This window comes from Mesobacillus sp. MER 48, from assembly GCF_023714225.1.
In the GTDB taxonomy this organism is placed as follows: domain Bacteria; phylum Bacillota; class Bacilli; order Bacillales; family Cytobacillaceae; genus Mesobacillus; species Mesobacillus oceanisediminis_A.
This window is the reverse complement of the sequence record NZ_JAMAUR010000003.1, coordinates 230687-461372: the sequence shown is the minus strand read 5'-3', so window position 1 is coordinate 461372 and position 230686 is coordinate 230687. Positions and strand designations below refer to the sequence as shown.

The window sequence follows — 230686 nt, the reverse complement described above, 5'->3', positions numbered from 1 at the left end:
GGTGATCAATCAAGTAACGCTAGTAGGCAGGCTGACTCGTGATCCGGACCTAAGGTACACGCCTGAGGGCAAGGCGGTGTCCAATATTACGCTCGCAGTCAACCGGCATTATAAAAATGCCAGCGGTGAAATCGAAGCCGACTTTGTCCATTGCATCCTCTGGGGCAAGACGGCCGAGAACACGACCAACTACTGTAAAAAGGGCGCTGTCCTTGGAGTGACAGGCCGTATCCAGACACGGCACTATGACAATCAGGAAGGGAAGCGCGTCTATGTGACCGAGGTCGTAGCCGAGGGAGTCAGATTTTTAAGTTCAAAACCGGTCAGTAACAAAGAAGCGCCCCAATCCCAGCAACCGTCCCAGCCGCCGCAGCCAGTCCAATCTGTGCCGCAAAGAGAGGAGCTTCCATTTGTATAACGAAACCGACTCAATCGAAAAGCTGCTGGTCAGCCTGATTAAAATGGTTGGAAAAAACAATGAGAAGATCGACGAACTCACCAAGCGTGTCCGCCAGCTAGAAATTGCCTCCAAAGAACAGCAGGTCAATCGTGTATACTCCTTCATAGCCGAGCCTCCACGACCTAATTCCAGCCGAAAAGAATACGCCAGAAAATAACGAAGAAAGTAAATACACATACGAATTTCCTCGGAACACCTCACTAAGGACCTTCAAGAGAGAAATTCAATAACCGTATCTCCAATATACCCTCGAATTTTGATGCCGGCTGCGATAGCCGGTTTTTTTATATAAAAAACAGCACTAGGATTTATAGTCCTGGTACTGTTTCCTTTTTTTAAGACAAAAACACCAATTCATGCAATTCATCAGTAGACAGCTCAGTGATCCAGCTGTCACTTTGAATAATCTGATCGTTTAATGATTGTTTCTTCTCAAGCATTGCATCGATTTTCTCCTCAAGCGTCCCGGTGCTGATCAGCTTGTGAACGTGCACGAAGCGATTTTGCCCGATGCGGTAGGCACGGTCGGTTGCCTGGTTTTCGACAGCCGGGTTCCACCAGCGGTCATAATGGACCACATGGTTTGCCGCGGTCAGGTTGAGTCCGGTGCCGCCGGCCTTCAGTGATAGCAGGAACACAGGGAACTCGCGGTTCTGGAATTTCGTAATCAGCTCGTCCCGCTTCGTCTTCGGCAGGCTGCCATTCAGGAACGGCACGTCGATGCCAAATTTCTTTTTCAGCGCGGACTGGATCATCTCGCCCATTCCGATATACTGGGTAAAAATGATGCAGCTTTCTTCCTGTTCGAGGACGGCGCTCACGAGATCGATCATCTTCTCCATCTTCGCAGACCGGTCAATCAGCTGCTTCGGATTTTCCTCTTTCAAATACAGTGCAGGATGATTGCAAAGCTGCTTAAGCCTGCTGAGCATCTGTAAAATCAACCCCTTACGCTCGAAGCTCGACAACGTTTCGATTTGTGCGAAGGTATCCTTCACGAGCTGCTCGTATAAGGAAGCCTGCTCAGCTGACAGCGGGCAGTATTCCTTCTGCTCGACCTTGTCCGGCAGGTTCAAAGCGACCTCTTCATCCTTCTTCGTCCGTCTCAGCAGGAACGGCTTGATCAATGACTGTAGCTTGGTGATTTTTTCTTTTTTATCTTCCTTTTCAATCGGCAAAATGAACTCTTTCTGGAATTGCCCTGCGCTGCCAAGATAGCCGCGGTTCGTGAAGTCGAAGATCGACCACAGCTCTGACAAACGGTTTTCCATCGGGGTCCCGGTCAGGGCGATATGGTGCTTGCCCTTCAGCTTCCTTACCGCACGCGACTGCTTTGTATCGGCGTTCTTGATATTCTGCGCCTCATCAATCGCGATGCTGCTCCATTCAACGCTCTCAAGATCATCGAAATCAAGGTGCGTCAGTCCGTAAGATGTCAGCACAATATCCGATGCCATCGCTTCTTCTATAAAAAGAGTACCCTTCAGGCGGTTCGGTCCGTAATGCAGATGGACGCGCAAATCGGGGGCAAAACGCTCGATTTCTTTTTGCCAGTTGCCGAGCACGGAAGTAGGGCAGACGATCAACGACGGATGATCGTCAGTTTCCTGTTCTTTTACCGACAGGATATACGAAATCAGCTGGATCGTCTTACCAAGGCCCATGTCATCGGCAAGCAAGGCGCCGAATCCATATTTCCTCAGGAATAGCAGCCAGTTCATACCGAGCTTCTGATACGGGCGCAGTTCACCGTGCAACCCCGTAGGCACCGGAGAATCCGGGATTTCCTTCGTTTCCGACAGCTGCTTCATCATCTGCTTCCAGTGGCGGTTCAGCTCGATCTGGATTTTCGCGAATGCGCGCGGATCATCGAGTGCTTCGCCGTCTTCTTCCTCATCGGAAAGCTCCTGCTGCAACAGGTCACGGATGTGCAAGCCTTCTTTATCAGCCTTTTTCATCATTTCCTGGATCTGGCGGATAAAGCCATGGTCAAGCTTGATCCAGCGGCCCTTAAGATAAACGAGCCTCCGCTTTTCATTCACCAGGCGCTGGAAGTCATCCTCACTCAGGTCCACACCGTTCATCGAGAATCGCCAGTCATAGTCGAGCATCGCGTTCAAGCCGACGAACGAGCGGCGGTAGCCAGTCTGGCCCTTCAATCGCGCCTTCACCTTCAGGTTCGCGTTCTTGATCGCTTCCCACCAGGAAGGGAGGAGGATTTCAATGCCAAGCGCAATCAGCGTTTCGCTCGCCTCGGTTAAAAACATCCAGGCTTCATCTTCGCTAAGGGCGGACTTCAGGCGTCCGTCTTCCTCAATCCATGGAAAAATTGAAGCCAGCCGCTTTTCTTCGTCTTCAACCTTGTTACTGTAATCATCCCAGCCGGCAGGGTAGCTCCCATAATCACGAGCTTCAATCATCATTGGCTCTTCTTTTCCGCGTAAAAATAACCCCAGTTTCCAATCACCGAGATCATCCATCGGCTCCTCAAGGCGCATCCCAATCGAAAACGGAGCCGGATTTTCCTTAAGTCCAATCCACTCCAGCCAGCGATCCTCGTCAAAATATGCTGCCAGCTGCGATGAGGACAGCTGCTTGTTCCGCAGCACATTGAGCTTGTCGCCAAGCAGGTATTTCATCGTCTCATTTTCATGGAAGTAGGACTCCAAACCATGATGGAACAGCTCTGCTACGAAATCCCGCACGAGAAGCTTCTCGTCACTCATCACGAGTTCTTCCTCCCAGAACGGCTCATGGAACTCATCGAGCACACTCTCCGGAAGCTTCCATCGGAAATCCTCGCCATCAAGCTGGGTAAAATCAGGATGCCATTCCTTCGCTAGGATTGCATCGTAAATTGCATGGGCAGTGGACAGGCAGATATCGCCAACATCATCCCATTCCCACTCAACAAGCCGGTTGAAGCTCTCCTCGCCGAAAAGCGTCACAAGCTGCCACGCACTAAGGGTCACACCCTCAGAAACACCCCACTTATCAGACTCCACCATCGTCCCGTAATAACTCTCCTTATGACGGAAAAACAGCAGCTTCTTCCATTCAGAGGTCTTAAGCTCGAAGCCATCGAAATCCTCGGCACTTAAAAAATATCGTCCGCCCGCAACCGGCATCACATCTATATGAATCTGCTTGATCTCAAGCATCAAAACACCTCCTTGGGACATGGGGACGGTCCTCTTATCTCTTTCGTTTCCCTAAACGAAGAAACGAAAGGGACCTGTCAGTTTCCGTCACTCCACCTCAATCAACTTGCTCCTTGTCAATTCTTCATGAAACGCCCGAAGTCTCTTCGTCTTCACGAGCAGCTTCGCGAAAAACTCTTCCCACTCGGGCACCCGCTTCAGCTTTTTATAGACTGTCCGCAGTTTTTTCAGAAGTCGTGCGGCCTGTTTGTAGCTGCTGCGGTTTTTCATGTCGATCAAGTCCCCGACCATCTGGTGGTACAGGGGAATCAGAACCTCAGGCGCCGCCTTTTGTAATTCTTTAAGGCGCTCGTTCGAAATCGAGTTATATTCAAAGCCAAAGTACGATTGGAGTTCTCCCCATTGTTCATACTGGCCTTTTTCAAACAAAGAATCTTCATATTCGTAAAAGCTGTATGGCATCGCCTGTGCCAGCGCTCGGTCGTACAGTTCGCCGCGTCCGATCTCGCGGGTGTAAGCCCCGACAAGCTTCAACGCATAGCGCGTGAATTTTTTACAAGTATAATACTCACCCAGGTGCTTCAGATAATTCCGCAGCTGTTGGACGAGGTATTCGATGAACGGTCCCATCCTATTCCACTCGCGCTGTACACGGAAACCATCCAGCCAGTAAAACATGTAAGGAAGGGCACTGACAGGAAGAGCCGTTAACCGTTTCAGCGCGTCGCCGTCCTGCTTTGCTAAAACAAGCTGGTGAATCAAGGCAATTTCCTCAACCTGATCCCGCTTGCCCTCGCCAAACGCTTCAAGACGAGCCAACTCAGCCTCACGCCACCCTGTGTTTTTAAAAAGCTTTTCCCACAGCAAGCGGTATAAATCAATCCGGTCATAGCCGCCAGAAGCGTCAGGCTCTGTCAATCTTACGACATCATCCTTCAAGCGCTCCAGGAATGTATCGAACGAAAATGGCATTGTCCCGTAGGCGAGCCGCTCGATGTATTCCTCGGCGTCATGGAACAAATCCTCAAACAACGGCCGGTAATACCGGTCCATCGTCGCTTCCTCATCATGGCCTTGATCAATGGCAAGGTCAGTCAGCAAATTGAAGGAATGTACAGACGCCGCAATCAGATAGAGGTTTTTCCAGACAGCCTCAAGCGGTGCGGAAACCTCCACACGGCGTATATACGAGCGGAACAAACCTGGGACAACATAGGCCCGCGGTTCGCCCTGGCCCTTAATGATTTCTTCGAAACTCTCACGGAAGGAGGCGGCCCAGCTATCGTAATCATGTCCAGACCGAGAATCTCTCTTGACCAGATCCTTCGCGCGCTGCAGTCCCCATTTTTCCGCATTCAGCTGTTCCTTTGCAGGTTTCCGCCAGGCCTCTACCCAATCGGAAACACTAGCGACATCGCTGTATGCCTGGAAAAATGCAGCCAGCCGGTGCCGGCAAAACGAGTTGGCAGGGCAGGTGCAGCTGCTCTCCTCAGGATCGGAAACATTTATGTACACACGGACCGGTGTCACGTCCTGGACCGTTGCCCAGATCGATTTCACCATGTATTTCAGGTGGTGGACCGTCCCCTGTCGATAGAGCATCAGCCCTTTCTGCACCAGGCGCGCATCCTCCTCGACTTTGGATTTAAGGATACTATTCAGTTTTGCGGCAGCTTCTTTAAAAATTGGTGCCTGGTTATCAGGTATGACAGCCACAGCGATTCCCCCGTTCACGCAGCATCGTTCGTTCTTTTTCCAAATGTATTCCATAATTCGACAAGCACATAGGACAAGCTTTGTTAAAATCAAAATAAGAAAAGGCTGTTTTCGTAAAAATAGTTGTTAAAATCCTAAAGCCGATTTTAACGTGATAATAGTGATTTTGTATGTCGGTACTAAGTTTGCAAGCTCTTTTCTCATAATAAGCGTGTGTGAATAATCTTAGGTAATTCAATCCTATTTTGTAGGCAAACGCAGCAAAGTATTAGAAAAGAGCCTAAGAAAAAAACATATTCTTCTATTATACCCAAAAAAGAGCCATTCGAGGAGTGGGGAAGTAAGATGAAACAAAATCATGGGACTAATCGTCCAACTTTATAAGAGGCTTTGGTTAATATTTCATTAATGGAAATCATTCATATAAAATAGAAGGTAGACAAGCTACTACAATCTGGAGGCCTGGAAATGGAGAACAGAATAGAAGTATTCCGCGGACTTTTTAACTATAACTACTATACATATAAGCTAAGAGATAATGAAGGATTTCCGGGAGTCTGGAAAAAAACCATCCTGTTCATCCTGCTGAGCGGATTGATTTTCGGGTTTAGTGCCTATTTTGGGATTGATTCCGAATATCTTTCTAGAAAATTGACCTCAATTCCGAGGGCAGAATATGAAATGAATAAATTCCTGTTCCTTGCAGGGCAGATCATCCAGGGGCTATTTTTCGGTGCGATCATGCTTTTCCTGCCGGCACTATTTTTCTGGACAGTGACAGACTTGGAGTTCAAAAGATTGCTTACCATCCAACTGTTCGTCATGCCAATCTTCCTTCTGGAAAAATTGTTGATTGTACCCATGGCATTATATCTTGGGCTGACAAAGATATCATCTCCGTTTTCATTAGGTGTAATCGCGCAATACATAACAGGAAATGATTTTGTCATCCATTTTCTTGCCTACATATCAATCTTTAAAATCTGGGCTATTTTCATAGAATACAAGTATTTAAAAGCAATGACAGACAAGAATCCGAAGATCATCCTCTTGTTCGTTACGGTCATTCATCTTGTCATCTGGCTTTTTGCGGCACTCATTTCATTTGTTCGAATGGAAAACATCCTTTAAGGGAGGGGAACAACCATGAAAAAGAAGACGGCCATCCTGTTGTCCGCTGGCATTCTATTTGTATCAGGCAATCTCTATCTTGCCCTAAAGGATGACGGCAAGGCGGTTCGCTCCTCCTATATCAATAACTGGGCAAAAATCGGGAAGGAGACGCTTACAGAAACCCTTCATGCAGAAGGAGTCACCACTCCTGAGGAGGAGACTCATGTTTACTATGATCCCAATTCCAGCGAGTTCAAAAGCTTCCTTGTAAAAGAAGGCGATGTGGTGGATTCTGGAACTCCGCTTTTTGAATACTCCTCCGATAACATCGACAAGGAACTGGCCAGGCTTGAGGCAGAAAAGGACCAGTTGGAAACAGAGGCGACATTGCTTGATGAGCAAATCAAGCAGCTTTCCTACCTGCAGACCGTTTCCGCCTCGACCACTGACAATAGTCTGCCTGTTGCCGGCAACGGAACAGCAGCCGATTCGTCTAACGATCTGATGGCGATATCAATCGAGAAAGAAATATATGACAAGGAATTGGAGAAAAGCCGTGTAGAAGCAGAAATCGAGAAGTACGATGATCTGATTGACTCATACGATGGCAGCGACCAGCTTGAAATCAGCAGCGAAGTCGCAGGCTCGGTGAAGAAAGTTAATTATGAATTGAACAACCCAATTGTGACAATCATCTCGGATACACCAAAGGTTGAAGGGACTTTTTCAGAAAGAGATCTGAAAAATGTCCAGGAAGGCATGGAGGTGTACGTTAAAACGGATATGCTCAAAGGTGCAATCGGTGGGACCCTTACCAAAATTGCCAAACATCCAGAATCAGACCCTTCGGTAAAAAAAGAAAGCCACTTCCCGTTTGAGATCGAACTTGAACTGGAAGAGGAAGAGATTGTCCACGGAACACATGTCGACGTATCAGTCGTCACCAACCAGGTGGTCAATGCCGCCGTCGTTCCACAACGGTCAATAGATAAAGGCAAGAAAAACAGTTATGTCTATATCCTGAACGAAGTAGGAAAAGTCGAGAAACGCAAAATCAAAAAGGGTTTAGAAGTCGGCGGGAAGACCGAATTGAAAAAGGGAGTCAAACCAGGTGAACTCTTTGTCGGTAAACCGGAAAATGTCCAAAAAGCGGACAGCCCTTTCTTTAGTAAGCTGAAACCAGGCTCACTAGCTAAAAAGACGTTCAAGGAAGAAGGAAAGCGAGATCTTTTTAAGCATATAATGGTGGGATTCTTCAAATAGGAGGATTCCTTGTTCAAAGGAGAATAACATGAACAAGTCTATTACCGAAGAGGATCTTTATAAAATAACAATGGCTGGTTATGGACGCATGAGACCGGATCTTGTCCCCCTTTTCCTTTGGGGGACTTTTGTGTTTACAGGAGCGGTGGTCGGTGTATCATTGTTCGGGGTAATCCAGGCCGAACTTCTAGTAAATCCGATGTTATTGACAGCAGTAAGGGTAATGATAATGGTTTTGGGCGGTCAGCTGCTTTTGAATATACTGTTCTCGATTCCTCCGATTGCTTACGCCTTGCAAAAATCTCAGATAATCTTCGACCTTTATATCAATTGTATTTTTTTTAAACCGCCTTTGCTTTAATGGCCGGTGGTTTCATTTTATTAATTCTGATGACGTTCAGAGCGTTTAGAAGAGTGGAACAGGGAGAGCTCAAAAAGGAAGGAGAAGGTCTGTACAACTTTAAGGAATAAAAAAATATCCTCATCGGTCCGGGGATCTTTGGATTGGTGATGATTGCTGGTTCTCTCAGCAGAGCCGTATCGAATATGGACGGATCAATCAGTATGTTTTATGGTCTTTTCCTCTGCATCATCTTACAGTACTCTATGGACATTGCTATCCCTGAATTCATCTTGCTGATATACGGCAAGTTCAAGTTGAATCCTTTATTGTTCCACCTAGAAACCGCCAACCTAACAAAAATGAGGAAGGCAGCCCGTTTTTAAAAAAAGCATTTATTAGGAGGAAGAATGCTGGTCAAGGTGATTAAAGAAGCCCTAAAAGAAATCAAAGAACTACATCAGCAAACAAAGCAGATCGAGACTGTCACAAATAAGGGGAAGTACATGTCCCTTATGTACCTGAATGTTTTGTTTGTAATTGTTTACATCATCCCTGTTTTGTACTCCTTCATCGTGATTGTCGGCGCCTTCTTCTACGGTCCAATTGTCTTATTAGGACTGCTATTTTCCATTCCATTTACTTTACTTGTCCTCTGGATAAGATCCAGAGACTACCCCGTGATGAAAAGTAACCTTCTTAATGGAGAATTTCTGTCTAAATAATGATGTATTGTGTTTTTTGTCAACAAAAAACTGAAACGAGACAAGCTTCCATAACGACTAAGAGTGTGAATACTTTTCAGTTAGTGTGGGGGAATTTAGATGACGGGTGTTTCAAAGAGATTTTTCATTGGTTTGGCTATTTTTGCGGTCGCGGCCATTGTATATGCAGGTACAGTACTGATAGGATCACAAGAAAAAACGGAATTAAGGGCTGAAAGAACAGAAGCAGCAAGTTAAATAGACGAAAACATGGAGCAGGAAATTTCATGCTCCATGTTTTATTGCTTAATGACTGTGGTAAATACAAAGACATTAACCTAGTAAAATCTCTTAAACCCTTCGAAATGCTTAGCATAATATGCTTCACTCAAGTTTGAAATCATGACGCCGCCTGTTGTGCTGGCATGGATGAATTCGTTATTACCCAGATAGATTCCCATATGGGAAATCCCTATTTTATAGGTATTTTCGAAGAATACAAGATCTCCGGGCTGCGGCTCGTTAACATAGAATGAGCGGTTGTAATAGCCTTCTGATGAATAGCGTCCCATTTGCTTGCCTGCTTTGTTGTAGGCGTAATAGATGAAGCCGCTGCAGTCAAATCCGTCTGGCGTGCTACCTGCCCAGAGATATGGGACGCCCATGTATTCCTTTGCAATGGATATAACTTTTGGCTCTGCAGTTTGAGTTGGCTGTTGAACAGTTTTATCGGTTGCAACTTGGGTGTCAGATTCCATTTGTTTATTGACTTTCAGCTTCTGTCCAGGATAGATGAGATAAGAAGAGAGATTGTTAAGGTCCATCAGCTGCTTGACAGTCATATCAAACTGTAAGGCAATTTTGCTTAGTGTATCGCCGGCCTTTATGGTGTATTCAGACTGTACAGTTTTTGCAGAAGGTTGTACCGGTGAAGCTGGTTTGGCAGCTTCATTCTTTGCCTGTTCAGATCCTTTATCGTTTGCTCTGTTTGAAACTTTCAGCTTCTGGCCAGGATAAATAAGATGTCCATCGATGCCATTCCAGCTCATCAAATCGGCCAGCTTGATTTTATGAGCGGAAGCAATCTTACTAAGAGTATCACCGCTCTTTACGGTATACAGCTCAGCCTTTTCAGCGGAAGTTGGTTTGACGGATGCTGGAGAAGAGACTGTTGTTTTCTGGGCTAATGGAGGAACCGCCAGTGTTTGGTTTGCATAAATTAAATCTGAAGACAGTTTATTTGTCTTTTTTAATTCTGAAACACTAGTTTTATATGTAACAGCAATACGTGATAAAGTATCCCCTTTTTTAACTGTATATGTATCGGCAGAGGCAACTCCGGCAAACGTTGAAGTCAGAAGGGCAGCGGTCATTAGAGAAGCGGCTTGTTTCTTCATTTTTCGTCAGCACTCCAATTCTTGTAATATTTACTAATATTTTATCATAAAGAAAAGGACAATTGGTACGATTTTCTGACAATTAATAGCAGGATGTTCCATAATTAACAATTTGTTTATGGAAATCTATTTACAATTTATATTAAGTTTAATAGAATGATGTCATTGTAGATCAATCGGGAGGCTTTAAAATGGACACTCAGGAGAAACCGACAGAATGGAATCAGGAGCTCTTTTTCGATGTAATGAAAAGGACTTTCGAAAAAGGGACAAATAGTGAGGAAATTACGATTCAAAAGCTGATGGACGATTTAATAATTGATCTAAAAACAATCACCGGATGAAAACTGGCTGCCTTTGATTTTGGCGCCAGTATTTTTTTGCCTAAGCGCATTCGCTTTTTGCTAATTCAGTTAAAAGTTGAGGGATAATTACTGTTTAACTTGAGGAAAGCTTGGCAAATGAATCGAAATAATCGGAGAATAAGTAGGAATATAATTATAGTTTGTGAATATTTAGAATAATATTGACTAGTCCTTAAGTCCTGATTAATATAATAGATAGGAATATATTAATCAGGTGGACGGGATGAACTGTGAAAATTGAGAGTGTTGTATATAGCTTGAATAATTTTATGGAGAAACAGCAATATAGTTCTGCGAGGAGTATGATTCTTAAGGAATGGAATCGTATAACGGAGCCTTTGAACTTTAAGTTGCTCGGTTCTGAAACGAAAGAGTTGGTAAAAGTAATTGCTAAAGAAAAGGAAGATGCGGATTTTATTCAATTGAGTGAAAAGGAAAAACGCTTACTGAATTTGTTAAATGAAGCGGTCCGGGAAGTCAAACTCCCATATGCTAAGAAGCTTTTTTTCGAGCACAAAGAATTGTATGACCTCTCCTATGCACAAAGATGGTTAACTTCTGATGCTCGGTTTATGTGTTATGCTTGGAGTCGGGAAATTTTCCAGCATGAATAGTTTTAAAGATGAAAGATACAAGGTGAGGGATGAAGAATATATTGTTGCTTTATCCTTCTTCTCACTTATAATACCTTTCCAAGGAATTCCTTAGTAGGTTCTGAGAAGCATGGGAAGTACCTTTTGCTCCTTTCGTATTATGAAAAAATGTGTTTCGGTAATATTCTCTGGAAGGTGAATTCTTTGAATCCTCTCTAATTAATAAACAAATTTATATCGTGTGGTGATTAGATGGTCATAAAGCCGGGATGAAATGTCATATCCATCTATTATTTAATGACCCGGGTTATTCTTCATCATATCCTATCAATGATACTTCATAATTATCTTCAGAAAAATTCACCATAGCATGAATCCTGTTATCCTTATTCCCCTTCTGATATCCAAAAAGAAAAATCTCCGTACCATTCGTGCGTGTTGTGAATTCATGCTCATTAATTACGACGTCCCATCCTTTTTGCTCTTTGAAATATTGGACTGCCGATTCTGTAGCTTCCTTTACGATCTTCTCTTTTTCTTCCTTAGAGATATCATTACACCCCTGCAAGATTAATACTGCCAAAATCAATAACAGGCCTTTCTTTATCATCGCCATCCTCCTACCACTTTGGACCGGAATTAATTTCAGCCCGCATGAGTGAATCCAGTCTTTTTCTTGTCTGGATTATCTCATAACCTTTGTCTTCCAAACGATGAATCCTTTTGGCCCGAACTGTCGCTCCGCTCAGGGCACCTAGAACAGAGGGTCAAGGTAAATACTGATTGGTATTATTTTGATGCCGAAAAAAATGCATTTGTAACAGGCTGAGAGTTATTAGTGGGTATTACTTCTACGGAAACGGAAGCATGGCCCACAGCACAACTATTGGTGGTTATAAACTCGCGGCGAGTGGGTGAAATAAGCTGAGGGTGTCTTGATGCTGCACATGTATTAGAGAAAAGATAGGCACCCCGAAATGATCCGGTCATTGTGGAATTTATAAAGATATACAGCTATCAATATTACTACAAAACAACAAATAATTCAGTAAAGGTAAAACGAACCATTATATGAAAGTAACACTTGGAGGCCAACGCTGAGCGAGTTCGTTGTTTTCGCGTTCCAACTGGAACAGGGGAACCGTGCCCATGTTCCATGGATGGTGCCTGGCACCCTATTTATTTATCATCTCGATCACTCTGATGACTTCAAGTGTTTCTTCTTTTAAAACAGGACTCTTTTTGGTCTGGAAAAAATGTATGGCCTGCTCGAGCAGGCTGGCGTAAAAAGGTTTTGCATCTTTACTAATATCAGCATTATAGAATCCAGAGCTAGTATGAATGGTCACCCCAAACCGGGAGTGCCATTCATATTCTCCTCTTACAACAGCATGCCTGCCATCTGTCCACTCAACCATCACCGTCTCATGGTCGCAGCTTTTTTTAACCCATACTTCTTTTGTTCCTAAGCCCATTGCGGCAACAACCATTTCAATCATATGAATGCCATACCAGAAATAACCCGGCATCAATGGCTGCTGTGGGAGGGGACCGTGGACATATATTCCTGTGATCTCTTCCTTATGTTGATCAATCAATGTCCTGAAGGATTCCGCATATCGAAGCGAGGAAGAACTCATTACTGGCACATCGTGACTCTCGGCTAACGAATAGATTTCCTTTGCTTCTCTCAGTGATAAAGCCAATGGTTTATCAATAAAGACAGGCACTTTATATGGCAGCAGCTGCTTGAACAACTCCGGATGCTTTCGTCCGTCAACTGCTGTGAGCAGAATCGCATCACTCATACGCGCCACTTCTTCTATTGAATAGATGATCTTGACGGCAAACTCATTTCGTAATGTTTCGGTATAGCCTTTCACTCTGTCTTTGCTGATCTCTAAATCCTCAGAATAAAAAGGGTAAGCATACGCAACCTGGCCTCCTTTGACGTGAAAAGGGTGATCAGGATCATTTAATAGTTTAGTAAACTCAAGGCAATGCGAAGTATCAAGACCGATCATGCCAATTGTTAAGGGTTTCATGAAAGACACCACCTTAGCTTTTTAATAGATTTCCATCCGTTAATTTGTATACCTGGCGAGGCCGTCCTCTGGTCGACATCTTCTCCATACCAATGATTGAAATCAGATCTGCGTCCAGCCATTTTAAAATAATACGGTGGGCGCTCCGAGTGGTAATTCCCAGTGTTTCAGCCAGCTCATGTGCGGTAAATTGGCTGTCCGGTTTTCTTTTAACCAATGAAATGAGCTTCTGCTGATAGATGGCTGACATTCCGGCCTCTTCGGCTTTTTTCAGCATCTTCTCGTCTGTGATATACAAAGGGTAGGCGATAGGGGCAGAAAGTTCTACAGGGCCGAACACACTGCGGTCTTCTTTTACAATGAAGCAGTTTTCCCCGCCAAAATCCTTCGCCTGCATCAGGGCGATTCTCGCGTGGGTGCCTGCTTCATTCGCGGATAAGCCAAATCCGATTCCCATGGACAATTTCATTTTCAATTGTTTCTTTGCTTCCGTAATAAGGGGAATCCACTTATACCCCTGGGTTATCCTCTCAAAAACACCTCGGGTCGTGATAAACATGTATTCATTGCCGCTCAAAGAGGTTAAATGGCCTTCGAGCTGCTCCACATAATCGAGGATCAAGCGATACAGACGGAGGTTTTGGCGCTGGATCAAATGCTCTGACGTCATTTGGCTGACCAATTCATGGTATCCATCGACTTGAATCAGGCCAAATACGATTTGGGATTCGCGATTGCGCCGTTTTTCCGTTGATAAAAGGGCGCGCTCAAGTGTGACGATAATGTCATCATGTGTTGGCATAGCCCACTGGTTGGGGATGTCCAAGGCCGTCAGTTCATCTGCGACCATTTTTATTCCAGTAATAACACCATTGGTATTACCAGAAAGAAACAAATCGCGATGGAATCTTACCATTTCAAGTATTCTTTCTAACTGGAAGGATTCTTCGTAATGATAAACCTTGAGATCTTCCCCCAATTCCTTCAATGCTTGTTTAACTCCTGCATTTGGCAAGCTGTCGATGGACATCCCTTTGACCTTTGGTTCGTTTTTCTTCAATTTATATAAAGCTCTATATAGGCCCGACCCTTTTAAGGGGATGTAGTGGGCTGGTAAATGTGGAGGGATTTCCTGTTTGGAGAGGGAATAGGGCGGGAAGCCTGAATACAAAAGAACATCCACCTGATCGGCAAGTTCTTTTGTAAAACGAGGCGCATCTGTCATTTGGTTGGACAGGCGAAAAACTGGCTGGAAATTCGGGAACATTTTCAGGCATTCACTAAGTTGGTCATAAAAAACTTCCGGTCCTACAATCCCGATTTGAATTTGGTTCTGCATGATCTCCCTCCGGTAAAAAGCTGAACACTCTCCCTGTGGGAAAGTGTTCATTTTGTATTTGGAAAATTTCTATTTAGTAGATTCAAAGAGTATTTGTTTTACAAACGCATCATCATTTAAATGCGGATAATCTTTATAGATTCTATCGATTTCTGCTTCCTGGCCGGGACTCAGCTTTTCCTTATCAAGAAGGCACCAGTTTCCTTTGATCAATCCCTGTCGTGCAAGTACCTCGTTAATGCCAGCAATGCATCCTTTAAAGCTGTTGGCTGAATCGAAAAATGCAGTGTTTGAATCGGTCACTTCCTGTGCTAATGTCAACAGGGAAGCCGGGATGGTATCTTGGTCCCTGACAGTCTTGATTTTTTCAAGCAGCACTACGGCTTTTTGCGTCCATACTGCCCAGTGGCCAAGCAGGCCGCCAATGATTTGCTTTTTGACTGATCTGCCATTGACATTGACTTGGTAAGTTGTCAACAGGTCATTTACGATATTGTCATCGTTTCCTGTGTACAAAGCAATCTCATCGCAGCGGGAAGAATGGCAAACCGCCCTTACCACATCAAGTGTTTGATAGCGGTTAAATGGAGCGATTTTAATGCCGTACACATTCGGAATTTCCGCAAACTCCTTCCAGAACTCGTAGGTGAATGCTCGGCCGCCGACTGAAGGCTGCAGGTAAAAGCCGAATACCGGGATTATTTCGGCAACCTTTCTAGTCCGCTCAAGCAGTTCGTCTTCTGACAGTGCAGTTAAACCGCCATTGCTCAACAACCCCATGTCGTAGCCTAAATCCTTTGCAATCTCTGCTTCTTCAACTGCCTGGTGAACTGGCCCGCAGATTCCTGCAATTTTTATAAAAGGGCGGGTAAGGTTCTTCTTGTTAACTTCTTCTACAGCCAGCTGCAAAACCCTTTCAAAAAGATTGAATTCCGGGTCCCTGATTTCAAATTGGGTCGTATGGACACCGACTGCGATGCCGCCGGCGCCTGCGTCCATATAATAGTTCGTCAGCCTTCTTTGGCCTTCCTCATCGAGGGTTCGATCCTCGTTCAGTGCCAGTGGGTGAGCGGGGATGACGGTACCTTCAAATAACAGCTGTTTAATATCTTCTTTTAGCATATTAAAATGCTCCTTGACGTTCCTGGAAGTGGGTAGGCTTGTTCAGGACATAGCCATCTTCCTTGACCCAGTCGGCTGTCCAGGAAATCATCTGGTTTAAAGACACCTTTGGATAGCCGAACAGCTGGTGTGCCTTTGAAGAGTTATTCAGGAGGGCAGTTGGCTGCTCTTCGTTTACAAATTCAACTTCTTTATTGAAAGCTTTGCCGAACTGCTCAGCCAGCCATCGGACCGAAATCGTTTCTGGGCCTGTAGCATTCAGGATGGCAGGTGGGCTATCTGCCAGCAGCAGGGAGCGAAGGGCGTATTCGTTTGCATCACCTTGCCAGATGACATTCACATGACCCATCGTCAAATCGACCGGTTTGCCCTGGTAGACCTGGCGGGCAATCTCGAGCAGAACACCATAGCGCATATCAATCGCATAATTCAAACGAAAAATCGTCATCGGCGTTCCATTGCGGTGGGAGAAATTCGTGAAAATCCGTTCCCGGCCGAGGCAGGACTGGGCATACTCGCCGATTGGATTGACAGGGTGGTTCTCATCACATCCGGCTTGGGTCACCGGTACAAGAGGATACACATTTCCGGTTGAAAAAACGACAATGCGTGAATCCTTGAATTTGTCAGCGACACGTCCTGGAAGATAGGCGTTCATTCCCCAGGTGTAATGCTCATTTCCTTTTGTCCCGAATTTATTGCCAGCCATGTAAATGACATTTTTGACATCCGGAAGGTTTTGAAGCTGGACGTCATTCATCAAGTCGGCGGCGATGGTTTCAACACCTGCGGCCTCTAGTTCCTCCTGTAAAGTACCTGAAGAAAATCTCGATACCCCGATGACCTTTTTATCGGAATTTCCTTTTCTTAGAGCACGGACGGCCATTTTTGCCAGCGTCGGCCCCATTTTTCCGCCTACTCCCAGAATGAGGATATCCCCTTCCAGGCTGCAGAGATCATTGATTAAGTCGTTCGAGGGAATGGTCATGATTTCTTCTACTTCTGCGATTGTTTTCATGTTAAAGCACCTCCGGTTTTATTTGAAAAAGATATTGAGAATATTGTTGAATGCCAGCAGAATCAGGACAATCAGTCCAGCAATGCCGACGATATTCTTCCATAGTGTATTTTTGAGAGAGCCCATGATCTTTTCGTCGTTGGCCACTACGAGGATGGCAATTGCGATGAAAGGGACAATGACGATGGTGATCGCCTGGGCGAAGATGATCATATTAATTGGAGCTGCGCCGAAAATAATCCCGATTAGGGAACCGAACGCCATGACCAGTAAAATAAGACCTTTTACTGCTTTGTTGGATGATAGCTTGCTGCCGAGACCAAGTCCATCCGCCAGCATCGAGCCGCCGATTGTCGCATTTCCCATTTGTGAAGAGAAGGAAGCCCCGAAAAGCCCGACCATGAATAAAACAGTTGCCCAGTTTCCATAGAGGGGCTCCAGCGCCAATCCCATTTCGGAAACGGAATTCACGACAATGCCCTGCGGCTTAAGGATGGCAGCGGCGCATACCATGATCATCATCGTAATAAAGCCGAGGATGAAGATTCCCCAGTAAGTTTCTTTGATGCTTGAACTGTTCTGCTGGAGCGTCCAGCCCTTTTCCTGAACCAGGTAGGATTGATACACGGCGCCGACGATCGAAAAGCTAGTTGCTGTAAGGGCAATGATGAGAGGCAGTGAACCGTCTGGGATGATTGGGACAAAACCAGAAAAGATTTCTGAAATTGAAGGCTTAGTTAAAATGAAGGTAATGACGAAAGACACGAGCATGACTAATACTAGGCCAAGCATTAATTTTTCAAGGATTTTGTAAAAGTTCTTTGTGAATAGAAGGGCCATTCCGAGTAACGTAATGGTTAGAATCCAAAATGTTGAAGAGAGACCTGTAATTGTTGAAATTGCTAACCCTGAGCCTAAAGCATTGCCTGCTTGAAAGGAAGCTGTAACAAGGAACGCTCCGATTCCAATTAAAAGCGATGAAGTTTTGCCCCATTTGTTTTTCATTACCTGGATAAAAGATTCCTTTGCAGCAAGGCCAATCCTTGTACTCATTTCGGTATAGATCATCATAAAAAAGACTACGATTGCCAGAACCCAGATCAATTGCATCCCATGGATTGCCCCGATTTTAGAGGCCAGAGTCAGACTTCCAGGACCAAGCACCAATGCTGACGTAATAAATGCAGGTCCCAAAAGGCTTAAAAAATTCTTCTTCTTAACCCCAGCTTCCTGACCAGGAGTAACAGGATTTTGATTAATACCAGACTCCATACGCAAAAACCCCCTTTAATGGTTATTAATAATTAGAGAATCCGAAATTCAACACAACTGTTTTTGTTAAATTCAGAATACTCTTAATAAAATCATATCCAGCCCATTTAATTAAGACAATGTCTTTAATATGTCTTTAATTAAATGAGCAGGGGGACGATTCTTGTACATTTTTCCTATGGAAGAAGTGAGCAGTAGAACCGTCCATTTACTCACTAGTTCTTAAGTCCTGTTTAATGTAAGCGCTTTATAAATTTATTGATTTTTCTGATAATAGGGTCTATTTTATAATAAAATACAAGTTATATACATGTATTTTAACAAAACCAACAGAAGGGGGTGCATTTTGTTCGTAAATAAACAAATTCATTGTATGGGGAGGAAATTATGAAAAAGAAGATTACTAGTTTTGTTGCTTTGTTATGTAGTTTGTTGATGCTGCAGGTTGTGCAGCCGGGGATGTTCCAGGCAAATGCGGCTCAAAGGGCTGGAACGGATATTGCTTTAGAAAATGCGGGATTTGAGGAAAGTTTAAAGGATGGCAAGATACCAGGCTGGACACAGTCGTTTGGAACAGGAGGCATAGCGGTCGTGAATCATGAACATGCTTCTGGTGCGCAAAGCCTGGAACTTACAGATCCCAGCAGTGCGAACTATGGGGTCATAAGTGACAATGTTCCTGTTCATCCTGGCTGGGAATATACTGCTGCAGCGAAAATGAAGAGCACCGGCGGCGCCGGGGAGATTTATATCCGGTTCTTCGATGGAAATGGTAAATACATCACTGGTTTTAATAAATCGGTCCCTGGGCCAGTCTCGGATTGGATGGATATTAGTATCACGGCTATTGCACCGGACAATGCAGCTTTTGCAGCTGTTCTTTTTTACTCAGGGAAAGGCAATAAAGGCACGTATTACTTCGATGAAGTCAAAATGACGGAGATTAAACCGATTATGCCAATCGATGAAGTTGGGAAGGATTTAGGAGTCCAAGTGACCAAAACGACCGTTATGCTTGGGGATATCGGTCAGGATGCGAATGGACGTGATGTTATTTACACAGTCGTAGCGGGAGCTCCTGCGAAGTTTGCGATTGTCGATGTGGAAACGGAAAAACTGGTTAAGAGTTATCCGCTTGAAGATACATCCGGTGCCTGGGGTGTCAAGGTTGCTGCAGATGGGACCGTATACTTAGGCGGATACAATAAAGGCTATCTTTATCGGTATCTTCCACAATCTGATGATTTAATCAATCTTGGGCATCCAGTCAGTTCCACAGATGCGGTCCTTTATCCAATGGACATCGCAAGCGATGGGAAGATTTTTGGAGGCGCCTATAGTTCAGGCAGCGTCTATCAGTATGATCCGGACACCAATGAGTTCACTGACTTTGGCAGGATGGCTGAAGGTCAGAGCTGGGTGAGAAGCACGGTCTACGATGAAAAAAATAATAAGATCTATGCGGGTGTCGGAAGCAAAGCGCACCTGATCGAGTACGATATTGCCACAGGGGAAAAGCGCAATATCCTGCCGTCTCAGTACGCGGATATCATTTCCGTCTATGATATGGGCCTTGTGGATGGCAAGCTGTTTGCCCAGAAAGAAAATGCATTTGAAATGTTCATCATTGATACAGAGACAGGAGAATTAGTGGAAGCGACGAACGGGGATACAGGCGAGAAAACATTCGATATACCTGAATCTTCACGCGGGATTTCAGGAAAGTCACCTATAGCGAACAAGGTGTATTTTACCCACTATGGAATCCTCTATGAATACGACCTTGATACCAACACGTTCAAATCCCTGAATGTGGATATCAAAGGCAGCGCCATCAGCTATAAATTCCTTCAGCTGAATGAGGAAGGCTTCCCTGGATATTCATTGGTTGGACTATCAGGGAACGGCGGAAAAATGTATAAGTATAATCTCGAAACCGGTAACCTAAAGCTGACGGATCTGGTTTTACCGTCAGAGCCGGTGCTGATACACGACCTATCAAAAGGACCAGACGGAAAAATCTACAGCACGGGTTATCTTCCTGGCAATATGAGTTCTTATGTCCCAACGACTGGGGAAACAATCCGCTATGACGGCATCAGCCAGAGTGAAGGCATGGCCAACCTGAACGGCAAGATGTATATGGGAATCTATCCGAACGCAAAAATTTATGATTTCGATCCATTCATGGAATGGAACAGGACTGATTCAAACTCGCCGTTGAATCCGAATTTGCTTTTCAGCCTTGAAAAAAACCCTGATATTCCTGGGTATACACCGCAGGACAGAGCGTTTGCGATGCTTGGTGTTGAAGATTACAATCAGCTGTTCATTGGCACAGTCCCTAAAAACGGAAACCTTGGAGGCGCGTTTACGATTTACGAGCCAGGCACTGGAAAGGATCCGGAAGTGCATTGGAACTTGATTGAGGATCAGAGCATCATCTCGCTGGTCTATAAGGATGGCAAAGTTTTTGGAGGAACGACCGTTGCTGGAGGACAGGGGTCCGTTCCGACAACTACAGAAGCCAAGCTATTCGTATGGGATGTTGAAAAAAGGGAAAAAACAGCGGAGTTTGTTCCGGTGGCAGGCAAACGGGGGCTTACCGCTCTGACAGTTGGACCGGACGGTAACATTTGGGGAATGGCTGACGGAGTCTTATTTAAAATGAACCCTGAAACAAATGAGATTCTTGCGAAGCATGAATTGGATCCGCTCGCATCAAGCAACTGGCGGAATGCTTCCCTTGAGGTAGGGACAGATGGGAACCTGTATGGAATCATCAGCAATAAATTCTTCCGATTTGAAGTGGCAACGGGTGAGTATGAATTTATTGCCGGCAATGCAGAGCATCTGGCCCAGGATGATTTCGGAGTGTTCTATGTGTCCAGCGGCAACAGGCTTTATAAGTATGCTGTTGAAGCCTTGAAGCTTGAATTGACAGGAGCCGAATTGAGCGTTGATGATCAAAAACTGACTGTTGGCGACCGTGTTCCGGTTAAACTCAAAGGTATCCTCGAAAAGGGCAGAAGCACGAATGAACTGTCTGGAGCCAGTATCGAATATGAGATTGATAAGCCGAAGATGCTTTCTGTTGAAGATGGCATTATGACAGCGCTGAAGAGCGGCAGAGTAGAGGTCAAGGCAAAGGTAACGATGAACGGCGTTATAGTTGAGACACAATCGCTTTCGATTTGGATCAATAATGCCGGCGGAAATAAATAACGGATGAGCCTGGGAGTGTGCTTCACTTCCGGGTTTTATTTTTGCTGGGAGATATTTTTTAAATTATCAAACAATTAATTGATAAATCCGAAAAGTTATAATACTATTAAGTAAATATAAATACATGTTAAATACATGTATATAAAAAGGCTGGTGACAGAGAAATGAATATAGCTAAATTGGGCCTGGTTTTTGACCAGGAAGAAGCTGAGAAACGGTGGTCTGCCGGAGAAAATGTGTTTGAAGTCTTTCTGTTCGAGGTGCTGGACCACTTAAGGATTCCTTATGAAACGGTAGGAGTCCAACACGCTCTTGAAGACTATGATGTGATCATTTCAGTCCTTGGCGGCAATGGCACTGCCACTGCCACTGCTAGAAAGCTGCTGGACTATGTCAGTTCAGGAGGAACCTTGATTTCCTATGCTGGCCTTGAAGGAATAAAAGAGATCCTGGGCTTTGAAAAGCTTCCTGTTAATCAGACTGGATATGCAGAGCTAACTGATGTTTTATCCAGTGACCTGCCGCCGCTTCGTTATCTGGCTGTTGATCCGTGGACCAGCGAAACAGCTGGAGTAAAGGCTGATGGGAAAGGTTCGTTACAAGGGAACGAAAAGGCAGCGGCTTTACAGTGTATTCCATATGGAGAAGGCTCCATTCAGCGCTGGTCGATTCATGTACCGAACACCATTGTCGGACTGCAACAGGGAACCCGTCCTGTAACGGAAGATGGGATACCGGCCCCGGATGGCACGGCCAACCTTGATGAGAATCTTCTGAAGGCAGATGACGGATTTAAATTGGACTGGGTACTGGATCGGGAAACAACCGAAACAGGAATGCCTTATTTTCCGCATCCATATTCTGATTTATGGAAAGAAGCAATTGTCGAGCATCTTCTATCCTGTGCGGCAAAAAAAGGTTTGACCCTCCCTTTTCTAGACTATTGGCCAGAAGAGGTAAAACATTTGGCGATGATTTCACACGACAGCGACTTGAATGTCGATGAATCGGCACAGATTACCTTGGAGACGCTGAAGGCGGAGGACGTCCAGACAACCTGGTGCATGATCTCGCCGGGTTACAGTCCAGAGATTTATGAAAAAATCAAACAGGAAGGCCACGAGCTTGCGCTTCATTACAATGCGCTGCATATGGACGATGGTGTCTGGTCAGAGCAGGCTTTTTCAGATCAGCTCACGTGGGTTAAATCTGTCACTGGAGTAAGCGATATTGTTTCAAATAAAAACCATTACACATTGTTTGAAGGCTGGGGTGAGCTTTTCACCTGGTGTGAGAAATATGGAATCCAGGCTGACCAAACGAGGGGGCCAAGCAAAAAGGGAAATATCGGATTTTTATTTGGCACATGCCATCCATACTTCCCTGTTTCCTGGGCTGATGAAAAAAACCGCAATTACAATGTTCTCGAAGTTGGATTTTTGACTCAGGACCTGAACCATAATACATTGGCTGACTCCAGTGTGATCCAGCCATTCCTTGACGGTGTTAAAAGAGTGAATGGGGTTGCCCACTTCCTGTTCCATCAGTACCATATTTACAATCAGCTGAAGGTAAGGGAAGCGATTGTCGAACTGATCAGGACAGCCAGGAGCCAGGGCTTCACTTTCTGGACATCAAGACAGATCAACCAGTGGGAGCGTGACAGAAGGAAGGTAAGTATTACAGGGATTTCGGGCGAAATCCAGATTGAAGGCTCCGTTAAACATGATGGGTTTGTCGTACTTGTTCCGGTCACGGAGGCACCGACAGAAGCGGAATTCGCCGAACAAGAAACTGTAAAAAGATTTGGCTTTCATTGCCGTAAAGTGAAAATTGGAACTGCCGCCTTTCAGGGGAAGGGGGAGGCTGCATGCTGATGAACCAGACTCAACTAGCCATCCATGGCGGAAAAAAGGTCAAGGAAACGCCGTTTGCGACGGGCAAAAGGTTTGGGCTTGAAGAAGCAAGAGAGCTGCTTGAGGCTCTTGAGCAAAATACGCTGTTTTACCACTTCGGCCATAAAGTGAAGCAGTTCTTGGCGGATTTTAATGAAATGTACGGCGTTAAATATAGCGTGGCGACTTCATCAGGCACTGCTGCACTCCATGTTGCCCTTGGTGCTGCGGGTGTGAGTGCTGGCGATGAAGTCATCACCAGCCCGATTACGGATCAGGGGACGGTTATTGGAATCTTGTATCAAAATGCCGTACCGGTGTTTGCTGATCTAGATCCCCATAGCTATAACATGACAGCTGAGGCGATCGAAAAGAAGATTACCTCAAGAACAAAGGCCATACTTGTTGTCCATCTGGCTGGCAATCCGTGTGACATGGACCCCATCATGGAGTTGGCGAGGGAGCATAACCTTAAGGTAATCGAGGATTGTGCCCAGAGCTATCTGACCACCTACAAAGGGCGGCTTACAGGGACGATTGGCGATTACGGATGCTTTAGCACGAACGATTTCAAGCATATTTCAACGGGTGATGGCGGCATTGTCACAGTGAATTCGGGTGACGCGGGTGATTATTACAGGACACATGCCTTTGCCGATAAAAACTATCAGCGCCACGGAAATGCCGTGACGAAGGATTTAGAGTACCTGGCGCCGAATTATCGCATGACAGAGCTTCAAGGTGCAGTTGGGATTGCCCAGCTGAAAAAGCTGCATTGGATTTGTACGAGAAGACATGAACTGGGTGAGAAAATTAATGAAGGCCTGCGGGGGTTGAAGGGAATCTATTCCATGAAAATAACAGAAGGCGGATGGTGCAGCTACTGGTTCTATATGCTGAGGCTTCAACTGGATGAGTTGTCATGTACAAGAGCGGAATTTTCAGAGGCGCTTGCTGCCGAGGGGATTCCGAACCAGGCTGGCTATATTCCGAAGGTCCTTTATGCCCAGCCTTTATTCCAGGAAAAACAAGCCTATATAAATAGCTCTTACCCATTTGATCAAGGTTCGTATGATTATTCACTGGGAACCTGCCCGAACGCAGAGCAAATCCTGAAAACTGCGATCCGGCTGAATATCAGTGAATTTTATAGTGACCAGGATATTGAAGAAAGTATCCAGGCAGTGAAAAAGGTCGCTGCTTATTACTCTAGATGATGGCATGAAGGAGGTGCAAGATGAAGCAGGAATCGCCATTTGTTGACCACGGCATCCCGGTCGAGGCAGAAGAAGCAAGAGCCGCCGCGTTCTGTGAAAGGGACGGAAAATACAGGTTTGTCGTTTCGGCCAGGGGGTTTGTGCTGATTGTCGACCCTGATGCCGGAACGTCAAAACAGGTTCATTTTCCCGATGGAAATGATGAATATCCATTCTCCTCCTTCAGCAGTAATGGTTTGTTTTACACAGGAGCCGGCAAGATGCTTCTTGTCCTTGATCCTTTCTCGGAAGAATTTATTTTTCAAACAAGTATTAAAAATGGCGAGGAGATTGTTGGCTTTAGCTTTGCCGAAGATGATAGAGGATATATCTTCTTTTCGTCTTATCCTCATTGCCATTTGCTCCGCTATGACCCATCCAGTCATGAAGTGATCGATTACGGATCGATGGACTCCGTTGAAAAGTACCCTGGAAGCCTGGCTGTAGACCACGATGGCTGGGTGTATATGGGGATTGGAACAGAGCACAAAAACATTGTAGCCTATCATCCAGGTACGGGAGAGAGGAAAGAACTTATTCCTGAACATATGAGCACAAAGGGAGCCGGGTATGTTTATGCCGGAACAGATGGTTATGTATATGGCCACTGGGAGGCTGCCGACTTAAAGGATGTCCACGATTCAACGAGGTGGCTGAGGTTTTTAGCGGGGGAGGCGCAAGATTGGCCCGTGAATGAACTGAGTTCTTCCCGTTATACAGGCAGCGGGTTCCAAAAAATCCATCGGAATAGAGAAACGCCGTACCGGGTCGCTGCCTTCAGTCTTTCTGAACGGTATGCCGATTTCTGTTATAAAGTGACAGGAGAGACCAATCGGATATCTCTTCACTACCGATCTGCTGGTGCGAACCTCTCCACGCTATGCAAAGGTCCGGATGGCTGTCTCTATGGGACCTCGATGCATCCGCTCCAGCTGTTTCGCTATGACTTTGACAAAGGTGAACTTGTGAACTTTGGCGGAGAGGTGGTCGAACAAGGCGGGGGCGGAAATATCGCGGCGTATGCAGACCAGGGGGGAATCCTCTATGGAGCAGCCTATGCAGGGGGCAAACTGTACAAAATTGATCTCCAGCAGCCTTTTATGAAAGGTGTCAATCCGAGGATCATGCAGCATACAGAGGAGATCCACCGGCCGCGCTGCGCCATTTCGCTCAGGGATGGGAAGCATGTGGTCTGGGGCGGATTCCCAGGATACGGAATGGTTGGCGGAGGGCTCGGAATCTATGATACTGTAACTGATCGGCATACCATCCTTGATCATCTGCAGCTTATCGAGAATCAAAGTACATTATGTCTCGGTGAACTCAGGTCGGGGCTGATCCTTGGAGGAACAAGCATCGAGACACCGGGAGGAGCAAATTCCCTTGAAAAAGAAGCGTGCCTGTACGTACTGGATTGGAAGGACAATCGGATTGTAGATAAGTTCGTCCCTATAAAAGGGACAAGGGAAATCTCACAGATGTTCATTGACCCATATGAACGAGTGCACTGCCTTACGAATGAGGGTATTTATTTTGTATATGACTTGCAAAATATGGGGATTTTGTATCAACAGGACCTGTCCCTTTGGGGCGGAGTCGTCCGCAATGGTTTTGTTTTTATTGAAGGATCTCATAGATTGCTTGTTTTACTTTCACGGACATTGTTAGCAGTAAGGATAGGGCAAGATTCAATTGCTGAGCCAAAGGTGGTTAGTGGCTTGCAGAAAAGCGCGACTAGTGGAGTCGTACTCCACGATGGCAGGATTTATTACGGAAGCGGAAGCCATCTATGCAGCATAGATGCGCGGGATATCTAATGGATAGAGGTGAAGCCCATGTATTCACTAAAATCACTAGCAAGTGATGGCCTTCCGCCATTGCTTGCTAATATTCAATCTTATGAAGAGTGGAGCCTTAAAAAGGAAACAATTTTACAGACTTGGCTCGACTGTATTGGCGGACTCACACCGCTCGTGAAACCGCGAATGGAAATCGTCTCCTGGAAAATTCATGATGATCATTTCTTGATTCGTATCCGCTATTCAACCGTTTTCGATGACGTGGTTCCCGCGAATTTACTCATTCCGATCCGAGAGAATAATAGATTTGAAACGGAGGAAGATGTTGCGCAGCTTCTATACGGTCGCGAAGAGGGAAAACCGTTCCCGGCTGTGCTCGCATTGCACCCGACGAGCGAAGCGGGAAAGGATGAGGTCTGCCTTCCAACAGGCAGGGAAAACCGCCAATACGGGCTGGAACTTGTTAAAAGGGGCTTTGTGGTGTTGGCACCTGATACGATTACTGCTGGAGAACGAATAGCTCCTGGTGAAAAGCCATTCCATACAGCCTCATTCTACGAGCGGCACCCTGATTGGTCAGCTGTCGCCAAAATGATGGTGGATCACCGGCAGGGAATCAGCTTGCTTGAATCGTTAAAGCTGGTGGATTCTGAGAGAATTGGAGCGATCGGACATTCGCTCGGAGGTTATAATGCTTATTTTCTTGCAGGGGTTGATTCCCGTTTAAAGGCAGTTGTCTGCAGCTGCGGATTTTCTCCCTTTGCCGGGGATCCCGAATTGCATCGGTGGGGCAGGAGGGAATGGTTTTCCCATATTCCTAAGCTGAGCGATTATCTAGATGAAGATATGGTCCCATTTGAGTTCCATGAAATTGCCGCACTGGCCGATTTTGTTCCGGTGTTTTTCTGGACGGGACAAAATGACACAATTTTTCCACACTGGAAGCCAGCGGCAGAAGGTCTTGCGGAATTAGGCAGCTTGTATCGATGGCATTGCGAAGAAGCTAAGTTCACTTCTTTGATTGGGAATGGCGGGCATGATTTTCCGCCAGCCATCAGGGGAATGGCATATACATTCCTTGAACACTGGCTGTCTGCAGAAGAAGATTGAATTGCCGGAATTCCTTTTGCAAAACCTTGATGACTCCATTAATATTAAGGTTATCAAGCTGTATGGGAGCTGTCTGTGAATGCTGAAACGAAAAAATGATTTTGATGATCGCTACAATAAATTCATCCATGAATTGAAGGATGAAATCATCTCAGGCCGAATCAAGCCTGGTGAGTTCATCCTTCCCGAGAATACATTGAGCAAGGAATATGATTTAAGCCGGGTATCCATCCGCAAAGCCCTGGCACAGTTGGTGGAGGAAGGCTTGATCGAAAAAATTCCCGGGAAGGGCAACAGAGTGTCCATCCCGGAGGATACCCAGAAACAAACAATCACTCTTGGCTGGTTCTCCAATTCGTATGAAATCGAAATCGTCGAGCAGATTATCGAACGATTTGAACAGTTGAATCCATATATCAAGGTGAATCTGCAAATCCTGCCAAACAGTATGTACGTGTACCATCTAACTGAAGCAATCAAGACTAACAGCGGGCCTGACGTCTTTATCGTGTCCGATTACCATTTCCGTGAACTGGCAGAATCGAAGCGGCTGGATATAGTCGATCCTTTTTTACCAGAGCACATCAACCCTGAAAAGGACAGCTATGACAAGGTGTTTGAGATGTTCACCCATGAAGGGAAACTGCATGTTACTCCGTTCGTCTTTTCTCCAGTCATGATTTGCTATAACAAAAGCATGTTCCAGAAGGCAGGAATTCCGGAAAAGGTCAAAATGGGATCCTGGGATGACCTGCTGGATATGGCCCGCCGCAATACAAAGGATTTTGATGGCAATCAGTTAATCGACCAGTACGGATTTTGTTTTTCTTCGCTGACGAATCGCTGGCCTGTTTTTCTCTTACAGAATAATGGCCGGTTCATGACCGAAGACCGTACTCGCTCGATGATGAACAGCAAGGAGAATATCGAGGCTCTTGATTTCTGTGTTGACCTCATGTATAAACACCAGGTTTCACCTATTTTTTCACATGGCAGCAATGTCCTTGCTGAAAACCTGTTCATGCGCGAGCGGGCGGCTATGATTTTAACAACCTATTATTTTATGAATGAATTCAGGGATCATAAAATCAAATGGGATGTCCTTCCTCCACCAAAGAAGACGGCGCCTGCGACCCTGCTTCTTGGCGGTGCTCTTGGCATTAATTCCGAAAGCCAGGTGAAGGAAGCGGCACAGGCACTGATTAGTTATATGGTCAGCACGGAGGCACAGACGATGGTGAAACAAAATGGCTGTACGATTCCGGTGCTGCGCTTCGTAGCAGAAGATAATTATTTGCTCAAGCCTGGCGTCCATCCGGCGAATTACAATGCATTCAAGGACATCATGCCGAATGCCGTATGTGTGAAGGATTTGAATGTCACGATTAAGGAACTGGAATTGATTGAGAGTGAGCTTCACTTGCTCTGGGCAAATATGGAAAAAGCAGAGGATTCCTGTAAGCGGATTGATGATTTGCTGAATGAAGGAGTCACGGTGTCCTAGTTCAAGCTGATACTGCCAGGAAAGGATTTGGTGTTTAAGATGGATGCATTCCAGCAGACAATTGAAGTAAAGCCTCATCCGAGAATTTTGTTTCATCCAACGGAGATAACGGAAATAAGGACCCGGATACAGCAATGTGCTGCCGACAGCCCGATCCGTTTCGATGAAATTTGGCTGGAAATAAGGCAGCAAGCAGAGGCGTATGCAGCGGAACAAGCATTTACGGTTTCTTATCCCAGCTGTGATGTCGTCCTGAACATCCCGCTGCCGCTTGTTGAGATTGAGCCTGTCGGTGATCCGCCAGGCTATACGGACTACCCGTTCTGGACAATGTATTCCCGGACAATCGAAGAACGGATCAAGGTTTTGTCCTTTGCCTTTGCCATGACGGGGGAAGAGTGTTTTTCCTCTAAGGTAAAAGAATATCTCCTATCCCTATCGGCTTATTCAAAGTGGTTTGAATTTAAACATAGGGGGGCGGAAGGCAATTTAAGCAACGCCCATTTCCTGCTCGGCATGTCAATTGGCTATGATGCCATTTTCAGCGAGCTTACAGATGAGGAAAGGAGCGCGATTGAGAAGGCAATTTTTACAAAGGGGTTGAAGCCTCTCGAAATCGATTTCGAGAATGATGACAGCCATAACATTATTGCCTCCAAGCGGGTTGCGATGTTCATCGGTTCTCTGGCGATCCTGGATGCTCCAGGACACCGGGAGACAGTACAACCTTTTCTGCAGAATTCGTATGAGTATATGCGTAATTACCTCGATAACAGACTTGTGGATCCAGAAATCGAGGGGCTACTATATTTAAATGTAGCGGCTCGCCACCTTTTAATGGCAGCAGACATCCTGTTCAGGTCAGCGGGCAGGGATGAACTGATAAAGCACGAGTACTTCCGCTTGCTGCCGGATCTCTTTTTATACATGATGGGAACGGGCGGTAAATCGAGCTTTGTCAACCTTTCTGATTCGTTTTATAAGCTCGATGTTTTATATACGATGTCTGTTCTCGCGTCCTCAGCAGGGCACCCGGTGGCCAGCTGGTACATCCACCAGTTTCCTGAGAAGAAACTGGATTTGCTTCTCGACTTAAAAAAGATCCCTGTCCCGATACCTCCATATCAGTACTATGGCGAGAATTCAAAAATGTTTCCTGTCATTGGCTGGGGAGCCTTACGGAGCGGCTGGAAGGAGGACGACCATCTTTTGGCCTTTAATGCAAGTGAATCCGCTAAGGACCACAACCATTTCGACCAGAATAATTTCATACTGCATGTTTCGGGGGAATGGCTGTTGACGAATCCGGGTTATCAGGATTACGTGGAAGGCCCGCGGAGAGAATTCACGATTGGGACTGTCGGACATAATAGCATGCTGGTCGATGGTGCAGGTCAAATCCATCGCGGCAGGAGCAGGGTAGTGGATTGGTACACGTCTGAAAACTTCTCTTTTGTCATCGGTGACGCGAAAGATGCCTATTGTCCGGAGCTATTAGAATGGGACCGGGAAATCTTCCATCTGGATCAGCGTTATTACGTCATGATCGATAGAGCTGTGAAAGCGAGTCCGGAAAGCGAGCTTTCGTTTTTGTTCCATACGCCTGTGAGCGTTAAGGCCGGTGATAAAATTTTGAACCCTGGCGACAAACCCGAGGCTGCTTCGTTCGGATTTATGGGAGAACATGCCGCAGCAGAACTTTCTATTTGCTATCCAGAGTCAGCTGAAAAAGAAATCACCCAGTACGCGGGTGCAGAGCAGTATGGGCAGTGTCTGCAGGTAGTGCCTGGAGAGATGAATGAGTCAGAGTTTCTCGTCACCTTGATCCAGCCTCAAGCACATAAGGATGGGAAGGGATTAACCTGGGATTTCAACCGTACAGGTTCGCTTTTTGACTTGAAGGTCACTGACATGGATGTCCTGGATTATTTGTTGGTGAATGAAGAAAGGTCAACAGTCTATCAAACTAGCAAGGACGGTTATGTGAGCGTTCGTGCAGAAAAGGGATGGGTGTCGACTTCCAATCAGGGGAGCGGCACCGTCAAATTTGCATTGATTGGTGGGAATGAATTGTCCGTTAACGGAAGCCGGATGCTGCAATCGAATATGCAAGTGAACGCATCTGGATTTTTTTTCAATGAAGCTGTAAAAATCAAATTGGTGGCGCAGCTGGACGGGAAGGTGCGCATTCGTTCCCAAGAACCTTCTGTTGTCAGGCTGAATGGAGTAGTCGTTGAGGAAAACCTTGTTTCCTATGATTCTGAAAGAAGGATGCTGGAGCTGGATCTTTCCCAGGGTCTTCATTATTTGGATCTATCTTTCCTAGTAGTCTAGTAAAAGGGCGAAGGCTATTGTAAGATAAAATAGTCCGATTATTGAAATAATTAACCGTTTTTAGAGAGGGTGGCTTGCACATGGAATTGACAGGATGGAAGGGAAGTCTCTATCGATACGGGAACTGGGCTATGAAACTGGCATCCTTGAATATGCTCTGGTTAGCCGGGATCATTGCTGGTGCTGTCATTGGCGGCGTCTTTCCTTCTACCGCTGCCATGTTTTCTGTCATCCGTAAGTGGATGCAAAATGCATCTCTCGACCTGTCCCTGGTTCCTACTTTCATAGAAGAGTATAAACGTGATTTTATAAAAGCGAACCTTTATGGATATGTTTGGGCTGCCATCGGGGTCATTCTTTATGTTGACCTGCAGTTCTTCCGCGGCATCCCGGCATTATGGGCAACCCTGTTCTCGTACTTCTTTTTTATCCTGGGAGTCATTTATCTTGCAGCTCTTCTTTTTGCCTTTCCGGTTTATGTCCATTTTGATATGCGCGTATTCTACTATTTCCGTAATTCTGTATACATCGCCCTATCCAACCCGATTTATTCCTTGCTGATGGGTTTGGGATTTTATTTCCCTTACGTATTAATTTCAAAGATTCCCGGGCTTCTGCCGTTTTACGGGGGAAGTTTAATTGCCATGCCATTGATGGGTCTATCCCTTCGGCTATTCGAATTGCTAGAACAAAAAGCTCGTGAATAGAAAAATATATATTGAATTTTCTTAAAATTTGTATTATTGTTATTTTATAAATACATGTCATATACATGTATAGACTGAATGAATCTACATATGAGAAAGGGGAGCTAGGTATGGAAGTGAAGCATGATCCTGAATATGATTCTTCCCTGGCCCTTCCAGATAAAATAAAAATGGACACGAAATGGAACAAGGTGAGGAAGAAGCTTTGGCGTGACAGGTACCTGATGCTGCTCCTGCTGCCTGGCGTTCTGTTTTTCCTGATCTATCGATATATTCCAATGGCTGGTCTTTTACTAGCTTTTAAGGATTATAGTCCATTCCGAGGATTTGCGGACAGTCCCTGGGTGGGATTGAAATATTTCCAGCTGATTTTCGAAGATAAAGAAGTGGTCCGGGTCATCTGGAACACCCTGCAGATTTCCTTGCTGCAAATCATCTTCGCGTTTCCCATTTCGATCCTGCTGGCACTGATGCTCAATGAATTGCGCAACCAGTTCCTTAAACGGTTCCTGCAGTCAATTGTTTATATGCCGCACTTCCTGTCATGGGTTGTTGTGGTAGGGATTACGGTCATCTTTTTAAGGAGCGAAGGGCTTGTCAATAACTTTCTTGCTCAATTCGGGATGGACGCCATGCCTTTCTTGACGGATCCTGCCTGGTTTAAGCCGCTCATTGTTCTCCAGATCATCTGGAAAGAGTCCGGTTGGGGAACGATCATCTTTTTGGCAGCGCTATCAGGGATAAGCCCGCATTTATACGAGGCGGCTGTCATGGATGGGGCGAACCGCTGGCGGCAGATCTGGCATATTACCCTGCCTGCGCTGAAAAGTACCATCATCATTATGCTGATCCTTCGATTAGGGAATGTCATGGACAGCGGATTTGAACAAATCTTCCTGATGCTGAATCCTTTCAATATGGATTCTGGGAATGTCCTTGATACCTTTGTTTACTTTAAGGGAATCCAGCAGGCGAATTACAGCTTCGCAACTGCGGTTGGACTGTTCAAAGGTGTAATCGGGCTTGTGCTGGTCGTCCTGGCGAACAGGCTTGCCAAGAAGTTTGGAGAGGAAGGCTTATATTAAACCGCGTGAGGAGGGGGCGTCATGTATAAAACGTCTGCCGGGGAAAAAGCTTTTGATGGTGTGAACATTCTGCTGCTTGTCATTATTGCCGCAACAATGATTTTCCCCTTTCTATACATTTTTGCTGTTTCTTTTTCGAGTCTAAGTGACTTCCTGGAAAACGACCTGCTTTTGTGGCCGAAGGAATGGGTGACGGATGCCTATACTTTCATCCTCGGGTCTGACCAGTTCATCCGCTCGATTTTCGTGACGATTTACATCACAGTCGTCGGGACGTTCGTCAACTTGTTCTTCACGTCAACGATGGCTTATGCGCTGACGAGAGGCATTTATGGACAGCGGACAATCCTTTTCCTAGTCCTTTTCACAATGCTGTTCTCAGCCGGAATGATCCCAACCTACATGATTGTAAAAGCAACTGGCTTGCTGAATACATGGTGGGCGCTGATCATCCCAGTCGCCATCAGTCCATTCAACCTGATCATCATGAGGCAATTCTTCTTGGGGATTCCTGAGGAGCTGAAGGAAGCCGCGATCATAGATGGAGCAAATGATATCCAGATTTTCACGAAGGTGATATTACCATTATCAAAACCGGCACTGGCAGCGTTTGGACTGTTCTACGCCGTCAGCCACTGGAACAGCTATTTTACCGGCGTGCTTTACTTGAGTGATCCGGCAAAATGGCCCATCCAGGTAATCCTGCGGCAGATCGTCATCGTCAATGAGCCCAATGCAGCACTGGGCGCCCATGAAATGATGGAATCACTGCCGCCGCCTGAAACGGTACAAATGGCAGCTATCCTTTTAGCTACCATTCCTATATTAATAGTCTACCCATTTCTGCAAAAGCATTTTGCTAAAGGAGTGATGCTTGGTTCAGTTAAAGGCTGATGGTGTTCGTTCATGTTTAGGGAATATATAAAAAAGCTGGAGGGGTTAATTTGAGGAGGAAGAATCTATTAGTCGGTGTTTTAAGTCTGTCTCTAAGCTTGTCACTGATTGGCTGTACATCAGAGGAAACCAAAGGCGATAAGGATAAAAAGGATAATGACGACAAAAAGGCTGCTGTTGATCCATTTGACCATAGTAAAAAATACGATGTGTCGGGAATGACTTTCCGTTTTGGCGATCCGCCGCCAGCTTCTAGTCCGGGGCTCAATCTGATCAATGAACGATTTAATGTCAACTACAAGCCTGAAATCATCCCACAGGGTGATTATGCTGAAAAATCCTCGGCGATCGTGGCCTCGGGCAGCATGCCGGATATGGTCGGTTTCCAGGGTGAAGACACCAGATTTTATCAGTGGGCTAAAGAAGCTGCTTTCCTTCCATTGGATGATTACCTGAAGCATTACGAAACACTTTCCAAAATTCCTGATCATGTCTATGACTCTTTTAAAGTGAATGGAAAGGTCTATGGAATTCCTAGATATGCAAATGAGTATCCGCTTGTACCGATTATCCGCAAGGACTGGCTGGATAGTCTAGGGCTGGAAGTGCCCACTAGCTATGAGGAGCTTGAAAAGGTAGCAGTCGCTTTTACAAAAAATGACCCTGACAAGAACGGCAAAAATGATACGTACGGACTTGCTATTGGGGAAAACATCAACCCTAACTTCAATATGGGAGCGTATTGGGACTTTGGAGCCTGGTACCATCAGAATGAAGATGGAGACTATATTCCAGGCATGATTTCAGAAGGACGCAAGGATTTGATCCAGTTCTTCGCCAACCTTTATAAAGAAGGCGCAATGACGAAGGATTTCGCCGTTCTGAATTGGGCGGATACGAATAATGAATTCTACTCAGGCAAAGCAGGAATCTTTGTCGGCGGTGTTTCTGGAATGAGCGAAGATTATATGTCTGGATTGCTGGCGATCCATCCTGACGCTGAATTCGTTGCACTTCCTCCATTCAAAGCTCCAGATGGCTCACAGGGCTTCACGATGGGATCTGGCTATTCAGGAATCCTGGCATTGAATGCGAAGCTTGCAGACGATGAAGGGAAAATCTTCAGGGTGCTAGAAATGGTCGATGCAGGCAAGAAGTTCTTCGCACATGAAGAAAGAAATCCGCAAAACCAGGATTTTGACTGGATGTGGGGGAAAGAAGGAAAAGGTTATAATATGGAAAACGGTGCGCCAGTCCGAGTACCGAACTTCTCATCTGATGGCCTTGCACCTTCCACTTACTTCATGGATAACAGAGAACACGTTCCATCCGACGCGAAAATCCGCTATGCTGATGATTACAAGCTTGAAGAAATGAAAAGCTTGGTCAATTCATTGCAAGATATGTTCGAAGCGAATGAGATGTACATCAACCCATCAAACGGAGTCATTTCTCAAACCAATCAGGAAAAAGGAACAGACCTGATGCAATTCCTCATGAACGAACAAGCCAAGATGATCGCCGGCCAAAGACCAGTCTCCGATTGGGATAAACTCGTCGAAGAATACCTCAAGCGCGGAGGCGACGCCATCATAAAAGAAGTAAATCAGGGAATCAAAGATAAAGGCTACGACGACCGTCAGTGGAAATAACTAGAATGTGCCAGGTGCCATCCAGAATAATGGATGGCACCTGGCACTTTTTGAGGTCCTTTGAAATGTCAATCTACTATAATAAAACTCTTGCTGAATACTGTCTGGTTAGCAATACTTCTCTTTAGATTAGTATGATCATTCCAGAAGTTATTGGTCTTGTTTCAACTTGAATTGTTTGCTGTCCAACCTTATCCAGGTCAGGGGAGTGTCTGACTTGGAATTTTTGTAGGCTCACGTGACCGTCCAGTACCGAGGTGGGACTCCACTCTCTATTGAAACGTAGGGTACGCCCCCTTGTTTCTGAATGATATAATAGTTAAATCATTGTATTCTGAGGCTGCATAAAATATTATGCAGCCTTTATCAAATCCAAAATAAGAAAGCAGCGTGATAATAATGGATTCCATAAGGCAGTTTATGGAGGACCATTTGCAAGAGATATTAGATGATATCAAGTTTCTGGTCGAATGTGATTCTCCATCATTGAATAAAAAACTCGTCGACCAGTGTGGAGAGAGGATTCAGGATCTTCTATATCTCTACTTCGGTAAACGGGCAGAAGTGTTGGAAGAAGAGGAATACGGAAATCACCTGAGATTCGAGTTCGGGGAAGGAGATGAAACAATCTTAATCCTTTCCCATTTTGATACAGTATGGGAGCCTGGAAAATTAGAGTTTAGAATCGAAGGCGATCTTGCGTACGGGTCTGGCATCCTGGATATGAAGGGGGGACTTGTACAAGCGCTTTGGGGAATAAGAGCCATTAAGGAATTGAATATCCCATTTCAAAAGAAAATTGTATACCTTTTTACTAGCGAAGAAGAAGTGAGCAGTCCGACATCACGCTATGTCATTGAAGAGATAGCGAAGGATTGCGATTATGCATTAGTTACGGAACCACCCGTTGTTCGGACGGGTGCCTTAAAAACGGCAAGAAAGGGTTCATCGCGTTATTATATTGATATTACTGGCAAGGCTGCCCACGCTGGCAACAACCATCATGAAGGAGCCAGTGCTATTCAAGAGGCTGCTAAGGCCATTGATTTTTTAGAATCCTTAACAGATTATGACGTTGGAACCACTGTCAATGTGGGATATGTTAAAGGCGGAGGCAAGCTAAATGTAGTGGCTGATCATGCAGAGATTGGCATCGATGTACGGGCGAAAACCAGTGAAGAACAGGAAAGAATTGATGAAATAATTAGTGAGCTGACACCTTTCACAGAGGGTACAAGTATAGAGATTCGAGGCGGCGTCTCTCGTCCACCGATGGAACGAAACGAAGATACAAAAATCCTGTTCCAGACCGCTAAAGAAGCAGCAAAAGAAGAAGGCATCAAGTTAAAAGAAGCATCTGTTGGAGGAGGAAGTGATGGAAACCTCACAGCCAACATGGGAGTCCCAACCTTAGATGGCCTCGGTACAATTGGAGACGGAATCCATGCAAGAAACGAACACATCATCATCAGTCAAATCCCTGAGCGCGCAGCATTTTTCTCCAACCTTCTGATAAATATTAGGAAATAGGGAAGCTTCTCTTGTCACATTTGGTAGTTAGCGAATACCAAGGGACGGTTCTCACGTCTCATTTTGGAGTGGAGATACCTTAATGAAGGTTTATTAAACGCAGAATAAATCTTTAGAGACGCCCTTTGATTCTATGTTCGGTTTGAGAGTAGATTTAGGGCGGAGGTAATGTCCTCCGCCCTACAATTTGTTATTCTTTTACTTCTTCATAGGCTTCCATCAGTATCTGTTCCATTTCGTTAACAAAATAGTTGAGCATCTTTTCGCCTTTTTCTTTGGTGGCTTTTGTTGCATCCCCATATACTCCACTTTTACTTAAGTCTCCTAATGAAATGGAGGATTTACCGTAGAGTTTTGGCTTTTCAGGGTATTCTCTTACGGCCTTGGACATGTCAACTAGTTCAGGTTTTAGAGCAAGCATGAGGGAAGTCTCAAACTCACATGCATGCACCATACCGTGCCAGGTAGGGGAGTCACAAAGATCTTCAATCATCTTGTTCAGGTTAGGATAGAACAGATAAATGACTGGAATATCGAGTTCATCGGCTAGTTCCCGGGTGGCGTATTTCATGCTGGCATTATTGGCATCATGGCCATTGACAAGAATCAGCATTTTAATTCCATATCGTGCTACACTGTGAGCGACATCTTTGATCACTGCTTCAACATGGTGCTGCTGAAGTGAAACCGTACCCGGGATGTCTCTCCATACCCAGGAGTAACCGAAAGGCTGGGTTGGCAGCAGCAAGGCACCGGTTTTTTCTGAGAGTTTCCTGGATACTCCTTCTGCAAGGTAGATGTCAACTCCAAGAGGGAGGTGGTGGCCATGCTGTTCAGTTGCTCCCATCGGTAAAATCGCCACAGGAAATTCTTTGATGGCTGCCTCGACTTCATCCCTTGTCATATTGATCAGTTCTCTTGCGTTTCCCATTGTGTCACCCCTCACTGCTTAAAATATTTGCGTATTTCTGAGCATTCCTTTTGATATTTTCTCTATCATTCTTCGTCGCACCTCGAGGGACAAGATCACTGCCAATCCCAAATGATGTACAGCCGGCTTTGTAATAGTCCCGGATATTATCTAGTGAGACGCCACCAACAGCCATAATGTTAATGTCAGGGAATGGTCCGTTTAGATTTTTGATGTAGTCTGTTCCAAGGTTGCTGGCAGGGAAAAGTTTTACAACGTTTATGTCAAGGTTCAGAGCCTGCATGATCTCGCCAGGTGTGAAGACACCCGGGAGAATTTCGACATTTAGCTCTTTGACTTCTTTTGCAAGCTCTTTATCCCATCCCGGAGTGATGATGTAACGTGCACCAGCATCAATTGCCTTTTTCGCCTGGGCAATTGATGTGACTGTTCCAACTCCAAGATGAATTTTATTTCCAAAGGTTTCACTCAGAATCCTGATGCATTCCAGTCCTTTTTCTTCTTCGCTTAAGGAAACCTCGACCCAGTCGATGCCTCCCTCAAGCAAAGCCTCCTGGATATCGATTACCTCACTTGGGTCAACTCCACGAATGATTGCTACGATCGTTCCTTTTTCTAAGTTCATCATTCCACCTCTTAAAACTGGCCGAGCCAGCGGGCTGGGTTTTTGATGAAAATGGTATCGATATCTTCCTGACTGATGCCTTCATTCAATAGGCGAGGGATGAATTTTTTGATGATATACTCGAAGCCGGGTCCGCCGCCATAGGCATGAAGATAACTCTTTCGGCCCATGTCTGCTGAAACCAGCAGCTGCTCAACATATCCGTGTTCGATCATATTTTTGATTAACTCTACACGGACACTGTCTGGATAGTACTTGATTTTACTTGCGCCATCAAACTGAACATATGCTCCGCGCTTAGCGAGCTCAAGGTGGTAGTATGGATCGGCGTTACGGTCACTGTGGCCTACAGCTACTTTGGTTAAATCCAACCCTTCATCCTCAAGGATATCCAGCATTTCTCCACCCATTGTTCCAGCTTCGGTATGGAGCCAAACCGGTGCGCCGGTCTCGAGTTGTGCCCTTGCCATTGCACGAGTTACTTTTTCCTCAAGAGGGTGGATCATCTGGTCCCATGAACCTGCTTTTAGGAATCCTGCCTTGGCAGAAGTTCCATCCATTCCGACAGTAACGTCCCTCACGAGTTTTTGGGTGATTTCTTCGATTTCTAATGCTTGTACCCATTTTGGAAAGTAAACATGCTTATTAAATCCTGAGGTCATGACTAAATTGACACCAGTTTCTTCTGCCATCCTGATTAGGTGCTTCGCATCGCGCCCATAATCAAGTGTTGTAGCATCTACCAGCGCATTGCCGCCAGCACGCTTAAATCTCCATAGTTCACTAACGCTTGCCTCATAGTCAGTCAGTTCTAAATCACGATCTTTTTGGCTTGCAGGCGGGTTTGCCCATAAGTGTTCATGGCTGTATGTGAAACCCAAGTCTTTTGCGTCAATATCTCCTAAAACAGTACGAACTTTACCCATTTTTATCACTCCTGATCTTATGATTGAAATAGTGAGAGGAAAGAATTTTTGCTCTTTCCTCTCCGAGTCAAATTAAATTTGAATACCGAACAGCATGCCTACGAGGCGAATAAGAACCACTACGATGATCGCGTCTGGAGAAGCGAACCACAGTCCTTCGATTCCATACTGTGTAACATCGACAAGAGGGTAGGCAAGGGCCACGAGCAAGGTCCAGCTGAGACCCAGGAAGAAACCACTTATAATGGCTCCGCGTCTTCCGCCGGTTGCGTTTCCGAATACACCTGCAGCACCGCCCATGAAGAACAAACCGATGACAGAAGGTAGAACGACAACTGGCAGGATGCTGGAAATGGCAGTAACCAATAATCCGCCAGCCAAAGCGGATAGGAAACCAAGTGTTACAGCGATTGGTGCGAATGAATAGAAAATCGGCACATCCAGAGCAGGCTTTGCACCGGGAACGATTTTTTCGCCAACCCCTTTAAAGGCTGGGACAATTTCGCCCAGGAACATTCGAACACCTTGAAGGAGGACAAGAATACCAACAACAAATGTCAGTGCCGACATGATGGAGAACTGAATTGTGTTCTGTCCGCCGGCTATTTCAGCCATTTTTGCTGGGTCAACAAATAGGGAAGTAACAACGTAAATGATAATCATGACGATTCCCATCAGGACACTCATGTCTTTTAAGAAGTCGAGTGACTTAGGGACTTTTACATCTTCGGATGACTTTTCCTTGTTCCCTAATTTTCCGCCAACCCATCCTGACAAGCTGATCCACGAGCTGCCCCAGAAACCAAAAGCAATATTATCATTGCCGGTGATTTTTCGGACAAACGGCTGGGAAATCGCAGGGAATAATACCATTGAAACACCTTGAATAATCGAACCAAGGACTACCGTCATTGTTGAGGATAACCCCATTTGATGGAAGACGATGGCCATTGTGCCAGCGAATGAAAACATCATATGGCCTGTTAGGAAGATGTACTTCCATTTTGTGAATCTGGCAATCACGAGATTAATTAAGAAAGAGAATACGAGAATAAAAGCCGTTTCTTTACCTAATACATTTTGAACCGCCGCAACAAGAGCGTTATCCTCCGCCACAATTCCCTTTAGTCCAAATGCTTCGGTAAACATCGTACTGAAGGGAATTAAAGCGGTTACAATAATATTCGCACCTTGCTGAAGAATCAAGAAACCAAAGATCGTTTTTAAAGTCCCCTTGATGACATCAGAGGTGGACTTTCTCAAAGCAATCAAGCCTAAGGCAGCGATAAGGGCCAATATGATCGCAGGATTACTTAAAATAGATACGATAAAGTCGAGCATCTATTTCACCCCTTTAGCAATTTTCTCAATGACTGGCATGACCTTTTGCTCTATCTCTTCCTTATCTAAAAGATTGTTGATGGATACTACTTCAACTGATTCATCGCTTAACTCGGAAGCAATTTCACTTGATGCAACCATGAAATCGCATGCTTTTCCCTTTGCAGATCCTAAATCTACAGCCTCGCCGTCAACCTCATATCCATGTTTCTTGGCGATTGCCTGAACGTCCATCAAAAGCATCAGTGATGTTCCAAAACCCATTCCGCAAACAGTAACGATTCTCATTTTCCCCAGCTCCTTAGTTTAAAATTGAAAGAATTTCTTCTTCTGAATCCGAGTTCAGGATGATTTCTAGCTTTGCCTTGTCTCCTAACACTGCAGCGATCGATTGCAGCATTCCAATATGGCTAGTGCTGTCAGTGCCGCAAATCGCACAAACTAATCGAACAGGGTCGTTGGTCGGATGGCCGAATACCACCGGATCCTTGAGTCGGACCAGGGAAAAGCCCTGTTCAAGAACACCATGTTCAGGTCTTGCATGGGGGATGGCAATGGAAGGGGCCAAAACGATATAAGGGCCAACATCTTCAAAGCCTTTTACCATTGCATCGATATATCGATCCTCTACCTTGTTTTCGGCGGCCAGAAGTGCTCCTGCTGCTCGAATGGCTTCTTCCGCAGTTTCTGCTTTAACATCCAATTGGATGAGGTTTTTATTGATGGTCAGCATCATGTTTCTCCTTCCGCAGAAAATGTTTTTAATTTATTTCTCCCAACTAAATCAATATCATATTCATATCGATCAGACCTGTTGGCCATTTCAACCATCTCAAATGGAGTCCCATCAGGAAGGTAGGAAACCCGGGTAATATGAAGGATGGCTGAATCAGGAGAAATCCCTAATTCCAATGCCTCAAGGTCAGTAGCTAATCTGGCTTTGACCCTTTCATGGGCTCTTTCAAGCTGGATTCCGTAATCCTCCTCAAGAATTTCATACAGGGATTCTTTCGTTAGGCCCTTTTCCAGAAAACCTGGTGTGAATTTAGAGCGGAAGTAATTAATCAGGATGGAAATCGGTTCTCCATCTGCGCATCGCAAACGCTTCAAACAGATAACTTTCTCGCCTTTAGATAATTGAAGCTCTGCGGCAATTTTCTTCGATGGTTCAATTTCATTGATGATCAAATTCTTAGTCTCTGTTTGTTTGCCTTTTAATCGCATTTCCTCTGTCCAACTGGTGATGTTACCTGCCTTTTGGACGATATTCTTAGACTGAACAAAGGTTCCTCTACCTTGTGTCTTTGTCACAATGCCTTCACTAGTCAGTTCTTCTATTGTTTTTCTGACGGTAATACGGCTGACCCCAAACAATTTTTCAATCTCGGATTCAATCGGAAGAGCATCGCCTTCCTTTAAATTTTTTTCAATGTACTCCAAAAGTGCTTCTTTTAATTGCTTATAAAGAGGCACCTTCGAACGTTTATCTAGCTGCAAAATTGTTATCACCTTCTTTTTAAAGATTATGATGAATTACTTTGTAATCGCTTACTTATATAATAACATCATAATGAATTATGTCAAATGTTTTTAAAAAACGGGAAAGGTTATGATGTTTAGGGGGGTGACATCGGAAATACTAGGGTTTTTTTAAGTAAGTTAGAAATATGTATCTAAGCCAGGAGCAAGAACTCCTGATGACTATATTGGTCAAAAAGTGAAATTCCACGGCAAAGTGATTCAAGTTATTGAAGGTGACGGTCTGATTCAAATCAGGTTTGCTGTTAATGATAATTACGACACCATTCTTTTTGCAAAATTTGATGCATTAATTGTTTCATCGAGGATATTGGAAGACGATGTGATTACAATCATGGGATTATCAACTGGTTTAATTAGTTATGAATCTACAATGGGCGGCAAAATATCCATTCCTGGAGTAGATATTGAGAAAATAGAACAGTAAAAGGATAAATTACCTCGTAAAGCATAGAAATAATACACTGTGCTTCTTTCTTTGAAATGAAAGAGTGAGGGAACTAACTGCATTGCATTAAAAAATGACTATCCAAAAAGATAGTCATTCGGGAGATTTATTCGCTTGTGATAAACCCAGTATGGAGAACTTACGAAACAAGAACTTTAGGATTCGCACCATACTTGTTATCGTTTGCCTCGCTATCCAAACAAGTGAGGACCAGCAAGATAATCCCTCCGACCAAAGGAATAAAATTAACTAAGTAGATCCAGCCGCTGTGTCCAATATCGTGCAATCTACGGACTGTGACAGAAAGGGATGGAATCAACATAAATAAATAATAGATAACTAGGAGTACAAACAAAAAATCCGAATTCGTGGCCTCTTCTAAAAGATAGAGCGCACCAAGAAATATTAGGTTAAATAAAGTAAACATCCAGTATTCTTTACGTCTTGCTCTGTCTTTAAAATTGGCATAATTTTTTATTGCCTTTAAATACCACTGCATATAAATGACCCCACTTTAAACATGAATTTATATTTTCTCTAAGCTAGCTTTAATTAATCGAATCAGATGTTTATTATCCGAAAAAGCGCCACCCCTATTGTATTTATCGGTATAAAAGCACTCACTTGAATATATAATTACAGAATTTGTTAATGGGATGAGCCGATCGATTTCCCCTCTAATTTCGGTCCGGATTTTAAGAAAAAGTTTACTTGACCAAACTAACCTATGACATTTATACTGTATGTAACCGGTTACAGAAATTAAGATTGAGAGAAACGGAGAGAAAAAGATTGGTTACGATGAGAGATGTGGCTAAAAGAGCTGGGGTCTCAGTGGCAACTGTATCCAGGGTTTTGAATGACAGTGGATACGTCAATGAAGACACACGAAAAACTGTATTAGCCGCAATCGAGGAAATGAATTTTAAACCAAACTCCGTGGCGCGCAGTTTATTTAAAAAACAATCGAAGACGATTGGACTTATTGTCCCGGATATCAATAACCCATTTTTTCCCCAGCTGGCAAGGGCTGTTGAAGATGTGACGAGTGAATCTGATTTCACTGTCTTCCTTTGTAATAGTGATGGCAAGATCGATAAGGAAATTCGCTATTTTGATATGCTACAGCAGAAATATGTTGATGGAGTTCTGGTTGTATCCAATACGCTTAAACCTGAGCATATTTCACATTATAATTTTCCAATTATTGCCCTTGATAGACCTTTGGATTCTACGATTCCATATGTTACCTGCAACAATTACGAAGGTGCCCGAAAGGCTACACAGCATCTAATAGAATGTGGGTGTGTGAAGGTTGCCCATATCAGCGGACCTGAAAATATTGCAAACGCGAAAGATCGGTTAAAAGGATATGAAGATGCTGTCACTGAAGCGGGATTGTACGATAAAAATCTGATTTTTCCTGCGGAGTATCAAATTGAATCGGCCAAGCAGGCAGCTTTTAAGTTGTTAACGAAATATCCTGACATCGATGGGATTTTTGCGGGCAATGACGTTATGGCCATTGGTGTAATTAAGGCAGCTGAACTGCTCGGCTATAAGGTTCCGGAGCAGCTAAAGGTAGTAGGGTTTGACGGGATTGAATTCGGGGATATCATTTCACCAGAATTGACAACGGTTTCACAGCCGATTTATCAGATGGGGTCGACCGCAGCTTCCATGCTGCTGGATTTGATAGAAGGAAGGCCCGTTCATCAAAAGGAAACTACGTTTCAAGTTGAACTATTAGTGAAACGCTCCACACAAACATAGAAAGGGGCATGTTTAATGGCAAAAAAAATCACTGTCATCGGCAGTATTAATATGGACTTAGTCACCCAGACAGATATTGTTCCAAACAGGGGAGAGACGGTTCTTGGGAATCAATTTTTCACGATTCCCGGGGGCAAAGGGGCAAATCAGGCTGTCGCCGCTTCAAAAATGGGAGCGGAAGTCAGCATGATTGGCTTAGTGGGTGATGACGCTTTTGGACATGAATATATCGGTTATTTGCGAAGCCAGCAAATAGATGTGAGCAATGTGAAACCGGTTACACATGGGAAAACTGGAATAGCTGCAATCGTTTTATCCGAGGGTGATAACTCAATTATTGTTGTTCCAGGTGCTAATAACATGGTTACACCTGAACTTGTTGAAAGTTTGGAAAAGGAAATAGCAGCAAGTGACCTTTTGTTGTTGCAACTAGAAATTCCAATAGAGTCTGTAGAAAGGGCCGCTCGGATTGCAAAAAAACACGGGAAGCAGGTAATCCTTAACCCGGCACCTTTCCAGCCTCTCCCTGAAGCATTGATTGAAAATGCCGACTATATAACACCGAATGAATATGAAGCTGAGCTCCTGCTTGCATCTGTAACGGATCCCGCCTCACTGAGGGAAAAATTGATTATAACTAAAGGCTCTAAGGGAGTAGCTTTTTACGAAGGTGAACAAGAATGCCATCAAGACAGCTTCAAAGTTGAGACGGTCGATACGACGGGAGCTGGCGATACGTTCAATGGCGCATTTGCAGTCGCAATCCTTGAGGGGAAACCTATAAAAGAAGCTTGCAAAATAGCAGCAGCAGCAGGGGCTATATCTGTTACAAAGCTTGGAGCACAATCAGGAATGCCAACAAGGTATGAAGTAGAAGAATTTTTGAGTGACAGGAAGGGGGATTGAGCATGAAAAAGCAAGGAATCTTGAACAGTCATATAGCTGAGGTTCTCGCTAATTTGGGACATACAGATACTATTGTGATCGCGGATTGCGGTTTGCCTATTCCCGACGGAGTTAAGAAAATTGATCTATCCCTTAGAATCGGGATGCCAGGATTTATCGAAACACTTGAAGCCATTCTTGAGGACATGGAGGTTGAACAAGTCACCATTGCCGATGAAATTTATGAGAAAAACCCTAAAATGATGTCTTTCATTGAAGATAAGTTTAGTAAAGGCGAGATTCAGTCGGTAACTCATGAAGACTTCAAGAAGAAAACAGCACAAGCCAAAACGGTGATCCGAACGGGAGAAGCAACACCATATGCAAACATCATTTTGCATGCAGGGGTGATATTCTAATGGAATTCATTAAAATGAAAGGGATTTCAAAATCGTTTGGTCCCGTTCAGGTATTAAATAAGGTTGATTTTGAGCTGGAGACTGGTGAGATTCATGCACTAATGGGGGAGAACGGCGCAGGAAAATCCACGCTCATGAAAATCCTGACTGGTATTTATCAAAAAGATGAAGGTGCAATTAAAGTAAAGGGTAAACAGGTTAGCTTCAAATCGGCTAAGGAAGCTGAGTTATCAGGCATTACCGTCATCCACCAGGAGCTCAATATTATACCCTATCTGACAGTCGCAGAAAATATGTTCCTCGGCAAGGAATTGACCCATGGGAAAACAGGGTTGATGAAAACGAAGGAAATGAAGCGCAAAACCAAGGAGTATCTTGAAAGACTTGGAGTACAACTCGATCCGGATCAAGAAGCGGGGAGTCTATCTGTGGGACAGCAGCAGATGATTGAAATTGCGAGGGCTGTTGCCACCAACTCTGAAGTGCTGATAATGGACGAGCCGACTGCAGCACTGACTGATCGGGAGATTGAGGTTCTTTTCAAGGTAATCGACAAGCTTAGGGAGCAGGGAGTGGGCATTGTCTATATCTCTCACAGGATGGAAGAAATATTCCGGATGTGTGACCGAATCACGGTCTTGCGTGATGGCCAGTCAGTCGGGACAAAGCAGATTAAAGAAACCAATTTTGAAGAGATCGTCAAAATGATGGTTGGCCGGGAACTTGGCGAACGCTTTCCTGCAAGAACCGGCAAGCCTGGTGAGGAGCTAATCAGAGTCGAGAATTTTACGGCAGAAAATGCCTTTAACGATATCTCCTTTTCAGTAAAGAGTGGCGAAATCCTGGGAGTAGCCGGGCTTATGGGTGCCGGCAGGACGGAAATCATGGAAGCGATTTTCGGGAAAAGGCCGATTAAATCCGGACGAATTTTTCTGAATGGGAAGGAAGTCAAAATCAAACGCCCATATGATGCGATAAAGGCAGGCATAGGTTTCATAACAGAAGACCGGAAAGATGAAGGTCTGGTCCTTGGTCTGAGTGTCCGTGAGAATCTGGTTTTGACAAATTTGCAGAGGTTTTCCAACCGAGGCATTATGGCTGATAAAAAAGAAGCCGATTATGTCAAAGCAATGATTGGGAAGCTAAAGGTTAAGACATCTGGCGGAGAGCAGGCTGTCAAATCACTAAGCGGTGGAAACCAGCAGAAGGTCGTCATCGGCAAATGGCTTGGCATCGATCCAAAGGTCCTGATCCTGGATGAACCGACTCGCGGAGTGGATGTGGGAGCTAAAAAGGAAATTTACACAATCATGAATGAACTTACAGAAAAAGGCGTTGCCATCATCATGGTATCTTCTGAACTGCCCGAAATCCTGGGGATGAGTGACAGGATTATGGTTATTCATGAAGGGAAATTGACAGGGATGTTAAACAGGGAAGACGCTGACCAGGAAAAAATCATGCAGGCCGCCACAGGAGGGAAAACTCATGAAAAAAATTAATGTTTTTCAAAAGCTTGGACCACTAATTGGACTTTTTCTAATCGCTATTATTCTTTCAGTCATGAGCACTGACTTTTTGACTGTAAATAATATTTTCAACGTCCTGCGCCAGGTTTCAATCAATGCATTAATTGCATTTGGTATGACATTTGTTATTTTGACTGGCGGAATTGACTTATCAGTTGGATCGATTCTCGCATTGTCCTCTGCATTGACAGCGGGAATGCTGGCTGGAGGAACTGATCCGATTCTTGCTTTACTTATTGGCCTTATGGCGGGTGCGGCTATGGGGGCGGTAAACGGCCTGATCATCACCAAAGGTAAGGTTGCCCCGTTCATTGCAACACTGGCAACGATGACGATTTACCGCGGTTTCACTCTTGTCTATACAGAAGGACGTCCGATTACCGGACTTTCTGATGCTGTATCTTTCCAAATGCTTGGAAAGGGTTACTTTTTGGGAATACCATTTCCGGTCATCACGATGCTGATTACTTACGCAATTCTATATTTCTTGCTTAAAAAGACGACATTTGGCCGTGGTGTGTACGCAATTGGAGGAAATGAAGAGGCTTCCCTTTTATCTGGTTTAAGAGTTGATCGTATTAAAATCGGTGTCTATTCCCTTACTGGATTGCTTGCGGCTCTTGCTGGTACGACATTAACCTCAAGGCTGAATTCAGCTCAGCCAACTGCTGGTGTATCCTATGAACTCGATGCAATCGCTGCCGTTGTTTTAGGTGGTACAAGCCTTTCAGGAGGCAGAGGCTGGATTTTCGGAACACTAGTCGGCGCTTTGATCATTGGTGTATTGAATAACGGCTTGAATTTGCTGAATGTATCTTCTTTTTACCAGCAAGTTGTTAAGGGTGGAGTAATTCTGCTTGCAGTATTGTTAGACCGCAAAAAAGCGGCTTAATGATAATAAAAATTTAGGAGGAATAAGAAATGAAAGGTCTTTTTAAAGGTATATTACTTGCATTAATAGCTGCAGTATTCATGGCTGGGTGCTCGCTTGACCAAAATGGCAAGGGTTCTGATGAAGGCAGTAAAGACTCAGGCTCTAAAGATGATAAGGTTAAAATTGGGCTTTCTATCTCCACACTAAACAACCCGTTCTTTGTTACGTTAAAAGAAGGTGCAGAAAAGAAAGCAAAAGAAGAAGGAATCGACATTACAACTGTAGATGCTCAGAATGACCCTGCAAAACAAGTAAGTGATGTGGAAGACTTAATTCAAAAAGGCATTGATGTTCTTTTGATCAACCCAACAGATTCAGCGGCGATTACAGCAGCAATCGAGTCTGCAAATAATGCAGGTATCCCGGTCATCACGGTTGACAGAAGTGCAGAAGGCGGCGAGGTGGTTGCTCATATCGCATCTGACAACGCAGCTGGCGGCAAGATGGCTGGAGAATACCTGGCTGAAGCGCTTGGCGGATCAGGAAAAGTGGTTGAATTAGAAGGTATCCCAGGTTCATCCGCAGCACGTGAGCGCGGTAAAGGTTTCAATGAAGCAATTGCAGCAGCAAGCGGAATTGAAGTAGTGGCAAAACAGCCAGCGAATTTCGACCGTTCACAAGGGCTTTCTGTCATGGAAAATCTCCTTCAAAGCAACAAGGATATCCAGGCTGTATTCGCCCACAACGATGAAATGGCTCTAGGTGCAGTAGAAGCATTGAAAGCTGCCGGGCTTGAAAATGTTATCGTTGTTGGATTCGATGCAACTGACGATGCAGTAAAAGCTGTCGAAGAAGGCACAATGGCCGCAACAGTTGCCCAAAAGCCAGAAATGATCGGACAACAGGCAGTTGAAACAGCAATCCAGGTGAAGAATGGTGATAAAGTAGAAGAATTTATTCCGGTTGAGCTTGAGTTAATTAAGAAGTAATGGGGGATCCCATTCGAGAATTAAAATAATAGGGGGGAGCGTAAGGCATTTGCTTTACGCTCCTTTTTTAGGTTGTGGAAAGTGATATTTCTCTTTTTAGGGTTCCATTCCCTTTTCGGGAATCTAAAAAAACAGCCTTTTTTTTCGATGCAAAGAGTAGGATCCAATTTAGTGAGAAGTTAATTTATTCACAAGAATTGCAAGGAAAAGAAGTTTAAAGTATTTCTTCCAACGACTTGGAGAAAAATGGGGATGGTTCTCAAGTTTCATTTAGAAATAGGAATAGGGGATTTTGAAACACTTGAATTTCCCCTCTAATTCCATAATTTAAGACTACCTTTTGAAGGACTTTTTGTATCTAAGGATCTCCAAATATAATTTGAGATTTTTTATTGCCAATAATTAGTCAGTATTGTATTATTATGAATAATCAGATATTTAATTTAGACAGGTTATTGTCTAAGGGAAGAGACGAGGAGAATCCCTGTGACCAATAAATTGCATGACACTTATTTGTGATGCAGTTTATTGTTCATGGGTTTTTTTATGAAAAAAATAGATACAAAGGGGAGGAAATGGCATGAAAGTCAGGCTTTTATCATTAATCTTTGTTTTATTGGTTGGCATTGCTGGATGCAGCAGCAATAATGCTGGAACGAAAGAAAAGACTGAGATTGATTTCTGGTTCCCGGTTGCGGTTGGCGGGGATGTAGCGAAAATCGTGGATAAGATTGTAGCAGATTTTGAGAAAAAGAACCCCGACATCAAGGTCAATGCGAAATATGGTGGCAGTTATGCTGAAACCATGACACAGGTAATGGCTTCGTCGCAGGGAGGAAATCCTCCTGAACTGGCTGTATTGTTCTCGATTGATCTTTTCACCTTGCTTGAAAATGACTTGATCGAAGAAGTGACCCCATTGTTTGATAAAGAGTATTTAGATGATTTTTACGATGGCTTTATGGCCAACTCTTCAATTGGAGATAAGGTGTACAGCTTGCCATTCCAGCGCAGTACGATTGTCCTTTATTACAACAAGGATGCATTCAAAGAGGCTGGATTGGATCCAGAAGCTCCACCGGAAAACTGGGATCAACTGGTGGAATACGGGAAGAAGCTGACGAAAAATGGCGGCAAGGACCAGTGGGGTCTTGAAATCCCGAGTACTGGATACCAGTATTGGATGTTCCAGGCTTTAGCACTTCAAACGGAAGGCAACATCATGTCTGAAGACGGAAAGGAAGTTTATTTCAACAAGCCTTACGCGAAAGAAGCAATGGAATACTGGCTGTCCCTTGGGAAAGAGCACAAGATCATGCCTGAGGGTGTGATTGAATGGGCGACCGTTCCTTCTGACTTCCTGAGTGGAAAAACTGCAATGATGTACCATACGACAGGCAACCTGACGAATGTGAAGAACAATGCGAACTTTGATTTCGGAGTATCTTTCCTGCCGGCGAACAATCAATACGGTTCTCCGACTGGCGGAGGAAACATTTACTTATTCAAGGATCTTCCAAAAGCAAACAAGGAAGCTGCAATCAAGTTCATGAAGTTCCTTACAGAACCTGAGCGTGTCGCGCAGTGGTCAATTGATACAGGTTATGTAGCGACTAGAGAATCTGCTTATGAGACTGACTTGTTAAAGAAATATGTTGAGGAATTCCCGCCTGCACTTGTTGCACGTGAGCAACTGGAATATGCGGATAGTGAATTGGCCACCTACCAAAATGGTGAGGTGCAGAAAATATTCAATGACCATATTCAATCAATCTTGACTGGTCAAAGCTCAGTTGACGAAGGATTGGATAAAGCGCAGGAAAAAGCGGAAGAAGTGCTGAAACCCTTTCAGTAATACAGATGCAGCAGTGGACTGAATGGCGCAGAGCTCAAGTAGACATTTCGCTGACTTGGGCTCTCTTTATTCACCAGAAAGGTGGGCTGATTTGATGGATTCGAAGCGAAAAAAATTAAGTTCTGGTATGAGGCACAATCTGTTTGCCTACGGATTGCTATTTCCTTCTTTTATATTTTTAACATTGTTTACGTTTTACCCGACACTCAAGTCTTTCCAGTTAAGCTTTTATAGTGGACCTATGACGCGGTTGCAGTTTTCCGGACTGGATCAATATAAAGAAGTTTTTAGTGATGAGATATTCAGGAAGGTAATCCTGAATAACGTCATTTTCATGATTGGTACGGTGCCGACGAGTTTGTTCCTGGCGATGTATCTTGCCATCTGGCTGAATAAAAAAATGGCTGGAAGTTCCTTGTTAAGGACGGCGTTTTTTTACCCGACGATTGTTCCGTTGATTGCCGTAGCGAATATTTGGCTCTTCATTTACACCCCTCAGTACGGGCTGCTCGATAACTTCCTGCATTTATTTGGTGCTGGCGATACAAACTGGTTGGGGAATCCCAATACAGTAATGATTGCGATGATTTTTATGATCATATGGAAGGATGCCGGTTTCTATATGATATTTTATTTAGCTGGTTTGCAAAATTTGCCGAGAGATGTCTATGAAGCTGCTGAGATTGAAGGAGCAAAACCACTCCAAATGTTCCGGCATATTACGTTCCCGCTGTTGATGCCAACGACGCTGTTCGTCATGATTGTAGCAATAACAAATTCATTCAAGAACGTTGACCATTTATACATTATGACTAAGGGCGGACCGGATAATGCCAGCAATCTATTACTCTATCATATTTATGAAGCGGCCTTTACGAACTGGGATCTAGGAAAAGCCGCCGTCCTGACCGTCATATTGATAGTCATCATGCTGGGAATCACAGCTTTCAACTATTTATACCTTGATCGGAAAATCCATTATTAAGGAGGGAAAGAATACGTGAAAAAGTTGAACTATGGCATCATAATCATTTTAGGGATCATTTCGTTTATCCCGCTGCTCTGGGTTTTCATTACTTCTTTCTCTCCAGGGAATCAAGTGATCAATGGCGGTTTTCCCTTCTGGGTATCCAATCCGACGCTTGAAAACTATGTGCAAGCATGGGAGACTGCGCCATTTTTACAATATTACTTTAATACATTCGTGATCGTCTTCGGAGTCCTGATTGTCCAGTTAATCACGATTACACTTGCGGCTTATGCTTTTGCGAGGCTGAATTTCAAGGGGAAGAATGTTCTGTTCATCCTGTTTTTGCTTCAGCTGATGATTCAGCCTGAAATCCTCCTGTTCCCAAACTACCAGGTTATTAGCCAGATGGGGCTCGTCAATACGAAGCTGGCTGTCATGATGCCGTATTGGGCATCAGCATTCGGGGTATTCCTGATGCGCCAAACTTTCAAGCAAGTCCCATTTGATCTCGATGAAGCGTCGAGAATAGATGGCTGTAAATGGTATCAGACGCTCTGGCATGTCTACATTCCATCAGCGAAACCGACATATATTGCATTTGCGCTTGTTTCCGTCAGTCACCATTGGAGCAACTTCATGTGGCCTTTGATCATCACGGATTCTGTCGAGTCCCGGCCGTTGACCGTCGGACTGGCGTTGTTTGCCCAATCTTATGAAACGGGAGCGCAGTGGGGAATGGTCGCTGCGGGTACGGTAATGGTCATCATGCCTTTAGTGGTTGCCTTCTTCATTTTTCAAAAACAGTTCGTATCAAGCTTCATGCATTCAGGAATCAAATAGGTGGTGATATGGTGGATATTCATTTTTTAGGAACGGGAAGTGCCTATCCGGGTTCAGAGCGTGACAATACTTCAATTTGCTTTTCGAATGGCGGTTATCATGTACTGGTCGATGTCAGTGGCAACCCATGCCGAAAGCTGAAGCAGCTGCAAGTGGATTTAAGTGAGCTTGATGCAGTAGTATTCACTCATTTCCATATCGACCATATTTATGGACTGCCATCCTTGCTGTGGGGAATGTGGCTTGAAGACAGGAAAAAGCCATTACGGATTCTTTGCGATTACCGCAATGAGAAAAAACTTCAGGAATGGCTCTCGACCATGGAAGCAGACAAGTGGCCGATAGCATTTCCCATAGAGGTTGAAACATTTGATGGAGATCAGGAAGAGCAGCTGTTAGCAGGCGGTGAGATGACATTTTCCTGTTTCAAGGCATTGCATTCCGTGCCTACTGTTGGGCTGGAAGTGCATTGTGCTGATCGAGTAGTCGTTTATTCGAGTGATACGGAAATCAACGAACGAATCGGCGCGTATGATCATATTGATCTATTGATTCATGAAGCAACATCAGCCCGTAAAATAGCCGGAAACCACAGCAGTCTCGTTGAAGTTGTCGAGAAGTATGATATGGAAAAAATCGATGAGGTCGTATTAGTTCATTTGTCTGACAAAGAACCGTATGAAGAAGAGGTAGCTAGGATAGGATTATCAAAGGTTGTCATCGGCGAAGATCTGATGACGAAACGAGTATAAGTGAATAAAAACAAGGATAGAGATGAGGAGATTCCTTGGGCATGACGGCATCCAATTGATAAATTGGAGAAATCGTCATGCTCAGGGAATTTTTTATTGGATGGAGGAGACCGATGAGAGATCTGAAAGGGTATATTTTTGACTTGGATGGCACCGTATATCTGGGCAAGCAATTAATTGAAGGAGCAGATATTGTGATCAACTCCCTACTCAATCAAGGAAAGAAAGTGTTATTCCTGACAAACAAGACGATTGAGTCGCGTCAGCGTTATGTCGAAAAGCTGCGCAGTTTCAATATTAATGCAAGCCTCGAGAACATTTTGAACCCGACGGTTACCTTAATTGAATATTTGCGGGAGCACCATCCTGATGCCTCACTATATGTTATTGGCGAACAGCCAATTAAGGATGAACTGACACTGGCCGGGTTTCGAGAAGGAATGGCACCATCAGAGGTCGATGTGGTTGTGCTGTCATGGGATCGCGATTTTCACTATGATCATTTGAATTTCGCTTACCAGGCGGTGAAGCTTGGGGCAAAAATGATCGCGACTAATCCTGACAGGACGTGTCCAGTGGAAGTTGGCGATGTTCCTGATTGTGCCGGGATGATCGGCGCTGTAGAAGCGGTTTCGGGGAAAAAGATTGATGTACAGATTGGAAAGCCGTCCGTTCTGACGATTGAAGCCGCACTGAAAATACTGGGGCTTAAGCCAGAAGAATGTGTGATGATCGGCGATCGGCTTGAAACGGATATCCGGATGGGCATTGAAGCAGGAATGAAGACGGCACTTGTGCTTAGCGGTATAACGGCAGAGGATGATTTGAGGAGTTCAGCCTGGAAGCCGGACTATGTTTTGCCATCGGTGAGTGGATTGTTATCGGATAAAAGGGCAGGGTGCTAACCATATGGTTCTATAGGCAAAAAAGGAAGCGGTTAAGGACCCGCTTCCTTTTTCGTGCTATTGAATTCCTTTATCGTCCTTCATCAATTTCTTCATATCGATTTTGAGCATCCGGTCCATCGGGTAGGTCGTCGTATAGCGGTATTTATCTGCTCCTGATTCAAACACGACATACAATTCTTTTTGTACTTCCACAATTCCTTCAGGCATCGGAATAGCTTCAATACTTTGACGAGGCTTTACAGTATGCCCATCCAGGAACCACAGTGGTACTTCTTTTCCTTCGACATTTACAAAGGAATGGGGATCTTCTTTTAACGGGTATTCGTAACGATACAGCACACTGTCGTTAGCCCTTCCGTATGATGTACTTAGCGTGATGCCATTCCGTGCTTCTTTTTGTACAATTGCGCCCTGGACCTTTCCGGTCGTTGAAAGGATGTAATCTGGTACGGCATTGTGGTCAGGTGAGCCGTTCCAATGATCTTCAGCTAGCATGTCGTTGTTTCGTTCCAAATTAAATCCAACCATCCATGCGTAGTGCATCTCTCCATCCCTGTTCTCGATATGGTGCGATGGATCAGTCGGATAGGAGCTTGCTTCATAGAATTCTCCGACCCAGAGAATGCCTTCATCATATACGGTGTAAGCAGCTTCAACCGGTATTGGAATTTGTTTTGTGAACTGGATTTCACCGTTATTTTCAGCTTCCACCAGATCGCTTAACTTGAAGCTGAACAAGTAATTTTCGGATGCTACCCAGCCATGGTCACGACTGACAGTGACGCCGCCCGCATGACCGGTGTATGGTGTGCCATCCGTATTGTAAAGGACAACAGACTTCACCAGTTTGCCTGTCGTGCGATCTGTTACAGTAATGGTTCCCGGCCGAATCCTATCATCGACGTAGCTGATCGTAAGCAGCCAGTCTTTTTTCTTATAATAGCTCAATCCTTGAGGTACGAGTCCCTGGGCAAGACCGGCGATGACTGGACCGTCCGAACTGATATCCCATAAGCCCTGATAGGCAGGGTCTTTTTCATGTTCCCACCGTTCGAGCTGGGTGATGAGCTGGTGTTTTGGTGTTACCTGTACAGGCTCTGATTTTTCCGATACATTTCCTGATGTATCCTCTGCGCTTACTTGTAAGGTGTATGTTTGGCTGCCAATTAACGTATAGAGCGTAAAGGAAGTCTGCTGTGGATCAACGGAGTATTCGAGCTTACCGTTTTTGTAAATGTGATAACGGTAAAGGTCGGTTTCAGTTGAAGCATTCCATTTTAAAATAGCCTCTCCGTTACCTGCGATGGCTTCTAGAATAGACGGTGCTGCCGGTGCATCCTCATCTAACACAGGACGATCCGGAACTTGATCTTCTGCCAGCCATCCCGGTGTTGGCTGTTGATATGCCGCCAATTTTTCCATTTTCCGTGTATTGTCTTTTGGATAGGTGAACGTGACAGTTTGCTTCAAAGTTACGTCCTGACTTGAGTAATCCGCCCTGACGACTTCACTGCCCTCGGGGTCATAGACGGTCACTGTATTGCCGCCGTTGACCAGCCCGCTGATATCACCAAGGATGATTGTGTTCTCCTCATTTAGATATTTACTTTTGTACGAATAGAAGTAGTTATAGTTGAATGCTTCAAGTGAAATGGGGCTGATTGATGATGCTCTGGTCCAAATTACTGCTGTTTCCCAAGGCTTTAAAATGTATATTCCTTTGATTTCTTCATTCCAGGTGTGGGAGGCGAAACGATATCCCTTCAGATTGATTGGATCCGGACTGTTATTATAAATCTCAAAGTACTCAAATGCGTCATATCCTGCGTAGTTATCGGTATTAGGAATCAATTCTGTAATAAGGAGCTCGGGTACCGGAACGTTTTCTGTCGGTGCTGAGACAAGTGGTGCTGTCGCTTCCGATTCATTCCCGACTTGATCGACAGCAGTTACTTTAAAAGTATATTCCCGGTTCAACTCCAGAGGGGAAATGACCATACTTGTTTTGTCGGCAGCTGCTGAACCGAAAAGGGTTCCATTAATGTAGACGCGGTACTCGGAAAGGTCACTTTCTGTATTAGCGGCCCACTGAAGTTTTACATGATCCTTCCCAGGTTTTGCTTTAAGTCCTGTTGGAGCTGCAGGAGCTTCATTGTCTACTACTTCCTGTGGCACAGCCCGGACTTCTTTTGTTGCCGGGGACTCGTTTCCTTCCGAGTCAACAGCTGTCACGCGGAACGCGTATCCTTGACCATTTTCCAAGGCGTCGATTGTCGTTGAGGTCATATCCGATGAAGTAATCGTTCCATCAGAATGGTAGATGTTATACGAAACTGCACCAGCTGATGCTTCCCAAGAGAGTGTAATAGAATGATTGGCTGACGTTGAAGTCAGGTTGGCTGGTGTTGCTGGACCTGCCACTTGTTCAGTCAGGAGTAGAGATGGCGTTGGTGTTTCTCCGTTACGGATCCTCGTCATCGCTGCAGAACTGTTTGCCTGGTAAATAACGCTTTTGTTGGTGATGCCATCGACTTCTCCGTCATTGATCAATGCAGTACTGAGAATGTTGCCATTTGCATCAGCAATTCCTACTTGACGAAGGCTGCTGTCATGCAAGCCTTGACCAGAAGTAGTCAGTGTGACTTCGTATATCTTGTCAGCAGTTAGATTAGTGTCATAGTTGGTGTTGAAGTCCCATAGCGGCACATCAGGATAGGCGAACTTCTTCAGCCAGAGGACCAGTGAATCTTTTGGCTGGATGATTTTGTCCTGGATGGGCCATGAGTTGGCAGGGCTTGAGAAGTTGCTTGTGAAGTATTGGAGCTGATAATCTTGCAGGTTGATTGCTTCTGAGGTGGTATTATAGATTTCTACATACTCATAGGGCTGCCCGGAGCCGGCGGATTTCGTGACTATTTCCGTGATGACCAGAGGCGGACTAGAATCTTCCGCATTAACGTTCTGGTCTGGAAGGAACACTAGACCTAACCCAAAAACGAAAGTCAAAACAGTTACCCAGCTAATTAATTTGTTTTTCAAACCTTCTTCCTCCTTTTTAAAAATGTTTTTTATGTAAAAAATGAAAAGAACCCCATGCTAAAAGATTGTACGATTATCGTACAAACCATTTGCACAGGGTTCTCCTCATCTCTACCCGTTATTAAAATACCTAGTTCAATCATACAATGAGGGCGCATGGGTGGCAAGTGAATTCAGAATTATTAGAAAATAATATTGAAAAGAAACATAATATGGTTTATGATAAGAGTAATTAAAATACTCCGGCTTATAGGAAGAGTAGAAGAGATCACCTATGAAGCGAACACTTATCCCTCACTTTTTGCGAGGAGATTAAGCATTCGTTCATGGAGTGGTCTCTTTTTATCGTGAAGGGAGTTGGTTAGATGGGTGTTTACATTGAATATGTGTCTGGGTTCTTCTGGCAGCATGAAACCTATTTCCGGATTTTGGTTAGTGCAGTTTTGGGGTTTTTAATCGGATGGGATCGGACATCGAAAAATAAGCCGGCGGGATTAAAAACGTATACGTATGTGTCTGTGGCATGTACATTGATAACCATCGTCTCAATAGAGAGTGCAGAGATTTTCAGTCAGCATGATAGCGGCAAAGTGATGGATCCGATGCGTCTGGCAGCGCAGATTGTTTCAGGACTGGGTTTCCTCGGAGCTGGGGTTATCTTGAAAGATGGTTTGCGGGTAAAAGGCCTGACTTCAGCAGCAATGATTTTTTATGTTGGTGGAATCGGTATTGGGATAGGGGCAGGTTTTTATGGAATTGTCATCTTCGCGACATTGGTAACATTCATCATTACGAAGATAGGAAACTTCTTTGAAGAACGGGAGATCAGGGTGCGTTTTCCATGGTTCAGGAAAAAAAGAAAGACAGCCAAAAAACAAGAAGAGTTTGGAGCATGAATTGGGACGAGCTCAACTCCTCTGGGTTGAGCTCTTTTTCAGGTTACAAATCAAGATTCCAGAGTTTCGGATCACCAGAGGAAATAGCCAGGGCACCGGCGCTTAATCCGTTGAGAATGTCTTCCTTATTGCTGATCAGCCCGCCAGCGATGATTGGCAGCGCAGTCATGTTTGTCAGTTTGTCAATCACAGATGGCATTAGACCTGGAAGGATTTCAATCGCATCCGGCTTGCAGTTATGTGCAATTTCAATCCCTTTGACAAGAGCGTTGCGGTCGATCAGAAAAAGGCGCTGGATCGTCATTAAGCCTTCTTCCTTTGCATATTTGATCAGGTTGCTTTTTGTCGTGATGATACCTGCCGGTTTCCAGATTTCCGCAATATATTTGATTGCACTCTTCGTGTTGGACAAACCGTCGATAAAATCAATATGTATAAATGTAGTTTTTCCCGCGGCCTTCAACTTTTTCAAATATCCATCCATCGTGATCAAATTGCCAGTAAGGATGAAAACAATGTTGGCGTTTGACCGAGCGGCCTTCTCCAGGTCAGCTTCTTCCTTGATTGAAGCAATCACCTGCGATTGGACAATATCATTAATATTCGGTTTCATCTACTCAACCCCTAAACGTCTGAATATTCTATCTTCATTATAGCAAGGGACGGTTCTCCTGTCCCATTAATGAGATGAAAAAAGCAACATCATTCCTGTTCTCATAAAAGGCGCTTTTCGGAAATATGTTACTAATGCAGCTTAAAACATTATGTTACAATTATTGGAAAGTGTTAATGTGAAAATATTTAATGATAGGTGAATATATGATGATAGTAAACTATAGGACCAGCACGATTATTGGACGTTTGTTGATTTGTGCACTTTTCATCCTTACTGGTGTGGCTCTGATTTTAGCGAGTATTTATCTGGAGGCTCCTGCTCTAAGGAAGGTCATCTCTGTGAGTGCAGGCATTCTTGGGATTGGCTTTTTTGGAAGAATGGGAATAATGCTCATAATCCTTCTACTTAAAAATAAACAAATGTTTCGATATGATCAGGAAAATATCACAGTCAAGGACAAAACAATTAAACTGGATACCATTAAAAAAATTGAAATAGAAAATGATATAGTAACCGAATACTTAGGGATAAAAACTCCTGCTTTCGTCCTGAAGATGCAAGGAAGCGAATCTATTTATATACCTACATACTATGTGATTTCAAAGAAGGATTTTCATGTTGTTCACAAAATATTAAAAGGAATAGTGAGTGATCGGACCAAACGGTAAAGATACAAAACAGCTTGTCCGTATATCATGTGAATGGATACTCGCTTCATGGGTCCTGAAAATATTCCTAAATATGTTAAACTATTAAATATATGGAGTTGGCGTTAGCTTTAATAGCCTTCTATTAATATCCTTGCTGAAGACCATCATCGTGTAATGGGGGGAGATCATATTGAAAAAAGTACTGACATTTGTGTTGGTTGTCATTGGCTTGGTTATGGCATTCGGGTACGGGACATACAAAATTTTAGGAAACGTTGAGCATTACGAGGAGAAAAGCTCTGCAAATGAATCTCGTTCAGTGGCAGCACCTGAAGAAAATGGAGATTCACCTTATGAAACAGAGAAAGAAGAATATGAAGAGCAAACCAAAAACATCGGTGGACAAATCTTCGAACTGAACTTGACGGATAGCACGACAGAAGGTGAGATGATCGAAATCATGCATAAGATGACTCATCAAAAAGTGAAAGCTGAAGATAAATGGGGAGCCATTCCGATGTCAGAGGACACGGTTTCACAGGTTTTAGAATTCTTGAAGAAGTCCCAATTTGCTTCAAAAGAAGACCTTATCGATATTGCAGAGAAGTGGAAAAAAGGAAATTTTCAAACGGTCGACCATGACCATAATTATTTCTGGGAATGGCAAGGCGGTACAGTCGGCAGAGCATACGGAGTAATGAGCACTGCTGAGGAAAAAGAATTCATTAAGAATAATTTCTAAAAAAGCACGGGAAAATTGCTCCTCGTAAAGTCAAGTAGACAATGGAAATAATTAAAACAATCTAAGTGGCTTTAGCCCTTTATTTTAGAGGGATTTCATCAGGGTCTAGAACTGAACCAAAAGCGAAGTTTTACTTTGGCGTGAAGGCAGAAACGCTGGAAGATAGCCAAAATAAATTAGATATCCTGCAGCAGGCAGTGATGAATAAGGTTAATGAAGTTTTAGCATAGACAAATACTGGGGCCCTTCTTGATAACTCAAGAAGGGCTTTTTTTCTTTCTATAAGTACTTTGTTTAGAATCTATAACTTATACTATTTTTAAAGATAGTTGGAAATTAAAATGTTTGGTCGTACCCATTATAGTTATCATCCCAATCATCCATAATTTCACTAACAATGTTTGTGACTGAATATTGTGTTAATTGTAAGCGTTTTCTTATACACTTCGATTAAGGGGGAAAGACAGCATGTTGGAGAGCAGGAGTCTAAATACATTTTATCAGTTAATGTCATTGCAGCCAGCGCAATTGAATTTTTTTCTGGAAAACATCCACTTTTCAAGCAGGCAGTTTCATTATGATTTAAAGAAAATTAATTATTTCCTGATACAAAAGGGGCTACCTGCGATTGAAGTTGTGCATGACAGGATCATTGTACCTAAAGAGACGATTACATTTTGGAAAAAGCATGGGACTAGTGCGATGGAAATCGATTTGCCTGCTACTGATCCTGAAGAGCGTGTCATTATTATTCTTTTATACACATTTATTAGACAAGAACCTCTTTCAAGCTTCCACTATCAGAACTTTCTTGGAATTAGCAAGAATACTGTAAGTGCTGACATGAAGAGGGTGAATCAATTTTGCCAGGATTTCCGGGTCAAAATCTCTTATACGAGGGAGAATGGCTATCATTTAAAGGGAGCAGAAGAGGATAAAAGGCATTTAATGCTGAAGGCTATTTCGCTTTTATCAATCAGTCCTAATGCCCGAGGTAAGTTCAGGTCCATTTTTCATGAGCATCAACTTAATGACCAATTTGAAGATTATCAACGGGTGTTATTGAACCTGGAAAAGCAATTCTCGCTAACCTTCATTGAAGAGAGGTTGTTTGATTTTATTTATCTGCTTCAAATGATTCATGTACGGCAGAGGCAGAACAAATGGGTCCGGATTTTTACGGATACGATTAGTTTTCTGGAGAACCAGGAAATCTTTAAGGTTGCCGAACATGTCCAACGGGAATTAGGCCAATTGCCTGAAAAAGAAGAACTGGCATTTTTAGCGATCCAGCTGCTGGGGATATGCCAGGGTCAGATTTCCCCCTCCTCGAACGACGCACTGTTGAACATAACAGAGCAGATCTTAAATGGTTTTGAACGGTATGCATCTATTAAACTTGCAAACAAGGAAAAAGCTATTCAAACATTGTACCATCATTTGAAGCCTGCGTATTACCGAATGTTGTTTAAAATCCCGATTACAAATCCCCTGCTTTCTGAAATCAAAAAAGAGCATGATTATCTTTTTACTGTAGTAAAAGAAGTGATGAAGCCAATTGAGGAAGTCCTGAATTTGAAAATCCCTGAAGATGAGATTGGGTTTTTGACCTTGCATTTCGGCGGGCTGCTTGAGCAGAGCAGTGAAAGAAGGCAGGTTGAGAATAGGGCCGTAATCGTTTGTCCAAATGGGGTAAGTTCCAGTCTAATGCTTGAAACTCAATTGAAGTCACTTTTCCCTCAATTCCACTGGGCTTCCTCTCTTTCAACCTACGACTTTAAAAAGATGGAAGCTGAAGCCTATGACCTGGTTTTTTCTACAGTATTTTTGGAAACAGAAAAGCCGCTCTTTATCTTGAAACCGGTCATAAATGAAGCGGAGAAAAAAGAGCTGGTTCAAACGGTAAAACAAACGATCGACCAGCAGTCAGTCAGGTTCCCAACCACGGATGAGTTAATGAGAGTGATTCGCCAGTATGCGGATATCAAGCATCCAGAATTATTAAGGGAAGCACTGCAAAACACAATATATCGTAGCAATGAGACTACCATTGGGAGGAAGCAGCCTGTGTTAAACGATCTGTTGACAATTGAGACCATCCAATTTGAAGAAAGATACGATAACTGGAAAGAAGCAATTGCTAAGGTTGCCGAGCCTTTATTATTGAATGGTTCAATTACAAGCAAGTATATAGACTCAATGATTCACAACATCGAAGATTTAGGACCGTATGTGATTGTTGGGGAGGAGATAGCCATCCCGCATTCGCGTCCTGAGAATGGTGTTAATAAGGTGGGGATGAGCCTTTTAAAATTATCAGAGCCGACACACTTGTTAAATGAAGAAAAAAACAGTGTGAAAATCTTTATTTGCTTGGCAGCAATCGACAACCAGACACACCTGAAGGCACTGGCACAGTTAACCAAGTTGTTGAGTGACCCTGCTAAACTTAACGATTTAAAGGCTGCTAAAACAAAGCAGGATATCATTGATTTAGTATCTGAGTATTCTGTCCGATAAATCAATCTATGTAGGAGGTTAAGAAAATGAAGATTCTTGCAGTATGTGGTTCAGGCTTAGGAAGCAGTTTCATGCTAGAAATGAATATCCAGGATGTGCTCGGAGAAATGGGTGTTAGCGGCATAACGGTGGAACACTCTGACTTGAGCTCTGTTACACCGGATGCAGCCGATTTATTCGTTATGGCAAGGGATATTGCAGACGGTGCTTTTGGTTTAAAAGACATGATCGTCCTTAACAGTATCATAGATAAAAATGAGCTTAAAGAAAAGCTTCAGCAGAAGCTGTCTGAAATGGGAAAGCTGTAAGGCGGAAAAACCAATTATAGGGGGTAAGGTTGTATGTTAAAAGAAACTTTAAGACTGTTTATGGATATTTTAAGCCAGCCTGCAGTACTAGTAGCTTTAATTTCACTTATTGGTCTAATGATTCAAAAGAAACCCGCCAGTGAAGTTATTAAAGGCACCACTAAATCATTTTTAGGTTTCATCGTCATCTCCGCCGGTGCGGGAATCCTTGTTGGTTCCCTGGAGCCGTTTGGCAAAATGTTCGAGGAAGCTTTTAACGTAAACGGCGTAGTGCCTAATAACGAAGCGATTGTTGCGATGGCATTGTCTGAATTTGGTTCGAATACTGCACTTATCATGTTTTTCGGTATGCTGGCTAACATCTTGATTGCGCGCTTTACAAGCTTAAAATACATCTTCCTTACAGGTCACCATACGCTTTACATGGCGTGTATGATTGCAGTTATCCTTACAGTGGCAGGAATGGAAGGGGCAATGCTGGTTATTATTGGATCGCTTGCCTTAGGTTTGATCATGGGGTTCTTCCCGGCGCTTGCCCAGCCATTCATGAAGAAAATAACTGGCACTGACCAGGTAGGTTTTGGCCACTTCAGCACTCTTGGCTATATTCTATCTGGATATATCGGAAAGCTTGTTGGCAAGAAGTCTAAATCGACAGAAGAAATCAATTTCCCTAAGGGATTGGCTTTCCTTCGTGATAGTTCCGTAAGCATTGCTCTTACAATGACAGTCTTATATATAATTGTTGCTTTGTTCACGGGGCCAGCTTATATCGAGTCTGAATTGAGCGGCGGAACACATTATCTTGTATACTCAGTCATTCAGGCTGTGACTTTTGCAGCAGGCGTATTTGTCATCTTGGCCGGTGTCCGTCTTGTTTTGGCTGAAATTGTTCCAGCATTCAAAGGGATTTCTACTAAACTTGTTCCAAACGCAAAGCCGGCGCTTGACTGCCCGATTGTATTCCCATATGCACCAAACGCAGTACTGATCGGATTCTTCTGCAGCTTCCTCGGCGGACTTGTTGGTATGGCATTCCTGGGCATGGTCGGGGGAATCATTATCTTACCGGGAGTAGTTCCTCACTTTTTCACAGGAGCTACTGCAGGTGTCTTCGGAAATGCAACCGGAGGTATCAGGGGAGCAACAATTGGTTCATTCTTCAACGGCCTGTTGATTACCTTCCTGCCTGTATTCTTGATGCCGGTATTAGGTGACCTAGGCTTCGCCAACACTACATTCTCTGACGCGGACTTCGGTGCAGCAGGAATCTTGTTAGGAAAAGTTGCAAATTCCTTCGGTTCTACAGGAGTAATCGTAACGGTCCTTGTCTCGCTAGTTGTAGCAGTAGCATGGAATGTCATGCGCAAAAATAAATCCGTAGATCAAACCAAAGTATCTGCATAAGGAGCGGTGAAATGGATCGACTAGAAGAACTCGAACAATTAAGAGACGAAATAAGGCTATGGACATTAAAAGAACTGGACCATTTAGGATTTGGACATTACGGAGGCAGTCTTTCGATTGTGGAAGCTCTGGCTGTCCTGTACGGAGATGTCATGAATATAGACCCGAGTAAGAAAGATGATCCAGACCGAGACTATTTCATCCTGTCGAAAGGACATGGGGGTCCCGCACTTTATGCCACCCTGGCTGTTAAAGGATTTATCGATTATGAATGGTTATATACGTTAAATCAGAATGGCACCAATCTTCCTTCCCACCCGGACCGCAATCTCACTCCGGGTGTGGAAATGACAACAGGTTCCCTTGGTCAAGGGATTTCAGTCGCTGCAGGGGTTGCGTTGTCTCATAAACTAGCAGGGCGGGATTCTTATACCTACACCATTGTAGGTGATGGGGAGTTGAATGAGGGGCAGTGCTGGGAAGCAATCCAGTTCGCCGCACATCATCAATTATCGAACTTTTTCGTTCTCGTCGATGATAATAAAAAGCAGCTGGATGGGCTGACCGTTGATATTTGTGATCCATTTGATTTTGTTGAGAAGTTTCGTGCGTTCGGTTTTGAATCTGTTCGTGTTGATGGATCAAATCTGGGAGAGATTCGCCAGGCGATTTTAACAGGGAAGAAACAAAGTGAGAAACCGGTCGCAATTATTCTTGATACGGTAAAAGGTCAGGGAGTACCGTATCTTGAGGAGAAGGCAGATAATCACCATATTCGTCCAAGCAAAGAGGATCAGACTGCGATTGAAGAAGCGATTTCCATGCTGGAAAAACGCTCCCCAAAGGAGGCGGTAAAATGATTCAGCAGGAATTAGTCCTTGAAAAAGATCAGAAGGAAATGCGGCAGGTATATGCAGATACCCTATTGGAGCTGGCAACCAAAGATCCTAAGGTAATTGCTCTCGAAGCAGACTTGATGAGTGCAATTTCCACAAATAAGATAAAATCGAAAATTCCTGGCCAACTCATCAATATGGGCATCATGGAAGCTAATATGATGGGCGTTGCCGCGGGACTTTCGCTAACAGGCAGGATTCCTTTTGTTCACACATTTGCCCAGTTCGCGACCAGACGGGCGTTTGATCAGTTGTTTGTTTCCCTTGGCTATGCCAGGTTGAATGTGAAAATCCTTGGTTCAGATGCAGGGGTAACCGCAGAACATAATGGTGGTACTCACATGGCATTCGAGGATCTTGGGCTGGTGCGGCTCATCCCAAATGCAACTGTTTACGAAGTAAGTGACAGTACGATGTTAAAAGCTCTGTTAAAGCAGTCGTATGAAGAATATGGCGTGCATTACATCCGGACAATCAGGAAGAATGCTGTTAAGCTCTATCCAGAAGGAGAAACCTTCCCAAAAGGAAAGGGGAAAGTCCTCCGAGAAGGTTCCGATGTGGCCCTTGTAGCATCGGGAATAATGGTAGCAGAGGCCCTCAAGGCTGCAGGTGAGTTGAAGAAACAGGGTATAGAGGCAATGGTTATTGACATGTATTCTATTAAACCTATAGATGTGGACTTACTCATGAAAGCTGCCGAGAAAACAGGCAAAGTGATTACACTTGAAAACCATAACGTCATCGGAGGCCTCGGCAGTGCAGTAGCTGAATCACTGGGTGAAAATTATCCTGTCCCAATCAAGCGGATGGGTGTCCGCGAACAGTTCGGGCAGGTGGGGTTGACTGATTATCTTAAAGACTATTATCATTTAACTTCTGACCATATCGTGAAGGAAGTAAAGGCGTTTTTATAAGGTATTTGGGCAGGTCTTATGTTTATAGGATCTGCCCTTTTTTTTATGGCTCTGTTAAAGCCCAAGTGTTGTTTTACCTACTATTGATTGTAGTGGAAGGCGCGTTGACTCCCTCGGGATGAGCAGGTCACGGGAGACCCCGCGGGGGCCTAAAGCGACGAGGAGGCTCACAGACTGCCCGCAGAAAGCGAAGTGCCTGGAACGAAAATCAACAGCCGAATTTAACAGAGCCAATTTAATAAGAGAGCAGAATGAGGTGCCTGGGAATGACTATATATCTATTCTATTGATGGGGTTCCTTCATTTATCTAATAAGCATATAATCTATGAGTAACCCTCAGTTGTTGTCTTAATTCTTTTAATAATAATAGTTGTGGTTAAGTTCTTCTAAGATAATCTAGTTGGATAACCAAACCTCTGAGATAAAATTCTCCACAAAGTGTAACAGGGCACTTCTCCATAAAAAAACAAGCTTCTGCATGGCTTTTATATGTTAAATTGTTTTATAAGAAAGAAAAAATTGAATTTATAATAATATATTGGAAGCAGGAAAAAGTCCGCATGCTTCCGGTTAGGATGAATCATGTTTCAAAGGCTGCGAAATTTAACTTTAAAATATAAACTGATTCTGGCATTTTCAAGTTTCATTATTATCCCTTTTTTAGCTGTAGGCGGCATTCTTTCATGGCTATATTTAGATTCCAATAGGAATATGACCCTTTCTGCTGCGAGCCAGAATAATGATCAGATTATAAAGAACATCGATACGACGTTAAATTCGATTTTTCGTCTGACGATGTACCCAATTCATGACCAGGAAATTTTCGGGATATTGCGGAAGGATTATTCGAAGCTTGAAAATCCGGGGTATGAGAGGTCAAAGGATTTTGACAGAGTGAATGCTGTTATCCAAAATAATATCCTCTTATATTCTGATGTCATCGATTCCGTTACTCTTTATCATATGAAGGATCAAAGCATCATTGGCAGGAGCAATGTCCAATATGTGGATTATTCCTATTTGAAAAAGGGCTATCTTAATGAACCATATATAAAAGAGATATTAAGCAAGAATGGAGAGCATGTAACCGTTGGGGTCCATCGGGACAGGCTGACTAATAAGAAAGAGTATGTCGTGTCAGTTGGCCGTGCAATCGTTGATCCCTATACAAGTGAGAATATTGGTATTATCCTGATTAATATTGACATTGAGAAACTGAAACAGTTTTGGAGCAATATTCGATTCACTGAAGATACTGAGTTTTATTTACTTGATAAAGAAAATGTCATCATTCACAGCAGTGACAAGAGTGACATTGGCCATCATCTGAATACCGTCTTTAAAGATGATATTGTTTATAAGGATCGCCAGCAGGAGCAAAAGGTTGATGACGAGGACGCCTTCGTGCTTACCTCGGCTTCTGACCTTTCTGAATGGCGGGCGGTTACTGTCATCCCGAAAAGTGAATTGTTCCAGCTCCTTAATACGATTTTAAAGCTGATGTTCATCATTATTGCAGTAGGACTCCTTCTGTCAATTATGGCATCAGTCTATATTGCGACTGGCATTACAAGACCTCTTTCAATCCTTGAGAAGAAAATGCAGCAAGTATCTGAAGGTGACCTGGATGTAAGAGTCGGATTGACAGGGGGAGATATTGGCAGGATCAGTACTACGATTGATTCGATGCTGGAGCAGATCAGGAACTTGATTTCGAGGATTTACCTGGAGGAGTCGGAAAAAAGGAAGCATGAGATGCTTGCCATGCAATCCCAGATTCGACCTCACTTTATGTATAATACAATAAATGTGATTAAATGGATGGCCAAAATGCAGGGCTCGAGCGGAATTGAGGATGCATTGAGTTCGTTCTCTTCTGTTATAAAGTTCACGGCTAAAACGGAAGGCGATTTGGTAACGGTAAAGGAAGAGACAGATTTCATCAAAGACTATATTCAAATACTTGATTTAAGGTATTTCAATAAGTTTGATGTCAAATACGAAATTGAGGAAGATGTGCTTGAATATAAAACTTTGAAATTTCTTCTTCAGCCATTGGTGGAGAATGCAATTTTCCATGGCTTCGATGAGATTGAGGAAAAAGGTGTACTAGAAATCAAAGTTTATGAAGAAAATGATAAGCTCATTTTTATCGTAGAAGATAATGGGAGCGGGATACCTGATGAAATGATGGATGACAGTCAGTCCAGTAGTCAAAAGCTGAATTCAATTGGAATCGGCAACATCAAAAAACGAATAGAGTTGAATTTTGGCAAGGAATATGGATTGTATTTAATAAGTCAGAAGAATCACGGAACTATAGCGAAAATTGAGTTGCCTATCATGAAATAGAATCGAGGTGGTATGGTGAAAATTTTAATCGTTGATGACGAACCCCTGGTAAGGATCGGACTTAAGTCAAGCTATGATTGGGAAGGCAATGGATACGAAATTGCCGGTGAAGCTGAAGATGGTGAAAAGGCATTAAAAATGATTGAAGATATCAAACCCGATATTGTCATTCTTGATATAAAGATGCCAAAAAAAGATGGATTACAAGTGCTGGAGGAGCTTCAGCAGAAAAAAATTGAAACATATGTAATAGTTTTAAGCAGCTTTGACGACCTGGATCATGTTAAAAGGGCAATGAAATTAGGGGCAAAGGATTATTTCCATAAGCCGACGATGAACGGTTCTTTGATTGTGGAAGCCCTTAATCAGGTTAAGGAAGAAAAAGCCAGTGCAAAAGCCGGATTTAATCAAGATACAAAGACGAAAAGTGCAGCGCTTTATAACCTTCTACATGGAAGCTTGGATATTGACCCCAGCTTGCTGGCGGTAAAGGAACGAAATCTTACAGTCCTAGTTATGAAAGTGAGAAATATAGCTCAAGTCCTGAATAGGTATTCAAATGATGAGCGAACCTTTTTTAAAACGTCGTTCATGAATCTTATGAAAGAAATCATATCCAAGGAAAAAGAAACAGAGTTCATTCCGGTGGACGAAGGGGAATATGTCCTTCTGATCAGTCAAAGCAAGAGCCACAGCGCTCAGGAGATCCAGGAAAAGGTTAACAATCTTGTTTCATTTACCATAAATTCAATCAAACGTTTGATGAATATTGATTTACTCATTGGCTTAAGTGAACAAATTAGTAGTCTCAGTGAAATCAAAAAAGCATATACAGACGCAAAATCGGCTCTCAATCATGCTTTTTATGAACCAGACAAAATGGCCTTTCAATATCAGAAGGGCATTGAATCCGGGGAGGAAGCTTGCCTTGAAGAGGCAAATTCTTTCATATCTAGACTTAAAGGACTTATTAACGAAGGTTCGAGGAAAGAATTCCTCGAAGTACTTCCTAAATGGGATCATTTCATCAGAGAAACCAGATGCCTAAATGAAGATGATTTAAAAAAGATTTATAAAGGCTTCCTGTTCATTATGATGAATGAAGAGACAGAATATCTTCAAGCTGAAAAAGAGGTTGATAAGATCATCAGCTACCACCATCTGTCAGCTTATCTTATGAAAAAAGTCGGGGCAGAGAGTAAGTCTGAAGTGAATTTTAGTCCACTCACGAAAAACATTCTCAACTATATTAACGCTAATTATCAGCAGGATATCTCATTAAAGCAGCTTGCGGAAGAGTTCTATGTCAGCCCGAACTATATTAGTAAGCTTTTCAATAAGGAAATGGGAAGGGGTCTGCTTGATTACGTGAATGAAGTCAGGGTCAGCAAGGCAAAGCAGCTCCTCAAGGAGTATCAATATAAAATCTATGAGGTTGCGGAAATGGTTGGCTTCAATAGTCAGGTCCATTTTAACATCGTTTTTAATAAATACGTCGGCATGTCACCAAAAGAATACCGTAAAAGCAGCCTGTAATAAGAGAGGCTGCTTTTTTGTTGAGGGTGATTTTAATAAAAAAATGCTAAGAATATTAAAAAATGGAAATGACATTTTATTAAAAGACTAATTTTATTAAAAAAATGATTGACTGATTAATTTTTTCAGGGGAGTGAAAGCGCTATTATTAGAGCAAGAAAACAACATAACCATATGAGAGGGGTTTAAATATGTTCAAAAAGATAGCTATATTTGCAATTGCCTTGATGATGCTGCTGGTAGCGGGGTGCGGCAACTCTAATGCGAAAAATGAAAGCGGTTCCGGTGATGCTGGCGGAAAGCAAACTGTCACAATGGGATTCTGGGGAGCAGCAGAGGATTTAAAGCTTTATAAAGATGCAGCTGCAAAGATTAATGAAGAAAATAACGATTATCAGCTGGAAATTAAACAATATCCAAGCAGTGAGCAGTTCTGGGATACTCTTCCGGCAGAAATCGCTGCAGGTGTAGCTCCAGACTTTATTAAAGTATCTAACGAAGGTGCTTATGAGTATATTTCTAAAGGGCTGTTCACTCCTGTGGATGAGTATATTAAATCACAAGATCTTGATATGAGCGTATTTAATGAAAATGTCGTCAATGTATGGAAAGTGGACGACAAGCAGTATGGGATTCCGAACACAATGAATGCGGCAATGTTCTTCATCAATGAAGATATGTGGAAGGAAGCCGGCTTGGGCGAATATCCAAAGACATGGGATGAAGTATACGAAGCAGCGAAGAAGCTGACAAAAGACGAAGTACGCGGGATTGGGATTAATCTTCATCCGTACCATATCACAAACTATCTGAAGAGCTATGGCGGCGGATGGAATTATGGTGAGAATATTGCTTCTGAAGAAAACGTAAAAGCAATGGACTTTGTATTGAAAATGTATGAAGAAAAACTGGCAGTCACTCCTAAAGAACTTGGCTTAGGGTGGGACGGTGAAGTATTCGCGAATGAAAAAGCAGCAATGACTACAGGTGGCTATTGGTATAAGGCTTTCCTCAAGGATGCGAATCCAGATTTGAAATATGCAGTACTGCCTATTCCTGAAGGAACTGAAAAGGGAAGCAGCATGATCTCTGACGCCTATGTCCTTTTGAAGGATTCTAAGAATAAAGAAGCTGCTGTACAGGCTGCTTACAAGCTGACTAGCGAAGAAGTACAGAAGCAATTCATGGCTATTGGACATAATCCATCAAGAACGGCCTTGTCCGAGCAGTATTTCAACGAGAATCCAGAGTTCAAGGAAATCGAAAAGGCACTTGACTACAGCACAGACTGGGAATATCCAGAAAAGACAAAAATGTTTACTGACAAGCTGTCTGAAGAGCTTGAAGCGAAAGTCTTAGGCGGAAACGATAAGTCGGCTAAAGACATACTGGAAAGTATCCAGCAGTCGATTAAATAATAAACACTATAAGAAAAAAAGATAAACTGGCCTGGCCGTAAGTGTCTGACCCCATTCCGTAAAAGACCATAGGTGGAGCGGGGTCCGGCACTTCATTTTTTAGGCAATGCCGTTTGAAGACAAATAGAAGAGGAGGAAGACATATGTTGAAGGCAGAAACTTACACCGGCAGAAATAAAGTCGAAAAACAGACAGCAAGATCTCGTTTCTCTTTAAGGTCACTGGCAGATTCGGACCAATTTGTCGGATGGGTATTCTCACTTCCATTTTTGATTTTATGGGGATGGTGGTTCTTTTATCCTTTCATGGAATCGTTCGTAAGAAGCTTCCAGGAAGTCAATTTCATGGATTTGAGTCAGGCGAAATTCATTGGACTGCAAAACTACGTTAACATCCTTCACGATCCGCAATTCTACCAGGCCCTGGGCAATTCCCTTAAAATCGTTTTGATTGCAGTGCCAGTCCAGACTGTATTGGGGCTTGTGATGGCGGTTTTGGTTAATCAAAAAATCAAAGGAAAAGGACTTTTCCGAACCATCTTTTTTATCCCTTATATTACCTCACAAATCGCACTGACAACTGTGGCGATGATGCTTTTTAAAGAAAATACATTTGTCACGAAGTTTTTCATGATCTTTGGCATGGAAAATGTAACATGGTTTGCAAGTACAAAATATGCGTTATTATTTGTCACTTTATTGTTCATCTTCCAGCAGGTCGGCTTCACGATGATTGTTTATCTCTCGGCTTTACAAGAAATTTCGAAAGAACTATATGAAGCAAGTGTCATCGATGGGGCAAATGCATGGCAAAAATTCCGCTTCATTACTGTCCCTATGCTGAAGCCTGTAACATTCTTTGTCGTATCAGTCGGAACAATCCTCGGATTCCAGATTTTTGACCAGATCGCGGCAATCTCCAGATATGGCGCACTTGGCTCTCCAGCCGGCGCGACAAGCACGGTCATTACTTATTTCTATCAGCATGGGATTCGCTATATGAATCTGGGATACGGAAGTGCGGCTGTTGTCATCTTCTTCTTTATTATCATGCTGATTACAGTATTGCAGAAAAAACTATTGGACGATAAGGAGTGATAAAAATGATTTTTAGAAATAAAGTATCGAAGATAGGCATCTATACTGCGATTGTGTTGCTTGCTTTGGTTTTTTCAGCGCCATTTTTATATACTCTGTACACTTCCTTTATTCCAATTAAATATGTTAATACATTCACTGGATTGGAAAACTGGACCTTTGATAACTATAAAACATTCTTCACGAGTGATGCCTACAGTGTAAGCAAATGGCTTTTTAATACGGTCGTCATGACAGGAATCATTTTGATCGGCAACCTTATCATCAACCCGATGGCGGCCTATGCATTGGCCAAGCTTGACTTTTTCGGCAAGAAATTAATCTTCTGGATTGTCGTCATTACGATGATGATCCCGTATCATATGATCCTGATTCCGGTATATGTGAATATGGCTAAGTTGGGATGGCTGAATTCTTTTGCAGCCCTGACTATTCCATTCCTCTATCAAGCTATCTATATTTTCATGCTTCGTCAGTTTTTCATCGGTGTGCCAAATGAATTGATTGAAGCTGCGCGTATGGACGGACTGACCAAGATGGGAGCGTTCTGGAGGATTGTCTACCCATTGTCAAAACCGGTCCTGATTACTGTTGCGATCTTGACATTCGCTGGAACATGGAACAGTTACTTGATTCCAAGCACTCTGGCCAATACACCTGAAAAATATGTACTTGTTGTCGGGTTGAACAGTGTCAAAGATATGTTCTTCGAGAATACGCCTTTGGTCATGGCGGGTGTTGTATTGACAACCTTGCCGATTCTGGCATTCTTCTTTGTCTTCCAGAAACAGTATATGGAAGGTATTTCGAATTCCGGGCTTAAAGGCTAATATAGCAAAGATTTATTTTACTTCTAAAGGATGTGCGGATTATGGATTACAGTGTCATTAAAGAAGGGGATTTGTTTTTCCTGACGGAGAAGAACGGAGATATCACTTCAAACCTGGACAAGGGGTATGGCTTATATACGAAGGATACCCGGTTCTTAAGCGGACTTGAAGTGCTTGTGGACGGAGAGAGACCAGAACTATTATCATCAGAATCAAACAAAAGCTATCTTGCCAGCATTCATTTGATGAAAAATGTAAAGGACACAGGTGCTGTTGAATTAAAAAGGGAAAGATTTATCTTTGATGGTGTTCTCTATGAAAAAATCATTTTAACCAACTATTTTTTACAAACAAGAAGCACAGAACTTTCTATATCATTTGATGCAGATTTCCAGGATATGTTCATTGTCCGCCAGTATCGTGAAGGCAATGTAGGCAAAAAGCTGGCCCCTAAAGTTGCCGATAACGAATACACTATTCGTTATCAGGGAGCAGATGATATTTTAAGAGAAACTTTGATCAAATGGGATTGTCCTGCACAGAAGATTGATGAGCATGGCGCTGTATCCTTCTCGCTTGAGCTGAAGCCGAAGGAAAGGCAGGAAATTCTGGTGACGGTTGTCCCGCTAATCGGTGGAGAAGGCGGAAAGGCACTATATTATGAAGAGGCTTTTAAGCTGCTCGAAGATTCTTATCAGCAGTGGAAGAGCGAAACAACGGCGATAAAATCGGATCTGCCGCTTTTTAATAGTTTGTATGACCGCGGTGTTCAAGATGTGAGGATGCTGATGACTGATGTAGGTTACGGGGATGTGCCGGTCGCTGGACTTCCATGGTTTGCTGTGCCATTTGGCAGGGATAGCCTGATTACTGCCTTATTCATGCTTCCTTTAAATCCATACAAAGTAAAAGGTACGCTTAGGACATTAGCACATTACCAGGGAACAAAAGTTGATAAATGGCGTGATGAACAACCAGGGAAAATCATGCATGAAATCCGCTTCGGTGAGCTTGTGACAACAGGACAATCTCCATTCAGCCCTTATTATGGAACGATTGATGCTACTCCTTTATTCCTTGTGGTGATTGGTGAGTATTACAATTGGACCGGGAATCTGGGACTTGTGAAAGAATTGTTTCCTAACATTCAGAGAGCGTTAGAATGGATCGATGAATTTGCTGAGGATAAGACAGGATTCATGTCCTACCATCAAGAGGCTGAAAAAGGATTCCCAAATCAAGGATGGAAGGATTCCAGCAACTCGCTCGTCCATGAAAATGGGGAATATGCAAATTCGCCAATCGCCCTTTCCGAGGTACAGGGCTATATATACCAGGCTAAAAATACCCTCGCACCAATTTTACAGCTTTTAGGAGAAACAGAATTGGCGGGCAAGTTGGAAGAAGAAGCTAAGAGATTAAAAGATAGCTTTGAACAGTCTTTCTGGATGGAAGATGAACAATTTTATGCGATTGCTTTGGATAAAGACAGTGAAAAGGTTAAGTCAGTGACTTCAAACCCTGGACACCTATTATTTTCGATGCTGCCTGAAACAGATCGTGCTGAAAAGGTGGCTGACAGGCTGATTCAGGATGATATGTTCAACGGATACGGAATTCGGACGATGAGCGTGGAAGCAGCCGGATATTATCCGATGAGCTACCATAATGGAAGTGTCTGGCCGCATGACAATGGAATGATTCTTCTTGGCCTCAGCAAACTAAGATACAAGCAGCAGGCCGGCAAAGTGATTTCTGGGCTAATACAGGCTTCCAAGCATTTTGAATACCAGCGGCTGCCTGAATTATTCTGCGGACATGGAGAAGAGGTAGGTTATCCGGTTCCATATCCAACAACATGCTCACCGCAGGCCTGGTCTGCAGCGACTTCGTTCGCTTTTGTGCAATCCATCCTCGGAATCCATCCGAATGCGGTTACCAAAGAAGTACATCTGAATCCTTTCTTTATTGATGGCATGAACACTTTGACAGTGGACAGGCTGTCAATAGGTGAAGGTGTATTATCGCTTCAGTTGGAGAGAAACGCAGAAACTGAAGAAATTGATGTTGCAGTTGTTGAAAATACAACTGGCTATAAGCTTGTAGTGAAGGCAAACTAGAACTGGAAAGGGAGAGGACAGATGAAAAAAACATGGTGGAAGGAAGCTGTAGTCTACCAGGTATACTGGCGGAGTTTTTACGATACGGATGGTGACGGCTACGGTGACTTGCAAGGAGTTATCGAAAAACTTGATTATATTAAAGAGCTGGGTGTTGATGTCATCTGGCTGAACCCTTTCTATGAGTCTCCTGATGTGGATAATGGCTATGACATCTCTGACTACCAGGCAGTGATGAAGAAGGCGGGAACGATAGAAACCTTCGACAGGCTGCTTGATGAGGTTCATAGGCGGGACATGAAACTGATCATGGACCTGGTTGTCAATCATACATCTGATCAGCACCCATGGTTTCTGGAGTCAAAGTCTTCAAAGGATCATCCTAAGCGAGATTACTATATTTGGAGAAAAGAGCCGAACAACTGGCGGTCCTATTTTGTTCCATCAACATGGGAATTCGATGAGCAGACGGGTGAGTACTACTTTCATTCCTTTGCAGTTGAGCAGCCAGATTTGAACTGGGAGAACCCTATGGTACGGGAAGAAATTTATCAAATGATGCACTTTTGGCTGAAAAAGGGGATTGATGGCTTCCGCATGGATGTAATCAACCTGCTTGCTAAACTTGATGGCTTCCCGGATGCTGAAAACCCGCTCGATATCTCCTATTTAGGGAATAATCCCGGAATTCATGAGTATCTGCAGGAAATGCATGAAAAAGTTCTCCGCCATTATGATGTCTTTACTGTAGGGGAAATTCCGTTTGTCACTCCTGAAGATGGTGTGTTGTATGTTGGTGAAGAGAGGAAAGAACTTCATACCCTTTTCCATTTTGAAGTTTGCGACTATATGGCTGCATGGGATATGCAGAAATTCAAAGAAATTCAAAAAAGATGGTATGAAGGCATGTGGGGAAAAGGATGGAACTCTCAGTTCCTGAATAATCATGACCATACTAGGATCGTTACCAGGTTTGGGAATGACACTGCCTACCGGGTTGAATCTGCTAAGTGCTTTGCGACACTGCTTCATACGCTGCCAGGAATGCCATACATTTTTCAGGGTGAAGAGATTGGGATGACTGGGGTCAGGTTTAACTCGATTGATGATTATAATGATATCGCCATGAAGAATAAGTTTAAGGAAGAAGTAGGCAAGGGCCGCAATCCAGAAGAGGTCCTGGCAAGTCTGCAGCTGCTTTCCCGCGATAATTCCAGGACGCCTGTACAGTGGGATACATCTGAAAATGGCGGCTTCACTACAGGAAAACCATGGATTAAAGTCAATCCAAACTATGAGGAAATCAATGTTGAACAGGCTATTGCTGACCCAGACTCAGTTTTCTATTTCTATAAGAAGCTAATCCAGCTGCGAAAAGAAAATGAAGTCATGGTGTATGGCACCTTTGAAACTTACCTGGACAATCATCCGGAAATTTATGCCTATACAAGGGAATTGGAAGATGAGCAGTGGCTTGTGGTTCTGAATATCTCTGATAAGAAATCGCAGCTTGAACTTCCTTCAGATTTGAACTTTAAGTTGAAAGAGCTGATTTTGGGGAATTATCAGGTTGATGACCAAGAAGTTGTTGAGCTACGGCCATATGAGGCCAGGATTTACCGGATTGAGAAGCAGTAATTGACGTGGAGAAGTGTGGAATGCACTTCTCTTTTGTTTTGAAAGGCTTTAGTATGTTAGAAAAAGACTAATATTGGAACTAGCGAATACGGAAAAGGAGAGTGAAGTATAATGCTTGGAGCAATTGAAGCAGGAGGTACTAAGTTTGTTTGTGCAGTGGGAGATGAAACAGGGGAAATCGTAGAACGAATCCAGATTCCAACCACTATCCCAGCTGAAACAATGCCCAAAGTGATCGCCTTTTTTAATAAGTATAAGATCGATGCAATTGGTATTGGTTCGTTCGGGCCTATTGATGTAAACTCGGATAGTGATACATATGGTTCTATTACATCGACTCCAAAACCAGGCTGGAGAGACTTTCCTTTTGTTCAGGAAATAAGAAAGGCGTTAGATGTTCCAGTTGGTTTTAATACGGATGTTAATGCTGCTGCATTGGGAGAAGCTGCATTTGGTGCTGCGAAAGGACTGGACAGCTGCTTCTACATTACAGTGGGGACAGGAATTGGGGCAGGGGCTGTTGTTCAGGGGAAACTGATTCAAGGGCTTTCGCATCCTGAAATGGGGCATATCCTCGTAAGACGGCACCCAGAGGACCAATATGCTGGAAAGTGTCCTTACCATTCAGATTGCCTGGAAGGACTTGCTGCAGGTCCTGCTATTGAAGCACGCTGGGGCTCAAAAGGTGCTGAACTGGTTGGGCGCGAAGAAGTCTGGGATATGGAAGGGTATTATATCGCACAGGCACTGATGCAGTATATATTGATTCTATCGCCGAAAAAAATCATCCTTGGCGGAGGGGTTATGAATCAGGAGCAGGTGTTTTCCTCTGTCTATAAATATCTGCCAGAGCTCGTGAATGGTTATGTTACATTGCCTGAGCTATCTGATTATATTGTAAAACCGGGCCTCGGTGATAACGCTGGCATTATAGGCTCACTCTTACTTGCTAAGGAAGCGTTAGAATTACTAGAAAAAACCTAATAGTATTGCTCTCCCTGAAAATGTCTACTAATATGGTAGTTATGAATTGTTACTATGGAGGTCTGTGAACATGTCGATACAACCACTATTTTTTGAACCGGTTTTCAAGGAAAGAATTTGGGGAGGAGAACAGCTGAAATCCTTCGGCTATGATATTCCTTCCACTCAAACTGGCGAGTGCTGGGCATTTGCTGCGCACAGTAATGGCCAGAGTGTTGTGAAGAATGGAGAATATAAGGGATTAACATTAGGTGAAATTTGGGAAAACAAACGTGAGCTTTTCGGCAATATTGATGGTGACCGCTTTCCATTGTTAACGAAAATCCTTGATGCTGCTCAGGATTTATCAGTCCAGGTGCATCCAGATGATGAGTATGGTCTTAAGCACGAAGGTGATCTGGGTAAGACGGAATGCTGGTATATCATCGATTGCGAAGAAGGCGCGGAAATCATTTACGGCCATACCGCGAAAACAAGAGAAGAGCTTGCGGCAATGATCCATGAAGGAAGATGGGATGAGCTTCTAACGAAGGTACCTGTAAAGCCAGGAGACTTCTTCTTTGTTCCAAGCGGGACTGTGCATGCGATCGGAGCAGGAATTGTCATTCTTGAAACCCAGCAGAATTCAGATACGACATACAGAGTCTATGACTATGACCGCAGGGACAATGAAGGCAATCTGCGCGAGCTGCATATCGAGCAGTCGATTGCGGTAACAACTGTGCCAGCTGTTAAGCCGGAAATCCAGCCTGTTGCCAAAACATCAGGTGATATGAAAATCACTACATTTTTGGAAAGCGACTACTTTACCGTCCATAAATGGGAATTAGAAGGCACCGCAAAATTGAATCAGAACCTGGCTTTCCAGTTGGTGAGCGTTATTGAAGGAACAGGTTCACTTGTTCAGGGCAATGGTAAGTATGAGTTTAAGAAAGGGGATCATTTCCTGCTTCCATCTGGGTTTGGTGAATATGAACTAGAGGGGAATGCTGAATTGATTGTTTCGCATTTGTAAAATGTATGGGATGAGCAGTCGTTATAAAAATAGCGGCTGTTTTTTTGTGGAGTGAAACCTTTACCAAGATAATTGGAGGCTATAGGCAATGCGATGTAAAGGTTTTATTAGGAGAATTCCGTTTTAAATAGTGGCATTAGGAATTAAATAGTCTCCCTACAAGAAGTAAAGGAGACCGAAGTAAGCTTATTTTATTAAATAGTATTAAAAATAGGTTAAGGCATTAATTTTTCCTCATAGAATCTAATTCTCCATAAACTTGCTCCCAAAGTGCTTCTTCTGTTTTGTCCATTATGTACGGTTCAAATCCTAAATTCAAATATGCATTAATAGCTTTCAAGTTTGTTGTCTGGGTTTTCAGATATGCTTTTCCATGCTAGCTGACCAATTGTTGGAGCAGGAAGGTGAGTAATGGTTTTGCAAGCTTTTTTCCTTGGTGTTCTGGTACGATACCAACCCAGTGGATCCTGCCCATTTCTTCGCCGTTTAGCTCGCCATACCATGCACTTGCTGTGCCTATGGCTTGCCCGTTTTCACCTTCTATGAAAAACATTCGTTGCCTGACATCGTCTGGATGTGGAGCAAATTCCTGTCTGAAGCGGTCCAACCCTGCCTCTACCGAATCGAACTCACCGGCTTTTGTTTTGATGTCTGCCCAGCTTTCTTCATTTTCTTTGAAACTTCTTATTTTATAAGGTTCAGGGAGGGGGTATGAGGGAATGTTTGTTAAGGGATGTACCATTATGAGTGGCAGCCTTTGCATATGAATTCCTCCAGTAATAAAATAGTTTTAATAAGTATTGCAGAAGGAAGAATGCAAAGCAATTCTTTTCACTGACAAAAGCGTGATATATGGCTAGAATTATGGGATAACGATTGTAAGAGGGATTATATGAATAGTAGAAACTATGAGGTATTGAAAGCCTTGCTGGAAAGTGAACAGACCTTTTCTGTAAAAGAATTGGCTGACATTGCGGGGTGTTCAGAAAAAACGATCAGGAATGATTTTAAAGTCATAGATGAATGGCTCAATACGGAAACAAACTTAATTTTAGTAAGGAAACCCGGATTGGGCATCTTTATTGAAGGAAAAAAGGAAGAAAAAGCAATTGTTCTTCAAAGAATTATGAAAACGAACGGTGAAGAGGTCTCTGACACTTTAAGGAAACAAAACGTCATCAAAATGCTGCTGTTAAAAGATGGCCCCTCGACTTTACAGGAATTTGCCGAGCATTTTTATGTCAGCAAGACCATTATCCGGAATGATCTTGAAGAAGTTGAAGAATGGCTGGCAAGGTTTGATTTACGATTATTAAAGAAGCAGGGACATGGAATTGAAGTTATAGGTGTAGAGAAGAACTGGCGAACCGCACTTTCACAGGTCACCCATATGATCATCAAAGCCGCTGCGGAGGAACGGAAATCGGTTGTAAGTATATTTGCACAAGGAGAAATTGATTTTACCAAGAGCAGGTTAAGGAAATTGGAAGGCAAGCTTGGTTTTTCTTTTACCGATGAGGCCCTTGAAAACCTTGTGACTCATATTTTAATTTCTATTAAAAGAGTGAAGCAAGGAAGCAGGATTGAGCTTTCAGATGAGGATATGGCTCTTATTGAAAAGAAAACCGAATATAATGTAATCCGTAATTTTGCCAAGGATCTTGAGAAAGCTATGGCGATCAACCTTCCAAGGGAAGAAATTATTTATATCACATTACGGATTCTTGGTTCTAAGATATATTACCCTTCTACAATTGATGTGGCTAAATTGGGAAATGAGCTGGCAAAACTGGACCAGGATGCTGTTTCTTTTACAAAAAAACTGATATCAGCCGTTTCCGATGTGACTGGAGACCCTTATTATAATGACCATCATCTTTTGATAGGGCTTGCATTGCATATGCAAACGACTTTTTACCGGCTAAAATATTCCTTCCCGGTGGAGAATCCGTTGCTCAATGACATAAAGAGTATGTATTTTACTCTATTTGAAACGATTTTTTATGTGATGCCAGCTGTTCTGCAGGGTGTCCAAATTACCGTTCCTGAGGACGAAATTGCTTATATTACTCTGCATTTTCAAGCTTCCTTTGAGAGGCTTGGAAAGCAGACGTTCAACAATAGGAAAGTTTTACTGGTCTGTTCAATGGGTGTTGGTATGTCACAGCTGATGCAGACCAAGCTTGAAAGAAAATTTCATAACCTTGAGATTGTGGGTACTTCTTCAGTAAAAGATGTTAAAAAGGAAATCAATGATAAAAACCCAGACCTAATCATCAGTACAGTTCCCTTTGAAAGTGGCCCGGTGCCGATTATTACGGTTTCTCCTTTTTTAATGTTAGAAGAGGAACGGAAAATAAAAGACATGTTAGAGAATCCAGTTCTTGAGCAGAAAGAAACGAAGTTCCAAACAATCAGCCATCTGATGGAGAAAGAACTTATCGTTATTAATCCTGACCGGGATACAAGGCCGGGGATCATTGGCAGGCTCTCAGATATCCTGATAGAAAAAGGGTATATTGAACCTGAATATAAACAATCGGTTTTTACACGGGAAGAGCAGTCCTCTACCGTAATTGGCTGCGGCATTGCCATTCCGCACGGCAATCCCGATTTTGTTAAGGAAGCTAAATTGGCAGTGGCATTGTATCGAGAGCCAATACAATGGGGGAGTGATCAGGTGTCAGTAGTGTTTCTTCTAGCGATAGACCATGAAAGCAAAGGATTGTTAAAAGAGTTGTTCAAAGAAATCTCCAAAATGATGGACGACAATTTAACGCTCTTTAATCTGGCTAAAGCTTCAACTCCTGAAGAGGTATTGAAAATCATAAATTAGTGAAAGCGCTTTTACTTAATTTACTTTTACCGCAACTTACGGTAAAAGTAGTTCTTTTGGATGGGATTGTAAGCGTTACTATAAGAATGTAATTATTATTAGTTTACTTTTACTGGAGGTAAAATAAATGAAGTTATTGGCGATTACGTCCTGTCCAAATGGTATTGCCCATACGTATATGGCAGCAGAAAGTCTTCAGAAAACAGCTGAAAAGCTGGGTGTTTCCATGAAGGTAGAAACTCAAGGTTCAATTGGCGTAGAAAATGAATTTACAGCAGCAGAGATTGCGGAAGCAGACGGCATTATCATTGCTGCAGATAAAACAGTAGATAAAAGCCGGTTCGTTGGCAAAAAGCTAATTGAAACTGGCGTTCAGGATGGTATTCATAAAGCAGAGGATTTAATTAAACGCTTTGAAACTGATAATGTGCCAGAGTATAAAGGTGACCTTAAGTCCATCAATGAAGTGAAAGAAGATAGAAAGAGCAAGCAGAATCCTGTATACCGTCACTTGATGAATGGTGTATCCTACATGATTCCATTCGTTGTAGTAGGAGGACTATTGATCGCTCTTGCTTTGGCACTAGGTGGTGAACCAACAGATACTGGTCTGGCGATTCCTGAAGGTTCTATGTGGAATAAAGTTCTTAGCGTAGGTTCTGCAGGATTCACTTTCATGGTTCCAATCCTTGCTGGTTTTATCGCAATGAGTATTGCTGACCGCCCTGGTCTTGCTCCTGGTATGATCGGCGGATATATCGCAGCTAACGGAAGTTTTTATGACAGTGAAGCAGGTGCTGGTTTCCTTGGCGGAATCCTTGCTGGTTTCGTAGCGGGTTACATTGCTAAGTGGATTAAGACATGGCCGGTTCCAAAGATGATCCAGCCAATCATGCCAATCCTTGTTATTCCACTTTTAGCATCATTAGCGATAGCAGCATTGTTTATATTCGTAGTAGGTGCTCCGATTGCAAGCTTGATGGATGGATTGACTTCATTCCTAAATGGCATGCAGGGAGCGAGCAGTATCGTTCTGGCTTTGCTTCTTGGCGCAATGATTGCGTTTGACATGGGTGGCCCTGTTAACAAGGTTGCGTTCCTGTTTGGTGCAAGTATGATTGGAGCAGGTAACACTGAAATCATGGGAGCGATTGCTGCGGCAATCTGTGTACCGCCACTGGCTATGGGCGTTGCAACATTATTGAACAAAAAGAAATACGAGAAAGCTGAACAGGAAGCAGGTAAAGCTGCGCTGGCAATGGGTCTTGTAGGTATCACAGAGGGCGCGATTCCGTTTGCGGCGAAAGATCCGCTCCGCGTTATTCCTAGTATCATGGTCGGATCCATGGTAGCATCCGTCATCGCCATGCTCGGCAACGTGGGAAATAACGTACCGCACGGAGGACCGGTAGTAGCTGTCCTTGGAGCCATTTCCAATCCGGTTATGTACTTCATTGGCATTATTGCAGGGGTAATTGTAGCAGCATTAATGGTTAACGTATTAAAAAAGAACGTCTAAAATCAACTTTGCTTAGCATCTGATAGGAGTGTTATAAATGAAATTAACAGATTTGACTAACCGCGAGCTTATTAGCACTGAGCTTAAAGGCTCAACCCAAAAAGAGATTATCGATGAATTGATCGAAAAGCTTGATGGAGCAGGTGTGCTTAAAACAAAGCGTAAATTCAGGAAAGCGATTGAAAAACGTGAAGACGAAGGCAGCACAGGAATAGGTTTTGGTATTGCCATTCCTCACGGCAAGTCAAAAGCTGTAACAACTCCTCAGGTTGCTTTTGGGATCAAAAGGGATGGAGTGGATTGGAAAAGTGCTGACGGATCGTTGGCCAAGCTCGTCTTCATGATTGCAGTTCCAGAAGAAAGCGCTGGGAACGAGCACTTGAAGATCCTGCAAATGCTGTCCCGTAAATTAATGAATGAAGAGTTCAGAGCGTCTCTAATCAATGCCCAGACAACAGAGGACGCATATAAGCTTCTTGAAGAAATCGAATAGTATAAGTGAAGAGGAGAGATGAATTGATCTCTTCTCTTTTTTATATGATAGGAGGAGACTTTGTCATGCTGAAAGAAATCCATAAAGGTCTGGTTGTATCATGCCAGGCACTTGAAAATGAACCATTACACAGCCCAGTTATCATGGGCAGAATGGCTCTCGCTGCAGAGCAGGGAGGAGCTGTCGGAATCCGGGCAAATACAGCAGCTGATATAAAGGAAATAAAGAAAAATGTAAATCTGCCGGTTATTGGAATTGTTAAACAGGACTACCCTGATTCTGAAGTATACATCACTCCTACGATAAAAGAAGTGGATGAACTAGTCGTTGCTGGGGCTGAGATGGTTGCCGTTGACGCAACAAATCGGAATCGTCCTGGTGGATGGGATTTGAAAACCTTCTTTAGCGAAGTGAAAAAGAAATATCCTCTGCAGATGTTTATGGCTGATGTATCAACTTTGGAAGAGGCCGAATTTGCACAGGAATTGGGATTTGACTGTGTTTCTACTACATTAGTAGGCTATACCGAAGGGACAACCGGACAAAAAATATATGAAAATGACTTTGAGGTTTTAAAAGAAATGGTCGCTAAAGTAAAAGTTCCAGTTATCGCTGAAGGGAACATTCTTACACCTGAGATGGCCAGAAGATGTTTGGAATTAGGGGCACACGCCGTTGTTGTTGGGGGAGCCATTACCAGGCCGCACACTATTACGAGAAGGTTTTTGGAATCGATGGAGGGATAATTTTAAATATCAGTGCGGAAGTTTTGCTTACAGATGTTACAAAAGAAACATTTCGTTTCATATCTATATTGTAGATAACACCAAAGGTAATCTTGCATCTAGGGGAGCTGCCGACAACCCAACGGTAGTCTAGGGACATAATTTTGTCCGGGTAGAGGGAGGACCTTTTAATCCATATATGAAGTACACTCGTTTAAAATAGTTTGCGAATATATAAAATAATACTGACTGGTTCATAAATCCTATTTAATATAATGAGTAGATTATATTAATCAGGTGGATGGGATGAATTTTGAAAATTGAGAGTGTTGTATGTAACTTGAAAAATTTTATGAGAAACAGCAATTTAGTTCCGCTAGAAGTAATGATTCTAAAAGAATGGAACAGAATTACTGAGCCTTTAAACTATAAGTTGCTCGGCGCTGAGACAAAAGAGTTGGTAAAAGTAATTGCTAAAGAAAAGGAAGATGCCAATTTTATTCAACTGAGTGAAAAAGAAAAGCGGTTACTTAATTTGTTAAATGAAGCGGTCCGGGAAGTCAAACTTCCATATGCTAAGAAGCTTTTTTTTGAGCACAAAGAATTGTATGACCTTTCCTATGCACAAAGATTGTTAACTTCAGATGCTCGGTTCATGTGTTATGCAAGGAGTCGGGGAATCTAATAATACTCAAGGGTCGAAGACATAATGCAAACAAAACAACCATCCATTTTGAAAGAGGGGATGGTTGTTTTGTTTGCTGAATGAACTAATTTCTTAGTTTCTGCGCTATAACTAATTAATCCGCTCAATCCTCACAGCACAAGCCTTAAACTCCGCAGTCCCTGCAAGTGGATCAGTAGCAGAATTCGTTAACAAATTCGTGCTAGCCTGATCAGGAAAATGGAAGGACATAAAGACTAAGCCCTTTGGCTGCTTTTTGCTGATGTTGATTTTGGTTACGACACTTCCTCTTCTTGAGCTTACCCTTACCTGGTCACCGTCTTGGAAGCCATATTTTACGGCATCGTCTGCGTGAATTTCTAAGGCTTCTTCTGCATTTTTCGCTTTTTTATAATCTTGTGTTTGTACGCCTGTATTATAAAATTGCAGTCTGCGGCCGGTAGTCAGCATTAAAGGGAATTCCTCATCCGGCTCCTCTGCAGGAGGCTGGTAGTGGGTGGGCATGAATTTTGCCTTCAACCCAATCTCTTTTGACCAGAGTCGGCTGTGGAGGAAAGGGGTTCCTGGATGATTTTCATCTGGACATGGCCATTGCAGGCCGCCTTCTTTGTCAATTCGTTCGTACGTGATTCCGGCAAAATTAGGGGCAAGCTTGCGGATTTCCTCCCATATTTCTTCCGCCGACTCATAGTTCCATTTCGCTCCCATCTTATTGGCGATGTCCTGGATGATGTCATGGTCATGCCGGGACACACCGGGTCCTTTTAGAGCAGGACGGACGCGTTGAATCCGACGTTCGGAGTTGACCAGTGTCCCATCATTTTCAGCCCAGCCTGTTGCCGGAAGAACGACGTCGGCAAGCATCGCTGTTCTAGTCATTAAAATGTCCTGGACAACGAGGAAATCGAGGTCTTTGAAGATCTTTTCCACCTGATTTCCATTGGCATCCGATTGGACGGGGTTTTCGCCAATCACATAGACGGCCTTTATTTCATTTTTCTCCATTGCCTCGAGCATCAATGTTTGGTGCTTGCCGATCTTTTCTGGAACTGGAGCACCCCAGACCTGTTCATGCAATTTTCTGCCTTCAGGGTCGTTGTAATTCCAGCCGCCAACGAGCCTGTTTGGCAGGGCCCCCATATCTCCGCCACCCTGGACATTGTTTTGCCCACGCAATGGATTGAGCCCAGAGCCATACTTCCCGATATGCCCGGTCAATAAGGCTAGATTGATCAAGGCAAAGACATTTTCGGTTCCGTTATGATGTTCGGTAATTCCCAATGTCCAGCAGATCGTTGCTTTATCGGCATTTGCATAAAGCCTGGCGATGTCCCGAATATCATCCGCAGGAATGCCGGTGACTTGCTCCGCGAATTCCGGAGTGTAGTTCTTGACTTCTTCCTTATACTTCTCAAACTGTGCTGTTGCCTTTTGAAGGAATTCTTTATTCACTAAATCCTCTTCAATGATGACATGGCCCATCGCATTCGCCAGAGCAATATCGGTTCCGACCCGGACTGGCAGCCATTTGTAGGCCAGTTTCGTCTGGTCAATTTGACGGGGGTCGATGACGACCATTTTTGTCCCATTTTTAATGCCGCGGCGCATATGGTTAAAAATAATCGGGTGACATTCCTGCGTGTTGCTTCCCCAGACAAGAATCACATCGGTGTTCTCCAGTTCATCATAAGACCCCGTGGCAGCACCCATACCGAACACAGTCACCAGACCGGTGACGCTTGGAGCGTGTCAGGTTCGGTTACAGCTATCGATATTATTGGTGCCAATAACCGTCCTCATGAACTTTCCGGCGAGATAATTCAGCTCATTGGTCGATCTCGAAGAACTGAAACAGCCAAAGGCATCCGGTCCATGGTTTTCTTTAATATCCGCAAATTTTTCTGCTATCAAATTCAACGCTTCTTCCCAGCTCGCGGGTGTCAGCTCTCCATTTTTTCGGATCAACGGCTGGGTCAGCCTCCGGTCGCTATGGAGATATCCCCATCCCAGTGCGCCTTTTACACAGGTTTCCCCGTGGCTTGAAGGGTTTTCCTTATAACCTTTTACTTTGCTAATCTTGTTATCTTCGGTTTCGACGACAAGACCGCATCCTGTCCCACAAAAACCGCATATCGTTTCCACTTGATTTGGTTGCGTATGCATTTCGGTTTCATACCCCCTTAATCGATCATTTCTACAATTCGGTCTGGCCTTGTGTACACATTCAAGGAATTGTTCCGGATAAAACCAACCGTCGTCATGCCCAGTTCTTCTGCAAGCTCAAGTGCCATTTCTGTCGGTGCGGATTTCGATAGCACCACCTCGCATCCGATTTTGGCGACCTTTGTGACGATTTCAGACGAAATTCGTCCGCTGAACACGATGATTTTATCTGCCAATGAAATCTGATGACGGAGACAATAGCCATATATTTTATCCAGGGCGTTATGGCGTCCAATATCCAGGCGGGACAGCAAGACACCGTCTTTTGTGCACAGTGCCGCATTGTGGACCCCGCCTGTATCCTGGAAAACAGATGAAAGATTCTGCATCTCATCCATTAATCGAAAACAATCTTGATAGGTTAGTAGAACATTCACCTGTTTAAAATGGTGCGATAGCCTTGCATCGTTAAAGAAGACAAATCCCTGTCTGCTTTTGCCGCAGCAGGAGGTGATATAACGCTTCGAGTGAAACTTTTCATAAAAAGGGTTGGTATAGCTTGTTTTTACATGGGTAAAACCTTCTTTTTCCTGAACCCATAAATCCTCGATATCGGCAAATTTCCTGATCACACCTTCTGAAGCTAAAAATCCAATGGCCATATCCTCAATGTTTTCCGGTGTACAGACGAGAGTAGCAAATTCTTTTTCATTCAATTTGATCGTAAAAGGTTTTTCGGTCGCAATATCGTCCTCTATTTTTTCAACGTTCCCATTTTCATAACGGGTAATGGTTCGTTTCGTTCTCGTCATTTTCACGATTCTTGTTTCCTCCCCGTCCAAAAACAAAATAGGTAGAACGGGAATCTAAGCTGTTATTTCTGATTCATTTTGTTTTCGAAGCTTAGCCATATCCACCCTGATCAGCAGGGAAATGATGAAGGCTGCGACAAATAACCCTGCAAACACCGATAAGCTGCCGGCATACGAACCGGTAGTATCTTTTATATAGGCGGCAAACATTGGTCCCACTAGGCCGGCCGCTGCCCACGCTGTCAAAATGTAGCCATGGATGGCACCGAGCTGTTTTGTGCCAAATAAATCACCGATATAGGCAGGGATAGACGCGAATCCTCCGCCATAGCAAGTATAAATGACGGCAAGCATCACCTGGAAAAGCAGGGCATTCGTTGTGTGCGGAAGCATGAAAAACAATCCGATTTGCAGGATGAAGAAGGTTGTATACGTATTCGGCCGACCAATGAAATCGGAAATCGATGCCCAGCCAATCCTGCCGAGGCCATTAAAGATTCCGATTGCCCCAACCATAGCGGCAGCGGCGGCTGTCCCAATTCCAATCGACTCCATCGCGAGCGGTTTCGCCACCGCCAAAATCGCGATGCCGCAGGTGACATTGATGAACAGCATCAGCCATAAATACCAGAAACGGGTTGTTTTTACCGCTTCGTTCGCTGTCAGCTGGGAAAGGTCCATGACTGGCTTTGCGGTACCAGACTCAACCTTCTCCTTAAAGCCCTCCGGCATCCATCCTTCAGGCGGCTTTTCCAAATACAAAGACGATGCGGTCATTAAAATGAAGTAAGCACTTCCTAAAATGAAAAACGTGTTTGCGACGCCAACACTTTCAATCAAACTGTTCATGATTGGGCTGGATACGGCTGCAGCAAAGCCAAATCCCATGATCGCAAGCCCCGTGGCAAGCCCGCGCCGGTCAGGGAACCATTTTACGAGCGTAGACACCGGTGCTATATAGCCAACACCAAGTCCAATCCCTCCTAAAACTCCGTAAAACAGATAAAGGAGTATCTTAGAACCTAGCAAGACGGCAATCCCGGAACCAGCAATCCCTATTCCAAAAAAGGTCGCCGCAAGAAGTCCAGACTTCCTCGGACCATGCTTTTCCACAAAATGACCCAAAAAGGCCGCAGCAAGACCCAGGAACAAAATGGCGATACTGAAGGTAAGGGCCACTTCAGAATCAGACCAGCCAAACAACTCTTTCAACGGGTTCGTAAAATTACTCCAAGCATAAACAGAACCAATCGAGATATGAATCCCCACAGCGGCAGCAGCAATCAACCAGCGATTTTTCTTCGTTTCAGCCATTCACTGTTTCCCCCTTTATAAACTTGTTTACAAGCTTTGATATACTTTATGACAATAAATGTTACGAAATTCGAACAATTTTTAGTAAAGGAATAAGAGAAGGGGAGTTCTTCATTACTTTCTTTCAAGAGAACAGAATGAATATGATGCCGATGGATTCCTGGTCATTTCTAATATAATAGGATCTTCTTCTTCACTATGACTAAATTTAACTTAGCAAAGGTCCTGATTATTTCAATTCTAAAATGCTCACAAAAAGTTAGTTTATCTTCTGGACAAACTAAGTGCACGTTGTTAAAATGAAATTAATTAAACAATTAAAAAATAAGAGGGGGAAATGGTTCGTGAAAAAATGTAAGGGTTTTCTATCGGCTCTGCTTGTCTTTGTTTTAGTGCTTGTTGTTTCTGGATGTGGACAGGATGCTGGCGGCAAAGGGGCCAGCAGTGACGCCAAGGACGAGGGGAATGGCAAGTTAAGAATCGGCCTGTCGGTCTCCGACTTAACATTGGAGCGCTGGCAGCATGACAGGGATTTCTTTGTTGATAAAGCAGAGGAATTAGGTGCAGATGTATTGGTTCAATCGGCAAATGGTGATGAGGCGAAACAAGTTTCCCAGATTCAGAACATGATTTCTCAAGATATTGACGCACTTGTCATTATCGCGATCAACTCTGATGCTCTTACAACAGTAGTGGACCAGGCAAAAGCTGAAGGGATACCAGTTCTTGCTTATGACCGCTTAATAAATGGTACTGATATTGATGCTTATGTTTCTTTTGATAATGTAAGGGTTGGAGAAATGCAGGCTGAATATTTAGTAGAAAAAGTGCCAACAGGAAAGTACTTCTTGATGGGCGGCTCCCCAACTGATAACAATGCGAAAATGTTCAGAGAGGGCCAAATGAACATCATCCAGCCGCTTGTTGATAAAGGCGATATTGAAGTTGTTGGTGACCAGTGGGCAAAAGGCTGGGACGCAAACGAGGCTCTTAAGATCATGGAAAATGCTTTAACTGCCAATAAAAATGATATTGACGTGGTGGTTGCCTCAAATGATAGTACGGCTGGCGGAGCGATTCAAGCACTAGAGGCTCAAGGTCTTGCAGGTAAGGTTGCCATTTCGGGCCAGGATGCTGACTTGGCAGGTGTTCAGCGTATCGCTGAAGGGCTTCAAACAATGACCGTCTATAAACCTATTAAAGCGATTGCCGAGAAAAGTGCTGAGGTTGCCGTACAACTGGCTAAGGGCGAAAAACCTGAAGCTGATTCAACAGTGAATAATGGAAAACTGGATGTGCCTTTCATCAAGCTTGATCCAATCAAGGTAGGAAAAGAAAACATTGTTGATACAGTCATCAAGGATGGATTCCACTCTTATGATGATGTTTATAAAAATGTACCTGAAGGTGAGCGTCCAGCACGCCCTTAATAAAAGGAATCAAGATTCATTAGCGCTCCTGGCAAATCAAATGATAGGCAGTCAGTCTGGCTTTAAATTTGTTCGCCAGGAGTTTTTCTATCTGTAAAACTACGAAATTTAAGCTTAAGGTGGTGAAGCGGAAATGACACCCTATGCTCTCGAAATGAAGGGTATTACGAAGGAGTTTCCCGGAGTTAAAGCTTTGGACAATGTTACCTTTTCAGTCCGTAAAGGTGAAATCCATGCACTTTGTGGCGAAAATGGTGCTGGCAAGTCAACCTTGATGAAGGTTTTAAGCGGGGTTTATCCGCATGGTACATATGAAGGGCAAATTTTAATAAATGGCCAGGAAGTTCAGTTTAAATCAATTAAAGAATCACAGGATGCCGGTGTAGCGATCATCTATCAAGAGCTGGCATTGGTTGAGGAAATGTCTGTGGCTGAGAATTTATTTTTAAGTCACGACTATATGAGAGCAAAAGTCATCAATTGGAACAGGATTTATTCGGAAGCACAAAAGTGGCTGGACCAAATTGGCCTTGATATTGATCCGCAGACCAGAGTGGGAGATTTGACAGTCGGAAAGCAGCAGCTGATTGAAATAGCGAAGGCTTTGACAAAAAAGACCGATATATTGATCCTTGATGAGCCGACAGCAGCATTGACTGAAAGTGATGTCGAGATTTTAATGAAGCTGCTCAATGATCTTCGCGCTAAGGGTGTTACTTGCATCTACATATCACACAAGCTTGGCGAAGTAATGGCACTGGCAGATACAGTCACGATTTTAAGGGATGGCCAGACAGTCAGCACGGATCCAATTAATGAGCTATCAGAGGATAAGATCGTAACGAAGATGGTAGGCCGTGAGTTAAAAGAGCTGTTTCCATATGAAGCGCATTCCATCAGCAATGAAAAGATCCTTGAGGTTCAAAACTACTCTGCGATCGACGAAAGCGGAAAAACGGTTATTGATAATGTGTCTTTTTCCTTGAGAAAAGGTGAGATATTAGGAATCGCAGGATTGATGGGCGCAGGAAGATCGGAATTATTCATCAGTCTTTTTGGCGGCCTGAAAGGAAAGAAGCACGGAACTGTTTCAATCGATAATAAGGTATTGGATATTAAAAAGCCGGCAGATGCCATAAAAGCAGGACTTGCCTATGTCTCTGAGGATCGTAAGCGATATGGCCTTGTGCTTGGTATGGATATTGCCAAGAATACGACATTGACGGCTTTAAATAAGGTCATGAAACTGAAGGTGATTGACCAGGCCCTTGAAGTGAAAAGTGCTTCTGAAATCAACAGCAGGATGAAGCTGAAAGCTCCGAACCTTGAAACAAAGGTGGGGCAATTAAGTGGAGGGAACCAGCAGAAAGTCGTTTTAAGTAAATGGATCCTGAATGACCCTAAGGTATTGATCCTCGATGAGCCAACGAGAGGGATTGACGTTGGTGCAAAATATGAAATTTACAAGATCATTAATGAGCTTGTCCAGCAGGGAGTAGGGATTGTCATGATTTCTTCCGAGCTGCCGGAAGTCCTGGGGATGTCAGACAGGATTCTGGTCATGTCGGAAGGGACCATTACAGGAGAACTCTCAAGAGACGAAGCGACACAGGAAAGAATCATGACATTCGCAACAGGAGGGAAGAAACGTGAATCAATTGCCAACAGTTGAGAATACAGCAAAGGTGAATAGGGGACTCAGCTTCAAGTTTGACATGCAGGCTTACACTCTTATCATTGCATTGGTTTTAATCGCGATTATTTTTGGCTTTTTTACAGGCGGCGAGTTCTTATCTTCGCGCAATATATCAAACTTATTTACGCAAATGTCCGTGATTGCGGTTCTTGCAATTGGGATGACTTTAATTATTGTCGCCGGCCATATTGACTTATCTGTCGGTTCATTAGTCGGTTTGACAGGCGGCATTGCTGCAATTTTACAGGTATGGTATGACTGGAACACATTGATGGCCGTGCTTGCTGCAGTCGTAATCGGGGCCGTCTTTGGCTTATGGCAGGGATGGTGGGTCGCTTACCGTGCCGTACCAGCCTTCATCGTGACCCTTGGCGGAATGTTAATCTTCCGTGGAATTTTGATTGGACTCAGTAAAGGGCAGACTGTTGCTCCGATGAATGCCAGCTTTAAAGAAATCGGGAATAGCTATTTCCCTTACATTCCAGGCTACATTCTTGCAGTCATCAGCATTGTCCTGCTCTTCTTTTGGACTGCTAGAAACCGTAAGAAGAGAGAGAGCATGGGGCTGATTCTGCCGTCTGCCAAAATGGATTATGGCAAGATTTCCGCCTATTCGTTCTTCATCCTATTGATTACTTATATGTTAAACCGCTACCTGGGTATTCCGCTTCCTATTTTGATTGTAGTTGTCCTTGCCGGAATCTTTATTTTCATCTCCAATAAAACGGCATTTGGAAGATATGTTTATGCAATTGGCGGCAATCAGGAAGCTGCTGCGCTTTCCGGCATTAATATTAAAAAGAACACACTCTGGGTTTTCATCACCATGGGTGCCCTTGCCGGAGTTTCAGGTGTTCTATTGACAAGCAGATTGAACGCAGCAACAGTAAGCGCAGGAAACATGTATGAGCTCGATGCGATTGCGGCCTGTGTCATCGGTGGAACAAGCTTGATTGGCGGCAAAGGGAAAATTGTTGGTGCGCTGATCGGTGCATTGATCATGGCAAGTATCGATAATGGGATGAGCATGATGAACATCGAAACCTTCTGGCAATATATTGTGAAAGGCCTGATTTTGATTGTCGCAGTTTGGATTGATATTTCAAGCAAGAAATAGGCAGTCCATTCATCAAGACGTATAATTAAGGGAGGAATGTTCGATGCGAAAAATTAAATGGGGAATTCTCAGTACCGCTAACATAGCGCAGACGCAAGTCATTCCTGCCATTCAACGATCTGCGCTTGCAGAGGTTGAAGCGATTGCCAGCTCGAATGGCAAGGGTGCTGCGGCAGCTGCGGAACTGAATATTCAACGAGCATATGAAACCTATGAAGAACTGCTGCAAGACCCGAATATCGATGCTGTCTATATTCCGCTGCCTAACAGCCTTCACCGGAAATGGGTTCTCGAAGCGGCCAGACACGGGAAACATGTTCTTTGTGAAAAGCCGGCAGCTCTAACTGCTGAGGAAATGATCGAGATGGACAGGTACTGCAAGGAACAGAGTGTAGTATTCATGGAAGCCTTTATGTACCAATTTCATCCTCAGCATGAGCGTGTGAAGGAAATCATCGCCTCTGGTGAAATTGGGGAGGTTAAGCTGATGCGAAGCAGTTTCTCCTTTTACATGGAGGACCGTGACACGAACATCCGTATGGATCGAAGTCTGGGTGGCGGCAGTATTTATGATATTGGCTGCTATTGCATCCATGCGATGCGGACGGTTTTAGAAGCCGAGCCTGCGAATATCCGTGTACATGGTAAGCTTGACCCGGATACAGGCGTAGATGTTTCAGCTGTTGCCTACATGGAATTTGACCAAGGCATTCAAGGTGTCTTTGATTGCAGCTTTGAGGCATCATTCAGAAATGAATATGAGATAGTCGGAACAAAGGGAAGAGTCCTGGTACCAAATGCTTTCCGTCCGGATGTCAGTGACGGGGTAGGATCCATAACGGTTGAATCTGATGGCCAGCAAAGAACCGAGCAGGTTGAAGGAGATATTTATTTAGGAGAAGTGGATCACTTTTCAGAAGCGATTCTTGAAAAGAAACCGCTGATTTATCCAGCAGAAAAGACCATCGCAAATATGCGTGTCATTGATGCCTGCTATTCCTCTTTGGAAAAGGATGAAAAGGTAACAGTATAAAGATTGGATAATAACCTGGGACATGGGGACCGTTCCTTTGTCCCACCGATATGAACATGGAGGTTATCAGTGTGAAAAATTCCAAGCAGAATGAACCTTTGGTTACGCATATTTTTACGGCAGATCCTTCCGCGCATGTTTTTGAAGGCAAGCTTTATATTTATCCTTCGCATGACCTTGATCATGATGAGCCTTCCAATGATAATGGTGACCAGTATAAAATGGAGGATTATCATGTCCTTTCCATGGAAGGTGCCGATGCCCCATGTATTGACCACGGGGAAGTGCTTCATCTAAAAGATATCCCCTGGGCAAGCAAGCAGCTTTGGGCTCCTGATGCTGCATACAAAAATAATACCTATTATTTATTTTTCCCGGCGCGCGATCAAGAGGGGATTTTCAGGATTGGCGTCGCGACAAGCCAGAATCCTGCGGGTCCTTTCAAGCCTGAGCCGAATTATATTCCTGGCAGCTTCAGTATTGACCCGGCGGTGTTAGTGGATGAGGATGAAAAAGCATATGTTTATTTTGGCGGCCTCTGGGGTGGACAGCTTGAAAAGTGGCAGACAAGCAAGTTCGTCCCTGATGCTGAAGGCCCAGCTCCAACGGCACCTGCTCTAGGGCCAATCGTTGCTGAATTAACGGATGATATGCTGGATTTCAAAGGGGAGCCAAAGGAAATCTCCATTGTTGATGAAGATGGCAATCCAATTCTGGCAGGCGAAGAGGACCGCAGATATTTTGAAGGTCCATGGGTCCATAAGTACAATGGTCTCTACTATCTTTCTTATTCTACCGGCACGACTCATAAAATTGTTTATGCTGTCAGCGAGAATCCACAGGGGCCATTTGTGTTCAAAGGCACGATTCTTACACCTGTCAGCGGCTGGACAACCCACCATTCGATTGTTGAGTTCAAGGATAAATGGTATTTATTCTATCATGACTGCTCGATGTCAGGCGGCGTGAACCATAAACGTTCGGTAAAATTCACGGAACTAAAATATAATGAAGATGGAACGATCCAAACGATTAATCCTTATGGTGATCGATAAATTTACAGAGAAAAACCCGATTCATTGGCTGAATCGGGTTTTGTTTGTTATCTATGCTTCTTCTGTTTTAATAAAATTGTCTACGACAAAAGCAGATACTCCCAAAGCAGTTGAATATTTTCCAAGCTTTGAAAACTCCAGGTGTGTCTCTTTTTGGTGGAACGCAAGTGTATGGTTCTCGATCGTTGTAAGAATAGGCTGCTCAATCCATTCTCTTACCATGGCTAAACGGTTTCCAATGATCACCTGGTCAGGATTGAAGGTATTAATGATGTTATTAATTCCGAAGCCTAAGTACTGGCCAATCTTTTCAAAAAGGTCGATTGCTGATTTTTCTCCGTTTTGAGCAAGCTCAATCAGCGATTCCAGTGAATCAATACTTTCTCCGGCCATTTCCAGCAGGGCGTTTTCAGAGGCATAGGCTTCCCAGCATCCTCTGCTGCCACAGTTACAATGTTTCCCGTTCAATTCAATAATCATGTGGCCCATTTCACCTGAAAATCCACTTTTCCCCTGGTAGAGCTCATTGTTTAAAATAATTCCGACACCGATTCCAATTCCTGCACTGACATAGAGGATGTTTTCATAATCCTGGCCTGCGCCAAACTGCTGCTCGCCAACAGCCCCGGCATTTGCCTCATTTTCGATAATAATTGGGACATTAAACATCTTTTCCAGGTCATCTTTTAGTTGGATGTTCGTCCACCCTAAATTTGGAGCAAGCAGGACGGACCCCTCTTTATTAACGATCCCTGGGACACCCACGCCAATGCCGACAATGCCATATCTGCTCTCAGGCATGGCATCCATAAGCGATTGAATCATTGTTTGAACGTTATTCATAATGGCCGAATAAGAGGTTCGAGATAAGTTCTGGCTTTTTTCAACGATGATCTGTCCTTTTAAATCAGTTAAAACCGCCAGGATATAATTGACGCCAATGTCGATGCCAATCGCATATCCAGCCTTTTTATTGAAATGGAGGATGACAGGCCTCCTGCCGCCGCTTGATACCCCTGGGCCAGATTCATAAATAAGATCTTCTTCTAATAATTCATTGACTAAAGAAGAAACAGTCGTCTTATTCAATCCTGTTACACCGGCGATATCCGCCCGGGAAATCGTCTCTTTTTCAATGATCAAACTCAGGACAAGTGCTTTATTATTTTTCTTTACAACATGCTGATTCCACGTCAAAGTTCCCACTTTTTTAACCCCTTATACGATAATATCTTTATTTTAACACAAACTTAGTTGTTCAAACATACAAACTTGTAATCATCCACTAAATAACTTTTCAAATCTAGAACGGGGGTAACCGTTATTGTGTAGTGTTAATTATGGGGGTTACTATGAACCTATTGATAAAACTTCAAAATTTCTTTAGGTTATCTTAGTTTATCAGATAGACAAACTAAGTATCGGATGCTATAATTTGTTTGTAGCAACGTTGTAGAAAAAACTTTTGTAAGCATTTACATTTTATTAAAAACCAGGGAGGAATTACGGCATGGCTTATCTTGAATCAGTAAACAAAATCCAATTTGAAGGTCCACGCTCCAACAATCCTTTTGCATTTAAATATTATAATCCGGAAGAAAAAATCAATGGAAAAACAATGGAGGAAATTCTTCGTTTCTCTGTAGCTTACTGGCATACATTCACCGCTGATGGAACTGATCCATTCGGTGTTGGAACTGCAATCCGTTCATGGGATCGTTACCAGGGCATGGATCTGGCAAAAGCACGTGTTGAGGCAGCATTTGAACTTTTTGAAAAACTGAATGTTCCTTTCTTTGCTTTTCACGATGTAGACATCGCTCCAGAAGGCAGCACTTTAAAGGAATCGAACGAAAACCAGGACGAGATTGTTTCCATGATTAAAGGATACATGAAAACAAGCAAGACAAAGTTGCTCTGGAACACGGCGAATATGTTCACGAATCCACGATATACTCATGGTGCTGCGACTTCTCCAAATGCTGATGTATTTGCATATTCTGTAGCGAAGGTAAAAAAAGGTCTTGAAGTGGCAAAAGAACTTGGTGCCGAAAACTATGTATTCTGGGGCGGTCGTGAAGGCTATGAAACATTGCTTAATACAGATATGAAGCTTGAACAGGACAACCTGGCCCGCTTCTTCCATATGGCAGTCGATTATGCAAAAGAGATCGGCTTGAATGTACCATTCCTGATTGAGCCAAAACCAAAAGAGCCTACTAAGCACCAATACGACTTTGATGTTGCTACTGGTCTAGCTTTCTTGCAAAAATACGACCTGACAGACTACTTCAAGTTCAATATTGAAGCAAACCACGCTACCCTTGCCGGCCATACGTTTGAGCACGAACTAAGAACGGCACGCATTAACGGAATGCTCGGTTCAGTGGATGCGAACCAGGGTGATACACTGCTTGGCTGGGATACAGATGAATTCCCTACAGATTTGTATACTAACACACTGGCAATGTATGAAATCCTGAAAAATGGCGGATTGGGAAGCGGCGGCTTGAACTTCGACGCAAAAGTAAGAAGAGGTTCTTTTGAGGCAGAAGATCTTTTCCACGCACATATTGCCGGCATGGATGCATTTGCAGTCGGCTTGAAAGTGGCAAACAAATTAATAGAAGATAAAGTGCTTGATAGCTTCATTGAAGAACGCTACAGCAGCTATACTACTGGAATCGGCTTAAAGATTGCAGAGGGCAAGACTAACTTCCGTGAACTTGAAGAATATGCTTATCAATTAACGGAAATCAAAAACCTGTCTGGAAGAACAGAACGCTTAAAAGCAGTCATCAATCAATACCTGCTGGAAACACTTTCAAGCGTAACAGTATAATTTTTAAATAAGCATTGGGGTTGTCTAAAAAGAGAAGTGCTAAGTCCTTACGATGAGGACCAGCCCTGTTAGACAGCCCCATTTCTATAGAATAGGAGGATCACGATGAAATACGTCATCGGTGTGGACCTTGGCACAAGTGCCGTTAAAATACTGCTGGTCAATCAAAATGGGGAAGTTTGCAAGGAAGTTTCAAAATCTTATCCGCTAATCATTGAAAAGTCTGGTTACAGTGAACAGAACCCTGAGGAATGGGTCGAAAAAACCACTGAGGGGCTTGCTGAACTAATAGGCCAATTTGATGGAGATGCCAGTGAAATTGAGGGCATCAGCTTTTCCGGTCAAATGCACGGACTTGTCTTATTGGACGAAAACCATCAGGTCTTAAGTAATGCGATTTTATGGAATGACACAAGGACTACGAAGCAATGTGAGGAGATTTACAGTGTTGTTGGCAAAGAGAGGCTGCTGGAGGTAACGAAGAATCCTGCATTGGAAGGTTTTACTTTGCCAAAAATCCTCTGGGTAAAAGAAAATGAGCCGCAGCTATTTGAACGTGCCAGCACTTTTTTGCTTCCTAAGGATTATTTGCGTTATCGCATTACTGGGAAAATCCAGATGGAATACTCGGATGCTGCCGGGACTTTATTGTTGAACGTGGCTGAGCGTCAATGGAGCCAGGAAATCCTCGAGGCATTTGGACTTTCTCCTGAATTTTGTCCTCCATTGGTGGAATCCCATGATTTCGTTGGCAATCTTTCACCTGAATTTGCGGAGGCAACCGGGTTATCAGAAGGAACAAAAGTGTTTGCCGGCGGTGCTGATAATGCTTGCGGCGCGATTGGCTCCGGGATTTTATCAGAAGGGAAAAGCCTGTGCAGTATCGGAACCTCTGGAGTTGTTCTATCTTATGAAGAAAGAAATGACCTCGATTTTGCAGGAAAGGTTCATTATTTTAATCATGGGGAAGAGAATGCATATTACACGATGGGCGTGACGCTGGCAGCCGGTTACAGTCTAAGCTGGTTCAAGGATACCTTTGCAAAACAGGAAGAGTTTGACCAGTTTTTAGCGGGAGTGGATGAGGTGCCAGCCGGCAGCAATGGGCTGTTATTTACTCCTTATATTGTCGGGGAGAGAACACCGCATGCCGACTCAGCTATCCGCGGCAGTTTTGTCGGCATCGATGCTTCACACGAGCGCAAGCACTTTGCACGCGCCGTGCTTGAAGGAATCACTTTCTCCTTGAATGAATCCATTGAGATCTTCAGAAGCAGCGGAAAGACCATTGATTCCATCATCTCCATCGGCGGCGGAGCGAAAAACGAAACGTGGCTGCAAATGCAGGCAGACATTTTCAATGCGAAAATCGAAAAGCTGGCAAGTGAACAGGGACCTGGAATGGGAGCGGCAATGCTCGCTGCATATGGCTGCGGCTGGTTTTCGTCTCTGAAGGATTGCGCGAAAGCATTCATTCAAGTCTCTAAAACCTATGAGCCAATCCCGAAAAATGTTGAACAATATAAGAAGCTCTTTTCGATTTATCAAAATGTATACACACAGACAAAGACTCTTAATGACCAGTTAAGAGAATTCAGGAGATAACATCCCCCACTTAATGTGGGGCTTTCTTTTAAAAGGCTCTTTTCTCAAACTTTGTTGCTATCGACTACAAAATGAGATTGAATGACCCAGGTTTCTTAACAAAATTGAAACTTATTATAGAAAAGAGCTTACACACTTAAAAACGAACTGCAAAATGGCTTTATATCACGTTAAAATCGGCTTTAAGATTTTAACACCAATCTTTACGAAAACAGCCTTTAAAAAAGAGAGGAGGATCTGTATGGAAGTTTTGAAAGAGAAATTCGGACAGATCGACAGCCAGCCTGTGCATTCATTTACTTTTAAAAATGATCATGGGATGGAAGTGACGGCCATTAATTATGGCTGTATCATCACTAAAATGAATGTTCCGGATCGAGATGGGAAATGTGAAAATATTGTCCTCGGCCATGACACGCTTGATGAGTATCTCAAAGATCCTTATTTTCTTGGTGCGGTGGTAGGACGTGTGGCAGGTCGCCTTAAGGGTGGCAGCTTTGAACTGGATGGTAAAAATTATACACTGGCCCAAAATGATAACAGTAACCATCTTCATGGTGGATTAGAAGGGTTCGACAAGGTGGTTTGGGATGCAAAAGTCATTGACGACGGTGTTCTGTTTTCCTATTTAAGCAGGGATGGCGAGGAAGGCTATCCGGGGAATTTATACATAGAAGTAACTTACAGACTGAATAACGACAATGAATTATCGATCCAGTATCGGGCGCAAACAGATCAAAAAACGCTGCTTACTGTTACGAACCACTCTTATTTTAATCTGAGTGGAAATTTGAAACGGGATGTTTTAGATCATTCATTGTATTTGAAAAGTTCGCGGTTTCTTGAACTTGATGAGGAATTCCTGCCGACCGGCAGTATTTTAGATGTCGAAGGAACGCCATTTGATTTTACAAAAGGTGGTACAGTAAAAAGGGGAGCTGAATCGGCTCACCCCCAAAATGTTCTCGTTGGAAATGGATATGATCATCCGTTACTATTGGATACAAATCATGATCATGAGATTGTATTGAAAGACCCTGATAGCGGGCGTACGCTGACGGTTGAAACGGATGAACCTGCTGTTGTCGTGTACTCGGGGAACTCTTTGAAAGCGGAGGGTGACTTCAGGGGTGTACCTTCCAGAAAGCATTTGGGAATCTGTCTGGAAACACAAGCCTATCCTGATAGCATCCATCACCCTCGTTTTCCATCAATGGTTCTGGAAAAAGGGGAAATGTATTCATCAATCACAAGATATAAATTTGGATTGGAATAAGGAGATGAAATAATGAATTACCGTGAGTTAGGAAATACCGGGATCAAGATCAGTGAAGTGAGCTTTGGAACATGGGCAATCGGCGGATCTTGGGGAAAGACGAATGATGCAGAAGCGTTAAGGTCCCTGGAGTACGCAATTGACCAGGGTGTCAATTTCTTCGATACAGCCGATGTTTACGGTGACGGCCATAGTGAAGAGTTGTTAGCGAAGGCCACCAAAGGCAAGGAAGACCAGATTCATATCGCGACAAAATTCTGCCGCCAAGGTGATATATTCGATCCAAAAAACTACAGCTATGAAACAGTCAGGTCTTATTGTGAAGATAGCCTTCGCCGATTGAACAGGGAAGCAATTGATTTGTATCAAATCCATTGCCCGGCAACAGAGATATTGCGGGATGGCAGCGTATTTGAAGTGCTTGATCGTCTCCAGGAAGAAGGGAAAATCCGTCACTACGGAGTCAGTGTCGAAACGGTGGAAGAAGGGCTGATCAGCCTCGAAAATCCAAACGTCAAAAGCCTGCAAATCATTTTTAATATGTTCCGCCAGAAACCGCTGGAAACACTAATTCCTGAAGCCTATCAAAAAGGGGTAGGGCTGCTGGTAAGACTGCCGCTTGCAAGCGGGCTGCTGACTGGTAAGTTTACGGCTGGGCATGTATTTGAAGAGGATGACCACCGCCGTTTCAATGAAAATGGAGAAGCCTTTAATGTCGGGGAAACCTTTGCCGGCCTAGGGTTCAAGAAGGGTGTTGAACTGGCCGACCAGCTGAAGTGGATTGCCGAAGGCCGCCAATCGATGGCAAGTGCAGCACTACGCTGGATCCTCGACCAAAAAGAGATTACCTGCATCATTCCTGGATTTAAAAACATTGACCAAGTAAAGGATAATCTCGGCACACTCGAAACCAAGCCATTCACAGAAGAAGAACTGCAGACAATCCAGCGTTTTTATCAGGAGAATGTTAGGGACTTTATCAGAGGGCCTTACTGATACTAATAGCCAGAAAGATACCCTTATAAGGAAGGAAAGAGCCAAATAAGGGCATCTTAGAGCTAGAAATGGTACCTTCCTGAATAAATCATAAGCAATCGGGGCACAAATTTTAATTTTGTGCTTTCTTTTTTGATTTTAAATGATAGATGCTAAGTCTAACTGTTTTATAATATTTGCAAGGGGTTTTCCGACAAGACAAGCCTCTTACAAGCTAACGAATGTGCTATAAGGCAATATGATTGGACTGTGGTTGGAGGGATTGGATGAATACGTTGGCAAACCGGGCTTTTGCGGCTACGGAATGGATTACGAAATTTGCCTATATAAATCTTTTGTGGATGGGATTCTCGCTGGCGGGGCTTATTGTCCTGGGATTCTTCCCGGCGACGGTTGCGATGTTTACGATCATTCGCAAATGGCTGAAAGGGGAGACGGAGATCCCGATATTCCGTACCTTTTGGACAACCTGGAAATCGGAGTTTTTCCGCAGCAATGGTTTAGGATTGCTTGTAGCTGCAGTAGTTGGGCTGATTGTTTTTAACATGGTCTTCGTAGAAAAGTCAGTAACCGGATTTACAAGTGTGATTCAAATACCCATCTATTTGTTCATGTTTGCCGCCATCATGACCATAATGTATCTATTCCCGGTATATGTCCATTTTGAATTGAAGTGGTTCCAGATGGTCAAAAATTCATTCTTGATGATGCTGATCAGCCCGATTGAAAATATCGTGATGATCGCAGGAATCATTGCCGTGTTATTCGTGGTGAAATTCATCCCGGCATTAGGCTTCTTCTTCGGCGGCAGTCTCATAGCAGTGATTATCATGTCCGCGGCTTATCTTGTTTTCGGGAAGATGGACAGGAAAAGGCGTGTAACTGAGTAGCGATATAGTTATCATAAGGACCCGATGATGCCAGTGGGTTGTGTCTGACGATCACAAGAAGAGGCAACATGTGCCCGTGAAGCGAGAAAAAGTGGTCTGACGGTCACGAGAAGAGGCAACATGTGCCCGTGAAACGAGAAAAAGTGGTTTGACGGTCACAAGAAGAGGCAATATGTGCCCGTGAAACGAGAAAAAGTGGTTTGACGGTCACAAGAAGAGGCAACATGTGCCCGTGAAACGAGAAAAAGTGGTTTGACGGTCACAAGAAGAGGCAACATGTGCCCGTGAAGCGAGAAAAAGTGGTCTGACGGTCACAAGAAGAGGCAACATGTGCCCGTGAAGCGAGCGAATGTGGTCTGACGGTCACAAGAAGAGGCAACATATGCCCGTGAAACGAGAAAAAGTGGTCTGACGGTGACAAGAAGAGGCAACATGTGCCCGTGAAACGAGAAAAAGCGGTTTGACGGTCACAAGAAAAGACAACATGTGCCCTAAGCGAGAAAAAGCGCACTTTATTTGCCATAAAAAGACAGATATCAAAAGCTTCCTTTTGATATCTGTCTTCTTCTCCATATCAACCCTTCACAGATCCAGCGGCCATCCCCTCAACAATCTTGTCACTCAAGAACAAGAAAGCTAAAAGAATCGGTACAATACTGATGACTAGAGTTGCGCCAATCGCGCCCCAATCTGTTAAGTATTGACCTACGAAGTTATTGATCCCAACCGTCAGCGTCTTCCAGTTGTCTGAACTGATGAAGGTGTTTACAAACACGAATTCATTCCAGTTGTAGATCATATTGATGATTGCAGTTGTTGACAGGACAGGTACGGTCATTGGCAGGGTGATCTGGAAGAAAATCCGGTGGACTGAGCATCCGTCCATGACCGCTGCTTCTTCGATTTCACGCGGGAAGGTCCTGTAAAAGCCGAGCAAAATCATGATCGTTAAAGGCAGGTTGAATGCCGTATAAGATAAGACAATCGATACAGGGCTATTAATTAGACCAGCATTGTTATACATATTGAACAAAGGAATCAAGGTCGAATGCAGTGGAATCATATAAGCCACCAGGAACAATCCCAGAACTAGGCCGCTAAGCTTCCAGCTCATGCGTGTAACGGCAAATGTCACGAAACTGGCCAGGATGATCGTAAGGGCAACGGATAAAACGGTGATCCACACGCTATTGAAGAAATACACCCCGATGTTGCCGGAAGTCCAGGCCTTTGTGTAGTTGCCCCATTGCGGGTCTTGAGGCAGCGAGAAAGGTGACATCCCGAATACTTCCTGATTGGTTTTCAATGAAAAGAACAACAGCCATACCAATGGGTAAATTTGAATGACAGCAAATAACCCTAATATTAGATAAAGAAATCCAAATCCGATTTTGTTCAAGTAAGACTTCTTTATTTTTTGAGGGGCGGGAAGGGTTGTTGCTGCTGGTTGTGTACTAACCTGACTCATTCTATTTCACTCCCTTAAAATTGAACATCGTCTTTAGATTTCGTTAATTTCGAAATTAACCAGGTCATGAAGAGGGCGATTACCAATAGTCCAAAGCCGATGGCACTTCCATAACCGAAATTATTCAACTTGAATGCTTCTTTGTACATGTAGGAAGCCATTACTTCACTGGCTCCGTTAGGGCCTCCGCCGGTCATGACATAAATCAAATCAAAGTATTTCAGGGATCCCACTACTGCCAGCATGATTGTCACTTTGAAAACTCCTGAAATCAGGGGCAGTTTGATTTTATAAGCAATCTGCCATGAGTTGGCGCCATCAATTTTCGCTGCTTCAATGATTTCATCGGGAACGTTCTTTAATGCAGCATAATAGATAAGGATATAAAATCCTGCAAACTGCCAGATAATCGGAATGAAAATCGCATATAGCGCGATCTCAGGGTCTGCCAGCCAAATTGGCGTGTTTTCGACACCGAACATTTCAAGTAATTTATTGGCCATCCCGTTTGTTGGATCGAAAATCTTCATCCAAAGCTGGGCGATGGCGACTGAGGATAATAGCATCGGGATCAGGTATATTTTCCTCAATAAATCTGATCCTTTGATTTTACTGGCTAAAACCAGCGAAATGGCCAGGTACAGCAGCAAGCTTGCTGTAGAGAATATAGCTAAAAGAAAAGAGTGATAGGTACTTGTCCAGAACATTTTATCCTGGATAAGGGTGATATAGTTATCCAGCCCAACAAATGTCATCTCGCCGATTCCGTCCCAGTCCATGAAGCCATAGTAGCCTGATAATACAATTGGAATATAGATAAGGGCGAGGATCAGCAGTAATGCTGGGAGCGTATAAAGGGCGATCACGTATTTATTCGACATAACATTTTTCATGTTGCAGCCGCCTTCCTTTCTATAAAGAAGAGGGCATATTCATCAGCAATATGCCCTCTTTCTAAGCAAGTATTATTTCTCAGCAGCAAGTGCTTCTTCTTGCGTTTTTGCGAACTTTTCAGGAGTTGTTTGTCCGCCGAATAATGCCTGTATCTGGTTCAAGTGAACATCTGCTACGCCGGCAGACATCTGAACATCTGCATATAGAGTAAGGTTCGTCGCATTTCCTAGGTCATTCAGGATGTCAATGTACATTGGGTGAAGCTCGCCGTTTGATGTATCAACGACTGTAGCAGGGATGACACCAGCGTCAACTACAGAACGCTTGCCCCATTCTTCCACCAGGTAGGAAACAAATTCTTTCGCTTCGTCTTTCACCTTTGATTGTTCAGATACGAACAGTCCAACACCAGGTCCGCCTACATAGCTGTCGATATCGCCTTTTCCGCCTTCATAGGTTGGGAACTTGAAGTAACCGATTTTGTCCTTGAATTCCTGAGAGACATCAGGAGTTGTTGTATAGTTTGGAAGCTCCCATGTTGCCATCAAGTACATAGCAGCTTGTTCATTCATGAAGTAACCTTTTGCTTCATCATTGGACAGGCCGTTGTAGCCTTTGACGAATGCGCCCATCTTGACAAGCTTTTCGATTTCTTCAGCTGCCTTGACTAGAGCTGGATCTTCAAAGCTTCCGGAACGGTTGATTGCATTGTTCAGAGCTTCTGGTCCGCCAATGCGGTCAGCAAGGTACATATACCACATGGAGCCAGTCCAGCGGTCTTTGTTTCCTAAAGTGATCGGAGTAACTTTGTTGTCAGCAAGTGTTTTGACAACATTCAGGAACTCATCATATGTCTTTGGAACTTTCAGGTTATATTTTTTGAAAATTTCTTTGTTGTAATAAACAGGGGTGATGTTTAATTCAAGAGGTACAGCGTATGGCTTTTCGTCAACTGAGAAAGCATCAAGCGTACCGGCAACGAAATTGTCTTCTTTAGCAATGTCATCTAATGGAGCGAACATTTTGCCATCAACGAAAGGCTTCATATATCCAGCCGCCCAGGTGATGCCAACGTCCGGCAGTTCATTTGAAGCAGATAATACTTTGATTTTCTCTTTGTACTGCTCATTGCCTAGAATTTCGGTCTGGATGTCTACATCAGGATGTTCTTTTTCATAAGCATTGATAATGTCATCGACAATTGTGTATTGTGCATTTGAACTTCCTTCAGGCCATAGATGCATCATTTTCACGACAGTTTTATCTCCGCTGGATCCCTTTGTATCGCCAGTGGAACCAGTAGAGGAAGAACAGCCTCCCAAAATCAGCCCGCCTGCCAGTGCCAAGGTCATCACAGAGGAAAACGCTTTCTTTTTCATCAATCCAAAACCCCCTCAATGTATGTGTGTCTATTCGCTACAGTTAAAGTCTAACACCAGGGAGAAAATCAAAATAGGCAACTATGATTAGGAAAAATACTACTATTTTTAGAAAGCCCTTTCATTTTCTGTTTTTCGATACGCACTTGGTGTCATACCCTCAATTTCCTTGAAGATTTTAATAAAGTACTTTGCCGTTTTATAGCCGACTTCCTCTGCTATTTCATTAATCGGAAGGGTAGTGGAAAGGACTAATTCCTTTGAGCGCTGAATCCTTCGCCTTGTCACATATTCACTGAAATTCAGGTCGACCTGCTCCTTGAAAAGTACACTGAAATAGCTAGGATTCAGATGGACATGAGCAGCAACATCCTTCAACGTGAATTCTTCCTTTAGGTTCCGTTCAATATAGATCATGGCCTTGCGGATGGTATCTTTGGTTGAATCCATCTTGGTGCTGGCATCGACTATTTTTTTATCGACCACTTTTTCAATCAATCCGGCCCTTTCTTGTTTCTCCATGATTTTTACAGCATCCTCGACTGCTTCAATCAGCTTCTTTTTCCCGATGGGCTTTAAAAGATAATTGACGACACCGAGCTTTAAAGCTTGCTGTGCATACTCAAATTCGGAGTAAGCGGATATGACGATCACGACCGGAGCCATCCCGTTTTCTTTCAGTTTTTTCAATAACTGAAGTCCAGTCATTTCCGGCATCCGGATATCAGATAGTAAAATATGAATCTTTCTTTCCGCGGCAATCCGCAGGACATCCTCACCGCTATCTGCAGTGAGGATGGTGTATTCACCGTTGTTCCAGCTGTCCAGTGTCCTTTGCAAGCCTTGTCTCGTTCTTGGCTCGTCATCCACAATCAAGATATTTTTAGACAACATTCTTTTCGTCCCCCTCAATCGGTAGTTCGAATGAAATCTGAGTTCCCTTGTCTAACTCACTCTCTATCAAAAGGTCTGTATGTGAAATGCCTTGGTAATATAACTTTAAGCGCTTGTAGACATTTGAAATGGCCATTCCCTTTCCGCTCGCAGAGGATGTCCCGCCAGATTCGATTGACTGGACAATCTGTGATAGCCGCTCCTTGTCCATCCCGGATCCATCATCCTTTACGAGGATACGAATCCGTTCTTTATTTTTGACGGGTTCCACAATGACAGAAATCTGGCAGTTTCCTGTTTTATTTCCAGCTCCATGGAGGGCTGCGTTTTCCACCAGTGGCTGGATAATTAGCTTAGGAATTCTGACAAGCTCATATTTTTCCGGAACCGAGACATGCCATTTCAACCGGTTGCCAAAGCGCATTTTCATGATTTCCATATAGTCGCTGATGTGTTTGATTTCGTCCTTCAGGTACACCCAGTCATCATCGGTTTCTTTTGTAATGGTGTAACGGAATAAATCCGACATCGCGACAACCAGTTCAGCAAGCTCTTCCTCATCTTTCTCATCAAGAGACCAATGAAGCGCATCAAGGGTGTTGAAAAGGAAATGCGGGTTGATTTGCGCCTGGAGCGCTTTCAATTCACTTTGGCTTCTTAAAATCTCTTTCTGGTAAACCATTTGCATCAAATGGTTGGTTTCTTTCACCAGCTGGTTATAGGTGCTGTTTAATTCATTGATTTCATTGACGGAATAAACTTCCGGATTCAGTGTTAATGACCCATCTCCGGCACGCCGCATCGTTTTGGTCAATCTTTGTATCGGACTTGTAATAAGGGTTGATAGGAAGAAGGAACTGATGGTGAAAATAAACAAGCCAACAACTCCAGATAAAATGATGCCATTCCGAATCCAGGACATTCCTTCAGTCAGTTCACTGACAGGGGTTAAAATATAGACAGTCCAGCCCGTAATTTTGGATAATTGTTTTGTTACGATATACTCCCGCTCATTTAGCTGCACATTGTTTTCATTGCTTTCAATGATGCTTTTGATATCTCCAGAATAATTTTGGATGATCGGATTTTGATATTGATCCAAAAGAATCGAGTATTGGTCGTTGTCATATTTTTCATTGGCAAAATGGAAATGGTCCCGGTTAATGCTGATTAAAAGATAACCGCCGCTTCTATATTGTCTTTCCATTAGATTAACTCTCCGGATGGCGAGGAAGTAGTTCTTGTCATTTGGATCTTCACCTATCCAAACGATCCGGCCTTTTGCCTTGTTGGCTTCCTCAATCCACTTTTTGCCGATTCGATTCCTCAGCTCGTCCTCATCAAGGGGGAGGACCCGCTGTTTTTTATCAGAAAACAGCTGAAAGGAAAAAATACCATCCGTGTTCCCGATGATCCTGTTGATATGTCCCATTAAACGCTGCCTGTCTTCGAAAGATACATGTCTGCCGTCATGGACATCCGTTAGGATTCTTTGAACCTCTTCGTCTGTTATCACAAGCTTTGAGTTCATATTGATCTGCTCAAATAGAGATTCAATTCGCCCGTTGGCTTCAATCGCTACCTGTTGTATTTGCTTTTCTGCATTGTTCTGCAGCAATGCTGATACTTGTCCTAATGTTAGAAGACTGACAATCAGTAATACGATGATCATGACAATCAAAAAGATAAATAGAATCTGGTTCCGTAAGGTGTTCCATTTTTTTAGTTGATTCAGCACGGCGGTTCGCCTTTCTTTGCTATTAGTAGTTGTTTTAACTATTATATCTCCTTTCCTGGTAACTGGTGAGATGTCTATTTCAGGTAAGTTAATATAAAAATCAGAATCCATCTAGTCCTATTTTATCATTTTTATAGAAAACTTTAAATTATTAGTTTATTAAGTGGATAAACTAAGTTTTGTGCTGTTATAATCTTACATACGTCAGGTAACGGCTGCTAAAAATTTTTTTTACACCTCTGTGAAAGCCCTTTCTTTTGTTCCTGGCCAAGCAAACTAATGAGGGGGGAGAATTCGTCAGGCCTGTAAAAAATGCAAAAACAATTTTAGAAAGAGGGGAATTCCTAACATGTTAAAAGTATTGCGTAAACCATTTCTTACTGGATTGGCTTTAGCCCTATTTTTACCTGCTGGACTATCCAGTGCATCAGCAGCTGAACCGGTCAGTGCACTCGATGTCGATGTTGAACTCGATGAAAGGTATGCGGATTCATTCGATATTGGGGCAGCTGTTGAGCCATCCATGCTTGAAGGGAAGGACGCTGCCGTTCTAAAACGCCATTTTAACAGCATTGTTGCCGAGAATGTCATGAAGCCGATCAATATCCAGCCGGAAGAAGGGAAGTTCACCTTCGAGGAAGCAGATAAAATCGTCAAGTTTGCGAAAGAGAACGGCATGGAGCTGCGGTTCCATAATCTTGTGTGGCATAGTCAAGTCCCTGAATGGTTCTTCCTTGATAAAGAAGGAAACAAGATGGTCGATGAAACAGATCCTAAACAGCGTGAAAAGAATAAAAAGCTATTGCTTAAACGATTGGAGACTCATATCAAAACCATCGTAAAGCGTTATAAAAATGATGTTAGCTCGTGGGATGTAGTCAATGAAGTAATTGATGAGTACGCTCCTAATGAAAAGGGCTTGCGTGAATCACCATGGTATCAGATCACTGGAACAGATTATATTAAAGTAGCTTTTGAAACAGCGAATCGCTTTGCCGCAAAGGACGCCAAGCTTTATATCAATGATTATAACACTGAGGTGGAACCAAAGAGAACTCACTTGTACAATCTGGTGAAGGAATTGGTTGAAGAGGGTGTTCCAATCGATGGAGTCGGGCATCAGGCACATATCCAAATCGGCTGGCCATCTCTTAAGGAAATCGAGGATTCCATTAATATGTTTGCCGGTTTAGGCCTTGATAACCAAATTACGGAGCTGGATGTAAGCCTTTATGGCTGGCCGCCAAGACCTGCATATCCTGCATATGATGAAATCCCTGCAAGTGAATTCGAACGCCAGGCACTCCGCTATGATCAGCTATTCCAGCTATACGAAAAGCTTGGAGACAAAATCAGCAGCGTGACATTCTGGGGTGTGGCAGATAATCATACCTGGTTGAATGACCGTGCAGAAGAATACAATGACGGTGTTGGAGTGGACGCGCCATTTGTGTTTGATAATGAATACAATGCAAAGCCGGCTTATTGGGCTATTATTGACTAGAAAGCAAAATTAATAGATTGTAGTTTTTGATTTCCTTAGGATTTCCTGCCTACACTTTGTTGCTTAGAACAACAAAGTGTAGGCAGCCAAAAATAGGAGGGAATGCTGATGAAAAAACTCAAAGGACTGTTTATGGCTTTGATTCTATTACTAATTGCAAGTACCCAATACCAGCAGCCAGCCAGTGCTAAACAAACCAAACAGGTAGAAATTCCGGTCCTGCTCTATCATGTGGTAAAGCCTGACCCAGACCCAAATAATCCATACCAATTCAGCCTGGAAGAATTCGAAAAACATATGGCCTACCTTCATGAAAATGGCTACCGTACGCTGACAATGAAGCAATATTTCAACATCCTCGACAAGAAAGCTGCCATGCCAAAGAAGCCGATTCTGCTTACCTTTGATGACAATTCGAATGATTTCTATCCGTACGTCTATCCAGTTTTGCAGAAATACGGAATGAAGGCGACTCAATTCACAGTTTCGACCTGGGTGGACGGAAGCTGGAATATGACTTCAAACGAGCTTCTGACCGTTATGGAAAACGGAGTAGACATCCAGAACCATTCAGTTACCCATCCAGCCCTCGCCGACCTTAGCAGGGAGCAGCAGTACACAGAAATCAATGAAGCAACAAAATTCCTTAAAGACCTAACAGGCAAAACAACCAATACCTTTGCCTATCCTTATGGAAGCTATAATGCCGATACAATCTCCGTATTAGAAGAATTAGGATTTAAAGGCGCATTCAAAGTAGGCGGCGGAATCAGTACAGACAAGAGCAACCGATATGAATTGCCGCGGATTATGATCCTGCAAGAACATACATTGGAGGATTTTGTTCGAATGGTGGAGACAGGGTATTAGGGAGACGTAGGGATGATCCTGGGTGGTACCTAAATGATAGAAATATGAAACACCAAAAACAACCATCCCCAAAAAGGCGGATGGTTGTTTTACTTTGTTTATTCCTGTGACCCGTAACTGATCAAATTCGTGAAAATCCTATACCCTCCAGGCACTTGCCCCTGGATCTGGCGGTAGAATACAAGGTTTGTATAAAGGTAGGTTCCTTTGCCGTAGTTGGCCATCAGGATGCCGCCGTCGAATGCGTCTTCTCCTGGGTCAGCCATGCTGACGAATGTTTGGTATTCTGGTCCCCATGCCATTGGGTAGTAGAGTCCTCTTTCCTGGATCCAGTTATCCCAATCGCTGTCTGTGATTTTGTTTGGATAGTTGAACAACGGTGATTCTGGCTGCAGGATATTTACTTTTGCGTTTTCATCGGTTACGCGCCATTTAATCGACACGTTTCCGATTGTTAATGGATATGGTGCAGTGGTGTCTTTATTCCAGCCATCGTTTGGCTTGTGATACTGGACGACCAGGTGTCCGCCGTCTTCAACGTATTTCAGCAGGCGGGCATTGTTGGCGATCAGGTCGGCTCTTGACAGGTATGCGCGGATGCCGACTACAATCGTGTCATACTGGCTTAGATCTGCTGACGCCAGATCGGCTTCGGTCAGTTTGGTGATATTCATGCCGGCATTGGATAAATAGTCAGCAACCAAATCGAAGCCGCTGTCGATATAGCCGACTTTCAGGTTATCATTTGTGAGCAGTTCGAATGCGACGCCATTCACCTGGGCAGGGTACTGATAATAGAATGTGCCGATATGGTCGTAGCTGATTTCCTGGATCGTTGAATTGAAAGTTTTGCCGTTCACTGCCACTTCAGCGTCAATATTGAAGTCTCCTGATTGAATGCCTTCAGGCGGTGAAAGGGTGAACGCTACTTCTTTTTCCTCGAATTGGGCACTGAAATCAACGGTGGCGGTTTTCGGTTCTACTTCCCAGCCTTCAGGTGCTTTAAGAGACACAACGGCTTGTGATGCTCCGTTAAAATAGTTCTTCACTTTTGCCGTAACCGGGATTTCATCCTGGACATTGGCTGTGTTGACGATGATATCCTCTGGGTTCAAGGTTACTGCCGCGTCAGGCAGGACTGCGATGGTGCCTTCGAGCTGTTTTACTTGTTCAACGGAAGCACCTTTATTTTTGTATGTCACTTTTGCCTGTAAAACTGGTTCTTTATACGCATGATAGAACTCAGCATCTTCAGGGACGGACACATCGAAAGTTAGGGTTGCCGTTTTGCCAGGAGCCAAATCAGCATCTTTTGCTTTTGAGGTAATGGTCCAGCCTTCAGGTGCTAATAATTCAACATTCAAATGCTCGAGCTTCTGCGAGCCATTGTTCTCTAGTGTAACGGTAACGGTAGTATCCTGGCCTTTTGTCAGGACAGTGGACGCTGCTTCAGCATTCACATCCAGGCTCGATGATACGAAGCTTGCAGTTTGGAGCTGCTCTTCTTTCAAATTGAGCTTGTGAAGCAAATCAGTTTTCAGTTCATCATCAAGCTTTGCGTTTTCCGTCTTCTTTTGCAGGCGGAGGACATCTTTCAAAGCCTTCTGTGTTTGTGTGAATACTGCATCTCTGTCAGGATAGGATTCAATGATGGATTCAAGTTGGTCCTGGAGTTTTGTGTACTGGACTGATAGAGAGTTCGCGTTCTTTGGAAGAGTTTTTGCCCATGCTGCAAAGTCATATGGAACGCCTGCAAAAAGTTCGTTGCTGCCATTTGTGTCAACAGCGCTGTAAAGCAATTCTAGGTGAGTCTCGCGTGGTGCGACAGGGATGTCATTGCCCATTCCCTGGCTTTTGTGCATGTAGCGGGATGCTTCCCCCAGCTGTGGATAGGACATTTGATAAATTGGATCGTACATTCCAATTTCGATTGAAGTGGTGGCTGTTTCTTTTGATTCGGCAGGGAGGAAAAGCTTTTTAATCTGCCATACTGATAATCCTTCTTTTAACTGTTCAGGATAGACTGAAGGATCTGCTGCGTCTTCAAAGGCTTTCTCGCTCAGGATTTCCATCGCGCGGTGGTGTCCGTGCTGTGTCGGGGAGTTCCTGAATGAAGGCATGACGATATCCGGCTGATATGTCCGGATGAAACGGATCAGGCGTTCATAAGCAATATCTTCATCCCATTTTTCAAGTGTTTCATCAGGGCTTTTTGAAAAACCGAAGTCGTAAATTGCATCGTTTGTGGTTTCGCTTAAGTGATATGCGGTAACACCAGTGATTTTAGCGGCTTCGATCATTTCGCGGGAACGGATGATTCCAAGGCCGTTTCCAAGCTCATTGCCAATTTCATTTTGGCCGCCTTCACCGCGGTTTGCGATCATGCTGGCGGTTTTAACGCCAAGTCCTCGTGACAGATACGCTAAAAAGTCGCTTCGCTCATCATCGGGGTGGGCACCGGTATTTAAGAAGGTCACGGTCGTGTCGAGAGGCTTCACTGCATTCCAGAGATCAACGTCAGGCTCCTGGGTCTTGGCAGCTGAACTGCTTAAGGGCAGCATGGAAACGACTAGCAATAAAGAGAGTAAACCAATAAAGTACTTCCTCATTTTTGTAACCCCTTTCATTTTTGAGTTTTGCTGAGAAATATTGAACACTCCTTCCTCTGTATGTAATTGTAGGTTAGTTAATCTGCCTAACTAACAACAGATATATTACCTAATTCAAGATAATCATAGTTAGATAATATTGTAAAATGTTTAATTGTCAGAATATTAAAAATGGTTATTTCTATCCATTTTGCTGGTGGGTAAATGGAACCAATTGGATATTATATTATAAATGGAAGCGATAGATCAAGAATATCTTTAATAATGAAGAAATATATCTATTATAAGAAACGATTTTAAATTTTCAGAACTTTGTGGTTGTAAACGATTACAAATTGAGTTATATTTTTAGTTAATTAGTAAATCTTACTAACCAAAAAGAATTTTAAGGCCGTGATGTTATGAATCTAAGTGGAACACCGGTACAGCTGAAATCACTCAACAAGAAAAGGGTGCTTCAGTGCATTCAGGAAAATTCACCGATCTCCAGGGCGGAAATTGCCGCGAAAATCAATATCAGCAAGCCAACCGTATCATTATTGGTCGATGAATTGATGCAGGAAAAGTGGATTTTTGAGAAGGGGATTGGTGAGTCGACGTCACAGGGAGGCAGAAGGCCAATCCAGCTGTACTTCAATGAAAAGGCAGCATACATAATCGGAACGGATATTGGCGGGACGAAAGTGAAGACGGTAATTTGCGATTTGAATGGGAACATCGTCGCGAGCAGCAGTTTTAACACTTGCCAGTATCTTGACTCAGGGCTGCTAAAGCAGATTGCCAGAGAAATAGAGTTTATGGTGAACAAGGAAGGAATCGAAGACGAGAAGATCCTCGGAATGGGCGCAGGTGTCCCGGGAATCACTGAGACGACATCCGGGATTGTCGTTGAGGCCCCGAGCCTGAACTGGGTCCGGTATCCTTTTATCACAGAGGCGAAGCGCCATATTCCGTACCCGGTGCACGTCGATAATGATGTGAATGTGGCAGCGCTTGGCGAGCAGTGGCTTGGAAATGCGCGCGATAAGCAGAGTGTCCTTTTCATCGCCGTCGGCACGGGAATCGGCAGCGGAATTATCATCAACAATCAGCTTTACCGCGGCTCATCCAGCGCGGCTGGTGAAATTGGCTACATGGTGACGGACAAGAATGATATGAAAAATGAATTCAAGCCGATTTTTCACCGCTATGGCTATCTTGAAAGTGTGGCTGGAGGAAAATCGATTGGAGACAGGCTGACGAGTTGCATCCAGAAGGAGCCGGAGCATCCTTTGCATCAACAGGCACTTGCATCCGAGCTGTCGGGGGAGATGGCGTTCAAGCTGGCGAAAAGTGGTGACCAAATAGCCCTTAAAGTCATTGATGAAGCCATTGAGCATCTGGCTTATGGGATTGTGAATGCTGCCAGTTTGCTAAATCCAGAGATTGTTATTTTAGGAGGTGGTGTTCTTAAATCATCCGAATTCATTCTGCCGAAGCTGCAGGAGATTGTGAATCAATACCTTCCTAGTTCAGTCCAGCTGAAGACGTCCCAATTGGGTGACAACGCCGGGGTTCTTGGTGCCGTGTCACTGTTCATGAGGGAACATGAAAGTATGATTAAATACAATTAATGAGGGGGAATTTTTTGTGAAACACAAGAAAAAGGTTTCGATTATCACGGCTTTGACTTTATCTGCATCACTATTTTTAGCGGCATGCAGCTCTGAAGAGGGATCTAGCAAACCATCAGGAGACAGCAAGTCTGGTGACAAGCTAGAGGATAAAGTAGTCATTTATTCTCCGCACGGAAAGGATATTTTATCAGAATTCGAGAAGCAGTTCGAAGCTGAGTATGACGTTGATGTCGAATGGCTTGATATGGGATCGCAGGAAGTCCTTGACCGCGTCCGTTCTGAAAAGAACAACCCTCAGGCAGACGTCTGGTGGGGAGCTCCATCCGTCATGTTCGACCAGGCTAAGGACGAAGGACTTCTACAGCCGTATGAACCTTCATACTCCGGGGCATTGGCTGATAATTTCCACGAAGCAGACTGGAACTGGTCAGGAACAAGCCAGACACCTGAGGTTATCATGTACAACAGCAAGGAGCTGACAAAGGAAGAAGCGCCGAAGGACTGGGATGACCTTCTTGACCCGAAATGGAAGGATGAAATCATCATCCGTTATCCGCTTGCTTCCGGTACGATGAGAACGATCTTCTCAGCAATGATCTACCGTGATTTCAAGGATTCCCAGGATACAGCAAAAGGCTACGAGTGGCTTGAAAAGCTTGATGCGAATACGAAGGAATACTCTGCTAACCCTGAAATGATGTACAACAAGGTTGCCAAGGGTGAAGGCTCCGTTTCCGTCTGGGCAATGCCGGATGTCGTCATGCTGAAGGAAAACAAGAACTATCCGTTTGAATTCATCGTTCCTGAAAGCGGAACACCAGTCCTGACTGAAGGAATCGCGATCGTGAAGGATGCGCCGCACCAGAAAGCAGCTGAAGCATTCTATGAGTTCGTCAACACGCCTGAAGCGGCAAAGCTTTTAGCAGAAAAATACTACCGCATCCCTACCCGTGATGATGTAAAGGATCTTCCGAAGTGGATCACAGATACTGAAATCAAGGCAATGGATATCGACTGGAAGGTCTTCCAGGACAATAGTGATGCGTGGATGAAGTATTGGGATGAGAACATTAAGAGCGGAGAAAAAGAAATCAAAGAATAGGATGTGTACGGTATGGCGTCGATAAAAATAGAAAATGTCCAAAAAGCCTTCGGAAAGGTAGTGGCAGTCGATCACTTGAATCTGGAAATCAATGATGGGGAATTCTTCACCTTCCTCGGGCCTAGTGGCTGCGGCAAGACGACAACGCTGCGGATGATTGCCGGATTCTATTATCCTACCAAGGGTGTCGTGCGATTTGGCGATAAAGATATGACGCGTGTACCTCCTGAAAAAAGAAATACGGGCATGGTTTTCCAAAACTATGCCCTTTTTCCTCATATGACGGTCTTTGAAAATGTCGCGTTTGGATTGAAGGTACGGAAGATGGCCTCCAGTGAAGTGAAAACCAGGGTTCACGAGGTCCTTCGCAAGGTCAGGCTCGAGCAATACGCCGATCGTCAGGTGAGTCAGTTGAGTGGAGGTCAGCAGCAGCGTGTGGCGCTTGCGAGGGCATTGGTGATCGAACCTGAAATCCTGTTGCTGGATGAACCATTAAGCAACCTGGATGCGAAGCTGCGCGATGAAATGCGGGCGGAGATCCTCAGGCTGCAGAAAGAATACAAGATTACGACGATTTATGTTACCCATGACCAGGCAGAGGCGCTGTCGATGAGTGACAGGATCGCTGTCTTCAATTTCGGGGTGTGCCACCAGGTGGGAACGCCTTCGGAGATTTATAATGAACCGGCCAATGACTTCGTTGCCAGTTTCATAGGCGAGATCAATCTTCTTCCTGTAAAAGTGGAGCAGGTTGACGACGCTCATGTCACTGTTTCGGCTGGTGAAAATCAATTTGTTGTACATAATACGCCTTTTCATTTTAAAAGGGAAAACGAGGATCGAGAATTGTCCCTTTCGGTTCGTCCTGAGTCCGTAAAGATTCTTGATGAAAAGGTTGATAGACACAATGTTTTTAAAGGAAAGGTTGAAACAGTACAGTTCTTCGGGACGATTATCAATCTTGCAGTTAGGGTCAATGACTTGCTGCTTGAGGTAAATGTACTGAATCATGTTTCGGCGAATTTGAAGCCGGGAGCAGATGTATGGGTTGAGCTTCCCGCCGATCAAATCAGGCTGATTCCAATGTTGAGCGGTGATGTGTCATGATGAAAAATCGCGATAACCGGCTGACATTATATTTGCTGATTCCGGTGCTGCTGGTCTTGATTGCCTATGTCTTGTATCCGTCAATAAGGACAATTCTTGAAAGTCTGCAAAAAGAGGGCAGTTTTACGTTTGGTAATTATGAAGATTTTTTCTCGCAGGAATCGAAGACAAATCTGCAAGCGTTATGGAATTCGGTCTATATATCAGTCCTCAGTGTTTTGGTGAGTGCGGCAATCGGGATTCCGCTGGCGTTTATTTTTAACCGATATGACTTCCCGGGCAGAGGTTTCTTCGCAACGGCTGCAATCATGCCGATCGTTCTGCCGTCATTGGTAGGGGTTATGGCATTCATGTTCCTTTATGGGGAAACTGGGCTTGTGCCGAACGCGATTAAGGATTTGTTCGGACTGGAAGAAGTGCCTTTCAAAATCGGCGGGATTTCAGGCATCCTGATTGTCCATGCTTATACGATGTATGTTTATTTCTACATGACGGTGTCATCGGCGATCCATAAAATTGACCCGTCGCTTGAGGAGTCAGCGTACAATCTGGGCGCAAGCCGTTTCCAGGTGTTCTGGAAGGTGACATTCCCGTTGTTGACTCCGGCAATTGTTGCCGCTTCGCTGCTGGTGTTCATGATCTCGATGGCATCCTTCAGTGCACCGTTTTTATTGGCGGGCGGATTCCGGGTGCTGAGCCTCCAGATTTATTTTTCGAAGATTAATGGAGACATGGAGGTTGCTGCGACTCAATCTGTCATCCTGTCGATTGTGTCGATTTCCTTCTTATTATTCATGCGCTGGTACCAGAACCGCAAGGACTACCGGATGGCGTCAAAGGGGATTGGCGCGCATCGCAGTGAAGTGAACAATCCGGTGCTGAAATGGACGATGGTGTTCATTGGCGTCATCGGTGTCATCATCCTGCTGCTGCCGCACTTCACGATTCTGCTGCTGTCGCTCGTTCCGGACGGGACCTGGACATGGCAGACGTATCCTTCGGTGTTTAATTTTGAAAACTATCGCTTGCTGCTGGAAGACCCGAATATCTTCAAGCCTCTGAAAAACAGCTTGCTGCTATCGGTGATTGCGACGGCGGGGAACCTCGTTTTCGGTGTGCTTGCTTCGTATGTGCTGGTTAAGAGGAAGTTTGTCGGCAAAAGCTTTGTTGATATCCTCGTGATGATTCCATGGGCATTGCCTGCGACGGTTATCGGGATGAACTTGATCATCGCTTTTAACGAACCGAATATTTTCTCATTCGGAAATATCCTTGTCGGGACGTTCTGGATCCTGCCACTTGCCTATTTTATCAGGCATATTCCGCTCGTCGTCCGCTCGACGAATGCGGTTTTGGAGCAGCTGGATGATTCGATTGAGGAAGCTTCAAGGAGCCTTGGGGCCAAATGGTTCTACACGTTCCGTAAGGTTATTTTGCCAATCATCATGCCGGGCGTGCTGTCAGGGACTTTGCTGGCATTTGTTGAGTCTGTTGGTGAGTTCCCGACATCGGTGCTGCTGTATACGATTTCGAACAGGCCGATTTCAATTGAGATCATGAACCAGCTGCGGATGTTCAATATGGGCCAGGCTGCTGCATATGGGATGATCCAGATTGTCTTGATCGCAGTCGTCCTGCTTATTTCGAACAAGTTCTTCGGAGTCAAGGCCGAACAGTCGTTATCTTAAGGCTGGAATAATCGCATAATCATAGAATCGGAGATGAAAATATGAACAAGCTAGAAGAGTTTATCAAGAATGAAGGGGCGGCTTTTCCCGGGAAGACGTATGTTGAGGCTCTGTTGAAACCGGTCTTCAATGACCAGCGGGATTATTTGTTCCATGTCATGTTTGATATCCACCGGGCGCATGTGATTATGCTTGCTGAACAGGGGATTATCGAAAAAGATGAAGCGAAAGTGATGCTTGAGGGGATTAATAAGGTTGCCGTGACGGATGTCGGGCAGCTGAATTATGAGCCGCAGTTCGAGGATTTATTTTTCATGATGGAAGCGAAGATCGGCGAGGAGATTGGCGCCGAGCTTGGCGGCAAAATCCATATCGGCCGCAGCCGCAATGATATGGGGGTCGCGATGTACCGGTTGGTGCTCAGGGAGCATCTCGTCAATCTGCTTGGAACTGCCTATCAGTTGAGCGAGGCGCTGCTTGAGCAGGCTGAGAGCCATACGGATACGATCATTACTGGTTATACGCATACGCAGCCGGCCCAGCCGACGACACTGGGGCATTACTTCCTTGCAATCTATGATGTATTGGGACGCGATATTCAGAGGCTGTGGGCTGCTTACCGGACGGTTAACCAGTCCTCGCTTGGAGCGGCCGCTCTGACGACTACGGGATTCCCGATCAGCCGTGAACGTACTCGGGAATTGCTCGGGTTTGACCGGATTGTCGAGAACTCCTATGACTCGATTGGCGGAGGAGATTACCTGCTTGAAACGGCGTCAGCGTTGATGACGAGCATGGTGAACACCGGCCGCTGGATCCAGGACTTCCTTCAGCATGTCACGCGGGAATTCGGTTCTTTTTACGTTGCCGATCCTTACGTGCAATGCAGCAGTATCATGCCGCAAAAGCGCAATCCGGTGTCGATTGAGCATTCCCGCTCGATTGCCAGCAGTGCATATGGCGATGCGCTCGCCGCTTTCAATATGGTCCACAATACACCATTTGGCGATATCGTCGATACAGAAGACGACCTGCAGCCGCATCTGTACCGTGCTTTCAATAACGCCAACCGCGTCTGGAAGCTGATGTACGCGGTGATTGCTACGCTGAAGGTGAACGGAGAGCACACTCGAGAGATGGCAAAGAAGTCGAGTATTACGATTACCGAGCTCGCGGACACACTTGCCCGTGAATACAGCGTTCCATTCAGGAAAGCCCACTCGATTGCAAGCTTCATTTCAAAAGAAACGATTAAGGAAAGTAAAGAACTTTACGAATGGGACGTTGAAGCGATTAACGCGGTGATTAAGCAGTTCGTCGACGTGTCACTCACAGAAGAAGAATGGCAAAAAATCATTTCGCCAGAGTACTTCATCGAAATTCGCGATCTCCAGGGAGGACCAAGCCCGAGAGAGGTTAAGAGGATGATTGGAGAGAGGAAAGAGAAACTTACTAGAAACTTGGAAGAGTACAACGAAACAGTACGTGTATTGGATGAGAAGAGGAAAGAGTTAGTTGAGTTTAGGTTTTAATATTGACTGGGAAGCAGGGGATATCCTTTGCTTCTTTTTATTTGGCAGGGACATTGTTCTTATAATCAAATATATTAATTTAGAACAAAGAAGAGGACTTGTTTCTCCGCCTATTTGAAAATGAGAGCAAGAAAAGAGAAGAAGAAAAATAGACTAGAGTCGAAACATTTAAGCACATAAAAGTTGCAAAATTGATGCTACGAAAATCCAATATCAGGAAAATAGTGTAACCAATAGGGCTCATTGGTACTGCGATAATCCAGTATCAGGAAAATAGTGTAACCAATACGGCTTATTGGTGCTACGAAAATCCAGTATTTAGGAAAATAGTGTAACCAATAGAGCTTATTGGTGTTGTAAAAATCCAGTATATGGAAAATAGTGTAACCAATAGGGCTTATTATTGCAGCAAAAATCCAGTATAGGGAAAATGGTGTCTCCGATAGAGTTCATCGGATCCCCCAAAATACCATTTCCGAAAAATGAGGTCCCTCAAGGAGACTCATAGAATTTGTGAACGTGTGTAATACATTTAGGCTAAGCTTTTGATATGTAACAATTAGAAAGAAAAATTGGTAATGAAGCTTTTTTGGCGTCTGAGAGAGAATCACAAATCAAATCTCATAAAAAAAGCGGAGAACTCACCTCTCCGCTTTTCTCGTAATCCTCTTATAAACCTGGTGAATAAGCAGTTGCTGGGATGTTATCATATTCAGCCGCGTCAAGATCCTCTACCGAACCATCTACGACTCCATTAATGATTCCGTACAATCCTGTCTCTACAGCCTTCACCAGCTGGCCTTTTTTCTTTTGTCCCAATGAGTGCGACTGGCCTCTTACTTCAAAAAGGACTGTGCCGCTTCCGTTCAATGCGAAGCTTCCAAGTGCGGTACCAGGCAAGTCCAGGTTTTGCTGATATAGGGAGATATTATTGAACGGTGAGTTTTCACCTAGTGCCTGTAGCGCATTATAGGCAGCAAGATTCAATTGTTTTGAAAACTCGAAATCATAGTTTTCTTTATACTCGGCATACTTAGCTCCTGCTGCTGTGTTCGGGTCTGGAACGAAATCTGCTGAAAGGGACATGGTAACAATATTATCTGTTCCTTCAACATAATATTGTCCCTGGTGGTGGAGGTCGATGAAGACATCCACTTTACCGAACTCGGATTGAAGGTTTTTATAAACATCGCGGACAGTTTGTGACTCTGGCGTGATGTACCAGCCTGGATCACTTGAGGTTCCTGGGAAATCCTCTGCTTTTGGAACATAATTAAGGTCAGGATTGAAGTCCCGGTTTACGTCAAATCCAGGTCTGCCGTTGTAATCCCTGTCCTGAAGTATCCGGTTATTATAATAATTCCATGAAGGACCTGCTGCATCAGCAAGTTGTGGGAAATCCTCGACGACATCTTCCCATGACATATCATTGCCCCGGCGATCAAGTTCGGAGGCATCAGGGTTCATCTTTGGCAAAGTGACCAGAGTGATTTCCTCACGAATTTTTTGTGCTTCTGGCGAATTGCTGGATCCAAGGAATTGAAGCATGCTGAGCAGCGCCTCGGTTCCAGTGTTCTCATTTCCATGGATTTCACTTTCAATCAGGACGACTTTATCACCAGTTCCGACTCTGGCCTGGTAAATATCACGCCCCTGGTTTGATTGGCCGACAACCTCCAATGCAACTTTCCCCTGGCTGTTCGCTTCGATTTGCTGGAGGCGTTTGACCATCTCAGCATAATCAGTATAGCCATTCACTGAATAAACCTGGTTTTCATTGTAAAGCTTTCCGTTCGGTGAATTAGTTGCCAGTGCCGGTGAGGCGAGAGCCGTACACAATGCCAATACACTTAGTCCTGTCATTACTTTGTTGTTTTTCATTAATCTATCACTCCTTTAAACTAGTAAACTATCTCATTGTTATCTTAATAACTTTAATAGGGAGATGTTGCTGTAATTTGTCGAATATTTCGATTTGCGAAATAAATGAGAGGAAGGGACTAATGGATTTTCTAGTTTTGGTATTTTGGTATGGGAGAAGAGAGTAGGAGTTTATTTCTTTATCCCTAGTTCTAATAGGATATAAGTCTAATTTCTTTTCAGTCCGGATATCACTGCTAACCAAGTAGAGGTTTTATTCCTTTTACGAAGCATTATAAAATAAATCCAGTTGCCTAACCCCTCTTCATCCACGGAAAAGTTTTCACTGGTTATAAGGCGAGCCAGCAAAATTCGGGTTTACAAGACCTCAAAGAATCTAAGTGAAAGATAGATTTTAAATTTTTAGAAAAAATAGATTGATTTTTGAAAGGGGTTTCATTTATACTGTCACTAAACCGGTTTACTAAACCGTTTTACTAAATCGGTTTAGAGTTGTAGAAGAAGGGATTTCTATGAAAAAAGTAACCATGCAGGATGTTGCTGAAAAGGCGGGCGTTTCGAAGAGCACGGTTTCTCAGTACATAAATAATCGATACGAGTTTATGGCAGAGCCTACGAGAAAGCGCATACAAGAGGCGATCCGGGAGCTTGGCTATATACCGAATTTCGTTGCTAAGAGCTTGAAGCAGAAAAAGTCGTCGACCATTGGGGTCATCGTGGCCAATATCCTCCATACGTTTTCGACGGAAATCATCCGTGCAATCGAAGATGCGTGCGAGTTGAGTCATTTTCATATGTTTGTCTGCAATGCTGATGACAATCCGGAAAAGGAACGGGACTATATCAACATGCTTCTTGCAAAGCAGGTTGACGGCCTGATCATCTTCCCGACTGCTGACAATAAGTGTTTATACGAAGAGCTCAAACAATCGAATTTCCCTGTTGTATTCGTTGATAGAAAAATAGAGCAGCCGATTTATCCAACATTGATGCTGAACAATGAAAGAGCGGCAGAGATCGCGGTAAGGGAGCTCCTCAAAAAAGGCCACAATAAAATTGGCGCTGTATCCATGTCCATTAGCCAGAAGGTTTCTCCGAGGGTCGAGCGTATTACCGGATTCAAGAGAACGCTTGAGGAAAACGGGATCGCTCCAAATGAGGATTGGATTACAGCAGCAGACCGTAAAGAAATCGGACCTGCGCTTGAAAAGCTATGGAAGCAGGAAGACAGGCCAGAAGCATTTTTTGCTACCAATGATCTTTCTTTGATTGAATTGCTTAAGTTCTTAAGGAAAAAGAATCTTAAAGTTGGCGAAGATGTAAGCGTTATCGCGGTGGATGATTCTGATTTCCTCGAAATCGCCGCCACACCAATTTCAGCTATCAAACAGCCAACTTTCCAGATTGGCAGGGAAGCAGCAGAAGAGCTGTTCCATCTGATCGCTGAAGGGAAATTGGAAGATTCATATGAAGTTAGAAGGTATGATCCTGTTTTAATTGAGCGGGAATCAGTACAAGTGTTGGGAGAGAAGAACAATGCCAGATAGATATAAAGTCATGACGATTGGAGATGCAATGATCACCTTCAATCCATCCGTGCAAGGTCCCCTGCGCTTTGTAGAAAGTTTTAATCGGAAGGTCGGAGGTGCGGAGCTGAACTTTGCGATTGGCTGTGCCCGGCTTGGGCTGGGAAGCAAGTGGGTAAGCAGACTAGGCAAGGATGAGTTTGGAAAAGTTATCCATAACTTCACCCGCGGTGAGGGGGTGGATGTCTCTGAAGTAGAGCTGGTGGAAGGCTATCCGACATCATTGAATTTCAAGGAGATCAGTGGAGATGGATCGGGCAAAACATTCTACTATCGATACAATTCGCCGATTACAACCCTGACTCCTGAAAAAGTAAAAGCCGAATGGTTTGAAAATGTGAACCTGCTTCATCTCACAGGTGTTTACCTTGCGGTTGATTCGAATAACCTGCAGGTTGCCAAGAGAATGATCGAGCTTGCCAAAGATAAAGGCATTCCGGTTTCATTCGACCCGAACATCAGGCTGAAACTTTGGACGATTGAAGATGCGCGCAAAGCATATGCAGAAATTTTTCCGGATGTTGATATCCTGCTTACTGGTCTTGATGAAATCCGTTTGATCATTGGCAAGGACTCAGCAGAAGAGCTAGCCAGGTTTGCAGACCAATACGGTATCAGGGATCTGGTCATCAAAGACGGAGCAAACGGCTCAAGGCTATACCGGGACGGCCATTGGATTGAAGCACCAGGTTTTAAGGTCAATCCAATCGATACGGTAGGCGCAGGTGATGGATTCGACTCAGGTTATGTTTACGGATGGCTCAATGGGTTCACCCCCGAGCAGCTTCTCAATTTTGCCAATGGCGTCGGTGCCCTTGTCACCACGGTATCAGGCGATAATGAAGGCCTTCCATATCTCGAAGAAGTAAGCGCTTTTATCAACAATGAATCGATCATTGAACGCTAACCGAGGAGGAAGCCGGTCATGAAAACCATCGCAGCCGTAATAGAAGAAATGCAAAAGGTTTGCTTGAACGTTGATGCAGAAGAGTATGCATCATCCGTCCAGCTTTTAAAAGAAGACCGCCGTTTCTTTTTTACAGGAGAAGGTCGGTCAGGATTTGTAGCCAAAGCCATTGCCATGAGGCTTATGCATAGCGGCAAGACGGTATATGTTGTCGGCGAAACTACAACTCCGGCAATTCAGGAGACTGATATTTTAGTAGTGCTTTCAGGATCTGGAAAAACCGCACAGGCGCTGAACATTTCTGAAAGCGCTCATCGAGCCGGTGCTACAGTATTTTTGATTACAACAAATGAGGAGGCACTCCAGCTTCCATTTATATCTGGCGGGGTAAGAATCCCGGCCGCAACGAAATATCGTCATGTGGATGAGCCGGAAACGATCCAGCCGCTTGGAAACCAGTTCGACCAGGCAGCCCATCTTATCTTGGATGCGGCGATTATCGACAGCCTTGCAGAAGGAAAGACGAACGAAGAATTAGTAAAGAAGCATTCCAATTTGGAATAGGGGGGATAAGGAATGTCTACAGTAACCATTCCACATCAAGAAGCGCAAGAGCTAGCTGTAAAAAAGCTTAGCGAAGCTGGCCTGAACAAGGAACAAGCAGAAAAAGTGGCTGAAGTCCTTGTCCATGCCGACCTTAGAAATGTCAATTCACATGGTGTCTTGCGTACTGAACATTATGTGAACCGCCTGAATGCTGGCGGCATAAATCCAAATGCAGACATCAAATTCAACCAGACTGGCCCAGTAACAGGCGTAGTCGATGGTGATGATGGTTTTGGTCATGTGATCGCAGATGTTGCGATGAAACAGGCAATAGCAATGGCGAAGGAAAATGGCATCGGAATGGTGACCGCCATCAACAGCAGCCACTGCGGCGCCCTGAGCTATTTTGTCCAGGAAGCGGCAGAACAGAACCTGATTGGCATTGCGATGACCCACACAGATAAAATCGTCGTACCGTTCGGCGGCAGGGAGGCCTTCTTGGGCACAAACCCTATTGCATACGGAGTTCCGGCCAAAACTAGTAAGCCTTTTATTCTCGATATGGCTACTTCCAATGTAGCGTTGGGCAAAATCCTTCAATACAAGGAAGAAGGCAAAGAGATTCCTCCTGGCTGGGGAGTCGACGAGAATGGGGAAACCGTTACGGATCCAGCCAAGGTAGTCGCACTTCAAACATTTGGCGGCCCTAAGGGTTATGGGCTGTCCATGATTGTAGACATCTTCTCCGGATTGCTTGCAGGCGCGGCATTCGGACCTCATATCTCCAAGATGTACGGCGATCTGGACAAAAAGCGGAAGCTTGGCCATTATTTCTGCGCCATCAATCCGGCATTCTTTACCGATGCGGATGCATTCCTGGAGAACATGGACCAGATGATGGCAGAAATTCGCCAGGCACCACCAGCACCTGGTTTCTCTCAAGTTTTCGTTCCTGGTGAGATTGAACAGATGAATGAGGAAAGAAACCTTGAAAAGGGGATTACCATTGCTTCTACTGTGTATCAATTTTTAAAAAAATAAATCATTGTAAACAAAGGGGAGGAAATAATTCATGAAAAAGGCAAAGTTTTTATCAGGTATTTTGGCGGCATCACTATTATTGACAGCTTGCGGTTCCGGGGATTCTGAGAAAGCCGGGGGAGAAAGCAAAGGGGAAGTCATCAAGTGGAAGTTTGGCCACCTTGCTGACGAAAATCATATCTGGCACAAAACAGCTTTGAAATTTGAAGAGCTTGTTGAGGAAAAGACAGATGGCGGCATCGATATCAGCATCTATCCAAACAACTCACTTGGAGGAGAAACAGACACAATCAACGCAATCCAATCTGGAACAGCTGACATGGTTATTTCCGGTGAGACATTGCAAAACTGGGCTCCAAAAGCTGCATTGATGGCTGTTCCGTATGCATTCCGTGATCTGGATCATGTTAAGACAGTTGTCGAAGGCGAAATCGGTAAGGAAATCGAAGCTGAAATCACTGAAAAAGCTGGATTGACACCTTTGTACTATCACACACGTGCACCGCGTAACCTTACATCTAATAAAGAAATCAAATCACCTGAAGATCTGAAAGGCTTCAGCATGCGTGTACCAAACGTGCCATTGTTCCTGAAGGTTTGGGAAGCTGCAGGCGCTAAGCCGCAGGTAATGGACTTCAATGAAGTGTTCACAGGTCTTCAGCAAGGTGTAATCGATGGCCAGGAAAATCCGGTCGACCTGATCAAGAGCGGCGCATTATATGAAGTTCAAGACTATGTAAACCGTACTGAGCACGTTTACTCTTGGATCTACATCCTTGTTGGCAACAAGCAGTTCGACGCCCTGAATGACGACCAGAAGAAAGCTGTAAAAGAAGCTGCTGCTGAAGCACAAAAATATGGTGAAGAATTGTACGATAAAGAAATCGCTCAAATCGAAAAAGATCTTGAAGGTGAAGGCATGAAGTTTGTCGATGTTGACCAGGATGCATTCCGTGAAGCAATGATCCCGGCAATCAAGGCATCCTTGAAGCCAGAGCAATATGAACTATACGAAAAGATTCTTGAAACGAAGTAATTTAATGAAGGCACTGTCCGGCTATTCCAGTCGGCTGTGCCTTTCCTTTAAGAAAGGTGATGAAACCATGAAAATACGTAAATGGCTAGATATGCTGTTGGCATTTTTGACTGTGATCAGCTTTACCGGTGTCATTGTTGTCGTGATGGTTCAAATCATGTCCCGTTATCTGCCTTATACTGCAATCTGGACAGAGGAACTGACACGATATTTATTCATTTATGCCATTTGCTTTGGCGCACCGCTGGCATTGCTTCGTGGAGAATATATCAATGTCGATATGATTTTTGCGAAGATGTCACATAATTTCAGGCGTTTTTACGAAATTGCAATCTATGCAGTATTAATGGTTCTATTCGGTGTCATGGTCAAGACTGGATATGACTTCACTCTGGTCGGGACCCAAATGTCAGCGACGATGCCGTTCAAAATGTCTGCAATACATGCAGCAATCTTGATTATGTCCTTGCTATTAGCGTTTTATTCTATTGTTAAAATCGTTAAGTTGATTCGTAACGAAGAAGACTTCAAGTCAGACATTGATGGAGGCGAAATTTAATGGCGGCCTTACTGTTCATATCTTTTATTATCCTTATCTTTTTAGGAGTGCCGGTTGCTTTTAGCCTCGGTTTGTCATCCTTGTTTTATTTGTTCCTGGCGGATATTCCTCTAACAATCATTCCTCAAAAAATGTTTGCAGGGCTGAATTCCTTTGTGCTGCTTTGTATTCCTGGTTTTATCCTTGCTGGTAACCTGATGAACGCTGGAGGGATCACGGACAGGATCATCAAGTTTGCGAATAACCTTTTCGGACATATCCGCGGTGGACTAGGACTTGCCAATGTTGGATCTTCCATGGGATTTGCCGGAATCTCCGGAACTGCGCTAGCGGATACGGCAAGTATTGGTGCCATTCTGATTCCGGCAATGAAAAAGGAAGGCTATGGAGCTGGATTTTCCGCGGCCGTAACTGCATCATCTTCGACTGTTGGACCTATCATTCCACCGTCACTGCCAATGATCATTGTTGGTACGCTTGCATCTATTTCAATCGGTGATTTGTTTTTAGCAGGGGCAGTTCCTGGAATATTGCTTGGACTTGGTTTAATGATACCTACTTATATTATTTCGGTTAAGCGGAACTACCCAAAGGGTGAAAGGAAATCGTTGAAAGTCATTTTTGAAAGCTTCATGGGCTCATTCTGGGCACTGTTCATGACGATCATTATCCTCTGGGGCATCCTTGGCGGTTATTTCACACCAACTGAAGCTTCCATTATTGCGGTTATCTACGCTCTAGTGATCGGTATTTTTGTTTATAAAGAGTTGCCAATTAAAAAGATTCCGGAGATCATGCTTTCTTCAATGACATCTACAGCATCCATCATGCTTTTAGTAGGATTTGCGAACCTGTTTGGCTGGATCATGGTCAGTGAGCAGATTCCACAATTAGTCGCAGATGCCATTCTCGGAATCTCTGAAAATCCTATTGTCGTAATCTTATTGATCAACCTGTTGCTGTTATTCGTTGGAACATTCATGGAGACGATCGCTGCGCTTGTTATCCTTTTCCCTGTACTGATGCCTGTCGCTGCACAGGTTGGAATGGACCCTGTCCAGTTCGGAGTCATGATGGTTCTTAACCTGGTCATCGGCCTTGTTACACCGCCAGTGGGTGTGTGTTTGTTCGTTGCTTCTCAAATTGGTAAGGTTTCAATCGGGAAAGCTGCGAAAGAACTTATTCCATTCATTGGCGTCAGCCTGGTGGTATTGCTGCTTGTAGCATTTGTGCCTCAGGTCTCGCTTTATCTACCAAGTCTATTTGAATAGGTGGTTTTAAAAATGAAAGCAGTCCAAATTCCAGAAGCTATGGAACTCGTAATTCAGGATTTAGAACAACCTGTGATTAAAAATCCGGAAGATGTTCTTGTAAAAGTCAAGCGTGTTGGGATTTGCGGATCTGATATGCATATCTACCATGGCACCAATCCGCTTGCCACTTATCCGCGAATCCCTGGCCATGAGGTTGCCGGGGAAGTGGTTGAAGTTGGTTCTGGTGTGAAAGGTATGAAACCCGGGGACCATGTCGTGGTGGAACCGATCCGATATTGCGGCGAGTGCTATGCATGCCGCAAAGGACGTCCGAACGTCTGTCAATCTCTTTCGGTTTTCGGTGTCCACGAAGATGGTGGAATGCGCGAATTCTTTGTATTGCCGGAAAGACAGCTGCATGTCGTTGATGAAGAACTTGACTGGAATGAGGCTGTTTTAGCAGAGCCATTGACGATTGGCGCCCAGGCAGTCTGGCGCGGAGACGTCCAGGAATCGGATACAGTCTTGATCCAGGGATCAGGTCCGATCGGGATTTGCATCTTGAAAATGGCAAAGCTTCAAGGTGCAAAAGTCATCATGACAGACCTTGAAGAGGAAAGATTGGCATTCGCCAGGGAAAATGGAGCGGATGAAGTCATTAATGCTCGCGAGGCTTCTGTAGAAGAAAAGGTCATGGAGCTTACAGACGGAGAAGGTCCGAATGTCGTGATTGACGCTGTTTGCCTTCCTTCTACTTTTGAGCTTGGCGTGAAGGTTGTTTCCCCGGCAGGCACAGTGGTGGTACTTGGCTTTGATGAGCGTCCATCCCAGATTTCCCAGCTGCCGATCACGAAGAAGGAAGTAACAATCGTTGGTTCCCGTCTGCAGACGAACCAGTTTGGAAAAGTAGTCTCACTCCTTAACGAACGAAAGTTAAAGGGAAATGGTTTTATCACCCACCAGTTCCCATTAGAGCAGGTAAAAGAAGCATTCTCATTCGTAGAAAAAAATCCGGGTGAAGTCCGGAAAGCAGTTATTGTTTTTGAATAAGGAGTGATTGGATGAACTTGAAAATAGAAACCTTGAAGCAATTGGCTGAATCCAAAGTCGTCGCTGTTGTCCGCGGGAGCACGGCTGAGGAAGCGATTCAGATTTCCGAGGCCGCAATCGAAGGCGGCTTCAGGGCGATTGAACTTACTTATACAACACCTGACGTAGCAAAAGCATTCGAAGCACTGGCAGGAACAGAGGCGATTTTAGGGGCAGGTACGGTATTGGACCCTGAAACAGCACGGCATGCGATTTTGAGTGGCGCCAAATTTGTCGTCAGCCCGAATTTCAATAAAGAAATTGCCACCTTATGCAATAGATATTCCGTAGCCTATCTGCCAGGCTGCATGACCATCACGGAAATCGTGACAGCGGTGGAAAGCGGCTGTGACATCGTGAAGCTGTTCCCAGCAAACCGTTTTGACCCATCCTTCATTGGCGCGGTCAATGGCCCTCTTCCTCAGGTTCGTGTGATGCCAACCGGTGGTGTCAACCTGGACAATGTCATGCACTGGCTCAGTGCAGGTGCGGTCGCAGCTGGAATTGGCAGCGATTTGAACAAAGCATATCGTTCTTCTGGCAAAGATGGAGTCAGGGAGCTATGCAGTAATTACATCAATGCTGTAACAGGAGGGAAAGCATAATGAATATTACGTTTCGCTGGTATGGGCGTGATAATGATACAGTTACCCTCGATCACATTAGGCAGATTCCAGGTGTGAAGGGCATTGTCTGGGCCTTGCACGAAAAGCCGGTCGGTGAGGTGTGGGAAAAAGAAGAAGTCAAGGCGGAAATGGAGTATATTCAATCATTCGGCTTCCATGGCGATGTGGTTGAAAGTGTCAACATCCATGAAGCCATCAAATTGGGGAACGAAGACCGTGACCGGTACATCGAGAACTACAAGCAGACAATCAGAAATCTGGGCGAAGTTGGCGTAAAGGTTATTTGCTACAATTTCATGCCGATCTTTGACTGGACACGCACAGAGATGTTCAAAGAACTGCCTGATGGCTCAACTGCTTTATTTTTCGAAAAAGCAAAAGTGGAAAACCGCGATCCGCAGGAGTTAATCGATACGGTTGCTTCAGCATCCGATTTAACATTGCCAGGCTGGGAGCCGGAAAAAATGGCTCGAATCAAGGAATTATTCGCGGCTTATGAAAATGTAACAGAGGAAGAGTTGTGGGAAAACCTTGGTTACTTCCTGAATGAGATTCTCCCGGTTGCAGAAGAGGCTGGGATCAAAATGGCCATACACCCGGATGATCCGCCATGGACGATCTTTGGACTGCCGCGCATCATGACTGGAAGGGAGAGTCTGGAGAAGCTTCTATCAATCTCTGATTCTCCGTCAAATGGAATTACCTTCTGTACAGGTTCCCTTGGGGCTAGCCCGAAAAATGATATGGTAGCCCTTGCAGCTGAATTCGCGCATAAATCACCATTTGCGCACATTCGTAATGTGAAAATCTTCGAAAATGGCGATTTTATCGAGACATCGCATTTAACAACAGATGGTTCAATCAACATCAAAGGCGTTGTAAAAGAGCTATCTGATATCCAGTATGAGGGATATGTCCGTCCGGACCATGGCCGACACCTCTGGGGAGAGGTTTGCAGGCCAGGATACGGATTATACGACAGAGCGCTTGGCATCATGTATCTTCTTGGGTTGTGGGATGCATACCAGGCTTCAAAATAGGAGGGATACGATGTTTCCAATCCATGAAAACTTAAAGGGGAAAACAGCGGTTATCACCGGAGGGAGCGGAGTGCTTTGCTCGGAGATGGCCCGTGAGCTTTCAAGGCATGGCGTCAATGTCGCCATTTTGAACCGAACTGCGGAAAAAGGCGAAGCGATCGCAGGGGAGATCAATTCGTCTGGAGGTTCGGCCATTGCGGTAGCCGCAGATGTGCTGGACCAAAATTCTCTTGAAGCAGCTAAAGCTACGGTTGTCGAGGCCTTTGGACGCGTCGATATCTTGATCAATGGAGCGGGCGGAAATCATCCTGATGCGATTACGGCAGTGGAGACATACGAAGAGGAATCAACAGAGAAATCCTTTTTCGATATGGATGCTTCCGGATTCTCTAATGTGTTTGACACCAACTTCATCGGGACCTTTTTAACATGCCAGGTGTTTGGCAAAGAGTTGTTGAAGCAGGATGCTCCTGTGATCATCAATGTGTCATCAATGAGCGCCTATTCACCGATGACGAAGGTGCCTGCCTACAGTGCAGCCAAATCAGCGATCAATAACTTCACGATGTGGATGGCGGTCCATTTTGCAGAAACCGGCTTGCGTGTGAACGCGATTGCTCCAGGGTTCTTCCTGACATCGCAAAACCGTAATCTTTTACTGAAAGAAGACGGCACGCATACCGATCGTTCCAAGAAAATCATCGCCCATACGCCAATGAAGCGATTCGGCCAGCCGAAGGATTTGCTCGGTGCGCTTCTCTGGCTGACAGATGAAGAATACTCCGGATTTGTGACCGGCGTGACTGTGCCTGTTGATGGCGGATTTATGGCTTATTCAGGAGTTTAATTATTTAGTGGCATCCACCGGACACCTTCCAGTGGATGTTTGCTATTTTAGGAGGCAGCGATGAAGATTCAGCTTGCACTAGACCGATTAACAAAGGAACAGTGTTTTACGATTTTGGCAGAGACGGCAGAAAATATCGATTGGATTGAAGTGGGCACAGGTGTGATCAAAGAATATGGGATGGCCATCATTCGGGAAATCAGAGAGGCTTATCCTCATAAAACAATTGTAGCCGACATGAAAACCTGTGATGCAGGCCGGCACGAGGCAAAGCAAGTGTTTGAAGCAGGTGCAGATATCATGACGGTGATGGCTTTTTCCCATAACAAGACGATTGAAGAAACGCTGGTGGTGGCTCAGCAGTTTGGTAAAAGGGTTATGATCGATTTACTGGGCGTGGATTCCAAAGACAGGACTGAAGAACTGCAAGGATTGGGCGTGGATTTATTTTGCCTTCATATAGGTAAGGACATGCAAAAGGAAGGCTCGCTAGCTGATTCTTCACTGAACCGACTCGTAGAAAAAATGGAAGGTGTGGAAGTCGCCATCGCCGGCGGGATTTCAGAGAAAACCATTGGTCTGCTTGGAGGAATTGATATTGCCATCGTCGGGAACGCGATTACCGGGAGCAGTGATCCGGAGGAAGCAAGCAGAAGGTTGAGAAGTAAGACAAGGGGACGATTGTAATTCGTCCCCTTGCTTTTAGTTCCGTTCAATATAGCTATCTTTTTTAATGATTTCGAGTTCAACTTCTGTCATATGGAAATACTCAGCCAGTTCTTTTTCATTTGTTTGCGGAGGAAATGTCCGCCTTTTTAGATGGCCGAACTTTCTCCTGTTATAAGAACTCCACCAGCTCAAGGCAGCAGCACTTGTGATGACCACCAGGAAGGTGATGAGCAGGATAGAGTTTGCATTGTCCAGGTTTAATTCAAGAAAGGTGAAATCGAGATTTCGGTCAAAATGGGAGCTGAAGTTATACAAGAACAAGATGAGAAAGAGCCAGCCGAAAAAGGTGAAAAACAGGTCGATGATTTTTCGCGGTTTCGACTGTTTGCTGTTGATGATCATGTTTTCTCCTTATAGATGGAGTCCGCGGTCAGGACTCTCCCAGGTTGCGAATTGGTTTTTATTTTTCCTGAGGATCTTTAATCCTCTAGGGAGCGCTCTGATGACAAGCAGGGCATTGATATGCCAGTAAAGGATTGGGTACCAGATTCCCCATAGCATGTATTTCAGGATCCCTTTTTCATACTTCCTCTCAATATAGAGGGCGACCAGGAATTGCAGCAGACAAATAATAGATAGGTAGTTTCCTATCCATAATGTCGGCAGGATGAATTCCTGATGGAATATATAGTTGTACAGCATTATTAACAGAGAGATAAACCAGGTGATCGACCAAACCACGCTAAGAACCTGCTCGATATAGACAGGGTATAATCTGCGCTGGCGCCAGTCGAGAAAGATATCCATATGGCGCAGGATGACTTCGATACCGCCCTGTGTCCATCGCAAACGCTGCTTCCAGATTCCCCTCAAAGTTTCGGGAACGAGCATCCAGCAAAGTGCCTTTGGTTCGTACCGTACGTCCCAGAATCTTCTTTGCAGCTTCCAGGTAATCCCGATATCGTCAGTGATTAGGTCGGTATCCCACATCCCCGCGTCCAGCAGGGCTTTTTTACGAAAAACAACAAACACTCCGGAAACCGTCATCACTTTCCCGAGCACTCTTTGAGTCCTTTTTATCAGGCCAATAATGCTCGCGTATTCTACCAGCTGGATTTTCGCCAGTAGGCTTGTACGGTTGCGAATCCTGGGATTGCCTGTCACCGCACCGACTCTTTCCCCATTATTAGGTGTAATGAAATGGGGGACAATATAGTTTAACGCATCCTTATCGAGGATGGCGTCACTGTCGATCGTCGCGATGAGTTCACCTTTTGAAGCCAGCACGCCCTGTTTCAAGGCATTTGCTTTGCCCTTATTGTTTACGACATTGACTACACGCAGTTTTGGATACAGATTCAGCAACGACTTTAGTATTTCCATCGTACGGTCTTTGCTTCCATCATTGATGACGATTACTTCATAATTTGGATAATTGAGTTCTGATGCAAATTTCACTGTCTCCTCGATTGTCTGTTCCTCATTGAAGGCCGGAATCAGCAGAGAAACAAAGGGAAGGTCCTCCATATTGTATTGGAGAGGGATCTCCTGCTGCTCTTTTTTTACAAAATAAATTAAACTTCCCGTAATCCAAACAATTCCCATGACCAGAGGATAATAAAATAGAAACAATACTAAGAAGTTGATCAAATTTGCACCCGTCCTGTTAAAAATGTGAGTTGTAATAAGAAGATATTACTTTGTGGATGATAAAAATAGCAATCTATTTTTGTGGTTGAGTGTGTTGCCAAATTATGGGGGCGTAATCTTATTAATTTTAAAGAGAGGGGGGCAGATGATCCGAAACTGATTCGGTGTATTTGCGAAAAACTTTGTGAAATTTTAAAGTAAAAAAATGCCCAGCAACCATCACGGTTTGCTGGGCACTGCTTGATTAGTTTGCTACGTCGATAATACGACCTTCGACAGCAGGGCTGACTGTCTTGTTTTCTTGCTGGTTCACATATTCAGTGAAGATTTCCCAGTCAACGAAACCAGGTTCGCTTACACGTCCCTCACTATAAGCTTTTCCGAATACATCATATCCGTCTCCACCTTTAGCGGTGAAAGTGTTTGTTGCCACTGCGTATGTTTTAGTAAGGTCCAGACTTACATAGTTGACGCCATCTTCCTTCACTTCAACTGACTGGACACGCTGGCCAGCTGGAAGGGAGCTGTCGTAAGTGAATTTCAAGCCTGACACCTGCAGGAACCCTCCGAATGCTGTTGGGGCATCCTTGACACTATGCTCCAATGCTTCTTTGATTTCAGCACCAGTCAGTTGCATGATTCCTAAAGAGTTTCCGAATGGCATGACTTCAAGTACCTTTGCCATCGTAATATCTCCAGCATTAACGGAAGTTCGGATTCCGCCGCCGTTTTGGACCGCAATTACCGTATCAGGGTTGATTGTTTTCGCTTTTGCGAGCATTCCATCTGTGATCAGGTTTCCGAGATTCGTTTCAACTGTTCTAGCAGGAGGGTTTCCACCAATTAAATCGACAGTGGTTGTTCCGATTACTGTGTTTTTCATCTCGTCAACAGCCGGTTTATATTTTTCATTCAGAATCTGTGCTGCGATTTGATCATCTTGATAATTTTTCATATCCAACAATTCGCCAGCATATTCGATAACACGGCCATTTTTATTGAATTTAACATCCAGGGTACCAAGGAACTTGCCATACTCATTTGCCTGGACGATGACTGTTGGCTCTTTGCCGGCTTCTACTAAAATTGGCTCGTCCAACTTAACATGTGTATGACCGCCCACGATGACATCGATACCTTCTACTTCCTCAGCCAGTGTCAGGTCATTGTCACCGCCGCCGTCATTCAGACCGATATGAGTAAGAGCAATAATCTTATTGACGCCTTGTTTCTCAAATGATGTTACAGCGGCTTTTGCCTCATTGATATAGTCGGTGAATTCGACACCCTCTCCAGGACTTGAGATGTCTACCGTTTCAGCAGTCGTAAGTCCAAAGATGCCGATTTTCTCTCCATTTACCTCTTTTACGATGCCTTTATAGACTTCACCGTCATTTGCTTTAGAAGAGAATTCATTATTTGATAGTATATTCATACTTTCGTCATTATCAAAGTTAACGTTCGCGCTGATAAAAGGGAATTCCGCTCCTTTTACAAAGTTAGACAGAGTAGAAGTGCCTTGATCAAACTCATGATTTCCAAATGTCATGGCATCATAGCCCGCCAGATTCATGAACTCCAAATCTGCAAGTCCCTGGAACTCATTAAAATAGAGGGTTCCTGAAAAAACATCCCCGGCATCTAATAATAATGTATTGGCGTTCTCTTCACGAACTTGATTAATCGCCGAAATTCTTTTTGCAACTGAGTCCAAATGCGCATGCGTATCATTGGTATGCATGACTGTTAACTCGTAAGGCTTGCCAGGCTTCTTGCCCTTCATGTTCGCCGATGCTGCAGGAACAGCTATGGATGTCAAAAGAGCAGCGGATGCAGCTACTGATAAAAGTTTGCGGTAGAACTTGTTACGTTGATTCATTAACAGTTTCCTCCTCGTGATCATAAGTGATCTTGCTACTAAACTAGTTACCATGCCAAACATCTTAATTCTACCAAATTTATTTTCTTATAGAGTGAATTAAGTGAAAATTCATTAATTTAGTACTAAAGACCTAACTGAAAAGGATTGATTTAAGAAGTTATATCAAAAGGAATTAATAACTCTACATTGATAATAGATAAGCATTATCAATACTAACTCAATTTGGAGTTAACCTTGTTATAGATTACACCGATAAAAAATTGAAAGATTTGAAAAAGGGGATTCAAATATTATGGCGAATTATTTTGAAATATAGATAGATTACTGGAGGAAAATGATGAAAAAGAAGGGGAGACTTTTAACGTTAGGGATTATGCTGTCTTTAATTCTGAGCGGATGCTCTGATGGAATTCAAGAGGAAACTGTGGTCAAGGGCGAGAGCAAAGAGACAACAGTAATACGTACTGAAACGAGAATTGCCGTCAATAAGGACTTTATGCCAAACATGAACTTTGTGCCGCGGAGCAATATACCTACCCATATCGTATTGCATTTCATTAGCAATGCTGGGAATGATCCTGTTAACCCTTATGTGTATAAAGATATCAGAAAAATCTTTATTGATTACGATGTATCTCCTCATTACATGATCGGCCGTGATGGAGAAATATATCAATTATTGCCGGAAAACCGGGCTGCCCGTCATGCAGGCAAGGGGAATATGGAGGGATACTCCGAATACGAAGATCTATTAAATAAATACTCAATCGGTATTGAATTAATGGCCATTGGAACGGAAGAAGAAATGCAACAGATGATGTCTTCAGAGCATTACAGAAAAATCCCTTCAGAACTTATCGGCTACACAGAAGCACAGTATCAAGCTCTTAATCTCCTGATAGATGATATAATGGCGAGGAATTCAATGATAAAAAGAGATAGAAACCATATTATCGGTCATGACGAATACGCGCCTGAACGAAAAACAGACCCTGGCAGTTTGTTTGAATGGGAAAAGATTGTGTTGAGTGGGGAGTAGCCTTTATGGCTGCTCTTTTTTTTATATTGGATATATTAACTATGAAAATTATGGAACTCATAGATTACTTCCTATACACGTTATTTTTCTCGGAATTTGGGTAAATAGTAACTAACAACCAAACCCAAACAGAAAGCAGGGATTGATGATGAAAAATGACAAGAACTCGAACTCTTATAAACAGGAAATGAACTTGAATATGTATATGGACGCCATTCATGATACTGATAATACTGAACTGATTCTTATGCGTGAAAAGACAAGGTATACGGACGGGGCAAACAAAATCATTCAAAAGGTTCAGAATGAATTCCTTGAGAAAAGAAGGACAGAGGAAATCGACCTTGCTTTAGCAAACAAGGATAAAGAGAGATTCATGGAATTGACTTCGGAAAATTGGAAGGATGCTTTATAAGGTGAAATGGACTAGTAGTTGGATTATATAGAAAGCCTGAAGCCTAAGGGGAATCACCGGTTTCAGGCTTTTTTTCGAGGAAAATGGCTAAGCGCCAGCGTTTATATGAAATTATGAACTGGAAAAAAACGCCCGTAATTTCCAGTTCGCCAATATAATTTGATTTTCGCCAATAAGTGAGTGAAAATCGCCAATAAAATCGGGAAATCGCCAATAAATTTTTATTTTCGCCAATAAAATGCCTTAATGTAGGATAAGAGCTTTAAACAGCAGGACAGCAACATGGATTAATCAACAACCTCTAATAATTGCTCCTTAAGCTTCTTTTTAGCACCGTTTCTCCACTGTTTGACCGCGGACACAGACACATTTTCCTTCGCAGCAATTTCTCTAACCGATAGGAATTCAACGCAAGTGTATACGACCCACTTTGTTTCTTTTTCGGTAAGATTCTCGCAGTAGCTGAGCAGAAATTCAATTTCAAGTGGTTGGTCTGCCTGTGTTTCTTCGACCGATTCCCAGTACTCCTCTTTTGGATGGATGCTTCTCTCTTCGAATCTGTTATTTCGGTTCATTTCGTTCAGGATTTGTCCTTTTACATAGGAATAGGCATAATTGGTGAACTCGCCCTTTTCAGGATCAAATGCTTCTGCTGCCTCCCAGAGTCCGACAAGTCCAATATGAAAGTAGTCTTCTTGATTTTTATAGATATTCAGTGAGCGGATAATTTTATGAATCATTGGTTCATATTGTTTTGCGAGTTGTTCAAAGCCTTCCATTTTGCAATCCTTTCGGGATCGCGCGCGTTCCATTGTATTCCCGGGTAGCTTTACCATACTCCTGGGCATGGTGCATACACCAATCGCGAAAAATGAGTTTTGGAAGGTAAAAAGGGAGAAATTGAAGAAAAAATGCTTCAAAATTGAATTTTCAAAGCCATTTTTGAAGTAGGCCCCAGTTTATTGCCATTATGAGGAACAGTTAATATTGAATTGTGAAATTTTTTAGTCAACGGCCTAAAAAATTTTTATGCCCTTTTTATCAACACGGATATAGGAATAAGGCTGTCGCTCCTCTTGGATATCAGCCAATAAACGAAAAAAACGGGCCTAATAACAGGACCGTCGAATATTTTATTATACTAATAAAATAAAAAATTAGCAATATTTCATAAGTACTAGACTCCATGACACATAAAAATACAGATTTACATTTAAATGCCAAGGTTAATATAATAATACCTATAGGGGTTCTATCCAACACCAAGACATAAACCCGCGTGACCCTGTTAACTGGACAGGAGGTTTTCATGTGAATAGTATAAAATAAAATCCCCAGGAATAAGTCATGCGGACGATCCTGAGGATAGGTGTTGGGTATGCCAACTCTGTTAGTATACCTTTTTTGTTGGAGAATGCAATACAATGGAGGGCCAAACAGTGAGCCTATTGGATGATTATAAGATTAATCAGGAAACAGTGTTGCTGACAGGAGAGTATAACGAATACGGAAAGCTGTGTACAAGAGTAATTGAAGGCGAGAACACCTTTCTCGTCAATATGAAGCCGATTGAAGTGATCAACAAAACGATGCTTGGGCTGGGGTCTGATTTCCATGCTGGCCGGAAAAGTGCCAGGGAGATCTTGGGAGATATCAATATGTGCCCGATAAAGGTAAACTGCAATCTTGGAATCTGGTTATTTCCAACAAAGTCATACAATCATGATTTTTGCATCTGGTTTTCTCTTGAACATGTCAAAAAAACGAAACCTATTGGAATCCGAAAAACGGAAGTATATCTAAGCTATAATCATACATTTGTAGTCAATATGAAGCAATCCACTTTCAATGATCGAAAGCAGAAAGCAAAGGACCTGAGAGAAGAAATGGTGAAAAATTCCCAGGGTGTGCTTACCTTCTGTGTTGAGCCTAAAAAGGGGCTGGTGATTTGTGAAGGGGAAGGTATTAACCGGTATAGAATAAACAAGTAAGATTGTAAAAGCATCCATTCTTTTGGGGTGGATGTTTTTTTATGCAGTCAGTGGTTTCGTTTGACCATTAAGATATATATATATAGGATATTAAAATTGCTTAACAATAAATGCTAGTTTATAAGTTGAAGTGGGCAAACAGAAATGAAAGGAAACGACCGAATTGGATGAACTATTATTTTATTTGGACTCTGCTATTGTGATGTGGTTTGTTACTCAAATCACATTTGGCTTTACAGTTCTTGTCCTTGGTAGTGTCATGATGGATTACTATGAATGGGGAACATATGAACAACCAGTAACAACATATCAGAAAACAGTTAATTTCATCATGGCGTTTTTAATCGGTGCAGGACCCTTCATTTATAAAAAACTTCTGAAATATCCCTGGTGGAAAAGAAAGCTGTATATGAACTGCTCATGTTGATTATTGGGCTGTTTATTGAAATACCAAATGAGTTATATAGGTGAAAAGAATATTAATCAAACGTTTGATTAAATTCCCGTTTCAAATTCTCAATGATGATTTAATCGATAATTGCCCGCGATAACTATACTTTTTACCAAAAAGATTGAAAGCGATTTCTGTGTCATATATACTGCAAGTAAGTTAATCATCGTGATGGAGTCGGGGAGAATCGCACAGAAAAATCCTTTTGCCGGGGCAGCTTCTGTAGGGGTTCTCCTTCTTTTCAATTGCGGAGGAAAGAAAGGAAGTATTAACGGATTACATACTCTATGATGAAACGGTGCTGTTGACGGGGCATACCATGGAAATGGGAAGCTGTACCCTTACTTTTTATGTGGAATCAAAAAAATGAATCAAGATGATCGAGGGAGAAGGATTAAGAGGTATACGCTGAAATATCATGTTCTTTTTGCCATCGATGCATGGCATTTGGATGATAGATTATACTGAGTCTGAAAATCAACCTGTTCATGTGGAACTGCATCCATACGAGGGATGGGTGGAAATGCTGGAAACGATTCCTGTAGTTATAGCTGAATAAAAAAGGTGAGTTTTCTAAGGGTAAAAACTTATAGTTACGCAGAAGCGGACTTTATAGTTGTTTGAAGTAAAGAAAAAGGAAGTGTTGTGTTATGAAGAGGAAATTCATAAAGTTTTTGATGGTCGCCTTTTTCATTCCGCTGCTGATCATTCAGGCTTATCCTTCTGAAGCCAGCGGGATCCCGACGAGTGCAGAAAAGGCGACGAAATTGAAACAAGAGGCTGCACAAATGATTGTTGTTACTCCATCGAAGAAATCAAAAACAACGGGTACCATGCAGCGTTATGAAAAAAAGAATGGAAAATGGAAAAAGGTCTCCTCTCCAATGGATGTGGTCATAGGGAAGAAAGGGACGGGGAAAATGAAAGAAGGGGATGCCAGGACGCCTGTGGGGACATTCCGCCTTGGCACAGCATTTGGCTGGGGAACTAAGCCAACAAAAACAAAGTATCCTTTTAAGAAAGCAACAAAGTACGACTACTGGATCGACGATGCAGAGTCAAAGGATTATAATAAATGGATCCTTTATAAAGGGAATCCCCATAAAAAGTGGAAGTCTTTTGAACGACTGAATCATCCATTATATAAATATGCGATCGTCATCCGTTATAATGAGGAACCGATCGTCAAAGGTGCTGGAAGTGCAATCTTCCTGCATGTGAAAACAAATAAAACCAAGTATACTCTCGGGTGCGTAGCAACAAGCGAAACAAACCTCATCAACACTCTTAAATGGCTAGATTCTAAGAAAAAACCGATCATCGTAATTAAATCTTAACAAGATTAGTTGTATCAATCTTTATTGTGAAAGTTTATCAAACATTTGATTATTCGTGGTCGAGCTTGAGAAATTTGCCTTAAGTAAAATCTGAATTTTATCAAAATGATTGAAAGCGATTACTATGTGAAGTATACTGCTATTACAAGTTAAATCGTGATGGAGTCAAGGAGAATCACACAGACAAATCCTATTTTATAGGGGAGATTTCTGTATGGGTTCTCTTTTTTGCGATAAAGGGGAGGATGGAGATGGAACAGTATATTTTATCTTTAGACCAGGGGACGACGAGTTCGAGGGCGATTTTGTTTAACAAGAAGGGGGAAATCGTCCACCTTGCACAAAAGGAGTTTACACAGCAATTTCCAAAGCCAGGCTGGGTAGAACACAATGCGAATGAGATTTGGGGTTCAATTTTGGCTGTAATTGCAAGTGTTCTTTCGGAATCGAATATAAAACCAGAACAAATAGCTGGAATCGGGATTACGAACCAGAGGGAAACGACGGTTGTCTGGGACAAAGAAACGGGCGTACCTGTCTATAATGCGATTGTCTGGCAATCTCGGCAGACGAGCGAGATTTGTGACGAGTTGAAAGCAGCAGGCCACAATGAACTTTTTCGCGAAAAAACAGGCCTCCTGATCGATGCTTATTTTTCAGGAACGAAAGTGAAATGGATTCTTGATCATGTGGATGGAGCGAGGGAGAAAGCGCAAGCTGGAAAGCTAATTTTCGGCACGATTGATACTTGGCTGATCTGGAAGCTTTCTGGAGGCCAAGCGCATGTGACGGACTACAGTAATGCCTCACGAACACTTATGTTCAATATCCATGAATTGAAGTGGGACGAAGAAATTCTCAATGTCCTCGGCGTTCCAGCGTCAATGCTGCCGGAGGTTTGGCCATCTTCTGAGGTATATGCCAAAACAGCACCATTTCATTTCTTCGGCAAGGAAATCCCGATAGCAGGGGCAGCGGGTGACCAGCAGGCTGCCTTGTTCGGGCAGGCATGCTTCGAGGAAGGCATGGGCAAAAATACGTACGGCACCGGCTGCTTCATGCTGATGAATACAGGCGAGAAAGCGGTGAAGTCCGAACATGGGCTTTTGACGACCATCGCCTGGGGCTTGAACGGCAAGGTGGAATACGCGCTTGAAGGAAGTATTTTTGTCGCTGGGTCGGCACTCCAATGGCTGCGTGATGGAATGAGGATGCTTAAAAACGCCAGTGATAGCGAGACGTATGCTGAAAAGGTTGAATCCACAGATGGAGTTTATGTGGTGCCTGCATTCGTTGGTCTCGGAACTCCATATTGGGACAGCGACGTCAGAGGTGCGGTATTCGGCTTGACCCGCGGAACGAGCAAGGAACACTTCGTCCGTGCCACCCTTGAGTCACTGGCCTATCAGACAAAGGATGTCTTGTCCGCAATGGAAGCCGATTCGGGTATCGAGCTGAAAACACTGCGCGTCGATGGTGGCGCGGTGAAGAACAACTTCCTGATGAACTTCCAGAGCGACATCCTCAATGTGCCTGTCGAAAGGCCGGTTGTCAACGAGACGACTGCCCTTGGAGCCGCATATCTGGCAGGTCTCGCGGTTGGATATTGGAGTGGCCAGCAGGAAATTGCTTCTCAGTGGGCCATTGACCGGAAGTTTGAACCAAAGATGTCTGAAGAAAATCGGGAGCATCTATACAGTGGCTGGAAAAAGGCAGTCAATGCGGCGATGGCGTTTAAATAAATGTTGCAAGAGTCTTCTAAGTGAAAATATAGCATAAAAAGAGACCAGGATACTCCGATTAGAGGTGTTGTTTCCTGGTCTCTTTTGTTTTTTTCGGATAGGCACAGTGTGTTCACTACCTTTTTATCTGTGGTAAAATATTTCTTATTTTATAAGTGTTATAAAAATGTGGAGTTTTAAAAAACTTAGGTGATGATATCCTACACATATTCGGCATATGTTTAATCCAAGCATGATGGAGTAGGAATTGATTCTACTTAAAAACGTTAAATAAGACGCTATCTTACTGCATAATTTTATAAAAAAATTGTATGACTCCCAGTAAATATAAATAAATATCTTACTGGGAGGGATTATTTATGGCAGTCTTGGTTACTGGCGGTGCGGGTTATATTGGCAGTCACACAGTATTAGAGCTTTTGAAGCGCGGAGAAGAAGTGGTGGTCATCGATCATTTGCTAAAAGGGCATAAAGAAGCCGTATTAAGTGAAGCTAAGTTTTTTGAAGGGGATATAAGGGATTCTGAATTCCTGGATCAGATCTTTATGGAAAATCAAATTGATGCTGTCATTCACTTTGCTGCAGATTCTCTTGTTGGCGAAAGTGTGAAAGACCCGCTTAAGTACTATGATAACAATGTCGGAGGAGCAATTTCACTTTTGAAGGCAATGACAAAACACAATGTAAAAAAAATTGTCTTCTCTTCCACGGCAGCGGTTTATGGGGAGCCAGACTTGATATCGATAAAGGAAACTATACCGGCAAACCCAACCAATCCTTATGGGGAAACGAAGTTGGCAATCGAAAAAATGCTTAAATGGGCTGAGCAGGCATATGGTATACAGCATGTTGTACTTAGATATTTTAATGTAGCCGGGGCAGATCTGGACCGCAAGCTTGGCGAAGATCACCAGCCAGAGACACACCTCATTCCGATCATTTTGCAGGTTGCACTCGGTAAACGTGAAAAAATCATGATATTCGGTGACGACTACGACACTCCGGATGGCACCTGCATTCGTGATTATATTCATGTAACGGACCTTGCAGATGCCCATATACTCGCTATCAAAAGATTGCGCGAGGACGAATCGAGCTCTATTTATAATCTGGGGAATGGCAACGGCTTCTCCGTAAGAGAAGTAATAGAGATTTCACGCCAGGTTACAGGCAAGGCGATTCCAGCTGAAGTTGCACCTAGACGTGAGGGAGACCCGGGTAGGCTAGTTGCCTCATCGGAAAAAGCAGCGAGAGAACTCGGTTGGGAGCCGAAATATTCTGCACTTGAAACGATGATTGAGAGTGCCTGGAAATGGTTTCAAAAGTATCCCGATGGCTATTGAATATAGGAGAATAAACTGTTCATGGAACTCTAGACCAGTACAGTGGCTAATAATAATCCAGCATATAAAAAAACGTGGCTAAGTCAGCCACGTTTTTGCTTATAATCTTTTAGCGCCAATGAATCTTGGCTTCCAATATGGATTGTTGATGCTTGCGATTGACACACCTTTTGAGGTTGCTGAGTGGATCATTTGGCCATTTCCAATGTAAATAGCTACATGGGTTACTTTTCTTCCACCGCTAGTTGCATAGAATAATAGGTCGCCAGGTTGGTATGATGTCACTTTGGTTCCGACATTATACATTTCCCCAGCTGTGCGTGGTAAATCTACTCCAGCCTTGCCGAATGAATAGTTTACTAGACCTGAACAGTCAAATCCGCTCGGATTGTTTCCTGCCCATTTATACTTCACGCCCAGATTGCTTTTGGCAACTGAGATAGCTTTTGATTTATAATCGCCAACAGGAGCGACAGATGCTTTTTTAACAGCTGTTTTCTTTACTGTTGCTTTAGTAGTTTTAGGAGCGATATATTTTGAGCTTACAAAACCAGTTTTCCCTTTTGATGAGATTTTCGCCCATCCTTTTGATTGGGAAGCAACTGTTACAAGTTGATTTTTTGATAGTTTGGTAACGACTTTTCCAGAAGTAGAGGGTTTATTGCGCATATTCAATGTGCCGGAATTGATTTTCACATAATAGCTTGTTCCAGCAGCAGATGCTTTATCCATAGACGGTGCGACAGTGGCTACTAAAGTGAAGAGTAACATGGATGCAAGAATTCTCTTTAACAAGTAGTTTTACCCCCGTTTGTTTTAAGTTAAACCTAGTATATAGCGAAAGGGGTTACAAACAAATAACGGGAAAATTACATTTATATTACAAATTCCGACAATAATTCCATGTAAGAATATAACGATAGATGAAAATTATATCGAATGATAAAGATTTTGGATAAAATAAACCGTTGTGGAAGCTCAGTTATTTAATATAGTTAATAGAGTTGGCCAGGATACCATTGACCTGGCCAGTTTCACAAAAGCATTTTATTTAAAAGAACGTACATAATCATCTGATAATTTCATGTAATGGATAATTTTCTTTAATTCTTCTTTCGCTTCTTTGGTAACTCCACTTTCATGTCTATTCGATATGGATGTCAGTAGACCGCTATCATTCGTCTTACCCGGAGTATAAGCATATTCATCTGTCACAAATGTTCCGGTTGGAGCATAAAAGCGAATACCGATTGTATTGGAGGTAGCATTGATTAAATCCGTGCCAAATATAACGTCTTTGCCAAGATCAAGACCCATTAAATTTGCGATAGTAGGATAGACGTCAATCAAGCCGCCTGCCGAGTTAATGGTTTTTCCTTTTTGATCTGGTATTTTTACAATGAATGGGACATTTAAATGATCTAATATGGGATGATATTCATAGCCAAGAAGTTCATTAATAAGTGTGGTATCTTTTTTGTTTTGGGTCTGGACACCCTGGTGGTCACCGTAAACGACAATTATTGAATTCTCATAAAGTCCAGAGTTTTTGAGTGCTTCAACGAGAATTCCAAATGAATAGTCAGCGTAACTGACAGATTTGATATAAGATCCGACAATTGACTCATTATACTCTTCAGGTAAAGCTGCTGTATATTGGCTTTTGATTTCAGGTAGATCGTAAGGATAATGGCTGGATAAAGCGATAATGTGAGCGTAGAATTTCTTATCTTTTAATTCCGCCAATTTTTCGACCGTCTTTTTATATAAAATTTCATCGGATACACCATAAGCTATAAAATCTTCTTTACCAAAATAGTCTTGATCAAAATATTTCTCAAAACCCAGTGCTTCATACATCTCTTTTCTGCTCCAAAAGGAAACCTCATTAGCATGGAAAGTCGCTGTAAAGTAACCAGCTTGTTTCAATTGCCTGGGCAAACTTGGTACAACCTTGCCAGCGACGGCAGTGGACATCGGTTCATTCCCAAGTGCAAATATTGAGCTGTTAACCAGGAATTCAGCATCAGATGTGTTGCCCTTGCCTACCTGAGTATAGAAGTTCGGAAAATAATACGATTCCTTGATCAGCCGATTCAAGTTAGGAGTGATTTCTACTCCTTCAATACGTTTGTTGAGCAAGAAGTTTTGGACGGACTCTAATTGTACTATGATTAAGTTCTTATTCTCTGCGATTCCTTTTAATTGTAAATTCGTGTTCAAGTGTGATGGCTTCTTGCTGGCAACCAACTCAGGAGTTATATCCCTTTCGCCCCTGAATATAGTGCCGGTTTCAGAGGAGATTTCCATTAATTGATAGGCAAAGAATCCTAATGTATTGTATTGGTTTATTTCACTGATTTGCTGCGAGGCTCTGAAAAAACTAATGGAAAGAAATATTATATTGATTGCTGCTAGTATAAGAACCAGTTTACTTCGGATTTGTAACATTGTTTGTGAAAGTTTTTTTGTATTCTTCCATAGTAAGAACATCAACAGTATATCTGAGAAAAACCATAAATATTTTGACTTGAATAATGCGTAGATACTAGTCCGGATATCACCAAGCTGGCCGGCTTGTGCCAGGGATTTATATGTAAAGATAGAATTGTAATAGTCAAAGTACATAACAGCTGTCAATAAAAAGAAAGAGCCGATTATGTTTAGAACTAAATAAAGGAACGGTTTTTTATTTAAAAAAGTAGTTAGTAAAAAGAATATTATTAAGAAGGAGACTTCAATTGCTGATCCGCTTGCATCCAGGGTGCCCAAAATCTCGAAGCGGGTATAGATTGATTTAATCCCAAGAGAAAATATAGTCAGGAGTGCTAGAAAAGAGAACTTTTTCACCTTATCACCTCCATATTCAGAAAATTACTTTATGGCAATCAGTGTAGACCAGGAATTGTTTAGTTAAACGATGAATGTTATTTGGTTCTGTTTAGGAATCTGAAGAATCTACATTATAAAAATTCTTAGCTAATAATAAAGCCCTACAGCCAATCTGCAGGGCTTAATTTCTTTTATTTAAGAAAATAGTCTCTGAATGAGCCAATACATTCCCAAAAGAATAATAACGATTGATCCGTATTTGATTATTTTGGAGGAAGCCTTCAGTCGGTGAAGATAGCTCAGCAATGGAAGTAAAAGCAGAACAATTACAAGCTGTACAACTTCAATTCCAATATTGAAACTTATTAATGCTGATGCAAGGTTTGCTTTAGACAGGTTCATTTCCTGCAGGATATTGGCAAATCCTAGCCCATGAATCAGCCCAAACAAAAAGGTTAATCCCCAACGGTGATTTACTTCCTTTTTAAAAATATTTTCAGCGGCTACATAAATAATGCTTAATGCAATGAAGGATTCTACAAATCTTGATGGCAGATCCATGATCCCTAATACCGCCAAACTTAAGGTAATACTGTGAGCCACCGTAAAGGATGTAACGATTAAAGCATATTGTTTGAACGTCTGTTTTTTTAACAGCAGTGCGAATAGGAACAAAAGATGATCATAGCCGGTTAAAATATGCGACATACCCAGTTGGAAAAATGATAACCAGGAAGAGGAGGTTTGTGCTTCAGGTTTTGTTTCTTGTGTAGGTGTAGATTGACTATTCTGTTCTCCTGATGCTTGTTGCTCTTGCTGATCCTCTGTAAGCAGAATGGTCCAGGATCGATTTTCCCCTTGCAATGCTGCCTGACTTGATTCTCCATTGAATGAAGCGGTGAGTAAATTAACATAGTTTGTATTCGAATCGTTTCCATAAAGTCCATCATCGATTGTGATGGTATCACCGGCTTGATACGGTGGATATTTTAAGGATAGTGTCAAAAATTCTTTATTGTCTTTTTTATTAATCTTAATATCAGTAAGTACTGGCTCTTGTTGTTCATTATTTTTATCAAGTATTACGCTATGAGTCAAAAACTCCACAAGATGGTCTTGATCCTCTGCAATTTCCTTTTCTTGAAGAATTTGATCCTTATTTTGATCAATATCCTCCTGAAGTTCAAGAATGGATAATGTGTCAATCGAGAATTCAAATTTTGTTTCCTGTTCATTAAACTCAATCGTTGTAAAGCTTGCACTGTAAGGATGGGCAGACGCCAGGGATGGGAAGGAGTTTATAGTGAAAATAAATAATAATAGGAAATAAAAAAATACTTTAATCTTATTCTTGCCGCTTGCTGCTTTCAATTTGTGTCCTCCCTGAAATGATCAAATAGTACAAACAACTTAATATAATCACATATTCCTATAGGTGTATAGAAGGTTACAAAAATTTTAGTAGGAAATTTTTGAAAATTATTTATTTCCAGTTATATCAATAGTCCTAAAAATTCTGTAAAATTAAATTGCTATTAAACTTACATAATAGAAAGGTTGTCGATGATCTTCTAGATTATTTTTTCGTTATTTTAGGAGTTTGGGGAAATCATAGTGTAAAGGATGGTAGATCGATGAAGAGAAAACAGAGAATCTTCAGGAAGCAGACGAGCTTCCTCCTAGCTGTATTGTTACTTGTCAGCACCTTTTTGCCTAGCGGTCTGGCCCTAAAAGCAAGCGCTTCCATTGCCGACCATGTTGTGATCAGCCAGGTTTACGGAGCGGGGGGGAATTCTAACGCTCCACTAAAGCAGGATTTTATTGAATTATATAATCCTTCCAATGAGTCAATCGTGCTAGATGGTATGTCTGTACAGTATGCGAGTAAGGCAGGTACATTCTCAAGTACTAATACTACAGCTTTATCAGGTAGTATTCCTGCATATGGCTTCTATTTAGTTCAACTGGCTGCTGGAAGCGGTGCAGTGCCATCGATTCCAACGGCGGAGGCAACTGGCACGACTAATATGAGTGGAACAGATGGGAAAGTAGCTCTAGTTGACAATACTACCCCTATATCAGGCAAAGATGATGAAGATGTAATCGATTTTGTTGGCTATGGGAAAGATGCGTCTGAATTTGAAGGGACTGCACCCATCAAGATTTCCTCTAATACAGAGAGTGCACAAAGAAGACCTTATGCAAATGAACTTCCTGGTTCAGGAACAGGCAATGCCTGGGACACCAATGATAATGGAAGTGACTTTGTCTCAGAAAGTGTCAATCCCAGGAACAGCGCAAGTCCTGCAGAACCGCCAATGCAATCTGACAAAAGTTTGCAGCCGGTTGGAAACAGTATTCAATTTATACTTAATGCCTCTACCGGTAAAGTAACCGGATATACGGAAGCTGCTCTGGCAGATTCTGATATTAAACTCTATGAGACTTCTTCAAAAGATACTGTCGTTGGCACAGGTAAAGCAACCGCAGATGGTGCTTTTGAGATAAGCTTTTCTACTGACAAAAATTTAACCTCAATCTTTATCACTGCAACTCAGGGTGAGAAAAAAGAAAGCGATACGACTGAAATAAATCTGGCCACTGCCAGTGAGAGCGTTAATGCTGAACATCTCAGCTATAGTGTCGATGAAGACGGAAATGGGACATTGATTGGAAATGAGGGAGCAGTTGTTAGTAATTCCCTGATCAATGTATACCCTGATTCAGCAGCAAATAAAGCGGAGCGCCTTAATTCTGAGGTCACCGAAGCTATGTCAAATGGCGGATTCAGCGCAATCACCTTTAGCAACGCACCTGAAACAATTTATGTGACCCAGCAATCAAGCAGTGCGAATGGGATTATGCTTGAAAGTTCGCCTGTCTCTGTTGAAAAGGCAGATACAAACGCTGTTACTCCTTTGAACGTTGTAAAACAAACAGATTCAAAAGGGCTTTTGACAAACCTTAATCAATATTTCACTGTCGAAGGTGTTGTCACCGTCGATAATGGAATATTGGGGACTCAGAAGAATAACTTCTATATCCAGGATGCGACAGGCGGAATCAATATCTTTGGCAACTATGATTCAGGGTTGACAATTAAACGTGGGGATAAGCTGCGAATCACAGGTAAAGTCATTCAGTATAAGGGACTAACTGAATTAGATGCTACTGCTATTACTAGAGTTGGCGAAGGTAAAACTCTTCCGGCAGCAAAGGAAACTTCGATTCAGGAATTAAACACGTTTACTGTAGCGGAGCCTTTGGAAGGCAGCCTGGTAAAGGTAACTGGTAAAGTTTCCGCTGTTTCTGGTTCAGGTAATGTAAATGTTACTTTAGTGGATGAAAATAATAAATCAACAACTGTCAGGGTCATGTCAGCAACGGGAATCAATACAGATACTGACCTTGTACTCGGTAAAAGTTATTCCGTAACCGGAATTGTTGGCCAGTATACATCTTCTACTACATCACATACAAGCGGGTACCAAGTATTCCCGCGTGATAAGAATGATCTGGCAGCTGAACTAAATGTAGAGCACACTCCATTAACAGAAGTCTATAAAAATACTGATATTGAATTTGTAGCCAATGCCAGCGGCGCTGAATCAGTAGCGGTATACTATAAGGCTAAAAATACTGTTGAGTATACAGTTCTTCCTATGACTGCCGGCAGTAATGGCCGATATACTGCAGTTTTGGAAGCATCTCAAGTTCCTGCAGATGGATTCGATTATTATATTGAAGCAAAAGCAGGAGAAAGTGTTAAAACATCTGGTACGAAGGAGGCTCCACACCAGGTAAGTGTCGTATTGGATGAAGAGGGGCCAAGAATTTACAGCGAAACACCTGTAGGCGGCTCGAAAGTTGAAAGTCCTCGCCCTGAAATCTCGGTATTACTCGAGGATCCAAGCGGTGTGGATGAAAGAAGTGTTAAAGTTTCGCTTGATGGCAGTGAACTTACTTCAGCAACAATCTCAAAGAGTCAGGTGAAATTTGTTCCTGCTGAAGATCTATCTCTTGGTGTTCATACCGTTAAGGTAACAGCAAATGATTCAAGAGGAAACAGCCATACGTATGAATGGACATTTGAAGTGGTTCCGCGCTTTGAAGGCGGACAGCATTTCCGAGGTACAACCCATAACCATACAAATATTTCACACGATGGTGCGGGAACTCCAGAGGACGCATTGAAAGCAGGTCAGAAATATGGCTACGACTGGTTTGCATTCTCAGATCACTCCCATGACATCGATCCATCATTGCTTGGACAGGATACAGTTGATCGTGATGGAATGCAGGAAAGAAAAGGCGGCGAAGATTGGCAATTAACAAAAGATCTGGCTGCCCAGTACACGAAAAATGACGAGTTTGTTGTATTCCCTGCGTTTGAAATGACCTCTACTACTTGGGGACACTCAAATATCTTCGGGACAGAGAACTTCATTGATCGCAATATAAACGGAAAGATGTATCAGGATTTGAATAATTACTATGCATGGGTCATGAAATACGATGACATAGTCGGGCAGTTCAACCATCCGGATATGTCCAAAAACGCATTCAACAACTTTAAGCCTTACGATAAAGGAGCAGACAAGCTCTTTACAATGTTGGAAGTTGGTAACGGTTCGGGTCACTACGGGTACGCAAATGCGGAAAAGAAGTTTTTCTCAGTACTTGATTTAGGCTGGCATGTTGCACCGACTTATGGTGAGGACAACCACGAAGGTACTTGGGGACAAACAAGAGCCCGTACGGTAATCGTCGCTGAGGACCTTACTCAAGAATCCCTTCTTCACTCAATGAGAAATATGCGAGTTTACATGGTTGAAGATCCAAACTTCACGCTTGATGTGAAAGCAAATGGATTCTACATGGGTTCAACAGTAGACAGCAAATCATTGAAATTCGAGATTTCAGGAAGTGACTTAGTCGCAGAGTCAAGGAGTAACCCAGAATATGACTACCTGGCTGCTGATTATCAATCTGACGACCGAATTGAAAAAGTTGAACTGATCACGAATGGCGGAAAAGTTGTAGATTCGATTACCCCTATGGAAAAAGAATTTACCTGGAAACCATCCTATACAGTTACTGGCGGTCAACAATGGTTTGTCGTGAAAGTCACGCAAATGGATGGCGAGCAGATGTACTCCGCTCCAATCTGGTCAAAAGAAGAGGCGGTCGATGTAAAAGTTAATGGAATTGATGTTGAGGGAGACGTCATCACCGAAGGAAATCCAGCGACATTAAAAGCCAGCGTAAGCAATAATGGAACACAAGAAGTAAAAAATATAAAAGTGGACCTTTACTATGATGAGGTTCAAGAAACAAACCTGATTGGTTCACAAACGATTTCTTCGATCGTTCCAAAAGGTGTGGGAACAGCTTCTGCGATCTGGGAGACCCCGATGAAGGGTGACCACAAAATCATTGCGGTGCTCACCTCCATGGATGGATTGGACCTGGGCGACACAACCTTTGTTTTACCAGTCAAGATTAAGGAACCACTGGGCATAAAAGTAATGATTGATGCTAAACATGGCAATGAAAATACAAGCGGTGACAGCGGATCCTATAAGGATAACCTGAAATCATTCACAACGATGCTGCAAAAAGAGGGATATACAGTTGCCGAAAATAAAGCAACTGTCACGGATGCATTACTCAGCGATGTAAATGTACTGGTAATTACACATCCAAAATATGCTTATACGGCTGACGAAAGCGCAGCAATCGCCAAGTTCGTTAAAAGTGGCGGATCAGTGCTGATGGCGAGCAAGAGTAATTTCGGTACAGATCCTACCATTAACAATAAGATGCTGAGTGAGATTGGTACCGAAATCAGAATGGGCAATGACGGAGTTTTTGATGTAAGTGAAGACGGAAACTTCTGGAGCGATCCAAGTAAGAGTCCGTTCGCGGTTAGGGTATTCCCTGAGCCTGTCTCCAATTACATCACAGACCGGGTATCCTTTCTGGACTACTATAGCGGGGGAAGCTTATCAGGCGCTGATAACAAGCCGTTGACAGATAATGATAAGGTAACAATCCTTGCAAGAGGAAACGAAACTACTTATCAAGGAAGTGTAAAAGGTGGCTATACGTATGATGATGTCTCTGATGAAACTGGTGGTTCAGCTATCCCACTGATAGCCTCTGAGGAAATCGGTGAAAAAGGCCGGGTCATCGTATCGGGAATGAATATCTTCAACGATAAGCAACTGGATGAATCTTATGAACCAAAAGGCAATGATGAATTCGCGCTGAACGCGATAAACTGGCTTGCACACCGCGGCACAACAGTTTCTTCGATTGGTAATGCAAGAGACCTTGCTGAAGATACACCTGTAGTGATCGAAGGAACAGTCACGACTGGAGCCGGAGTTTTCTTTGACGCATTCTACGTCCAAGATGGATCAGGCGGAATCATGGCGTTCCAGGAAGTGCCTGCAGGATCATTGAAGCCTGGTGATAAGGTCCGTATCTATGGACATATCATCACATTCGATAACAACAAGGAAATCGAGTTTACGAAGTTTGATCAAGACGTAATCAAAATTGGTGAGGGAGATCCAATCCAACCAAAAGTCGTAGATACTGGCGAAGCTACATCTGATGCTAACCAGGGGCTTCTTGTTAAAGTAACAGGTAAAGTCGTTTCCCAATTCGACGCCAACTCTTATATCATCAACGATGGGTCAGGCGATGTATTGGTATTTACAGATGGCTATATCACTAACCAGAGTGGACCAGTTCCAGTTCTGAAAGTAGGGGATACTTTAGAGGCAGTCGGTTTATCAGGCTCTTTCGCGGAAGGTACAAGGATTCGTGTACGTGATACGAAAGAACTTGTAAAGGTAGATAAAACAGCACCTGTCACTACAGCAACAGTAAATCCTGAAAGTCCTACTGGCAATAACGGCTGGTACACAACCGATGTCACTGTCACACTGACTTCAGTAGATGAAGAATCAGGCGTGAATTCACCAGAATACAGAATTAATGGTGGAGAATGGTTGGAATATACAGAAGCTATCCAATTTAATAAGGATGGTGTTTTCACTCTCGAATTCCATGGTTCAGACGTTAGCGGAAATGTTGAGGAGATCAAGTCCATTGAAATCAAAGTGGATAAGACTGCTCCAGAAACAGCTGTTACTTTAAACCCGGAAAAAGCTACAGGTACAAACGGCTGGTACACATCTGATGTTACCGTTTCACTATCTGCGTCTGACTCCCTGACGGATGTAAAGACGACACAATACCGTATTAATGGTGGAGAGTGGACAGTGTACTCAGATGCATTGCAATTAACCACTGATGGAATCTACAAGATTGAATACCATAGTGTCGATGGGGCAGGAAATGTGGAAGAAACGAAAATGAAGGAGTTTAAGATCGATCAAACAGCTCCTGAATTATCTGTTTCAGTAGATAAGCCTACCCTTCTTGTGCCAAACCATAAGCTCGTCGATATTAAGGCTTTGCTAGACTACAGTGATGCCACATCAGGAATAAGTACGGTAGTATTAGAATCAATCACAGTCAATGAAGCAAACGCAGACAGCAGTGATATCAGTGGAGCGTTATATAAAACGTTAGATACGGATTTTGCCCTTCGTTCAGAAAGAAACGGAAAAGGCAATGGACGCATCTACACTATCACATATCTTGCTACTGATCAGGCCGGAAATACGACAGAAGCACAGGCTACTGTTACCGTGTTAAAAGGAAGATAATAATTAAAAAGACTGCTTATGAAGTAACACCATGTTGCTTCATAGCAGTCTTTTTATTAACGCCAATCTTTTATTTATGCTCATGCCAGTTGCATCCACACCACTTTCATTATTCATGTTCACGCTGTTTTTTTGTCTGATTGCTAATGACAGTTAACAACAATAGTTTTTCTTCCGGGCTCAACATGCTCCAGCTTCCTGCTTTTACTCTCATGTAAAACACTCCTTAGTAACTGTATTTTTTTTACTTTTGTTTCTGTAATCCTTATATACCGCCTTTTTCAAAAAACCAAACAATAAAAGTTTCTACAAATTACCAGAAGGATTTACATGCTTGTCCTTTCTTTTTGTCGAAAGGGGATAAAAATGATGAAAAGTTGTTTGATTTCAATTAGCAAGTTGCTGAATTATACTGGTTTTTGTTAAAATATCACGATTTTTTCAGATGATTAATGAGGTAGGAACTCACAATTATAATGTTTAATCGAGCACTGATCGCTTTCGGTTGGGAAATTATATATAAGTGATAATTTAATTAAGAGAAAAAGATCCTCTACGTCCCAGGACCTAGATGACTTTACTAACCAAGTCTGTAGAAAAAGAGACTGTTTTGAAGTATTGTATAAGAGAGAAAACATTTTTTTACAGCATTTGAAACATTCTGCGCCTCCTATTCGTATAAATAGGAAGATTCAAATACAGGAGTCGATACTAATGAATAAATTCCTTTTACGATTCATGCAAACCGGTTCGGCAATCCCTTTTTCCGCATTCACCTGGCTGCTGGCATATGCCGGTTTTGACCAGACGTTTTGGATGTCCTCGCTTTATGGGTTTATTGGCGGTGGCGTCATGTTCTTTGGAGTAGGATATTATCTGGAACGAAAAGTCCTTGAAAAAAATAGACTGACCAAGAAGGAATACAAATATATACAGAGAAATCTTAAAGAAGCGAATGTGAAGATTAAAAAGGTCCAGAAGTCGCTCTTTTCGATCCGTCATATCCGTTCTTTAAAACAAAGAATGGAACTGGTAAAGCTGGTAAGAAACATTCAACGACTGAATACTCGTGAGCCAAGAAGATTCTTCAAGGCGGAACAGTTTTATTTTTCACATCTGGATTCAATCATGGAACTGAGCGAAAAGTATGCATTCCTTTCCTCCCAGCCTGGTAAAAACCGCGAGCTGGAGCGCTCATTATATGATACACAGGATACATTGAAGGAGCTTACCAAAATCGTAGAGAAAGATTTGAGCTATATGCTGGCTGATGATATTGACCATCTGAATTTTGAAATCGACGTAGCCAAGCATTCTATCAAGAAACTAAATGAAATTCCTGACGAGACCAGGAGGTTAAAATAATGACAGAAAAAAATTCAGACCTTTTAAAAAACACCGGCAATATCATGGACGATATATTGACGAATCCATTTGGCGATACACCGGAGTTGCAGCTGCAGCCTAATCCGCAACAGCACGAAAGCAAACCGGTCAAGCTGATTGATGTAATTCCTGAGGAAAATCGCCAGAGAGCTTACCAATTGGCAGAGCAAATCGATCCGAAAAACCATCAGGCCATGATCCAATATGGTACCCAGGCACAAGGGAAGCTCCTGACTTTTTCGCATACGATGCTTGAGCATGTCCAGAAAAAGGATATCGGAGAAATAGGAGAAATCATCAATGATTTGATGAAACATCTCAATGACATGAACCCTGACGAGCTTAGTACGGAAAAGCAATCCTTCTTTGCCCGTATGTTTGGCAAGATTTCTGGTTCAGTCCAGGAGATTCTCTCAAAGTATCAGAAGACAGGCGCGCAAATTGACCGGATTAGCGTGAAGTTGGACAGAAGTAAAAATGTCCTGCTATCTGACATCGGTATGCTTGAGAAGCTATATGAAACGAATAAAGAATATTTCAACGCACTAAACATCTATATCGCTGCAGGCGAACTCAAGCTGGAAGAGCTACACGAAAAAACAATCCCTGAACTGAAAAAAGCGGCAGAAGCTTCCCAGGACCAAATGAAGTTCCAGGAAGTCAACGATATGATCCAATTTGCGGACAGGCTGGATAAGCGTCTATATGATTTGAAGCTAAGCAGGGAAATCACAATACAAAGTGCACCGCAAATTCGATTGATCCAGAATACGAACCAGGCGCTGGTGGAAAAAATTCAATCATCTATTGTCACTGCGATACCACTATGGAAGAACCAAGTTGCGATCGCCCTGACACTGATCAGGCAGCGCCATGCTGTTGAGGCACAGAAACAGGTATCGAAAACGACAAATGAACTTCTACTCAAAAATGCAGAAATGCTGAAAACAAACACAATCGAAACCGCGAAAGAAAATGAACGCGGTATTGTTGATATTGAAACATTAAAGAAGACACAGGAGAACCTGATCACGACACTGGAAGAAACGTTGAGAATCCAGGAGGAAGGCCGAACTAAGAGGCGCCAGGCAGAGCATGACCTTGCTAGTATGGAAAATGAGTTGAGGGTGAAACTGTTGGAGATAAAAGATAAGTAAATAAGGAATTTATGCCTGACCCGCAGTTTTTCGTCAATGGGTCAGGCATCTTTGTTTCCTCTTCCATTAAGTTGTAGCATTTAATCCATTTGCACGACCCTAATAAATTCTACATTCCTAACGAAATTTATAATAAAATATCTTCGATCATCGATTAAAACAAAGTTTAGCATTATTTTTGAAGGGGTAAACATGCATTACCTTTAACTTTTTTTACCAATGATGTTTTTGGCCTAATTTAAAAGGGGGAAATCAATGTGTTTAAATTAGTAATAAATTTAAAGTACAGATTTCATTTGTTATTGCAAAACTATAATGAAGCCCTTATACAGGATGCACTATGCGAGAGATTGAAATCAAGTTTACAACAAAAGGCGAGATATCATGAAGAGAAAGCAGGGTCCCTTGTAGTTAGATTGTAGAGCAGGCTTAGGAGCCTGTCTTTTTTTATTTTATGCCTATAAACAATCCTTATGGCTATTCAGCGATAAAATAATCGATTAGATAATCTGCCCAAAGCATATGGCCATTTTCGTTTGGTGTACTCGGTTCCCCAATTAGAAAATTTTTAATTTCTTCACTTTGTGGATCTGGCCAGGCATCCCAATGATTAATATAGCTAATATTATTTCTATCTGCATATTCCTTTAATGCTTCTACTTGCAGCGGGTAATACTTGGCTTGATACAAAGGGTTAGCCGGCTGCAAAAGTACGATTGCTTCTTTGTTAGTCGTTTTAATAGATTCTATAACTTTATTAATATTTTCATTAGAATTCTCTATTGTTACCTTCCCATTATCCTTAAGAATAAACGGTTCAAGTAAAATTAGGTCTGCTTTTTCGGCAGCTAGCTCCTCATCCTTTCCTTCTTCAATTATTTGAGTAGAGGTAAGATCATAGCTTTTTACAGACACATCAAGTGTATTATGAAAAGATTCCTTTAGTTTATTTTTTAATAGATATGCCCATCCAGATGATTCCGGGCCCAAAGCTGTTGAACCGGCAATCAAGATCTTATAGAGTTTCTTTTCATTAATTGATTGTTTATAGGATAGTTGTGCTTCCTCTGGCCAGTTTTTTGTATATGAAAAAAAATCAGTTCTTGCAGGCTCGGTCTCATCTTTCGCTCCCCTATAAAAGTTACTCTGGTCTTCATAAGCTGTAACTTTTATTTTTTCCTTCCAATGCTGATTTCCTAATATTAATATTACCGAACAAGCAAAAGTGAGGCATATTACGAGAATATGTTTCATTAAAAACCCCCCCAATATTTAATTAATGTCATTTATCCTTCACTAAATTATGACAATAAAAGGCAAATTTTTCAAATAATTATGATATAATGGAATTTAAATAACATAAATCCGCAGGAGGGTACAATGGAAGAAACAATAAGTTTAAAAGACTTGTATGAAATCCTGAAAAAGAGAGTACTATTAATTTTATCTTTAACACTTACAGCCGTTATATTAAGTGCTGCGGTAAGCTATTTTTATCTAACGCCAATATACCAGGCTTCAACCCAGATTCTAGTTAACCAGACAAAAAGTGATCGGGATGGTTCAAGTATTGGTGATGTTCAAAATAATCTGCAATATATTAACACCTATAATGTAATCATTAAAAGTCCAGCAATTCTTAACCTCGTTATTGACCAATTAGAACTTAGAGAAACTACCGCACAGCTGAATGAGAAAATCAACGTTAGCAGTCAACAAAACTCTCAGGTAGTAAATATTTCGGTACAGGATAAAGACATAGAACACGCAGTTTCAATTGCAAATACCACTGCCAAGGTTTTTAAAGAAGAAATCTCTAAAATTATGAATGTAGATAATGTAAGCGTACTAGCAGAAGCCGCGGTTTTAGAAGGACAGTCCCCAATTAAACCAAAACCACTAATAAATGTTGCAATTGCTTTAATGATTGGTTTGATGGCTGGGATTGGATTGGCCTTCCTTCTTGATTATTTAGACAATACAATTAAAAGCGAGCAGGAAATTGAAGCAATTCTTGGCTTGCCTGTTTTGGGTGTAATAGCTTCCATAGATGATTCAGAACTTGATTTTCGTGATAGTACTAGAAAAACTAGGAATAAAAGAACAAGGGGTGAACCAGTTGGGCATTAAAAAAGAAGCAAAAAAACGTATCATGGACCACCGTAGAAAGCTGATTGCAGCACAAAATACTAGATCCCCTATTACTGAGCAATACAGGACATTAAGGACAAATATACAATTTACATCTTTTGATAGTGAAATAAAAACAATAATGGTGACATCCACTGGACCTGGAGAAGGAAAGTCTACAACAGCTGCTAATCTTGCCGTAGTATTTTCGCAGCAAGGAAAAAACGTTTTATTGGTGGATGCTGATTTAAGGAAGCCTACTGTTCATTATACTTTCAATTTAACAAATACTTTTGGGTTAACAAGCGTATTAACAAGGCAAATTTCAATTGAAGAAGCGATTGTGGAATCAAACTCGTCCAATTTATGCCTATTATCCTCTGGCCCGATTCCTCCTAATCCGGCAGAATTAATGGGATCTTCGGCAATGGATCAATTTCTGAAGAATGCAAAACAGAATTTCGACATGGTCCTTTTTGATACTCCCCCTATCTTAGCGGTAACAGACGCACAAATATTATCGAACAAATGTGACGGTACAATTGTTGTGGTCTCGAGTGGAAAAACAGTAAAAGAAGATGCTTCTAAGGCAAAAGATTTGTTAATGGCGGCAAAGGCCAAAATTCTAGGAGTTGTTTTGAACAACAAAAAATTAAAAAGTACAAACTATTATTATGGCAATTAATTTTGTAACTTGACCTATTTCGACAAAAAACACCCTTTACCGTATTTTTTAGGAGTGGTAACATTATAATATACCTAAAATATTTACAATATTCGGAAAAGGTGGGTGCGATGATCGATATACATTGTCACATACTGCATGGAATTGATGATGGGCCAAGGACTCTAGGAGAAGGTATTTCTTTAGCAAAAAGTGCGGTGAAAGAGGGCATCCATACAATCATTGCTACTCCACATCATAAAAATGGGCGCTATATAAATACAAAACAGGATATTTTAAAAAAGGTAACAGAATTAAATGATATTCTCCAAAGTGAAAAAATACCTTTAACGATCCTGCCGGGGCAGGAAACAGCTATTCATGGTGAGATTCTAAGAGGGATTGAAGTGGGAGAAATCCTTACCCTGGATCGAACTCAGTATTTATTTATCGAATTTCCTGCAAGTCATGTTCCGCACTATTCCGAACAAATTTTTTATGAACTCCAACTAAAAGGAATAATCCCTATTATTGTACATCCCGAAAGAAATGCGGAGATTATTGAAAGGCCGGATATATTATATCAGCTAGTTAAAAACGGAGCCCTCGTTCAAATAACAGCATCAAGCATAGTTGGCCGATTTGGAAAAAAGATTAAAGCTTTTTCCGAACAGCTTATAGATGCTAATCTTGTTCATTTTATCGCCTCTGATGCCCACAATACGGATAAAAGAAGTTTTTATATGCAGCATGCTTACTCAAATGTAAGAAAACGTTATGGAACTGATATGGTATATCTATTTAGGGATAATGCCGAACTTCTCACCCAAGGAAAGAACATATATAAAGATATACCAGCTCGTGTAAGAAATAGAAAAATGATTGGATGGTTCAATTAAAAGAAATTAATAGATTACCAGAACCATTTTCCATAAAAACATTTATAAAATAGAATATGCTGCATCGGATCTCGGAATATCCCGGGATTTTTTTATCGTCTTATATTCAAAGAAAATATATATGAGTAGCTAAATTTCAACAAAATTTGCAGATAAACGGTGATATATTGGTAAAAAATTACTGGTGAATAAATTGGAAGACTCATTAACTAGTAATATAGTTAACCGATATTATAGTTACAAAATAAATTTAAGGGAGACTCATGATGAGATTCAGGGGCGCATTTTTTGCCATTTTATTTTTCTTTGTTTTTGTTTCAGTTGGATCTGCAGAAGAGGATAAAATAAATCCGAGGATATCAAAGTTTAATACAGCAGCCTTATTTGATAAGAAAAAAGAATTCGAAAGCAGAGAGTTAATTATCAAATTCAACTCTAATATAACTTCAGAAGAAAAACAGAAAATTCTTCAGTCTGTAAACGTGAAGGAGCTTTCTAATCTTAAGCTTGGTAACTTAACCTTAGTTTCAACAGACACAGAAGATGAATTAACTACTATTGCTAAAAATCTATTAAGGTATAAGCAAGTGGAATATGTGGAACCAAACTACAAGCTCGGTGCCACTTTTACCCCGGGAGATCCGGGCTACAGTAAACAGTGGTATTTAAATAAAATTCAAATACCAAAAGCCTGGGATATAAGTAGAGGAGCATCTAATGTTACTGTAGCTGTTATCGACGGTGGTGTACAAACCAGCCACCCGGATTTAAAAGGGAAAATGGTATCTCCAATAGATATCACTACTGGCCGTTCAACTATAACTGGTGAACCCCATGGAACCCATGTAGCTGGCATAATTGCTGCCACGATAAATAAGACGGGAATAGCAGGTATTGCCCCAAATGTTAAAATAATGCCTGTTAATGTTTTTAAAGGGGAAACCGCCAATGTAGATGATGTTGTCAAGGGTATTAAGTATGCAGTCGATCATAATGCGGATATTTTGAACTTAAGCCTTGGCAGTAGAAGCTATAGTTACGCATTAGAACATGCTGTAAAGTATGCCAGTTCAAAAGGAGTCATGGTTATAGCTGCAGCTGGAAATGAAAGGACGTATATTTCTACCTATCCAGCTGCAATTCCTTCAGTATTAGCTGTAAGTGCCACGGATAAAAATGATAAAATAACTGGGTTTTCCAATTATGGTTCTTATATAGATATTGCTGCACCTGGTTTAGATATCTTTTCAACCATTTCGGGAAGTTCATATACAAATATGAGCGGCACTTCGATGGCTTCACCTGTAGTATCTGGTGTGAGTGCGCTAATATTATCGAAGAACCCGCTTTTAAAACCGGCTCAGGTTGAAAGTATAATAAAGAAAACAGCTTATGATTTAGGGTCAAAAGGCTGGGATTCCTTTTATGGACATGGCAGGGTAGATGCATATAAAGCATTATCCGTTACCCCATATCCTGTTCATAGTCTTACGCTTAGTACTCGATCTTTTACAATGAAAGGAACGAATAAAAATAATGTTTCTTTCTACGCCCAGAGTGGAATAACGGCTTCGTTATACATTCAAAATTCAAAAGGCACCATTATTAAAAAACTGATCACTAATAAAAAATGGGCGGGAGGAAAATTAACTGCTGCTTGGGATGGCAAAATGGATAATGGTGACTATGCAATAAGTGGAACATACAAAATAGTGGCGAAGGCGACAAACGGGAAGAAAACGGTTTATAAGAGTACGACCATGAAGGTTATAGACAAAGTAACGACATCAATCCAGGCGGTTTCATCTGTTCAGTTTTCACCCGCTCTAAAGAGCAAACTGTCCATCCCCTATTATCTTACTAAAAATGCAAGAGCGACAGCTGTCATTTATGACAGCAAACATAGAGAAGTGAAAAGGCTGCTTAATAAAACAGCTTTAAAGCCAGGTAAGAAAACACTTGTTTGGAATGGCAAAAACAATAAAGGCAAAAAGGTCAGTAACGGTAAGTATACTTTGGTAATGTCAGCGTATGACTCCAAAAATGTTAAAAGAGCTTCCAAAAAGATTACTGTAATAGTCGATTCGGTTATGCCCAAAGGCAATTTAACCATTATCTCTTCCCTATTTAAAATGGATGGAAGAGTAAAGCCAGGAGTAAAAGTAAACTTCAATGAAAGGGTTTATGTAAGAACATATGTTACAACTGATAAAGGTGTAAAAGTAAGGAAATTGACGTATGACAAGGTATTTACACCTGGTGCTTCAACACTTTCCTGGGATGGAAAAAATGACAAGGGACTATTCGTAGCTGAGGGTAAATATCGATACTATATTGAGTACCGGGATGCCGCTGGAAATAAAAAAACAATGAAAAGCAGTATTTTTAGCGTTCAGGATTGGGTGAAACCGGCAATTAAGTCAACTGCACCAATTACGTATCGTTCAACAACCAACCTGCCGGTCTCATATACGACCAGCAAACCTGGCTATGTTAAAATTGAGCTTTTGAAAGACAATAAAGTATTTCGGACAATCCTGACATCAACTTATAAAGCCAAAGGTAGCTATTCCTTTGTTTTTAATGGGAAAGATCAGACTGGGAACTACTTAGCGGATGGAAAATATCAATTCAGGATTACAATAACGGATAAATATAAATTAACTACCTTATATAATGGGTATATTACTGTTGCCTTAACTAAGGTTGTCATAAATTATCCTTCCGTTGTTCAGTATTTTCCAGGAGATGAAGCTGCCGTATACTATAGTTTATCCGAAAAGGCTAACGTGACAATTGAGATATTTAACGAATTGAATCAGAAAGTCAAAACCATTATTGCAAACACACCAAAACTGCAAGGAATTAATTCGTTTGTATGGGATGGCTCCTTCGATGGCAACTTCCCGGAAGTCAGTGATATTTACTACTATACAATCAAAGCAAAAAATACAGCAGGAAATGAAGCAGCAGTAAAAGGAAAGATGACATTGGATGAGGATCCATTCTGGTTGAAATCCAAAAGCTTCAGCTTCATTGCTTCAGAAGGAAGCGGGATTATTAATAATCTTGTGCTTGATATCTCGGTCACTCAACAAATAAAAATGACTTTAATTGTATTTGATTCCTCTTATAACTTTTTAGATGAAAAGGAATTCGAGTTAATTAATGGCGTGAATAAGCTTGAATATTATTTGCCTACTAGCGCTGATCGAAACTATATCATTGAGTTTAAAGATTTGTTAGGAAATCTATATTATTATAGTGTCCAAGAATAATTACAGTTGGTAAAAGCATGCTGATCAAAAGGCATGCTTTTTTTAAATTTATATATCCTGATTTTACCTATAATGGTATATTTATATAAGATTAATAGATATTTTTTACTAGGGGGAATAGCAGTGTATTTGAAAAGAGTAATGGTAGCTGTAATGATTTTATTCTTGCTTCTTTCAGGCTTGCTGCCCGTAAAGAAAGCAGAAGCAGCAACTCTAAGTTCCTATCAGAATTTTAACCAAAGCCTATCAAAGGATCTTAAGGCTTATATGAAGAAGTCAGGTGGAAATATTACATTGCACTATAGGGAATTTTCTACCGGTGATGAATTTAAGATTAATAGTACAAGCCCCCAAAAAGCAGCCAGTACGATTAAACTGCCTCTGGCCCTATATGTAATGGAGCTTGCCGCAGCTAAGAAAATCAATCTTAATGAAAAGCTGACCTACAAAAAACACCATTACTATGGAGGCAGCGGAGTAATCAAAAAGCAAAAACTCGGAACAAAATATACAATTAGAGATTTGGTAAAAAAATCTATGGTATATAGTGATAATATTGCTTTTATTATGCTTCGTGAAAAAGTGGGGAAGAACAATTTTACTGCCTATATGAAAAAAATAGGCGGGAAGAATGCATATCCAAAGGGTCAGAATCTTACCTCCTCAGCTGACCTGGTCGTATATGCGAATCGTCTATACAATTTTTCAAGGGAAAACGTTCTTGGTCAGGAATTAGTAGGGTATTTAAAAAAGACGGTCTATAACACTACGATTCCTAAAGGTATTAAAGGAACTCAAATAGCTCATAAGGTGGGAATGATTCCCGAATCAAAAATATATAACGATATTGGAATAGTTTATGATAAAAATCCATTTGCTCTGGCCGTAATGACAAATAAACTATCATATTCTAAATCTCAGAAGGTCATAGCTGATATAGCTTCAATCGTCTATAAACATCATAAGAGTAAAAACAAAGTTTCCTATGTTAAAACTAAGAAAACCACAGTAGTCTATCCGATCCCGATTCTAAATTTCAAACAAAAATTTGGAAGTCTGGCTAAAGGTGAATCGTTTAAGATTTCAGCTGACAAAGGCAGTTGGTACGAAATCCAGTATGGCGGGAAGAAAGGATATATTTATAAAAGAGATGTGTATGCCTATTCAAAACCGCCAATTAGTGGATTAATCACTGGTACATTAAAAAACAATGGTTGGGTCAAGGCGAAAAATTATACTAAGGTGTTAAATAAGCCTGCTGCGAATGGAAAGGTATTATTGTCTCTTTACAAAGGAACATCCATTTATATAAATTCCCTTTCCGGCAGCTATTATAAAGCCTTAATTGGAAATAGAGTAGGCTATGTTCATAAAGATGCCGTCGAGCTGCTGTATTCCGACGCAGTTAAGTATTTTGAGGTAACAGAAGAGGGTGCCTGGGTATCTTATCGCAGAGAAGACGGAGTCTATGTTCGGATGGGTTTCCTGAAAAAAGGACAGGTATTCAGCCGGACAAAGGATGCAGGAGCATTTAACGAGGTACAGATTGGAACAACTAAAGCATATGTAAATAAAAACGATACGAAGCCGCTTTTTAGTGCAACGATTATTAACCCTGCTGGCAGCGAGCCGGCTGCAGGGCAACTTACACTGAATCTGCAAGAAGAAGTATATAGTAGACCATCAGGCAATTCTTCAGAGATAATCGGTAAGTTTGATGTTGGGCAAGTAGTCAGCTATATAAGGGTTATCGATGGATGGTATGAAATTAAGTTCCTTGGACGGAAAGTTTATATTAAAAATCCAGCTATTACAAACTAAATAGTTAGTAATGAAAAGGAGTGTCTAAATTGACACTCTTTTTTTGTCATGTTTTAACCCACAGTAAATAATTTAAACCCGATGTAAATAAGGTATAGATTTTGTTATTTATTGCTTGATCAAGCTTTTCATCAAAAATATTAGGATATTATAGTCATAAATAAGCCAGCAAAATAAGGAGGTAGGCACAAGAGGAATAAGCAGCAATCATTTGGTCAATAATGGCTGTATATTCATTATTAAAAAACTAACTGTGGCTGGAGGAGTATGAATGAATGATATAGGTGAAGTGATTGTTACTATAGTATTAGGGTTATTTTTTCTTCTTACTGTTTATGTTAGCCTCAACACGCTATACTATGTAATTCTTACGTTCTTCGGCTTTGGATCTGCCAAAAGAGATTACACCATAATGGAAGATCAGACGAGATTCTTAATTTTGGTAGCCGCTCATAATGAAGAGAAAGTAATCGGTTCGACCATTGATAATTTGAAAAATATAAATTACGGCAATGATCTTTATGATATTTATGTTGTGAATGATAATAGTACCGATCGTACTGGAGATATTTGCAGGGAAAAAGGAATGAAGTATATCAATACTGGCGATAAGCTCTTTCCAAGGGAAGGCGTAGGAAAGCCAGCTGGATTGCAGTATGCTCTAAGGTATCTAGGGTTTGAAAAACTGGCAGATCAGTATGATTGTTTAATGATATTAGATGCAGACAACCATGTCGATCCAGATATCCTTAAAGAGTTAAACTCTCAATATATTGCCAAGGGTAAGCCAGAGGCAATTCAGACCTATTTGGACTCGAAAAATTCAGCTAATAGCTTGTCATTAGGTTATGCAATGAGTTATTACATTACAAATCGGTTCTTCCAGCTTGCCAAATATCGAATAGGGCTCCCAAACGCAATTGGCGGTACGGGCTTCATTGTCAGGATGGATTATTTAATGAAGCATGGCGGCTTCCGCTTTCATTCTTTAACAGAGGATCTCGAGTTGGAAATGGAAATAGTGAAGGATAATGGCCGAGTACTGTGGAATCATTTCGTTCGGGTATATGATGAAAAGCCGGAAAACTTCAAGATAAGCATAAAACAGCGAACCCGCTGGTCGCAAGGGCACTGGTATGTAGCTTTCACCAACTTCAAGCCGATGGTAAAAAAGCTATTCACCGAAAAGGGCAAGCTCAAAATACTCGATCAAATGATTTATTTGTTTGGCATGGCCAGAGCCGTGCAGATGAGTATCGTTGTCATAGGCATTTTGGCCGCGATAATGTATGGGTTGGCGACCCGCGATACCCAAGTGCTCTCAATCGCTGGAGAACGTTTCATTTTCCTGATTTTTGGGGCGAGTGCAGTTTCTCTCCTATTATTCACTTATCAGCTTTTTATTTGCATGTACTACGCTATTAAGGTGGATACAAACCATAAATTCAAATTTGTCCGCATGAGTCTGTCTGTTTTCTACTATGCATATACATTTATCTATGCACAGGTAATGGGACTCCTGAAATGGAAACAGCAGCATACCTGGGTAAAGACCGAGCATAACAAAACTGCCAGGGAAAATCCTTGATAAAATCAAAAGCCAGCCTTGTAAAAATACAAGCTGGCTTTTATTGTGCTTTTAAAGCTCGGTCGCCTTTAATATTTCCATTAAAGGTATCTTTAATTCAGTGAGCTTTTGTTCTACGAGAGGGTAGGTCTTGTATTTCGCCGGATCCTTTTGCTTCAGGGTCTTGCTATTGGTCTCTAGTATTTCTAATTTCTTTAGGTTTTCCTGTGCAGCGGCAATCTCACCTTTATCCACTTGTAACTGTATAGCTTTCAATAATGTGTAACGGTCTAATTCCATTCTGGTATTCTCTGCGATATTTTTTGCAGGAGTAATGTATTTACTTTTTGCTAAGAGTTTTACATTGTAGCCAAACATTTTGTTAATTGTTTTTTCAGATGCCGTATTCATCTGAGAAAGCGTGGTATGTTTGGTAAATGTCATGTTGTCAAACTTGCCTTCCGCGAAAACTCTCTCAAACTCCTGCATAGCCTTTAAATTCTTTTCCCCGGCGGAGACCCCATAAATAAATGATCTCGCCTCACTTTGATAAGTATTAATGTTTTTGAAATATCCTGCAAGTCTTGCTTTATGTTTGGCAGGCAGCTTATATGCCTGGCGATTTAAAGCAATTGTTTCGTTGTATATGGAATCATAAAAAGCTTTGAATTTCTTATCTATCCTTAGATCGTTCATTGTTTTGACGTTGATCGCATAGTAAGCTTTAAGTCCCTTTGCTTTCGTTTGCAGTTTGCTTAATTTGGCGGCTAGCTGATCTGTTTCTTTTTTCATCCGCTGGTCGTACAGCTTGAAGCTTTCCGATGCTGTATAAAGCCCTACAGCCTGGTTTTCTTTCCATGCGCCTTTAAATTCCGATAGGGGAGGGTTCGTTTCATAATAGTACTTTGAAATTTCAGGCGTGAAGGCAGGCCTTTTTTTAGATTCTATGAACCAATCGGTAAAACCGCCGCCAGATGGATTTTTACCAGGCTTAATCAAGCGGTAGCCTGTCATTTTTTTAATAGTATTGGCATATTTAAGATCCCGGTAATAGTTTGCTTTACTTTGTTTATAACTCCAGAAGAGCATCTTGCCGCTGCTATGATAAGATACGGCCATTTCTGGATTAATGGTGGATACGAATTTTAAAACCGCTTTGGTTTCCGCAGCGCTTTCGGGTGCTTTGCCTTTATAATTTTTAAATGAAGGAGATGAAGGACCCTTGATTGCTTTCCATCCAGCATTATATTGCCGGTTGAGATCGACACCTTTTCCGTTCGCCTTCCAGCGTTTAAAGTTTTTGCTTCCCCCATTCATTTTGATCAGGGAACTATGCAGTTTTTTAGGGAAGGCTTTTAATCCCTGCTGCTGTAAGGTAACTCCATCTGGATTCACCATCGGGATAAACCAAATGGTTGTTGAATTTAAGATTGCTCTTGCATTATAGCCTTTTATCTTTTTATTTGATTTATACGCCCTGGCATATTGGTCGATCATATACATATTCAAATTTGTTGTTAACCATTCACGGGCATGATGGGACCCATTTATCAAGGTAGCAGCTGGCCCTTTCCCTAATGAAACAACATATAAATTACGTCCATATTCGGATTTTCCGATAATCTTCACTTTAATTAAATCTGGATATGCACGTTGCAGCTTGTTAATATCGGACACCATCTGGTAATAAGAATAGACTTTATTAGGATTAACAATACCTGTCTGGGCATGGGCTCCTAAATTAAAAGAAAAGCTAGATAGTAAAACTGCTGCTAAGATGACTAAAACCCTGAATCTCTGCAAAACTAGTTACCTCCAAAATATATATTATTTTAATAATATAGTAAGATTTTGAAAAATGTACCTCTTTTTAAAAAATATAGTTATTTAATATTAGTTAGTTTGCACTAGTTAAATGGATTAATATAGTTTATAATATAAAATTTTCTTGTTTTTATGATAAATATATCCTACAGTTAAGTGGGGAGTTGGTGGATTTGACCAAAATATACAAAATCATTATATTATCACTTTTTCTTTTACTATTTGCATCTTCAACGAGTGCCGAGGAAACAAGTAATCTTACAATTGGAGAAATCGGTTCCAGTTATATCAAAGGTTCTTATAATGGAAAGGAAGCCATCAAGGTATTAAGAGGAGAAACCCTCCTGGGGTATGGGGTAGCAGGGGGCAATGGGTATTTAATAAACTTTTCACAGCCTATCGCTGGAGGAACTCAATTAATCCTGAAAATAGAAGAAACAAATCTAAAAACAGTCGTTACCTATAAACCGGCAGTTCTTAATAATGTGAATGATAAACAAAAAATTATTTCCGGACGGGTAACACCAGGCGCATTGGTAACGGCAAGTGTTAACGGAAATGTGATCCCGTTAAACGGACAGGTTGGAAACGATGGGGAATTTGAATTTACACAGTCAACTTTACTCAAATATGGACAATCAATCAGAGTAGTTTCAGTGACTGATGATATACAGAGCGTTATTACAACGAAGGTAACTGCAGCCCCAGCTCCAATGAAACCTAAAGTGAATACTGTTACAAATAAAAATACATATATATCTGGTTATGCGGAACCGGGCAACACAGTCATCATTTATTCAGGAAAAACAAAATACACAGCAAAGGCATCCGTGACTTCAGGTTATTATAGAATATTTCTGCTGGATAACCGGCCTTTGGCTTCTGGAACAACTGTTTCAATATACAGTGTCGCCGATCGCTATAACAGTAAGAGCTCCAAATTGACCGTTAAGGTGTTAGATAAGGTCCCTCCTGCGGTACCGAGAGTGAATAAAATTACAAACAAATCTTTCACAATGACCGGCAGTGCAGAGGCGAATTCAGTCCTCTATGTATCTAGAAACAGCAAGAGCTTTAAAACGGTAAAGGTAAATTCAAAAGGGAAATTTTATATAAGAGTCCCTTTACAGGCTGCAAATACGAAAATGGAGTTCTATGCAAAAGATTCCGCTGGAAATAAAAGTGGGAAAGCAAAATTAATGGTCCTAAACCAAAAGAGGCCTGTAAAGAAATTAATGTCTGCACCTCTTATTAAACAGATGCCTCAGCTTCCAAGAGGGTGTGAGGTCACAAGCTTAGCGATGATGTTAAATCACGCTGGAGTCAAAACCAATAAGATGACTCTAGCAAAACAGGTCAAAAAAGATTCTACTAAATACAGATATACCAATGGGAAAAAATACTTTGGCAATCCAAACTACGGTTTTGTAGGGAATATGTATACCTTCAGCAAACCTGGATTTGGAGTATTTAATAAGCCTATAGCCCAGCTGGCAAATACATATATGCCTGGCAGAATCGTAAACCTATCAGGACAATCCTTTGAATCTGTCTTGAACTATGTTGGGGCAGGACGTCCCGTGTGGGTTATCAATACGAGCTGGTTCAGTTATGTGCCAAACAAGTACTGGCAAACATGGTATACTCCGCAGGGGCCTGTAAGAATCACGATGAAAGAACACTCTGTCCTAATAACAGGCTATGACAGTAGGTATGTATACTTTAATGATCCTTTGGATGGAACAAAAAATAAGAAACGACTTAAGAAACACTTTATCGAAGGATGGACACAGTACGGAAAACAAGCAATAAGTTATTATTGATCGATGTTAAGTGTAAATGTACTTAAGGAGAACCGCATATTGCATGTTAAAAAATGACCCAATCCTCTTGATTTGGTCTTTTTTTATTCTGGTTAGGAATTGGTTTTAAAATAGTATTCTTTTTACTTCTAATTTCTAAATTCAGCTCCATAGATATAATATAGGTATTTTTAATCATTTTGGTCATTACCATAAACTAACAGGTTCAACCTCGTCATAGTTTTAAAAAATGTGCCGATAAATAAGATAAGAGTTTACTTTAGGAGGTATGTCGAACCGTCATTCTCTCAATCTATTAATAAACAGATGCTAGCCAAAGCCATGGAGAAAATAAGACTGGGAGTGCACAAATGAAGAATATTGGAAAAGTTTTGGTGCTATCAACAAGTATATTAGTAGGGAGTTCATCCCTTCCTTTAGTGCCAAATTATCTTCAAACAGCAGAGGCTGCTTCCGTACGTATAAATACTACTTATGCTACTACTGCTAATCTAAATATGAGATCTGGACCTGGAATGAGCTATAAAGTAACATTCATGGTTCCAAAAGGGAAAACAGTCTCAGCAGCAGAACGGTCAGGGAATTGGTACAAGATTACCTATTCCTATACAGCGAACAAAAAGAAAACGACTAGAACAGGTTGGGTTACTGGAACTTACCTGAAAGTTTATCAGGCGAATCAAAAGACTTCCGCAAGCAAAACATCTTCAGCGGCAGCAGTATTGACCACTGCGAAAACTGCCTATCAGACTACTGATAAACTAAATATTCGCTCAGGAGCAGGAACGAATTACAAAGTTACAAAGACAATCCCGAAAGGTGGAATCGTTTATTCAACGGCCAGGCTTGGAAGCTGGTACAAAGTTTCTTATGTATATACAGCCAATAAGAAAAAGTATACCGTCAATGGTTGGGCAAGCGGAAGTTACCTTAAAGAGTATTATCAATACTCCAATATAAAGGGCACTTATTACTTTACTTATAAAAATACCAGCCTTTATTCAACACCTGACACTAAAAAGAAAGCTGTCTTCAATACAGGGACTAATAATGGTTTTTATACCGCTCAAAAAGTAATAAACAGTACTGGCCAGGTATGGTACAGGGTTTTGTTTCAAGGTAAAAATGTTTACATTATTTCAAAAGATGTAAAACAGGCCTCGCTTCAATCTTTTGGAAAGACGGATTTTATTACGAATAAGGATACTTATTTATTTTCTTCCTACGGGATATCGTATGAAAAATTGATTAAGATTCCTAAGAATACAAATTTTTCTTCGACAGCTAAAGTTGGAGATTGGTATAAGGTAATCTATGGAGGAAAGACGGGGTATATTTACTCAAAGGATTTTATAAAATATGTTCCTCCTGTTACGCAGCCAGTACCTGAAGCCACTCCTGTTGAACAAACTCCGGATCCGGCACCTGTTCCTGCGGAGACAACTGTACCAGAAAAAGAGCCCGCCAGTGAGCCAGTCCAGACACCAGTACAGCCAGTTCAAACATCGCCAGTTCAGACATCACCAGTTCAAACTCAGCTGCCTGCACTGACAGAAACGGCGATAAGCGGGAAAACCTTTGTAACTACTTCTAGCTTAAACCTTAGGCAAACTGCGGGAACAGACTCTGCGATTCTAGCTGTCATCCCAAATGCTACCTTTGTTTTTCCAAACGCACTAGTCTCGAATGGCTGGTACAAGGTTTCATATGCTGGGAAAACAGGTTATGTGTCAGGGACTTACCTTAAAGAAGTCGTTACAGGTGATCCTATGCACCGTGAAGGTTACCAACTTATTGATTTAAGAAAACCGTCAAAAGTTTCTGCAGCACAAATAGATTTATATATTAATAACTACCTGAATGGCAAAGTGAGTGTGTTGAAAGGAAAGGGACAAGCATTTGTTAATGCCGGCAACAAATACGGTGTAAACTCTCTTTATTTAGCGGCTCACGCTATACATGAGAGCGGTTATGGTACTTCTAATATCTCCTTAGGCAAATATAACTTATTTGGCTTCGGGGCATATGATGCTTCACCATTCATCGCTGCTGTCCGTTTTAGCTCAGTAGAGCAGAACATTGAATACATTGCTCAAGAAATGAAAGCTACCTATCTGAACCCTCTTAACTGGAAATATAAAGGGGCTTATCTTGGATTTAGTACAAAGACAGTATCTTCAGGCACCAGAATTGATGCGAATAGCGAGGGTATGAATTTTTATTATGCTAGTGATGTAAAGTGGGGTCAAAAAATTGCAGCCCATATGCAAAAAATCTTACCTTACAACAAAGCTGATTATGATACAGCGCAAATTAATAGTACAAGCTATCCTTTTCCATCAAGACCTCTTGGTTTTGATCGGTTCCCTTTGGGGGTCAAAGCCATTGCAAAAACAACTTTAACCCTAAGTAATCAAAAAGGGAGCACAGTACCTGCAACTTATATTAAAGAAGGTACCGAAATCGACATTATCGAGAAGCACAATGATTACTGGGTAAAAGTCATGCTGGATAATAAAGAATATTGGACAAACGACATAAAATTCGACCGTTATACTCAGTTTATTTCTGTTAAAAATCTTGGAAGGGTTACAGCGGATTCCTTGAATATTCGCCCGACTGCTTCAACAGCCTTAAGCCCTATCGGTGCTTTTAAACTAAATGAATATGTCCATCTGGTTTTAGACACTGCCGGAAATCCAACTATGGATAGCACGAAAGGCTGGTATCAGGTGAAACTTGCTGATGGGCGTACTGGTTGGGTTAGTAAGTTATACATTGTTCAAGAATTGAATTGATTCTTAAGGGTTTACCTGCATTTTATATGTCAGGTAAACCTACCTATTTTATTTATAGCGGATGTGACCGATCATCCATAGAAAAAAATACAACAAGGTGGGAAAAAAGTGAGATTTGCTTCTTTAGGTAAAACGCTCCTATGTTTTATGGTCTTATTTTCTTTTTTAGTATCCTTTCATGCTGAAAGTACTGAGGCAGCTTATTCTTTTCAGGCTAAGGTGACTGCGGATGTACTAAATGTTCGTTCTAAACCAGGTACAACCTATTCGATAGTTGCCAAAGTTTCGAAAGGGCAGGTTGTGACTGTTTTAGAACAAAAAAATGGCTGGTCCAGAATAAGTTTTGGAACAAAGAATGGCTGGGTTGCTTCGAAATACTTAACAGCTATCACTTGGACAGGTTATGTAACGGCTACAAAGTTAAATTTGCGAAGTACACCTGGAGGGAGTGTAGCAGGAACAGTTTCGAAGGGGACTGCACTTACTGTCTATGGTAAGGATGGGACATGGTTAAAGGTATATGCGTCATCAATACGAAAAACAGGCTGGGTTTCTCCTTCCTATGTTACAACTCAAAAACCGATTATAAAGGCAACGTATACAAAATTAGTTTTTAAGGTTAACAGTAATTTAAGGAAAGGACCTAGTACTAGCTATCCAACTTTATCGACAGAAAGTGCTGGAACTTTCGTTGATAAGCTAAGTGAAAAGGATGGATGGATACAGGTTAGAAAATTGAATGGAATGATTGGGTGGGTATCTGCCAGTCTTGTTCGAGATCCCGCAACAGTTTTAAAGGGCAAGGTAATTGTACTTGACGCTGGACATGGTGGTTATGACAGCGGGGCAAGAGGAGTCAATTTTCTGGAAAAAAACCTGACTCTTACAACAACTCTTACACTAACGCCGCTATTACAGAAAGCGGGAGCAAAGGTTATATTGACACGCAGCACTGATAAGTATTTAACTCTGGCACAACGAGTGAACATAAGTAATTATTACAAAGCAAATGCATTCCTAAGCCTTCATTATAATGCTTACTCAACAACGAGCACAGGATTAATGACGTTTTATTACAACTATACAAAGGATGCTCCATTAGCAAGTGCAGTTCAAAACGGGATTGTAGCTTCGACCAAGCTAAGGAATATGGGTGCGAAATACGGCAATTACCACGTCCTTCGTGACAACAGACAACCGGCAGCATTAGTTGAATTAGGGTTTTTATCTAATCCTTATGAAGAAAAACTAGTTGCTACCTCTGCCTATCAGCAAAAAGCAGCACAAGGTCTGTACAATGGATTATTCCTTTATTTCCTTCCTAGATAAAAAGGTCTTTATATAAACCTAACCCTCAGTTAACAACTGAGGGTTTATTGTTTCTAAATGACAACAAAAAAGGTTTGCCATCCATCCTGTGATGTCTGACAAACCTTTTTTCTAGCTTATTTTAATTTAGAAATAAACAGTCATTAGTCTTTGGTACAGGAATATACTGAAAACACTATTATTGAAATAATAATCTAATATCGTTTTTTTATTTCAGGTAAGCAAAATAGAATTACTTAAAATGGCTACCACTATTTTAGCTCCAACTGATTTTTCAACTCATTCTGTACCCTTTGTTTTTCTTCCTCAGATACAACTTGATAATAAACAGAATTTATTTTCTGTCCCTTACCTGTAATCTGCAGTTGGTCAATATTATGTCTGGCTTCTTTATAATTTTTCTGTATTTGTACCATTTCATCAAAAGTCATGTTCGTTCTGATATTTTTACCTAAAGCTCCAAATATATCATCGAATCGTGTTAATGAATTCACACTGGCCCCTTTATTAATAACTCCTTGAATAACCTGCCGCTGCCTTTGTTGTCTTCCAAAATCCCCTTTAGGATCCTGTTTTCTCATACGAACATAAGAAAGGGCTTCTTTACCATTTAAATTAATCTCACCCTTATTAAACTGATGGCCATCTTGAGAAAAGCTGAATGTATTATTGACCGTTATTCCATTCACCGCATTAACGATATCCTCAAAACTTTCCATATTTATCTTTACATAATAGTCAATCGGGATATCAAGGAAGTTTTCTACAGTAGCCATAGACATTTCTTCTCCGCCGAAAGCATAAGCATGATTGATTTTATCCACAGTTCCATGGCCAATAATCTCAGTTCTGGTATCACGGGGGATACTTAACATCTTTACAGAATCTTTATTTGGATTCACAGTTAAAACAATCATGGTATCAGAACGTCCTTTGTCACCTTCTCGTTCATCAACGCCAAGCATTAAAACTGAAAAAGGATCTTTTTTACCTAAGTTAATTTCATCTGACCGTTTATCTGATATTTTTCTGTCCGTCGGCTGATGCATAGTATCTACTGCGGTAGTCAAAGAATTATAGATAGAAAAGATGTACGCTCCTATTCCTATAATTAACAAAACAAGAATAAAACCTGTTATACGAAGCCATTTGCTTTTCTTTCGTTTATTCCGGTCGGATCTCATACCCTATTCCTCCAAAAAATTACCATTTACTTTTGTTTCTAAATAATACAATATCAAAAATGTTGATAGAAGAATATAGAAACTTTGTTTAAAAATCCTTTTTATTGTAAGAAGATGGCTTAAAATAAAATTTGGATATAAATTACAAACAAAATAGAATCTAAGTATGGTAAAATTAGACTGTATTTTTAAATGTTTTGCCATTTATTGACGATACTTAACGAAATGTAAAAAATATTTAATCTTATTGTAATATTTTATAGAACATTATGTCGATAGATGTTAAAATTTATACTGATTTTTAGAAATTTACTATATTAAGGGGTTAAAGGAATGCAAGAAGAAATAAGTTTGCGTGAATTGATAGAGGTAATTATAAAAGGGAAGAAGCTAATAATTGCCACTACAATCATTGCTCTTTTAATAGCTGCAATATTTAGTTACCTGGTGATAAAGCCTACGTATGAAACAACAGCAACAATATTGGTTAATAATAACAGTCTCCAACAACAAGGAGCAGAAGAATTAAACTCTTATTTGAATGAAGTTGTTTCTCCTCAGGTATATAGCCAAAGATTAAAATCACAACAACTTTTAAAAAGAGTAGTTGATAAGCATAACCTTGAATGGAATGTTAAATCACTACAGAGAAATTTAAATGTTGAAACTGAGAAAGAATCAAAGATTATTACAATAACCTTAAAAGGGAACGATCCGGAACTAATTCATAAAACATTAAATGCAATTATTGCTGAATCTAAATTATATGTCGGGGAAACAATTTCTAGCCGGTTAACAGCTGTAGCAGAGCAATATAAAGGCCAGCTTGCAGAGGAAAAGAAAAACCTTGATAAGGCACTAAAAGCATATAATGATGCCCAATTTGAGCAGGGGTTGCCTACATTGGTTTTGCTGGATGCTCTAACCAATGAAGAAAAACAATATTTGCTGGATGTTGATGAAAAGTACCTGGAAGAATTACAAGAACTAGATAAAAATAAACAAGTCGAATTCCAAAAGCTAAACAATCAAGTTAATTCGTTAACAGAACTCTACAATAAGTACAGTAATAAATATGAAGAAGCCAGGAGCCTTTCAAAACTATTTAACCTGGAAAGCGTGTTAACGATTGTTTCAGAACCTGAGCTGCCAGATCATTCTGTTTCGCCGAATAAAACGGTGAATATGGCCATTGCATTAGTGATTGGTTTAATGGTAAGTGTTGCGATTGTTTTTTCTCGACATTACTGGAAAGAAACGAATAAAGGCTCTTAATAGAGCCTTTTCATTTGAAGTTATTAGCTTAACAATATATCAAACCATTACTAATCCACTAAATAATGTATAAAGAAGGGATAAAAATTGAGCTATAAAAAACGGGTTCCTTTGTTAATATTACTAGATTCAGTGATTGTTTTATCTTCGATTTTTATGGGTTTTTACATATTAAATCCATACATGAATGTCTACACTGTCCCTATGCTTTGGGTTAGTTCAATTACTTTGTTGGTAAGCCATCATGTTTTTGCTGTTGCCTATCGGTTATATCAAAAGGCATGGGAGTACGCAAGTGTGGGTGAGTTGACAGCCATTGTGAAGGCGGTCACTCTCTCTGTATCCTTGGCGGGTGTGGTGCAGTTAGTATTGAATCAGGATGTTTATCTAAGAGTATTAGGAATCACATGGATGCTACACGTAATTTTAATTGGGGGTTCCCGTTTTTCATGGAGAGTATTTCGAGACCGATTCATCTCGCCAAACCCTAATATGAAACGGACTTTGATTGTGGGAGCTGGATCAGCAGGAACAATGGTAGCGAGGCAGTTGCTAAGAAATCCAGATGCTGATTTATACCCGGTGGCGTTTGTGGATGACCATCCGAAAAAATACAAGCTTCAAATATATGGGATTGAGGTACAAGGGAATATAAAAGATATTCCCCGTATAACTGAAGAATTGAATATAGAAAATATTGTCATTGCCATCCCTTCCTTGCAAAGACAGGAAATGAAAAGAATTTTTGCAGAATGTACTAAAACATCAGCAAAAACGAAAATACTTCCAATGATAGAGGATTTAGTAACCGGGAAAGTGTCAGTAAGTCAGATACGCGATGTGCAAGTAGAAGATTTACTAGGACGGGAACCAGTTGAACTGGATTTAAGCAGCATTTCCGAAAAAATTTCAGGAAAAACGGTCCTTGTGACAGGCGCGGGAGGATCAATAGGTTCGGAGATTTGCAGACAAATTGCTCAATTCTTCCCTCAAAAACTGATACTCCTTGGTCATGGGGAAAATAGTATTTATTCAATCGATATGGAAATCCGTAATCAATACGGGCAAGTGATTGAGATACTACCAGTGATTGGTGATGTTCAGGATCGAGATAGAATGTTTGAGGTTATAGAAGAGCACAGGCCGCATGTGATTTACCACGCAGCTGCTCATAAACATGTACCTTTAATGGAGTATAACCCACGTGAAGCTGTTAAAAACAATGTATTTGGTACAAAAAATGTTGCGGAAGCTGCAGACACTTTCGGAGTTGAAACATTTGTCTTAATTTCTTCCGACAAAGCTGTAAATCCTACGAATGTTATGGGTTCCACAAAACGGATTGCAGAAATGATTATTCAAAAACTGGACCTGCATAGTAAAACTAAATTTGTTGCTGTGCGATTTGGTAATGTACTGGGAAGTAGAGGCAGTGTAATCCCTTTGTTCAAAAAACAAATCCAGGATGGCGGCCCAGTTACAGTCACTCATCCAGAGATGACAAGATACTTTATGACTATCCCAGAAGCTTCTCGTTTGGTAATCCAGGCAGGAACGCTTGCGAGAGGTGGAGAAATCTTTGTGCTGGACATGGGTGAACCTGTAAAAATCACAGACCTTGCACAGAACTTAATTAGGCTTTCTGGATATACAGTGGATGAAATTGGTATTAAATACTCTGGATTAAGACCAGGAGAAAAAATGTTTGAAGAATTGCTGAATGAAAAAGAAATTCATCCTGAACCAATATTTCCGAAAATCTTTATCGGAAAGGCTGTTTTAGATCAAGAAGAGGAAGTCAGTTATCTTTTGGATTACTTTGAACAATTTAGCTCTCTCCAGTTAAAAGAGTATGTCGTGAATTTAGCGAATCGAAAAAAAAACAAGATATTTCTAGTGGCAAAATAATAAGGGGGCATTATTAGCGAAAAAGGTACGGAAAGCGTTCATCCCAGCAGCTGGACTTGGCACCCGGCTTTGTCCGCTACAAAGGCAATGCTTACTTGGTACTGGTGTAGGTGTTAATGGAGGAAAGGGTTAAGGGGATTAGAGGGCCTCGCCCCTGTTTAAATGATGGATACATTAATGGACAGGGGCTAAAAATTTTTCAATATCCAACGGTATGTTAGTGGGTTAGTAGTTTATTTGATAATTAATGATTAAAAACTATATCCAATAAAGTATTAACGTACTAACCGAGAAAGAGGAAGTGGATGATTTGTATAATAAAATAAAAAGGCTGATTGATGTAATTCTTTCAACGACAGGATTAATGGTTATCTTTCCATTGTTTTTATTAATAATTGTCGCAATAAAGATAGAATCAAGAGGGCCTGTACTGTTTAAGCAAAAAAGGGTGGGAATTCATAAATCGCATTTTGAAATATTAAAATTTAGAACCATGAGAATTGACACCCCAAAAGATACACCTACACACTTGTTGGAAAGTCCAGAACAATATATAACGAAAACGGGTAAATTTCTTAGAAAAACATCTCTTGATGAGCTGCCTCAAATATGGAATATCTTTGTTGGGCATATGAGTATTATTGGACCCAGACCAGCTTTGTGGAATCAGTATGATTTAATAGAAGAAAGAGATAAATATGGTGCCAATGATATACTCCCTGGTCTTACTGGATGGGCTCAAGTTAATGGTAGAGACGAGCTCTCTATTGACATTAAGGCAAAACTTGATGGGGAGTACCGAAAAAATATGAGTTTTTTGATGGATTTGAAATGTTTTGTATATACGATTATCAGTGTTTTAAAAAAGGATGGAGTAATTGAAGGTGGTACTGGGACTATAGGTAAAAAAGAAGCAGCTACTACTAAGGAGCCATCTAAATGAAAAAGATACTAATAACCGGTACTAATAGCTATGTTGGAACAAAATTATTAAAATGGTTTGGAAAGTTTCCAAATAAATATTTAGCTGAAACTATTAATTTAAGAAATGAATTGTGGAAGGAAAAGAACTTTTCTGAGTATGATGCTATTATCCATACTGTTGGAATAGCGCATATAAAGGAAACTAAATTCAATGAAGGACATTATTTTAAAATCAATCGGGATTTATCATATAGTGTGGCATTAAAAGCAAAGAATGATGGTGTAAATCAGTTTATCTTCTTAAGTTCTATGAGTGTTTATGGAAAAGAAGCTGGTATTATTAATGAGCAATCTATTCCGAAACCTACAAATAACTATGGGAAGTCCAAGCTACAGGCGGAAAAATTGATTCAATCATTATCAACGGATAATTTCAAAGTAGCTATTGTAAGACCTCCGATGATTTATGGCAAGGGTTGTAAGGGGAATTATCAAAGATTGGTTAAAATCGCATTAAAAATTCCATACTTTCCCGATATTAAAAATAAACGTAGCATGATATTTATTGAAAATTTATGTGAGTATATCAGGTTATTACTTGACGATTGTAATGAGGGTATATTCCTACCACAAAATCAAGAATATGTTTGTACATCTTACTTAGTGAAATTGATCGCTGAAGAAAACGGAAAAAAAATTAAACTAACTAAAATTTTAAATCCATTAATAAAAAATATGAATGTAAATACAGTAAAAAAAGTTTTCGGAGATCTATATTATGATCAAAAACTCTCCGATTATAATGGTTATAACCCTATTCCTTTAGAAGAATCGATCAGATTGACAGAATAATAGCTTTAGAAAGAAGAGATTATTTATGAATGATAAAAAGGACATCCTATTTTTATGCCAATATTTCTATCCAGAATATATTTCTTCTGCCACACTTCCCTTCGATACAGCAATGGGTTTGGTGAATGAAGGGTTCACAGTTAGTGCATTATGTGGATATCCTAGGGAGTATAACCAATCTAAAAAAGTTCCGCTAGAAGAAACGTATAAAAACATTGAAATCAAAAGGCTTAAATATTTGCAACTCAAGCGCAACAATTTCATAGGGAGATTAATAAATTATTTTTCTTTTACTTTTTCAGTAGCCTTGCGTTTTAGAACTCTAAAGAATTATAGATCAATTATTGTTTATTCAAATCCACCTATATTACCTTTTATAGCAGGACTTTCAAATAAATTTTTTAAAACAAAGGTAGTATTTGTTAGTTATGATGTATATCCTGAAATTGCATATAAAACTAAGGTGATTTCGGAAGATAGTATAATAAGTTATGTGATGAAAATTGTTAACAAAAGTATCTTTAAACATGTAAGTAAAGTCATTGCTTTGTCAAATGAAATGAAAAATTACTTACTGGAACATAGGCAAACATTGAATGAACAACAAATAGAAGTAATCCCAAATTGGTTTGAGGATAGTTATGCTTTAAATGCAACTGATTCTGCGAGGAATATTTTATTCTCATCAATTAAAAAAGAAGCTAGTCTTGTTGTCTCTTATTTTGGAAATATGGGAATAGCACAAGATCTTGATACAATAGTGGATGCAATCCGGAAATTAAAAGATGAAGGAGACATTCATTTTATTTTTGCAGGCCATGGAAACAAGATGGACGCTTTGAAAAGAATTCAAGAGGAAGAGAAATTAAGTAATGTAAGTATATTTGACTTTTTGCATGGACAAGATTATCAGGATGCATTAAATATAAGTGATTGTTTCATAGTAAGCTTAGCTGGAGGGCTAACGGGACTGGCAGTTCCAAGCAAAACTTATAGTTACATGATGGCTGGTAAACCTATATTAGCAATAATTGGGGCGGAATCTGATATAGCTAAAGACTTGACGAAGAATAACGCAGGATACGTTATACAAGAATCGGAAAGTTTGAAACTAATTAATGCAATTAAGGGATTTCGAGAGAAAAAAGATAAACTTAAAGTCATGGGCGAGAATAGCAGAAAGTTATTCCTCATGAAATATACAAAAGAAAATTGTATTGGGCAATATATTAAAATGATGAAAAGAATATTGGGGGATTAATCAATGTTTAAAGAAAAGACCTTGTTGATTACTGGTGGCACGGGCTCCTTTGGTAATGCTGTCATGGAAAGGTTTTTGGATACAGACATCAAAGAAATTCGAATTTTTTCTCGAGATGAGAAAAAGCAAGATGACATGAGAAAGTTATATAGAAATGAGAAGCTGAAATTCTATATAGGCGATGTTCGTGATTTAGCAAGTGTAAAAAATGCTATGCATGGAGTTGATTATATATTCCATGCTGCTGCATTAAAGCAAGTTCCATCGTGTGAGTTCTTTCCATTAGAAGCAGTAAAAACAAATGTAATCGGAACAGATAATGTTCTTACTTCCGCTATAGAGAGTGGAGTAAAAAAAGTAATTTGTTTATCTACAGATAAAGCTGCATATCCGATAAATGCCATGGGGATTTCTAAAGCAATGATGGAGAAGGTGTTTGTTGCCAAGGCGAACACAGTTGATCCAGAAAAAACACTCATTTGTGGCACTCGATACGGAAATGTAATGGCTTCAAGGGGTTCTGTTATTCCTTTGTTTATTGATCAAATTAAAAGTGGTCAGCCTTTAACCGTAACTGACCCTAATATGACAAGGTTTTTAATGAGTCTTGAGGAAGCGGTAGAACTTGTAGTGTTTGCTTTCGAGAATGCTGAAGCTGGGGATATAATGGTCCAAAAGGCTCCTGCATCAACTATTGGTGATTTAGCTCAAGCGATTAAAGAACTGTTTAATGCAGAGAATGAAATTAAAGTGATTGGTACACGTCACGGTGAGAAGCTTTACGAAACATTACTAACCAGAGAAGAGCATGTAGTATCTGAAGACTTAGATGGTTTTTATAGAGTGCCGGCAGATAAGAGAGATTTAAACTATGATAAATATTTTGTAGAGGGCGATAAAAAGCTATCTGTTGAAGGGGAGTATAATTCCCATAATACCCAGAGGTTAACTGTTGAGCAGGTGAAAGATAAGCTATTGATGCTTGACTATGTTCAAGAAGAGCTGAAAAGATGGAATCAAAAATGAGGATACTGATAACAGGTGCAAAAGGTTTCATAGGAAAGAATTTAATTGCTGAGTTAAAGAATCGGGGCTATACGGAAATCTATGAATATGGGAGAGATTCCAATCCTGCCTTGCTTGATAAATTTTGTAAAGAAGCTGATTTTGTCTACCATCTGGCTGGAGTAAACCGCCCTAATAGCCCATCTGAATTCATGGAAGGCAATTTTGAGTCTACATCTGCCCTTTTAGAAACTTTAAAAAAATATAATAATACTTGTCCTGTTTTAATTTCATCATCAATTCAAGCTTCTTTAGATAATCCGTATGGTGTTAGTAAAAAAGCTGGCGAGGAGTTACTATTTAAATATAGTAAAGAAACGTGTGCAAAAGTATTAGTCTATCGTCTCCCTAATGTATTCGGTAAGTGGTGTAAACCAAATTATAATAGTGCGGTAGCGACATTTTGTCATAAAATTGCTCATGATTTACCTATAACTCTGTCTGATCCTAATGTTGTCATGAACTTAGTATATATTGACGATGTGGTGGAGCAACTAATCAATGCTTTAATTGGAAAAGAAAACAGGGTTGGAGACTTTTGTATAATTCCGGTAGTGCATACAATAACATTAGGAAGCATAGCTGAACTGATTTATTCATTCAAGAATAGCCGTGATGAACGAACTATTCCTGATATGTCCGATGCTTTTACAAAAAAATTATACAGTACCTACTTGAGTTACCTGCCTGAAAATCACTTCAATTATGAACTTAAAATGAATGTAGATGATAGAGGTTCTTTCACTGAGTTTATAAAGACACCAGAAAGAGGTCAGGTTTCTGTTAATATATCAAAACCTGGTATTACAAAAGGGAATCACTGGCATCACACTAAAAATGAAAAGTTTTTAGTGGTTAGTGGAAATGGAGTCATTCGTTTTAGAAAACTTGGTTCCGAAGAGGTTATTGAATATTATGTTAGCGGAGAAAAATTAGAAGTAGTAGATATACCTACTGGCTATACTCATAATATCGAAAACTTAGGACAAACAGATATGGTCACAATAATGTGGGCTAATGAACAATTCGATTCTGAAAAGCCAGATACGTACTATTTGGAGGTTTGAACATGAGAAAATTAAAAGTCATGACAGTCGTGGGTACGAGACCAGAAATTATTAGACTATCCGCGGTAATAAATAAATTAGAAGAATCAAATGCGATTGAGCATATATTAGTCCATACAGGTCAGAATTACGATTATGAATTAAATGAGGTATTTTTTAAAGATTTTAAACTAAAGAAACCTGATTATTTTCTTAATGCTGCAACTGGAACTGCAGTAGAAACAATAGGAAATATACTAGTTAAAATAGACCCTATACTAGACGAAGTAAAACCAGAAGCTCTTTTAGTACTTGGGGACACGAATAGTTGTTTATGTGCAATTGCAGCTAAGCGTCGACAAATACCAATTTTCCATATGGAAGCAGGTAATAGATGTTTTGATCAAAGAGTTCCAGAAGAAACTAATCGTAAAATCGTTGATCATATCGCAGATATAAATTTGACATATAGTGATATAGCTAGGGAATACTTGTTAAGAGAAGGTTTACCTGCTGATAGAATTATTAAAACTGGAAGTCCGATGTTTGAAGTGCTTAATTCTAAGAAAGAGGATATTACTAAATCAGAAGTATTAAAAAGGTTACAGCTTGAGGAAGGGAAATACTTTGTAGTTTCAGCTCATAGAGAAGAAAATATTAATTCTGAATCAAATTTTTTAGATTTAATTGAAAGTCTTAATACCATCTCCGAAATTTATAAGTTACCAGTAATTGTTAGTACACACCCAAGAACGAGAAAAATGATTAATGAAAAAGGAATAAAGTTTAATAATTTAGTAAAAACAATAAATCCTCTTGGATTTAATGATTATGTGAAACTCCAAGTGAAAGCTAAGGTTGTTTTAAGTGACAGTGGAACAATAAGTGAAGAATCCTCAATACTTGGTTTTAAAGCTCTTAATATTAGACAAGCTCATGAAAGGCCAGAAGCAATGGAGGAAGCAGCAGTTATGATGGTGGGACTAAAAATAGATAGAATTTTGCAAGGGCTAAAAGTATTAGATACACAAAAAGAATATACATTAAGGAATGTAGAAGATTATTCTATGCCAAATGTGTCAGAGAAGGTATTAAGAATTTTATTGTCATATACAGACTATGTAAAAAGAGTTGTATGGGGGGAGTGAGTTGGCCAAATTAAACCAGCCAAAAAACTTTCATACTTTGTTTTTAACATTAATATTAGCAACTTTATTGGCAGTACTAAATTATTTACATCTTATTTTGGAAATAAGTTATTCTTTTACTGCTAATAGCCTTTTTATAATATTATCTGTATTTTTATATGTAATGTTTAAGTCTGACAATTCAAATGATTTTTTTAGTACTTGGAAAATTTTTATTTATACTTTTTTTGCTTTTTACGTCTTCCATATTTTTTCAATGCAGTTTGATGAACCTGTATTTTATGATTACCCATATGAATATAAAACTCCTAAAATATTACTGAAATCTGCAAATTTATTTTTTATTGGATCGATAATGTTTTTTTTAGGGTATAAAAATACTCAAAAAATAAATGCTTCTATCCCCTTATTACAATTTTCAATAAGCTCTTTAAATAATAAGCATAAATTAATGTTATATAACTATATTCTAATTTTTATCGCGCTTGTAGCTGATTTTTTTAATAGCTATATTTATATGGGAAGTATCTTTGGAAGAATAACTACGAACTATTCAAGTGTCAGTTTGGGATCCTTATCTCTTTTATTATATTTGTATCCTGTTTTTTTAACTAATACTGCATATATTCTAATGAAATATAAGGTGAATTTTTTTAATAAATTCAGTTTGATTTTTTTATCCATTATAGTGTTAGGAATGCAATTTTTTGCAGGGACCAGGAGTTTTCTTTTTAGTTTCTTTATTGCTGCTATATATTTGTATACAATTAATATTTCTCAAAAAAAACATGGATTACTAAAGTTCAATAGCAAATTAAGAAAAATTATTATGTTTATGATTCTTGGCTTTGTTTATTTATTAAATGTACTTATGCAAGTATATAGGCAAAACAAAGACATTATAACAGTGTTTAAAAATATAAAGTTTTCCGATATATTATGGAAGTATGATACATTTGAAACTTATTTAATTGTTATAAGGCATTTTCCAGATATTGAATCTTATAAATACTTTTATTCTATTAAAAACATACTTGTTTGGGTAATTCCAAGGAGTATGTATGATGATAAATCAATAGCATTTGGGAAGTATTTAGCTTATCTTGTATGGCCATCATATTCAAATATACCATCAGCTTATGCAGGGATTACTTTTGGAGAATTTTATGCTAATTTTGGCGTTTTAGGAATGTTTATAACGCTCTTTATCATTGGAATTATTACTGGATTAATTAACAAAGCTCTAGGTGACAATAAATTGTTAAACGCAAAAACATTACTATATGCCTATGTCTTAATTGGCCTATATGGTTTTTTTAGAGGGGATTTTACAACGAAAACCATTCATTTCTTCATTCCTTTTATTTTTATGTTAATAATTATTTTTTTTATTTCTTTTCTTTTTACACAAAAAAATAATAAAATTTAAAGGGTATCACTTGCACAGAGTAATTATAAGGAAATAATGAGGTGTTACTTTGGGAAATATGATTTCTATTAGAGAGCTCCTAAGGGAATTTAAAAATTGCGTCTATGTTAATGACATTTATATGGCGATAATGATGGGGGGCAAAAAAAAAAACTAAATATATATATTTCTCACTTTTATTTTTTTATTTATCTATTAATTTCGGCAGTATTAATTGCAGTAAATCTTTTTTGTAAATACGAAGTTGTAAATAATAATAAAATAGCTTTAGCTAGAGTACCCAGAACAAAAGAAAAAATATCAGCTGTTTTAGATGAAATTGAGTTTGTTCAAGATGATATAAATAAATTTGATTTTACTATATATAGAATTGGTAATCGTAAAAACAGAATTATTTTCTTGCTAAAATCTTATATCTATAGATCGATAATAGACTATATGAAAATAATGAAAATATTAAAAACGGAAGTAATGAAACCATATGCACCTATGGTTCTTCGAATGTGTGCGAAACGCATTCCACATACTGTAGTGTATACTCATGCGATACAACAAATAGTATTAGCTTATAAATTACCTACGATTTACACTGGGCAAATGTACGATAGATTTGCGTTAGTAGAAGAAGAAATATGTAAAAAATACAATAAGAAATTGATATGTATACCCCATGGAATTGAATCAACGGAAGAAATGCCTACTCCATATGTAGGTGATCTTTTTTATTGTTCATCAAAATATATTGCCAGTAAACTTAACTATATTTATAATACTTCCAAATTTGTTTTTGATCAGGATGTTACTAATAAAATGTATCGTATAAAAAAGACAGTGGAAAATAGAATTGGGGATAAGAAAGTAATTTTCTTTACTCAACCAACTAAGGAAGATGGGCCCAAAAAAATCCTTAAAGAAATAGCAGGTTATTTAGAGTCGAAAAACCGAAAGCTTTTTATTAAGGTACACCCTCTTGAAAATTATTCTGATTATAAAATCAATAACACAGAACTTATTGATGATTTTGAAGATGCAATCAGCAACAATATTTGTATATCATTATTTTCAACTGTTTTGGTTGAAGCTACGTATAATAAATCAACTCCGATAAGTATTATCTACTTGCTTAATAATACTGAAGATTTGACTGGAAGATTTGATTTTTTAAATGACGAAAGAATTTTAAAACCTATAGACAAAGAATCTTTGTTCAAGGATATTGATTTTTTAACGAACTAATATATTGTAGATCCTTAAGGAGGAAACAAATAATGTCAAATAATATATTAATTACTGGAGCAGACGGATTTATAGGAAGTCACCTTACTGAGGAATTGGTGAAAAAGGGTAAAAGAGTCAAAGCCTTTGCATATTATAATTCCTTTAATACTTGGGGATGGCTAGATACCCTTCCAAAAGAAATAATGAATGAAATAGAAGTATTTACTGGGGATATTAGAGACCCAAATGGTGTAAAAGAAGCAATGAAAGGAATGGATGAAGTTTATCATCTTGCTGCCCTGATTGCTATTCCTTTTAGTTACCACTCCCCTGATACTTATGTTGATACAAATATCAAAGGAACCTTGAATGTACTGCAAGCAGCAAGAGATTTAAATACTTCAAGATTACTTATTACTTCTACTTCAGAGGTTTATGGTACAGCCAAATATGTACCAATTGATGAAAAGCATCCTTATCAGGGACAATCTCCATATTCAGCTACAAAAATAGGTGCGGATCGTTTAGCTGAATCTTTCTATAGAAGCTTTAATATGCCAATAACTATAGTTAGACCATTTAACACTTATGGACCACGTCAATCTGCAAGAGCAGTGATTCCAACAATTATTACCCAGTTACTTGCAGGAAGACAAGAGATTAAACTAGGTTCATTAACACCAACAAGGGATTTTAACTTTGTTAAAGATACTGCCAATGGCTTTATAGAAATTGCTAAATCAGATAAATCAATTGGCGAAGAAATTAACATTGCAACACAAGAGGAAATTTCAATCGGACAGCTTGCTCAAGAGTTAATTAGACAAATAAATCCTAACGCGAAAATTATATGTGATGAGGAAAGGTTAAGGCCAGAAAACAGTGAAGTAAATAGATTACTAGGCTCAAATGAAAAAATAAAGAACCTTACTAATTGGAGGCCTCAATATACTTTTGAAGAAGGTATCGCAGAAACTATTGAATTCTTTAAACAAAATTTAGATAAATACAAAGCGGATATTTATAACATTTAGGAGCAGATGATATGAATAAGAAGTTTATTCCTCTTTCGGTCCCGAATTTAAAGGGAAACGAATTAAAGTATGTAAAGCATGCTGTTGAAACAGAATGGGTATCAACTGGTGGACCTTACGTGGATGAATTTGAGCAAAGAATCTCTGCCTACGTTAATGCAAAAGGAGCGGTCTCGTGTCAAAATGGCACGGCTGGATTGCATGTTGCACTTCATGTTTGTGGAGTTAAATCCGAAGATGAAGTAATTGTTCCAACCTTAACCTTTATTGCTGCAGTTAATCCTGTAAAGTACATTGGAGCTAACCCGATATTTATGGATTGTGATGACTCTCTTTGTATGGATGTAAATAAGCTTATGAGTTTTTGTGAAGAGGAATGTAGTTTTATTGGTGGAAGGCTTATTAACAATAAGACTAAGAAGCATATTAAGGCTATAATTATAGTTCATGTTTTCGGTAATATGGCAAATATGGAGAAAATAATGAAGGTAGCTAGTAAATTTAATTTAAAGGTAATAGAAGATGCTACCGAGGCAATTGGATCTTACTATACCGAGGGGCAATATAAAAATAAATATGCCGGGACTATTGGAACTGTGGGTGTCTACTCCTTTAATGGAAATAAAATCATGACTACTGGTGGTGGTGGAATGATTGTATCAAACGATGAAAAGTTACTAAAACGCGCCAAACATCTTACCACACAGGCTAAAAGTGATGAACTGTACTACACCCATGATGAAATAGGATTTAACTACCGTATGACAAATCTCCAAGCTGCTCTCGGTTTAGCTCAATTAGAGCAATTAGAGACTTTCATACAAACTAAAAAAGAAAACTATAAGCTTTACCTAGAGAAAATTAGAGATATCGAAGGGTTAGAAATCTTGGGTTTTGAAAAAAATTTAAGAAGTAATTATTGGTTCTATGCATTGTTTATTGGGGAAAATTACCCGCTGAATAGAGATGATATTATTAAGTATTTATCATCTAAAAGCATACAAGTAAGACCAATTTGGGGTTTAATACATGAGCAAAAGCCTTATTTAGATGATCAATCATATAAAATTGAAAAAGCAAAGTACTATTTAAATCATATTGTTAATGTTCCCTGCAGTTCCAACTTGAATAAAGATGATGTTGAATATGTAATTGATTCACTAAAAAATCCAGAAAAGATTCAGTAGATGGTTGATAGTAGTAAGGTTAAGGGGTTGTGCGGAATGGATGTAAAAGATTTTCTAATAAATGAAGAGGATACTATGCTTGAAGCAATGGCATTGTTGGATAAGGTGGCCAAGAAAGTTCTTTTTGTTGTAAAGGACGGCCACTTTTTGGCTGCTATTACTGATGGTGATATCCGAAGGTGGATTTTAAAAAAGGGTAACTTAGATGCAAAAGTAAAAGATATTGCTAACTATAATCCAAAGTTTATATATGAAAATGAAAAATCCTCAGCTAAAGAATTATTGCGAAAGTATTCAATTGAGGCATTGCCTATTATAAACAACAATAGGGAAATTGTTTCGGTAGTGCTCTGGAATGAAGAAATTGTACAACCTAAGAATTTACAAATCCCTGTAGTTATAATGGCAGGAGGATTAGGTACAAGATTATACCCTTATACAAAAATACTGCCTAAACCGTTAATACCAATTGGAGATTTACCAATTGCAGAACATATCATAAACAGGTTTAATAATTATGGAAGTGAAAAATTTTTCCTAGTCGTTAATCATAAAAAAAATATGATTAAGGCCTATTTCAATGAAATAGTGAAAAGTTATGAAGTTAATTATGTTGATGAGGATCAACCCTTAGGTACAGGTGGAGGTTTAAGCTTGTTAAAAGGGAAAATAAATTCCACTTTCATCTTGACAAATTGTGATATTCTCATTGATGAAGATTATGGAAAAATTTACGAATACCATAAAAGTGAAAAGAATCTTGTAACTATGGTATGTTCTTTAAAAAACATTAGAATACCATATGGGGTCATAGAAATTGGAAAAACCGGTGAAATTGAGGAAATGAGAGAGAAACCTGAATTCTCATTCTTTACAAATACGGGAATGTACATTGTGGAACCGAAAGTGATTGATGAATTGGAAGAAAATAAGAGCATTGGCTTTCCTGATATTATAGAGAAATATAAGCAGAACGGGGAAAAAATAGGTGTGTATCCTATAAGTGAAAACTCGTGGCTCGATATGGGTGAGTTGGGTGAGATGGAAAAAATGAGAAAAAGAATTGAGGAAAGAGGTTAAATTATGGAGTGGAAAGGGTTACCTATTGTAATTTTCGGTAGCGGGGGAATATCTAAAGAAACATACTATATTATAGAAGAAATAAATTTTAATAACAATACTAAAGTATATGATTTTCTAGGATTTATTGAGGATAATGAATCTAAAATCGGTGACGAAGTGATAAATGGTTATAAAGTTATAGCAAGTGATAATAACTTTGAAGAGTATACAAAAGATTTTGCTCTTCTTGGCGTTGTTATTCCAATTGGCACTCCAAAGGTTAAATCGATTATATATAATGGCATAAAATCGATAGAAAACATTGTATTTCCTAATATTATACATCCAAATGTCAAATATGATAAAAATTCTGTTTTGATGGGTAAGGGGAATGTATTTGCAGCGGGTGTATCTTTAACATGTAACATTAATATAGGGGATTTTAATCTTCTTAATTTAAATGCTACTGTGGGCCATGACACAAAAATCGGGGATTTTAATGTTATCAATCCTCTAGCTGCTATTTCAGGAGATATTAATTTAAGTAATCTATGTCTAATTGGAACAGGTGCAAAGGTACTACAACAATTAACAATAAACAATGGTGCTACTGTAGGAGCAGGGGCAGTAGTTGTTAAGGATGTTGAGGAGAAGGCAACTGTTGTAGGAGTTCCAGCAAAAAAAATAAAATCTTAACTTAACTAAGGAGAAATGATGGGTAATAAGGTATTTATAATTGCAGAAGCAGGAGTTAATCATAATGGTGAAATGAAATTAGCCAAACAACTAATTGATGAAGCTGTTAAATCTGGAGTAGATGCAATTAAATTTCAAACATTTATTTCCGAAAAAGTTGTTTCCAAACATGCAGTGAAAGCAGATTACCAAACTAAAAATACTTCCAGCTCTGAAAGCCAGTTGGAAATGGTTAAGAAACTTGAATTATCCTTTGATGATTTTGTTAAGTTACGTGAATATTGTAGAGTAAAGGGGATTGAGTTTCTCTCTACAGCATTTGATTTTGAAAGCATTGATTTTCTTAGTGATTTAGACATGAAAACCTGGAAGGTTCCGTCTGGGGAAATAACGAATCTTCCATATTTAATAAAAATTGCAAAACTTGGCAAACCAGTTATTCTTTCTACAGGTATGAGTAATATGGATGAAATTCATTCTGCTATTAATGTTCTTAAAAAATATGGGGCTGGAGAATTAACAGTGTTACACTGCACTACAGAGTATCCCACTCCATTTGAAGATGTTAATTTATCTGCTATGAAAACTATAGAGAAGGAATTTGGCGTTGCGGTTGGTTATTCTGATCATACAAAAGGTATAGAAGTACCAATTTCAGCTGTAGCACTGGGTGCAACAGTTATAGAGAAGCATTTTACTCTTGATAGAAATATGGAAGGACCAGATCATAATGCTAGTCTAGAACCTGATGAACTTAAAGCCATGGTAGATGCTATTAGGAATGTGGAGTTGGCATTGGGTAATGGTGAAAAAAAACCCGCCAAATCTGAAGTTAAAAATATGGAAATTTCTAGAAAGAGTATCATTGCTAAATCTTCCATTCAAAAAGGTGAGGTTTTCACTGAAGAAAATCTTACTGTTAAAAGGCCAGGAAATGGTATAAGTCCAATGAAATGGTTTGAGGTAATTGGAAAAACTGCAATAAGAGATTTCGAAGAAGACGAGTTGATTGAAATATGAAAAAGATAAGTGTTCTGACAGCTACTAGGGCAGAGTATGGTCTACTAAAACCAATAATAAAAAAATTGAACAATGTTTCAGAATTTGATGTACGTGTAGTTGTAACTGGTGCCCATTTGTCTCCAGAATTCGGGTTAACATATAAAGAAATCGAGAAAGATGGTATTTCAATTGATCAAAAGCTAGAGATGCTCTTAAGTGCTGATACACCCGCAGCAATTTCTAAGTCAATGGGCATTGCAATGATTAGTTTTGCTGATTACTTTGAGCAATTAAAGCCAGATTTATTAATTGTTCTGGGAGACCGGTATGAGACATTAGCAGTCAGTACAGTAGCAATGAACCAACGGATACCTATTGCTCATTTATATGGTGGGGAAACTACAGAAGGTGCAGTAGATGAGTCGGTTCGTCATGCAATTTCTAAATTAAGTTATTTACACTATACCAGTACTGAAGAGTACAGAAATCGGGTTATACAACTCGGTGAACATCCAGATAGAGTGTTATGTGTTGGGGCCATAGGAATAGAAAATATCCTTAACGAAAGATTAATGAGTAAAAGTGAATTAGCAAGTTCAATTAATTTTAATCTAGATAGACCCTATGCAATTGTAACTTTTCATCCTGTTACTCTGGAAGATAATAATACTGAAAAACAGATGCAAACACTACTAGAGGTATGTAAAACATATCCAAATATGAATTTTATTTTTACTAAAGCAAATGCAGATAGGAATGGTAGAATAATTAATCAGATGATTGACTCTTATATAGAAGAAAATCAGAACGCTAAAGCTTTTACTTCATTGGGTATGACTAGATACCTAAGTGCTTTAAAATTTGCATCTATGGTAATTGGAAATTCATCAAGTGGTTTAGTAGAAGCACCGAGTTTTGGAATCCCTACTATAAATATTGGAGACCGTCAAAAAGGCCGAATACAAGCTGAGAGTATAATCAGTTGTGAGCCGAAATTCTTGTCTGTCAAGAATGCGATTGATTTAGCTTTAACTGATGAATTCAAGAATCGTGCTAAGAGAGTGGTTAATCCTTATGGTGATGGTAGGACTTCAGAAAAAGTAGTATCATCTTTAAAAGAAGTTTTACTGGAAAATCGAATTGAATTAAAGAAGAAATTTCACGATCTGGGGTGAGGTAAGGTGCGCAATCTTGCTATTATACCAGCAAGAAGTGGCTCAAAGGGTTTGCGTGATAAAAATATATTATCTTTAAATAACAAACCACTTATAGCATACACAATTGAAGCTGCAAAGTCCTCTAATTTATTTGAAGAAATATTTGTCTCAACCGACTCAGAAGAATATGCCATCATTGCTCGTCAATGGGGTGCGAAAGTACCTTTTTTACGTAGGGAAGAATTATCTTCCGATACAGCATCTTCATGGGACGTTGTTAAAGACACAATATTAGAATATGAAAAGGCTGGAAATCATTTTGATACTGTTGCCTTGCTTCAACCTACATCACCACTTAGAAAAGCAGAAGATATTAGTAAGGGTTATGATTTATTTCGTGAGAAAAAAGCGAATGCAATAGTATCGGTTTGTGAAGCTGAACATTCTCCATTATGGTGTAATACTTTGCCAGAAGACAAATCACTAAAGAATTTTATTAATAAAGAAATAGTAAGTTCCCCTCGGCAAAAATTACCTTCTTTTTATAGAATTAATGGGGCACTATATCTAGTTAAAATTGATTATTTAATGAAAACTACTAGCATTTTTGATGAAAAATGCTATGCTTTAGAAATGGAAAAACAGAATTCTATTGATATAGATGATATTTTTGACTTCAAAATTGCCGAAGCATTAATATCTTCGCCCATTAAAAAATGAAAGAAAATATAATATGTCTTATATTATGAGATTTTTTAAAAATAAGCTAATAAGAAATTCTTTAATTTATACTCTAGGGTCCATGATAACACCGTTGGTTGGATTAATCATGTTACCTATTTTCACTAAATTTTTGGACCCGTCAGAATATGGGGTTATGGTAACAATTCAAACCTTGGTTGGCCTTCTGCAACTTTTTCTCGTGTTATCATTACATGGGGCTATAACAAGGTTTTATTATGATTTCGTAAATGATGATGAAAAAAGTAGAGAATATTTAGGCTCCATATTTACTTTTGTGGTGATTCTTGCTTCGATTTTGGCAATAACCCTAATAATTTTTAGAGACACTATAGGCGGGGTGCTTTTTAAAACTATTTCTATAGACCCATATTTCTATTATCTTGTAGGATTAGCCTGGATACTAGGAGTTTCATCATTACAAATGGCTTTAATTAGAGTCCAAGAAAAGGCAGGTCTGTTCATTCTAATAAATATTATTAGAGAACTTTTGATAATGATAAGTACAACTTACCTTATTATGGGTAAAGGTTGGGGAGCGGATAGTGCATTAATCTCTCAGTTTACAATTAATATAATTGTTGTTCTTTTTACATTTGGTATACAATTGAAGTTTTTTAAACTTTCATTAAATGTCAATCATATTAAACGTAGTTTGATCTTTAGTATTCCATTAATACCTCATGTGGCAAGTAGTTGGATTATTAATTCTTCAGATAAGGTTATATTAGAAAAATTTGTTCCTATTGCTGAAGTAGGGATCTATTCACTAGCAGTACAGGTGTCTATGGTGCTAGTTTTATTTTATTCAAGTATAAATAATGCAATAGTCCCGCAATATACTAGGTTAAGAACGGAAGGTAAAGAGGAAATTGCTAGTAGAATGTTAAAAAAATTCTCCTATATTGTTATATTTTTTGGGATAATTTCAATTCCAATTGCTATATATGCGATAAAACTCTTTGCTTCAAAGGAATATTATAGTGCAATTAGTATAATCCCTTTTTTGCTTGTGGGAAAAGTTTTAACAGGTTTATACTATATACCAGTAGCAAAGCTATTCTATGAAAAAAAGACAAAGGCAATAGCAATGAGTAGTACCGTCTCAGCAGTAATAAACGTATTAATAAATCTTGTACTTATTCCTTTAATAGGTGTATCTGGAGCTATAGCTTCAACTATGGTTTCAGAGTTATTAAGATATGTTTTTATTTTTAAAGCAAGCAAAAAAAGTTATAGTATTTGAATATAAATGACGCCCATTTGGGGCGTTTATCTTTTATATATCTGTTAATTATCAGTTTTAGTCAGTTTTTACTTTATTAGATACATTAATAAGCTAAAAAATAATAAATAGGAGATTGATATGGGGTTGAATATAAGGAATAATAATTTTAGAAATACACTGGTTTTCTTTTTTTTAACCTTAATATTTTTTAATGTTTTTGGACTGGCAAATATTTATCCTTGGAGAGAATATGGACAAATTACTGATAAATTAACTTTACTTTTTTCTTTACTGCTTTTTCTTTATATTACTTTTTGTAAAAGTACCTTTAATCGTGAAGTTTTGGATCTTGAATTAGCTTTCGCCTTATTTGCAGGAGTATATTTATTCAGTCATATATATAATAAAAACTTTGAAAGTAATATTGCTTTATTAATATTATTATCAACTTTTGTGTTTATTATTACTTTAATGAAAATAAAGTGGGAAAACGTCCATTTAATAGTATTTGGACATATTTCTATGGTTTTTGTAATGTGGTTCTTTATCCACTGGATTTATTCAGGTACACCCATGGTAAGATATATGGCGATATTTAATAATTCGAACGTATTAGCAATTTTCTTATTTTGTCTTTTATACTTTAAGATCGTCAATTTACATTTTAGTAATAAATGGTTAAAGCTTTATTTTTTTACTGGGCTATTATTAAATATATTGTTAATATATTTTTCAACTTCTCGAACTGTGTTAATATCGGTAGTAATTGTTTTCCTTAGTATCCTAGTATTATCAATTTCTAAGAAAATATTTTCATTCCTATTTTATTTTGTAATGAGCATGAATTTGGTTTTCGTGACGTTGTACTTATATTTTGCTGATTCACCCTATTCAAGTTACTTAAATATGTTATCCATGCAATATGTTCATAAAAGGTTCTTTACTGGAAGAGAGGAAATTTGGGGAGCAGTTTTTGAATTTGGTATTTCCTCACCATTAATTGGACATCGGGTAGGAATACAGTTGAAAGAGTATTTGAAGAATTCATTATATGACCATGCTCATAATCAGTATTTACAAATACTAGTTGAGTCAGGATTTTTAGGTCTCACAGTCTTTTTGATTATTTTATATATGATTTGGAAACAGTATTTAAAGAACCTAGATTCACATCTTGTAAAATGGTCTGCAAGTTTTTTTATTGCAATTCTCTTTTATCAAAATATAGAACTTTCATTATTTATACACTTTCCTTCAATTGGCTACCTACAATGGTTAATAATATCCATTGGTGTAAGTAGTGCAATAAGAGATAAATCAACTAAAAGACTACGATTATAAAATTATGGAACCTATTTTCTTTATTGGAAATAGGTTTTTTTAGTAAAAACGCATAGGGTATTTATGGAAATTGAGAAAAACTATAGAGAAATTTGTCGTAATTTGGTAGATTAGTAATGGACATGAATTAAAGGGAGGAATGATATGAGGAAATTTATGACTCAGTACTCCGTTTCTATAGTTTTGTGATTTCAGAGAAAGCTTCTATTAAAGTTACAAATAGAAGCTAAGGTAACGGGAAGAAAAAAGGTCTTAGAAGTTCTTGTATTTTGAAAGGGTATATTATATATCTACTTTACTCACAAATCCAAGCTAGCTTCGATTATATCTTCAATGGAGTGTTTAACTTGGTCAAGAACAGTTATTTAAGGCTAAACATTACATGGGGGAACAATTTGTGAATAAAGCAAAAAAGGTAAGTGTGTATTTTTTGATTCTTCTATTAATGCTTCAGTATGTGCCTTTCCAGGCAGCAGCTAATACTTTGACTGAAGAATCGATTACACAAGAAGAGCAGAGAGTTGTTGTTTTTGCGGAAGAAGTCGGCGGAGAAGTTGAGCTTTTAGATTCTGATAAGATTACTATAGTTTCAACTATTCCTGATGATACAGAAGTTACTGTTTTACAGAATGAACCGGAATTCTCCCAAATCTCATATACAGTAATAGAGACTGATGAAGTACTGGTTGGTTATGTAAAAAATGAATATCTAATAGATTCTGCCCAGGCTGATGAGTTTAGAAGTGACCGTAATCAAGAGCAGACGGCACCTGTTGAGCCAGCAGATGAGGTAGTTTCTAATGATAGTGAACAACTTCTAGATACTGGAAGTACTTCAACTGAGGAATCTGTAACTGGTGAACAAACTCCAGAGAGTCTGCCGGTGGAGGAGAATCAAGTTACTGAGAACTCTTTAAGTGAAGAGCCGGTTACTTCAGAAGTTGTGGTTAATGAACCTGCTGTCTCCGAAACCCAAGAGGTTGTAGAAAAAGAGGTTGTTCAAGAAACTGAGGTTGTCGAGGAAGAGAAAACAGTAGAAAAGGCGCCTCGTTTAATGACCGCGAGAAGCTTGACTACGTTTTCCACTCAAGAATCAGTTGAGAAAGAAGAAGCAGCCACTTTGGCTGTTGCAACCGTGCAGGAAAGCTACACTAGCAAACTGGGACATATTAAAAGTTCTACAGCTAAAATTCATACGAGCTTGAAAAATGGTGCTTCATCTTTCACTGCTGGATCAACTTACTTGAATACGGTATATTACATCAAAAAACAAGCAGTTAAAGATGGGCAGACTTACTACTTAATTAGTAAACAGCCAAGCTATACAACTGGAGTTGTTGGCTGGATCAACGCTTCAGATATCTCCACTCACACTCATACAGGAGTTGACAAGCAGTCTAAGACTTTCTATATGAAAGGGTATGGAAAGGCTTATACGAAAGCTTGGGGCGGATCAAAAGATGTTGTATACGGCAGTCTTGAATCCTATCAATATAACCAATTCAACGTGAATTTAACCGAAAAGGTTGGCAGCAATACTTGGTACCGTGGCACATTGCATGGTAAAACAGTATGGGTTCATTCGAGCTATGTGACTACAAAAGAAGAAAGCTATACAAGCCGCCTGGGTCATATTCGTAGTACTTCTTCCATTTTTTATAGGGATTTAGAAGATTTATCAACCGGCTTTAGAGCAGGTTCAACATACACGAACTCTGTTTACTATATCAAGAAGCAGGCAGTCATGAATGGACAAACCTATTTCTTGGTTAGTAAGAAGCCAAGTACAGTTGACGGAGTAGTTGGCTGGATGAATGCTAGGGACATGTCAACCCATACTCATACTGGCGTAGATAAACAATCTAAGACTTTTTATTTGAAGGGAAATGGTCAAGCTTTTGACACTGCTTGGGGCGGTTCCAAAAACTTAGTATATAGCAATCTAGGTCAATATAAATATACCCAGTTTAAAGTCCACTTAACCGAAAAGGTTGGTAGCAATATTTGGTACCGTGGTACATTGAATGGGAAAACGGTTTGGATTCATTCAAACTTTGTAACAACAAAGGAAGAAAGCTATACTAGCCGTTTGGGTCATATCCGAAGTACTTCTTCAATTATTTATAAACGCCTGGATGACTTGTCCACTAGATTTACAGCAGGATCGACATACACAAATAAAGTGTATTACATTAAGAAACAGGCTCTAATTAATGGACAAACTTATTACTTGATCAGTAATAAGCCGAGCGCTACCGATGGAGTAGTCGGCTGGATCAATGCGTCTGACGTTTCCAGCAATACCCATTCCGGGGTAGATAAAAATGCGAAGACTTTTTATCTTAAAGGATATGGTAAAGCGTTTGATACCGCATGGGGCGGATCAAAAAACGTTATACACAATGATTTATCACAATTTAAATACAATAGATTCGATGTACATTTAACTGAAAAAGTAGGCAGCAATGTCTGGTATCGTGGGACCTTGCATGGCAGAACAGTATGGGTTCATTCAAGTTATGTGACAACGAAAGAAGAAAGTTATACAAGTCGCTTGGGACACTTGAGAAGCTCATCTTCAAGAATCTATAAGCGTTTGGATGACCTGACTACTGTATTTAATGCTGGATCTACTTATACGAATACTGTGTATTACATTAAGAAACAAGCTGTCATCAATAACATCACTTATTACTTAATCAGCACAAAGCCAAGCAGTGTTGATGGAGTTTTAGGATGGGTTAACGCAGCTGACATTTCAACGAATACACACACTGGTGTTGATAAGCAAACGAAGACGTTTTATGTAAGAGGGACGGGCCAGTCATTTACTAAAGCTTGGGGTGGATCTAAGGATTTAGTTTATAACCTTTCTGGTCAAAAAAATAAACTGTTCAAAGTAAATCTTACAGAAAAAGTCGGAAGCAACATCTGGCACCGAGGGACTTTAAGCGGTAAAACGGTTTGGATTCATGAGTCTGGTCTATATACGAACAAGGAAACATATTATAACCTTACTTTGAATGATGCGTTAGCAATCCAAATGAATGCTGCGCCTCAAACGGATAAGGAATATAATGCATATGTTTCTAAAGAGTTTATCGGACCAGATAACAAGGTAACAGCCGATGTTCTGAATGTAAGAGGTGGTCCTTCTTCCTCAGCCTGGAAGCTTGGTAGCTTAACAAAGGGAACAACTGTTACAATCCTGGGCGAAGTTGACGGATGGTATCAAATCAAATATACAGAATATCGTCAATGGGTGAATGCTAGTCCAACTGATGTATTACATTATTTGAATCCGAAAAACTTTATCTATAATGCGACTCAGCAGTTCCAATTCCTTGATCTTTCAAAAACCAGTGGTGTTTCTGCTTCCATTTTAAATAATTATTTAAAAGGAAAAGGAACTTTGGAGGGACAGGGACAGGCATTTATTGATGCTGGCCGGATCAATGGAATCAATGACCTTTATTTAGTGTCTCACGCGTCACTTGAGACAGGAAATGGAGAATCAACATTGGCTCAGGGTGTTATGTACAATGGTGTAAAGGTATATAACATGTATGGTGTTGGTGCTTATGATTCTTGCCCGATTGATTGCGGAGCTAAGAAAGCCTATGATGAAGGCTGGACAACTCCATATAAAGCCATTGTAGGCGGAGCTAAATTTATCGGTAATGGATATATTAACAATGGGTTAAATACTCTCTATAAAATGAGATGGAATCCAGCGGCAATGTCTTCAACCGGTACTTTTGGAAAACAATACGCAACAGATATTGGCTGGTCTTCAAAACAAGTATCTACTATGTATAATCTATATCAGCAAATTGGCGGATATACATTGTATCTGGATATACCAGTTTATAAGTAAAAATAAAAAACACATTACTCACTCCGAGTAATGTGTTTTTTGTAATTAAATTGGAAATTGTATAAAAAAGATTTCATCCTCATGCTTTTTTACCGATATAGAAAAGTAGAATAGTAAATTGATATACAACATGAGGAGGAATTATGAAAAAAACAGTCATCATTGTCGTAACAATATTATTTTTTTCATCGATATTTCCATCGCAATTACTTGCTGAAGGACCAACTGTACAAGTACAGGAAACTCAAACTCAAGAGGCTGATTCAGTACAGGAAGAGCCAGTCTTAGAAAAGGAACATATAGAATCACCCATTTCTAGTGATATTTCAAGTGAGAATAATGAGGTAAAGGATTCCAGTCCTGAAGAATTAGAAACTAAGGAAGTCTCTGAATCGACTGACGTAACTGTAGAAAATAAAAGTGTAAACGAAGAGTACAACGAGTTAGGAGTAAAAATAGGGATAGAAGTTTATGGAGAAGACATCAGTAAACTTTCTGAAGCGGAGTTGCAATACATACCGCAAGGCTGGAGAGATGGCAACTATGAAAGTGAGCATAAGAAAGAGGGACAGGTACAGAAAAAGTCTTTCCTTATGATGGCTGCCTATCCTAATTTAAATAGCTATATTTTTCAAGAGAATCTTGCTAGTGTGAAAACAGAGTATAGTCATAAAAGTTCTTTTCCTAAATTTCCCTATCGTTATGGGGCAGGAAAGGTTGAGGGTGTAGTTGCTCATGAAACGGCAACTGATGGGTCAACTATAGATGGGGAAATTAGCTATATGACCAGAAATTATAACAATGCATTTGTACATGCCTTTGTGGACCACTCTCGAATTATTGAGATCCATCCAACAGATTATGCTGCATGGGGAGGGGGACGTTTCGCAAATCAAAGGTTTGTTCATGTAGAGCTAGTGAGAGTAAACAGTTTTGACCAATTTGCCCGATCCATCAATAACTATAGTAGTTATATTGCATCCCTCTTATATAAATACAATCTAAATGTTACTAGTGCAGAGGCAAGCGGACAAGGTACGCTCTGGTCACATAAAGCTGTTGCTGTGTATTTGGGAGGTACGGACCATGTTGATCCGCACGGATATTTTCAAAAATGGGGTTATAACTGGAACGAATTCGTTAAGCTTGTGACAGTAAAATATAATAAATTAGCAATCAAGAAAAGTGATGTTAGTAAGTTAGGTCAGATTAAAAATAGTAATGGTGTTATTTATCAAGATCCAACGAATCCATATTTGCCTACAAAACAAGCTTCATCCTATACAAATTCAGTTTATTATATTAAACAGGAAGCAAAATTCAGTGGTTCTACTTATTACTTATTAAGTGAAAAACCGAGCAGCAAGGATGGAGTCATTGGATGGGTTCATTCAAAGGATCTTGTAGCTTATGGTCACATTGGCGTTGATAAGAATTTAAAACGTTTTGTTGTAAAAGGTACTGGCAAGGCCTACACCAAAGCATGGGGTGGATCAAGTGATATAGCATTAGATAACTTGACTTCTTTTGCCGGTTTAGAATTCTCAGTAGATTTGACAGAATCAGTAGGAACTAACGTATGGTACAGAGGTCTACTGAATGGAAGAAAAGTTTGGATCCACTCAAGCTACTTGTCTGTTAATGTAGTGCAAAGAGCTGCAGATTTGCTTGGGCACTTAAAGAATACAGAGGTGCGCATCTTTAAGCAGCTGGACAATCTTTCGGGCTTCAAATATGCAGGGACTCAATATAGTAACCAGGTTTATCAAATAACCAAACAAGCAAATTTGAATAATGAAAACTACTACCTTATAACTAATCCAATCAGCCGGGCAGCAGTTGGCTGGGTACGTGAAAAAGATACCTTAGCTAATGCATTTGTAGAAATGAATTACAAACTACAGACAGTTTATCTTACAGGTGAAGGCAGTTTGTACAATAACGTTTGGGGTGGTCCGAAAAATGTAGTTATTGCTAATTTGGCGAACTTTGTCGGTCGTGAGTTTAAACCTGATTTAGTCGGAAATGTAGGCAATGAAATTTGGTATCGAGGCTCTTTTGAAGGTAAGCGAGTATGGATAAATTCCCGAAACCTGACGATTGCTCCACAAACCAAAACAAGTATGCTCGGTAAAATCAATAATAGCAATGTGAAGATTCATAAAACCATCGAAAGTTTAGAGAATTATACAGTAGCCGGGAACCAATATATTAATACTACTTTTTATATAAAGAAACAGGTATTGGTAAATGGTCAGTTATTTTACAGTATTAGTAACGAACCTAGCTATGTTAAAGGAATTGTGGGATGGGTAAAAGCAGAGGACATAACTGCACTGACGCACCAAGGTGTTGATAAAAAGTCAAAAACATTTTATATAAACGGTAATGTTACAGGGTACAGTAGAGCATGGGGAGGGGGAAAGGATGCAATTTATCAAAAACTTTCCCAGTCAAATGTACAATTGTTTGAAGTTCATCTGACAGAAAAAGTTGGAAACGAGACATGGTACCGAGGTCGAGTGAATGGAAAGACGTTTTGGGTCCAATCGTCTAAGGTAAGTTCATTACATGAAAGTAAAACTAGTAAACTTGGCCACTTGAGAAATAAGGCAGCTAAGATTTATAGAGAAATAGGGAATGAATCTTCAAGTATTCCTTTTGGAATTAATTACTTGAATACAGTGTACTATATCAAAAAGCAAGCAGTTATAAATAATGACGTTTTTTATCTTATCAGTAGAGAACCAAGTTCTGTTAAAGGGATTGTTGGATGGGTAAAAGCAGGAGATATATCGGTCCACGCGCATATAAGTGTGAAGAAATCCTCCCAATTATTTGCTATTAAGGGTACTGGAAAAGCGTACAATAAAGCCTGGGGTGGCTCAAAAGATTTAGTTTTTCCTAATCTTTCTCAATTAAAAGGTGACCTTTTTAAAGTTAACTTAATCGAGAAGGTAGGAAATAACACTTGGTATCGGGGGAGTTTGAACGGGAAACAGGTTTGGGTGCATTCTTCTTATGTAACCACGAAAGTTGAAGCAGCAACAAGTAAGCTCGGACACCTTCGATCTTCCAATGCGAAAATTTTTAAAAGATACAGTGATTTGTCGTTTTATAGGACTGCGGGAAAGGCTAATATGGATTCTGTTTACTATATTAAAATACAAGCATTCATAAAAGGCAGCTTATACTACTTGATTAGCAGAGAACCAAGCAGTATTAAAGGGGTAGTCGGCTGGGTAAATTCAAAAGATCTGTCAACTCACTCACACTCTGGATATTCTAAAAATAATAAAGTGTTCTACATGAAAGGTTCCGGCAGTGCATATAAAAAAGCGTGGGGTGGGTCCAGGGATTTAGTTTACAAAAGATTATCATCTTATAAAAATAAAGTGTTTAAAGTTCATTTGGCTGAGAAAGTAGGAAATAATATCTGGTATAAAGGAAGTTTAAATGGAAAGGTAGTATGGATTCATAGTTCATATCTAAAGTCGAAGTAATTGTTAAAACTGGTTTTTTCGGGCTCCTATTAAGGAGTCCGTTTTTTATAATTCTGTAAGTCAGAAAACCCTATGAATATACCAAAATTCAAAAGTCGGACTAGCACTGTGCTAACTTGATAATAGAAATAAAAGGGTGTATATTGTATAATGTGTTTTACTACATCCATATACAAATTAACTTGAAATACAACACAAATTGACAAGATCTTGCTTTAAATATTCAGTTAGATTAACAAAAAGGAGTGGGTATTGGTGATCTACGCGGAAATTCTTGCTGGAGGTAAAGGAACAAGAATGGGCAATATTAATATGCCTAAACAGTTCCTGACTCTTAATAATCGTCCCATTATAATCCATACAATTGAAAAGTTCTTGTTAAATGATCGATTTGACAAGATTATTATCGTTTCTCCGAAAGATTGGATTAACCATACTAGAGATATTATGAAGAAGCACATCGGTGAAAATGATCGTCTCGTAGTTGTTGAAGGCGGTAAAGACCGAAATGAATCCATCATGAGCGGAATTCGATACATTGAGAAAAACTTCGGCCTAAACGAAGATGATGTTATTGTTACGCATGATTCTGTTCGTCCATTCCTTACACACCGAATTATTGAAGAAAATATTGATGCGGCTCTTAAATTTGGGGCTGTGGATACCGTTATTGAAGCAATCGATACGATCATTCAATCTGAAGATGGTGAGGTTATCTCAAATATTCCCGTTCGTGACACCATGTACCAGGGACAAACACCTCAGAGCTTTAATATTCAAAAATTAGTTGAATATTATAATGCTTTAAGTGATGAACAAAAAACGATTTTAACGGATGCAGCTAAAATCTGTGCGCTTAACGGAGATAAAGTTAAGCTTGTAAGAGGAGAAGTATTTAATATTAAGGTCACTACTCCTTACGATTTAAAAGTTGCTAATGCCATAATTCAGGAGCGGATTTCAAAATGATTAATCAAGTTTACCGTTTAGTCTCTCCGCGGCAGTTTGAAGTCACCTACAAGGACCGTTCCCTGCAGTCAGAGTATGTTGTCGTTCGTCCTACTCATCTTTCTATCTGCGCAGCTGACCAACGTTACTATACGGGGACTCGCGGCAAGGAAGCTATGGCGAAGAAATTACCAATGGCGCTTATTCATGAAGGCATAGGAAAGGTGGTTTATGATCCTAAGGGGGAATTTAAGACGGGTACAAATGTAGTGATGGTTCCAAATACCCCCACTGAAACGGATGAGGTCATTGCCGAAAACTATTTAAGATCAAGTAAGTTCAGATCTAGCGGTTATGATGGGTTTATGCAGGATTATGTATTCCTGAATCGTGACCGGTTAGTTGAGTTGCCAAATGATATAGATCCCTATGTATCAGCCTTTATTGAATTAATTACAATTGCTATGCACTCGCTTGTACGCTTTGAAAACAGAGCGCACCATCGTCGAAATGTTTTTGGTGTATGGGGTGATGGTAATCTCGGATATATCACAGCTCTTATGCTTAAAAAGCGTTATAAAGACAGTAAGGTTATTATTTTTGGAAAGAATCAGTATAAGCTTGACCATTTCTCGTTTGTGGATGAAGCATACCAAATTGATCAAATTCCTGAGGACCTGCTGATCGATCATGCATTCGAAGCTGTTGGCGGAAAAGGTAGCCAGTATGCAATTAATCAGATAATTGACCATATACAGCCGGAAGGCTCAATCTCTATTATGGGTGTTTCAGAATACCCGGTTGAAGTAAATACACGAATGATTCTTGAAAAGGGTATTACGGTAATTGGGAGCAGCCGCAGTGGCCGTATTGACTTCCAAAATACAGTTGATTTCATGAAGGAGCATTCAGAGTTTGTGGACCGTTTGGGAACTCTTGTTGGCGATGTTCATGAAGTTCGAACGATTCAAGATATTATTGATGCGTTTGAGAAAGATTTGACTTCTTCATGGGGTAAGACAGTCATGGAGTGGAAGATTTAAATAAGTGTTCTGAACATGAGAAAGGCAGGATTAAACTTGTGAGTTTAAAGATGATTCCCACTATAATAGTGAAATACTTAATCCGCATGACCTTTTTCATGTTCTCTTTTTTGCTTCCTGTCAATAAAAATAAAATCACCTTTGCTTCCTACCGTTCGGAGAGCTTAGAGGGCAATCTTCTTTATCTTTATTCCGAATTAAAAAGCAGAGATGACAAATATCAGACTGTTTTCCTGTTTAAAAAATATAATAGTTCAATTTATGGGAAACTGGACTATGTCCTACATATGCTGAAAGCGAGCTATTTACTAGCAACATCTCGATACTTTATTATTGATGATTATTATTTCCCGGTTTATGTGATAGAGCCGCGGAAAGGAACAGATATAGTTCAATTATGGCATGCGGCTGGCGCTTTTAAGAAGTTTGGTTTTAGTACTGTTGGCAAGTCTTTTGGTCCGAGCAAAGACTACCTTAAACATATTGAAATCCATTCCAATTATACGAAAGTCTATGTAAGCTCTAAAAATGTTATCCCTCATTATGCAGAAGCGTTTGATATGGAGGCGGGTAACATTTTTCCTTTTGGACTTCCTAGAACGGATTTCTTTTTTAAAGCTGGGGTAAAAGAAAAGATGATGAAAAAGTTTGCACATCATTTCCCTCACCTGTTGGATAAAAAGCTGATTTTATATGCCCCAACATTTAGGGGCAGCAGCCATTATCAGGAAGCTTTTGATTGCCCTATTGATATATCTGCTCTTAAGGCTTATGCCGGAGAGGAATATGCCTTATTGATTCATCTACATCCCTATATGCGTTCAGGGTTGAAAATTAAAGATGAAGATCAAAGATTTGCCAGTCAAATCCATGGAGAGATGACGATTGAAGAATTGCTAGTCATTACTGATTATCTTGTTACTGATTATTCATCCATTATTTTTGATTATAGTTTATTGAAACGTCCAATTGCATTTTTTGTGCCGGATTTGGAAGAATATATTAACGAACGAGATTTTTATTATGACTTCGACGATTTTATTCCCGGGCCTAAGTTTACTGATACAGCAGCGCTTGCCAAATGGGTTAAACAGGAAAGTCATGATTTAGACAGAGTAGCAAACTTCAGTGAGTATTTTTTCGAGTACTTAGATGGAAAAGCTAGTGAACGGATTGTGAGCCATTTGCTCTCAAGGAGTAATTGAAATAAGTAACTTAAAAGGGGATTAACTTAATCCCCTTTTTGTAATTATCTATTTAAATGAGGAATTTTGAGAGATAGGAGCATTATAAATGATCTCAAGAATTAAGCGGAAAGTTAAAAGGGTTGTTTTTCGAAAGGATCCCGTGGTCACTTCTAATACCTATGAAAGTGAATTAGGGACGGATTTACCAGTAATGGTTGATGAAGAAAGAATTATCATCCGAAAAGAGAATTTAGGGGAGTCGCTGCCGATCATTAATGAAATGGCAGGTCTTGAAGAAAAGCTTATACCAAGACGTAAAGTTACCTACTTAAAGTGGAATGGACCGATCATGACTGTGAGGGGTTACTTTTATTTAGAGAATTTTCCCATGAAAGATGAAGACTTAGTCAAGAAAAGACTGGTTTTGCTATCTAACACAGGTATTAGAATTATTATTCCATTAAGGGATATTCCTGTAGAGTATCTAAACATTGAAGATAAAATAGATGAGAAATACCGTTGGGCAGGGTTTGAAGGAAAGATTAACTTTGCGACTATTGATGAGAAAAACCGTCCACTGCCTGCAGCGGAATATAAGGTATACATCGAGACTGAAGTTCATGTGTTAGGTGATCAGCGTTATAAAAAGATTTTTCCTCTTGGAAATGTCCAGTCATTCCTGGATAAGGGCTTTCACTCTTCCAAGATGGAATATTTTACGGCAACAAGAGAAATGAAATTCAACTTGTTAGCGACCTATGATTTACCAGTTAAAACACTAAAAATCACGTCTTCTAAATTAAAGGATTTTGACCCAAGAGAAATGAGTTTGGATGCTGAGGAGAATAAAGCTGGTCTTTTTCATCGATTCTTCCAAACAGCAGGTTTTAGGCTCTTATACAAATGGTATTCTTTGCGTCCGATTAAAGAAAAAAAGGTCTTATTTGCTTCTGATAGTCGTTCGGATATGAGTGGCAACTTCCAATTTGTTTATGAAGAAATGTTAAAAAGAAATCTGGATTTGGACTACCGTTTTATGCTAAAAAGCGGGGTAGGCGAGAAGAAGACTTTTAAAGAAATTAAAAAACTTGCTTATCACTTAGCAACATCAAAATTCATTATTCTGGATGACTTTTATCCTATGGTTTACCCTTTAACAATACGTGAAGGAGCAGAACTCATTCAATTATGGCATGCTGTTGGGGCCTTTAAAACATTTGGTTTTAGTAGAATAGGACGGCCAGGAGGCCCTTCGCCAAGATCAAGGAACCACAGAAATTATACTAAAGCAATTGTCAGTTCTAAACATGTAGCGAAGTATTATGCAGAAGGTTTTGGCATTGAAGAGGATAAAGTAATTCCGACAGGGGTACCTAGGACCGATATTTTCTTTGATGAAAACTATAAAAAAGAAGTACAGGCACGTTTGTATGAAGAGTTTCCATTCCTTCGTGGTAAAAAGGTTATAACTTTCGCTCCAACTTTCAGGGGAAATGGACAGCAGTCAGCCCATTATCCGATGGAAGTTTTAAACTTGGAAAAGCTATATAAAGAATTAAAAGATGACTATGTATTTTTATTTAAAATACATCCATTTGTAAAAAATGATTTTAATATCCCTTATCAGTATAAAGATTTCTTTTATGATTTCTCGGAATACCGTGAAATCAACGATTTATTATTTGTTACCGACTTGTTAATTACTGATTATTCTTCTGTTTGTTTTGAATATGCTCTGCTTAATAAACCGATGATATTCTTTGCTTACGACGTTGAAGAATATGTACAGACACGAGATTTTTATTTTGAATATACTTCCTTCATACCGGGACCACTAGCTCGTTCGACTGATGATATCATCAAGACAATCAAAGACAAGGATTTCAAAATGGATAAAATTAAACCATTTATTGAATACTTCTTTGACCAGCATGATGGAAAATCCAGTGCCAGAGTTGTTGACCAGATAATCTTAGGTGAACTGGAGGAAGAAAACTCTTTAAAATAGGGGGGAATACAGTGCAATCTAATTATCTGCCTAAAGATGCTAAATATTTTTTCCTGACTCCTTCGATTAAAGAGGGTTTTGGTGGGTTAACAAATGCCATGCTTAAAAGGGGCAGGCTATTTTATGAAATGGAGAAGATAAAGGTTGATGTATTAACCTTTAATTTTGATCCAGACTATGGAGATATACGGAACTATTTAATTCAAACTGAGAAAGTCAATGACGGGATTACAGTCAAAAATATCTATGATTTTTATTCTGGCGAAAAAGAATCCTTAAATGAAGTTCTAGTTGAACATAAAATTGAAGAACCAGGGTGTTCAATCGATCCTGTGGAGAACAAAAATGCCTATCGGCTTTATCAAAATGGGCTGTATGTTATGTATAAGAGTTTTGAAAGGCCGGATGGCAGACTCAAATTCATCGATTATTTTAATGAGCATCGATCCAGAACAAAGCGCGAAGAGTTCGACAAATTAGGTAGGCTGCGTAAGGTTACTTTCATGGACTTAACCTTAAATATACCAAGACAAGAGTTGTTTTATAACCCTGATGGTAAATGCTTTATAAGCAAATGGTTTAAAGTCCAGAAAGAGAAAAGCGTGGTTGAAAGAATCCACTGGTTTGATAGAGAAGGAATTGTAAAAAAGGTTTTTAAATCAGATAGTGAAATGCAAAAGCATTGGCTGAATACTCTCTTGCCTGTAGAACATTCAATACCGGCCTACATGGTTGTGGATGGACGAGCAATGGATACACTGATCTTATCATTGGATAAACAAAATGTTTATAAGATTTTCGTCAAGCACAGTATCCATGTGCGTCCGCCATTTGAACCTCATTCCGTACTTAGATTAGGAAATAGAGCAGTATTTTCAAATGTGGAAAAAGCGGACGCAATTGTGTTATTAACAGAGGCACAAAAAAGGGATGTGGAGGTCAGGTTTGGCGATAGAAATAACTATTTTGTTATTCCGCATTCGCTATCCCGACCAGCGGAATTACCTGCGTTTAAAAACAGAAATCCACTGAATGCAGTTGTTGTTGCAAGATATCATGAGGAAAAACAACTGCCACATATTATTAAAGCATTCAAAAAGGTGATAGAAAAAGTACCGAACGCAACATTAGAGCTGTATGGATTTGGAGATGAGGAAGCGAAATTAGCTAATCTGATTAATGACTTATCATTAAATGAAAATGTTTTCCTGAAGGGTCAAACTGAAGAACCAGATCAGGTATTTGCTCATGCTGCATTTTCATTATTGACAAGTAAGTATGAGGGGTTTGGATTAGTTATATTGGAGAGCTTGGCACAAGGATGCCCAGTTGTTGCCTATGATATAAAATATGGCCCAAGTGATATGATCACCGATGGGGTAAACGGTAAATTGATTCCTAATGGTAGTATTGATAAATTATCAGAAGCGATGATTCATTACTTTACAAACCCTGCTAGACTAGAGGAATCGAGCAAGGAAGCATATAATAGCAGCCTAAACTTTAGTGATGATTTATTCATACAGCGGTGGGGGAATATGTTCCAAACAGTAGTGGAACAAAAAAATAGCAACAATAAGATTGAAAAGATTGATTTTTTCTTAAACCAATCTAAGTGGCTTGATAAAAAGAATGGGGTTTATACATTCGGCGGTACGTTAACATTTGTGGGGGATTATCCTCAAAACACCGAATCTGACTGTAAGATCAGATGGAAGGTCCAGAACCGGGAAACTGGAGACCATATCTTCCTCGATTCGACATCAGTTACTAAGAATAAAAAAGATAAATGGGAAATTGAAGTGGAAATCCCAATCTTTTCAATGTTGTCTAATGGAGATTTGCCAAACGTGTATTGGGATATATCAATAGTGGTTAATTGGAATAATTTCTTTAGTGAAAAAAGAATCGGTTATAATAAAAGTGCAGCCGCTGCTGCAAATAAAAGTATAATCAAAGCATCCGGCAAGGACTATGTGTATCCGTACTACACAAAGCCACATGGGAACTTATCTTTCAAAATTAATGGAAGCATTCCATTAGGTACAAAATATCCGCGCTTGAGAAGGCTATATAAGACATTGAGAAATATATAAAATTTTGGCGTTGCGGTATTAACTGCAGCGCCTACTTTATTTTACATAAATATCTTCTTATGGAAACGACATATTTTGACTTGGGTTTGAATTTATTAACTCATGGTTATATAATAAACGTTGAGTAAATTTTATGTTATGTTTCTGTAAATAAAGGGATAGTTATTCCCAATTTGCTCAGCCTAATCAGTTACCTGGTTTAAAAAACTTGGTAAGGAGATGATAGAAATGAAAAAAGTTTTAACATATGGCACATTTGATTTGATCCATATTGGACATATAAATTTATTGCGTCGAGCAAAAGAACTTGGCGACTTTCTTGTTGTAGGATTGTCTACAGATAAATTTAACGAAGAGAAGATGAAGGAATCTTATCACACCTTTGAGAACCGCAAAATTATTCTCGAATCAATCCGGTTTGTCGACCAGGTGATTCCAGAGAATACCTGGGACCAAAAAATTCAGGATGTTATCGACAATGATATAGATATTTTTGTAATGGGCGACGATTGGAAAGGCCACTTTGATTTTCTAAAAGATTATTGTGAAGTGATTTATTTGCCTAGAACTATTGGGATTTCTACATCTAAAATCAAAACTGATTTACATTCGGTGAATAATGGTTAAAGAAGCTGCAATTCAGTTTTATTTACTTGCATATAAGCTATTGTTCACTTTTTTTAATTACCTGCCTTTGAAGGAAAAGGTGACTTTTGTGGTCAGTTTTGGGGACAATAGTAAATATGTGTATGAAGAAATTTTAAGGCAAAATAAATCCGTAGATGTAGTGGTTCTTTACCATGGGTCGAGTAACAGACACTTTACTGAATTTAACGAATTAACATTGATACCTATGGACTCTTTTAATCTCATTGCATTTATCAAAACGAATTATCACTTGGCAACTTCCAAAACTATATTTGTAGATAACTATTTTGCTTTTCTATCAGTGACTGATTTTAAAGAAGGCGTTGAATGTATTCAATTATGGCATGCCTCTGGTGCTCTCAAGAAATTTGGGCTTGAAGATCAGTCAATTACCAAAAGGAACAGAAGAGCTCATGAGCGCTTCCTTAAGGTATATGGAAAATTTCATAAAGTTGTTGTCGGTTCGGATATAATGGCGAATATTTTCATGAAGTCCTTCAATCTCTCAAAAGAGAACATTTTGAGGACGGGAATTCCGCGCACCGACTTTTTTTATGATGAAAGAACACAAAATCAAATTGTAGACAAATTAATTAAGGAAAACCAGGACTTAAAGAGAAAGAAAAAAGTACTGTATGCTCCAACTTATAGAGATAATCAGTTAGATCATTTTGAAATAAAACTTGAACTGGACCAAATGTTTAAAGAACTTGGTAATGAATATGTGGTACTTTTAAGATTACACCCAGCGATTAAAAAGAGTGTGGATTATGAAAAATTATATCCTGGCTTTGTATACGATTATAGCTCTTCCACTTATGATATAAATGATTTGCTGCTAATAGCAAACTATCTAATTACAGATTATTCATCGATTCCGTATGAATTTTCCTTGCTTAATAAGCCAATGATCTTTTTTGCGTATGATTTGGAGGCTTATAAACAGGAAAGAGGCTTGATGGAAGGATACGAAGAAACAGTGCCTGGTCCAGTTGTGAAAACAACTTCTGAAATTATTGAATTAATTAAGAAGGATCAATTCAATTTAGAACAACTAAAAGATTATGCTGGAAAATGGAATAAATACTCCACCGGTAAATCAAGCCAAAAGCTTGTTAGATATGTATTTAATAAAGAAGTTGAAGAGAAAAAAGTCAAAAGAAGAGCACAGTAATTTTATGGCTTAGAAATTAGAGATAAAATATGATAAACTGTAATGGTGCTTCGAGGACATAACTCGAAGTTTTTATTTAATATTAGATAGTAAATGAACAATTTGTTTAGGAAGGACTAGCTGTATGAAGTCAATGTTTACAGTAATAAAAGAACAAATTAGCAGTTTTTATTTAATTAGAAGATTGTCGTTATTCGAGTTGAAAAGTGCAAACAACAATAATTACCTTGGTATGCTTTGGGAAGTCATTAATCCAATGATTCAGCTTTCCATTTACTGGTTTGTTTTCGGTCTGGGCATAAGAGGCGGACAAGATGTTAATGGAATACCATTTGTCTACTGGCTCATCTCTGGTATGGCGGTATGGTTTTTTATTAACCAATCATTACTTGAGGGCTCTAAGTCAATTTATACACGAATCAATTTTATCTCAAAAATGAGTTTTCCGATGAGTGTTATACCAACATATGTAATCGTGTCTAAATTTTATTCCCACTTAATTCTCGTAGGAATTATCACTTTTGGGCTTCAATTCACGGGTTTCACAATATCCCCTTACTTTATCCAGTTGCCATATTTCATGTTTGGCACATTAATGTTGCTGGTGGCGATATCCCTCATCACCTCAACACTGGCTACGATTGTCAGAGATGTCCAGATGATTGTTACATCCGTGGTTAGAATGCTGCTGTATTTGACACCATTGCTCTGGGAGCCTACTGGGTTTATTAGAAAGATTATGATGTTTAATCCATTATATTATGTAGTAGAGGGATATAGAGCTTCTTTATTGGGAACATCTTGGTATATGTTCGAAAACCCTAACCTAGCTTTATATTTTTGGGGTCTTATCTTAATCCTTCTTATGATTGGTTCTGCACTTCATGTTAAATTTAGAAACCATTTTGTTGATTATATGTAAAAGGAGGTTTCTCCCATGAGTGATACAGTTATTATTAAAAATGTATATAAAAAATACAAAATGCATAAAAAAAGTTCAGAGAAACTTCTGGATGTTATATTACCTGGAGGGTATGGTGAAGATTTTTATGCCCTGCAGGATATCTCTTTTACCGCCAAAAAAGGGGATGTTATCGGGTTAGTCGGTGTTAACGGATCAGGAAAATCAACCCTTTCGAATATCATCTCGGGAGTTATACCTCCTACAGCCGGAACTGTAGAAACAATAGGACAAACTTCTTTGATTGCGATTGCCTCTGGCCTAAATAACCAATTAAGTGGACGTGAAAATATAGAATTGAAATGCTTGATGCTTGGATTTAACAAAAAGCAAATCAAGGAAATGGAACCAGAAATCATTGACTTTGCTGATATAGGAAAATTCATTGATCAACCGGTCAAAAAGTATTCAAGCGGGATGAAGTCAAGACTGGGATTTGCCATATCGGTGACGGTTAATCCGGATATTCTAGTAATTGATGAAGCATTGTCTGTAGGTGACCAGGCTTTTGCACAAAAATCAAAGAATAAGATGTTTGAATTCAAGGAACAAGGTAAAACAATTTTCTTTGTCAGCCACTCAATGGGGCAAATTAAGGAATTCTGTGAAAAAGCTTTATGGCTGGAATATGGAGAGATTAAAGCTTATGGACCCGTTTCTGAAGTGATTCCAGAGTATGAGAAATTCTTAAAAATGTATAAAGCGATGACACCTGCTGAACAAAAGAAATTCCGCGAAGAAGTAATTAAAAAGCAAAGTGGCATGGTTGCACACTCAAACTGACAAGAATCTAAGATATCCATGACAAATGGATATCTTAGATTCTTTTGCTTTTTATGGGAGTTTGAAAAGAATGCCATCTGGGTAAATGTTTGAGAAAAACTTTTTTATAACAAATATCTCAATTTTTTTGGAGGAGTATATGTATATGAAAAATAAACGTATACCCTGGTTTGACAATATAAAGGGTCTATTAATTTTTTTAGTTATATTTGGTCATCTTATTGAAGAATATAGGGGGCTAGAGGGTAATGAATCAGTAAAGTATATATATGATGTTATTTATTTTTTTCATATGCCACTATTTATCATGATCAGCGGCTACTTTTTCCGACCAAATAAATTGGAACGTATTATGCAACTGCTAGGGGTTTTCATTATATGGCAAATACTAAATGGAGTTATATCCCACTTCATTCATGATCAATCATTTATATCTCTAACCCCAGAAAGCAGGATTTTTTCCATTTTTGATCCTTACTGGACGTTGTGGTATCTTCTTGGAATTATTGTTTGGAGCATTATTACACCATATGTGCTCAAGCTTAAGTCTCCATTATTAATAAGTCTGATGATGGCCATTTTGATTACGTATACTGAAAATGTTACAAGTTGGTTTTCACTAAGAAAATTAGTTAACTTTTATCCCTATTTCCTAATAGGGTATGTCTTAGCAGATAAGAAAATTATACGATTATTAACAGACGTTTCTAAGAGGAAGTATATTCGTTCAACTGCTTTATTAACAATTTTTTCTTTTCTGGTAGGTATGACATATTTGACAACAATGCCCAATGGCACGGAAGTTTTGTTTATGAGGGAATCTTTTGGTTATTTTGGGTGGAGTTTTTTTAAAGGAGCGACTATACATGTCGTTATGTACTTTGCCGTCACAATACTTTCCTTATCCTTACTTGTGTTCGTTCCGATGAGAAAAAACCTACCGCTAATCAGTAAACTGGGTGAGTATTCTTTGTATATTTATTTATTGCATACCAATATTGTTCGTTTATTTAGAGAGTTTGTTCCTCCTTATATTGTAGAGAATCCACTAACACTTATTTTTGTATCTATTATTGTTGCAGTTGTTATTGGCTGGTTTCTATCATTGCCGTTTGTTCGCAGTTTGGTTAAACCATTGGTTGAGCCTTCATTTAAATGGATCCTGAGTTTAGAAGGCACATCTAATGAGAAAAAGAAGAGTAAGCAGATAGCATAATTCAGGGTGTTTTTATCTCTGTTTCCAATAATAGAATAGAAAAGAACTATTTCCTCAAGCAGTTTTTCATGTTAATGTTAATAAGATGAAGATACTAACAGAGGAATTGGATGTTTTCATGAAAAAAGAAAAAGTTGAAATCCTAGAAATACCTTTTTTAAATATAAATTTCGATGAAATGGTTAATGAGACTGTAAAGAGAATAACAGAATCAAGGAAAACCTTCATAGTTACTGCAAATCCGGAAATCGTTATGTATGCTAAGCGAAATGACCTTTATAAGAATAGTTTACTGATTGCGGATTATATAGTTCCTGATGGATTCGGGATACTACTTGGTTCCAGGATTTTAGGCTCTTCTTTAGAAGAGAGGGTAACAGGTTTTGATTTAACCATGAAATTACTTGAACTATCAGTTGAAAATAGTTGGAGAATCTTTCTTCTTGGCGGCACGGAAGACACCAATGAAAAGGCTGCTACTAACATGTTAAGGAGATATCCTGGAATAAAACTTGCTGGAAGACATCATGGTTTCTTCCAAAATAATGAAGAGAAAATTATTGAAGCAGTACAAGCTTCAAAGCCAGACATTATTTTGGTTGCTATGGGTTTTCCAAAACAAGAGCAATGGATAGCAAGCCATCTTAGATTGTTCGAAAAGGGAGTTTTTATTGGAGTTGGCGGGACGATTGATGTTCTGGCTGGGACAGTTAAGAGGGCTCCACTGTTTTGGAGGAAGAGCAATCTAGAATGGCTATATAGATTAATAAAACAGCCATCTAGGTGGAAAAGGATGTTGTTCCTTCCTTTATTTGTTCTAGATGTATTAAAGTCCAGATTCAAAAAGTAGATGTTTTCAATGAACCAGTGAAACTTTATGGTCAGAATGTCGTCAAATAAATGTGTTGTGAAAAAAGGAACACAATTTCATTTTTTTGTGCTAAAATAGGAACGTTTGGAAAACATTACGTAAAAATAATGCCTGCAATAATTTCTTTATTAGGGCATTCTATACATGAGGAGGGTCATTATGATTTATTTGACCTTAATATTATGTTTTATATGCTCTATTCTTATAACACCAATGGTAAAAAAATTGGCCTTCCGCTTAGGAGCTACTGATTACCCGAATACAAGAAAGGTTCATCAAAAAATAATGCCTCGTATGGGCGGACTTGCGATTTACATTAGTTTTATGGTTGGATTATTAATACTCAACCCACAGAGTCCTTACCACCTGGCGATCATTGCAGGAAGTGTCATTATCCTGCTAACTGGAATTATGGACGATATCTTTAGCCTTTCAGCTAAAGTCAAATTTTTTAATCAAATTGTAGCTGCCTTGGTAGTTGTGGTATGGGGTGGCATTGATGTTGATTTCATTAATCTTCCTTTTGGTGGAAGGCTTGAATTTGGAGCATTTAGTTTGCCAATTACCCTTCTGTGGATTGTTGGGGTTACAAATGCGATTAATTTAATTGATGGATTAGACGGACTTGCAGCTGGTGTTTCCTCAATTGCTTTAATATCCATCTCGGGGATGGCCATTGTTATGGGCGATGTATACGTTATGACAATAGGCTTCCTTCTTCTTGCAAGTACGTTAGGGTTTTTAATTTTTAACTTTCATCCAGCGAAGATTTTTATGGGTGATACAGGAGCATTGTTCCTGGGCTATATGATTGCTGTACTTTCTTTATTAGGATTTAAAAATGTAACGTTTATTTCCTTTATTATTCCTGTTATCATGCTTGGAGTGCCGATGACTGACACAATCTTTGCCATTATCCGACGCATTGTTAAGAAGGCACCACTTGCTGCACCTGATAAGTCGCATTTACATCATTGCCTTCTTAACCTTGGCTTTACGCACAGGCAAACAGTATTGCTGATATATGCCATTAGCGCAATGTTTGGGCTGACAGGCTTTATCTTCTCCTTTACAACGATGTGGGGATCTTTATTGATTCTCTCCATTATGATCTTGTCGATTGAGTTGATTGTAGAAAGTGTAGGTTTAGTGCATAAAGATTATAAGCCTCTGCTTAATATGGTTCGAGGAATTAAATATGAGAAAAATCGATAAATAATTGTCCCTCGTCTATAAGGCGAGGTTTTTTTGTTTTCGTTATTAATAATTGGGTATAAAAAAATAACCCCTTATATTTAAGGGGTCATCGATTGGCCATTATTATCTGCTGTTTGGTCTGTTGTCATGTTGTCACTAGTAGTATCTGGATCAGTCGCAGCGGAATTTTCAGAGCTAATGTTGAGATGGGATTGCAATGTAGCTATGGTCTCCGCTAATGCCAATTCGTCAAGCTGGTAATAATAAATACCGTCAATTCTAGAATCTGTTCCAGCCAGATTTAATGTCTCAGTATTTAGGCCTTTTCCTGCTGTTGCATATTCAATGAACGATTTCATCTGGTCGAACCGTAAATCCGTCTTCATGTTCTGCCCGACAGCTTCCATTACATCAGAGTAGTTTCCAATAGATTTTACAGAGACACCCTTTTTGATAATTGCTTTAATAATCTCCTGTTGCCGTTTTCCGCGTTCGATGTCGTTATCGAGTTTTCTTGTTCTTGCTAATGCAAGAGCTTCTTCGCCGTCAAGAGTTTGGAGACCTTCATTTAATGTGATGGCACCTTTGCGATCTTGGGAATCTTGCTCCGTGAAAGTATAAGGAACATTAACCTCAATGCCATTAAGCGCATCAATTACATCGATAAATGCATCAAAGTTCATTTTTACATAATAATCAACTGGAACATCAAGTAATTCTTCCACCGTTTCCAATGTAAGCTCTACGCCGCCGTATGCATGTGCGTGATTGATTTTAGTATAGATATTTTTTTCTGGAATGTGGACGTATGAGTCTCTTGGGATACTTAATAGTTTAATTGATTTGTCTTCCTGGTTGAATGTAGCAAGCATCAAAGCATCAGTCCGAGAGCTTCCTTCAAATTGACGTTTGTTACTGTCATCTACTCCAATGAATAATACGGAGAAATTTTCATCGAACGGATTTACCGCTCTTTTCCCCTCACGTTCTATTGGGTTATAAGAGTCTTCCATTACTGACTCTGCTTTATTAAATAAGAATGCCCCGTAAGTTATAAAACTTAATGATATCAGCATGAGTGGAAGGATGATCCATCGAATGACTCTCTTCCTTCTTAAACGCTTTTTATGAAAATTATTATTGCTCCTAAGTGAAGCCATATATTAATCTCCTTTATTATAATGTGAATTTATTGTAAAGACTAAAATTGCCCAACCTCCATTTTACAACCTTTTAGCTGGTTCGTAAATTGAATTTTTTGTCAGACATCCTTTTCCATGTAGATTACTTCCCCAGACCGTATAATACTCTGCCCATTCGTCATCTCAACCATCCACTCTTTGAATGCATCGGTCTGGTCCTCTTCTGCATAAGCTTCGATTTCCACTTTCTCCAGATAATGAATTTCCTTCAGTTGATAAATGGAAGATCTAAGTTCGTTTTCCACTTTTCCAAGTAAAGTGTAGTCAATCGTTGTGTGCATAACTCGCATTAATTTCCGTTCAACTATCCCTGTCGCTGTCAGTCCTTCTGACGTAGCTTTTCCATAAGCTCGTATCAGACCGCCCGCGCCCAACTTAATTCCGCCAAAATAACGGGTTATAACAACAACTGTGTCCTTTAAATGTTTCTTTTTCAGAACCTCAAGAATCGGTACACCGGCAGTCCCGCTTGGCTCTCCATCATCGTTCGCTTTTTGTATCTGGTCGTTTTCACCAATCATATAAGCAGAACAATTATGTGTCGCGTTCCAATTTTGTTTTTTAATTTTCTGGATAAACTCCTGGGCTTCTTCTTCTGTCTCGGCTCTTTGTATATATGCGATGAATCGTGATCTTTGGATCTCGATTTCATGTTCTCCGTAACCTTTTACCGTATAGTAACTAGCAAGCAAATTTGGCTCACCTCTCTCGAAAATTTCCCAACCCTATAATCGACACCGTTTGTATGTTCGACACGGGTACTTAGTGCTACAATTCATTATAAGTTGACGGCAATCGAGGAACAATGGTGTCTTATGATTGTAATATAACTTTAATACTGTAAATGGGTACGAATGGTATAATAGTTAGTGGTCTGACAAGCCGTGAATTGTTTTTGGAAAAATGTTTTAATTTTAATTTTGGAGTTTAGCTCCTAAAATAATAGGATATAAGACTTAGAATGAAAAATCAAATCTATGTCTTTGTATCGATTTTCAGCAAAATTGGCATGATTTTCTTGTTGAAAATTAGTAACAAATTAGTTTTCAAGTTAAAATATCATTAGTGCCGCCCTTGGGGGAGTTTACATGGCGATTAAAAAATTCGACACGAAAGCCCTCGATCTAATTTTAGAAAAAATGATCGAAACCGTTGGGGACAGCAAAGACGAAATCTTTCGGATCGCTGAACAGTGCCGGACGGATTATGAGTCTATCACCAACGAATTAAAAGAGATTAAGAGGAAGGTCGCACAAATCATTAATGATGGCGACAAGCTGGATGCCCAGGTAAGACGAGCGAGGCTGCGACTTTCGGAAGTAAGCAAGCATTTTAAGGACTATTCCGAAGTGCAGGTTCGCGAGGCGTATGAAAAAGCCCACAAGCTCCAAATGGATTTAACAATGAACAGGCAATTAGAAAAGCAGCTGCGTGAAAAGCGGGATGATCTGGAACGAAGGCTTGTTGGTCTGAATGAGACGATTGAACGAGCAGAACACCTTGTATCCCAAATATCAGTTGTCATGAACTACATGATGAGTGATATTCGCCAAATGGGCCAAGCGCTGGAATCTGCCAAGGAAAAGCAGGATTTCGGTCTGAAGATTATTGAAGCCCAGGAGGATGAGCGTAAACGGCTTTCCCGTGAAATTCATGATGGACCAGCTCAGATGATGGCGAATGTGATGATGCGGTCTGATTTGATCGAGAGGGTTTATAAGGAACGAGGAGCGGATGAGGCAATTCGCGAAATCAAGAGCATGAAAAAGATGGTTCGATCCGCTCTGTATGAGGTGCGAAGAATCATATATGATTTGAGGCCAATGGCTCTTGATGATCTAGGTCTAGTACCCACCCTCAAAAAATACCTTCAGACTATCGAAGAGTATCATAAGACTACCAGTATTCAATTCACTAATATTGGTGAGGATAGAAGGCTGCCATCTAAGTATGAAGTAGCACTATTCCGGATGATACAGGAATCTGTCCAGAATGCGTTAAAGCACGCGCAAGCGACGCTAATTCAGGTGAAGCTGGACATAAAGAGAGACCACGTTATGGCGGTCATAAAGGATGATGGCACAGGCTTTGACATAAATGAAAAGAAACCAGAATCATTTGGTCTCCTTGGAATCAGGGAGAGAGTCGAGCTGTTGGAAGGTGAGCTATCCATCCATTCAAAAATTGGCACTGGGACACTGGTTATTATCCAGGTTCCGATGAACTTATAAAAAGATAGAGGCAGCTGATCTGCCAATAAAGAGAAAAATAGAGACAGAAGCCATAAGGGAGGCGAATGCTATGACAACAAAGATTGTCATTATTGACGACCATCAACTTTTCAGAGAAGGGGTAAAAAGGATCCTGGATTTCGAACCAACGTTTGAAGTAGTCGCAGAAGGTGATGACGGCAGTGAAGCTGTTGCATTAGTAGAACAGTACCAGCCAGATGTCATTATTATGGATATTAACATGCCTAACAGAAATGGCGTTGAAGCAACTGCTGAATTGATTGAGGAGTATCCTGATTCTAAGGTCATCATTTTATCGATTCATGATGATGAGAATTATGTCACACACGCTCTTAAAACAGGAGCGACTGGGTACCTTCTGAAGGAAATGGACGCTGATGCTTTAGTGGAGGCAGTCAAAGTAGTTGCCGATGGCGGATCCTATTTGCATCCAAGAGTGACTCACAACCTGGTAAAGGAATATCGTCGACTGTCAGCTGATGAAGGTAGTACAGACAAATACATATCCCAGGTAGAAATTCGTCGCCCGTTACATTTGCTGACTCGCCGTGAATGTGAAGTCCTTCAGCTTCTTGCAGATGGTAAGAGCAATAGGGGCATTGGGGAAGCACTTTTTATCAGTGAAAAGACAGTAAAGAACCATGTAAGTAATATTTTACAGAAAATGAATGTTAACGACCGTACTCAGGCTGTAGTTGTTGCGATCAAAAATGGCTGGGTAGAGGTAAGATAATCTTAAGAAACCACATTTGTCGAATTGACAGATGTGGTTTTTTGTCGATTGTTGCAGTTTATTGTTGGAAAAATACGACAAAAACTCCACCAGAGATTTACAAAAACTTAATAAAATCCGATATAATTAAGGAACAGTAAATCGAAGGGGTGGTCAAAATATCTTCACTTTGGGAACTGACAGATGAAAAGTTAATAGAAGCTTACCAAAAGGCTACTCTATTAAACTTAGATGAAAATTTTATTGAAATGCTAATAGAAGAAATCGATAACCGAGGAATAGAGAGCTTGAAAATTGAATATGTTTCTTAATTTTGTAACACTGTGCAAGCGATTGCCGGTGTTTTTTTGTTATTGAATTGCTGACTGGTTAGCGCAAAAGTTCAGAATGAGGTGTGGATTCCGCGAAGTGGGAAAGGAAACATAATAAGCTTTGCCTGATTCCTTTTTCATTTCCCAATTCTTTATCGAAATAGTTTTACTGAAAGAATGCATTTTAAAGGAAGTTCATATAAAATGGGATTGTACATACTGTAGAGAAAAACATAAGGATGGTAATATAATAATGAAAACGGCCGTTGTTACGGATAGTACTGCTTACATCCCAAAGGAGTTACGGGAGCAATGGGATATCCACATGATTCCGTTAAGCGTGATATTTGATCATGAGACATATAGAGAAGAAATAGACATCAATGCTGAGGAGTTTTACGAGGAAGTCAAGCAGCGTGAGTTACCGACTACGTCCATGCCGCCTATTGGCGAGTTCGTCGAGCTTTTTGAGAAATTGGCCAAAGACTACGATTCAGTCATCAGTATCCATTTATCCAGTGGGATCAGTGGAACCTATCAAGGCGCAGTGAGTGCAGGTGAGATGGTTGAAGGTATTGAAGTATATACTTTTGATTCTGAAATAAGTGCGATGGTGCAGGGGTTTTATGCTCTGGAAGCCGCTGAGCTGGCAGAACAAGGTATTGAACCTAAGAAAATCATCGAGCGAATGAATAAGATGAAAGAGTCTATCCGTGCTTATTTTATTGTGGATGATTTAAGCCATCTTCAGCGTGGCGGTCGGTTGTCCAGTGCCCAGGCATTGATTGGAAGCCTCCTGCAGGTAAAACCGCTGCTGCATTTTGAAGATAAAAAGATCGTTCCATTCGAAAAGGTCCGTACCCGTAAAAAGGCGATGAACCGTGTCGTCGAAATGCTTGCAGAAGACGCGAACAGCGGGGGCGAATACCGCGCGGCTGTGATCCATGCTAATCGTGAGGAAGAAGCGCTTGAATGGAAAAGCGAGCTCGAGGCCCAGTTCCCGAATGTGGAATTCCTGTTAAGCTATTTCGGTCCGGTCATCGGAACTCATCTTGGTGAAGGTGCCATGGGGATGGGCTGGTATAAGAAGTAAACACGGAGAAGTTATTACAACCATGTCAAAGCGCCATTTCCGTATTAGGAGGTGGCGCTTTTATTCATTATCCACATAATAATGGTAGTTATCAACAAAACGTTCCACTTACCAACAGTAGATTGACTCCCTAATTGCAATTATCCACAGCTAAAAACGCTTACATCGACTAAAACATATAGTTACCAACAAATTAACCCACATTACCCACAGAAAAACACTATTATCCACATATTAATCCACAAAAGGTTGTGATTAACTTTGATAAAAGAAGAGAAAATAATCCCCAATACCAAAAAGTCTGTTGATGAATGGACATTAACTCATCCAATTACCCACAATCCTGCGTTATCCACATACCGCCCTTTCCAATACAATCCCCAGTTGCAAAAAATGCTCATAGGTAAACAGTTGTTGACTGATGAACTGCCTTTTACAACGGAGGAACTCCAGCATCATCAGGAACATGGTTATCTAATATATCGCAAGGGTTTTAATCTTAAAGAGATGTCCTGTACAAGATGCGGCACAACTGATTCTTCCTGGTTTGCTGAGTTCCCCTGTGGCCGGTGTGGAAAAGTAGAATTCTATTGCCGAAAGTGCTTGATGATGGGGAGGGTTAGCGAGTGCACACCTCTAATCAGCTGGGCAGGGCGAGAGCTGGAATTTGAAATTGTGGATAAACCGCTACTTTGGGATGGTCAATTATCAGATGGTCAGGAACCTGCTTCTCAACGTGTGGCGGATGCTGTGGAAAACTCAGCAGAACTCCTGGTATGGGCTGTAGCGGGAGCGGGCAAAACGGAAGTATTATACGCGGGCATTGCATATGCTATATCAACAGGCAAGCGGGTGTGCGTAGCTACTCCAAGGACAGATGTGGTCCTAGAACTGGTACCCCGACTGCAAAAAGTGTTTCCAGAAATAAAGGTGGCCGCTCTTTATGGCGGCAGTGAAGACCGCCATGAATATACCCAGCTTACCATTACTACCACGAATCAGCTGCTCCGCTTTTATAAAGCGTTTGATGTCATAATTGTCGATGAAGTCGACGCCTTTCCCTATTCTATCGATGAAACCCTCCAATATGCCGTCCAGCAATCAAGGAAGACTGAATCCTCTTTAATTTACTTAACGGCAACACCCAATAAACAATGGCAACAAGAGTACCGCTCTGGAAAAAGAAATTGTGTCACGATTCCTGCCCGCTTCCATCGACAACCGTTGCCGGTACCAGAGTTTGTCTGGTCTGGAAATTGGGAGAAACAGCTGAAAAAAGGAAGCCTATCCACTCCAATAAAAAAATGGGTGGAATCCAGGCTGGCCAGCGGTAAGCAAGCATTGATCTTCGCCCCGAAAATAGCTGTTATGGACAAGATCCTTATTATCCTTCGCGCAATGGATCCTCTTATTGAATCTGTTCATGCTGAAGACCAAGACAGGAAAGAAAAAGTAATGAAGTTTCGTAACAAGGAAATTCCCATCTTGCTGACGACAACGATTCTGGAACGAGGTGTTACCATCCCAAACATTGATGTGGCAATCATCGGTTCGGAGGATAGAATTTTTACCGAAAGCGCCCTGGTCCAGATTGCTGGCCGGGCAGGGAGAAGTGCGGAATATCCGACAGGTGACGTGACCTTTTTTCATTATGGTAAAACAGAAGCGATGCTAAGTGCCCGAAGGCAGATTGTGATGATGAACAAAGAAGGAATCAAAAAGGAGCTGATTGATGTATGAATCATTGTCTATTATGCCATGGAGAATTGGAACCGGTATTATCGTGGCAATCATTTTTTGGTGAAAAAGAACCCCTTAAAATCTGTGAAGAGTGCTCTGCGGATTTTGAGTTGATTACAGGTGAAGTGTGCGAGATTTGCGGGAGGCCATTTGCCTTTTTGGAGACTGAATTCCGGTCGGCAAATGTATGCCTGGACTGTAGGCGCTGGGAGGTGGATGAGTATTGGAGTGGCAGTCTTGATCGGAACCGGTCGCTGTACCGGTATACCGATTTTACAAAAGGCGTAATTGCTAAATTTAAATTCCGGGGAGACTATATTCTGGCCAGTGTGTTTGCTGCAGATTTCCGGCAGGCTTTGCAAGATTTTCAATATGATTATATTGTTCCCATTCCTCTCAGTGAAGAACGACTCTTCGAAAGAGGCTTCAATCAGGCCGAAGCTCTAATCACCACTGCTGGTTTTAATCCAACCCACCTGCTTTCAAGAATCCACACCGAAAAACAGTCAAAAAAGTCCCGTTCAGAAAGAAT

General features: G+C 41.1%; 182 protein-coding genes and 3 pseudogenes (1 of these 185 only partly in view). 141 read left to right on the top strand and 44 right to left on the bottom strand.

Annotated elements, in window-relative coordinates; all coding sequences use genetic code 11:
• The first annotated feature begins 1 nt into the window (after position 1).
• Positions 2-418, top strand: a complete 417-nt coding sequence (gene ssb / locus M3593_RS13565) for a single-stranded DNA-binding protein (protein WP_251542641.1) — start codon at positions 2-4, stop codon at positions 416-418.
• Complete coding sequence (locus tag M3593_RS13560) at positions 411-617, top strand: hypothetical protein (protein ID WP_251542643.1); 207 nt, start codon at positions 411-413, stop codon at positions 615-617. Before ssb ends, M3593_RS13560 begins: the two co-directional genes overlap by 8 nt.
• Before the next feature lie 178 nt (positions 618-795).
• Here the strand turns inward: M3593_RS13560 and M3593_RS13555 are convergent, their stop codons facing one another.
• Positions 796-3621 (bottom strand): DEAD/DEAH box helicase, encoded by a 2826-nt coding sequence (locus tag M3593_RS13555; RefSeq protein ID WP_251542645.1) that lies wholly within the window; start codon positions 3619-3621, stop codon positions 796-798.
• Between the two features lie 87 nt (positions 3622-3708).
• Entirely contained in the window at positions 3709-5391 is a 1683-nt protein-coding gene (locus M3593_RS13550; RefSeq protein WP_251542646.1) for an SWIM zinc finger family protein, read from the bottom strand.
• Positions 5392-5805: 414 nt separating this feature from the next.
• On the opposite strand from M3593_RS13550, the gene M3593_RS13545 reads away from it, so the two are divergent.
• From M3593_RS13545 to M3593_RS13525, 5 genes are all read left to right on the top strand, one after another.
• Entirely contained in the window at positions 5806-6468 is a 663-nt protein-coding gene (locus M3593_RS13545; RefSeq protein ID WP_251542648.1) for a hypothetical protein, read from the top strand.
• Positions 6469-6483: 15 nt separating this feature from the next.
• Complete coding sequence (locus M3593_RS13540; RefSeq protein WP_251542650.1) at positions 6484-7713, top strand: efflux RND transporter periplasmic adaptor subunit; 1230 nt, start codon at positions 6484-6486, stop codon at positions 7711-7713.
• A 28-nt stretch (positions 7714-7741) separates the two neighbouring features.
• Complete coding sequence (locus M3593_RS13535) at positions 7742-8074, top strand: hypothetical protein (RefSeq protein ID WP_251542652.1); 333 nt, start codon at positions 7742-7744, stop codon at positions 8072-8074.
• A 389-nt stretch (positions 8075-8463) separates the two neighbouring features.
• Positions 8464-8778, top strand: coding sequence for a hypothetical protein (locus tag M3593_RS13530; protein WP_251542654.1), 315 nt, complete (start codon positions 8464-8466; stop codon positions 8776-8778).
• Positions 8779-8877: 99 nt separating this feature from the next.
• Positions 8878-9015 (top strand): hypothetical protein, encoded by a 138-nt coding sequence (locus M3593_RS13525; RefSeq protein ID WP_251542656.1) that lies wholly within the window; start codon positions 8878-8880, stop codon positions 9013-9015.
• Positions 9016-9095: 80 nt separating this feature from the next.
• On the opposite strand, the gene M3593_RS13520 is transcribed toward M3593_RS13525, so the two are convergent.
• Positions 9096-10154 carry a C40 family peptidase gene (locus M3593_RS13520; protein WP_251542657.1) on the bottom strand — a complete coding sequence of 353 codons (1059 nt, stop codon included), beginning with the start codon at positions 10152-10154 and terminating at the stop codon, positions 9096-9098.
• A gap of 191 nt (positions 10155-10345) precedes the next feature.
• Between M3593_RS13520 and M3593_RS13515 the strand changes: the two genes are divergently transcribed.
• Positions 10346-10498: a YwzD family small protein gene (locus M3593_RS13515; protein WP_251542659.1), complete on the top strand. Its 153-nt coding sequence runs from the start codon at positions 10346-10348 to the stop codon at positions 10496-10498.
• A gap of 251 nt (positions 10499-10749) precedes the next feature.
• Positions 10750-11133 (top strand): hypothetical protein, encoded by a 384-nt coding sequence (locus M3593_RS13510; RefSeq protein ID WP_251542661.1) that lies wholly within the window; start codon positions 10750-10752, stop codon positions 11131-11133.
• A gap of 286 nt (positions 11134-11419) precedes the next feature.
• On the opposite strand, the gene M3593_RS13505 is transcribed toward M3593_RS13510, so the two are convergent.
• The 6 genes from M3593_RS13505 to M3593_RS13480 all read right to left on the bottom strand — a co-directional run bounded on the left by M3593_RS13505 (position 11420) and on the right by M3593_RS13480 (position 17908).
• Positions 11420-11722, bottom strand: coding sequence for a hypothetical protein (locus tag M3593_RS13505; RefSeq protein ID WP_251542663.1), 303 nt, complete (start codon positions 11720-11722; stop codon positions 11420-11422).
• 565 nt (positions 11723-12287) lie between these two features.
• On the bottom strand, positions 12288-13157 hold the full coding sequence (locus M3593_RS13500) for a Gfo/Idh/MocA family protein (protein ID WP_251542665.1): 870 nt from the start codon (positions 13155-13157) through the stop codon (positions 12288-12290).
• 13 nt (positions 13158-13170) lie between these two features.
• Positions 13171-14496 carry a GGDEF domain-containing protein gene (locus M3593_RS13495; RefSeq protein WP_251542667.1) on the bottom strand — a complete coding sequence of 442 codons (1326 nt, stop codon included), beginning with the start codon at positions 14494-14496 and terminating at the stop codon, positions 13171-13173.
• Positions 14497-14565: 69 nt separating this feature from the next.
• Positions 14566-15618 carry a dihydrodipicolinate synthase family protein gene (locus M3593_RS13490; protein WP_251542669.1) on the bottom strand — a complete coding sequence of 351 codons (1053 nt, stop codon included), beginning with the start codon at positions 15616-15618 and terminating at the stop codon, positions 14566-14568.
• Between the two features lies 1 nt (position 15619).
• Positions 15620-16636: an NAD-dependent epimerase/dehydratase family protein gene (locus tag M3593_RS13485; protein ID WP_251542670.1), complete on the bottom strand. Its 1017-nt coding sequence runs from the start codon at positions 16634-16636 to the stop codon at positions 15620-15622.
• A gap of 18 nt (positions 16637-16654) precedes the next feature.
• The gene (locus tag M3593_RS13480) at positions 16655-17908 is read right to left on the bottom strand and encodes an Nramp family divalent metal transporter (RefSeq protein ID WP_251542672.1); all 1254 of its coding nucleotides are present in this window, start codon (positions 17906-17908) and stop codon (positions 16655-16657) included.
• A 387-nt stretch (positions 17909-18295) separates the two neighbouring features.
• Between M3593_RS13480 and M3593_RS13475 the strand changes: the two genes are divergently transcribed.
• The 12 genes from M3593_RS13475 (at position 18296) to M3593_RS13420 (ending at position 36899) form a co-directional block, all read left to right on the top strand.
• Positions 18296-21133, top strand: a complete 2838-nt coding sequence (locus tag M3593_RS13475) for an NHL repeat-containing protein (protein WP_251542674.1) — start codon at positions 18296-18298, stop codon at positions 21131-21133.
• 164 nt (positions 21134-21297) lie between these two features.
• Positions 21298-23010: a polysaccharide deacetylase family protein gene (locus tag M3593_RS13470; protein WP_251542676.1), complete on the top strand. Its 1713-nt coding sequence runs from the start codon at positions 21298-21300 to the stop codon at positions 23008-23010.
• Positions 23004-24245: a DegT/DnrJ/EryC1/StrS family aminotransferase gene (locus M3593_RS13465; RefSeq protein WP_353056094.1), complete on the top strand. Its 1242-nt coding sequence runs from the start codon at positions 23004-23006 to the stop codon at positions 24243-24245. The genes M3593_RS13470 and M3593_RS13465 overlap by 7 nt, the downstream gene beginning before the upstream one ends.
• Positions 24246-24265: 20 nt before the next feature.
• A complete protein-coding gene (locus M3593_RS13460) occupies positions 24266-26101 on the top strand; it encodes a hypothetical protein (protein ID WP_251542678.1) in 1836 nt (611 codons plus the stop codon).
• Between the two features lie 18 nt (positions 26102-26119).
• Positions 26120-27193, top strand: coding sequence for an alpha/beta hydrolase family protein (locus M3593_RS13455; protein WP_251542681.1), 1074 nt, complete (start codon positions 26120-26122; stop codon positions 27191-27193).
• Between the two features lie 79 nt (positions 27194-27272).
• Positions 27273-28697 carry an extracellular solute-binding protein gene (locus tag M3593_RS13450; protein WP_251542682.1) on the top strand — a complete coding sequence of 475 codons (1425 nt, stop codon included), beginning with the start codon at positions 27273-27275 and terminating at the stop codon, positions 28695-28697.
• 39 nt (positions 28698-28736) lie between these two features.
• Positions 28737-31031, top strand: coding sequence for a heparinase II/III family protein (locus M3593_RS13445; RefSeq protein ID WP_251542823.1), 2295 nt, complete (start codon positions 28737-28739; stop codon positions 31029-31031).
• Between the two features lie 80 nt (positions 31032-31111).
• Complete coding sequence (locus tag M3593_RS13440; RefSeq protein ID WP_251542684.1) at positions 31112-31738, top strand: YesL family protein; 627 nt, start codon at positions 31112-31114, stop codon at positions 31736-31738.
• Positions 31739-31908: 170 nt separating this feature from the next.
• Positions 31909-32823 carry an ABC transporter permease gene (locus M3593_RS13435; RefSeq protein WP_251542824.1) on the top strand — a complete coding sequence of 305 codons (915 nt, stop codon included), beginning with the start codon at positions 31909-31911 and terminating at the stop codon, positions 32821-32823.
• Between the two features lie 21 nt (positions 32824-32844).
• On the top strand, positions 32845-33717 hold the full coding sequence (locus M3593_RS13430; RefSeq protein ID WP_251542686.1) for a carbohydrate ABC transporter permease: 873 nt from the start codon (positions 32845-32847) through the stop codon (positions 33715-33717).
• A 50-nt stretch (positions 33718-33767) separates the two neighbouring features.
• Positions 33768-35369, top strand: coding sequence for an extracellular solute-binding protein (locus M3593_RS13425; RefSeq protein ID WP_251542688.1), 1602 nt, complete (start codon positions 33768-33770; stop codon positions 35367-35369).
• Positions 35370-35801: 432 nt separating this feature from the next.
• The gene (locus M3593_RS13420) at positions 35802-36899 is read left to right on the top strand and encodes a M20 family metallopeptidase (protein WP_353056093.1); all 1098 of its coding nucleotides are present in this window, start codon (positions 35802-35804) and stop codon (positions 36897-36899) included.
• Positions 36900-37089: 190 nt separating this feature from the next.
• Here M3593_RS13420 and M3593_RS13415 read toward each other — a convergent pair whose 3' ends face one another.
• The 7 genes from M3593_RS13415 to M3593_RS13385 form a co-directional block, all read right to left on the bottom strand.
• The gene (locus tag M3593_RS13415; protein WP_251542692.1) at positions 37090-37830 is read right to left on the bottom strand and encodes a creatininase family protein; all 741 of its coding nucleotides are present in this window, start codon (positions 37828-37830) and stop codon (positions 37090-37092) included.
• A 4-nt stretch (positions 37831-37834) separates the two neighbouring features.
• On the bottom strand, positions 37835-38458 hold the full coding sequence (locus M3593_RS13410; RefSeq protein ID WP_251542694.1) for a bifunctional 4-hydroxy-2-oxoglutarate aldolase/2-dehydro-3-deoxy-phosphogluconate aldolase: 624 nt from the start codon (positions 38456-38458) through the stop codon (positions 37835-37837).
• An 8-nt stretch (positions 38459-38466) separates the two neighbouring features.
• Positions 38467-39381: a phosphotriesterase family protein gene (locus M3593_RS13405; protein WP_251542696.1), complete on the bottom strand. Its 915-nt coding sequence runs from the start codon at positions 39379-39381 to the stop codon at positions 38467-38469.
• A 72-nt stretch (positions 39382-39453) separates the two neighbouring features.
• Positions 39454-40722, bottom strand: a complete 1269-nt coding sequence (locus tag M3593_RS13400) for a PTS ascorbate transporter subunit IIC (protein ID WP_251542698.1) — start codon at positions 40720-40722, stop codon at positions 39454-39456.
• Positions 40723-41010, bottom strand: coding sequence for a PTS sugar transporter subunit IIB (locus M3593_RS13395; RefSeq protein WP_213370154.1), 288 nt, complete (start codon positions 41008-41010; stop codon positions 40723-40725). It lies immediately after the preceding gene.
• A gap of 13 nt (positions 41011-41023) precedes the next feature.
• On the bottom strand, positions 41024-41455 hold the full coding sequence (locus M3593_RS13390) for a PTS sugar transporter subunit IIA (RefSeq protein ID WP_483308921.1): 432 nt from the start codon (positions 41453-41455) through the stop codon (positions 41024-41026).
• Entirely contained in the window at positions 41455-42219 is a 765-nt protein-coding gene (locus M3593_RS13385; protein ID WP_251542702.1) for a GntR family transcriptional regulator, read from the bottom strand. The genes M3593_RS13390 and M3593_RS13385 overlap by 1 nt, the downstream gene beginning before the upstream one ends.
• Positions 42220-42439: 220 nt before the next feature.
• Here M3593_RS13385 and M3593_RS13380 point away from each other — a divergent pair, with 220 nt between their 5' ends.
• Positions 42440-42688 carry a hypothetical protein gene (locus tag M3593_RS13380; protein WP_285848023.1) on the top strand — a complete coding sequence of 83 codons (249 nt, stop codon included), beginning with the start codon at positions 42440-42442 and terminating at the stop codon, positions 42686-42688.
• Positions 42689-42848: 160 nt separating this feature from the next.
• Here M3593_RS13380 and M3593_RS13375 read toward each other — a convergent pair whose 3' ends face one another.
• Positions 42849-43208, bottom strand: a complete 360-nt coding sequence (locus tag M3593_RS13375) for a DUF805 domain-containing protein (RefSeq protein WP_251542703.1) — start codon at positions 43206-43208, stop codon at positions 42849-42851.
• A gap of 293 nt (positions 43209-43501) precedes the next feature.
• On the opposite strand from M3593_RS13375, the gene M3593_RS13370 reads away from it, so the two are divergent.
• The 11 genes from M3593_RS13370 to M3593_RS13320 all read left to right on the top strand — a co-directional run bounded on the left by M3593_RS13370 (position 43502) and on the right by M3593_RS13320 (position 54500).
• Positions 43502-44482, top strand: a complete 981-nt coding sequence (locus tag M3593_RS13370; protein WP_251542705.1) for a LacI family DNA-binding transcriptional regulator — start codon at positions 43502-43504, stop codon at positions 44480-44482.
• A gap of 15 nt (positions 44483-44497) precedes the next feature.
• On the top strand, positions 44498-45388 hold the full coding sequence (gene rbsK / locus M3593_RS13365) for a ribokinase (RefSeq protein ID WP_251542707.1): 891 nt from the start codon (positions 44498-44500) through the stop codon (positions 45386-45388).
• A gap of 2 nt (positions 45389-45390) precedes the next feature.
• A complete protein-coding gene (gene rbsD / locus M3593_RS13360; RefSeq protein WP_251542709.1) occupies positions 45391-45786 on the top strand; it encodes a D-ribose pyranase in 396 nt (131 codons plus the stop codon).
• Positions 45786-47288: a sugar ABC transporter ATP-binding protein gene (locus M3593_RS13355; protein ID WP_251542711.1), complete on the top strand. Its 1503-nt coding sequence runs from the start codon at positions 45786-45788 to the stop codon at positions 47286-47288. The genes rbsD and M3593_RS13355 overlap by 1 nt, the downstream gene beginning before the upstream one ends.
• Positions 47275-48207 (top strand): ABC transporter permease subunit, encoded by a 933-nt coding sequence (locus tag M3593_RS13350; protein WP_251542713.1) that lies wholly within the window; start codon positions 47275-47277, stop codon positions 48205-48207. Before M3593_RS13355 ends, M3593_RS13350 begins: the two co-directional genes overlap by 14 nt.
• Before the next feature lie 29 nt (positions 48208-48236).
• On the top strand, positions 48237-49178 hold the full coding sequence (rbsB, locus tag M3593_RS13345; RefSeq protein ID WP_251542715.1) for a ribose ABC transporter substrate-binding protein RbsB: 942 nt from the start codon (positions 48237-48239) through the stop codon (positions 49176-49178).
• Between the two features lie 580 nt (positions 49179-49758).
• Positions 49759-51033 carry an ABC transporter substrate-binding protein gene (locus M3593_RS13340; protein ID WP_251542718.1) on the top strand — a complete coding sequence of 425 codons (1275 nt, stop codon included), beginning with the start codon at positions 49759-49761 and terminating at the stop codon, positions 51031-51033.
• 94 nt (positions 51034-51127) lie between these two features.
• Positions 51128-52018 (top strand): carbohydrate ABC transporter permease, encoded by an 891-nt coding sequence (locus M3593_RS13335; RefSeq protein ID WP_251542720.1) that lies wholly within the window; start codon positions 51128-51130, stop codon positions 52016-52018.
• A 15-nt stretch (positions 52019-52033) separates the two neighbouring features.
• Positions 52034-52843 carry a carbohydrate ABC transporter permease gene (locus M3593_RS13330; protein ID WP_251542722.1) on the top strand — a complete coding sequence of 270 codons (810 nt, stop codon included), beginning with the start codon at positions 52034-52036 and terminating at the stop codon, positions 52841-52843.
• A gap of 8 nt (positions 52844-52851) precedes the next feature.
• The gene (locus M3593_RS13325) at positions 52852-53595 is read left to right on the top strand and encodes an MBL fold metallo-hydrolase (RefSeq protein ID WP_251542724.1); all 744 of its coding nucleotides are present in this window, start codon (positions 52852-52854) and stop codon (positions 53593-53595) included.
• 113 nt (positions 53596-53708) lie between these two features.
• Positions 53709-54500: an HAD-IIA family hydrolase gene (locus M3593_RS13320; protein WP_251542725.1), complete on the top strand. Its 792-nt coding sequence runs from the start codon at positions 53709-53711 to the stop codon at positions 54498-54500.
• Between the two features lie 57 nt (positions 54501-54557).
• Here M3593_RS13320 and M3593_RS13315 read toward each other — a convergent pair whose 3' ends face one another.
• Entirely contained in the window at positions 54558-57542 is a 2985-nt protein-coding gene (locus M3593_RS13315; protein WP_251542727.1) for a lamin tail domain-containing protein, read from the bottom strand.
• Between the two features lie 365 nt (positions 57543-57907).
• On the opposite strand from M3593_RS13315, the gene M3593_RS13310 reads away from it, so the two are divergent.
• Entirely contained in the window at positions 57908-58438 is a 531-nt protein-coding gene (locus M3593_RS13310; RefSeq protein WP_251542729.1) for an MgtC/SapB family protein, read from the top strand.
• A gap of 43 nt (positions 58439-58481) precedes the next feature.
• On the opposite strand, the gene M3593_RS13305 is transcribed toward M3593_RS13310, so the two are convergent.
• The gene (locus tag M3593_RS13305; protein WP_214706049.1) at positions 58482-59051 is read right to left on the bottom strand and encodes a glycerol-3-phosphate responsive antiterminator; all 570 of its coding nucleotides are present in this window, start codon (positions 59049-59051) and stop codon (positions 58482-58484) included.
• A 191-nt stretch (positions 59052-59242) separates the two neighbouring features.
• On the opposite strand from M3593_RS13305, the gene M3593_RS13300 reads away from it, so the two are divergent.
• The 16 genes from M3593_RS13300 to manA all read left to right on the top strand — a co-directional run bounded on the left by M3593_RS13300 (position 59243) and on the right by manA (position 79482).
• Positions 59243-59722, top strand: a complete 480-nt coding sequence (locus tag M3593_RS13300; RefSeq protein WP_251542731.1) for a DUF5381 family protein — start codon at positions 59243-59245, stop codon at positions 59720-59722.
• Between the two features lie 172 nt (positions 59723-59894).
• Entirely contained in the window at positions 59895-60446 is a 552-nt protein-coding gene (locus tag M3593_RS13295; protein ID WP_251542733.1) for a DUF6241 domain-containing protein, read from the top strand.
• A gap of 468 nt (positions 60447-60914) precedes the next feature.
• Positions 60915-62966, top strand: coding sequence for a BglG family transcription antiterminator (locus M3593_RS13290; RefSeq protein ID WP_251542734.1), 2052 nt, complete (start codon positions 60915-60917; stop codon positions 62964-62966).
• Between the two features lie 26 nt (positions 62967-62992).
• A complete protein-coding gene (locus M3593_RS13285; RefSeq protein ID WP_251542736.1) occupies positions 62993-63274 on the top strand; it encodes a PTS sugar transporter subunit IIB in 282 nt (93 codons plus the stop codon).
• Between the two features lie 33 nt (positions 63275-63307).
• Positions 63308-64681, top strand: coding sequence for a PTS ascorbate transporter subunit IIC (locus M3593_RS13280; protein ID WP_251542737.1), 1374 nt, complete (start codon positions 63308-63310; stop codon positions 64679-64681).
• Between the two features lie 11 nt (positions 64682-64692).
• Entirely contained in the window at positions 64693-65541 is an 849-nt protein-coding gene (locus tag M3593_RS13275; protein ID WP_251542739.1) for a transketolase, read from the top strand.
• Entirely contained in the window at positions 65538-66491 is a 954-nt protein-coding gene (locus tag M3593_RS13270) for a transketolase family protein (RefSeq protein WP_251542741.1), read from the top strand. Before M3593_RS13275 ends, M3593_RS13270 begins: the two co-directional genes overlap by 4 nt.
• Positions 66492-67074: 583 nt before the next feature.
• A complete protein-coding gene (locus M3593_RS13265) occupies positions 67075-68844 on the top strand; it encodes a cache domain-containing sensor histidine kinase (protein ID WP_251542743.1) in 1770 nt (589 codons plus the stop codon).
• Positions 68845-68856: 12 nt separating this feature from the next.
• Entirely contained in the window at positions 68857-70380 is a 1524-nt protein-coding gene (locus M3593_RS13260; protein WP_251542745.1) for a response regulator, read from the top strand.
• A gap of 191 nt (positions 70381-70571) precedes the next feature.
• A complete protein-coding gene (locus M3593_RS13255) occupies positions 70572-71798 on the top strand; it encodes an ABC transporter substrate-binding protein (protein ID WP_251542748.1) in 1227 nt (408 codons plus the stop codon).
• Positions 71799-71941: 143 nt separating this feature from the next.
• Complete coding sequence (locus M3593_RS13250) at positions 71942-72895, top strand: carbohydrate ABC transporter permease (RefSeq protein WP_251542750.1); 954 nt, start codon at positions 71942-71944, stop codon at positions 72893-72895.
• 5 nt (positions 72896-72900) lie between these two features.
• On the top strand, positions 72901-73725 hold the full coding sequence (locus M3593_RS13245) for a carbohydrate ABC transporter permease (protein WP_251542753.1): 825 nt from the start codon (positions 72901-72903) through the stop codon (positions 73723-73725).
• A 41-nt stretch (positions 73726-73766) separates the two neighbouring features.
• Complete coding sequence (locus tag M3593_RS13240) at positions 73767-75845, top strand: amylo-alpha-1,6-glucosidase (RefSeq protein ID WP_251542755.1); 2079 nt, start codon at positions 73767-73769, stop codon at positions 75843-75845.
• A gap of 21 nt (positions 75846-75866) precedes the next feature.
• Positions 75867-77483 (top strand): glycoside hydrolase family 13 protein, encoded by a 1617-nt coding sequence (locus M3593_RS13235; protein WP_251542757.1) that lies wholly within the window; start codon positions 75867-75869, stop codon positions 77481-77483.
• 111 nt (positions 77484-77594) lie between these two features.
• A complete protein-coding gene (locus M3593_RS13230) occupies positions 77595-78467 on the top strand; it encodes an ROK family protein (protein ID WP_251542759.1) in 873 nt (290 codons plus the stop codon).
• Positions 78468-78537: 70 nt separating this feature from the next.
• Positions 78538-79482 carry a mannose-6-phosphate isomerase, class I gene (gene manA / locus M3593_RS13225; protein ID WP_251542761.1) on the top strand — a complete coding sequence of 315 codons (945 nt, stop codon included), beginning with the start codon at positions 78538-78540 and terminating at the stop codon, positions 79480-79482.
• A 376-nt stretch (positions 79483-79858) separates the two neighbouring features.
• On the opposite strand, the gene M3593_RS13220 is transcribed toward manA, so the two are convergent.
• Positions 79859-80245: a GNAT family N-acetyltransferase gene (locus tag M3593_RS13220; RefSeq protein WP_251542763.1), complete on the bottom strand. Its 387-nt coding sequence runs from the start codon at positions 80243-80245 to the stop codon at positions 79859-79861.
• Between the two features lie 129 nt (positions 80246-80374).
• Here M3593_RS13220 and M3593_RS13215 point away from each other — a divergent pair, with 129 nt between their 5' ends.
• The 4 genes and pseudogenes from M3593_RS13215 to M3593_RS13200 all read left to right on the top strand — a co-directional run bounded on the left by M3593_RS13215 (position 80375) and on the right by M3593_RS13200 (position 85740).
• A complete protein-coding gene (locus M3593_RS13215) occupies positions 80375-82318 on the top strand; it encodes a BglG family transcription antiterminator (protein ID WP_251542765.1) in 1944 nt (647 codons plus the stop codon).
• 127 nt (positions 82319-82445) lie between these two features.
• Positions 82446-84330: pseudogene (locus tag M3593_RS13210) on the top strand (fructose-specific PTS transporter subunit EIIC).
• Between the two features lie 65 nt (positions 84331-84395).
• Positions 84396-85076, top strand: a complete 681-nt coding sequence (locus M3593_RS13205; RefSeq protein WP_251542768.1) for an N-acetylmannosamine-6-phosphate 2-epimerase — start codon at positions 84396-84398, stop codon at positions 85074-85076.
• A gap of 292 nt (positions 85077-85368) precedes the next feature.
• On the top strand, positions 85369-85740 hold the full coding sequence (locus tag M3593_RS13200) for a hypothetical protein (protein WP_251542770.1): 372 nt from the start codon (positions 85369-85371) through the stop codon (positions 85738-85740).
• A 111-nt stretch (positions 85741-85851) separates the two neighbouring features.
• Here M3593_RS13200 and fdhF read toward each other — a convergent pair whose 3' ends face one another.
• The 4 genes and pseudogenes from fdhF to M3593_RS13180 all read right to left on the bottom strand — a co-directional run bounded on the left by fdhF (position 85852) and on the right by M3593_RS13180 (position 90029).
• Positions 85852-87717: a formate dehydrogenase subunit alpha gene (fdhF, locus tag M3593_RS24265; protein ID WP_353056097.1), complete on the bottom strand. Its 1866-nt coding sequence runs from the start codon at positions 87715-87717 to the stop codon at positions 85852-85854.
• Positions 87718-87741: 24 nt separating this feature from the next.
• Positions 87742-87903, bottom strand: a pseudogene (locus M3593_RS24260) (hypothetical protein); the annotation flags it as partial.
• 17 nt (positions 87904-87920) lie between these two features.
• The gene (gene fdhD, locus M3593_RS13185; protein WP_251542775.1) at positions 87921-88721 is read right to left on the bottom strand and encodes a formate dehydrogenase accessory sulfurtransferase FdhD; all 801 of its coding nucleotides are present in this window, start codon (positions 88719-88721) and stop codon (positions 87921-87923) included.
• Between the two features lie 48 nt (positions 88722-88769).
• Positions 88770-90029, bottom strand: coding sequence for an L-lactate MFS transporter (locus tag M3593_RS13180; RefSeq protein ID WP_251542777.1), 1260 nt, complete (start codon positions 90027-90029; stop codon positions 88770-88772).
• Between the two features lie 344 nt (positions 90030-90373).
• Here M3593_RS13180 and xylF point away from each other — a divergent pair, with 344 nt between their 5' ends.
• From xylF to M3593_RS13155, 5 genes are all read left to right on the top strand, one after another.
• Positions 90374-91459: a D-xylose ABC transporter substrate-binding protein gene (gene xylF / locus M3593_RS13175; RefSeq protein ID WP_251542779.1), complete on the top strand. Its 1086-nt coding sequence runs from the start codon at positions 90374-90376 to the stop codon at positions 91457-91459.
• A gap of 133 nt (positions 91460-91592) precedes the next feature.
• Positions 91593-93131, top strand: coding sequence for a xylose ABC transporter ATP-binding protein (locus tag M3593_RS13170; protein WP_251542781.1), 1539 nt, complete (start codon positions 91593-91595; stop codon positions 93129-93131).
• Positions 93118-94272 (top strand): sugar ABC transporter permease, encoded by a 1155-nt coding sequence (locus M3593_RS13165; RefSeq protein WP_483308962.1) that lies wholly within the window; start codon positions 93118-93120, stop codon positions 94270-94272. Before M3593_RS13170 ends, M3593_RS13165 begins: the two co-directional genes overlap by 14 nt.
• A 43-nt stretch (positions 94273-94315) precedes the next feature.
• On the top strand, positions 94316-95305 hold the full coding sequence (locus tag M3593_RS13160) for a Gfo/Idh/MocA family protein (protein WP_251542783.1): 990 nt from the start codon (positions 94316-94318) through the stop codon (positions 95303-95305).
• Between the two features lie 71 nt (positions 95306-95376).
• Positions 95377-96360, top strand: coding sequence for a glycoside hydrolase family 43 protein (locus M3593_RS13155; RefSeq protein WP_251542784.1), 984 nt, complete (start codon positions 95377-95379; stop codon positions 96358-96360).
• A 51-nt stretch (positions 96361-96411) separates the two neighbouring features.
• Here M3593_RS13155 and M3593_RS13150 read toward each other — a convergent pair whose 3' ends face one another.
• Entirely contained in the window at positions 96412-97566 is a 1155-nt protein-coding gene (locus M3593_RS13150) for an ROK family protein (RefSeq protein WP_251542786.1), read from the bottom strand.
• Between the two features lie 304 nt (positions 97567-97870).
• Here M3593_RS13150 and xylA point away from each other — a divergent pair, with 304 nt between their 5' ends.
• From xylA to M3593_RS13125, 5 genes are all read left to right on the top strand, one after another.
• Positions 97871-99202, top strand: a complete 1332-nt coding sequence (gene xylA / locus M3593_RS13145; protein WP_251542788.1) for a xylose isomerase — start codon at positions 97871-97873, stop codon at positions 99200-99202.
• A gap of 105 nt (positions 99203-99307) precedes the next feature.
• Positions 99308-100807, top strand: a complete 1500-nt coding sequence (gene xylB / locus M3593_RS13140; protein ID WP_251542790.1) for a xylulokinase — start codon at positions 99308-99310, stop codon at positions 100805-100807.
• Positions 100808-101048: 241 nt separating this feature from the next.
• Positions 101049-102083 carry an aldose epimerase family protein gene (locus M3593_RS13135; RefSeq protein WP_251542792.1) on the top strand — a complete coding sequence of 345 codons (1035 nt, stop codon included), beginning with the start codon at positions 101049-101051 and terminating at the stop codon, positions 102081-102083.
• A 12-nt stretch (positions 102084-102095) separates the two neighbouring features.
• A complete protein-coding gene (locus tag M3593_RS13130) occupies positions 102096-103079 on the top strand; it encodes an aldo/keto reductase (RefSeq protein WP_251542794.1) in 984 nt (327 codons plus the stop codon).
• Between the two features lie 266 nt (positions 103080-103345).
• Complete coding sequence (locus tag M3593_RS13125; protein ID WP_251542796.1) at positions 103346-103969, top strand: YesL family protein; 624 nt, start codon at positions 103346-103348, stop codon at positions 103967-103969.
• Between the two features lie 574 nt (positions 103970-104543).
• On the opposite strand, the gene M3593_RS13120 is transcribed toward M3593_RS13125, so the two are convergent.
• The 5 genes from M3593_RS13120 to M3593_RS13100 form a co-directional block, all read right to left on the bottom strand.
• Positions 104544-105437 carry a carbohydrate ABC transporter permease gene (locus tag M3593_RS13120; RefSeq protein WP_251543274.1) on the bottom strand — a complete coding sequence of 298 codons (894 nt, stop codon included), beginning with the start codon at positions 105435-105437 and terminating at the stop codon, positions 104544-104546.
• A gap of 14 nt (positions 105438-105451) precedes the next feature.
• Positions 105452-106330 carry a carbohydrate ABC transporter permease gene (locus tag M3593_RS13115; RefSeq protein ID WP_251543272.1) on the bottom strand — a complete coding sequence of 293 codons (879 nt, stop codon included), beginning with the start codon at positions 106328-106330 and terminating at the stop codon, positions 105452-105454.
• Positions 106331-106402: 72 nt separating this feature from the next.
• Positions 106403-107710, bottom strand: coding sequence for an extracellular solute-binding protein (locus M3593_RS13110; RefSeq protein ID WP_251543299.1), 1308 nt, complete (start codon positions 107708-107710; stop codon positions 106403-106405).
• 108 nt (positions 107711-107818) lie between these two features.
• Positions 107819-108604 carry a response regulator transcription factor gene (locus M3593_RS13105; RefSeq protein ID WP_251543270.1) on the bottom strand — a complete coding sequence of 262 codons (786 nt, stop codon included), beginning with the start codon at positions 108602-108604 and terminating at the stop codon, positions 107819-107821.
• Entirely contained in the window at positions 108594-110342 is a 1749-nt protein-coding gene (locus M3593_RS13100) for a sensor histidine kinase (RefSeq protein ID WP_251543267.1), read from the bottom strand. Before M3593_RS13100 ends, M3593_RS13105 begins: the two co-directional genes overlap by 11 nt.
• Before the next feature lie 349 nt (positions 110343-110691).
• Between M3593_RS13100 and M3593_RS13095 the strand changes: the two genes are divergently transcribed.
• Positions 110692-111846 carry an endo-1,4-beta-xylanase gene (locus M3593_RS13095; RefSeq protein ID WP_251543265.1) on the top strand — a complete coding sequence of 385 codons (1155 nt, stop codon included), beginning with the start codon at positions 110692-110694 and terminating at the stop codon, positions 111844-111846.
• A gap of 108 nt (positions 111847-111954) precedes the next feature.
• Positions 111955-112716 (top strand): polysaccharide deacetylase family protein, encoded by a 762-nt coding sequence (locus tag M3593_RS13090; protein ID WP_251543263.1) that lies wholly within the window; start codon positions 111955-111957, stop codon positions 112714-112716.
• Between the two features lie 98 nt (positions 112717-112814).
• Here M3593_RS13090 and M3593_RS13085 read toward each other — a convergent pair whose 3' ends face one another.
• Positions 112815-115325, bottom strand: coding sequence for an NEW3 domain-containing protein (locus M3593_RS13085; RefSeq protein ID WP_251543261.1), 2511 nt, complete (start codon positions 115323-115325; stop codon positions 112815-112817).
• 401 nt (positions 115326-115726) lie between these two features.
• Between M3593_RS13085 and M3593_RS13080 the strand changes: the two genes are divergently transcribed.
• Genes M3593_RS13080 through argH form a run of 5 tightly spaced genes read left to right on the top strand, consistent with a single transcriptional unit; the run spans position 115727 to position 122370 of the window.
• Positions 115727-116938 carry an ROK family transcriptional regulator gene (locus M3593_RS13080; protein ID WP_214706121.1) on the top strand — a complete coding sequence of 404 codons (1212 nt, stop codon included), beginning with the start codon at positions 115727-115729 and terminating at the stop codon, positions 116936-116938.
• A gap of 16 nt (positions 116939-116954) precedes the next feature.
• Positions 116955-118043: an extracellular solute-binding protein gene (locus M3593_RS13075; RefSeq protein WP_251543259.1), complete on the top strand. Its 1089-nt coding sequence runs from the start codon at positions 116955-116957 to the stop codon at positions 118041-118043.
• Positions 118044-118055: 12 nt separating this feature from the next.
• Positions 118056-119150, top strand: a complete 1095-nt coding sequence (locus M3593_RS13070) for an ABC transporter ATP-binding protein (protein WP_251543257.1) — start codon at positions 118056-118058, stop codon at positions 119148-119150.
• Complete coding sequence (locus M3593_RS13065) at positions 119147-120838, top strand: ABC transporter permease (RefSeq protein WP_251543255.1); 1692 nt, start codon at positions 119147-119149, stop codon at positions 120836-120838. The genes M3593_RS13070 and M3593_RS13065 overlap by 4 nt, the downstream gene beginning before the upstream one ends.
• A gap of 41 nt (positions 120839-120879) precedes the next feature.
• The gene (argH, locus tag M3593_RS13060; RefSeq protein WP_251543253.1) at positions 120880-122370 is read left to right on the top strand and encodes an argininosuccinate lyase; all 1491 of its coding nucleotides are present in this window, start codon (positions 120880-120882) and stop codon (positions 122368-122370) included.
• 669 nt (positions 122371-123039) lie between these two features.
• Here the strand turns inward: argH and M3593_RS13055 are convergent.
• Positions 123040-124251: a M14 family zinc carboxypeptidase gene (locus M3593_RS13055; RefSeq protein ID WP_251543251.1), complete on the bottom strand. Its 1212-nt coding sequence runs from the start codon at positions 124249-124251 to the stop codon at positions 123040-123042.
• Between the two features lie 512 nt (positions 124252-124763).
• Between M3593_RS13055 and M3593_RS13050 the strand changes: the two genes are divergently transcribed.
• From M3593_RS13050 to hxlA, 12 genes are all read left to right on the top strand, one after another.
• The gene (locus M3593_RS13050) at positions 124764-125798 is read left to right on the top strand and encodes a LacI family DNA-binding transcriptional regulator (protein ID WP_251543249.1); all 1035 of its coding nucleotides are present in this window, start codon (positions 124764-124766) and stop codon (positions 125796-125798) included.
• The gene (locus tag M3593_RS13045; protein WP_251543247.1) at positions 125788-126744 is read left to right on the top strand and encodes a sugar kinase; all 957 of its coding nucleotides are present in this window, start codon (positions 125788-125790) and stop codon (positions 126742-126744) included. Before M3593_RS13050 ends, M3593_RS13045 begins: the two co-directional genes overlap by 11 nt.
• 18 nt (positions 126745-126762) lie before the next feature.
• Positions 126763-127308: a 6-phospho-3-hexuloisomerase gene (gene hxlB, locus M3593_RS13040; RefSeq protein ID WP_251543245.1), complete on the top strand. Its 546-nt coding sequence runs from the start codon at positions 126763-126765 to the stop codon at positions 127306-127308.
• Positions 127309-127320: 12 nt separating this feature from the next.
• Complete coding sequence (allD, locus tag M3593_RS13035) at positions 127321-128331, top strand: ureidoglycolate dehydrogenase (protein WP_251543243.1); 1011 nt, start codon at positions 127321-127323, stop codon at positions 128329-128331.
• Positions 128332-128362: 31 nt separating this feature from the next.
• On the top strand, positions 128363-129367 hold the full coding sequence (locus M3593_RS13030; protein ID WP_251543241.1) for a TRAP transporter substrate-binding protein: 1005 nt from the start codon (positions 128363-128365) through the stop codon (positions 129365-129367).
• Positions 129368-129434: 67 nt separating this feature from the next.
• Positions 129435-129926: a TRAP transporter small permease gene (locus M3593_RS13025; protein WP_251543239.1), complete on the top strand. Its 492-nt coding sequence runs from the start codon at positions 129435-129437 to the stop codon at positions 129924-129926.
• Positions 129926-131197, top strand: coding sequence for a TRAP transporter large permease (locus M3593_RS13020; RefSeq protein WP_251543236.1), 1272 nt, complete (start codon positions 129926-129928; stop codon positions 131195-131197). The genes M3593_RS13025 and M3593_RS13020 overlap by 1 nt, the downstream gene beginning before the upstream one ends.
• A gap of 12 nt (positions 131198-131209) precedes the next feature.
• The gene (locus M3593_RS13015) at positions 131210-132229 is read left to right on the top strand and encodes a zinc-binding alcohol dehydrogenase family protein (RefSeq protein WP_251543234.1); all 1020 of its coding nucleotides are present in this window, start codon (positions 131210-131212) and stop codon (positions 132227-132229) included.
• Between the two features lie 11 nt (positions 132230-132240).
• Entirely contained in the window at positions 132241-132873 is a 633-nt protein-coding gene (locus M3593_RS13010; RefSeq protein WP_251543232.1) for a bifunctional 2-keto-4-hydroxyglutarate aldolase/2-keto-3-deoxy-6-phosphogluconate aldolase, read from the top strand.
• The gene (gene uxuA, locus M3593_RS13005) at positions 132873-133934 is read left to right on the top strand and encodes a mannonate dehydratase (protein WP_251543230.1); all 1062 of its coding nucleotides are present in this window, start codon (positions 132873-132875) and stop codon (positions 133932-133934) included. The genes M3593_RS13010 and uxuA overlap by 1 nt, the downstream gene beginning before the upstream one ends.
• 10 nt (positions 133935-133944) lie before the next feature.
• Positions 133945-134781: an SDR family oxidoreductase gene (locus tag M3593_RS13000; protein WP_251543229.1), complete on the top strand. Its 837-nt coding sequence runs from the start codon at positions 133945-133947 to the stop codon at positions 134779-134781.
• Between the two features lie 60 nt (positions 134782-134841).
• Complete coding sequence (hxlA, locus tag M3593_RS12995; protein ID WP_251543227.1) at positions 134842-135468, top strand: 3-hexulose-6-phosphate synthase; 627 nt, start codon at positions 134842-134844, stop codon at positions 135466-135468.
• A gap of 15 nt (positions 135469-135483) precedes the next feature.
• Here hxlA and pgaD read toward each other — a convergent pair whose 3' ends face one another.
• The 3 genes from pgaD to M3593_RS12980 all read right to left on the bottom strand — a co-directional run bounded on the left by pgaD (position 135484) and on the right by M3593_RS12980 (position 138979).
• The gene (pgaD, locus tag M3593_RS12990; protein ID WP_251543225.1) at positions 135484-135852 is read right to left on the bottom strand and encodes a poly-beta-1,6-N-acetyl-D-glucosamine biosynthesis protein PgaD; all 369 of its coding nucleotides are present in this window, start codon (positions 135850-135852) and stop codon (positions 135484-135486) included.
• A gap of 9 nt (positions 135853-135861) precedes the next feature.
• Positions 135862-137100: a poly-beta-1,6-N-acetyl-D-glucosamine synthase gene (pgaC, locus tag M3593_RS12985; RefSeq protein ID WP_251543223.1), complete on the bottom strand. Its 1239-nt coding sequence runs from the start codon at positions 137098-137100 to the stop codon at positions 135862-135864.
• 244 nt (positions 137101-137344) lie between these two features.
• Entirely contained in the window at positions 137345-138979 is a 1635-nt protein-coding gene (locus M3593_RS12980) for a bifunctional metallophosphatase/5'-nucleotidase (protein ID WP_251543221.1), read from the bottom strand.
• Positions 138980-139316: 337 nt separating this feature from the next.
• Here M3593_RS12980 and M3593_RS12975 point away from each other — a divergent pair, with 337 nt between their 5' ends.
• Positions 139317-140021, top strand: coding sequence for an N-acetylmuramoyl-L-alanine amidase (locus tag M3593_RS12975; RefSeq protein ID WP_251543218.1), 705 nt, complete (start codon positions 139317-139319; stop codon positions 140019-140021).
• A 145-nt stretch (positions 140022-140166) separates the two neighbouring features.
• Positions 140167-140436, top strand: a complete 270-nt coding sequence (locus tag M3593_RS12970) for an IDEAL domain-containing protein (protein ID WP_251543216.1) — start codon at positions 140167-140169, stop codon at positions 140434-140436.
• Between the two features lie 287 nt (positions 140437-140723).
• Here M3593_RS12970 and M3593_RS12965 read toward each other — a convergent pair whose 3' ends face one another.
• Positions 140724-141272 carry a sigma-70 family RNA polymerase sigma factor gene (locus M3593_RS12965; RefSeq protein ID WP_353056092.1) on the bottom strand — a complete coding sequence of 183 codons (549 nt, stop codon included), beginning with the start codon at positions 141270-141272 and terminating at the stop codon, positions 140724-140726.
• A 603-nt stretch (positions 141273-141875) separates the two neighbouring features.
• Between M3593_RS12965 and M3593_RS12960 the strand changes: the two genes are divergently transcribed.
• The 5 genes from M3593_RS12960 (at position 141876) to galE (ending at position 147300) form a co-directional block, all read left to right on the top strand.
• Entirely contained in the window at positions 141876-142427 is a 552-nt protein-coding gene (locus M3593_RS12960) for a competence protein ComK (RefSeq protein WP_251543214.1), read from the top strand.
• A 163-nt stretch (positions 142428-142590) separates the two neighbouring features.
• Complete coding sequence (locus M3593_RS12955) at positions 142591-142854, top strand: hypothetical protein (RefSeq protein ID WP_251543213.1); 264 nt, start codon at positions 142591-142593, stop codon at positions 142852-142854.
• A 674-nt stretch (positions 142855-143528) separates the two neighbouring features.
• Entirely contained in the window at positions 143529-144215 is a 687-nt protein-coding gene (locus M3593_RS12950) for a L,D-transpeptidase family protein (protein WP_251543211.1), read from the top strand.
• 251 nt (positions 144216-144466) lie between these two features.
• Positions 144467-145957 (top strand): glycerol kinase GlpK, encoded by a 1491-nt coding sequence (gene glpK, locus M3593_RS12945; RefSeq protein WP_251543208.1) that lies wholly within the window; start codon positions 144467-144469, stop codon positions 145955-145957.
• A 359-nt stretch (positions 145958-146316) separates the two neighbouring features.
• Entirely contained in the window at positions 146317-147300 is a 984-nt protein-coding gene (gene galE / locus M3593_RS12940) for a UDP-glucose 4-epimerase GalE (protein ID WP_251543207.1), read from the top strand.
• A 99-nt stretch (positions 147301-147399) separates the two neighbouring features.
• Here galE and M3593_RS12935 read toward each other — a convergent pair whose 3' ends face one another.
• The 3 genes from M3593_RS12935 to M3593_RS12925 all read right to left on the bottom strand — a co-directional run bounded on the left by M3593_RS12935 (position 147400) and on the right by M3593_RS12925 (position 151503).
• The gene (locus M3593_RS12935; protein WP_251543205.1) at positions 147400-148095 is read right to left on the bottom strand and encodes a C40 family peptidase; all 696 of its coding nucleotides are present in this window, start codon (positions 148093-148095) and stop codon (positions 147400-147402) included.
• Positions 148096-148347: 252 nt separating this feature from the next.
• On the bottom strand, positions 148348-150150 hold the full coding sequence (locus M3593_RS12930) for an LTA synthase family protein (protein WP_251543203.1): 1803 nt from the start codon (positions 150148-150150) through the stop codon (positions 148348-148350).
• 177 nt (positions 150151-150327) lie between these two features.
• Positions 150328-151503: a HupE/UreJ family protein gene (locus tag M3593_RS12925; protein WP_251543201.1), complete on the bottom strand. Its 1176-nt coding sequence runs from the start codon at positions 151501-151503 to the stop codon at positions 150328-150330.
• A 263-nt stretch (positions 151504-151766) separates the two neighbouring features.
• On the opposite strand from M3593_RS12925, the gene M3593_RS12920 reads away from it, so the two are divergent.
• From M3593_RS12920 to M3593_RS12910, 3 genes are all read left to right on the top strand, one after another.
• A complete protein-coding gene (locus M3593_RS12920; RefSeq protein ID WP_251543199.1) occupies positions 151767-157877 on the top strand; it encodes an OmpL47-type beta-barrel domain-containing protein in 6111 nt (2036 codons plus the stop codon).
• Between the two features lie 714 nt (positions 157878-158591).
• Complete coding sequence (locus M3593_RS12915; protein WP_251543197.1) at positions 158592-159242, top strand: 5-bromo-4-chloroindolyl phosphate hydrolysis family protein; 651 nt, start codon at positions 158592-158594, stop codon at positions 159240-159242.
• A complete protein-coding gene (locus tag M3593_RS12910) occupies positions 159242-160420 on the top strand; it encodes a toxic anion resistance protein (protein WP_251543195.1) in 1179 nt (392 codons plus the stop codon). Before M3593_RS12915 ends, M3593_RS12910 begins: the two co-directional genes overlap by 1 nt.
• A gap of 477 nt (positions 160421-160897) precedes the next feature.
• Here M3593_RS12910 and M3593_RS12905 read toward each other — a convergent pair whose 3' ends face one another.
• Positions 160898-161674 carry an SGNH/GDSL hydrolase family protein gene (locus M3593_RS12905; protein WP_251543193.1) on the bottom strand — a complete coding sequence of 259 codons (777 nt, stop codon included), beginning with the start codon at positions 161672-161674 and terminating at the stop codon, positions 160898-160900.
• 126 nt (positions 161675-161800) lie between these two features.
• On the opposite strand from M3593_RS12905, the gene M3593_RS12900 reads away from it, so the two are divergent.
• From M3593_RS12900 to M3593_RS12875, 6 genes are all read left to right on the top strand, one after another.
• The gene (locus M3593_RS12900; protein ID WP_251543191.1) at positions 161801-162550 is read left to right on the top strand and encodes a YveK family protein; all 750 of its coding nucleotides are present in this window, start codon (positions 161801-161803) and stop codon (positions 162548-162550) included.
• Positions 162551-162572: 22 nt separating this feature from the next.
• Entirely contained in the window at positions 162573-163235 is a 663-nt protein-coding gene (locus M3593_RS12895; RefSeq protein ID WP_251543297.1) for a CpsD/CapB family tyrosine-protein kinase, read from the top strand.
• 110 nt (positions 163236-163345) lie between these two features.
• Complete coding sequence (locus M3593_RS12890; RefSeq protein WP_251543189.1) at positions 163346-164113, top strand: tyrosine-protein phosphatase; 768 nt, start codon at positions 163346-163348, stop codon at positions 164111-164113.
• Positions 164114-164376: 263 nt separating this feature from the next.
• A complete protein-coding gene (locus M3593_RS12885) occupies positions 164377-167391 on the top strand; it encodes a S8 family serine peptidase (protein WP_251543187.1) in 3015 nt (1004 codons plus the stop codon).
• 123 nt (positions 167392-167514) lie between these two features.
• A complete protein-coding gene (locus M3593_RS12880) occupies positions 167515-169212 on the top strand; it encodes a serine hydrolase (RefSeq protein ID WP_251543185.1) in 1698 nt (565 codons plus the stop codon).
• Between the two features lie 271 nt (positions 169213-169483).
• On the top strand, positions 169484-170800 hold the full coding sequence (locus M3593_RS12875) for a glycosyltransferase family 2 protein (protein WP_251543183.1): 1317 nt from the start codon (positions 169484-169486) through the stop codon (positions 170798-170800).
• Positions 170801-170851: 51 nt separating this feature from the next.
• Here M3593_RS12875 and M3593_RS12870 read toward each other — a convergent pair whose 3' ends face one another.
• The gene (locus M3593_RS12870) at positions 170852-172582 is read right to left on the bottom strand and encodes a M14 family zinc carboxypeptidase (RefSeq protein ID WP_251543181.1); all 1731 of its coding nucleotides are present in this window, start codon (positions 172580-172582) and stop codon (positions 170852-170854) included.
• 194 nt (positions 172583-172776) lie between these two features.
• On the opposite strand from M3593_RS12870, the gene M3593_RS12865 reads away from it, so the two are divergent.
• From M3593_RS12865 to M3593_RS12855, 3 genes are all read left to right on the top strand, one after another.
• The gene (locus tag M3593_RS12865) at positions 172777-174426 is read left to right on the top strand and encodes a C39 family peptidase (protein ID WP_251543179.1); all 1650 of its coding nucleotides are present in this window, start codon (positions 172777-172779) and stop codon (positions 174424-174426) included.
• A 350-nt stretch (positions 174427-174776) separates the two neighbouring features.
• A complete protein-coding gene (locus M3593_RS12860; protein ID WP_251543177.1) occupies positions 174777-177224 on the top strand; it encodes an SH3 domain-containing protein in 2448 nt (815 codons plus the stop codon).
• 108 nt (positions 177225-177332) lie between these two features.
• Positions 177333-178553 carry an N-acetylmuramoyl-L-alanine amidase family protein gene (locus tag M3593_RS12855; protein ID WP_251543175.1) on the top strand — a complete coding sequence of 407 codons (1221 nt, stop codon included), beginning with the start codon at positions 177333-177335 and terminating at the stop codon, positions 178551-178553.
• A 251-nt stretch (positions 178554-178804) separates the two neighbouring features.
• On the opposite strand, the gene tagU is transcribed toward M3593_RS12855, so the two are convergent.
• Entirely contained in the window at positions 178805-179737 is a 933-nt protein-coding gene (gene tagU, locus M3593_RS12850; RefSeq protein ID WP_251543172.1) for a polyisoprenyl-teichoic acid--peptidoglycan teichoic acid transferase TagU, read from the bottom strand.
• A gap of 333 nt (positions 179738-180070) precedes the next feature.
• On the opposite strand from tagU, the gene M3593_RS12845 reads away from it, so the two are divergent.
• The 33 genes and pseudogenes from M3593_RS12845 (at position 180071) to M3593_RS12685 (ending at position 222841) form a co-directional block, all read left to right on the top strand.
• Positions 180071-181012, top strand: coding sequence for a Wzz/FepE/Etk N-terminal domain-containing protein (locus M3593_RS12845; RefSeq protein ID WP_251543171.1), 942 nt, complete (start codon positions 180071-180073; stop codon positions 181010-181012).
• Between the two features lie 87 nt (positions 181013-181099).
• Positions 181100-182920 (top strand): polysaccharide biosynthesis protein, encoded by a 1821-nt coding sequence (locus M3593_RS12840; protein WP_251543169.1) that lies wholly within the window; start codon positions 181100-181102, stop codon positions 182918-182920.
• Positions 182921-183230: 310 nt separating this feature from the next.
• On the top strand, positions 183231-183863 hold the full coding sequence (locus M3593_RS12835) for a sugar transferase (RefSeq protein WP_285848040.1): 633 nt from the start codon (positions 183231-183233) through the stop codon (positions 183861-183863).
• A complete protein-coding gene (locus tag M3593_RS12830) occupies positions 183860-184696 on the top strand; it encodes an NAD-dependent epimerase/dehydratase family protein (RefSeq protein WP_251543167.1) in 837 nt (278 codons plus the stop codon). Before M3593_RS12835 ends, M3593_RS12830 begins: the two co-directional genes overlap by 4 nt.
• 25 nt (positions 184697-184721) lie before the next feature.
• A complete protein-coding gene (locus tag M3593_RS12825; protein ID WP_251543165.1) occupies positions 184722-185957 on the top strand; it encodes a glycosyltransferase family 4 protein in 1236 nt (411 codons plus the stop codon).
• Positions 185958-185960: 3 nt separating this feature from the next.
• A complete protein-coding gene (locus tag M3593_RS12820; protein ID WP_251543163.1) occupies positions 185961-186983 on the top strand; it encodes a polysaccharide biosynthesis protein in 1023 nt (340 codons plus the stop codon).
• Positions 186980-188089, top strand: a complete 1110-nt coding sequence (locus tag M3593_RS12815; protein ID WP_251543294.1) for a capsular polysaccharide biosynthesis protein CapF — start codon at positions 186980-186982, stop codon at positions 188087-188089. Before M3593_RS12820 ends, M3593_RS12815 begins: the two co-directional genes overlap by 4 nt.
• A gap of 2 nt (positions 188090-188091) precedes the next feature.
• Complete coding sequence (gene wecB / locus M3593_RS12810) at positions 188092-189216, top strand: non-hydrolyzing UDP-N-acetylglucosamine 2-epimerase (RefSeq protein ID WP_251543161.1); 1125 nt, start codon at positions 188092-188094, stop codon at positions 189214-189216.
• 1 nt (position 189217) lies between these two features.
• Positions 189218-190645, top strand: a complete 1428-nt coding sequence (locus tag M3593_RS12805) for an O-antigen polymerase (protein WP_251543159.1) — start codon at positions 189218-189220, stop codon at positions 190643-190645.
• A gap of 438 nt (positions 190646-191083) precedes the next feature.
• Positions 191084-191881 carry a hypothetical protein gene (locus M3593_RS12800; protein WP_251543157.1) on the top strand — a complete coding sequence of 266 codons (798 nt, stop codon included), beginning with the start codon at positions 191084-191086 and terminating at the stop codon, positions 191879-191881.
• Between the two features lie 32 nt (positions 191882-191913).
• Entirely contained in the window at positions 191914-192897 is a 984-nt protein-coding gene (locus M3593_RS12795; protein WP_251543156.1) for an NAD-dependent 4,6-dehydratase LegB, read from the top strand.
• Positions 192898-192908: 11 nt separating this feature from the next.
• Positions 192909-194084: a LegC family aminotransferase gene (locus tag M3593_RS12790; protein ID WP_251543153.1), complete on the top strand. Its 1176-nt coding sequence runs from the start codon at positions 192909-192911 to the stop codon at positions 194082-194084.
• A gap of 36 nt (positions 194085-194120) precedes the next feature.
• Positions 194121-195164, top strand: coding sequence for a sugar phosphate nucleotidyltransferase (locus tag M3593_RS12785; protein WP_251543151.1), 1044 nt, complete (start codon positions 194121-194123; stop codon positions 195162-195164).
• A gap of 3 nt (positions 195165-195167) precedes the next feature.
• Positions 195168-195842 (top strand): NeuD/PglB/VioB family sugar acetyltransferase, encoded by a 675-nt coding sequence (locus tag M3593_RS12780; protein WP_251543148.1) that lies wholly within the window; start codon positions 195168-195170, stop codon positions 195840-195842.
• Between the two features lie 15 nt (positions 195843-195857).
• Positions 195858-196862, top strand: a complete 1005-nt coding sequence (neuB, locus tag M3593_RS12775; protein ID WP_483308922.1) for an N-acetylneuraminate synthase — start codon at positions 195858-195860, stop codon at positions 196860-196862.
• Positions 196859-198019: a UDP-N-acetylglucosamine 2-epimerase gene (neuC, locus tag M3593_RS12770; protein ID WP_251543146.1), complete on the top strand. Its 1161-nt coding sequence runs from the start codon at positions 196859-196861 to the stop codon at positions 198017-198019. Before neuB ends, neuC begins: the two co-directional genes overlap by 4 nt.
• Before the next feature lie 6 nt (positions 198020-198025).
• The gene (locus M3593_RS12765; protein WP_251543144.1) at positions 198026-198721 is read left to right on the top strand and encodes an acylneuraminate cytidylyltransferase family protein; all 696 of its coding nucleotides are present in this window, start codon (positions 198026-198028) and stop codon (positions 198719-198721) included.
• Positions 198722-198734: 13 nt separating this feature from the next.
• The gene (locus M3593_RS12760) at positions 198735-199988 is read left to right on the top strand and encodes a lipopolysaccharide biosynthesis protein (protein ID WP_353056091.1); all 1254 of its coding nucleotides are present in this window, start codon (positions 198735-198737) and stop codon (positions 199986-199988) included.
• Positions 199989-200108: 120 nt separating this feature from the next.
• Positions 200109-201311, top strand: a complete 1203-nt coding sequence (locus M3593_RS12755; RefSeq protein ID WP_251543140.1) for an O-antigen ligase family protein — start codon at positions 200109-200111, stop codon at positions 201309-201311.
• Between the two features lie 397 nt (positions 201312-201708).
• On the top strand, positions 201709-205188 hold the full coding sequence (locus tag M3593_RS24255) for an N-acetylglucosaminidase (RefSeq protein WP_251543138.1): 3480 nt from the start codon (positions 201709-201711) through the stop codon (positions 205186-205188).
• A 143-nt stretch (positions 205189-205331) separates the two neighbouring features.
• Positions 205332-208691, top strand: coding sequence for a GW dipeptide domain-containing protein (locus M3593_RS12745; protein ID WP_251543136.1), 3360 nt, complete (start codon positions 205332-205334; stop codon positions 208689-208691).
• Between the two features lie 255 nt (positions 208692-208946).
• Complete coding sequence (locus tag M3593_RS12740; protein WP_251543134.1) at positions 208947-209660, top strand: IspD/TarI family cytidylyltransferase; 714 nt, start codon at positions 208947-208949, stop codon at positions 209658-209660.
• Positions 209657-210682 (top strand): ribitol-5-phosphate dehydrogenase, encoded by a 1026-nt coding sequence (locus M3593_RS12735; protein WP_251543132.1) that lies wholly within the window; start codon positions 209657-209659, stop codon positions 210680-210682. The genes M3593_RS12740 and M3593_RS12735 overlap by 4 nt, the downstream gene beginning before the upstream one ends.
• Before the next feature lie 38 nt (positions 210683-210720).
• Entirely contained in the window at positions 210721-211887 is a 1167-nt protein-coding gene (locus tag M3593_RS12730) for a CDP-glycerol glycerophosphotransferase family protein (RefSeq protein ID WP_251543130.1), read from the top strand.
• Between the two features lie 88 nt (positions 211888-211975).
• Entirely contained in the window at positions 211976-213877 is a 1902-nt protein-coding gene (locus M3593_RS12725) for a CDP-glycerol glycerophosphotransferase family protein (protein ID WP_251543128.1), read from the top strand.
• 11 nt (positions 213878-213888) lie between these two features.
• On the top strand, positions 213889-215973 hold the full coding sequence (locus M3593_RS12720) for a glycosyltransferase (protein ID WP_251543126.1): 2085 nt from the start codon (positions 213889-213891) through the stop codon (positions 215971-215973).
• 228 nt (positions 215974-216201) lie between these two features.
• On the top strand, positions 216202-216600 hold the full coding sequence (tagD, locus tag M3593_RS12715; RefSeq protein ID WP_251543124.1) for a glycerol-3-phosphate cytidylyltransferase: 399 nt from the start codon (positions 216202-216204) through the stop codon (positions 216598-216600).
• Complete coding sequence (locus M3593_RS12710) at positions 216593-217795, top strand: CDP-glycerol glycerophosphotransferase family protein (protein WP_251543123.1); 1203 nt, start codon at positions 216593-216595, stop codon at positions 217793-217795. The genes tagD and M3593_RS12710 overlap by 8 nt, the downstream gene beginning before the upstream one ends.
• A gap of 124 nt (positions 217796-217919) precedes the next feature.
• The gene (locus M3593_RS12705) at positions 217920-218717 is read left to right on the top strand and encodes an ABC transporter permease (RefSeq protein ID WP_251543121.1); all 798 of its coding nucleotides are present in this window, start codon (positions 217920-217922) and stop codon (positions 218715-218717) included.
• A gap of 15 nt (positions 218718-218732) precedes the next feature.
• Positions 218733-219518 (top strand): annotated as a pseudogene (gene tagH, locus M3593_RS12700) (teichoic acids export ABC transporter ATP-binding subunit TagH); the annotation flags it as partial.
• A gap of 166 nt (positions 219519-219684) precedes the next feature.
• A complete protein-coding gene (locus tag M3593_RS12695; RefSeq protein ID WP_251543117.1) occupies positions 219685-220755 on the top strand; it encodes an acyltransferase family protein in 1071 nt (356 codons plus the stop codon).
• 118 nt (positions 220756-220873) lie between these two features.
• Positions 220874-221605, top strand: a complete 732-nt coding sequence (locus tag M3593_RS12690) for a WecB/TagA/CpsF family glycosyltransferase (RefSeq protein WP_251543115.1) — start codon at positions 220874-220876, stop codon at positions 221603-221605.
• Between the two features lie 180 nt (positions 221606-221785).
• Positions 221786-222841 carry a glycosyltransferase family 4 protein gene (locus M3593_RS12685; protein ID WP_251543113.1) on the top strand — a complete coding sequence of 352 codons (1056 nt, stop codon included), beginning with the start codon at positions 221786-221788 and terminating at the stop codon, positions 222839-222841.
• Positions 222842-222921: 80 nt separating this feature from the next.
• Here M3593_RS12685 and M3593_RS12680 read toward each other — a convergent pair whose 3' ends face one another.
• Entirely contained in the window at positions 222922-223983 is a 1062-nt protein-coding gene (locus M3593_RS12680; protein WP_251543110.1) for an LCP family protein, read from the bottom strand.
• A gap of 101 nt (positions 223984-224084) precedes the next feature.
• Positions 224085-224717 carry a YigZ family protein gene (locus tag M3593_RS12675; RefSeq protein WP_251543108.1) on the bottom strand — a complete coding sequence of 211 codons (633 nt, stop codon included), beginning with the start codon at positions 224715-224717 and terminating at the stop codon, positions 224085-224087.
• Between the two features lie 396 nt (positions 224718-225113).
• On the opposite strand from M3593_RS12675, the gene M3593_RS12670 reads away from it, so the two are divergent.
• From M3593_RS12670 to M3593_RS12650, 6 genes are all read left to right on the top strand, one after another.
• Complete coding sequence (locus M3593_RS12670) at positions 225114-226256, top strand: sensor histidine kinase (RefSeq protein WP_251543106.1); 1143 nt, start codon at positions 225114-225116, stop codon at positions 226254-226256.
• Between the two features lie 70 nt (positions 226257-226326).
• Positions 226327-227010: a response regulator gene (locus M3593_RS12665; RefSeq protein WP_214706242.1), complete on the top strand. Its 684-nt coding sequence runs from the start codon at positions 226327-226329 to the stop codon at positions 227008-227010.
• 149 nt (positions 227011-227159) lie between these two features.
• Positions 227160-227321: a sporulation histidine kinase inhibitor Sda gene (gene sda / locus M3593_RS24250; protein ID WP_353056090.1), complete on the top strand. Its 162-nt coding sequence runs from the start codon at positions 227160-227162 to the stop codon at positions 227319-227321.
• 253 nt (positions 227322-227574) lie between these two features.
• The gene (locus M3593_RS12660; RefSeq protein WP_251543104.1) at positions 227575-228414 is read left to right on the top strand and encodes a DegV family protein; all 840 of its coding nucleotides are present in this window, start codon (positions 227575-227577) and stop codon (positions 228412-228414) included.
• A 675-nt stretch (positions 228415-229089) separates the two neighbouring features.
• Entirely contained in the window at positions 229090-230154 is a 1065-nt protein-coding gene (locus M3593_RS12655; RefSeq protein ID WP_353056089.1) for an ATP-dependent helicase ComFA, read from the top strand.
• Positions 230151-230686, top strand: partial view of a ComFC family protein gene (locus M3593_RS12650; protein ID WP_251543102.1) — the 5' portion only. Its footprint extends 166 nt past the window's final position; 536 of the gene's 702 nt are visible here — the first part of the coding sequence; the start codon lies at positions 230151-230153; its stop codon lies off the right edge, out of view. The genes M3593_RS12655 and M3593_RS12650 overlap by 4 nt, the downstream gene beginning before the upstream one ends.

Coding starts and splice junctions, on each gene's coding strand:
- M3593_RS12885 (WP_251543187.1), top strand. CDS start 164,377: ATGATGAGATTCAGGGGCGCATTTTTTGCCATTTTATTTTTCTTTGTT.
- pgaD (WP_251543225.1), bottom strand. CDS start 135,852: ATGATCATCAACAGCAAACAGTCGAAACCGCGAAAAATCATCGACCTG.
- tagU (WP_251543172.1), bottom strand. CDS start 179,737: ATGAGATCCGACCGGAATAAACGAAAGAAAAGCAAATGGCTTCGTATA.
- M3593_RS13400 (WP_251542698.1), bottom strand. CDS start 40,722: ATGCTCGACTTTATCGTATCTATTTTAAGTAATCCTGCGATCATATTG.
- M3593_RS13440 (WP_251542684.1), top strand. CDS start 31,112: ATGGAATTGACAGGATGGAAGGGAAGTCTCTATCGATACGGGAACTGG.
- hxlA (WP_251543227.1), top strand. CDS start 134,842: ATGAAGATTCAGCTTGCACTAGACCGATTAACAAAGGAACAGTGTTTT.
- M3593_RS13480 (WP_251542672.1), bottom strand. CDS start 17,908: ATGGAGTCTGGTATTAATCAAAATCCTGTTACTCCTGGTCAGGAAGCT.
- tagD (WP_251543124.1), top strand. CDS start 216,202: ATGAAAAAAGTTTTAACATATGGCACATTTGATTTGATCCATATTGGA.
- M3593_RS12725 (WP_251543128.1), top strand. CDS start 211,976: ATGATCTCAAGAATTAAGCGGAAAGTTAAAAGGGTTGTTTTTCGAAAG.
- M3593_RS13055 (WP_251543251.1), bottom strand. CDS start 124,251: ATGAAAAACAACAAAGTAATGACAGGACTAAGTGTATTGGCATTGTGT.
- M3593_RS13390 (WP_483308921.1), bottom strand. CDS start 41,455: ATGCTGACCATCAATAAAAACCTCATCCAATTGGATGTTAAAGCAGAA.
- M3593_RS13490 (WP_251542669.1), bottom strand. CDS start 15,618: ATGCTAAAAGAAGATATTAAACAGCTGTTATTTGAAGGTACCGTCATC.
- M3593_RS13070 (WP_251543257.1), top strand. CDS start 118,056: ATGGCGTCGATAAAAATAGAAAATGTCCAAAAAGCCTTCGGAAAGGTA.
- M3593_RS13410 (WP_251542694.1), bottom strand. CDS start 38,458: ATGATGAACTTAGAAAAAGGAACGATCGTAGCAATCATTCGTGGAGTT.
- M3593_RS12680 (WP_251543110.1), bottom strand. CDS start 223,983: ATGGCTTCACTTAGGAGCAATAATAATTTTCATAAAAAGCGTTTAAGA.
- allD (WP_251543243.1), top strand. CDS start 127,321: ATGTCTACAGTAACCATTCCACATCAAGAAGCGCAAGAGCTAGCTGTA.
- M3593_RS13405 (WP_251542696.1), bottom strand. CDS start 39,381: ATGGGTAAAGTTCGTACTGTTTTAGGAGATATTGACGCAAAAGACTTG.
- M3593_RS13015 (WP_251543234.1), top strand. CDS start 131,210: ATGAAAGCAGTCCAAATTCCAGAAGCTATGGAACTCGTAATTCAGGAT.
- M3593_RS12760 (WP_353056091.1), top strand. CDS start 198,735: ATGTCTTATATTATGAGATTTTTTAAAAATAAGCTAATAAGAAATTCT.
- M3593_RS13265 (WP_251542743.1), top strand. CDS start 67,075: ATGTTTCAAAGGCTGCGAAATTTAACTTTAAAATATAAACTGATTCTG.
- M3593_RS13020 (WP_251543236.1), top strand. CDS start 129,926: ATGGCGGCCTTACTGTTCATATCTTTTATTATCCTTATCTTTTTAGGA.
- M3593_RS13065 (WP_251543255.1), top strand. CDS start 119,147: ATGATGAAAAATCGCGATAACCGGCTGACATTATATTTGCTGATTCCG.
- M3593_RS13455 (WP_251542681.1), top strand. CDS start 26,120: ATGTATTCACTAAAATCACTAGCAAGTGATGGCCTTCCGCCATTGCTT.
- M3593_RS12705 (WP_251543121.1), top strand. CDS start 217,920: ATGAAGTCAATGTTTACAGTAATAAAAGAACAAATTAGCAGTTTTTAT.
- M3593_RS13080 (WP_214706121.1), top strand. CDS start 115,727: ATGAATCTAAGTGGAACACCGGTACAGCTGAAATCACTCAACAAGAAA.
- M3593_RS13180 (WP_251542777.1), bottom strand. CDS start 90,029: ATGGCTGAAACGAAGAAAAATCGCTGGTTGATTGCTGCTGCCGCTGTG.
- M3593_RS13220 (WP_251542763.1), bottom strand. CDS start 80,245: ATGCAAAGGCTGCCACTCATAATGGTACATCCCTTAACAAACATTCCC.
- M3593_RS13240 (WP_251542755.1), top strand. CDS start 73,767: ATGGATTACAGTGTCATTAAAGAAGGGGATTTGTTTTTCCTGACGGAG.
- M3593_RS12800 (WP_251543157.1), top strand. CDS start 191,084: ATGAAAATAATGAAAATATTAAAAACGGAAGTAATGAAACCATATGCA.
- M3593_RS12815 (WP_251543294.1), top strand. CDS start 186,980: ATGAGGATACTGATAACAGGTGCAAAAGGTTTCATAGGAAAGAATTTA.
- M3593_RS12860 (WP_251543177.1), top strand. CDS start 174,777: ATGAAGAATATTGGAAAAGTTTTGGTGCTATCAACAAGTATATTAGTA.
- M3593_RS12790 (WP_251543153.1), top strand. CDS start 192,909: ATGAATAAGAAGTTTATTCCTCTTTCGGTCCCGAATTTAAAGGGAAAC.
- M3593_RS12785 (WP_251543151.1), top strand. CDS start 194,121: ATGGATGTAAAAGATTTTCTAATAAATGAAGAGGATACTATGCTTGAA.
- M3593_RS13290 (WP_251542734.1), top strand. CDS start 60,915: ATGTTGGAGAGCAGGAGTCTAAATACATTTTATCAGTTAATGTCATTG.
- M3593_RS13340 (WP_251542718.1), top strand. CDS start 49,759: ATGAAAGTCAGGCTTTTATCATTAATCTTTGTTTTATTGGTTGGCATT.
- M3593_RS13355 (WP_251542711.1), top strand. CDS start 45,786: ATGGAATTCATTAAAATGAAAGGGATTTCAAAATCGTTTGGTCCCGTT.
- M3593_RS13090 (WP_251543263.1), top strand. CDS start 111,955: ATGAAAAAACTCAAAGGACTGTTTATGGCTTTGATTCTATTACTAATT.
- M3593_RS13335 (WP_251542720.1), top strand. CDS start 51,128: ATGGATTCGAAGCGAAAAAAATTAAGTTCTGGTATGAGGCACAATCTG.
- M3593_RS13230 (WP_251542759.1), top strand. CDS start 77,595: ATGCTTGGAGCAATTGAAGCAGGAGGTACTAAGTTTGTTTGTGCAGTG.
- M3593_RS13025 (WP_251543239.1), top strand. CDS start 129,435: ATGAAAATACGTAAATGGCTAGATATGCTGTTGGCATTTTTGACTGTG.
- uxuA (WP_251543230.1), top strand. CDS start 132,873: ATGAATATTACGTTTCGCTGGTATGGGCGTGATAATGATACAGTTACC.
- M3593_RS12845 (WP_251543171.1), top strand. CDS start 180,071: ATGCAAGAAGAAATAAGTTTGCGTGAATTGATAGAGGTAATTATAAAA.
- M3593_RS13125 (WP_251542796.1), top strand. CDS start 103,346: ATGAATACGTTGGCAAACCGGGCTTTTGCGGCTACGGAATGGATTACG.
- M3593_RS12875 (WP_251543183.1), top strand. CDS start 169,484: ATGAATGATATAGGTGAAGTGATTGTTACTATAGTATTAGGGTTATTT.
- M3593_RS12745 (WP_251543136.1), top strand. CDS start 205,332: ATGAAAAAAACAGTCATCATTGTCGTAACAATATTATTTTTTTCATCG.
- M3593_RS13320 (WP_251542725.1), top strand. CDS start 53,709: ATGAGAGATCTGAAAGGGTATATTTTTGACTTGGATGGCACCGTATAT.
- xylA (WP_251542788.1), top strand. CDS start 97,871: ATGGCTTATCTTGAATCAGTAAACAAAATCCAATTTGAAGGTCCACGC.
- M3593_RS13430 (WP_251542686.1), top strand. CDS start 32,845: ATGTATAAAACGTCTGCCGGGGAAAAAGCTTTTGATGGTGTGAACATT.
- hxlB (WP_251543245.1), top strand. CDS start 126,763: ATGAAAACCATCGCAGCCGTAATAGAAGAAATGCAAAAGGTTTGCTTG.
- M3593_RS13535 (WP_251542652.1), top strand. CDS start 7,742: ATGAACAAGTCTATTACCGAAGAGGATCTTTATAAAATAACAATGGCT.
- M3593_RS13500 (WP_251542665.1), bottom strand. CDS start 13,157: ATGAAACCCTTAACAATTGGCATGATCGGTCTTGATACTTCGCATTGC.
- M3593_RS13305 (WP_214706049.1), bottom strand. CDS start 59,051: ATGAAACCGAATATTAATGATATTGTCCAATCGCAGGTGATTGCTTCA.
- M3593_RS12820 (WP_251543163.1), top strand. CDS start 185,961: ATGTTTAAAGAAAAGACCTTGTTGATTACTGGTGGCACGGGCTCCTTT.
- M3593_RS13010 (WP_251543232.1), top strand. CDS start 132,241: ATGAACTTGAAAATAGAAACCTTGAAGCAATTGGCTGAATCCAAAGTC.
- M3593_RS13505 (WP_251542663.1), bottom strand. CDS start 11,722: ATGATAAAGAAAGGCCTGTTATTGATTTTGGCAGTATTAATCTTGCAG.
- M3593_RS12695 (WP_251543117.1), top strand. CDS start 219,685: ATGAAAAATAAACGTATACCCTGGTTTGACAATATAAAGGGTCTATTA.
- M3593_RS12830 (WP_251543167.1), top strand. CDS start 183,860: ATGAAAAAGATACTAATAACCGGTACTAATAGCTATGTTGGAACAAAA.
- M3593_RS13205 (WP_251542768.1), top strand. CDS start 84,396: ATGCTGAAAGAAATCCATAAAGGTCTGGTTGTATCATGCCAGGCACTT.
- M3593_RS13105 (WP_251543270.1), bottom strand. CDS start 108,604: ATGTTGTCTAAAAATATCTTGATTGTGGATGACGAGCCAAGAACGAGA.
- neuB (WP_483308922.1), top strand. CDS start 195,858: ATGATGGGTAATAAGGTATTTATAATTGCAGAAGCAGGAGTTAATCAT.
- M3593_RS13235 (WP_251542757.1), top strand. CDS start 75,867: ATGAAAAAAACATGGTGGAAGGAAGCTGTAGTCTACCAGGTATACTGG.
- M3593_RS13520 (WP_251542657.1), bottom strand. CDS start 10,154: ATGAAGAAACAAGCCGCTTCTCTAATGACCGCTGCCCTTCTGACTTCA.
- M3593_RS13465 (WP_353056094.1), top strand. CDS start 23,004: ATGCTGATGAACCAGACTCAACTAGCCATCCATGGCGGAAAAAAGGTC.
- M3593_RS12825 (WP_251543165.1), top strand. CDS start 184,722: ATGAATGATAAAAAGGACATCCTATTTTTATGCCAATATTTCTATCCA.
- M3593_RS12710 (WP_251543123.1), top strand. CDS start 216,593: ATGGTTAAAGAAGCTGCAATTCAGTTTTATTTACTTGCATATAAGCTA.
- M3593_RS13120 (WP_251543274.1), bottom strand. CDS start 105,437: ATGAGTCAGGTTAGTACACAACCAGCAGCAACAACCCTTCCCGCCCCT.
- M3593_RS12910 (WP_251543195.1), top strand. CDS start 159,242: ATGACAGAAAAAAATTCAGACCTTTTAAAAAACACCGGCAATATCATG.
- M3593_RS13285 (WP_251542736.1), top strand. CDS start 62,993: ATGAAGATTCTTGCAGTATGTGGTTCAGGCTTAGGAAGCAGTTTCATG.
- M3593_RS13485 (WP_251542670.1), bottom strand. CDS start 16,636: ATGAAAACAATCGCAGAAGTAGAAGAAATCATGACCATTCCCTCGAAC.
- M3593_RS12755 (WP_251543140.1), top strand. CDS start 200,109: ATGGGGTTGAATATAAGGAATAATAATTTTAGAAATACACTGGTTTTC.
- M3593_RS13275 (WP_251542739.1), top strand. CDS start 64,693: ATGGATCGACTAGAAGAACTCGAACAATTAAGAGACGAAATAAGGCTA.
- M3593_RS13095 (WP_251543265.1), top strand. CDS start 110,692: ATGTTAAAAGTATTGCGTAAACCATTTCTTACTGGATTGGCTTTAGCC.
- M3593_RS13250 (WP_251542750.1), top strand. CDS start 71,942: ATGTTGAAGGCAGAAACTTACACCGGCAGAAATAAAGTCGAAAAACAG.
- M3593_RS13115 (WP_251543272.1), bottom strand. CDS start 106,330: ATGAAAAATGTTATGTCGAATAAATACGTGATCGCCCTTTATACGCTC.
- M3593_RS13435 (WP_251542824.1), top strand. CDS start 31,909: ATGGACACGAAATGGAACAAGGTGAGGAAGAAGCTTTGGCGTGACAGG.
- M3593_RS13130 (WP_251542794.1), top strand. CDS start 102,096: ATGAATTACCGTGAGTTAGGAAATACCGGGATCAAGATCAGTGAAGTG.
- xylB (WP_251542790.1), top strand. CDS start 99,308: ATGAAATACGTCATCGGTGTGGACCTTGGCACAAGTGCCGTTAAAATA.
- M3593_RS13475 (WP_251542674.1), top strand. CDS start 18,296: ATGAAAAAGAAGATTACTAGTTTTGTTGCTTTGTTATGTAGTTTGTTG.
- M3593_RS13445 (WP_251542823.1), top strand. CDS start 28,737: ATGGATGCATTCCAGCAGACAATTGAAGTAAAGCCTCATCCGAGAATT.
- M3593_RS13045 (WP_251543247.1), top strand. CDS start 125,788: ATGCCAGATAGATATAAAGTCATGACGATTGGAGATGCAATGATCACC.
- M3593_RS12685 (WP_251543113.1), top strand. CDS start 221,786: ATGATTTATTTGACCTTAATATTATGTTTTATATGCTCTATTCTTATA.
- wecB (WP_251543161.1), top strand. CDS start 188,092: ATGAGAAAATTAAAAGTCATGACAGTCGTGGGTACGAGACCAGAAATT.
- M3593_RS12900 (WP_251543191.1), top strand. CDS start 161,801: ATGGAAGAAACAATAAGTTTAAAAGACTTGTATGAAATCCTGAAAAAG.
- M3593_RS13310 (WP_251542729.1), top strand. CDS start 57,908: ATGGGTGTTTACATTGAATATGTGTCTGGGTTCTTCTGGCAGCATGAA.
- M3593_RS12670 (WP_251543106.1), top strand. CDS start 225,114: ATGGCGATTAAAAAATTCGACACGAAAGCCCTCGATCTAATTTTAGAA.
- M3593_RS12950 (WP_251543211.1), top strand. CDS start 143,529: ATGAAGAGGAAATTCATAAAGTTTTTGATGGTCGCCTTTTTCATTCCG.
- M3593_RS13545 (WP_251542648.1), top strand. CDS start 5,806: ATGGAGAACAGAATAGAAGTATTCCGCGGACTTTTTAACTATAACTAC.
- M3593_RS13350 (WP_251542713.1), top strand. CDS start 47,275: ATGAAAAAAATTAATGTTTTTCAAAAGCTTGGACCACTAATTGGACTT.
- M3593_RS13495 (WP_251542667.1), bottom strand. CDS start 14,496: ATGCAGAACCAAATTCAAATCGGGATTGTAGGACCGGAAGTTTTTTAT.
- M3593_RS13170 (WP_251542781.1), top strand. CDS start 91,593: ATGACACCCTATGCTCTCGAAATGAAGGGTATTACGAAGGAGTTTCCC.
- M3593_RS13160 (WP_251542783.1), top strand. CDS start 94,316: ATGCGAAAAATTAAATGGGGAATTCTCAGTACCGCTAACATAGCGCAG.
- M3593_RS13270 (WP_251542741.1), top strand. CDS start 65,538: ATGATTCAGCAGGAATTAGTCCTTGAAAAAGATCAGAAGGAAATGCGG.
- M3593_RS12970 (WP_251543216.1), top strand. CDS start 140,167: ATGATGAAAAATGACAAGAACTCGAACTCTTATAAACAGGAAATGAAC.
- M3593_RS13050 (WP_251543249.1), top strand. CDS start 124,764: ATGAAAAAAGTAACCATGCAGGATGTTGCTGAAAAGGCGGGCGTTTCG.
- M3593_RS13460 (WP_251542678.1), top strand. CDS start 24,266: ATGAAGCAGGAATCGCCATTTGTTGACCACGGCATCCCGGTCGAGGCA.
- M3593_RS13530 (WP_251542654.1), top strand. CDS start 8,464: ATGCTGGTCAAGGTGATTAAAGAAGCCCTAAAAGAAATCAAAGAACTA.
- M3593_RS13450 (WP_251542682.1), top strand. CDS start 27,273: ATGCTGAAACGAAAAAATGATTTTGATGATCGCTACAATAAATTCATC.
- M3593_RS13030 (WP_251543241.1), top strand. CDS start 128,363: ATGAAAAAGGCAAAGTTTTTATCAGGTATTTTGGCGGCATCACTATTA.
- M3593_RS12795 (WP_251543156.1), top strand. CDS start 191,914: ATGTCAAATAATATATTAATTACTGGAGCAGACGGATTTATAGGAAGT.
- M3593_RS13110 (WP_251543299.1), bottom strand. CDS start 107,710: ATGAAAAAGAAAGCGTTTTCCTCTGTGATGACCTTGGCACTGGCAGGC.
- M3593_RS12665 (WP_214706242.1), top strand. CDS start 226,327: ATGACAACAAAGATTGTCATTATTGACGACCATCAACTTTTCAGAGAA.
- M3593_RS12980 (WP_251543221.1), bottom strand. CDS start 138,979: ATGAATCAACGTAACAAGTTCTACCGCAAACTTTTATCAGTAGCTGCA.
- M3593_RS13550 (WP_251542646.1), bottom strand. CDS start 5,391: ATGGAATACATTTGGAAAAAGAACGAACGATGCTGCGTGAACGGGGGA.
- M3593_RS12660 (WP_251543104.1), top strand. CDS start 227,575: ATGAAAACGGCCGTTGTTACGGATAGTACTGCTTACATCCCAAAGGAG.
- M3593_RS13255 (WP_251542748.1), top strand. CDS start 70,572: ATGTTCAAAAAGATAGCTATATTTGCAATTGCCTTGATGATGCTGCTG.
- M3593_RS13280 (WP_251542737.1), top strand. CDS start 63,308: ATGTTAAAAGAAACTTTAAGACTGTTTATGGATATTTTAAGCCAGCCT.
- M3593_RS13325 (WP_251542724.1), top strand. CDS start 52,852: ATGGTGGATATTCATTTTTTAGGAACGGGAAGTGCCTATCCGGGTTCA.
- M3593_RS12975 (WP_251543218.1), top strand. CDS start 139,317: ATGATGAAAAAGAAGGGGAGACTTTTAACGTTAGGGATTATGCTGTCT.
- M3593_RS13215 (WP_251542765.1), top strand. CDS start 80,375: ATGAATAGTAGAAACTATGAGGTATTGAAAGCCTTGCTGGAAAGTGAA.
- M3593_RS12890 (WP_251543189.1), top strand. CDS start 163,346: ATGATCGATATACATTGTCACATACTGCATGGAATTGATGATGGGCCA.
- argH (WP_251543253.1), top strand. CDS start 120,880: ATGAACAAGCTAGAAGAGTTTATCAAGAATGAAGGGGCGGCTTTTCCC.
- M3593_RS12895 (WP_251543297.1), top strand. CDS start 162,573: ATGGACCACCGTAGAAAGCTGATTGCAGCACAAAATACTAGATCCCCT.
- M3593_RS13245 (WP_251542753.1), top strand. CDS start 72,901: ATGATTTTTAGAAATAAAGTATCGAAGATAGGCATCTATACTGCGATT.
- M3593_RS12780 (WP_251543148.1), top strand. CDS start 195,168: ATGGAGTGGAAAGGGTTACCTATTGTAATTTTCGGTAGCGGGGGAATA.
- M3593_RS13000 (WP_251543229.1), top strand. CDS start 133,945: ATGTTTCCAATCCATGAAAACTTAAAGGGGAAAACAGCGGTTATCACC.
- galE (WP_251543207.1), top strand. CDS start 146,317: ATGGCAGTCTTGGTTACTGGCGGTGCGGGTTATATTGGCAGTCACACA.
- M3593_RS13555 (WP_251542645.1), bottom strand. CDS start 3,621: ATGCTTGAGATCAAGCAGATTCATATAGATGTGATGCCGGTTGCGGGC.
- M3593_RS12690 (WP_251543115.1), top strand. CDS start 220,874: ATGAAAAAAGAAAAAGTTGAAATCCTAGAAATACCTTTTTTAAATATA.
- neuC (WP_251543146.1), top strand. CDS start 196,859: ATGAAAAAGATAAGTGTTCTGACAGCTACTAGGGCAGAGTATGGTCTA.
- M3593_RS13085 (WP_251543261.1), bottom strand. CDS start 115,325: ATGAGGAAGTACTTTATTGGTTTACTCTCTTTATTGCTAGTCGTTTCC.
- M3593_RS13470 (WP_251542676.1), top strand. CDS start 21,298: ATGAATATAGCTAAATTGGGCCTGGTTTTTGACCAGGAAGAAGCTGAG.
- rbsK (WP_251542707.1), top strand. CDS start 44,498: ATGGCAAAAAAAATCACTGTCATCGGCAGTATTAATATGGACTTAGTC.
- M3593_RS13415 (WP_251542692.1), bottom strand. CDS start 37,830: ATGGGAAACGCAAGAGAACTGATCAATATGACAAGGGATGAAGTCGAG.
- M3593_RS12965 (WP_353056092.1), bottom strand. CDS start 141,272: ATGGTAAAGCTACCCGGGAATACAATGGAACGCGCGCGATCCCGAAAG.
- M3593_RS13525 (WP_251542656.1), top strand. CDS start 8,878: ATGACGGGTGTTTCAAAGAGATTTTTCATTGGTTTGGCTATTTTTGCG.
- manA (WP_251542761.1), top strand. CDS start 78,538: ATGTCGATACAACCACTATTTTTTGAACCGGTTTTCAAGGAAAGAATT.
- M3593_RS12735 (WP_251543132.1), top strand. CDS start 209,657: ATGATTAATCAAGTTTACCGTTTAGTCTCTCCGCGGCAGTTTGAAGTC.
- rbsD (WP_251542709.1), top strand. CDS start 45,391: ATGAAAAAGCAAGGAATCTTGAACAGTCATATAGCTGAGGTTCTCGCT.
- M3593_RS13395 (WP_213370154.1), bottom strand. CDS start 41,010: ATGAGAATCGTTACTGTTTGCGGAATGGGTTTTGGAACATCACTGATG.
- M3593_RS12905 (WP_251543193.1), bottom strand. CDS start 161,674: ATGAAACATATTCTCGTAATATGCCTCACTTTTGCTTGTTCGGTAATA.
- rbsB (WP_251542715.1), top strand. CDS start 48,237: ATGAAAGGTCTTTTTAAAGGTATATTACTTGCATTAATAGCTGCAGTA.
- M3593_RS12915 (WP_251543197.1), top strand. CDS start 158,592: ATGAATAAATTCCTTTTACGATTCATGCAAACCGGTTCGGCAATCCCT.
- M3593_RS13515 (WP_251542659.1), top strand. CDS start 10,346: ATGGACACTCAGGAGAAACCGACAGAATGGAATCAGGAGCTCTTTTTC.
- M3593_RS13540 (WP_251542650.1), top strand. CDS start 6,484: ATGAAAAAGAAGACGGCCATCCTGTTGTCCGCTGGCATTCTATTTGTA.
- M3593_RS13260 (WP_251542745.1), top strand. CDS start 68,857: ATGGTGAAAATTTTAATCGTTGATGACGAACCCCTGGTAAGGATCGGA.
- M3593_RS13300 (WP_251542731.1), top strand. CDS start 59,243: ATGATAGGTGAATATATGATGATAGTAAACTATAGGACCAGCACGATT.
- M3593_RS13135 (WP_251542792.1), top strand. CDS start 101,049: ATGGAAGTTTTGAAAGAGAAATTCGGACAGATCGACAGCCAGCCTGTG.
- M3593_RS13375 (WP_251542703.1), bottom strand. CDS start 43,208: ATGCAGTGGTATTTAAAGGCAATAAAAAATTATGCCAATTTTAAAGAC.
- M3593_RS12920 (WP_251543199.1), top strand. CDS start 151,767: ATGAAGAGAAAACAGAGAATCTTCAGGAAGCAGACGAGCTTCCTCCTA.
- glpK (WP_251543208.1), top strand. CDS start 144,467: ATGGAACAGTATATTTTATCTTTAGACCAGGGGACGACGAGTTCGAGG.